Source organism: Allobosea robiniae (assembly GCF_900102525.1).
In the GTDB taxonomy this organism is placed as follows: Bacteria; Pseudomonadota; Alphaproteobacteria; order Rhizobiales; family Beijerinckiaceae; genus Allobosea; species Allobosea robiniae.
This window is the reverse complement of record NZ_FNBZ01000008.1, coordinates 1-220,290: the sequence shown is the minus strand read 5'-3', so window position 1 is coordinate 220,290 and position 220,290 is coordinate 1. Positions and strand designations below refer to the sequence as shown.

Below are 220,290 nucleotides of genomic sequence, written 5' to 3'. Positions count from 1 at the left end.
TACACCCACAAGAAGCAGACCGGCGGTACCGGCCAGTTCGCCCGCGTCAAGCTGGTGATCGAGCCGAACGAGACCGGCAAGGGCTTCGAGTTCGAGTCGAAGGTCGTCGGCGGCTCGGTGCCGAAGGAGTATATCCCCGGCGTCGAGAAGGGCCTGAACTCGGTCATCGGCTCGGGCGTGCTCGCCGGCTTCCCGGTCGTGGACGTCAAGGTCACGCTGATCGACGGTGCCTTCCACGAAGTCGACTCGTCGGCCCTGGCCTTCGAAATCGCCTCCCGTGCAGCGCTGCGCGAAGGTCTGCAGAAGGGTGGCTCCGTGCTGCTCGAGCCGATCATGAAGGTCGAGGTCGTGACCCCGGAAGACTATACCGGTTCGGTCATCGGCGACCTGAACTCGCGTCGTGGCCAGATCCAGGGCCAGGACATGCGCGGCAACGCCGTCGTGATCAACGCCATGGTTCCGCTGGCCAACATGTTCGGCTATGTGAACCAGCTGCGCTCGTTCTCGCAGGGCCGCGCCAACTACACGATGCAGTTCGACCACTATGAGCAGGTTCCGTCGGCGGTGGCCGCCGAGGTCCAGGCCAAATACGCCTGATCACCAGCCCGACCTGCTTTAACGCAACAACGATTTGACTGACGGAGGCTACGATGGCCAAAGAGAAATTTGCGCGCAACAAGCCGCACTGCAACATTGGAACGATTGGTCACGTTGACCATGGCAAGACGTCTTTGACGGCTGCGATCACGAAGGTGCTTGCGGAGTCGGGCGGCGCGTCGTTCACGGCGTATGACCAGATCGACAAGGCTCCGGAAGAGAAGGCCCGCGGCATCACGATCTCGACCGCTCACGTCGAGTACGAGACCCCGGCGCGTCACTACGCCCACGTCGACTGCCCCGGCCACGCCGACTACGTGAAGAACATGATCACGGGTGCGGCGCAGATGGACGGCGCGATCCTGGTGGTTTCGGCCGCCGACGGCCCGATGCCGCAGACCCGCGAGCACATCCTGCTGGCGCGCCAGGTCGGCGTTCCCGCGCTGGTGGTGTTCATGAACAAGGTCGATCTCGTCGACGACGCCGAGCTGCTCGAGCTGGTCGAGATGGAGATCCGCGAGCTTCTGTCGAAGTACGACTTCCCGGGCGACGACATCCCGATCACCAAGGGCTCGGCGAAGGCTGCGCTGGACAACGTCACGCCGGAGATCGGTCATGACGCGGTGATCGCGCTGATGAAGACGGTGGACGACTACATCCCGCAGCCGGAGCGCCCGATCGACCAGCCGTTCCTGATGCCGGTCGAGGACGTGTTCTCGATCTCGGGCCGTGGCACGGTGGTGACCGGCCGCGTCGAGCGCGGCATCGTCAAGGTCGGCGAGGAAATCGAGATCGTCGGCCTGAAGGACACCGTGAAGACGACGGTGACGGGCGTCGAGATGTTCCGCAAGCTGCTCGACCAGGGCCAGGCCGGCGACAACATCGGCGCGCTGCTGCGCGGCACGAAGCGTGAGGACGTCGAGCGCGGGCAGATCCTGTGCAAGCCGGGCTCTGTCAAGCCGCACACGAAGTTCAAGGCCGAGGCCTACATCCTGACGAAGGAAGAGGGTGGCCGTCACACGCCGTTCTTCACCAACTACCGCCCGCAGTTCTACTTCCGCACGACGGACGTGACCGGCGTGGTCTCGCTGCCGGAAGGCACGGAGATGGTGATGCCGGGCGACAACATCTCGATGGAGGTGACGCTGATCGCCCCGATCGCGATGGAAGAGAAGCTGCGCTTCGCCATCCGCGAAGGCGGCCGCACCGTCGGCGCCGGCGTCGTCGCATCGATCATCGCGTAACGCGTTTGCGTGAGGGGCAGGGGCCCTTCGGGGCCTTTGCCTTTTCTCACGTCACGGAGAACTAAGACCATGAACGGTCAGAACATTCGGATCCGCCTCAAGGCGTTCGACCACCGTATCCTCGACGCTTCGACGCGCGAGATCGTGTCGACCGCGAAGCGGACGGGCGCCCAGGTCCGCGGACCGATTCCGCTGCCCACGCTCATCGAGAAGTTCACCGTCAACCGCTCGCCCCACATCGACAAGAAGTCGCGCGAGCAGTTCGAGATGCGGACCCACAAGCGGGTTCTCGACATCGTCGACCCGACCCCTCAGACGGTCGACGCCCTCATGAAGCTCGATCTCGCCGCCGGCGTCGACGTCGAAATCAAGCTCTGATCCGATTAAACGGGTCCTCTGTTTCCGGTTCCCCCGGATGGACATGACCCCAAAGGAAGGTATGCACCGATGCGTTCCGGTGTGATTGCACAGAAAGTCGGGATGACCCGCATCTTCACGGATGCCGGCGAGCACATCCCGGTCACCGTGCTGAAGCTCGACAACTGCCAGGTCGTCGCGCATCGCACGATCGAGAAGAACGGCTATGCGGCCGTGCAGCTGGGCTCCGGCACGGCGAAGGTGAAGAATGTCTCGAAGGCCGAGCGCGGTCATTTCGCGGTCGCCAAGGTCGAGCCGAAGCGCAAGGTGGTCGAGTTCCGCGTCAGCAACGACGCGCTGATCCCCGTCGGCGCCGAGCTGACCGCGGACCACTTCGTCGTCGGCCAGTTCGTCGACGTCTCCGGCACCACCACCGGCAAGGGCTTCGCCGGCGGTATGAAGCGCTGGAACTTCGGCGGCCTGCGCGCCACGCACGGCGTGTCGGTCTCGCATCGTTCGATCGGTTCGACCGGTGGCCGTCAGGACCCGGGCAAGACCTTCAAGAACAAGAAGATGCCGGGCCATCTCGGTGCCGAGCGCGTGACCACGCAGAACCTGCGCGTCGTCCAGACGGACGTCGAGCGCGGCCTGATCCTCGTCGAGGGCGCCGTTCCTGGCGTCGCCGGCGGCTGGATCCATGTCCGTGACGCCGTCAAGCGCGCCCTGCCGAAGGATGCGCCGCTGCCGGGCAAGTTCAAGGTTTCCGGCGAGGCCAAGGCGGATGAGGCTCCTGCGGCCCAGGCTGAGGAGAACGCGTGATGAAGTTCGATATCACCACTCTTGAGGGCAAGTCGGCCGGTTCGGTCGAGCTGTCGGATGAGGTGTTCGGCCTAGAGCCGCGCGCCGATCTGCTCGCCCGCATGGTCCGCTATCAGCTCGCCAAGCGCCGCGCCGGGACTCACAAGTCCAAGGGCCGCTCGGAAGTCGATCGCACCCGCAAGAAGATCTACAAGCAGAAGGGCACCGGCGGCGCTCGCCACGGCGCGGCTTCGGCTCCGCAGTTCCGCGGCGGCGGCAAGGCCTTCGGCCCGGTCCTGCGCGACCACGGTCATGATCTTCCCAAGAAGGTCCGTGCGCTGGCCCTGCGTCACGCTCTCTCGGCCAAGGCCAAGGATGCCGGCATCATCGTGATCGACGATGCCACGCTTTCCGAGCCGAAGACCAAGGTGCTGCTCGGCCATTTCGGCAAGCTCGACCTGTCGAGCGCGCTGATCATCGGCGGCGCCGAGATCGACACCAATTTCGGCCTGGCCGCTCGCTCGATCCCGAACGTCGACGTGCTGCCGGTCCAGGGCATCAACGTTTACGACATCCTGCGTCGCGACAAGCTTGTCCTGACGCGCGCGGCCGTCGATGCGCTGGAGGCGCGCTTCAAATGAGCCAGTCCGCCAAGAACCTCGACCCGCGCCACTACGATGTGATCGTGGCGCCGGTCATCACCGAGAAGGCGACGATGCTCTCGGAGCATAACAAGGTCGTCTTCAAGGTTGCCAAGACCGCAACGAAGCCGCAGATCAAGGCGGCGATCGAGAAGCTCTTCGACGTCAAGGTCAAGAGCGTCAACACGATCGTCACCGAGGGCAAGGTCAAGATGTTCCGTGGCCGTCCCGGCCAGCGTTCGGACGTCAAGAAGGCGGTCGTGACCCTCGAAGAGGGCCACTCCATCGACGTGACCACGGGCCTGTGAGGGAATCATCATGGCTTTGAAACATTTCAAGCCGATCACGCCGAGCCTTCGCCAGCTCGTGATCGTCGACCGCAGCGAGCTCTACAAGGGCAAGCCGGTCAAGGCGCTGACCGAGGGCCTTTCGTCCTCGGGCGGCCGCAACAACACCGGTCGCATCACCGTCCGCTTCCGCGGCGGTGGTCACAAGCGCACGCTGCGCCTCGTCGACTTCAAGCGTCGCGGCAAGGCCGGCATCCCGGCGACCGTCGAGCGGCTCGAATACGATCCGAACCGCACCGCCTTCATCGCCCTGATCAAGTATCAGGACGGCGAGCAGGCCTACATCCTGGCGCCGCAGCGCCTGGCTGTCGGCGACACGGTGGTTGCCGGTGACTCGGTCGACGTGAAGCCCGGCAACGCGGCTCCGATGGGCTCGCTGCCGATCGGCACGATCGTCCACAATGTCGAGCTGAAGATCGGCAAGGGTGGCGCTCTGGCCCGTTCGGCCGGCAACTACGCCCAGATCGTCGGCCGCGACCAGGGCTACGTCATCGTTCGCCTGAACTCGGGCGAGCAGCGCCTGATCTCCGGCCAGTGCTACGCCACGGTCGGCGCCGTCTCGAACCCGGATCACATGAACCGGAACGACGGCAAGGCCGGTCGCTCGCGCTGGCTCGGCCGCCGTCCGCATAACCGCGGCGTCTCGATGAACCCGGTCGACCACCCGCATGGTGGTGGTGAAGGCCGGACGTCGGGTGGTCGCCATCCGGTTACGCCCTGGGGTCTGCCGACCAAGGGCAAGAAGACCCGCTCGAACAAGCGGACCGATACGTTCATCGTGTCGAGCCGTCACGCCCGCAAGAAGAAGAACTGAGGTCCGTCATGGCGCGTTCGCTTTGGAAAGGTCCGTTCGTCGACGGATACCTCCTGAAGAAGGCCGAGGTCGCCAGGACCTCGAGCCGTAGTGAAGTTATCAAGATCTGGAGCCGTCGCTCCACGATCCTGCCGCAGTTCGTCGGTCTGACGTTCGGCGTCTACAACGGTCACAAGCATGTGCCGGTGTCCGTGTCCGAGGAGATGGTGGGCCACAAGTTCGGCGAGTTCTCGCCGACGCGCACCTTCCACGGCCACGCTGCCGACAAGAAGGCGAAGAGGAAGTAAGCCATGGGTAAAGCATCAGCCCCCCGTGCGCTGCCCGAGAACGAAGCCACTGCGATCGCTCGCAACCTTCGCGTCTCGCCGCAGAAGCTGAACCTCGTCGCCCAGCTGATCCGTGGCAAGAAGGTCTCGACCGCGCTCGCCGATCTCGAGTTCTCGCGCAAGCGGATCTCGCTCGACGTGCGCAAGTGCCTGCAGAGCGCGATCGCCAACGCCGAGAACAATCATGATCTCGACGTCGACGATCTCGTCGTGGCACAGGCCTTCGTCGGCAAGGCCCTCGTCATGAAGCGTTTCCACGCTCGTGCCCGTGGTCGTGGCGCCCGCATCCTGAAGCCCTTCGCGAACATCACGATCATCGTGCGCGAAGTCGCTGCGGCCAAGGCCTGAGGAGAGAACGATGGGTCAGAAAATCAATCCGATCGGCCTTCGCCTCGGCATCAACCGCACCTGGGACTCGCGTTGGTTCGCGGCCAAGGGCGAGTACGGCCAGCTTCTGCATGAGGACATGGCCATCCGCGCCGCCCTCATGAAGCTGTTGAAGCAGGCCGCCGTCTCGAAGATCATCATCGAGCGTCCGCACCGGAAGTGCCGCGTCACCATCCACTCGGCCCGTCCGGGCGTGGTGATCGGCAAGAAGGGCGCTGACATCGAGAAGCTCCGCAAGGAGGTCTCGAAGCTCACCAAGGCCGACGTGACGATCAACATCGTCGAGGTGCGCAAGCCCGAGATCGACGCGACGCTCGTCGCCGACTCGATCGCCCAGCAGCTCGAGCGCCGTGTCGCCTTCCGTCGCGCCATGAAGCGCGCCGTTCAGTCGGCGATGCGTCTCGGTGCCGAAGGCATCCGCATCAACTGCTCGGGCCGCCTCGGCGGCGCCGAGATCGCCCGCCTCGAATGGTATCGTGAGGGCCGCGTGCCGCTGCATACGCTGCGCGCCGACGTCGATTACGGCGTCGCCACCGCTTTCACGACCTACGGGACGTGCGGCATCAAGGTCTGGATCTTCAAGGGCGAGATCCTGGAACATGACCCGATGGCCCAGGACAAGCGCCTCTCCGACGAGGGCGGCCGCTCAGGCGGTCGTGATCGCGACCATCGCGATCGTCGTGAGCAGGCTGCGTAAGGCTGATCGAGAAGAGCCATGCTGCAACCAAAACGCACCAAGTTCCGCAAGCAGTTCAAGGGACGCATCTCCGGCGTCGCCAAGGGCGGCACGGATCTCAACTTCGGCCAGTTCGGCCTGAAGGCCCAGGAACCCGAGCGCGTCACCGCCCGGCAGATCGAGGCGGCCCGCCGCGCGATCACCCGCGCCATGAAGCGCGTCGGCCGTGTCTGGATCCGCATCTTCCCGGACGTGCCGGTTTCGAAGAAGCCGACCGAAGTCCGCATGGGTAAGGGCAAGGGTTCGCCCGAGTTCTGGGCGGCCAAGGTCAAGCCGGGCCGGATCATGTTCGAGCTCGACGGCGTGTCCGAGGAGATCGCCCGCGAGGCGCTCCGCCTCGGCGCCGCCAAGCTGCCGATCAAGACCCGCTTCATTCAGCGCATCGCCGAGTAAGGGAGGACAATATGAAAATTGCACAGCGTCAGTCCGACCTGAAGGCCATGAGCACGGACCAGCTCCAGGACGAGCTGCTCAAGCTGAAGAAGGAGCAGTTCAACCTGCGCTTCCAGAAGGCGACCGGCCAGCTCGAGAACACCGCGCGCGTCACCGAAGTGCGCAAGGACATCGCCCGCATCAAGACGCTGCAGCGGTCGAAGACCGTCGCAGCGAGCGCGTGAGGAGAGAATAATGCCTAAGCGCGTACTGCAGGGCGTCGTCGTCAGCGACAAGCAGAACAAAACTGTTGTGGTCAAGGTCGAGCGGCGTTATACGCACCCGCTCCTCAAGAAGACGGTGCGCCGCACGAAGAACTATCACGCCCATGACGAAGTGGGTGCGTTCAAGGTCGGCGACACGGTCTGGATCGAGGAGTCCAAGCCGATTTCCAAGCTGAAAAGCTGGGTTGTGCTCGAGGACGCCCCCAAGGTGTGATTCGAGACGGCTTCGCCCGGCCCCGAATCAGGGGCGGGCGCGGCAGGAAAGAAGCCGGGCATGTTTCTCCGCAAGAGTGGTTCCCACTTTTGCGGATCGTGTTTTGTTTTGAGGCCAGGGGGCGATCGACCCCCGTCAGTCGTAGTCCCCGCCAGCGCTGAGGCTGGCCGGGAAACCGCGCTGATACACAGATTGGAAGGATCAAGGCCATGATCCAGGTGCAGACGAATCTCGACGTCGCCGACAATTCCGGCGCCCGTCGCGTGATGTGCATCAAGGTTCTCGGCGGGTCGAAGCGGCGCTATGCCCGCATCGGCGACATCATTGTCGTCTCGATCAAGGAAGCCATCCCGCGCGGTCGCGTGAAGAAGGGCGACGTCATGAAGGCGGTCGTCGTTCGCACCGCCAAGGACGTCAAGCGCCAGGACGGTTCGGTGATCCGCTTCGACCGCAATGCGGCGGTGCTGATCAACAACCAGAAGGAGCCGGTCGGCACGCGTATCTTCGGACCGGTTCCGCGCGAGCTGCGCGCCAAGAACCACATGAAGATCATCTCGCTGGCGCCGGAGGTGCTGTGATGGCTGCTAAGATCAAGAAGGGCGACAAGGTCGTCGTGCTCGCTGGTCGCGACAAGGGCAAGTCGGGTGAAGTGCTCCAGGTCCTGCCGAAGGACGGCCGTGCGGTCGTTCGCGGCGTCAACCTGGTGAAGCGTCACACCAAGCAGTCCGCGCAGTCCGAGGGCGGCATCATCAGCAAGGAAGCGACGATCGACCTGTCGAACATCGCTGTTGCCGATCCGAAGGATGGCCAGGCCACCCGCGTCGGTTTCAAGGTGCTCGATGACGGTCGCAAGGTTCGTTTTGCCAAGCGTTCGGGGGATCTGATCGATGGCTGAGGCTCAGCAGGCGGCTCTCTCGCCGCGCATGAAGAAGCATTACGAGGACGTCGTCCGTCCCGCGATGATCGCCGAATTCGGCTACAAGAACGTCATGGAAGTGCCGACGATCGAGAAGATCGTCATCAACATGGGCGTTGGCGAAGCGACTGCGGACCGTAAGAAGGTCGACGTCGCTGCCGCGGATCTCGCCATGATCGCCGGCCAGAAGCCGGTCATCACCAAGTCCCGCCTCGCCATCGCCGGCTTCAAGCTGCGCGAGAACATGGCGGTTGGCTGCAAGGTCACGCTGCGCAAGACCAAGATGTTCGAGTTCGTCGACCGGCTCGTCACCATCGCCTTGCCGCGCGTGCGCGACTTCCGGGGCCTCAACCCCAAGTCGTTCGACGGGCGCGGCAATTTCGCGCTCGGGATCAAGGAGCATATCGTGTTCCCCGAGATCAACTACGACAAGGTCGACCAGGTCCTGGGTATGGACGTCATCGTCTGCACGACTGCGAAGTCGGACGACGAGGCACGCGCCCTGCTCAAGCACTTCAACTTCCCGTTCCGGCAGTGAACCTAAGCGTTCATACGCGGAAACCAGGAGAGATCGATGGCTAAGAAAAGCTCCGTCGAGAACAACGAGCGTCGCAGGAAGCTGGTGAAGAAATTCGCCGGCCGCCGGGCTCGCCTTCTCGCGATCGCCAATGACGACAACCAGCCCATGGACGAGCGCTTCCTCGCCCGCCTGAAGCTGGCCGAACTGCCGCGCAACTCGGCCAAGATCCGCATTCGCAACCGTTGCGAAGTGACGGGCCGCCCGCGCGCGGTTTATCGCAAGCTCAAGATGTCGCGTATCGCGCTGCGTGAGCTCGGCAACAAGGGGCTGGTTCCCGGCCTCGTTAAGTCGAGCTGGTAAGGAGGACTGGAACAATGGCAATCATTGATCCGCTCGGCGATATGCTGACCCGCATCCGCAATGCGCAGATGCGTCGCAAATCCCGCGTTTCCACCCCCGGCTCGAAGCTGCGCGCCCGCGTGCTCGACGTGCTGCAGTCCGAGGGTTACATCCGCGGCTACAGCCAGACCGAGTTCGGCAACGGCCGGACGGAGTTCGACATCGAGCTGAAGTATCACGAGGGCCTGCCGGTCATCCGGTCGATCTCGCGTGTTTCGAAGCCCGGCCGCCGCGTCTACTCGTCGGTCGAGACAATGCCGCGCGTGGCCGATGGCCTTGGCGTGACGATCGTCTCGACGCCGCGTGGCGTGATGGCCGATCATGTGGCCCGCGAGCAGAACGTGGGCGGCGAAGTGCTCTGCAAGGTCTTCTGACCTTACAGGCGCCCCGCTCACTTTCAGGAGAGATCCAAATGTCTCGTATCGGTAAGAAGCCGGTTTCGGTTCCCGCGGGCGTCACTGCCTCGGTCACCGGCCAGCTGGTCAAGATCAAGGGCTCGAAGGGCGAGCTCTCCTTCACGGTTCCCGAGGACGTCTCGGTTGCCATGGAGGACGGTGCGATCGCGGTCCAGCCGCGTTCGCAGTCGAAGCGCGCCCGTGCGCTCTGGGGCACCTCGCGTGCCCGCATCAACAACCTCGTGATCGGCACCACCGCTGGTTTCGAGAAGCGCCTCGAGATCAACGGCGTCGGCTACAAGGCCGCGGTCAACGGCAAGGTGCTGAAGCTGTCGCTGGGCTACAGCCACGACATCGACTACGCCATCCCGGAAGGCGTCGCGATCACCACGCCGAAGCCGACGGAAATCGTCGTCGTCGGCATCGACAAGCAGATCGTCGGCCAGACCGCCGCGGAAATCCGCGACTATCGCGGCCCCGAGCCCTACAAGGGCAAGGGCGTCAAGTACGCCGGCGAATTCATCTTCCGCAAGGAAGGCAAGAAGAAGTAAGGACGCCAGCCATGAGCAAGCAGAACGATGTGACTGCGCGCCGCAAGGCCCGCGTCCGCCGCGCGATCAAGGCGGTTGCCAATGGTCGCCCGCGCCTGTCGGTGCATCGCACCGGCAAGCAGATCTACGCCCAGGTCATCGACGACGTGAAGGGGGTCACCCTCGCTTCCGCCTCGTCGCGGGACAAGGATGTGCGCGAGCAGATCAAGTCCGGCGCGAATGTCGAAGCCGCCACCCAGATCGGCAAGATCGTTGCCGAGCGCGCGGTCAAGGCCGGCGTGACGGATGTGGTCTTCGACCGTGGCCCGTACATGTACCATGGCCGCGTCAAGGCGCTGGCCGATGCAGCCCGCGAGGGCGGCCTCAGCTTCTGAGGTTATCGGGTTTCGCCCGGCAAGGCGTTTCGCGCCTGCCGGGCGGCATCCGTTTTAGGCTTCCCCGCGCAATGACGCACGGGGTTAGGCTCGAGCGAGCGGCGGGGCTTCGATCCTCGTCCGCGCAAGTAAGAGGACAGACATGGCTAGAGAGCCGCGTGAGCGTAGGGACCGGGAAGCGGAAGTTTCCGAGTTCGTGGACAAGCTCGTCCACATCAACCGCGTCGCCAAGGTGGTGAAGGGCGGGCGTCGCTTCGGCTTCGCCGCGCTTGTCGTCGTCGGCGACCAGAAGGGCCGCGTCGGCTTCGGCCACGGCAAGGCCCGTGAAGTTCCCGAGGCGATCCGCAAGGCGACGGAAGCCGCCAAGCGCGGCCTCGTCCGCATCCCGCTGCGCGAGGGCCGCACCCTCCATCACGACGTGCAGGGCCGCCATGGCGCCGGCAAGGTCGTGCTGCGTGCGGCTCCGGCTGGTACCGGCATCATCGCCGGCGGCCCGATGCGCGCCGTCTTCGAGGCGGTCGGCATGCAGGACGTCGTGTCGAAGTCGCTCGGCTCCTCCAACCCGTACAACCTCGTGCGCGCCACGTTCGACGCGCTGAAGAACGAAGACAGCCCGCGTTCGGTCGCGGCGCGTCGTTCGCTCAAGGTTTCGGCCCTGCAGACCCGTCGCCGCGATGCCGGCACGGATGCGGCCGCGGAAGCGTGAGGGGGGTATCATGGCAAAGGCTGAGAAGACCTTCACCATCGAGCAGATCGGTTCGCCGATCCGCCGCGAGGCCACCCAGCGCCAGACCCTGATCGGTCTCGGCCTGAACAAGATCCGCCGCCGCTCGACCCTCCAGGACACCCCCGCGGTGCGTGGCATGGTCGAGAAGGTCAAGCACCTCGTCCGCGTCGTCGACGCGAAGTGAGGAGGGCGTCACATGAAACTCAATGATATCCGTGACAACGAAGGCGCTCTGAAGCAGCGCATGCGCGTCGGCCGTGGCATCGGCTCCGGCAAGGGCAAGACCGGTGGTCGCGGCGTGAAGGGTCAGACCTCGCGCGCCGGCGTCGCCATCAAGGGCTTCGAAGGCGGCCAGATGCCGCTGTATCGTCGCCTGCCGAAGCGCGGTTTCCACAACCTGTTCGCCAAGGATCTGAACGAGGTGAACCTCGGCCGCATCCAGCAGGCAGTGGAAGCCGGCAAGCTCGACGCCAAGGGCGCCGTGACCATCGAGGCGCTCGTCGCCGCCGGTGTCATCACCCGTCAGGCCAAGGACGGCGTCAAGATCCTCGGCGTCGGCGAGCTCAAGACCAAGCTCGCTTTCGAGGTCTACGGCGCGTCCAAGTCGGCCGTGGCTGCGATCGAGAAGGCTGGCGGTTCGGTCAAGATTCTGGCTGCCGCTTCACAGGCGTGATCCGAACGCCTACATGACGTTTGCGAACGGCGGCCGGGCCCAGCGCCTTGGCCGCCGTTTGACTGTTTGACGCAAGGCACGAATCCGCAGACAGCACCACGCGTGCGTTGGCAGTTGTGCTTCAACGACCAGTTTGAGACCCAGGGACCGGACGCATGGCATCGGCGGCTGAACAGCTTGCGGCGAACCTCAATTTCGGGGCCTTCGCCAAGGCGGATGAACTCAAGAAGCGAATCTGGTTCACGCTGGGCGCGCTCGTCATCTACCGGCTCGGCACCTACATCCCGCTGCCGGGCATGAACCCGGACGCGGTGGCCGACCTGTTCCGCCAGACCCAGTCCGGCATGCTCGGCATGTTCAACATGTTCTCTGGCGGTGCCGTCGGGCGTCTCGCGATCTTCGCACTGGCGATCATGCCCTACATCTCGGCCTCGATCATCGTGCAGCTGCTCTCGAGTGTCGTGCCGACGTTCGAGGCGCTGAAGAAGGAAGGCGAGCAGGGTCGCAAGACCCTGAACCAGTACACCCGCTACCTGACCCTCGTGCTGGCCGTATTCCAGGCTTACGCGATCGGCGTGGGTCTCCAGGGTTCGGGTAACCTTGTGCTCGAACCCGGGCCGTTCTTCCTGCTCTCGACCACGATCACGCTCGTCGGCGGCACGATGTTCCTGCTCTGGCTCGGCGAGCAGATCACCAGCCGCGGCATCGGCAACGGCACCTCGATGATCATCTTCGCGGGTATCATCGCGGAATTCCCCTCGCAGCTCGCCCAGACCTTCGAGCTCGGCCGCCAGGGCGCGATCTCGACCGGCCTGCTGCTCGGCGTGCTCGTGATGGCGATCTGCGTCATCGCCTTCTGCGTGTTCATGGAGCGCGCCCAGCGCCGCCTCTTGATCAACTATCCGAAGCGCCAGGTCGGCAACCGCATGTACGAGGGCCAGACCTCGTTCCTGCCGCTGAAGCTCAACACCTCCGGCGTCATCCCGCCGATCTTCGCCTCGTCCCTGCTGCTGCTGCCGACCACCGTCGCGAGCTTCTCGCAGGCCTCGGGCGGCACCGGCTTCCTGTCGACGATGGCGACCTATCTGGCGCATGGCCGGCCGGCGTTCATGATCCTCTACGCCGCGCTGATCATCTTCTTCTGCTTCTTCTACACCGCGATCGTGTTCAATCCGGTGGAGACGGCGGACAATCTCAAGAAGCATGGCGGCTTCATGCCGGGCATCCGCCCGGGCGAGCGGACCGCCGAGCATATCGATCGCATCCTCACCCGCATCACCGTTCTCGGCGCAGGATATTTGACGATTGTCTGCCTTATCCCCGAGTTCATGATCACCTATGCTCAGATCCCGATCATCCTGCTGGGCGGCACCTCGCTGCTCATCGTGGTGACGACGACGATGGACACCGTGGCGCAAGTTCACGGGCACCTGCTGGCCCATCAGTACGAAGGGCTGGTCAAGAAGGCCAAGTTGCGAGGAGCGCGGAGATAAGATGCGGTTGATTTTCCTGGGGCCGCCGGGGGCGGGTAAGGGCACTCAGGCGGCGCGCATCGTCGCGAAGCACGGCATTCCGCAACTCTCGACCGGCGACATGCTGCGCGCAGCCGTCGCCGCCGGCACGCCGGTCGGCCAGAAGGCCAAGGCCGTGATGGACGCGGGCGGGCTGGTCTCGGACGAGATCGTCATCGGCATCGTCGCCGACCGCATCGAAGAGGCCGACGCCAGGAAAGGCTTCATCCTCGACGGCTTTCCGCGGACGCTGGCGCAGGCCGAGGCGCTGGACAAGATGCTCGACGGCAAGGGGCTGAAGCTCGATGCCGTGCTCGAGCTCAGGGTCGACCAGACCAAGCTTGTCGACCGCATCGTCCGCCGCGCCGAGGAGGCGAGGGCGGCTGGAGAGCCGGTGCGCAAGGATGACGATCCGGAGGTCTTCAAGACCCGGCTCGAGGCCTATAATCGCGATACGGCGGTGGTTGCGCCCTATTACGACAAGCGCGGCCAGCTGACTGCGATCGACGGCATGCAGCCGATCGACGACGTCTCGCGGGCGATCAGCGATGCGCTTTCGGTGGCGGCGCAGGGCTGAGCGCTCCTAGGCGAACAAGTTCGAACCCGGGCGGACTTTGCGGTCCGGCCGGGTTTTTCATTTCCGCGGTGCGCTTTTGCGGGACTGCCTTTGCCTTTTCTCGCTCCACCCGTGCGTTGACAGGCTTACCCCCGGCGGATGTGCTGAGACCCAATCCGCGCAAAGCGGTGGCAAGCGTCCGTCGACCAGGTGGCGAAGCGCCTTTCCGGGTCCGGATGCAGGACAGGGAGCAGGCACATGACGAGGTTTGGTGCGTTGCTGGTCGCGAGCACGCTGGCGCTGATGCCGGCGGCGGCGCGGGCGCAGGATGCGGTGAAGATCGGCATCCTCAACGACCAGTCGGGCAATTATGCTGAATTCGGCGGTCTCGGCTCGGTCGAGGCTGCGAAGATGGCGATCGAGGATTTCGGCGGCTCGGTGCTGGGCAAGCCGATCGAGATCGTCGCAGCCGATCACCAGAACAAGCCGGATATCGCCGTCGGGCTGGCCCGGCGCTGGTATGATGTGGACGGCGTCACCGCGATCGCGGACCTCACCAACTCCGCCGTTGCACTGGGGGTGGCCGGCATCGCCAAGGAAAAGCAGAAGATCGCGCTCTATAATGGCCCGGCGACGACGCGCCTCTTCAACGAGGACTGCTCGCCGACCGGCTTCATGTGGACCTTCGACACGGCGACCTCAGCCAAGGGCACGGCGCTGTCGGTGCTGCGCGAAGGCGGCGACAGCTGGTACATCATCGCCGCCGACTACGCTTTCGGCCATCAGCTCACCGCCGATATCGAGTCGATCGTGAAGGCCAATGGCGGCAAGACGCTGGGCACGGTGCGCGCGCCGTTGGGGACGCCGGACTTCTCCTCTTTCCTGCTGCAGGCCCAGGCCTCCAAGGCCAAGATCGTCGCCTTCGCCAATGCCGGCACCGACACGATCAACTCGATCAAGCAGGCCGGCGAATTCGGCCTGGTCGATGGCGGCCAGAAGCTCGCGGCGATGGTCGTGGTGCTGAGCGACGTCCACGGGCTCGGGCTCGACAAGGCCAAGGGGCTGATCACGACCACCGCCTACTACCATGACGCCGACAAGCCGAGCCGGGCCTTCGCCGACCGCTACATGGCGAAGACCAAGAAGATGCCGGGCATGATCCAGGCCAGCGTCTATTCCTCGGTGCTGCACTATCTCAAGGCGGTGAAGGCGGCCGGTACGGCAGCGGGCCCTGCGGTCGCGGCGAAGATGAAGGAGATGCCGGTCGACGATTTCTACGCACCCGGCGCCAAGATCCGCGAGGATGGCCGGCTGATGAACGACATGCTGCTGGTCGAGGTGAAGAAGCCCGCCGATTCGAAGGCGCCCTGGGATTACTTCAAGGTCGTCCGCAAGATCCCGGCGGCCGAGATCATCGCGCCGCTCTCGGAGAGCAAGTGCAGCCTGGTGAAGAAGTGAGGGTTCTCGCTTGAGTCCGTCGTTCCGGGCGCGGTTCCGCCGCTTGCCTGGAATGACGGGGCCCTTATATAGCAATCGCGGCTACCGCCTTGACCTCGCAGCGCTTCGGCCACTTCGCCGGCCTTGGCATGTTTCTTGGTTGCGACGGGTTGACTCGTTGCGCCCAACCCGTTAACGAGCCGCAATCCGGTTTCATGGGAGCGATGCCGTTGCCTTCGCGAGAAGGGACGACGTCGCATTATCGCGTGGAGCCGTTCAACGTCCTGCATGAGCCGGCCTCCACCGGACGTAGGATTTTTCCCCACCGCCGGGGTGCCATCGGGTGCTTCGGCCGACATGGAGATGAGACCATGGCTCGTATCGCGGGCGTCAACATTCCCACCGGCAAGCGCGTCGTCATCGGCCTGCAGTACATCCACGGCATTGGCGCGTCCAAGGCCCAGGAGATCTGCGAGAAGGTCGGCATCGCTGCCGAGCGTCGCGTCAACCAGCTGACCGACGCCGAAGTCCTGCAGATCCGCGAGACGATCGACCGCGACTACCTCGTCGAGGGCGATCTGCGCCGCGAAGTCTCGATGAACATCAAGCGCCTGATGGACCTCGGCTGCTATCGCGGGCTGCGTCATCGTCGCTCGCTGCCGGTCCGCGGCCAGCGCACGCACACCAACGCCCGCACCCGCAAGGGCAAGGCGAAGCCGATCGCCGGCAAGAAGAAGTGATTTCGGCGGGCCGCTAGTCGGCCCGCTGTCTATACGCCGGACGGTCCGCTCACGGGCCGCCGGCATCCCCAGCGCCTGGCATGACGGGCGCGCCTGAAGGATGGAAGAAGAGATATGGCCAAGGAAGCCCAGCGCGTCCGTCGTCGCGAACGCAAGAACATCGTCTCCGGCGTCGCGCATGTGAACGCCTCGTTCAACAACACCATGATCACCATCACCGACGCGCAGGGCAACACGATCTCGTGGTCGTCGGCCGGCACGATGGGCTTCAAGGGCTCGCGCAAGTCGACCCCCTATGCCGCCCAGGTCGCTGCCGAGGATGCCGCCCGCAAGGCTGCCGAGCACGGCATGCGCACCCTCGAGGTCGAGGTGACCGGTCCGGGTTCGGGCCGCGAGTCGGCTCTTCGCGCTCTCCAGGCCGCGGGCTTCACCGTGACCTCGATCCGCGACGTGACGCCGATCCCGCACAATGGTTGCCGTCCGCGCAAGCGCCGTCGCGTCTGACGTCTGACCATTGCATGAGGCGCCCGCAGGGGCGGGCGCCTGTCCGGGGCGGCGGTGGCCGCCAGATGAATTCAGCACCAGGAGTGCGGTCGTGATCAGCAAGAACTGGCAGGATCTTTCCAAGCCGAACAAGCTCGAAGTGAAGGTCGGAGACGACCCGAAGCGTCAGGCGACTGTGGTTGCGCGTCCGCTCGAGCGCGGCTTCGGCATGACGCTCGGCAATGCGCTCCGTCGCGTGCTGCTGTCGTCGCTCCAGGGCGCGGCCGTGACCGCCGTCCAGATCGACGGCGTTCTCCACGAGTTCTCCTCGATCCCGGGCGTCCGCGAGGACGTCACCGACATCGTCCTCAACATCAAGGCCATCGCGGTCAAGATGCAGGGCGAGGGCCCGAAGCGCATGACGCTGCGCAAGTCCGGCCCGGGCACCGTCACCGCCGGCGACATCAACACCATCGGCGACGTGGCGATCCTGAACCCCGACCTCGTGCTCTGCACGCTGGACGACGGGGCCGAGATCCGCATGGAGTTCACGGTCAATACCGGCAAGGGCTATGTCCCGGCCGAGCAGAACCGTCCCGAGGACGCGCCGATCGGCCTGATCCCGGTCGACAGCCTGTATTCGCCGGTCAAGAAGGTCTCCTACCGCGTCGAGAACACCCGCGAGGGCCAGAACCTCGACAAGGACTCGCTGACGCTGGCGATCGAGACCAACGGCTCGGTCACCCCCGAGGACGCGCTGGCGCTCGCCGCCCGCATCCTGCAGGACCAGCTCGCGGTGTTCATCACCTTCGAGGAGCCGCGCAAGGAAGAGGCCGTCTCGACCGCGCCGCAGCTGCCCTTCAACCCGGCACTGCTCAAGAAGGTCGACGAGCTCGAGCTTTCGGTCCGCTCGGCGAACTGCCTGAAGAACGACAACATCGTCTATATCGGCGACCTCATCCAGAAGTCCGAGGGCGAGATGCTGCGCACCCCGAACTTCGGCCGCAAGTCGCTGAACGAGATCAAGGAAGTGCTCGCCACCATGGGCCTGCATCTGGGCATGGACGTCCAGGGCTGGCCGCCGGAGAACATCGAAGAGCTCGCGAAGCGCTTCGAAGAGCACTACTGAGAAAAGACGGCGCGGGAGGCATCCCGCGCCAACCCCGCCCGGCTCATCTGAGCCGGAGCATAACGAACGGCCGTTCCGTGGCACGGCGGCCGTAAGCAACGAAGGAGCCAAACAATGCGTCACGGTTTCCGCGGTCGTCGTTTCAACCGCTCGGCCGAGCATCGCCAGGCGATGTTCGCCAACATGGCCCAGGCCCTGATCAAGCACGAGCAGATCACCACCACGCTGCCGAAGGCCAAGGACCTGCGTCCGGTCGTCGAGAAGCTGATCACGCTCGGCAAGCGCGGCGACCTGCACGCCCGCCGTCAGGCGATCGCGCAGATCAAGGATGTCGAGCTGGTCGGCAAGCTCTTCGCGGTCCTCGGCCCGCGCTACAAGGAGCGCAACGGCGGCTATCTCCGCATCATGAAGGCGGGTTTCCGCTTCGGCGACAACGCCCCGATGGCGATCATCGAGTTCGTCGACCGCGACGTCGATGCCAAGGGCAAGGATTCGGGCCCGGTCTTCACGGCGGAAGACGAAGCCGCCTGATCGGCTTCCTCTGACTGAATTGGAAAAGGCGGTCCTTCGGGGCCGCCTTTTTCTTTGGTTGTGCTGTCCTTAGATGGGCCGTCCCGCGAGCTCCCCAGCGAGGTCGATGAGGATCTCCAGCGGCTGGGCGTGGAGGTCGGCTTCGGGTGTCACCCCATACAGGCCGAAGATGAAGCTGGTGGTCTCGTCGCGCTCGGCGATGCCCATCGCCCAGCCGGCGAAGGAGCGGGCGACGATCGGTTCTTCCGAAAGTACCCGAAAGGCCGTGTGGCGCGGGTCCATCACGATCCGGCCATAGGTTTCGGCCACGTTGTCCCGCGATCCTTCCAGCACCTGCGCGAAGGCCTTTTCCGTCGCCAACAGGAAGCCGGTGATGTCGTTCTGGTCGTTGAAGCGGCGGGCGCTTGTCAGGATCCTGTCCAGCTCCGCACGGCGATTGGCGTCGACGAGCCGGCTCTCGCTGGCGTACACAAGCCGAATCAGGCTCATCCTGCTCTTCCTATCCGGCCAGAAATGGCCATATCGGGTTGGGAGATGCCGCTGCGGGAACCGCAGGGCGTTACACGGGTATAGCGGGTGCCACGCCTGAACGGAAAACTCCGCGCCGGCGCTTTTTGTTTCTGAACGAGGACGAGCATGATCCACCGCCCCGCACCCTATCGGAAGACCCTGGCCGCGGCTGCCCTGGCGGGCGCTCTGCTGGCCGGCGTCGCACCGTGGCCGGCGCTTGCCCAGCAGCGGCAGGTGCCTGAGACCCGCGAGCAGGTGACGCTCTCCTTCGCGCCACTGGTCAAGCAGACGCAGGCCGCGGTCGTGAACGTCTATGGCGCGCGCGTCGAGAAGCGCCCGCAGAACCCCTTCATGGACGACCCGTTCTTCCGCCGCTTCTTCGGCGATGGCGGCTTCGGCGTACCGCGCGAGCGGGTGCAGCGCTCGCTCGGCTCCGGCGTGATCGTCGATGCCGGCGCCGGGCTCGTGGTCACCAACAACCACGTCATCGAGAACATGAGCGAGGTGAAGGTCGCCTTCGCCGACAAGCGCGAGGTCGAGGCCACGATCCTGCTGCGCGATCCGCGCACCGATCTTGCCGTGCTCAAGCTTGCCGACGCGAAGAACCTGACCGCGATCGCGCTCGCCGATACCGACGAACTCCAGGTCGGCGACATCGTGCTGGCGATGGGCAACCCCTTCGGCGTCGGCCAGACGGTGACGCAGGGCATCGTCTCGGCCCTGGCGCGCACGCAGATCGGCGTCGGCGATGCGCAATCCTTCATCCAGACCGATGCGGCGATCAATCCCGGCAATTCGGGCGGCGCGCTGATCGACATGAAGGGCCGCGTCGTCGGCATCAACACCGCGATCTATTCGCGCTCGGGCGGCAGCGTCGGCATCGGCTTCGCCATTCCCTCGGCGATGGTGCGCCTCGTCGTCGACAGCGCCAAGGCCGGCGTCAAGACGGTCAAGCGTCCCTGGTTCGGGGCGCGGCTGCAGAGCCTCACGGCCGAGGTCGCGGACGGGCTCGGGCTCGACCGGCCGGCGGGCTCGGTCGTTGCCAGTGTCGTCGACAAGGGGCCGGCCGATCAGGCGGGCCTGAAGCGCTCGGACGTCATCCTCTCGGTCGATGGCGTCAATGTCGACGATCCCGAATCCTTCGGCTACCGCTTCGCCACCCGGCCGATCGGCGGCACGACGATGCTCAGCGTGCTGCGCAGCGGCAAGCGCATCTCGATCCCCGTGAAGCTCATCGCTGCGCCCGAGACGCGGCCGCGCGACATGGTGAAGCTGACGAGCCGTTCGCCGCTTGCCGGCCTGACCGTCGGGAACATGTCTCCGGCGCTGGCCGAGGAACTCTCGATCGACACCGGCAATGAAGGCGTCGTTGTCAGCGAGGTCGAGGAGGGCAGCACCGCGGCCAATGTCGGCTTCCAGAAGGGCGACATCATCAAGGCGCTGAACGGCGAACAGATGACCACGTCGCGTGAGGTCGAGACGATCCTCAAGGATCGCAGGCGTGCCTGGGAGGTGACGATCACCCGCAACGGCCAGACGATCACCTCGGTCTTCCCGGGGTGAGCGACCTGTTCTCAGCCTCGGGGCTGGACAAGTCCGGCCCGCGGCCGCTTGCCGACCGCCTGCGTCCGACGACGCTCGCCGAGGTCGCGGGCCAGGAGCATCTGACCGGGCCCGACGGGGCGCTGACGCGGCTCGTCGCCTCCGGCACGATCGGCAGCCTGATCTTCTGGGGGCCGCCGGGTACCGGCAAGACGACGGTCGCGCGGCTGCTCGCCGGGCTGGTCGATCTCGGCTTCGAGCAGATCAGCGCGATCTTCTCGGGCGTCGCCGATCTCAAGAAGGTGTTCGAGGCGGCGCGCGGACGCCGTTTGGGCGGCCGGGGCACGCTGCTCTTCGTCGACGAGATCCATCGCTTCAACCGCGCCCAGCTCGATGCCTTCCTACCGGTCATGGAAGACGGCACGATCACGCTGATCGGCGCGACCACCGAGAACCCGTCCTTCGCGCTCAATGCGGCGCTGCTGTCGCGGGCGCGCGTCCTGACCTTCAAGTCGCTGGACGAGGGCTCGCTGCTCTTCCTGCTCGGCCGGGCCGAGGTCCTGGAAAGCCGGGAGCTGCCATTGACGCCGGAGGCGCGATTGGCGCTGGCGCGCTTCGCCGATGGTGACGGGCGCGCCGTGCTGACGCTGGCCGAGGAAATCTGGCGAGCGGCGAAGCCGGGCGAGATTCTCGACGAGCATGGCCTGTCCGAGGTGATCCAGCGCCGGGCGCCGATCTACGACAAGGCGCAGGACGGCCATTACAACCTGATCTCGGCCCTGCACAAGACGATCCGCGGCTCCGATCCCGATGCGGCGCTCTACTATTTCGCGCGCATGCTCGATGCCGGCGAGGACCCGCGCTTCCTGGCGCGGCGGCTGGTCAGGATGGCGGTGGAGGATATCGGGCTCGCCGATCCGCAGGCCCTGATCCATGCCCGCGCGGCGGCGCAGACCTATGAGCAGCTCGGCACGCCCGAAGGTGAGCTCGCGCTGGCCAATTGCGTGATCTATCTGGCGACCGCACCGAAATCGAACGCGGCCTATATGGCTTACAAGGCTGCCGCGCGGGTGGCGAAGGAGCGGGGCTCCCTGACGCCGCCCAAGACCATCCTCAATGCGCCGACCAAGCTGATGCGCGAGGAGGGCTACGGCGCCGACTATGCCTATGACCACGACCAGCCCGATGCCTTCTCCGGGCAGAACTACTGGCCGGATGTGCTGGGCCGCCAGCGCTTCTACGATCCGCCCGAGCGCGGTTTCGAGCGCGAGATCCGCAAGCGGCTGGAATATTGGGAGAAGCTCCGGCAGGAGCGGGGGGAGTAGGGATGTTCTTGCTGGCGCGCCTGTTCATGATCGTGCCCTCGGTGATCGCGGGCTGGTTCGTCTCGAAGGACGATGTCTCCTATTGGGTCGTGGCCTTCGCCATTGCGCTCGTCTTCATCGTGCTGACCATCGCCTTCGAGCTGTACGTGCATCCCCGGCTGCGGCAGCGCCGCCAGCGTTGAGCCGGGCTCAGTTGCGGCAATAGAAGGGCGGGAAAGTACTCGCCATGCCGCTGTTCATCGCCATCACGACGAGCCGGTTGGCAAGCTCGAGCTCCTCCTTGCTGCGGGCGCAGACCTCGGCACGGGCCTGGCAGTTCGAGGCGAGGAAGGCGTCGTGGCTGGCGAGGAATTCCGCGCCCAGGCCCTTCTTGCCGAGGCGCGCCAGCGACTGGTCATAGGCCTTCCTGTAGCGGTTGCATTTTTCCGTCGGCCAGTCGGTGCCCGTGTTGCCGCTCTGCTGGGCGAAGGCGGCCGCGCTGCCGAGGATGACCATGGCGGCAAGCAGCCCTGCGCCGCCGATCCGAAGCTGAAGACGCATCCTTGCCGTTCCCATCGTTCCCGCCGGGCCTATTCCTGACGCCGGGCTTCCTGCCCGGCTGCACCGAGCCGTGCAATTGCGGCGGATTTCGTTTGTGCAAGGCGAGCGTGCGCTCTATTCCACAACGATGATCTCCACCGCTTTCGTTTTTATCGGCGCCGGCATCGGCGGCGCCTTGCGCCACGGCATCAATGTCGTTTCGCCGCGCTGGTTCGGCATGGGCTTTCCCTATGGCACCATGGCCATCAACATCATCGGCTCGGCCCTGATGGGGCTCGTCGCCGGCTGGTTCGCCTTCCGTGCCGGCGAGGGCGTGCCGCAGGACCTGCGGCTCTTCCTCGCCACCGGCGTGCTCGGCGGCTTCACGACCTTCTCGGCCTTCTCGCTCGATGCCGTCCTGCTCTGGGAGCGGGGCGAGACGATGCTGGCGGCCACCTATGTGATCGGCTCGGTCGTGCTGTCGCTGGCGGCGCTGCTCGGTGGCCTCGCGATGATGCGGAGCATGTCATGAAGACGGGCGGCAAAGGTCCCGGTAACAAGGGCGCTGGCGGCAAGGGCCCCGGCAGCTCCGGGCGCGGTGGCAAGCCGCCATCCGCGGGGGCTCCGCGCGGCAAGCGGCTGAGCCACGACGCCCGGCGCAGGGCAGCCGCGCGCCCGGCTGCCGGCGAGGAGCGCGTGCAGCGCTCGCCGCGCCCGCGGCCGGTGGAGGAGGCCCCCAAGCCGACCCGCGCCCAGGTCAAGGCCGAGACCTCCGAGGTGCTCTCGACCGGCGTGCAGCAGCTCGTGGTGACGCCGGACGAGAACGAGATGCGGATCGACCGCTTCCTCGAGGCGCGTTTCCCGCAGCTCTCCTTCAGCCATATCCAGCGCATCGTCCGGAAGGGCGAACTGCGCGTCAACGGCAAGCGCGCCGACAGCAAGGATCGGCTCGAAGAAGGCCAGACGGTGCGCATCCCGCCGCTCAAGCTCGAGCCGCAGGAGCAGCGCCCGCGCTCGCTCAAGGCGGATACCGACACGGTTGAATTCCTGCGTTCGATCACGCTTTACGAGGATGACGACGTCATCGTGCTCAACAAGCCGGCTGGCCTTGCCGTGCAGGGCGGTTCCGGCACGACGCGGCATGTCGACCAGATGCTCGAGGTGCTGACCGACAAGAGCGGCCAGAAGCCCCGCCTCGTCCACCGTCTCGACAAGGACACCGCCGGCTGCCTCGTCATCGCCAAGTCGCGCTTCGCGGCGGCGACGCTGGCCAAGACCTTCCGTTCACGCTCGGCCCGCAAGGTCTACTGGGCGCTGGTGGCGGGCGTGCCGCGCGTGCGCCAGGGCCGGATCTCGACCTATCTCGCCCGCGAGGAGGCCTATGACGGCGACCAGCGCATGGCCGTCGCCAAGCATGGCGAGGACGGCGCGATGCATGCCGTCACCTATTACGCGGTGGTCGAGACGGCGGCGCAGAAGCTCGGCTGGCTGTCGCTCAAGCCGGTGACCGGGCGCACCCACCAGCTGCGCGCCCACGCCGCCCATATCGGCCACCCGATCATCGGCGACCCCAAATATTTCAACATCCAGAACTGGGAATTGCCCGGCGGCATCCAGAACAAGCTGCACCTGCTGGCGCGGCGGATCGTGCTGCCGCATCCGCGCGGCAAGGGCACGATCGACGTTAGCGCGCCGCTGCCGCCTCATATGCGCCAGAGCTGGAACCTGCTCGGCTTCGATGACGCGCCCTACGATCCGATCGTCGAGGCGCCGGACGAGTGAGGCCTCTCCCAGGCGGTGACGAAACGTCAGAGAACAGTTGCGGAACAAAACGCTTTCTGTTCTAACTATGTTCTCGTCATCGGAGGGGCTGACCATGCGTTCGGTTTTGATCGTTTCCAGCTTTGTTCTCGGTCTTGCGGGAGCCGCCCAGGCGCAGACCACCGCGCCGGCTGCCGTCGCCGCGTCGGCGGATGAGCCGATCCCGCGCGCCGAGCGGGCGAAGGCCCGGCAGGATTGCGTGTCCGAGAATATCGCGCTCGCCGGCGTGGATTTGCGCGCGGCGATGCGCATCTGCATGCAGGGCAAGTTCCCGGGTGTGCAGCTCTATGCCCATGATGGCCTCACGCGCGACGGCAAACCGACGGCGGTGGCGGCGCGGGCCGCCTGCAAGGAAGAGGCCGACGGCCGCAAGCTGCAGGGCGCGGAACGCATCGCGGCATTGACCGCCTGCTTCAACGGCAAGCGGCCGGATCTCGCCCAGCGCTCCGAATGCCGCAAGGAGGCGCGTGCCAAGGGGCTCGACGGTGCCGATCTGCGCAAGGCGGTCGATGCCTGCGCCCGCGAAGCCAGGGGCTGAGCCGCTCACGCGCGGAATGATGCCATGACGGGCTTGCAGTGGATTGCCTCGGCAATTCGGGATAAAGCCCCGGCATGGATCTCATCATCTTCGATCTCGACGGCACGCTGATCAATTCCGAGGCGATCATCCTCGGCGCGCAATACGAGACTTTCAGGCGCTGCGAGCGGATTCATCCCGGGCGCGAAGCTGGTCTCGGCATCGTCGGGCTGACGCTCGACATCGCGATGGCGCGGCTTGCCGGGCTGGCCGAGCCCGACGATGTGCTGACCGAGACCTATCGCCAGGTCTTCAGCGCGATGCGTGTGCAGGCCGAGACCGATCCGTCGCTGGACGAGCCGCTCTTCGCGGGCGTCGCCGAGACGCTGGCCGAGCTGAGGCGCCATGGCGGGCTGAAGCTCGGCATCGCCACCGGAAAGTCGCGCAAGGGGGCGGAGTTCATCGTCGCCCGGCATGGCTGGCAGGGCCTGTTCGATACGGTGCAGTCGGCTGACGATGCTCCCTCGAAGCCGCATCCCGGGATGATCCAGCGGGCGATGGCGGAGACCGGTGCGGCGCCGGAGCGCACCGCGATGGTCGGCGACAGCTCGTTCGACATCGAGATGGCGGTTGCCGCCGGGGTGGTGCCTGTCGCCGTCTCCTGGGGGTTCCAGCCGGTCGAGAGCCTCGTCGCGCTCGGTGCCCGGCATGTGCTGCGCGCGTTCCCGGAGCTGCCGACGGCGCTCGGATTGCCGAAGGCTGTGGCGGCGTAGGGCCATCCACAGCGGATCGCCGCGGTTTCCGGGCTCTTCGCTGCGCGAAGCCCCGGAATGACAAGGGTGGTTCCGGCGGAGGCGATTGATCTCCAGGCCGCGTCTGCGCCACAGAATGTCTTCACCCACTTGGGCCTTGTCCGTGTTCGCCTGCCTGATTTCGCAGCGGCGATATCATCCAGCGCCCTTGCCCCCGACACGGGTTGAGGGCCGCTCTTTGTCGCGCCTGCACCGCCCGCAGTAACACCCTCGCAACCAAGTCGACTCAGTTCCGTTTAACCTGAATATCCGTTCAGATTTGCGCGTTAACCACCTGATGCGGGGACCGGGTTCATGGTGTTCCCACAACAGGAACGTACCGGCACAAAACAACGCCGGACAGGGGTTCGAACATGATGGGTCATGAGCTTCGTGAATTCGTCGATCGCGTGATGGATCGTCGCGCGATCGACGAAGAAGACGTCAAGATGCTTCAACGTAACATCTTGAACGACGTCGTCGTCACGCGGGATATCGTCGATGTCCTGGTCGCGCTCGACCGGGCCGTGCCGCAAAGCTGCAAGGCCTATGCAGATTACCTCGTGGCGCTGGTTGTCGACTTCGCCGTCTGGGAAAACCGTCCCACCGGCGTGATCGACCGCGACAAGGCGCATTGGCTGGTGACGACGCTCTCCGCCGGCGAGGGGCCGACCGCCACCGCCCAGCGCATCGCCAACGAGATCGTCCGCGAAGCCGAGCATTGCGATGAGACGCTGCTCGCCTTCGCCTTCGCCAAGGGGGCGGCGAAGGATGTGGTTCGCTTCGGCATCGGTGCCGCGCCGCGCGTCCTGCTCGCAAGCTGAACCCGGCGCCATTCTCCGGCTTGGCTCGAGAGTCCTGGACGGGAGAAGGTAAGCGCTTCTTGCGAGAGATGCCCGGGGCAGGCCCGGGCATGACGGCGTCGGCTCGACGCTTCCTTCACAAGGGCAGGATGCCGGGTCTGCGCATCCGTGCACAACGATCTGGCGGGCTGCCGACTTTCGCATCGGTGGACGGCAGTTGCGGCGTCCCATACACCCCGGCTATTGCAGTCTGGTCTGAAGCTGGGGTGGTCCGCGCATGTTCTCGAAGATCCTGATCGCGAACCGCGGCGAAATCGCCTGCCGTGTCATCAAGACGGCTCAGCGCATGGGCATCAAGACGGTCGCCGTCTATTCCGACGCGGATCGCGATGCGCTGCATGTCGAGATGGCCGACGAGGCCGTGCATATCGGCGCCGCCCCCGCCGCCCAATCCTATCTCCTGATCGACAAGATCATCGATGCCTGCAAGGCAACCGGGGCGCAGGCCGTGCACCCGGGCTACGGCTTCTTGTCCGAGCGCGAGGCCTTCGCCCAGGCGCTCAAGGACAACGGCATCGTCTTCATCGGCCCCAATCCCGGCGCCATTGCCGCGATGGGCGACAAGATCGAATCGAAGAAGGCAGCGGCCGCTGCCAAGGTCTCCACCGTTCCCGGCTTCCTCGGCATCATCGAGAGCCCCGAGCACGCCGTGACGATCGCCGACGAGATCGGCTATCCCGTGATGATCAAGGCCTCGGCCGGCGGCGGCGGCAAGGGCATGCGCATCGCCCATTCTTCAAGCGAGGTGGCTGAGGGCTTTGCCCGCGCCAAGTCGGAAGCCGCGTCCTCCTTCGGCGATGATCGCGTTTTCGTCGAGAAGTTCATCGTCGATCCCCGCCATATCGAAATCCAGGTCCTCGGCGACAAGCACGGCAACGTCATCTATCTCGGCGAGCGCGAATGCTCGATCCAGCGCCGCAATCAGAAGGTTCTGGAGGAGGCGCCGTCGCCGCTACTCGACGAGGCGACCCGCAGGAAGATGGGCGAGCAGGCGGTCGCGCTGGCCAAGGCCGTGAACTACGACTCGGCCGGCACGGTCGAGTTCGTCGCCGGCCAGGACAAGTCCTTCTATTTCCTGGAGATGAACACCCGCCTCCAGGTCGAGCACCCGGTGACCGAGATGATCACCGGCATCGATCTGGTCGAGCAGATGATCCGCGTCGCCTATGGCGAGAAGCTCGCGATTTCGCAGGCGGATGTGAAGCTTGACGGCTGGGCGGTGGAATCCAGAGTCTATGCCGAGGACCCGACTCGCAACTTCCTGCCTTCGACCGGCCGGCTCGTGACCTATCGGCCGCCGAGCGAGGGGCCGGATGGCGAAGCGGTTGTGCGCAACGATACCGGCGTCTTCGAGGGCGGCGAGATCTCGATCTATTACGACCCGATGATCGCGAAGCTCGTGACCCACGCGCCGACGCGCGAGGCTGCGATCAAGGCGCAAGCGCGGGCGCTCGATGCCTTCGCCATCGACGGCATCCGCCACAACATCCCCTTCGTCGCGGCGGTGATGCAGCATCCGCGCTGGATCGCGGGCAATCTTTCGACCGGCTTCATCGCCGAGGAGTTTCCGGAAGGCTTCTCGCTGCCGGCGCCGCAAGGCGAGACCGCGCAGCGCATGGCGGCGATCGCGATCGCCTGCGACCACCGCATGAACCAGCGCAAGCGTCATGTCTCGGCGCAGATGGAAGGCTGGCGCAAGGTTTCCTTCGACCGTTTGCGCATCGTCCAGCTCGGCGCTGAGCGCTTCGAGGGTGAGGTGACGGAGCAGGGCGGGGCGATTGACATCGCCTTCGCGGGCCGCAGCGTCAGCGTCGTCAGCGAGTGGGTGCCGGGCGAGCCGGTCTGGCATGGCACGCTCGACGGGGTGAAGGTCGCAGCGCAGGTCCGGCCCATCCTGAACGGCGTCGCGCTCGGCCATGCCGGCGCCTATGCCAATGCCCATGTCTATACGCAGCGCGAGGCGGAATTGGCCGCGCTGATGCCGGAGAAGGTTGCTGCCGATACCGGCAAGTTCCTGCTCTGCCCGATGCCGGGCCTGGTCAAGGCGATTTCGGTTGCTGTCGGGCAGGAGGTCAAGGCTGGCGAGCCGCTCGCCATGGTCGAGGCGATGAAGATGGAGAACGTGCTGCGCGCCGAGAAGGACGTCACCATCGCCAAGATCCTGGCGAAGGAAGGCGACTCGCTCGCGGTCGATGCCGTCATCATGGAATTCGCCTGAGCATCGTTTGAGAACCCGCGAGCCCTCATCCTGAGGAGCAGCCGAAGGCTGCGTCTCGAAGGATGATCCAGTAGGCTCCTGCGCTCTCTGGAACATCCTTCGAGACGCCGCGTGCCGCGGCTCCTCAGGATGAGGGCTGTCGGAACTGTATTGTCGCCTTCCGTCCGGGAACGGACGCGATTGAGGAATTTGAGATGCTGACGATCTGGGGACGGTTGAGCTCGATCAACGTCCAGAAGGTGGTCTGGGCAGCCGGGGAGGCCGGACAGGCCTTCGAGCGTATCGATGTCGGCGGGCCGTTCGGTGGGCTCGATACCCCCGAATTCGCGGCGATGAACCCGAACCGGCAGATCCCGGTACTGCGCGACGGCGAACTCGTCCTCTGGGAGTCGAGCAGCATCCTGCGCTATCTTTCCGCCCGTTATGCCGCGGGCGTACTCTGGGACGAGGATCCGGCGCGGCGGGCGCTGGCCGATCGCTGGGTGGACTGGATGCAGTCCGAGCTCCAGCCGGCGCTGGCGCCGGTGCTCTGGGGCGTGGTGCGCAAGGTGCCGGCCTTCACCGATCCGAAGGCGATCGCCGATGGTGTCGCGCGGGCCGAGGCGCTGATGGCGATCCTCGAGGCGCAACTGGCGGATCGTCCCTTCCTCGCAGGCGAACGCTTCGGCATGGCCGATATCGCTGTCGGCTGCGGTGTCCATCGCTGGCTCAACATGCCGGTCGAGCGGATCGCAAGGCCGGCGGTGCAGCGCTGGTACGAGGCGCTCTTCGCAAGGCCGGCAGCGCAGGCCGCGCTGCCGTTGCCGATTACGTGAAGGCAGCGCGACGGGCTTGATCCCGACGCCGCGGCTGGCATGATGGCGGCATGAACGTTTTTCGGATGGTCCTGCTCCTGTGCAGCTTCGCTGCCGCGCCGGCAATCGCACAGACCTCGCCGACGCTGCGGACAGATCTCGCGGCGCTCTCCGGCTGCCTGCGTGACAGCAACGCCTCGCCTTCGATGTGCGTCGGCTCGGTGGCGGTGGCTTGCGTGCGCGCTGCCAGCAACGATCCGCGCGGGGCTGAAGCCGCCTGCGCCCGGCGCGAGGAGGCGGCCTGGCGGGAGCGCCTGACGCTTGCCCTGCAGGTGACGGGGCGAGGGCTCGATGCCGGCCAGCGCAGCCGGCTCGCGGCGCTGCAACTCGCCTGGGAAAGCTATGTCACGCAGAAATGTGCCTTCTACGGCGCGACCCAGCGGGAGGCGCTGCAAGCCGGAAGGCAGGCAGGCTGCGAATTGCGGGAGGTCGCCGGCCGGGCGATCGAACTCGCGAAAGCCCTGCCGCGGGCCGGCGGCCGACGCCCGCAAGCGCCGCCTCGGATCATTCGCTGAAGCTGCCTGCCGCTTGCGCCGGAGCGACTGCGGCGGGACCATCATGCCGATATCCTCGAATAGCGATCGCGGCTAAAGCGAGCGCCGTCGCCGCCCCCGCCTCATCCTTGCGAGCCCCGATGTTCTTCGTTCTGTCCAAGGTCGTCTGGTTCGTCCTGTCGCCGGTCAATCTCGCCATCCTGCTCGCCGGGCTTTCGGGGCTGCTGGCCTTCACGCGTTTCGCGCGGCCCGCGCGCTGGATCGGGCTGATCTCGCTGATTGCGCTCGGCCTGATGGCGTTCAGCCCGCTGCCGCGCATCGTGCTCCGGCCGCTGGAGGACCGGTTTCCGCAGCAGGACGCCCGCAAGGGGCCGGTGACCGGCATCGTCGTGCTCGGCGGCGCGATCGGCGTCGCGCGGGGCGACGTCGTTATGAATTCGTCCGCTGTACGTATGACCAAGGCGGTCGAACTGGCACGTTTGCATCCGCAGGCGAAGATTGTCTTTACCGGTGGGGCCGCCAACCTGATCTCGGAAGCGACGGTGACCGAGGCCGACGGCGCGAAGCTGCTGTTCGAAGGGCTGGGGCTCGATCCCGCCCGGCTCATCCTGGAGGACAAGTCGCGCAACACGCGCGAGAACGCCGCCTTCACCCGCAGACTCGTCGATCCGAAGCCCGGCGAGCGCTGGCTGCTGGTAACTTCTGCCTGGCATATGCCGCGCTCGATCGGCGTCTTCCGCAAGGCAGGCTTCGCGGTCGAGGCCTTTCCGGTCGATTTCTGGTCGAGCGGCGAGCCTGATGATTTCATCCGTCCCTACAGCCGTGCCCCGCGCGCGCTCGAGATCGCCGATAACGGCTTCAAGGAATGGGTCGGGCTCCTGGCCTATCGGCTCGCAGGCTATACGGACGAGCTCTTTCCGGGGCCGTAATCACGGCGTCGCCGGCAGGACCAGCCTGTAGACGCCGCGAAAGTCGTCGGGATCGACCGGGCGGCCCTTCCGGGTGATCACGAGCCGGCCTTCCTTCATCAGCCTCACGGCGACTCGGCGCACCGGCTGCATCAACGGCCCCCAGCCATCCGGGTGATCGCCGCCGAGGCGGCGCGCGACATCCATCGGCGAGATCGTCAGCCCTGCTTCCCGCTGCGACAGCAGGTCGAGGATCACGCTCTCGATCGCCTCGGGTTCGATGCTCATGATTGGCCCGGATAGTTGAAGACGCGCGTCGCGTCGGAGGCGAACTGGCGCCGGTACATCGCAACCAGCACGGCGCCGGTGAAGCCGATGAAGCTGACCGGGCCAAGGAACCAGCCGAGATAGGCGAGGGCGAAGAAGAAGGCGCGCTGGCCGCGGTTGAAATGCCGGCCGGCGGCGATGTTCATCTCGGTGGTCTCATGGATCGCATGGGCCATCGTCGCCTCGTCCTTGCTGTCGAACGGGGGCAAGGCGCCGACCAGGATGACGCAGTAGTTGAACAGCCGGTAGCTCCAGGCGAACTTGAAGAAGGCGTAGCCGAAGATGCCGACGAGCCCGATGATCTTCAGTTCCCAGACGGAGCGAAGGGTCGCCGGCACGAAGGGCAGGTCGCTGAAGATGGCGACGGCGCGGTCCGTTGCGTTCAAAAGGGCGAGCGTGCCGCCGATCGCGAGCAGCGAGGTCGAGGCGAAGAAGGCGGTGCCGTTCTGCAGTCCGCCCATGACCTGGGTATCGACGATCCTGACCTCGCGGGCCGCCGACTCACGGATCCAGCGGGCGCGGCGCAGGTTCATCCGCATGTTCAGTGTCCGGGCGGCATAGGGACCCATCTCGACCACGTAGTGGTAGCCGAGCCAGGACAGGATGAAGAACGCCAGGGCGATCAGATCGAGATTGCTGAAGCCGAACATGTCGCCGCTCTGCCATTTCGCCCGGGGCTCAGGCAAGCAGCTTGTGCGCTGTACCGCGTGGCTGCAAGGCGGCAGCATTGACGCTGCATCGGCAAGGCGCCACGGTGCGGCCGGAATCGGGGAGGCCCAAGCGTGCCGCAGACCATCACCAAGGGCTACAAGGCGCTGGTCGCGGAGGCCGAGAGCCGGATCGAGACGTTGTCGGTCGAGCAGGCGCAGGCGCTGCACGGCAGCGACGATGTGGTCTTCGTCGATCTGCGCGATCCGCGCGAACTGGAGCGGGAAGGGCGGATGCCTGGGGCCTTCCACTGTCCGCGCGGCATGCTGGAATTCTGGATCGATCCGGAAAGCCCCTATGCCAAGCCGGTCTTCCAACAGGACAAGCGCTTCGTCTTCTTCTGCGGCGGCGGCTGGCGCTCGGCTCTCGCTGCGCAGGTAGCGCAGGAGATGGGGTTGAAGCCGGTCGCGCATGTGGCCGGTGGCTTTGGCGCCTGGAAGAAGGCCGGCGCGCCGGTCGATAGCGGCCCCGCCGACAAGAAGGCTTAAGACCCGACCTTGTCCCATTACGTCATCGTTCTGCTGGTCGCGGCTTTCGTCTTCCGCAAGCCGCTGGGCAGGCTGCTCGCGCGGCGCTGGCCCAACCATGCCAAGCGCCAGCAGGTGCTCGGCACGATCATCGCGGCCTTCCTGCTGGTGATCGCGGTTCGCTTGGTGGCATTGTTCTGGTAAGGCGACGCGCAACTTCGCCTTGAATTGGGCGAAGACGCCCCGTGCAATCATTGCATGAGGGGCGGGCTTGCGCGCTGCTTAAACATCAGGCATCTTCCTTCGCCTTGGCTCCAACTCAAGAAAGGGAGGGCTGAATGAAATTCATCAACACCGCAGCCACTCCCATGCGACCAACCCGGCACTAGGTCGGTCTCGCACGAGGCCCGCCTCCGGGCTGCCTCCTGAGCCTTTTTCCAATTTTTGTCTTTCATTGCCGAAGCCGGCGCGCGTCGTCGTCTTCGCCTGATTTCGGAGTCGGCAGCCGTCCTGGCGCCGAATGACGCTATGTCTCACGATACTCAAACCGGGCGGCGCGAGCCGTTCCGGGCCGTTCTCGGCTTCACTTTCAGCCACTGGGCCCGCCAGCCCGGGCAGGTCGCCTGGGTGGCCGGCGTCACCGTCGCCGCCACGCTCGCAGAGCTGTTCACGCCGGTCTATGCCGGGCGCCTCGTCGATGCGGTGTCGAGCGGCGCGGGCGGCACGGAGGCGGCGCTGTGGGCGCTCGGCGCGATGATGGTGCTCGCCGCCATCATGGTGCTCGGGCGGCATTTCGCCTTCGTCGGGCTGACCGTGATGACGCTGCGCACGATGAGCGACGTCTCGCAGGAGGCCTTCGCACGCCTGCAGCGCTTCTCGACCGACTGGCACGCGAACAATTTCGCGGGCTCGACGGTGCGCAAGATCACGCGCGGCATGTGGGCACTCGACCTGCTGACCGACACGGTCCTGATCGCGCTCCTGCCGTCGCTGGTCATCCTGCTCGGCATGACGGCGGTGCTGGCCTGGCACTGGCCGGCGATGGGGCTCGTCGTGGCGCTCGGCGCTCTCGCCTATATCGGGCTGACGCTGGCGCTGTCGCTGCGCTTCGTCGCCCCGGCGGCGCGGCTGGGCAACGCCTGGGATACGCGGCTCGGCGGCGCCCTGGCCGATGCCATCACCTGCAACCCGGTGGTGAAGGCCTATGGCGGCGAGGCGCGCGAGGACCTGCGGCTCGCGACCGTCGTGTCGAAGTGGAGTCTCAGGACGAGCCGCGCCTGGATTCGCGGCACTTGGTCGGGTACCGGCCAGAACATCGTGCTGCTTTTCCTGCGCGCGGCGGTGATCGGTCTGGTGATCTGGCTCTGGGCGAACGGGCAGGCTTCGCCCGGCGACGTCGCCTTCGTGCTGACGGCCTATGCGGTGGTGCATGGCTATCTGCGTGATGTCGGCCAGCACGTCCACAACCTGCAGCGCTCGGTCAACGACATGGAGGAGCTCGTCTGGATGCACGATCTTCCCTATGGCGTGCCGGACCGGAAGGGCGCGGTGGCAATGGGCGTGACCGCGGGCGAGATCGCCTTCGAGGACGTGACCTTCCACTATGGTGGTCACGCCGACCCGCTCTACCGCGATTTCTCGCTGACCATCCGTGGCGGCGAGAAGGTCGGCCTTGTCGGCCGCTCGGGCTCCGGCAAGACGACCTTCGTCAAGCTGGTGCAGCGGCTCTACGACGTCACCTCGGGCCGCATCGCGATCGACGGGCAGGATATCGCCGATGTCACGCAGGCGTCCTTGCGCCAGCAGATCGCGATCGTGCAGCAGGAGCCGGTGCTGTTCCACCGCTCGCTGGCGGAGAACATCGCCTATGGCCGGCCGGGCGCGAGCCAGGCGCAGGTCGAGCAGGCGGCGAAGCTCGCCAACGCGCATGAGTTCATCATGCGCCTGCCCAAGGGCTACGCCACGCTCGTCGGCGAGCGCGGCATCAAGCTCTCGGGCGGCGAGCGCCAGCGTGTCGCGCTGGCCCGCGCCTTCCTGGCCGATGCACCGATCCTGATCCTGGACGAGGCGACCTCGAGCCTCGATTCGGAATCGGAGGCGCTGATCCAGCAGGCGATCGAACGCCTGATGGAAGGCCGCACCACGATCGTGATCGCGCATCGTCTCTCGACGGTGCGAGCCATGGACCGCATCCTGGTGTTCGATCGCGGCCAGGTGATCGAGGAAGGCCCGCACGAGGCTCTGCTGACCCGCAAGGACGGCGCCTATCGCGCGCTGTTCGAGAAGCAGGTCAGCGAGCTGGCCAAGGGACTGGCGGCATAACCGCCGCCGGCTTCAGCGAACAAGGAAAGGGCCGCGCAAGCGGCCCTTTTCGTTTTCGGATCTATTTCGGCGCCAGAGCTCTGGGCCTGACGCCCTTCACCGGGCCGGGCGGCAGCGGCGCGTTCGTATCCTGATTCAAGCCCTTTAGATCGAGATTCGGCTTGGTCAGAAAACGATTCAAGCCGGTGACGTAAGTCTCTGGCAGGCCGAAATGTTTCGCCCCGGCGATGACCGCTTCCATATAGCCCGGACGCGGCCGTCCGGGATCGGCCGAGCGGCCGATATAGATCAGCGCGCGCTTGGCGCCGCCCGGGACGATCACCGGCTGGTTGAGCTTCACATAGAGCCCGCTGGCGAGTTCCTCGAACTTGTCGAGGACGCGCATCTCGCCGAGCGAGCAGTCCCAGAGCACGCCATGGACCTCCTCGCGCGGATCGCGGATCACCGAGGCATAGCCGTCTCGGGTGACGATGAAGCGGTGCCGGGGCAGGCGGGCCGGGCCGAGCGGCTGCGCCTTGGGGCAGCGCTGCGCCATCCCGACGGGGTCCATGTTGAGGCCGTAGGCGAAATAGAGGGGCATCAGGCCCTCTAACCTCACTTCGTCTTGTTGAACAGCTCCCGTCCGATCAGCATCCGGCGGATCTCGCTGGTGCCGGCGCCGATCTCGTAGAGCTTGGCGTCGCGCAGCAGGCGGCCGGTCGGATAATCGTTGATATAGCCGTTGCCGCCGAGGAGCTGGATCGCGTCGAGCGCGACCTGCGTCGCCTTCTCGGCCGCGATCAGGATGGCGCCGGCGGCATCCTCGCGGGTGGTTTCGCCGCGGTCGCAGGCCTTGGCGACGGCATAGACATAGGCACGGCAGGAATTCATGGCGACATACATGTCGGCGACCTTGCCCTGGACGAGCTGGAACTCGCCGATCGACTGGCCGAACTGCTTGCGCTCGTGGACATAGGGCATGACCACGTCGAGCGCCGCCTGCATGATGCCGAGGGGGCCTGCCGCCAGCACGACGCGCTCGTAGTCGAGGCCGGACATCAGCACGTTGACGCCGCGCCCGACCGTGCCGAGCACGTTCTCTTCAGGCACCTCGCAATCCTGGAAGACGAGCTCGCAGGTGTCCGAGCCGCGCATGCCGAGCTTGTCGAGCTTCTGGTGGGTGGAGAAGCCTTTCATGCCCTTCTCGATCAGGAAGGCGGTGATGCCGCGCGGGCCGGCCTCCGGATCGGTCTTGGCGTAGACCACCAATGTTTCGGCGATCGGGCCGTTGGTGATCCACATCTTGTTGCCGTTGAGGACGTAGCGATCGCCTTTCTTGTCGGCGCGGGTGCGCATCGAGACGACGTCGGAGCCTGAGCCCGGCTCCGACATGGCGAGCGCGCCGACATGCTCGCCCGAGATCAGCTTCGGCAGGTATTTCCGCTTCTGCGCCTCGTTGCCGTTGCGGCTGATCTGGTTGACGCAGAGATTCGAGTGGGCGCCGTAGGAGAGGCCGACCGAGGCCGAAGCGCGCGAGACCTCCTCGACCGCGATGCAATGTTCGAGATAGCCCAAGCCCGTGCCGCCATGCTCCTCATCGACCGTCATGCCGTGCAGGCCGAGCGCGCCCATTTCCGGCCAGAGATCGCGCGGGAACTGATTGGTCTTGTCGATCTCCTCGGCGCGCGGGGCGATCTTCTCCTGCGCGAAGGCGAAGACGGTGTCGCGGATTGCGTCGGCGGTCTCGCCGAGGTCGAAATTGAACGGGCGCGGCGCGTTGGCAAGCATGGCTGGTCCTCCCGGCAAAGCGTTGGGAGCGTCGCTCCCTTTGCCCCGTTATAGCGGCCCGCAGCAGGAGCGTCAGTGCGCAGCCGCGCCCGCCGCGTCTTGGCGTCGGCGCGGCAGCGACACTTGCATATCCCCTCCAGGAGGATAGGATATGCTCATGAGCCACGCGATGAACCCTGACATCCTTAATCGCCTGCGCCGGGCGCAGGGGCATCTCGGCACGGTCGTCGGCATGGTCGAGGCGGGGCGGGAGGTCCCGGATGTCGTGCAGCAGCTCCAGGCCGTCGAGAAGGCGTTGGAGAAGGTCAAGTCGCTGCTGATCTTCGACCATATCGAGCATCACCTGTTCGACCACGCGCAGGTGGCGACGCCGGAGGCGCGCCGCACGATCGAGGGCCTCAAGGCCCTGACCAAATATCTCTGAAGACCCGGAGCGAACCGATGCCGGCTGCCAACAGCTTTCCCGCCCAGCATCAGCACGTCTTTCTCGGCGGCGAGCACGAACGCCACGAGCGGCGCACCTGGCTCGTCGTCGGCCTGACCACCGTGATGATGGTGGCCGAGATCGCTGCCGGCACCATCTTCGGCTCGATGGCGCTGGTCGCCGATGGCTGGCACATGTCGACCCATGCGGCGGCGCTCGGCATCGCGGCCTTCGCCTATCGCTTCGCGCGGCAGCATGCCCATGACCGTCGCTTCAGCTTCGGAACTGGCAAGCTCGGTGATCTCGCCGCCTTCGCCAGCGCCTTGCTATTGATGTTCATCGCGCTCGCGGTCGCAGGCGAATCGGCGCTGCGACTCTATTCGCCGATCGCGATCGACTTCACGCAGGCGACGGCGATCGCGGTGATCGGGCTCGCGGTGAACCTGGCGAGCGCCTGGCTGCTCCGGGACGGGCACGGCCATCAGCACCATGGTCATAGCCATGGCGGCACCGGGCATCATGGCCATGGGAACGTTCTCGGCCATCACGACCACGGCGACCACCATCACGGCCACCATTCCCATGGCGGGCATGGCGCCGATACCAACCTGCGCGCGGCTTATATGCACGTCGTTGCCGATGCCTTCACCTCGGTTCTGGCAATCGCGGCGCTACTCGGCGGGCGGTTCTATGGCTGGGTCTGGCTCGATCCGGTGATGGGCATCGTCGGAGCCGCTGTGATTGCGCATTGGTCGATCGGCCTGCTGCGCAGCTCCGGCGCGGTGCTCCTCGACACCGTACCGGACGAGGCGCTGGCGAAGCGTATCGGCGACCGGCTTGGCGCCGAGGGGGCGGAGGTCGCCGATCTCCATCTCTGGCAGGTCGGCCCCGGCCATCGCAGCGCTATTATCTCGATCGTGACCGGTGAGCCGAAGTCGCCAGCGACCTACAAGGCCCTGCTCGCCGATATACCGACGCTGTCCCATGTCACCGTTGAGGTGAACGCGCGCTCAGCGGCAGCCTGAATCGCGAGCGCGCGGGTTCAGCTTCCGATCACGCCGCGGCGTCGGAGCAGGACGAGGGTGAGCAGGGCTGCGGCGATGCAGGTCAGCGCGACGAAGACAGCGCCGCCCTCCGATTCGACCCAGGGCAGGCCCTTCACATTGATGCCGAACAGGCCGGTGATGAAGGTCGCGGGCAGGAAGAGTGCCGTCAGCAGCGAGAGCACGTAGAGCTGCCGGTTGGTGCGGCTGGCCGAGCGGGCGGCGATCTCGTCCTGCAGCAGCCTGGCGCGATCCTGCACCGACTGGACATCGTGATGCAGCCCGTCGACGCGCTGGAGCAGCCGCGACGCAGCGGCCTTGACGGCATCGGGCGCGCTGCGGCCCGACTGGGTCTCGGCGAAGCGGCGGAACAGGACATGCAGGCCGCTGAGCTGGCGATGCAGCCGGACAGCGGTGCGGCGCACAGAGCCGACGCGCTGCGGCCCGTCATGCAGGCGGTCCAGCAGGATATGGTCCTCGACGCTGTCGGTCTCGTCGACGAGGCGCACCACGGCGTCGGTGACGTCGTCGATGATGTATTCGATGATCTGTTCGAACAGCTCGGCCGGGCTTCCGGCCGGATCGCCGCGATCGAGCGCCTCGGCGGTCATCCGGATCGAGTGCAGGGCCTCGCGCCGGCCGGTCAGCAGGAACCTGTCGCCGACGATCCAGCGCAATGCGCCGACCTCCTCGGACTTGTCGGCAATGTCCCGGATCAGGTCGTGCGAGACGCCCCAGGCGAGATTGGTGGAGTGGTCGAGCCGTTGGTGGGGTTCGTGCGAGAGGAAGGCTTCCTGCGTCGCGTTCGGCAGATCCTGTTCGGCGACCCAGCTCTGCGCCCGCGTATGGACGAGGTCGAGATGCAACCAGACGAAACCTTCGGATGGCGCGACGTTCGGCATCTCGTCGCGGGGCACGCGCGCGGGCTCTCCGTCCTCGTCGAAGCGATAGGCCCAGATGATGCCGGATTGGGATTGGACGTCGCTGTGCATGCCGGGTTTCCGCTGCCGCTGCAGGGCGGCTCCCGGCAGCGCGGCGCCTGTCGCATCGGATCAATCCGATGCAACACTCGTGAGGTAGATCATCGTTATCGCGTCCGATAGGACGCGCGATGATCTAAGGCGCCGCGGATGTGACAGCGGCGTGACAGCCGGCAAAAGGTGCCTCAGTTCTTCCCGATCGAGCCGGTGACGCCGATATCGCGGTTAGCGGCCGTGCGTGACGGGATGCGGCCGGGTGGTGCGAACTTCAGCTTGGTCCCACCGGCTGCTTTCGGAGCGCGCAGGCCGGCCGGGGTCGGCGGTGGTGTGCGGATCGCCACCTTCGGCTCGCCGCCATGCCATTTGCGCGAGCCGATGTCGAAGCGACCCTGGCGCCAGGCGTCGAATTCGCGCTCGCTGCCGAAGAAGGCGTTGCGGTCAACATCGCCGCTGACGCCCGGCACGCGGCCGGTGGTGGTGAACTGCCAGAACTCCCAGCGGTCGCGCTCATAGCGCTTCGCCAGCGGAGCGGCGGTCGAGCGCAGCCAGAACGGGTGGTCCTTGAGCTCGCCTTCCAGCACGTCCTCGTGGAAATTGATGTCGGTATAGATGATCGGCTTCTTGCCGGTGTGCTCGCGCAGGCCCTTCAGCATCTCGTTGATCTTGGCGAGCGCCAGCTCCTTCGAGATCCTGCGGGTGCATTGCGAACCGTTCTGCCATTCGACGTCGAGCACCGGCGGCAATGCGTCGGGATCGCGGGGAATGTGCTTCTTGAACCAGCGCACCTGCTCCTTGGCCGAGCGGCACCACCAGACAAAGTGATAGGCGCCGCGCGCGACGCCGTGCTTCTTCGCCTCGGCCCAGTTGCGCTTGAAATTGGGATCGAGATGGTCGCCGCCCTCGGTCGCCTTGATGAAGGCGAAGCGCGTGCCGGCGTCCTTGACCCTCGCCCAGTCGATCTCGCCCTGCCAGCGGGAGACGTCGATGCCCTGAATCACCTTGCGCCGTGCGTCGCGGACGCCGTGATGCGGGGCGCTGTCGCCCTTCTTCGGATAGAGCGCCTGCGCCGGCTCGACGACACAGGTCAGAAGCGCCGCAAGGGCGAAGGCTCCGAGGCCTGACCGTCGACTGGTCAGCTTGCGCGCTGGCATGTGTTTCTCCTGCATCACAGGTCCAGATGCGAGGAGCGTGGTTAAGCGCCGGTTAGAATTGCGGCGCAGTCTAAGAATCAATTTCAGCTTTGGTTAACCGGCCGGATTCAGGCCCGTCGGCTCAGTCGATGACGACGGGCTCGACCTGGTTGTCGACGGCGCGCAGGGCAGAGGTGACCGCGGGCACGCTGCCGGGAACGCGCGCCATCGGCACGTCCTGCTGCGGCGCCAGCGGCTCCGGCCCGAAATCCGGGCTGGGAACGGCCGGGATCGGCGCTGGCTGAGGCGCGGGAGCAGGTTGCGGCGCCGGTGCCGGCTCCTCGCGACGGTTCCAGCGGCGCGTGCCGATGTCGTATTCGCCGCGCAGCCAGCCGGCGAACTGGCTTTCGCTGCCGAAGAAGGCGTTGCGGTCGACATCGCCCTTGATGCCCGGCACGCGGCCGGTGGTGGTGAACTGCCAGAAGGCCCAGGGGCGGTTGCTGTAGCGGGCTTCCGGCAGCGCCGCGGTCGAGCGGATCCAGTAGGGGTAGTTGTTGAACTGCCCCTCCAGCACCTCGCGGTGGAAGGTGATGTCGGTATAGATCACCGGCTTCTTGCCGGTGAGTTGCTCGAGCTCGGTCAGCATCAGCTGGATCTTCTCGCGGGCAAGCTCGCGGTCGATCTTCTGCGGGCAGGTGCGCGAATGGCCGTTCCATTCGACATCGAGCACCGGCGGCAGGGCGTCGGGATCGTTCGGGATCTGCTGCTTGAACCAGACCGCCTGCTCATGGGCCGGGCGGCACCAGAAGACGAAGTGGTAGGCACCGCGCGGAACGCCGGCGCGGCGCGCGCCTTCCCAGTTGCGCCGAAAGTTCGGATCGACATGGTCGCCGCCCTCGGTCGCCTTCATGTAGACGAAGCGGGTGCCGGCCGCCTTGACGGCGCTCCAGTCGATCTCGCCCTGCCAGCGCGAGATGTCGATGCCGTGGACCGGGTATTTATGCGCGGCCGCGACACCGGGATGCGGCCGGGCGTCGCCCTTCGACGGATAACTGTCGAGCGCGACGCAGCCGCCAAGGGCCGCAAAAGCGGCGGCAGCCAGAAGGGGCAGGGCACGGAAGCTGGGCATGCGGCGGGCGTTCATATCCCGGAGAATTGCTTGGAATGCTTGATGGCCGGTTTACGTTACCAAAGTTTTGCCATCTGTCAGCCAAATCGGGGGCAGGGGTGCGTCGGGCCGCTGTGAACACGGCGAATCGCGATTGTCGCAGAACTCGAAGATTCGGGTGCAGGCGATTGGCATCGACCGGAAACACGAAAGGCGACCCGCTGGGTCGCCTTTCGTTGGACTTTCATCCGAATTTGGTGCGGTCGAGAGGACTCGAACCTCCACGGGTCTCCCCGCTACCACCTCAAGGTAGTGCGTCTACCAATTCCGCCACGACCGCAGCTCGGTTCCGGTTGCGGGCGGTGCAACCAGGGAGCGGCGCCGATCTAGCAAATCGAATCCGCTGCCACAAGGGTGTCATCGCGGAAAAACGCAGAAGCGCGATTTTTCCCCCGATCGGCCGGATCAGGCGGCCTCGGCGACGGCCTGCAGGGTGTAGATCGTCGGTCGTTTCAGCATCTGGGTGATCTCGACGGAAATCCGCGCGCCGCTGACCACGACGATTCCCTTGGCGAAGGGGTGGTTGTTGGCGAGAATCTGAACCTCGTCGGTCTCGCTGGTGTTCAATTCGATGATGGCGCCGCGGCCGAGGCGCAGCAGCTTGTAGATCGGCATTTCGGTCTGGCCGAGCACCACCGTGAGTTCCACCGGGACGAGATCGAGATCGGCTTTCAAGTCCTGCCTCCGGAACCCTACTTCAGAATTCGACCAGCGAAACTTGCCTGCCTGCCGGTTTTCGGCGCAAGAGGCGGTTCGAGGGTCGCGCCGGATGATGTCGCCGGCCCGGAAACTTTGGACGGAACATGGTTAAGCCATGGTGAAGATGCGTGAGGAGCTGGCCGTTTCCTTCCTGCCGGAAGGGGTGTCCGAGCCGGTCGAATGGGTCATAGCCGAGGGGCTCGTCGGCTATGACGACGCCGTCGCCGAAATGGAGGCTCGTGCCGGGCTGATCGCGGACGGGCTGGCGCGCGAGCGCGTCTGGCTGGTCGAGCATCCGCCGCTCTATACGGCAGGCACCTCGGCCCGCGACGAGGACCTGATCGCGCCGGAGCGCTTCCCGGTGTTCCGTTCGGGGCGGGGCGGGCAGTTCACCTATCACGGCCCCGGCCAGCGCGTGGCCTATGTCATGCTCGACCTCAAGCGGCGCCAGCCCGACCTGCGCCGTTTCGTCGCCGCGCTGGAGAGCTGGCTGATCGGCGCGCTCGACGATTTCAATATTCGCGGCGAGCGGCGCGAGGACCGCGTCGGCGTCTGGGTGCGCCGGCCGAACAAGGGTGTCGACACCGAGGACAAGATCGCGGCCATCGGTATCCGCGTGCGGCGCTGGGTTTCGTTTCACGGCATCTCGCTGAATGTCGAGCCGGAGCTGCCGCATTTCGACGGCATCGTGCCCTGCGGCGTCAGCCAGTACGGCGTGACCTCGCTGGTTGATCTGGGCCTGCCGGTGACGATGCCGGAGGTCGATTCGGTGCTGCGCGAGGCGTTCGAGCGGGTGTTCGGGCCAACCGTTCAGGCCTGATTTACCATCCGTTAGCCATGCCGCCGCCATCTTCGACCCGGGCCGGGGCGAAGATGGGGATGACAATGCGAAGCGTTTTTCTGGCGGGGAGCCTCGCCGTGCTGCTCGCGGCCTGCAATACGACGGACCAGCGCATCGCCGGTGCTGCGGCCGGCGCGGGCGCCGGCGCGCTCGTCGGCGGGCCGATCGGAGCCATTGCCGGCGGCGCAATCGGCGCGGTCGCGGCGCCGTCGGTGACCGGATCGATCAACAAGATGAGCGAATGAGCCCGTCCAGCGGCGCGGATTTGCACGGCCGCGTCCGTGCGTCCGCGCCGGTTGGCGTTTTCGACGCGGCGCGCCATAACCTCGGCAGAGATTGTTACCGAGGAGCGCGCCCGTGCCTGTCATCGAGAGCAAGGTCGATCTGAATTCGGCCGAGACGCGCGCCAATGCCGAAGCATGGGCCGGATTGCGCGACGAGCTCCAGCAGCATCGCGCCACCGCCGCGCTCGGCGGCAATGCCAAGTCCCGCGAGCGCCACACGGCGCGCGGCAAGCTTTTGCCCCGCGAGCGCGTGCTGCGCCTGACCGATCCGGGCTCGGCCTTCCTCGAGATCGGCTCGCTCGCCGCTTTCGGCATGTATGAGGGCGATGTCCATGCCGCAGGCATGATCGCCGGCATCGGCCGCGTCGCCGGGCGCGAATGCATGATCGTCTGCAATGATGCGACGATCAAAGGCGGCACCTATTACCCGATGACGGTGAAGAAGCATCTGCGGGCGCAGGAGATCGCGCGCGAGAATCGCTTGCCCTGCATCTATCTCGTCGATTCCGGCGGCGCGAACCTGCCGCACCAGACCGAGGTCTTTCCTGACCGCGAGCATTTCGGCCGCATCTTCTACAACCAGGCGACGCTCTCGGCCGAAGGCATCCCGCAGGTCGCGGTGGTGATGGGCTCCTGCACCGCTGGCGGCGCCTATGTGCCGGCGATGTCGGACGAGACGGTGATCGTCCGGAAGCAGGGCACGATCTTCCTCGGCGGTCCGCCGCTGGTGAAGGCCGCGACCGGCGAGGTCGTCTCGGCCGAGGATCTCGGCGGCGCCGATGTCCATGCGCGCCTTTCGGGCGTCGCCGACCATTATGCCGGCGACGATACCCATGCGCTCGCCATCGCCCGGCGCATCGCCGGCAACCTCAACAGCGTGAAGCGCCCGGATATCGACATCGCTGAGCCGGTCGAGCCGCTCTACGATCCCGCCGAGCTCGAAGCCGTCGTGCCGACCGACCTGAAGAAGCAATACGACATCCGCGAGGTGATCGCGCGGCTGGTCGACGGCTCGGAATTCGACGAGTTCAAGAAGCTCTACGGCACGACCTTGGTGACCGGCTTCGCCCGCATCCACGGCATCCCGGTCGGCATCATCGCCAATAACGGCATCCTGTTCTCGGAGAGCGCGGTCAAGGGCGCGCATTTCATCGAGCTCTGCTGCCAGCGGCGTATCCCGCTGCTCTTCCTGCAGAACATCACCGGCTTCATGGTCGGCCGCGATGTCGAGACGCGCGGCATCGCCAAGGACGGCGCCAAGCTGGTCACGGCGGTGGCTTCGGCGCGGGTGCCAAAGATCACGGTGCTGGTCGGCGGCTCCTTCGGCGCCGGCAATTACGGCATGTGCGGCCGGGCCTATTCGCCGCGCTTCCTGTTCACCTGGCCGAATTCGCGGATCTCGGTGATGGGCGGCGAGCAGGCCGCGAGCGTGCTCGCGACCGTGCGTCGCGACAATATCGAGGCCGAGGGCAAGAGCTGGCCTCCTGCCGAGGAGGAGGCATTCAAGGCGCCGATCCGCAATCGCTATGAAGAGGAAGGCTCGCCCTATTTCGCGACCGCGCGGCTCTGGGACGACGGCATCATCCTGCCCTCGGAGACGCGGCGCGTGCTGGCGCTGGCCTTCTCCGCGACGCTGAACGCCGAGGTGCCCGAGACCAAGTTCGGCGTGTTCCGGATGTAATCGGGCTCGGATGAGGCAGGTGTAACCCGCGCCTTGTCCCCTAGTTCTTCACCGTCGACACGATGCGAACTTCGCCCGGCGCGGTCTGTCGGGCGGGACGCTCGACCTGCAGGGCCGTCGCCGCTCCGGCCTTGAATGCCCTGACCGCACCGTTGAAATAGTCGGTGAACGCCCGGATACGGCTGCGCTCCTTCAGCGAGACGAGGCGCGTTCTCAGAAGGTCCTCGAAGTCGGACCGGCGTCGCTCGCCCCTGTTGCCGTTGAAGACGACGATCTTGCCCGGCAGCACCACGACATCCCCCTTGCGAAGGGTCGGGTCGCTCAAGAACCAGTTGGGGTCCTTCACCGGGTCCATCGGCGTGACCAGGACGGGCGGTCGCTCGACCTGCACCTTCTTCGGCGCCTTGGCCGATCGCCGCTTGGCGCGGATCGTCATCTCCAGCGGCGTCGAGACATAGGGCGTTTCGGTGCGAGGCGGCGGGCCAAGCAGAAAGTCAAGAAAGCCGGCATAAGCGGGCCGCAGAGCGAAAAGCTCCAGAACAAATACGCTTGCAACGACAACGACGGCGCTTTTCATGGAATGCACCAATCCCTAGGCATACGCATATTCGACAGCGGGGATAACATCTGTCCTTTTTCATTCCAAGCTATCGATGCGCCAAGTCCACAATGACGTTAACCGCCGTCATACGCTGCTAACATCTTGTTCAGTATGATCTGAAAGCGGGGCCGCAGTCCGTTAGCAGATCGTCATGACAGAGACATTGCAGGCGCTGCCGCCCCGACAGGCGCGTGGTTTGAAACGCCCCCCGCGCGTCCGCTCTCAGCGCAATTCGATCTTCACGACCTCGTAAACGGCTCGCGCTCCGCGCTTGTCGCCGGGTGCCACGAGGCGCCAGCCGCCGTCGAGCGCCTTGCCGTCCACCGCCGAGACGAGAAGCAGGGGCAGGTTGCCGAAATCGGGATGGATCTCGCCGACCGAGAAGGCGATCTGGTAGCCGTCCCTGGCGCTGACGAGGAAGGTCTTCTTCAATTGCTCTGCCGGCTTGAGGCCATCGAGCGCCTTGTTGGCCTGCAGGACGTCCCAGAGCAGCACGCCCTTGTAGCGTCGCGTCGCCGGCCCTTTCGACGTCTCGAAAGCCACCTCGCGTTCGGCGACGGGCAGGGCCGCGAGCGATTGCGGTGTCAGCTGGATCGGCGCGGAGCCGATGCCGGTGAGCGCGACGGCAGGCTCCTCGGCGCGGAGCACCGGGACGGCTGCGAACAAGGCGAGCAGGATCAGCAGGGGGCGAAGCAAGGCGAGCATCCTCTGTGGCGTTCTGCGCTATCAGGGCATCATCGGCTGTGCCTGTCGATATCGGATATGTGCCGCTTCCCGATGACCCTGTCGGCTCTCAAATGTGCAGTGGCATCGTGGCCGCGGCTGGCGTCGCCCTTCGCGTCGCGATCCAGAACAGCAGCGTGGCCAGGCTGATCGCGGCGCCCATTACGCAGACTCCGGTCCAGCCCGCATGGGCGTAGACGACGGTCGAGACCGACGAGCCGGCGGCGCTCCCGATGGAATAGAAGACCATGTAGGCTGCCGTCAGGCGGTTCTGCGCCTCGGGCCGGACCCGGTAGATCATTGCCTGATTGGTGACATGGACGGCCTGAAGCCCGAAATCGATGATCAGCACCCCGGCGATCAGCCAGAGGATCGAGCTGTGCAACTGGGCGATCAGCAGCCAGGACAGCAGCATCAATCCCAATGCGATTCCCGTGGTGCGCTGGCCACGGCCCCGGTCGGTCCATCGTCCGGCGCGGGTGGCGCCCAGCGCGCCTGCCACGCCGGCCAGTCCGAACAGGCCGATCTGCGTATGCGAAAGGGAGAAGGGCGGGGCGCTCAGCGGCAGGACGAGCGGAGCGAGCAGCGTCGTGATGTTCGCGAAGATTAGCATGGCGATGATCCCGCGAATGCGCAGGACGGGCTCCTCGACGATCAGGGTGACCAGCGAGGCGATGAGGCGGCCATAGGAGAGACTGCCGGTAACGCGCTCCTGTCGCGGCAGCATGCGCCAGAGCAGGATCGTGATCGTCAGCGTCAGCACCGCGGAAGCGAAATAGACGGTTCGCCAGCCGGAAAGGTCGGTCAGGGCGCCTGCGATGGTCCGCGCGAGCAGGATGCCGACGACGATTCCGCTCGTGACGATGCCGACGACGTGGCCCCGCTCGGACGGGTGCGCCAGGCTCGCGGCATAGGCGACGAGCGCCTGTGTCACCACGGCCAGCAGCCCGACCGCAGCCATCGCGCCGAGCAGCATCGCGGCCGATTGCGAAACGCCGACGCTGGCGAGCGCAAGCACGGAGAGCAGGGACTGCCCGAGAATGAGCTTGCGGCGATCGAGCAGATCGCCCAGCGGGACGAGGAGGAACAGGCCGAGGCCGTAGCCGAGTTGTGTCGCGCCGACGATCAGCCCGGCTATGGTCCGCGACAGGCCGAGATCGTCGGCCATCACGTCGAGCAGGGGATGGGCGAAATAAGCGTTCGCCACCGCCAGTCCGCTGGCGACGGCGAAGAGCAGGATGGTCCGGCCATTCAGGGGAGCGGGCGGGGCGGTCCCTGCCGGCGAGGCCATAGCCGCCGGCTTTTGCGGACGTGCGTCCTCCTTCGCGGGCGCCGATGGCGCCGCGTCCTGATCCAATTTCATTGGAGACTCCGGGTGGTTTGGTTTTATAATGAAACCGACACGAGCTGTAACGATATTGGTTTTATCATGCAACCGAAAATGCCGCTGCCGGCACGAAGCGGGGAAAGGCTGCGCTGATGGTCGCCCGCAAGAGCCTCAAGGGGGATTATTGTCCGAGCGCGCGGTCTCTCGACGTGATCGGGGACTGGTGGTCGCTCTTGATCGTCCGCGATGCCTTCGACGGAATGACCCGCTTCGGTGAATTCCAGAAGAGTCTCGGGATCGCCAAGAACATCCTGACCGACCGGCTGAAGACGCTCGTCCAAAGCGGCATTCTCGAAGCCGTTCCCATCGGTGACGGCAATGCGCGCCTGGAATATCGCTTGACGACGGTGGGCAAGGACCTCTTCCCCGTGATGGTCGCGCTGCGACAATTCGGCGAGCGCCATCTTTTCGCGCCGGAGGAGGAGCGCTCGCGACTCGTCGAGCGCGAGACCGGCCTGTCGGTGCGCCTGGATGTTCGCACCGAAGACGGCCGCGCGATCGGTCCCGATCAGGCGGTCATCCTGAAAGTGCCCGAGCCGGATTGAACGCCTGACCCGCCTCGCTCCGTCCATGTCGCTGGCCGCAAGCCAAGGCGACGGTTCAGGCTGGTCATCGCGTCGCCCCCCCGACTACACCGATAGGGCAGGGCCGGCGGGCGGAAAGCGCATGAAATGACGGCCGCCTCACGGTTCCCCTGGGCGGTTTCGCCCGTTATGGTCGGATGCCATCTCAAACGATTTAGGCCTAGGGAAACACGGGGAAACGCATGTCTGGGCATAACAAGGTCGCGATCATCACCGGCGCCGGCTCGGGCGTGGGGCGCTCGGTCGCCATCGCCTTCCTGAAGGGCGGCTACCGCACCGTGCTGGCCGGCCGCCGCGCCGATGCGCTGGAGGAGACGATCGCGCTCTCCGGCGCCGACAAGGGCCGCGCGCTCGCGGTGCCGACCGATGTCACCGACAAGGCCTCGGTCGAGAACCTGTTCGCCAGGACCAAGGCCGCTTTCGGCCGCATCGACGTTCTCTTCAACAATGCCGGCGTCAATGCGCCGGGCGGCGTGCTGCTGGAGGACCTTTCGCTGGAGGACTGGCAGAAGGTCGTCGACACCAACCTGACCGGGCCGTTCCTCTGCACCCAAGCCGCCTTCAGGGCGATGAAGGACCAGGAACCGCGCGGCGGGCGCATCATCAATAACGGCTCGATCTCGGCCCATGCGCCGCGGCCGAACTCCGTCGCCTATACCGCGACGAAGCATGCGATCTCGGGCCTGACCAAGACCGCCGCGCTCGACGGGCGCAAATACGACATCGCCGTCGGCCAGGTCGATATCGGCAATGCGCTGACCGAGATGGCGAAGAAGATGACGACCGGCGTGCCTCAGGCGGACGGCTCGGTGAAGGTCGAGCCGGTGATGGATGTCGACCATGTCGCTACGACCGTGCTGCACATGGCCGGCCTGCCGCTGGAGGCGAACGTCCTGTTCGTCACGGTGATGGCGACAAAGGCTCCGCTTGTCGGGCGGGGGTGACGAGCACGCCCTTCGTTAGCCTTCTCCCTTGCCAGTCATCCCGGGCGCAGCGCAGCGTAGACCCGGGATCCATGCCTGAACCTTGCCGATTTCTGTTCCGGCATGGATCCCGGATCGGCGCCGCTGATGCGGCTTGTCCGGGATGACAGGGGTGAGGATGGGCTTAGGGGTGCAGGACGTGGGTGGTCGGGACGAGGTCGACCATGATGATGTTGCGGCGGGCTCGGCACCGAGCGCCGCCGTCGCCCGCGCCTATACGCTCACCATCTGGGCCATTGCGCTCGGCATCCTGATCCAGGCGGTGGCGACCGTCGTCTGGGCGCTCGCCATCGGCAATGCCCAGCTCTTCAAGGACGGCGTCGACTGGGTCTATGACGTCGCGCTCTATGGCATCGCCGCGATCGTCTTCGGCCGCGATGCGCGGATCGAGCGGCTCGCGGCTGTTGCTATCGGGGCGGTCATGGCGGTCGCCGGGCTGCACACGCTCTACGATCTCTGGGACAAGATCGTCCGGCCGCGGCCGATCGAGGTCTGGACGCTCGGCTTAGCCGCCGCGAGCGCCATCGTCATCGCCTTCCTCGTCGTTGCCGCGCTCTGGCGCTTCCGGCGCGAGCAGAACCCGGTGATCAAGGCGACCTGGCTGTCGAGCCGCAACGACACGATCTCGACGACCGGATTCGCGCTGGTCGGGCTCGGCGCCCGCGTCGCGCCGGTGCGCTGGCCGGAATATCTGTTCGATGTCGTCGTCGCCGGCATCTGCTTCCAGGCGACCTGGGCGATCTGGCGCTCGCTGCGGTTATCCCGACAGGACGCGCCAGATAACGCCTAACAGCTCGCTCAGGTGATTTGCGACGAAGACTGCCGTTGGCCAGCGCGCTGTGTAAAGCGCGAGACATAGACAGCCCCGCCAACCTTTGCCACGAAGGCGCTTTCGGCGCCGCAACTGAAAATCGAAATCCCACATGCCGTCTCTCCATGTTTGAGAAGCGGCTTTCGAAGTTCATCAAAGATCGAGGGCGCGCACCGCACAGGCGCATAGGTTGCGCTTTCGATCTGGGATCGCTCTCTCGTTGTGTTGGATTAGGTAGAGGCAATTGTGCGCAACAAGGCGCAGACAGACGCGGCGGGCGGGCTATAAAGGCGGCACGTCTCCTGAGGATGCCGCCGCCATGACGATCGCCGCCAAGCTGCCCTCCATCCTGATCGCCAATCGCGGCGAGATCGCCTGCCGGGTGATCCGCACGGCGAAGCGGCTGGGCCTGCGCACCATCGCCGTCTATTCGGACGCCGATGCCGAGGCGTTGTTCGTCGAGATGGCGGACGAGGCCTACCATATCGGCCCGGCCCCCGCCCGCGAGAGCTATCTCGACGCCGACAAGATTCTCGCCGTGGCGAAGGAAGCGGGCGCTGCCTGCATCCATCCGGGCTATGGTTTCCTCTCCGAGAATGCGGAATTCGCCGAGTCTTGCGCTGCTGCGGGCATCGTCTTCGTTGGCCCACCCGCCTCGGCCATCCGGGCCATGGGCCTGAAGGATGCCGCCAAGGCGCTGGTCGAGAAAGCCGATGTGCCGGTGGTGCCGGGCTATCACGGCGCCGAGCAGGGCGCCGATTTCCTCCGCTCGGAAGCGCGGCGCATCGGCTACCCCGTGCTGATCAAGGCGGTCGCCGGCGGCGGCGGCAAGGGCATGAAGAAGGTCGACCGGCCCGAGGATTTCGACGATGCGCTGACCAGCGCCCAGCGTGAGGGCAAGAACGCCTTCGGCGATGCGCGCGTGCTAGTCGAGAAATACGTGCTCTCGCCGCGCCATGTCGAAATCCAGGTGTTCGGCGACAGCCATGGCAATGTCGTCCACCTCTACGAGCGCGACTGCTCGCTGCAGCGGCGCCACCAGAAGGTGATCGAGGAGGCGCCGGCGCCGGGCATGAGCGCCGAGGTCCGCGCCGCCATGGGCAAGGCCGCGACGGAAGCCGCCAAGGCCGTCGGCTATGTCGGGGCCGGCACGGTCGAGTTCATTGCCGACGGGCGCGACGGGCTGAAGGCCGATGGCTTCTGGTTCATGGAGATGAATACGCGTCTCCAGGTCGAGCATCCGGTGACGGAGGCGATCACCGGGCTCGATCTCGTCGAGTTGCAGTTGAAGGTCGCCGCCGGCGAGCCGCTCGGCTTCACGCAGGCCGATGTCTCGGCCAAGGGCCATGCGGTCGAGGCGCGGCTTTATGCCGAGGACCCCGAGAAAGGCTTCCTGCCTTCGACCGGCAAGCTCTGGGCGCTGCAATTCCCGGAGGGCGAGGGCATCCGCATCGATACCGGCGTCGAGGCCGGCGATACCGTGACGCCGTTCTACGACCCGATGATCGCCAAGGTGATCGCCCACGGGTCTACCAGGGACGAGGCGCTCGACCGGCTGGGCGCGGCTTTGGGCCAGACGGTGGTGGCCGGCCCGCGCACCAATCTCGCCTTCCTGAAGAAGCTGACCGAAGCGGAAGGCTTCCGGAAAGGCCCGTTCGATACCGGCTTCATAGACCGCAATATCAGCGCGCTCGGCGCCGAGCCGCAGCCGCTCGATGCGGCTGCGGTGGCGGCTGCCGCCTTGCACCTCGAGGAGGAGCGGCAGGCGGCGGGCATGATCGCGGCTGCCGGGCGGGCGGAGGGCGAAGCGCGCTCGCCCTGGCTCGATCCCGACGCCTTCTCGCTGATGCCGCGCCAGCCGCTCGGCCTGCCGCTGACGGTCGATGGCGAGCGCATCGAAGCGCGGATCGAATGGCATGGCGACGATGCGCGCGTCAGCCTGCCCGGTCACGAGATCGGCGAAGGCGAGCACGAGATCGCGCTGGCCGAAGGCGAGGGCGGCACCTGGTTCGCGCTGCACCGCGGCCGGCAGACGGCCGTGTCGCTGTTCGATCCGTTCAGTGTCGACCTCGATGCGGCGGCGGGCTCCGGCGGCGTGGTCAAGGCGCCGATGCACGGCAAGCTCGTGGCGCTCTTCGTGGCGCCGGGCGAGGCGGTGACCAAGGGCCAGCGCCTTGCCATCGTCGAGGCGATGAAGATGGAGCATGTCCTGACCGCCCCGCGCGACGGCATTGTCAGCGAGGTCGTGGGCGAGCCGGGCGGGCAGGTGGCCGAGGGCGCGAAGGTGGTTGTGCTGGGGGAATAGCTGAGTCGGCGGAATCGCTTGCTGGCGATTGCTGAGGTTTTGATTCAGGCCGTTTTCGTCATGGTCGGGCTTGTCCCGACCATCCACGCCCTCCTTCATCAAGTGCGGTGGTCAAGACGTGGATGCTCGCCACAAGGGCGAGCATGACGGCACGCTAGTCGGCCAGCGCCGCAGCTGCCTTTGCTAAAATCGTCAGATTGACCTCCGCCAGCGGGTCCTCGTCCTCGAGGAACCAGCTTGCCGACAACCCGCACCAGGCGATGATCCAGCGCAGCAGGCGCTGACGCTCCAGCCCCGACTTCGCCAGCACGATCTCCAGCCGACGCTCGAAGGCGCCCGTCGCGACGGCAACCGGCGGCTCGGGATCGGCGAGGTCGGGGTCGCAGAACAGGATCGTATATTCGAAGGCGCGGTCGCCGATCACCGCTTTCGGATCGATGGCGAGCCAGCCGCGAGCCTCGAAATCGAGGACATTGTCGTGATGCAGGTCGGCATGGAGCGGCAGGATCTCCTGCTGGGCGGGCAGGAGCACGCTCGCTTCCGCCGCAGCGCGGGCGAGCAGGCCGCCGTGCTTCGCCGCCGCCGGAAAGAGGTCCCTGAACCAGGTGTCGAGCGCGATCAGTCCGGCTGGCGCCGGGCCGCGCGGTTTCTGAAGAGCCGCAATGGCGTCGCAGAGGATGGCGGTGGCGTGGTCGTCTCCGGTAGAGCCGCTGCGGGCCATGGCTGCCAGCGAGCGCTTTCCGGTGGCACGCTCGATCAGCATGGCCTCGCCGTTCTCGCTGCGGGCGAGCAGGCGGGCGGCGCCGTCGCCGTTCCAGTATTCCAGCGGCAGGTAGCCGCGCCGCTCGTCCTCGATCTCGGGCAGCTTCAGCATGGCAGGCGCGCTGCCTTGCAGGACGGGCAGCAGGTGGCTGGCATGGGTCCTGATCGGCTCGCCGTCCGGAATGAGACCCCAGCGGATCAGCCAGGGGTCGAAAACCTTCGCGGAGAGGTCGCTCATCCGCGGCCGATCACCGGGAACTGCTCGGCCTCGTAGATCTGGCCGGAGACTGGCGCGCTGTCCTCGGAGAGCCAGAAGGCGGTGTGGGCGGCGATCTCCTCCGGCTGCATGATCCGGCCTGTCGGGGCGTCGCGCAGCGGCAGATGGTTCTGCCAGCCGGGCTTGCGACCCTCGCGCTGCTGGGTCGCGTCCTCGTTGGCGGTCCAGGTCCAGCCGACATTGAGCTGGTTGGCGCGGATGCGTTCGGGGCCGAGCGTATTGGCGAGGTTGCGCGTCATCGTCATCAGTGCGCCCTTCGACATCGAATAGACCGTGAGGTTCGAGAGGCCGCAATAGGCGTTGATCGAGCCGACGGTGACGATCGCACCGGGCGATTTCTGGGCGCGGAAGGCGCGGATGGCAGCCTCGGCGCAAAGCAGGGGCGCGCGGGTGTTGATCGCGAACATATGGTCGAAGAAGGCGGCGGTGGTCTCGGTGAGAATGCCGCGCGGATAGATTCCGGCATTGTTGACGAGCCCGTCGATGCGGCCGAAGGCTGCGATCGTCGCATCGACGACGGCTTGCGCGGTTGCGGGCTCCGCGAGATCGCCGGTCGCGCCGGCGGCCGCGGCGCCGAGCTTGGCGACGGCGGCATCGACTTCGGCGGCGTCGCGGCCGTGGATCAACACTCTGGCGCCCTCAGTGACGAGACGCTCGGCCATCGCGAAGCCGATGCCGGTGGAGGAGCCGGTGACGAGGATGGCCTTGCCTGCTAGTCCGCGCATGGGAAGCGTCCGTGTCTGGTTCGGGAGGTCGGAATGATCGTGAAGCGAATCGTCGCGAACATCGCAACCGCGGAGCCAGGGCTGGCGCAAGCGTTCTATGGCGATCTCTTCGGCCTCACCCTCGCCATGGATCATGGCTGGATTCAGACTTATGCGGCTGAAGTCGTATCGGGCGCGCCGCAATTGAGCTTCGCCAGCGAAGGCGGCTCGGGCGCGCCGGTGCCCGATCTCTCCATCGAGGTCGACGATCTCGATGCGGTGCTCGATCGAGCGCGTGCCGCCGGTCATGCGATCACATATGGTCCGGTCGACGAGCCTTGGGGTGTCCGGCGCTTCTTCCTGCGCGACCCGTTCGGGCGGCTCGTCAACGTGCTGGCCCATCGGGCCTGAGCCGGGCTGTGGAGAAGCGTAGCAGAGACTGGCCTGGCGGCCGGCGCAGGCCTATTTTGAGGTCATGTCCCTTCATCTGCTCAAGCTCTGCGTCGGCGCCGAATCGATCGTTGATCTTGAGGAATGGATCGCTGAACGCCAGGCGCAGCGCCGTGCCCGCGGCGAGCCGGCCGAGCAATTGCACACCACGCGGATGGTGCCGAAGAAGATCGAGGAGATTCTCAGCGGCGGCTCGCTCTACTGGGTGATCAAGGGCCAGATCTCGGCCCGCCAGCGCCTGATGGATATCCGCCCCTTCACCGACGCGGACGGCATCGGCCGCTGCCATCTGGTGATGGAGCCGATCGTGGTGCCGGTCGAGCCGCGGCCGTTCCGCCCCTTCCAGGGCTGGCGCTATCTGCAGGCGAAAGACGCGCCGCGCGATCTCTCCGAGCATGGCGGCGATCTCGGCGAGATGCCGGAAGAGCTGCGGCGCGAGCTGGCGGGGCTGGGATTGTTGTAGCAGGCAGGCCGCGCATCAGCGCGGTTCGGTTGTATCGGATACGGCTGGAGCCGGCGTGGCGAGGTCCCGGGTGCAGCGGGCGAGCAGTTCCGTGCTGCGTGCCAGGAAGTCGGTGACGCCCTGTAACGTCTGGTCGTCGAAGCTCGACCAAAGCGCCTGCATCGCGATCCTGCGCGGCTCATAGGCGGCTTCGATCGGGGCTGTCGCTGCCCGCACGACGCTGATCAGTACCCGCCTCCGATCGGCTGCGTCCCTGCGACGGGTGACATAGCCACGCCGTTCCAGTCGATCGATGAGCGCCGTGACCGAGCCCGAGGTCAGGCCGGTGGCGGCAGCGAGCTCGCCGGCCGTGACGGTTTCGCGCAGGAAGACGAGGTCGAGCACCTCCAGATCAGTCGGGTGCAGCCCGACATGCCTGGCCATGGCGGCGCCGCTGAGCACGCTCTGCGCGCCCATGCGTCTGACGGCCTCACCGAGCTGCCGCAAGAGCGCATCCTTGTCGCGATCCGACATGGCGGTCAGATGCCGGTGCCGTGGAGCGCTGTCCGGAACGCCATGAGCAAGGCTGCCAGCGTCGCGAGATCGAGGGGCATTCGCAGGCGGCTTCGGCTGGTCCAGCGCCGCGCCGCTTCGAGCGATACGTCGTCAGCCCTCGCGCGTTCGAAGGCGAGGGCCTTGGGGATGAAGTCCAGCGCCGACCAGATGCGCATCGCCGCATGGATGGCGAGCGCGGTCAGAAGCCATTGCCGAATGCCGGCTGCCTGCCAGGCCGCCACCAGCGCGGCGATCAGCAGAAGCTCGAACACGGCATGCACCGATATCCAGAAGCGTTTGCGGGACACTCCGCCATGCTGGGGCTGCACCAGAGACGGGCGGTGCGGCCAGGCCGGATCGAGCACGGCGAACTCGTAAAGCCCGCCGCCGATGCCGATCGCCGCTGCCAGGATCGCCATGCCGATAAGCACCTCCATGGGCGTTGCCTCCGTCCTGCGCCGGTCAGTTGAAAGGGTTTTGCCGATACTGTCCTGATTTATCTTGATGATCAAGATAAGTCGGCAAAGGCTCTCCTGCTTCCGCGAGCCGGCGAAGAGTGGCGTTGCCGCCGCTAGACGGGAATATTGTCGAGCAGGCGCGTGCTGCCGATGCGGGCGGCGAGGATCAGGCGGATCGGCCCATCCGCCAGCGAGGCGACGGGTGCCAGCGTCTCAGCATGGCGCGCTTCCAGGTAGTCGAGCTCGAAGCCGGCGGTGATGATCGCGTTCTGGGCCTCCGTGACCGCCTTGAGCAGGTCGTCGCGGTTGCGGAGGCGGGCGGCGAGATCCTGCATCACCTGATGCAGCAGGGGCGCCAATGCCCGGTGCTCCTCCGAGAGATAGCGGTTGCGCGAGGACATGGCGAGGCCGTCGGCCTCGCGGATCGTCGGGAGCGGGATGACGTCGATGCCGAGGTCGAGATCAGCGGCCATGCGGGTCACGACCTTGAGCTGCTGGTAGTCCTTCTCGCCGAAGATCGCATGGTCGGCGCGCGACTGCGTGAAGAGCTTGCAGCAGATCGTCGCGACGCCCTCGAAATGCGTCGGGCGGAAGCGGTCCTCCAGTCCGACGGCAGCGGGTCCCAGAAGCAGGACGCGGGTCGCGAAGCCGGCCGGGTACATTTCCTCGACGGCGGGAAAGAAGACCGCATCGGCACCGGCTGCGACGAGCTTGGCGCAATCGTCGTCGAAGGTGCGCGGGTATTTCTTGAAATCCTCATGCGGGGCGAATTGCGTCGGGTTGACGAAGATCGTGACGATGACGCGCTTCGCATGGCGCTGGCCTTCCGTGACCAGCGCGATATGGCCCTCGTGCAGCGCGCCCATGGTCGGCACCAGCGCGACCTTTTCGCCGGCAGCGTGCCAGCCGGCGACGGCCTCGCGCATCGCGGCAACCGTCTCGAAGATCGTGATTCCAGTCACTCGTGCATCCTCCGTTGGGCGCACGGGTAGCAAATGCGGCCGCCATGGCCAATATCAGGGCCAGGGGATGATTCAGGCGGATCGAAGGGGTCGATGAGCGAGAGGAAGGACCGTGCGGTCGGCAAGGCGGGAGCGACCGCGCCGGCGACGCATTCGCAGCCGGGCGAGATCGACCGTTTCCTCGGTGCGGCGAAGCAGCTTGCGCCGCTGGCGAACGGGCAGGCGGGGCGACTGGTCTTCGCACTCGACGCCACGATGAGCCGCCAGCCGACTTGGGACCTCGCCTGCTCGCTGCAGGCGCGGATGTTCGAGGTCACCTCCAGGACATCGGAATCTGGCGGCGGGCTCGCTGTGCAGCTCGTCTATTTCCGGGGCATCGGCGAATGCCGCGCGTCGGGCTGGGTCGGCGAGCCCGCGCGCTTGACCGGGCTGATGCGCGGTATCGCCTGCGAGGGCGGGCAGACCCAGATCGCCCGCGTGCTGCGCCATGTTCGCGATGAGGCGAAGGCCGTGCCGGTGCGGGCCTTCGTCTATGTCGGCGATGCGATGGAGGAGGATGTCGATGCGCTGGCGGCGCTTGCGGGAGAGCTCGGCCTGCGCGGGATCCGCGGCTTCGTCTTCCAGGAGGGGCATGATCCGGCGGCCAGCGGCGCCTTCGCGACGATCGCGCGATTGACCGGCGGCGCCCATGCCCGCTTCGACGTGAACGCGCCGGGTTCGCTGCTCGACCTCCTGCGCGGTGCGGCGGCCTATGCCGCCGGCGGACGCGAGGCGATGCTGCGGCTCGCCGGCTCGAATACGGCGGTGAAAGGATTGATCGCTGCCATGGATGGAGGCCACCGGTGAGCCTGCTTTACGGCGTTGCCGTGCTGATCCTGGTCTGGTGGCTGGCGAAGTTCTTTGCCGGATCGAATCCCAAGGTGCTGGCGCGGCTGGCGAAGACCGGTGGTGGTGTCGTTGCGCTCGGCGTGGCCGGGCTCCTGATGCTGCGCGGCCGGATGGACATGGCGATCTTCCTCGGCGGTGTCGGCGCCTGGCTGCTCGGCTGGAGCGCGACCGGGCCGGGCGGCATCCGCTTTCCCTGGGCCGATCGGGCCGGCCCGACCGCGGGCGCGACCTCGAAGGTCAACTCCACCCTGCTGGAGATGGAGCTCGACCACGACAGCGGCGGGATGAGTGGCCGCGTCACGGCCGGCCCCTATGCCGGGCGGGTGCTCGACAGCCTGGGCGCGGACGATCTCGCCGCGCTGATGCGCGACTGCCTCACCCGCGATCCGGACGGAGCGCGGCTGCTAGAGGCATATCTCGACCGCCGGTCGCCCGGCTGGCGTGAAGACGCTCAGCGTGACGGAGACGCGGGGCAGGGCGGCGCGCCGGGCGCGGGCGCGATGTCGCAGCAGGAGGCCTACGATATCCTGGGGCTTCAGGCGGGGGCGGGCGAGGAGGCGGTCCGCGAAGCCCACCGGGCCCTGATGAAGCGCATCCACCCGGATGCCGGTGGCACCAGCGGCCTTGCCGCTCGCGTCAACCAGGCCAAGGACGTCCTTATGAAGCAGCGATAGGGACGGGCTCTGGGAGTGGGTCTGCGACATCTCGTGAACTCCTTTCCCTGGTCCTCGTTCAGCTGCGCGTGGCGAAGCAGGAGAAGCCGCCGCGCTTCAGCTTGTTGCAGGCGTTCTGCGCATCCTTCGAGTCGTCGAAGCCGGCGAAACGTGCCCGGAACAGGGTGGAGCCGCCCTTCTCGACCTTCTCGGTGAAGGGCGAGGCGCTGGCGAGCGAGGCCGAGGCCTTTGCCTTGGCACGAGCCAGGATTTCCTTGGCCTTGCCCTCGTCATCGGTGGCGCCGAGCTGGATCACCCATTTACCGGAGGCGATGACGGCGGCCTGGTGCGACAGGACCGGTGCCGGCTCCGGAGCCTGCATCCTGGCGGGGGCCGCTTCAGCCTTGCGGGCAACCGGGGCCTCGGCCTTGGCTTCGGCGATCTTGACCGGCTCGGCGACCGGCTCGGGCACCTTGGCGATCGAGGAGGTGACGTCGACATTCGCCGGCGGGCGCAGGACCTTCGCGTCGGCCGGCTGGGCACCGATCGACCAGCGCATGGCGGACGGCGTCGTCGTGGCAGCGACGGGGCGCATGCCGGAGATCTGCAGCGGCCTGCCACCGGCGACCGCGATCGGGCGCGGCGGCGCGATCGGCGTGGTGGTCGGCATCGGGGCATAGGCGCGGGCGGCGGCCGGGAGGGCCTGCGGCTCTTCAGCCTGCTGGCGCGGGCGCGGCACCGGGATCGGCGCCGGCTCGGCGGCGGCCTGCTGGATGGGAAGCGAGCGCGGCCGCTCTTCCGGCGCCGGAGCCTCGGCGACCATCACCGAGGCGCGGCCGCTGGTCGAGGCGCGGGGCAGGCTGGCAAGCACGAGATCGGTCATGATCTTGTCGCGCGAGGCGCCGGACCGACCGCCGAGCACGACCGAGACGACGTGCCGGCCTTCCGACCTGGCCGAAGTCATCAGGTTGAAGCCGGAGGCGCGGGTGTAGCCGGTCTTGATGCCGTCGACGCCCTCGACCTTGCCGAGCAGACGGTTATGGCCGCGGATGGTGCGGCTGCCGTACTGGAACGCCCGCATCGAGAAGAGCGGGTAGTATTTCGGGAAGCGTTCCTGGATGGCGCGGGCGAGGATCGTGAGGTCGCGCGCCGTCGTGATGTTCGGCGGGGAATGGGGCAGGCCGTGCGGGTTGTAGAAGCGGGTGGAGCCCATGCCGAGCGAGCGGGCCTTGCGCGTCATCTGGTCGGCGAAAGCCTCTTCGGAACCGGCGATGTTCTCTGCGACGACGACCGAGGAATCGTTGGCGGAAAGCGTGATCATGCTCTTGATCGCGTCCTCGACCGCGATGGTCGAGCCGGCGCGCAGGCCGAGCTTGGTCGGCGGCTGCGAGGCCGCATAGGACGAGACCTTGAGCTCGGAATCCATGGTGAAGCGGCCGCGCTCCATCTGCTCGAACAGCATGTAGAGCGTCATGACCTTGGTCAGCGAGGCCGGAATGCGGGCGGCATCCTCGTTGACCGCATGCAGCGTGCGGCCGGTCTTCGCGTCGACCACCATCGCGGCATAAGGAGGGGTATAGCCGCCGCCTGCGTGACGGCGCTTGCGCGCCTCCGCAGGAGAGGACACGATCGTGGCCGCAATGGCGGCGACACCGACCAGACCCGCAACGGTTCGCAGACGCGACCGCCGCAACCCAACGCAACCAGACAACATGAACCCGCCTCGAACTCGCAACCATGGGCCGATCCCGCGCCTGGCTCATCGTGGCGCAGGGGACACAGTTGGAGAGGTTAGGCGGATGCGGTTACGGAGCCGTTAAAACTTGAACGGTTGCTAACGGAACGATCTGCGTTTGGTGCATTGCAGCGTTCTCTTGACATTCATGCTGCAATGCACAATATGCGGTCAGTCCCCGGTGGTGATCACGGTCACACGACCTTGGGGCGACATATCGGGCCGATCCGGCCTATCACCTGAGGCGGCACCGCAGAGTGCCGAGGAGACGACCCATGATCCAGCAGTTCGAGACCATCCAGAAGGCTTCCAAGGACAACGTCGACGCCGCCCTGAAGGCTTTCGGCGCCACCTCGAAGGGCGTCCAGACGATCGCCGTCGAGACCACCGACTATGCCAAGAAGTCCTTCGAGGCCGGCACCGCCACGCTCGAGAAGCTCGCTGGCGTGAAGACCTTCGACAAGGCCCTCGAGATCCAGGCCGATTTCGTCAAGACCTCGTTCGAGGGCGCCGTTGCCCAGCTCACCAAGATGGGCGAGCTCTACACCGCTCTCGCCAAGGACGCCTACAAGCCGTTCGAAGGCATCGTCTCGAAGGCCGTCCCGGCCGCTTCGAAGGCGTGATTTCAGCCGGCGGCCGGAAGGCTGCCAGAGCTGCGTGAGTTCAGTTGCGTTTTTGAGAGCCCCGGCCCGCAAGGCCGGGGTTTTTCGTTGGCGGTATTGCTTCCTGTTCGGCGCGCACGGGAAGCCGTCTGGCCTGAAAGCCTGTCTTGGATTGCTCGAAGCCGGCGGACTCGTAGAAGGCCAGCGTGGCCGGCTTCTTCGAGCCCGTCATCAGCATCACCTTGTAGCATCCGGCAGCCCAGGCACGATCGAGAGCAGCCTTCAGGATTGCCTTTCCCAGCCCGCGGTTGCGATGGCCGGCGTCGGTAACGACATTCTCGATCAGCGCATAGGGCGTGCCGCCCCGGGTCAGGTTCGGGATGACGATTACGGTGCAGCTTGCGACCAGATCGGTGCCGAGGAGGCCGATCAGGACGGCACTGCCCTCAAAATTCCGTAGCCGGCCCAGAATATCCGCCGCCTCGTCATCCGGGCAGCGCGCGTCGTCCGGAACGAGGTGGCGATAGAGATCCAGAAGCGCGGGCAGGTCGGCCTGCTCCGCTGGACGAATGACGAGTTCGGTCATGCCGACAGGGATAGACGATCCCGCCGCTCATGAAAAACCCCGGCCGAGGGCCGGGGTTTTCAATGCGGCAGGATGTGCCAGAGGTCTCCGGCCTCAGGCCGGAAGGACGACGACCTTCGTCTTCACCGGCGTCTGATCGTAGAGATCGATCATGTCCTGGCTCAGCAGGCCGACGCAGCCGCTGGTGATGCCGGAGCCGATCGATTCCTCGTCGCTCGAGGCATAGATCGTGTAGAGCGTGTATTTGCCGTTCTGATAGAGATGCAGCGTACGGGCTCCGAGCGGGTTGTCGAGACCTCCCGGCATGCCGCGGGCGTATTTGGCGGCCTCGGGCTGGCGCTTGATCATTTCCGGCGGGGGCGTCCAGGTCGCCCATTCGGATTTGCGCCCGACATAGGCGTCGCCGTTCCAGCGGAAGCCGTCGCGGCCGACATTGGCGCCGTAGCGGGTGGCGTTTCCGTCGCCCTCGATGCGATAGACGTAGTAATTGGCCGGATCGACGATGATGGTGCCGGGCTCTTCCTTGCTCTCGTAGCGGACGGTGCGGCGCCAGTATTTCCGATCGACCTTGGTGACGTCCGCGGCCGGGATCGCGAATTTCTTGTCGGGTACGGGTCCGTACATCTGCTGCGCTTCGGCGAGGCTCATGCCGTCGCCGGCGCAGCCGCCGAGCCCCAGCGCGCCGAGGCTGACGGCCGAACCGACCAGAAACGAGCGGCGGTCGACAAGCCCCGACCGGCGCCCGAACGAAGCCGCCTCGCCGACACCGGCATTCCTACCATCGATGATCATGATCTTGGACTTCCCATGTCCTGACTGCCGCACGAGGCGATGCTCCCGCATACACCTGTCGAATGTCTTAACCAACCCGAGATTGCCGTCAGACGAGACGGCTGGCAAGCGCGAGTCTTCGCTGCGCAGGACTGGCGCTGCGCCGGAGCCGATAGCGTCCACGCGGCTTGGCAGGGCGATCGCGTCTCGCTGGGCCTCATCCAATCCGATCGCCGGCCTCGGCATCCGAGCGACGAAAGCAGCCGCTTGCCCGCACGGCCCGGAAGACGACATCCGACGAACGTCGCGAGACAGCATGCATATCCGGCCGAGCCAACATCGTGATCCGAGTCGAGGTTCGTGCGCGCTTAGCCATGGCGTCGCTAAGCAATAGTTTGTTCCGGCTCTCCGGTGAGCAACGGTATATTACCATTGGTCAAGTTGGGGCGGCTTATTCCAGTGGTTTTGATTTGAATTTTTGCATCCGGGCTTAAGTATGCGCAAAATTCGGCGCTGGACTGGAGAAAAAGACCCTCCCAATATTGGCTGATAACAATCGGTGAGTCGTGCGGATACCGAACGCGGTGATCGGTTATCCGGCATGCGACGCGAAGGGGACAGGGAATTGCCCAATCTCAACCGCGCACGCTCTTTTGCCTGGCTGTCAACCACCTCGTTGCTCGCCACGGCAATGCTGTCGGGCACGGCCGCAGCAGGATGCGGCGCAACATCCGCAGGCAACGATGCCGTCGTCTGCGATGCGGGCCCGCCCGATCCGACGCTCGCCCCGGTCGACCTCCAGGCCGGCGACGACCTTCTCACCGTCAACGGCGGCACCTACAGCGCCGGCATCACGGGGGGAGCGGGAACCAAGACGGTCGTCATCGCCGGCGGCAGTATCGCGAGCTATCTCAACACGATCGGCACCAGCCTGATCACATTCCCGGCGGGCAGCACCGCGACAATCACCGGCGGCGTCACGACCGGCCCTGGCGCCGACCGTTTCGAGATCAACGCCGGCACGGTCGGCGGCGCGGTCAGCCAGGGGAGCGGCATCGACAGCTTCATCATGACCGGGGGCAGCATCGGCTCGCTCGCCCAGGGCGACCAGCGCGACACCTTCTTCATGTCCGGCGGCACGATCGTCGGCGCCTTCGAGGACGGCGACGTCGCCATCATGACCGGCGGCACCATCGGCCGCGTCGACATGAAGCTCGACAACAACGTCTTCGACATGTCCGGCGGCCGGATCAACGGCAATCTGGTGACCGGCTTCGGCAATGACACGATCACGATCTCGGGCGGCTCGATCGGCGGCAATATCAGTGTCAGCGGCGGTACCGACAGCGTCACGGTGACCGGCGGTGCGATCGGCGGCGAGATCCGGATGAGCACCGGCGCGGATACCTTTCTGTGGCAGGGCGGCGGCACGATCGGCGGCCTGATCGATATGGGCACCGACAATGACACGGTGACACTGCGAAACCTGGGCGCCGGCACGATTTCTCCGACGCAGCGCATTACAGGCGGCGACGGCACCGACCTGCTGGTACTTGCCGGGAACGGCCCCGCCTCCGTCAGCGCGAGCTCGATCACCGGCTTCGAGATTCTGAACAAGATCGAGCCGGGAACGTGGACCCTCGATGGCTCGCTGACCGATATCCAGGTGGCGACAGTGCAGCAGGGCACGCTGCGCCTCATCGGCAACAACACCGCCTATGCCGGCCGGATGATCGTCGATCCCGCCGGCACGCTCGAAGGCCCGGCGCAGGGAATCACCCCGGCGGTGACGAATAACGGCCTCGTTCGCTTCACGCAGCCGGATGTCGCAACCTATGCCGGGACGATCAGCGGCACCGGCGCGGTCGAGAAGACCGGGGCGGGCACGACGATCCTGACCGGGTCCAACAGCTATTCCGGCGGCACCACCATCACCCAGGGCACGCTTCAGCTCGGTGCGGGAGGGACCAGCGGCAGCATTCTCGGCAATGTCAGCAATAGTGGCAGGCTTGCTTTCAACCGTTCCGACATCCTCACGTTCGCGGGCACGGTCTCGGGCACGGGCGCGCTCGCCCAGACCGGCTCGGGCACGATGGCGCTGACGGCAAACAATCCCTATTCCGGCACAACGACCGTCTCCGCCGGAACCCTGGCCATCGGCAACGCAGCCAGTCCGGGGGCTGCACTCTCCGGCGGCGGGGCCGTCTCCGTCGCATCCGGCGCGACGCTCGGCGGCTATGGCAGCGTGGCGGGATCGGTCAGCAACAACGGCCGGATCGCGGTGGCCGACGCCGTGGCGGCTTTCGCCGGGAGCGCCAAGGGCAATTTCACCATCGGCGGCACGCTCACCAATGCCGGCCTGGCACAGGTCGGCGGCAGCGGGATCGGCAATATGCTGACGGTCTCGAACTATATCGGCCAGAGCGGCACCGTCGCGCTGAACACCTTCCTGGGCACGGATGGATCGCCCTCGGATCGGCTCGTGATCGATGGCGGTACCGCGAGCGGCACGTCACGGCTTGCGATCACCAATGTCGGCGGGCCCGGAGCCACTACGACAGGCAACGGCATCCTCGTGGTCGACGCCATCAACGGCGCAACGACGAATGCAGGGGCCTTCGCGCTGGCGGGGCCGGTCGCGGCCGGCGCTTATGAGTACGTCCTGTTCCACGGCGGCGCGACGGCGGGCTCGACACAAAACTGGTATCTGCGCAACCAGATCGAGCCGGTGGCTCCGGATGTGACGCCGCCGGTCGCCGCTCCGGGGAGCCCTTCGTTGCCGCCGGCGCCGCCCGCCGGTTCGGCACCGGTCCCGCTCTACCGGCCGGAGGTGCCTGTCTATGCGGCCATTCCGGCCACGGCACGCCGTCTCGGCCTGGCGACGCTCGGGACGTTCCATCAGCGGAGGGGCGAGCAGAGCCTGCTTAGCGGTCAGGGGAGCTTCTCGGCGGGTTGGGGACGCGTCTTCGGCGAGCGCATGGATCAGCGCTGGTCCGGCACCGTCGACCCCGAGTTCAACGGCCGTATCTGGGGTCTCCAGACCGGCCTCGATCTCCTTGCCATCGATCGGGCGAGCGGGCACCGCGACAGCTTCGGTCTGTTTTACGGATTTGCCCGCGCCGAGGGCGATATTCGGGGCTTCGCACTCGGCCAGCTCCGCAGCAAGGTTGGCAAGCTCGATCTCGATTCGAACAGCCTGGGCGCCTACTGGACGCATGTCGGCCCGTCAGGCTGGTATCTGGACACGGTCGTGATGCATAGCTGGCTCGATGGCAGCGGCGGCTCGGACCGTGGGGTGCGCGCCGATATCGGCGGCTCGGCCGTCACCGCCTCGGTGGAAGGCGGCTATCCGCTGGCTCTCGGCGCAGGCTTCGTGCTGGAGCCACAGGCGCAACTGATCTGGCAACACCTCTCGCTGGACCGAACCCGGGACCGGTTTTCCGCAGTCTCCTTCGATGATGGCGACAGCTTCACCGGCCGTATCGGCGCCCGCCTGCAGACGAGCTTCCTGATCGGCTCCTCACAGATCCAACCCTATCTCACCGCCAATCTCTGGCACAATTTCAGCCGCGCCGACAAAGTCACGTTCGACGCGGTCGATGTGATCCCGACCCGATTCCGGGGCTCGTCCCTTGAGGTCGGCGGCGGGATCGTCGCCAAAGTAACCTCCAACGTCAGTCTCTATGCCGCGGGCGGCTATACGACTGCGCTTGGCGATGACAAGGGTCACAGCATCCAGGGCAACCTTGGCCTGCGCGTCACCTGGTAGGCATCTCAAGCTGAAGCGCTCTGCAGAGCGTGAATTCCAGCATGGCCACGCGAGGGTCGAAATCAGGCTGTGCCCAGGCCGGCGGCTTTTCGCCCCGTACACGGCGGCGCATGGCCGTTTCCTGATTTGAACCGATTGAAAACACCGGCGGTTGGGGGCATCTCTAGAGGCGTGCGCCGCCGTCGCGGCGCCGAGAGGTTCCGGTTTCCGCCATGCTCGACAAATCCGCGCCGCCCCGCACGCTCAAGCTCAACGCTGCCGACAACGTCGTCGTCGCGGTCGATCCCGTCGATCTCGGCGTGACCGCGGCCGGGGTCGAGGCGCTGAAGCGCATCCCGCGCGGGCACAAGATGGCGATCGTGCCGATCGCCAAGGACCAGCCGATCCGCAAGTTCGGCCAGATCATCGGCTTCGCGACGGCCGATATCGTGCCGGGCGATTGGGTGCACGAGCACAATACCGGCTTCCACGCCTTCGATCGCGACTATGCCTTCGCTGCGGAGGCAAAACCCGAATTCGTCCTGCCGGTCGAGCAGCAGGCGACCTTCGAGGGCTTCCGCCGCGCCAATGGCAAGGCCGGCACGCGCAACTATGTGGGCATCCTGACCTCGGTGAACTGCTCGGCCTCGGCCGCGCGCTTCATGGCCGAGGAGGTGAAGCGCTCCGGGCTGCTGGCAGATTATCCCAATGTCGACGGCGTGATCGCGCTGACCCACGGCACCGGCTGCGGCATCGACTACAACGGCGAGAGCTTCGAGGTGCTGAAGCGGACGACCTGGGGCTATGCCTGCAACCCGAACATGGCGGCGGTGCTCGTCGTCGGCCTCGGCTGCGAGGGCTTCCAGATCAGCCGCATGAAAGAGGCTTATGGCGTCACCGAAAGCGACGTCTTCCGCACCCTGACGATCCAGGAGACCGGTGGCACGAAGAAGGCGGTCGCTGCCGGCATCGATGCGCTGAAGGTGATGCTGCCGATCGCCAACAAGGCGGTGCGCGAGACGGTGCCGGCTTCCGAGCTGATGCTGGCGCTGCAATGCGGCGGCTCGGACGGCTATTCCGGGATCACCGCCAATCCGGCGCTGGGCGCTGCCGTCGACATCCTTGTCGAGCATGGCGGCACGGCGATCCTCTCCGAGACGCCCGAGATCTACGGCGCCGAGCATCTGCTGACGCGCCGCGCGGCGACGCGCGAGGTCGGCGAGAAGCTCGTCGGCATCATCAAGTGGTGGGAGGATTACACCGCGCGCGCCCGGATGAGCATGAACAACAACCCCTCGCCGGGGAACAAGGCGGGCGGGCTCACCACGATCCTGGAGAAGTCGCTGGGCGCGGCGGCCAAGGGTGGCACCAAGACGCTCTCGGCGGTCTATCACTATGCCGAGCCGGTGAAGGCGAAGGGCTTCGTCTACATGGACACCCCCGGCTACGACCCGGTCTCGGCGACGGGCCAGGTGGCGGGCGGCGCCAATATCCTCGCCTTCACCACGGGGCGCGGCTCGGCTTATGGCTGCAAGCCGACGCCCTCGGTCAAGCTCGCGACCAACACGCCGATGTATCTGAAGCAGACCGACGACATGGACATCAATTGCGGCGATGTGCTCGACGGCGTGACGTTGGAGGAGAAGGGCCGCGAGATCTTCGACTACCTGCTGCGCGTCGCTTCGGGCGAGCACTCCAAGTCGGAAGAGATGGGTTATGGCGATGCCGAGTTCGTGCCCTGGCAGATCGGCGCGACGATGTAGTTTTTCAGCGCGCCGATTGAACCCGGCGCGCGGTCGAGGCGACCAAGGATGGCTCCGGCGCTGCCGGGGCCATTTCTTTTGTCGGCTCGGATCTCCATGAAGACCTTTTTTCTCGTCACCATCCCGCGCGTCCTGCTCGGGGTGATCTTCCTCATCAGCGCCGTCGACGGCTTCTGGTGGCTCGCCACGGGCATGAACCTGATCCATCCGCCGACCAGCCCGCGTGGCGTCGTGTTCGAGACCGCCCTGCAGGATTCCGGCTTCCTCTGGCCCTTCCTGAAGGCGGTTAATCTCACTGGCGCGCTCAGCCTGATCGCGAATGTCGTGCCGGCCTTCGGCCTGGCGCTGATTGCGCCCGTGATGGCGGTGATCGTGCTGTTCCACGCCACGATCAACCCGCAGGGCCTGCCGGTCGCGGTCATTCTCGTGGTGCTGGGCTCGATGCTGGTCTGGGCCTATCGCGATCGCTATGCGGCGCTGTTCCGGTAAGCCTGCGACCCATTCTTGCGTCATGGTCGGGCTTGTCCCGACCATCCACATCTTGCTTCAGCGCGGGCGGTGTTCAAGACGTGGATGCTCGCCACAAGGGCGAGCATGACGGCGCGGCTGGCCTGTCTGTCAGAGCGAAAAGCCTGTCAGCCGCTCGCGCAACCCTTCGATCCTGTCGGCTGCGACATTGGCGATGGCGATGCGCAGGTGGTTCTCCTGTCCCGGGCCGAAATACGGGCCGGGCAGGGCGAGCACGCCGCAATCCGCGACGAGGCGGCGCGCCACCTCGGCCGCCTTCACGCCCTCGAAGGGGTGCGCGACATAGGCGAAATAGGCGCCGGCCGAGAGCACGCGCCAGCCGTTGAGCGGTGCCATCGCCTGGCGGAAAAGATCAGCACGGGCGTTGATCTCGGCGCGGTTGCGCTCGCGCCAGTCGCGGATGCCGTCGATACCCCAGGTCACGGCGGCCTGGCCGGCCCGGACCGGGCTGATCTGGACGCAGTCGAGCACCTTGCCGATCTGGGCGAGCGCCGGCTCGCCGGCTGTGATCGCGCCGAGGCGCCAGCCCGGAATGGCATAAGCCTTCGAGAAGCTGTAGAGGCCGATCACCGAATCCTGCCAGCTCGTTGTGGCGAAGACTTCATGCGGCTTCGCAACGTCCGCGGGCAGGAAATCGCGATAGGTCTCGTCCAGTACGAGCCAGATGCCGCGCTTTGCGCAGAGCGCGGCGAAGGCTGCGATGGTCTCGGGCGTATAGACCGCGCCGGTCGGGTTGTTGGGCGTGACCAGCACGATGGCGCGGGTGCGCTCGTCGATCAGCGCCTCGGCGGTCGCGGCATCCGGCACGAAGCCGGCTTCCGGCGCGCAGGGCAGCGGGCGGGCCTCGACGCCGAGCATGGTCAGCGTCATCTCATGGTTGAAGTACCACGGCGTCGGTAGCAGCACGTTGTCGCCAGCCCGCGCCAGCGCCATCATCGTCACGACATAGGCCTGGTTGCAGCCCGAGGTGATCGCGACCTCGGTCGGCGCGAAGGACGCGCCGTAGATGCGGGAGATCTCGGCGGCATAAGCCTCGCGCAAGCTCGCATCGCCGGTGATGCCGCCATAGCGCGTGTTGCCGGGCTCGGTCGCCGCAATGGCGAGCTTTTCGAGCAGAGCGGGCGGGGGCGGGGCGCCGGGCACCGCCTGCGAGAGATCGATCAGCGGGCCGCGGGCGCCGCCATAGGCGCGGGCCCAGCCTTGCGCCTCCGGGATCGGCGGCGTGCCGGTATCGATGAGATCGGGATTGAGCGAGGCGCTGGCGGTCGTCGGCATGGTCTCTCTGATTTGCGGCGTGCGTGCGCTGGCGTCAATCGCCTTGGAAGCGCAGCAAACCCGCGCCATATCTGGAGCACTTCAAATCCAGCGATCGGGCGAATGCATGCAGGACGAGACCGAGGATGCCATTGCTGCGCTGCATGCGCTGCTCGACGAGGCGGACAGCATCGTCAGCTTCACTGGCGCCGGCATCTCGACTGAATCCGGCGTGCCGGATTTCCGCACACCCGGTTCGCCCTGGATGGTCAACAAGCCGATCCCCTACGATGCCTTCGTCGAGAGCCGCGAGGTCCGTATCGAGGCCTGGCGCCGCAAGTTCACGATGGACGACCATTATCGCGGCGCCGCGCCGAACAGCGGCCATCAGGCGCTGGCCCGGCTGGTGGCGGAGGGGCGTTCGCCCGCCATCGTCACCCAGAATATCGATGGTTTGCACCAGGCTTCCGGCGTGCCCGAGGACAAGGTGATCGAGCTGCACGGCAACGGCACCTATGCGACCTGCCTGAGCTGTGGCTGGCGGCATGAGCTGGCGGCGATCCGGCCCGCTTTCGAGGCCACTGGCGAGCCGCCGGAATGCACGATCTGCGCCGGACCGGTGAAATCGGCGACGATCTCCTTCGGGCAGGCGATGCCGCAGGAGGCGATGAAGCGGGCGCAGGGATTCGCGCTGGAATGCGACCTCTTCCTCGTCGTCGGCTCGTCGCTCGTGGTCTACCCGGCGGCGACGCTGCCGGTGATCGCCAAGCGACAGGGCGCCAGGCTCGTCATCCTCAACCGCGAGCCGACGGAGCTCGATCCGGTGGCCGATCTCGTCATCCGCGCCGAGAGCGGGGCGGTGCTGGGCGGGCTCGCTTCCAGACCCGGATGATGTGGACGATTTTTCGGGGGCTGTTTCCTGAATCCGCAGCAATGGTATCGTGACAGCGCGAATCAAGCGTTGTGCGTGGGGGTGAGCGGCACATGTCCGACGAATTCGGTGAGAGCGGGCGGCCACCGATGGGTCCCATCCAGTCACTCAATCGCGTCGTGCGGCTCGATGGGGCGGGCGATCACGCGCCGGAGGTGCCGGTCGAGGTCACCGGCTACGTCAAGTGGTTCGACGTCTCCAAGGGCTACGGCTTCGTTGTTCCGGAGGCGGGGGGCGCCGACGTTCTGCTCCACGTCACGATCCTGAAACGCGACGGATTCAATACGATAGCCGAAGGCGCTCGCATCGTGCTCGAAGCCGTCGAGAAGCCGCGAGGCCGCCAGGCGGTGCGCGTGCTGTCGATCGATACGTCCTCCGGACGCCATCCGTCCGAGATGCCGATGGCGCGCACCAATGTCGCGGTGTCGCCGACGAGCGGGCTCGAGCGCATGGTGGTGAAGTGGTTCAACCGCCTGCGCGGTTTCGGCTTCGTCTCGAAGGGCGAGGGCGCGCCGGACATCTTCGTGCATATGGAGACGCTGCGCCGCTACGGGCTCGTCGAGCTGGTGCCGGGCCAGACCGTGCTGGTGCGCTATGGGCCGGGGCCGAAGGGGCTGATGGCCGCCGAAATCCACCTGGAGCAGGATGTAGCCGCGACGGCGGCGCATTAACTTTCCGGCTGGTTTGAATGAAAAAGGCGCCCCGTGGGCGCCTTTTCTTTTTGCCGCGCAGGATTGGCGTCATCCTCGGGTCAAGCCTAGCATGACGCCCGTCGATCGGCGGCCATCAAATCCCGAAGGACGTGCCGCAGCCGCAGGAGCTCGTCGCGTTCGGGTTGGTGATCCGGAAGGACTGGCCGATCAGGTCGTCGACGAAATCGATGGTGCAGCCTTCGAGCAGGTCGAGCGAGGTCTCGTCGATCAGCACCTTGGCACCGTCGCGCTCGATCATGAGATCGTCTGGAGCTTTTTCCTGATCGATATCGAAGATGTACTGGAAGCCGGAGCAGCCGCCACCGGCGACGCTGACACGCAGCATCGCGCCCGGTGCTTCGCTCGCCATCACCGAGAGAATGCGTTTTGCGGCATTTGCGGTCACCGCGATGCCGCGTGGATTGACCGCGAGATCGGTCGACATATTCGGGGCTCCTTGGGCAGATGCGCCTTGCACCCTGGTTACCCGGAAAGGTAATGGCCCGACAGCGGCTCTACAAGCATGGGGTCGCAACGAGGCTGCCATGCCCTATCCACAGAGCCCGACCCCGCCGGCCGGCCACGAACCCGGAGAACGCTGGCGCGCGCCCTATGCCTGCCGCTCCAGCACGAGCCGCGGGCGCCTCGTGGCGGAGCCGGCCTCGGCGACGCGCGGCGAGTTCCAGCGCGACCGCGACCGCATCATCCATTCGACCGCCTTCCGCCGGCTGAAGCACAAGACGCAGGTCTTCGTCTCGCATGAGGGCGACCATTATCGGACTCGCCTGACCCATACGATCGAGGTGGCGCAGATCGCCCGTGCCCTGGCGCGCGCGCTCGGCCTCGACGAGGACCTGGCCGAGGCCCTGGCGCTGGCGCATGACCTCGGCCACACGCCCTTCGGCCATACCGGCGAGGATGCGCTGGAAGAATGCATGGCCGGTTTCGGCGGCTTCGACCACAACGCCCAGACGCTCAGGATCGTGACCCGGCTGGAGCGGCGCTATGCCGATTTCGACGGGCTCAACCTGAGCTGGGAGACGCTCGAAGGACTGGTCAAGCATAACGGTCCGCTGCTCGACCACGAGGGAAAGCCGACGGCGCGCTATGTGAAGTCAGGCATTCCCGTCGCGATCGTCGAATACCAGCAGCGCCAGGACCTCTGGCTCGACAGCTATGCCTCGGCCGAGGCGCAGGCCGCGGCGCTGGCGGACGACATCGCCTATAACGCCCATGACATCGACGACGGCCTGCGCGCCGGTTTGTTCGGCCATGCCGAGCTCCGGGCGGTGCCGTTCCTTGCCGAACTGCTCGACGAGATCGAGCGCCTGCATCCGGGGCTGGAGCGGGCGAGGGCGACGAATGAGCTGGTGCGACGGGTGATCACGCGCTTCGTCGAGGACGTGATCGCGGAATCGCAACGGCGCCTGACGGCACTGGCGCCGGCCGACGCGGATGCGATCCGGCGGGCGGATGGGCCGGTCATCGCCTTCTCGCCGGTGATCGAAGCGGCTGACCGCGACATCAAGGGCTTCCTCTACCCGAACATGTACCGCCACCCGCGTATCGCGCCGATCCGGGCCGATGCGGCACAGGTGGTGCGCGAGCTGTTCCAGCGCTTCAGCGCCGACCCGGCAGCGATGCCGGTGGAATGGGCGGCGGGCTGCGATCCCCTCGACGAACACCGCCGCGCGCGGCGAATCGCCGACTACATCGCCGGGATGACCGACTGGTACGCGCTCGACGAGCACCGCCGGCTGTTTGACGCCACCCCCTCGCTGCGATAGGGCCGGGCGGCTCCCCATCCGCAATCGTGGCCGCAATGAACCTGTTCGAGATCTATTCCGCCCGTCTTCACGCTGCGCTCTCGGCCCTCGCCGAGCGAGGCGCGCTTCCGGCCGGCCTCAATCTCGCGCGCGTCGTGGTCGAGCCGACCAAGGACCCGGCTCATGGCGATCTCGCCACCAATGCCGCGATGGTGCTGGCCAAGGATGCCGGCACCATCCCGCGCGCGCTGGCCACGCTGCTGGTCGAGGAATTGTCCAGGGATCCGGAGATCACCAAGGCGGAGATCGCCGGCCCCGGTTTCATCAATCTGACTTTGCAGCCGGCCGTGTTCACGGCGGTGCTGAAGACCGCGATCGAGGCGGGGCTGGATTACGGGCGCGGCGCGCCGAAGCCCGAGCCGAGGGTCAATGTCGAGTATGTCTCGGCCAACCCGACCGGGCCGATGCATGTCGGCCATGGCCGCGGCGCCGTGTTCGGCGATGCGCTAGCGAGCCTGCTCGCCTTCGCCGGCCATGACGTCACCCGCGAATACTACATCAACGATGCCGGCGCGCAGGTCGACGTGCTCGCCCGCTCCGCCTTCCTGCGCTACCGCGAGGCGCTGGGCGAGGATATCGGCCCGATCCCCGAGGGGCTTTATCCCGGCGATTACCTGGTCTCGGTCGGCAAGGCGCTTGCCGAACAGCACGGCGACGCCTTGCGCAACAAGGCCGAGTGGGACTGGCTCCCGCTCGTCCGGCAGGCGGCGATCGACGGCATGATGGCGATGATCCGCGACGATCTCGCTGCGCTCGGCGTTGTCCACGACCTGTTTTTCTCGGAGCGCTCGCTGCAGGGCCGGGACGGCAATTCCAACGCGGTGCACCAGACGATCGAGGACCTGCGCTCGCGCGACCTTGTCTATGAAGGGCGCCTGCCGCCGCCGAAGGGCCAGAAGGACGAGGACTGGGAAGACCGCGAGCAGACCCTGTTCCGCGCCACCAAATTCGGCGACGATGTCGACCGGCCGTTGCTGAAATCGGATGGCAGCTACACCTATTTCGCCAACGACATCGCCTATCACCGCTCCAAGTTCATGCGCGGCTTCCCCGAGATGATCGACGTCTGGGGCGCCGACCATGGCGGCTATGTCAAGCGCATGCAGGCGGCCGTGAAGGCGGTGACGGGCGGGCAGGGCTCGCTCGACGTCAAGCTCTGCCAGCTCGTGCGCCTGCTGCGCAACGGCGAACAGGTCAGGATGTCGAAGCGCTCCGGCGATTTCGTCACGCTGCGCGAGGTCATCGACGAGGTCGGCCGCGATGCGGTGCGCTTCATGATGATCTTCCGCAAGAACGACGCGACGCTGGATTTCGATCTCGGCAAGGTCGTCGAGCAGTCGAAGGACAATCCGGTCTTCTACGTCCAGTACGCGCATGCGCGCTGCGCCTCGATCTTCCGGCAGGCGCGCGAGGTCTATCCCGATCTCGACCTGTCGCCGGCGGCGCTGGCAGGGGCCGATCTCTCGATCCTCGTCGACGAGGCCGAAGTCGGCATCATCAAGACGATCGCGGCCTATCCGCGAATCATCGAAGGTGCGGCGGCTGCGCACGAGCCGCATCGCGTGGCATTCTTCGTTCATGAGCTGGCGAGCGCTTTCCACTCGCTCTGGAACAAGGGCAAAGACTCGCCGCAATTACGGTTCGTTAATCAAACTGATCGAAAGTCGACCTTGGCGAGGTTGGCGTTTGTGCATGCGGTGCGCAGCGTTCTTGCTTCCGGTCTGGCTGTCGCCGGAGTTGCGGCGCCGGAAGAGATGCGCTGACGGAGGTTTTTCCGCTGGCGCGCACAAGGTCAGGTTGACCGCACAGAGTTCCCGGTTCTTCCATAGGAGGAAGCGGCTTGTGCTGGAATGGATCATACCATGAGTGAGCCAGCTAGGAATCGTTTCGCGCTCGATCTCGAAGATCTCGAGCGCCAGCTGCGCGGAGCAGGGCAGACGCCCCGCCCAGGGCAGCAGGCCGATCCGCTTGCGGAACTGACCCGCATCGTCGGGCAGGAAGATCCGCTCAAGGACATTTTCGCCGAGCGGCGCCAGCCGCCGCGCCCTGCGCCGCGCCAGGAGCCGAGCTTCGAGGTCGTCCCGCAGCAGCCGGCGCCGGCCGCTCCCGAAATGAGCGCGCCTCCAGCCGAAATGCGCGGCGCGCTCGATGAATTCGAGGCGCTGTTGCGGCGGACCGAGCCGAAGCGGGCGGAAGCTGCGCCTCCGCCTCCGCCGCCGGCCCAGCCTGCTCCCCAGGATGATTTCGAGCCCGATTTCGATCTGCCTGAGCCGCTGCCCTATGCGCGCCCGGCCGTGCTTCAGGGTGCGGCTCCGCCGCGCGACCTCGACCAGGGCGCGCCATACCGCCCGGCGCCGGCCGCCTATGCGCCGGAAGAGCCTGCCTATGACTATGGCCACGCCCAGCAGGGCATGCCGGCGCCGGAATACGGCGAAGACGACATGCCCGACCTGGAGCCGCGCCGTTCGCGCAAGGGGCTCTGGGCTGCCGCAGCGGTCATCGCCGTCGGCCTCGTCGGTGTCGGCGCTGCGTTCACGTGGCGCGGCGGGTCCGTCTCGAAGGACGGCCAGCCGCCGGTGATCGCGGCCGATGCCGGGCCGGTCAAGGTCGAGCCGGTCAATCCGGGCGGTGCGGAGATCCCGAACCAGAACAAGCAGATCTACGATCGCAATCCTGACGCCCCACCGGCGCAGAGCAAGGTCGTGAACAACGAGGAGCAGCCGATCGATGTCCAGCAGGCGGCCCGCTCGATGCCGCCGCGTGTGGTCGTGCCCGGTCCGACCTCCGGCGCCGGAACTGCGCTCGCCGCGGCGCCGGGCGCGCCCGAGCGCAGCATCACTCCGCTGGAGCCGGCCCTGACGCCGACCCCGCCGGTGCCGGGCCTCGGCGAGCCGCGCAAGGTTCGTACCGTCTCGATCCGCCCCGACGGCACGCCGGCACAGAACCCGATCGCCGTCGACAGCAACCAGCCGATCGCGACCGGCTCGGCGCCTACCCGCTCGCTCGCCAGCCTGGCGGCGCAGCCGGCGCCGCGCCCCGCACCGGCTGCCGCGGCACCGAAGGTTCAGGAACGGGCGACGACGCCGCCGGCCGCGACCACGCCTGCCGCGCCGACCCGTCTCGCCAGCGCTGCTCCGGACGCCGTGCCGCCGGCTCCGGCGACCGCAGCTGTCCGCGCCGGCACCGGCGACTTCGTCGTGCAGCTCGGCGCGCCGGGCAGCGATGCCGAAGCCCGCGCCACCTTCGCGGCGCTGCAGCGCAAATATCCGCAACAGCTCACCGGGCAGTCGCCGATCATCCGCAAGACCGAGCTCGCGGGGGGCAAGACCGTCTTCCGCCTGCGAGTCGGGCCTTATTCCCGCGAGGATGCGACCTCGATGTGCACGCAGCTCCAGGCTGCCGGCGGACAGTGCTTCATCGCCAAGAACTGATCCGAACGATCAGCGTCGGATATCCGCGGCGGCACCCGGTGGGTGCCGCCGTTTTCATTTGAAACAGACGCATGACAGGGTGTGACGCCACGCTTGTTTCATGCGTTAGGCCGTGCGAGTAGCCTCCCCAACAACGAGTGGTCTGTTCCAAGAGGGCAGGCTGGCCGAACGCTGGAGGTAACCCATGGATCGCCGCAAGTTCGTCAAGGTCGCTGCCGCCGGAGCGGTCGGAAGCGCTGCCATCGCCGCGCCCGCCATCGCGCAGTCGCAGCCCAAGATCAATTGGCGCCTGACCTCCAGCTACCCGAAGAGTCTCGACACTCTGTTCGGCATCTCGACCCATGTCGCGAAGCGCGTGGCCGAGGCGACCGACAACAACTTCCAGATCCAGGTCTTCGCGCCGGGCGAGATCGTGCCGGCCCTGCAGGCGCTCGACGCGGTGCAGAACGGCACCGTCGAGTGTAGCCATACGCTGGCGAGCTTCTATATCGGCAAGGACCCGGCCTTCGCCTTCGAGACCTCGCTGCCCTTCGGCTTCAATGCCCGCCAGCAGAATGCCTGGCTCTACCAGGGCGGCGGCCTCGAGCTCTGCCGTGCCTTCATGAAGGGCTTCAACGTCCACACGATTCCCTCGGGCAATACCGGCGCGCAGATGGGCGGCTGGTTCCGCAAGGAGATCAAGTCGCTGGAGGACCTGAAGGGCCTGAAGTTCCGTATCGCCGGCCTCGGCGGGCGGATCATGGCGCGTCTCGGCGTCGTGCCGCAGACCATCGGCGGCGCCGACATCTACCCGGCGCTGGAGCGCGGCACGCTCGATGCCGTCGAGTTCTCCGGTCCCTATGACGACGAGAAGCTCGGCTTCGCGAAGGTCGCCAAATACTACTACTACCCCGGCTTCTGGGAGGGGAACGCCAATGTCAGCTTCCTCGCCAACCAGGACAAGTGGAACGAGCTGCCGGCTTCCTACAAGGCGATCGTCGAGGCCGCCTGCGCCGAGGCCAACATGAACTGCCTGGCCAAGTACGACCACAACAATCCCGACGCGCTGATTCGCCTCGCCGGCACCGGCGCGGAGCTGCGGCCCTTCCCGCAGGAGGTGATGGCGGCGGCGTTCAAGGAGGCCTTCGCCATGTATGGCGAGCTCGCCGCCAGCAATGCCAACTTCAAGACCTTCTACGATTCCTTCCTGCCGTACTGGAAGAAGGAGCAGCTCTGGTTCCGCATCGCCGAGCTGCCGTTCGACGCGTTCAATGCGCAGAACTACCAGCAGGTGAAGTGAGTTTACACGCGGGCGCGGATCGTTCTTGACCGCGCCCGTGGCACATTTTGCTTTCTCGCATCGGCCTAGTCCGAAAACCGCATTTGCCTTTTCGGGCCGATGCCGTAACCCGATGTCATGACATCGCGCGCCTTCATTGCCGGCTGCATCGGCACGAGCCTCACTGCGGACGAGCGGGCCTTCTTCCGCGACGCCCGGCCCTGGGGCTTCATCGTCTTCAAGCGCAATACGCAGTCGCCCGAGCAGGTCGCGGCATTGACCGCGGAGATGCGCGAGACTGTCGGCTGGCACGCGCCGATCCTGATCGATCAGGAGGGCGGGCGCGTCCAGCGCATGGGGCCGCCGAACTGGCCGAAATATCCGTCGGCCCGCGCCTTCCTCGCCATCAACGATCCCATCCGCCAGCGCGAGATCGTCCGGCTCAACGCCCGGTTGATGGCGCATGACCTGAGACAAGTCGGCATCGATGTCGACTGCCTGCCGGTGCTCGACGTGCCTGTCGCCGGCAGCCATGACGTGATCGGCGACCGTGCCTATGCCCATGATCCCGATCATGTTGCACGGCTCGGCCGGGCGGCCGCGGAGGGACTGATCGCGGGCGGCGTGCTGCCGGTCATCAAGCATATGCCCGGCCATGGTCGCGCGCGAGCCGACAGCCATCATGATCTGCCGATCGTCGATGCCTCGCTGGACGAGCTCCGGGCGCATGATTTCCGGCCGTTCCGGCATCTTGCCGACATGCCGCTGGCGATGACCGCGCATCTCGTCTTCACCGCGCTCGACGCCAAGAACCCGGCGACGATCTCCCGCAAGATCGTGCGCGAGATCATGCGCGGCGAACTCGGCTTCGACGGCCTGATCATGACCGACGACATCTCGATGAAAGCGCTGTCGGGCTCGTTCGAGGCCAAGTCGCGGGCCGCGATCCGGGCCGGCGTCGATGTCATCCTGCATTGCCACGGCATCATGGACGAGATGATCGCTGTCGCCGGTGCCGTGCCGGAGATGACGGGCGCGCGTGCGCGCCGCGCCGCCGCTGCGCTGGGCCGCATCCGGCACGAGCCGGAGCCGGTCGATCTGGAGGCCGTGCGCGCCGAGATCGCGAGCGCGCTTGCGTTGAGCGCCTGAACGGCCGAATCTGCATCTCCGGGGATGACAGGTGGGGCAGGGCCTTCGATGACGGCCGAGTTGCCATTCGAGGAAGACCGCACTGAGCGCGCGGGCGAACCTTCGCTCGTCGTCGATGTCGACGGCTATGAAGGGCCGCTCGACCTGCTGCTCGATCTCGCGCGCCGGCAGAAGGTCGATCTGCACCGCATCTCGATCCTGGCTCTTGCCGAGCAATATCTCGCCTTCGTCGAGGAGGCGCGGGCGCTGCGGCTCGAACTCGCGGCCGACTATCTCGTCATGGCGGCCTGGCTCGCCTATCTCAAGTCACGCCTGCTGCTGCCGGAGCCACCCAAGGGCGAGGAGCCGAGCGCGGCCGACCTTGCGACCGCGCTCGCCTTGCGCCTGCGCCGGCTGGAGACGATCCGCGCTGCCGCGAACAAGCTTTCCGCCCGCGAGCGGCTGGGGCAGGACGTGTTCGCCCGCGGTGCGCCTGAGGAGATCGTGGCTGGCGCCCGACCGGTCTGGGAGGCTGAGCTCTACGACCTGCTCGCAGCCTATGCCCAGCAGCGGCAGAAGCGGGTGCAAGGCCATATCTCGGTCGGGCACCGCGTCGTCTGGTCCCTGGTCGAGGCGCGCGAAGCCCTGCAGCGGCTGGTCGGCGAGGCCGGCGACTGGACGGAGCTCGACAGCTATCTGACGCGGTACATGGCCTCGCATGGCCTGCCCGTGCGGGAGATGCGGGCGACGGTGCAGGCCTCTGCGCTGTCGGCGATGCTCGAGATGGTGAGGGAAGGGGTCCTCGACCTCAGGCAGGACAATGCCTTCGCGCCGATCGAGGTGCGCCGCCGCTCGGCCAGGCCGGAAGGGCTGCCCTTCGCCAAGGACGCTTCATGACCGGGGCGTCGGTCGAACCCGAGGATGCCGAGGCCGATGCCGAGGCCGATGGCGGGGCGGAAGCCTTTTCGCAGGCTGTTCGCGTGGTCGAGGCCTTGCTCTTCGCCTCAGCCACGCCGCTGACCGCCGAGGTGCTCGGCCGGGCGATTCCCGCCGGTATCGTGATCGAACAGGTGCTGGCCGGGCTCGTCGAGAGCTACGCGCTGCGCGGGGTCAATCTGCGCCAGATCGCCGGTGGCTGGGCCTTTCGCACGGCGCCGGACCTTGGCTATCTCCTCGCGGCCGAGGCCGAGCCGCCGAGGCGCCTGTCGCGGGCGGCGCTCGAAGTGCTGTCGATCATCGCCTATCACCAGCCGGTGACGCGGGCTGAGATCGAGGAGATCCGTGGCGTCGCCACCGCCAAGGGCACGCTCGACATCCTGCTGGAGGCGGGCTGGGTCCGCCTGCGCGGACGGCGGCGCTCGCCGGGCCGTCCGATCACCTACGGCACGACGCCGGGCTTCCTCGACCATTTCGGGCTCGACCGCATCGACGACCTGCCGGGGCTGGAGGAATTGAAGGGCACGGGCTTCATCGAAGGGCGCCTGACGCGCGACCTTGCGGTGCCGGTGCCCGACGACGATCCGTCCTTGCGTGACGACGAGGACCCGCTCGGCGATCTGTTCAGCCCGCTTGACGACGGCGAAGGCGGATCGCAACAGGGGTAAGGACCCGGCCGCCGGCCGGGGTGGAATGGCCGGAGCGGTATCGACCTTGGCGGAAACCAAATCAGGATGGCTCGGCTGGGGCCGGCGCGGCACGGCCGGGGCGGCGATCCCGATGGCGCTCGGCTTCGAGAACGTGACGCAACGCTTCGGCGCGGTGACGGCGCTGTCGCATGTCTCGCTCTCCGTCAAACCCGGTGAGATCGTCGCGCTTCTCGGCCAGTCCGGCTGCGGCAAGACGACGCTGCTCAGGCTCGCCGCCGGGGTCGAGCGGCCGAGCGCTGGGCGCGTGCTGCTGGAGGGACGTGACGTCTCCAACCCTGATCGCTTCATCGAACCCGAGCATCGCGGCGTCGGTTTCGTCTTCCAGGACTATGCGCTGTTTCCGCATCTCAGCGTGCGCGACAATGTCCGCTTCGGCCTGCGCGGCCAGGCGCCTGCTGCTGCCGATGCGACCGCCTTGCGGGCGCTGGGACGGGTCGGGCTCGCGGAACTCGCCGATTCCTATCCGCACATGCTCTCGGGCGGTGAGCAGCAGCGCGTGGCGCTGGCGCGCGCGATCGCGCCGCGGCCGGGCGTGCTGCTGATGGACGAACCCTTCTCCAATCTCGACCGGCGCCTGCGCGACGTGGTGCGCGACGAGACCGCTGCGCTGCTGGAGGAAACCGGCGCCACCTCGATCATCGTCACGCATGATCCCGAGGACGCGATGCGCATAGCCGACCGGATCGTGCTGATGCGGGCGGGGCGGATCGTCCAGGTCGGCACGGGCGAGGAGCTTTACCGACAGCCCGGCAGCCTCTTTGCCGCCCGATTTTTCTGCGATCTAACCGAGGTCGAGGGCCGGGTTTCCGACGGTGCGGTCGATACGCCGTTCGGCCGCTTCGCGGCACCGGGCATCGCGGAGGGAATGATGGCGGTCGCCTGCATCCGGCCGCATCGCGTCCGCATCGTGCCGAAGGGTTATTACCTGCGCGGACGGTTGACCGGCCGGCGCTTCCTCGGGGAGGCCGACCATCTGCAGGTGATGGTGGACGGCTTCGATCGGGCCTTGTCGGTTCGCGCGCCGCTCTCCGGCGAGATCGCGGTGGGCGACGAAATCGGGGTCGAGATTCCGTCGGACGAAGTCCTTGTGTTTCCGGCCGCGGATCAATAGGTTCCGCCGCCGAACGATCGACCGGACAAGGATTTGGTTGGGGCCATTCCCCGGTCGACGCAATTTCGGAGGAGTTTCGCCATGGGTGGCGTGAGCATTTGGCACTGGATCGTCGTCGGCGTCATCGTGATGCTGCTGTTTGGACGCGGTAAGGTTTCCGAGTTGATGGGCGACGTCGCCAAGGGCATCAAATCGTTCAAGAAGGGCATGGCCGAGGATGACGAGGCGACGCCGACCGCGACGAACGTCGATCCCAAGGTGATCGACCAGACGAAGGCCGACAACGCTGCCGCCCAGGCCCAGGCCAAGGCCGAGCACAAGGCCTGATGCCGCTGCACCCCTTTGGGGTGTAGGCTTGAGAGGACGAGCCGTCGATGTTCGACATCGCCTGGAGCGAGATGGTGCTGATCGGAGCGGTAGCGCTCGTGGTGATCGGCCCGAAGGACCTGCCCAAAGCCCTGCGTACCGTCGGTCAGACGGTTGCCCGGGTGCGACGCATGGCGTCGGAATTCCAGGGGCAGTTCAATGAGGCGATGCGCGAGGCCGAACTCTCCGACCTGAAGAAGCAGGTCGAGGATGTCGGCGGATCGGTGTCGAGTGCGCTCAACAGCGACTTCAAGCCGATCGATTCCCTCAAGGACTTCGAAACCCCGAAGCCTGACGAAGCAGCGCTGAAGGAGGCCGAGGCCAAGCTCGCCGCGCTGCCGCAGCCCGAGCCGCTGCCGCCCGTCCAGATCGAGACGCCGAAGCCCGCCGACAAGCCGAAGCGGACCCGAAAGGCCGCGGCCGAGCCTGCTGCCCCGGTTGGGGAAGCGCCGGTCGCTCCAGTTGCCGTGGTCGAGCCGAGCCCGGCGAAGCCTGCCCGCAAGCGCAGCGCCAAGGCTGCCGAAGGGCCGGCCGCCGTCGAAGCACCGGCTCCGGCGCCTGTCGCAACCGTGCCGGCCAAGCCTCCGAAGGCTGTCGCTGCTGCGCGCAAGCCGAAGCTCGCTGCTGCCCCGACTGAGCCCGCCAAGCCTGCCGCCCGCAAGCGCAAGACCGCCAAGGGCGAGGAGAATTCCGCATGAGCGTCGCCAATCCTCGTGCGGGCGAGGACGAGATCGAGGCCTCGCGCGCGCCGCTCATCGAGCATCTGGTCGAATTGCGCTCTCGCCTGATCAAGTCGCTGATCGCCTTCCTGATCATGTTCTTCATCTGCTTCGGCTTCTCGACGCAGATCTACAACATTCTGGTGCTGCCCTATGTCTGGGCCGCCGGCAGCGCCGCCAATGCGCAGTTGATCTATACCGGCCCGCTCGAACTGCTCTTCACCCATATCAAGGTGGCGGCCTTCGGCGCCGGTTTCTTCGCTTTTCCGGTGATCGCGACGCAGATCTACAAGTTTGTGGCGCCCGGCCTCTACAAGAACGAGAAGGCCGCCTTCGCGCCTTATCTGATCGCGACGCCGGTGTTCTTCACGCTCGGCGCCACGCTGGTGTTCTTCTTCGCCATGCCGGTGCTGATGAAGTTCTCGCTCGGCATGCAGCAGGCCGCGACCGAGACCCAGGCCGGCATCGCGCTCCTGCCGAAGGTCAGCGAATATCTCTCGCTGATCATGACGCTGATCTTCGCCTTCGGCATCGCCTTCCAGCTGCCGGTGATCCTGACGCTGCTCGGGCAGGCCGGCATCATCGATTCGAAGTTCCTCAAGGAAAAGCGCCGCTACGCCATCGTCTTCGTCTTCGTCGTGGCGGCGGTGCTGACGCCGCCGGACGTGATCTCGCAACTGATGCTCGCGATCCCGATGATGCTGCTCTACGAGCTCTCGGTGTTCTCGGTGCGCCGGGTCGAGAAGAAGAGCGAAGCGGCGAAGGCCGAAGAGGACGCGGCGGAGTAGTCTATCTCCGCCCGGATTGACGGCGGAGATGGCGACAACGGTGGTTCCCTCGCGCGCGATCCCGGTCTAGAGCATCCATCGCTGCATTCCGCAGCGATGGCATGGCCGGACGACGATGTACGACATCAGATGGATTCGCGAGAACGCCGCGGCGTTCGACAAGGGGCTTGAACGCAGGGGCCTGGCGCCGCTGTCGTCCTCGCTGCTCGAACTCGATGATGTCCGCCGCTCGTCGATCGCCAAGGCGCAGGCCACGCAGGAGCGCCGCAACGCGCTCTCCAAGGAGATCGGCAAGGCGATGGGCGCGAAGGATGTCGCGCTCGCCGACAAACTGAAGGCCGAGGTCGCAGCGCTCAAGGAGCAGCAGCCGGCGCTGGAGGCCGAGGAGAAGGCCGCCAAGGACGCGCTCGACGAGAAGCTCGCGGCGATCCCGAACGCGCCCTTCGACGATGTGCCGGATGGCGCCGACGAGCACGGCAATGTCGTGCTGCATGTCCATGGCGTGAAGCCCGAGGAGCGCGGGCTGCTCAAGGGCGTCAACGCCCCCAAGCAGCATTTCGAGCTGGGCGAGGCGCTCGGCCAGATGGATTTCGAGAAAGCGGCGAAGCTCTCCGGCTCGCGCTTCGTGGTGCTGCAAAGCCAGATCGCGCGGCTGTCGCGGGCGATCGGGCAGTTCATGCTCGACACGCACACGGAGGAGCACGGCTATACCGAGGTCAATCCGCCGCTGCTGGTGCGCGACGATGCGATGTTCGGCACGGCGCAATTGCCGAAGTTCCGTGAGGACCAGTTCCGCGCCGGTGAGGACCATTGGCTGATCCCGACCGCCGAGGTGCCGCTGACCAATCTCGCAAGGGAATCAATCCTCTCCGAGGAGGAGCTGCCGCTTCGATTCACCGCGCTCACGCCCTGCTTCCGCTCGGAAGCCGGCTCGGCCGGGCGCGACACCCGCGGCATGCTGCGCCAGCACCAGTTCGAGAAGGTCGAGCTCGTCTCGATCACGGCGCCCGAGAAATCGCGCGAGGAGCATGAGCGCATGCTCGCCTGTGCCGAGGCCGTGCTGAAGAAGCTCGACCTGCATTATCGCGTGATGACCTTGTGCACCGGCGACATGGGATTTGCCTCGCAGAAGACCTGGGACATCGAGGCCTGGCTGCCCGGGCAGAAGACCTATCGCGAGATCTCGTCCTGCTCTGTCTGTGGCGATTTCCAGGCGCGGCGGATGAACGCCCGCTACAAGACCAAGGACGGCAAGGGGCCGTTCTTCGTGCACACCCTCAACGGCTCGGGCACGGCGGTCGGCCGCGCGCTGATCGCGGTGATGGAGAACTACCAGAACGCCGACGGCTCGATCACCGTGCCCGACGTGCTGGTGCCCTATATGCGCGGCGTGACGCGGATCGAGAAGGCGGCCTGAGACATGCGTATCCTCGTCACCAATGATGACGGCATTCATGCCGAGGGCCTGGCCGTGCTGGAGCGCATCGCGCGCCAGCTTTCCGATGATGTCTGGGTCGTGGCGCCCGAGACCGACCAGTCGGGCGTCGCACATTCGCTGTCATTGTCCAATCCGCTGCGTCTGCGCCAGATCGAGGAGAAGCGCTTCGCCGTGCAGGGCACGCCGACCGATTGCGTGATCATGGCGGTGCGCGCCGTCATGAAGGAGGCGCGGCCCGATCTCGTGCTCTCCGGCGTCAACCGGGGCTCGAACGTCGCCGAGGACGTGACCTATTCCGGCACCATCGCCGCCGCCATGGAAGGTACGCTGCTCGGCGTGCCCTCGATCGCGGTGAGCCAAGCCTATATGCCGGGCAATCGCGATTCGATTCGCTGGGACTGCGCCGAAAGCCACGCGCCGGGCATCATCCGGCGCCTGCTGGAGGAGGGCATTCCGGAGGGCGTGCTGTTCAACCTCAACTTCCCCAATGCCGGGCCGGACGAGGTCGAGGGCGTCGCCGTCACGGTGCAGGGGCGGCGCGACCAGGAGATCGTGCAGCTCGAACCGCGCAAGGACGGCCGCGGCAATCCCTATTACTGGATCGCCTTCCAGCGCAGCGGCAAGGAGCCGGCCAACGGCACCGACCTGAAGGCGCTGGCGGAGAAGCGCATCTCGATCACGCCGCTGGAACTCGACCTGACGCATGAGCCGACGCTGACGCGCTTCGCGCGGCTGTTCGCCTGAGCGGGAAGCGGGGAGGGGCATGAGCGAGGACGCGCCGGCCAGCGAAGGCGAGCGTACCGTCGCCTTCCTGCTTTCGCTCCGCGCACGGGGTGTGCGCGATCTCGCGTTGCTGCGCGCGATGGAGCGGGTGCCGCGGGACCGCTTCGCGCCGGCTCGCTTCGCCGATCTCGCCCGGCAGGACGTGTCTGTGCCGCTGCCTTGCGGCCAGACGATGACGGCTCCGCACACCGTCGCCAACCTGCTCGTGGCGCTCGACATGCAGCCGGGCGCACGCGTGCTCGAAGTCGGGACCGGCTCGGGCTACGTCTCGGCCCTGCTCGCCGCCATGGGCGGCGAGGTGGTTTCGCTGGAGCGTTATCGGTCGCTGGCATTGGCTGCGCATGAGCGCGTCTCCGACAGCGGCTTCGGCGGAGCCGTCGACCTGCGCCATGCCGACGGGTTCCAGCCCGACCGGACGCTCGGCCGCTTCGACCGCATTCTCGTCAACGGCGTCACCCAGGCGGTGCCCGAGGCACTGCTGGCGCGGCTTTCGCCCGGCGGGCGCCTGGTCGGTGCGCTGCGCGTCGAGGGCGCGGCGCGCCGGGTGGTGGTCACCCATCTCGACGATGGACAGTTCGATCATGCGACCGGGCCGGTTTTGCGCCTGCCGCCGCTGATTCCGGGCCGCTCGCGCGCCTTGTGAGACCGCCGCCATGCCAATGGCGTCTATGCGGGCCATTTGAAAAATCCAAAAAAATGAAGACGGCGGGCTGAGCGAAACGCTTTCGTAACCTCAACGGGACTTTAATCTCCGTCATCGAGTTGCGTCGTTCGCGAGTACTCAGTTCATGCGTAGCCAAGCCGGATCGATCAATCCCCGCACCCTTCGTCGGTTGTCGACGGTGTGCCTGTTCGCTCTCAGCGTCAGTGCATGCTCGTCGGACGCGATGCGTTTCACCGACACGCCTTTCGACAGTCCGTTCAAGTCGGCCCAGGCTCCGACGCCTTTCCGCGATCCGGCCACCACCGGCTCGATCGGGCGGGTGGCGAGCGCGCCGCTGCAGCCGGTCAATCCCGCGCCCGTCGTCCGGTCGCAGCCGCTGCCGCCGCCGCAATCGGCCGTCGCGCTGAATGCCGCGCCGCCGCAGGCCGTCTCGGGCAGTGCTGCCGGCTGGTCCGCGCAGGGCGGCACGCCGGTCGTGCTCGCCCAGGGCGAATCCCTCGATACGATCTCGTCGCGCTACGGCGTGCCGCGCGCCGCGATCATGTCGGCGAACGGGCTGAGCAACGCGAATGTCGCTCCCGGCACGCGGATCACCATTCCCGTCTATAACGCGGCTGCTTCAGCGGCTCCCGCTCGTCAGGTTGCCCAGGCTCCGGCCGAGACCCAGCGCTTCGTTGCCGGGCCGTCTGCCGCCACGCGCTCCGCTTCGCCGGCCGCCGATTCCAGGGCGCAGGCCAGGGCGGCCGCCGAGGAGAAGGCCAGTGCTGCCGCGGAAGCCCGGGCGAAAGCCACGGCCGACGCCCAGGCCATGAAGGAATCGCGCGCCCGCTTCGCCGCCGAGGCCAAGGCCAAGGCTGCTGCCCGCAAGACCGCGGCTCTGCCGACGCCGGCGGCCAAGCCTGCTGCCACGGTCGCCGCCGTGAAGCCGGTGCCCGAGGCGAAGCCGGCCAAGCCCGTCGTCGTGGCCAGCGCGCCTGCGGCCGAGCCGAAGGCGAGCGCGATCCCCCGGTCCGAGCCCGTCGCCGAGCCGAAGACCACCGCCAGCATTCCGAAGCAGGAGACCGAGGCGACCGCTGCGTCCGACAAGGCGGATTTCCGCTGGCCGGCTCGTGGCCGCGTGATCTCCGGCTATAGCGGCAAGGGCGGCAACGAGGGCATCAATATCGCGGTTCCCGAGGGCACGCCGATCAAGGCGGCCGAGGGCGGCACGGTCGCCTATGCCGGCAGCGAGCTGAAGGGCTACGGCAATCTTGTCCTGATCCGCCACCCGAACGGTTATGTCTCGGCCTATGCCCATAACGGCGAGCTCAAGGTGAAGCGCGGCGACGCCGTCAAGCGCGGCCAGGTCGTCGCCAGCTCGGGCCAGACCGGCAATGTCTCCTCGCCGCAGCTGCACTTCGAGCTGCGCAAGGGCTCCGCTCCGGTCGATCCGACGCCTTATCTGAACAACTGAGCTGCGGACGACGTTTCAGCCTTCGATCGGTTCCGCGAGACCCTCCCGATCGAAAAGAACGGGGCTGCCCTAGAAAAGGGCGGCCCCGTTTTTCGTTTGCTCGGCCTCGTCATGCCCGGGCTTGACCCGGGCATCTCGTGCAGAAAAGGGCGCCTCTTCCGGAACGAGATTCTCGGGTCTTCGCTACGCTTCGTCCGAGAATAACGGTGGCGTTCGGCTTACCCCTCCAACCGCTTGCCCAGCCGGCCTGCCAGATCCTGGATGTACTGCCAGGCGGTGCGGCCGGAGCGCGAGCCGCGCGTCGTCGACCATTCCAGCGCGTCGCGGCGCAGCTCGTCGGCAGCGACGTTCAGACCGAAATGGCCGGCATAGCCGTCGATCATCTCAAGATACTCGTCCTGGCTGCATTTGTGGAAGCCGAGCCAGAGACCGAATCGGTCCGAGAGCGAAACCTTCTCCTCGATCGCCTCGCCCGGATTGATCGAGGTCGAGCGCTCGTTGTCCATCATGTCGCGCGGCAGCAGGTGGCGGCGATTCGAGGTGGCATAGAACACGACATTGTCCGGTCGCCCTTCGACGCCGCCGTCGAGCACCGCCTTCAACGACTTGTAGGAGGTGTCGTCGCTGTCGAAGGACAGATCGTCGCAGAAGACGATGGCGCGGTGCGGATCGTTGCGCAGCTGGCTCATCAGTGCCGGCAGGCTCTCGATGTCCTCGCGATGGATTTCGATCAGCTTCAGCGGCAGCATTTCCTTGGCGAGGCGCTGGTTGGTGTCGGCATGAACCGCCTTGACCAGCGAGGACTTGCCCATGCCGCGTGCGCCCCAGAGCAGCACGTTGTTGGCCGGCAGGCCTTTGGCAAAGCGCTCGGTATTCTCGGCCAGCGTGTCACGCACGCGATCGACGCCGCGCAAAAGCGAGAGCCCGACGCGATTGACCTTCGGCACCGGCACGAGCTCCGAACCCGCCGCCTGCCAGACGAAGGCGTCGGCGGCCTTGAGGTCGGCGGCCTTGCGCCGGGGCGGAGCGATGCGCTCCAGGGCATCGGCGATGCGCAGCAGCGTGGCCAGCGTCTGGTCGGGAGCGGTCGTGGTCATGGCATCCGTGCCTTCGTTTCGTGCCGTTGAACCGTACCGTACCGTCCGGTACGGTTCTCGCCGCTAGCTAAACCACGCCGTGGATCGCGCGCAAGGGGCATTGCGCGAATGGCGGCCAACCCATAGGTGAGGGGCTGCGTGCGGGCGACCGGGCGCGTCCGATTGATTTCACGGCGTTGCTGGCTATAGTCCGCGCGATTTTCCGGCCGGGCGATGGTTTTGCCGCGTCTTTCTGTCTAGAGACCTGCGGTCGGCGGCGTGCCGCCGCCGTACCAGAGGAGTGTATTCGTGATCACCCCCGCTTTCGCCCAGGCGACAGGAGCCGGTGGCGGCACCGACATGCTGATCCAGCTCGTGCCCTTCCTGCTGATCTTCGTCATCATGTGGTTCCTGATCATCCGGCCGCAGCAGCGCCGGGCGAAGAGCCATCAGGAGCTGATCAAGAACGTGCGCCGCGGCGACACGGTCGTCACCTCGGGCGGCATGATCGCGAAGGTCTCGAAGGTCGTCGACGACGGCGAGCTGGAGGTCGAGATCGCCGACGGCGTGCGCGTGCGCATCGTGCGCGGCATGATCCAGGACGTCCGCTCCAAGAGCGAGCCGGTCAAGAACTGAGAATGCGGCGGCCCAGGCCCCGCACCGGGGCCTGAGGCGCGATAACAAGGCTGTTCACGCAGATGCTTCGTCTCCAGGCCCGCAAGGTCATCCTCGTCCTGCTCGTGCTGTTCGTCGGCTGCGGGCTCGCCGTGCCGAACCTCTTGTCGCCTGAGACGCGCAAGGCCATCGAAACCAACGCGCCGTCCTGGATTCCGCGCGCATTGCTGCCGATCCATGCGGTGGTGCTCGGCCTTGATTTGCAGGGCGGCTCCCACGTTCTGCTGGAAATCGACCGGGCCGAGCTGGTGCGCAGCCAGGTCGTCCAGCTGCGCGACGACGTTCGCCGCATCCTGCGCGAGGAGCGTGCAGCACCCCAGGGCGGCATCCAGACGACGCCCCGCGGCGTACAGGTCCGCGTTCCCGATGCAGCCGAGCGCGGGCGCGTTCTGCCCAAGCTGCGCGAGCTCGCCCAGCCGATCGGCACGCTCGGTGCCTTCGGCCCCTCCGGCAACCAGTCGATCATCATCGCCGAGCAGCCCGACGGGCTGATCCAGCTCACGGTCACGGAAGCCGGCTCCAACGAGCGCATCCGCCGTGCCGTCGAGCAGGCGATGGAAGTGCTGCGCCGGCGCGTCGACGCGCTCGGCACGACCGAGCCGAACATCCAGCGCCAGGGGCTCGACCGCATCCTGGTGCAGGTGCCGGGCCTGCAGGACCCGCAGAAGCTGAAGGATATCCTCGGCCAGACCGCGAAGCTCGAATTCCGCCTCGTCGGCGACGCCAACAGCGCCGATATCGACATGCTGCCGTCGCAGGATGCGGGCGGCCAGATGGTGCCGGTCCTGCGCCAGCCCTCGGTCGAGGGCGCCGACCTGATCGACGCGCAACCGGCCTTCGATTCGCGCAGCGGCACGCCGATCGTCAATTTCCGCTTCAATATCCGCGGCGCCCAGCGCTTCGGCCAGATCACCACCGAGAATCTCGGCCGCCCGCTGGCGATCGTGCTCGACAACAAGGTGATCTCGTCGCCGGTGATCCAGTCGCCGATCACGGGCGGCTCCGGCCAGATTTCCGGCAACTTCACGGTCGAGCAGGTCAACAACCTGGCGATCCTGCTGCGCGCCGGCGCGCTGCCCGCCCGGATGACGATTGTCGAAGAGCGTACCGTCGGCCCCGGCCTCGGCGCCGACTCAATCCAAGCCGGCAAGATGGCGACCCTGATCGCGACCGTGCTAGTGGTGATCTACATGCTGGCGACCTATGGCATCTTCGGCATGATCGCGAGCATCGCGCTGCTCGTCCATGTCGGCCTGATCTTCGGCCTGATGTCCTTCCTCGGCGCGACGATGACGCTGCCCGGCATTGCCGGCATCGTGCTGACCATCGGCACGGCGGTCGACTCCAACGTGCTGATCTACGAGCGCATGCGCGAGGAGGAGCATCAAGGGCGCAGCCTCGTCTCGGCGCTCGAAGCGGGCTTCCAGCGCGCCTTCGCCACGATCATCGACTCCAACGTCACCATGCTGATCGCGGCCGTGGCGCTGTTCTCGCTCGGTTCCGGCCCGGTTCGCGGCTTCGCGGTCGTCTTCATCCTCGGCATCCTCACCACCGTCATCACGGCGGTGACGCTGACCCGGATGCTGATCGCGATCTGGTACCGCTGGGCCAAGCCCAAGCACCTCCCGTTCTGACGCTGCCAACCCCTCAGGAGATTGGCCATGCGCATGCGCCTGCTTCGTATCGTTCCCGACAACACCAAGTTCAAATTCGTCTGGTTCCGTCGCTTCAGCTATCCGCTGTCGGCTGCCTATTCGATTCTCGTCCTCGTGCTGTTCCTGACGGTCGGCCTGAATTTCGGCATCGACTTCAAGGGCGGCACCCTGATCGAGATGCAGACGAAGGGACAGGCCGTCGACATCGCCCAGATCCGCCATACCGCCAACGGGCTCGGCTTCGGCGAGGCCGAGGTGCAGGAATTCGGCTCCGGCGGCGAGGTCTCGATGCGCTTCGGCATGCAGCCGGGCGGCGAGACGGCGCAGCAGGCGGTCGTCGTGAAGGCGCGCGAGGCTTTCGCCTCCAGTTATGATTTCCGCCGCGTCGAGACCGTCGGTCCGCGCGTCTCGGGCGAACTGGTGCAGGCCGGCACGCTCGGCGTCGTGCTCGCGATCGTCGGCGTGCTGATCTATCTCTGGTTCCGCTTCGAGATGCCGCTGGCGATCGGCGCGATCCTCGGCACGCTGCACGACATCGTGCTGACCATCGGCTTCTTCCTGATCACGCAGCTCGAGTTCAACCTGACCTCGATCGCGGCGATCCTGACCATCGTCGGCTACTCGCTGAACGAGACCGTCGTGGTGTTCGACCGGACGCGCGAATTGCTGCGCCGCTACAAGACCATGCCGGTGGCCGAACTGCTCGACCTCTCCGTGAACTCGACGCTGTCGCGCACGGCGATGACGGCAACCACGACCTTCCTGTCGCTGCTGGCGCTCGTGCTGTTCGGCGGCACGGCGATCGAGGGCTTCGCGCTGGTCATGCTGTTCGGCGTCGTGGTCTGCACCTATTCCGCGATGTTCATCTCGACGCCGGTGCTGCTCTACATGGACGTCCGCTCGGCCGGCGCCCGTGAGGAAGCGCAGGAGGCGGCGCGCGTCGCCAAGGCTTCCGCTGCCAAGGCCAAGGCCTGATCGCGGCCGTGCCCCGCTTCGAGGGCTTCGTTCCCGGCCGTTTCCCGCTCGACGCCATCGGCGCGGGCGGGTTCCGCTTCGCCGAGATGAGCCACAAGGGCTCGATCATCGCGACGCCGATCGGTATCCGCATCTGGCCGGTGACGCGCTTTTCCGAGGTGACGATCGAGAGCCTGCAACCGGTGCTCGACGAGGCCGGGACGATCGATTTCCTGCTGATCGGCACAGGCGCGGATATCGCCTTCATTCCGCCCGCTCTGCGTGATCCGCTGAAACAGGCAGGGATCGCCGTCGAAGGCATGGCGACCGGAGCCGCGGCGCGGACCTACAATGTTCTGGTGGGCGAGGATCGGCGCGTGGCTGCGGCTTTGATCGCGGTCGACTGACGAATGGCGATTCGGGAAACCGGGCATGCCGACGACGCGTAGCGGGGGCAGGGCGCTTGCCCTAGATTGAAGGCGGCCACATGACGACGGGCCGAGGCGGGACGATGCCGCAGACCGATACCGACGACCGCAGGGAGATCGCACCGGCGCGCCTGCCGGAGGCTTATGCCCATTGCGCCGAGCTCGTCCGCGAGCAGGATCAGGACCGCTATATCGCCGGGCTCTACGCGCCCGAGGACCGCCGGGCGGCGCTCTATGCGCTCTATGCCTTCAGCCTCGAGATCGCGCGGGTCCGGGCACTGGTGAGCGAGCCGCTGCCGGGCGAGGTCCGGCTGCAATGGTGGCGCGATGTGCTCGAAGGTCAGGCAGGCGGCGAGACTCAAGGACATCCGGTCGCCGCGGCCCTGCTCGATACGGTCAAACGCTATCGCCTGCCGGTCGCGCCGCTGACGGCGCTGATCGATGCGCGCATCTTCGATCTCTACGACGATCCGATGCCGTCGCTGCGCGACCTGGAAGGTTATGCCGGCGAGACGGCGAGCGCGGTGATCCGGCTGGCCTGCATCATCCTCGCCGGTGGGCGCGACCCCGGTGGCGCGACAGCCTGCGGCCATGCCGGCGTCGCCTATGCGCTGACCGGGCTGATGCGTGCCTTCCCATGGCATGCGGCGGAGGGACAGGTTTATCTGCCGGCGGATATCCTCGCCCGCAACGGCGTGACACGCGACGACATCGTGCGCGGGCGCGGCGGACCGGGCGTGCTCTATACGCTGAAGGAATTGCGCGAGATCGCGCGCGGGCACCTGAAGAAGCTCACCAGCCTGAGTGAGTCGATTCCGTCCGGGCTGAAGCCGGCCTTCCTGCCGGTGGCGCTGGTCGAGCCCTATCTCAAGCGGATGGAGGTCGGGGGATACGATCCCTACCGCACCATCATCACCCTGCCGGCCTGGCGCCGGCAGTGGGTGCTGTGGCGGGCGTCGCGGTCCCGCTGACCGCGACGCCGTCGGCCTGTCAGACGTGGACCGAGCGGCTCCGGATGATCAGGATCGCCGCGATCGAGAGCACGCAGCAGCCGATGATGTAGAGCGCGACATAGGTCGGCCGGCCGCCGGCAGCGCCGACCAGCGCCTGCGCGATGAAGGGCGTCGGACCGGCGACGAGCACGCCGTTGAGTTCCCGCGACATCGCCAGCCCCGAGAAGCGGTAGCGCGTCGGGAACAGGTTCGTCAGGAAGGCGCCCTGTGCGCCCGAGGTCGAGCCAAAGCCGAGGCCGTAGCCGAGCGCGATGCCGATCGTGCACCAGAGCAGGCTGCCGGTGTCGAACAGCCAGAACAGCGGGAAGGCGAAGACACCGATCACCAGCGAACCGAAGATATAGACCGCTGCCGCGCCGACCTTGTCGGCCAGCGCGCCCATGAAGCCGACGCCGACGATGCCGAAGAGCGAGCCGATGGTGACGGCGATCAGCGCGTCCGTCCGGCTCATGCCGACCGTGTTGATCATGTAGCTCAGCGAGAAGGCGCTGAGGATATAGGCGTTGGCGTTGTGGGCGGTCACCGACAGGAAGCCGAACAGCACCTCCTTCGGGCTCTCCCGGAACAGCTGGCCGAGCGGGACCGACTGCTCGTGCCTGCGCTCCTCGGCGCGGGCCATCGCCTCGACATATTCCGGCGTCTCGTCGAGATGCTTGCGGATATAGAGCGCGACGAAGAACAGCACGCCGGAGAGCAGGAACGGTACGCGCCAGGCCCAGCCGAGCAGGGTCTGTTCCGGCAGATAGGAGATCGCGAGGAAGGACAGCGTCGCCAGCATGATGCCGACGAGCGTCGCGGCATTCGGCAGGCCGGTATAGAAGGCGCGCTTGTTGGCCGGTGCGTATTCGGCCACCAGCACGATGGCGCCGGCGAGCTCGGCGCCGGCGCCGAAGCCCTGGATCAGGCGCATCAGCACCAGCAGGACCGGCGCCATGATGCCGATCGTCTCATAGGTCGGCAGCAGGCCCATCAGCACGGTGGCGAGGCCCATCAGCGTGATGGTCAGGATCAGCGCCGGCTTGCGGCCGAACTTGTCGCCGATATGCGAGATCACGATGCCGCCGACGGGCCGGGCGAAATAGCCGACGGCGAAGGTCGCGAAGGCGGCGAGCACGCCGGTCGTCGGCGAGAGATTGGGGAAGAACAGCTTGTTGATGATCAGGCCGGACGCTGCGCCATAGAGGGCGTAGTCGTACCATTCGATCACGGTGCCGACCGTCGCCGCGGTCACCGCCTTGCGGATATTCGCCTGGCTTGCGCCGCCGGCTGTTGTTGTCGTGGTTGCCATGGTTCCTGGGGCCTCCGGATTCTTGTCGGAGACCTGTAATCGACAATCGCAGCTCGGCCCATGCGCAGAGAGCTTGGCTTCTATGCGATAGTCCTTCCGGCAACCGTTCTGTGCATGGCGCGATCAGCCCGCGCTGGCTTCCGGAGCGGTGGCCCAGCGTTCCATCTCGGCCTTGGCACGGGCCGTCAGGGCCTGCTTGCGGGCGACGGTCTTGGCCGGGCCTTTCAGGCGCTTGCCGTCGGGGCCGGTGGTCGCGACGCCTTCGATCGGCGGGAACAGGCCGAAATTGATGTTCATCGGCTGGAAGGAGCGCGGTCCCTCGTCGATGGTGACGATGTGGCCGCCGGTGATGTGGTTGACCAGCGCGCCGAGTGCCGTCGTCGCAGGCGGCAGCGACAGCTCCTGGCCGAGACGCTCGGCGGCGGCCATGCGGCCGGCGAGCAAGCCGGTGGCGGCGCTTTCGACATAGCCTTCGCAACCGGTGATCTGGCCGGCGAAGCGCAGGCGCTGGTCGGCCTTGAGGCGCAGACGGCCATCGAGCAGATTCGGCGAGTTCAGGTAGGTGTTGCGGTGAATGCCGCCGAGCCGCGCGAATTCGGCGTTCTGCAGGCCGGGGATCATCCGGAAGATCGCAGCCTGCTCGCCATATTTCAGCTTGGTCTGGAAACCGGTCATGTTGAACAAGGTGCCGAGCGCATTGTCCTGCCGGAGCTGCACAACGGCATAGGCCTTCACCGTCGGGTTGTGCTTGTTGGTCAGGCCGACCGGCTTCATCGGCCCCCAGCGCAAGGTCTCGCGGCCGCGCTCGGCCATGACCTCGATCGGCAGGCAGCCGTCGAAATAGGGCGTGCCCTCCCATTCCTTGAACTCGGTCTTCTCGGCGGCGAGCAGCGCGTCGATGAAGGCCTCGTACTGGTCGCGGTCGAGCGGGCAGTTGATGTAGTCGGCGCCGGTGCCGCCGGGGCCAGCCTTGTCGTAGCGCGACTGGAACCAGGCCTGATCCATGTCGACCGAATCGAAATGGACGATCGGTGCGATGGCGTCGAAGAAGGCGAGCGCTCCCTCGCCGGTCAGCGATTGCAGGCCCTCGGCCAAAGCCGGCGAGGTCAGAGGGCCGGTGGCGATGATGACGTTGTTCCATTCGGCCGGGGGGAGGCCGGCGACCTCGCCGCGATCGATGGTGACGAGGGGATGGGCTTCGAGCGCCGCGGTGACTGCCTGCGAGAAGCCGTCGCGATCCACCGCGAGCGCGCCGCCGGCCGGCACCTGATGGGCATCGCCCTTGGCCATGATCAGCGAGTTCAGCCGGCGCATCTCCCAATGGAGCTGGCCGACGGCATTGCTGGAGGAATCGTCGGAGCGGAAGGAGTTCGAGCAGACGAGCTCGGCAAGCCCCTCGGTCTTGTGGGCATCGGTGCCGCGGACGGGGCGCATCTCGTGGATGACGACGGGGACGCCGGCCTCGGCGATCTGCCAGGCGGCTTCGGAGCCGGCGAGACCGCCGCCGATGATGTGAACGGGTTCCATGGCTGGGATGTGTCCGCAGCCGGGGCGCAGGTCAAGGGACAGGCGGCCTGAAATGCAAAATGCCCGCCGTGAGGCGGGCATTCGCTCTTCGACCGAAGCTCGAGGGGAGGGGAATCACGAGCCTCAGGAGAAACTACACGGAACGCGCCGCGCCCGATGCGCGGCGGTTCTCATTCTCAAGCCTTCAGGCCGCGGCGTGCGAACGCGCGATGAAGGAGATCTCCGAGCGCGACAGGCCGAGATCGTCGAGCTCGCGGTCGGTCAGACGGGAGAGCTCGCGAACGGTCTCGCGATAGCGGAGGTAGGCGCGGATTTTAGCGGCGATCATGGTGACGAACATGGTGGTCTTCCTTGCGAGTATTCCGGACCGGGGCGGTGCCCACAGCGATAATTTCGTTGTGCACTGCATATAAACCGGACAGCCTGCTTCCAACAGGGGCACGGCATCAGCTCCGATATGCTCTATATGCATGACGAGTTAAGGTTCCGGTCATTTTCCTGGGATCGTTCTGCGCTGAACGTAATGCTTGTGGCAAAATTGCGGAAATCGGCAGCCTACTAATTGCTCATTCGATCGGCTGAGCGTGAGATTACTCAACAATTGCCTATAAAATAGTCATGTTGCAACTGCTAAATGACGAGCGGTTGCGCCGGGGCACTTTTGCGTTGCAGCGGAGATCGGTCCGGCGGTGTTTTCGGACGATCGAAGGAGCGCATTTTCGCCACGAAGCAATCGGCATCCGGCAGCGTTTGCCGGGCAGATCTTGCCGAATTTCCTGGACAGCATGGCCACGAAACGTGCCGCCCTCCCTGTAAACGGCTGATTCTCGGGCGGTTTCGTGAAGCGGCCCCGGCGGCCTGAAGCTTGCCTGGCGGTTTGCTCAAAGGAGCAAGCCATGTCGAACCCGATCACGAACCGGCCGATCAGCCTGCCATTCACGAATCCGGTGAAGCCGGCGGCACAGAACGACAGCAGCGCGGACAACAGCAACAGCACCTCGGTCACGGCGCCGTCCTCGATCGAGGACGAATTCCTGAAGATTGCGCGGATGTCGCCGGAGGAGCGGGTTCAGGCCGCGATCCTCGCCAAGCTCGGCATGAGCGACGACGAGTTCAACAAGCTCGACGCCCAGGCCAAGGCCGACGTCATGACCAAGATCCGCGACGAGATGCTCAAGCAGATGGAAGCCAAGGGCGAGAACGCGAACAAGACCGGTGCGCTCGCCGACATCCGGGTCTGACAGACGCGTCAAGTCACCTTGTCATTCCGGGGCTTCGCGCCTGCGGCGCGCCCCGGAATGACAAGCGTATGCAACCTTTTCGCCGTCAGCTCGCCTTACCCGCATCGAAGCGCAGCAGCCGCAGCGCATTGGCGGTGACGATCACGGTCGCGCCGGTATCGGCGAGGATCGCGATCCAGAGGCCGGTATAGCCGAGCACGCTGGTCACGAGGAACACCGCCTTCAGCCCGAGTGCGATCGCGATATTCGTGCGGATATTGCCCATCGCCGCCCGCGCCAGCCGGATCATTGCCGCGACGTCGCGCACGCGGCTCTTCAGCACGGCGCCATCGGCCGTCTCAAGCGCGACATCGGTGCCCGATCCCATGGCGATGCCGATGCTGGCGGCAGCCAGCGCAGGCGCATCGTTGATGCCGTCGCCGACCATCATCACGGCGGTCTCGCTGGAGAAGGCCTTGATCGCGGCGACCTTGTCGTCGGGCATCAGTTCGGCCTTGTGCTCCATGCCGAGGCCGGCGGCGATGGCGGCGCCGGTGCGGGCATTGTCGCCGGTCAGCATGGTCGAGCGGATGCCCATCGCCTTGAGCTCGGCGATGGCCGCGGCCGCATCCTCGCGCGGCTCGTCGCGCAGCGCGATGAAGCCGGCGAGCGCGCCGTCGACAATGACGGCGGCGACGGTCTTGCCGGCGGCCTCCAGCTCCTCGGCCGTGAGGCGAGCCCGCTTATCGAAGGGCGCGCGGCTCTCGGCATGGCGCGGGGCGCCGACGAAGACCGCACGGCCGTCGACCTTGCCGGTGACGCCCTGGCCGGCCAATGCCGCAGCTTCGGCCGCCGGCTTGTAGGCGATGCCGTCGGCGCGGGTGCGCTCCAGCACCGCCTCGGCCAGCGGATGCGCCGAGCCGTGCTCGACCGCGGCGGCGAAGGCCAGGACCTCCGCCTCGCTGCCGGTGAGGGCGACGACATCGGTGACGCGCGGCTTGCCCTGGGTGAGGGTTCCCGTCTTGTCGAAGGCGACCAGTCCCGTCTTGGCGGCGGTTTCGATGACGACGCCGCCCTTCATCAGCAGGCCCTGGCGGGCGCCGGCCGACAAGGCGGCGGCGATCGCGGCGGGAACCGAGATGACTAGCGCGCAGGGGCAGCCGATCAGCAGCAGCGCCAGCGCCCGGTAGATCCAGACCGACCATTCGGCGCCGAGCAGGAGCGGGGGCACCAGCGCGACCAGCACGGCGAGCCCGACGATCGCCGGCATGTACCAGCGCGAGAACCGGTCGATGAAGCGCTCGGTCGGGGCACGCGCCTCCTGCGCCTCCTCGACCAGACGGATAATGCGGGCGATGGTGTTGTCCTCGGCCGCCTTGTCGACGCGCACGCGCAGGGCTGCCTCGCGATTGACCGAGCCCGCATAGACGGGCTCGCCGACGCCCTTGGTCTTCGGCACGGATTCGCCGGTGACCGGGCTCTCGTCGATGCCGGAGGTGCCGTCGGTGATCTCGCCATCGGCCGGGATGCGGTCGCCGGGGCGCACCAGCACGACCTGGCCGATCCTGAGGCTCGCGGCGTCGACCTGGCGGGTCGCGCCGTTTTCCTCGACGATCGCGGTCTTGGGCACGAGATCGCCGAGCGCGCGGATCGAGGCGCGGGCGCGGTCGGCCGCGACGCCTTCCAGCACCTCGCCGACCGCGAAGAGGAAGACGACCAGCGCCGCTTCTTCGGCCGCGCCGATGAAGAGCGCGCCGATGGCGGCGATCGTCATCAGCATCTCGATGGTGAAGGGAATGCCGGCGCGGGCCGCGGCGAAGGCGCGCCTCGCCACGGGGGCGACGCCGACGACGCAGGCCAGGATGAAGGCCCAGTGGCCGATGCCCGGCCAGATCAGGCCGGCAGCATAGGCGGCGCCGAGGAACAGGCCGGTGGCAATGACGAGCCGGCCCTTGGCCGTCTGGTACCAGCTCGCGCCATCGGGCGTGGCCTCGTGGACATGGCCGGGCAGGCCGTGGCCGTGATCCTTCGCGGTGGCGGACTGCTTGCCGGCTTTGGGGGCGTGGTCATGGCCGGCATGGTCGTGGCCGGAATGATCGTGGCCGGAATGGTCGTGCTTGTGATCATGGTCATGTGCATGGCCACCATGGTCATGGCCGCAACCGCAGGCGTCCTGTTCCGGCGCGGGGTGCGCGGTGGCCGGTGTCGCCAGCGCGGCAGTGCTGTAGCCGAGGCCGTTGACGCGCTTCTCGATCGCCTCCGGCGTGGTCGCTCCGGCACCGAGCGCCAGCGTCAGCGTCTCCGACATCACCGAGAGTTTGACGTCGCTGACACCGGGCAGGCGCTCGACCGCGCCGCGAATCTTCGCCGCGCAGCTCGCGCAATCCATGCCGCCGACCTTCCAGGACAGGGTTTTGCTGGCAGTTTCGGGATGGGCGGCCATGAGGTGTCTCCGTCTCTCTTTCGCTACGGGACACCTCTCTACAAGCTGTAGCCACTTCAGGTTCAAGAGGGAAAATGCACTTGGAGGGCATGGCCGTCATGCTCGGGCTTGACCCGAGCATCTCAGGTCGAGGAGGCTCCTTGCGCCCTCTCGTCATGAGATTCTCGAGTCTGCGCTGCGCTTCGCCCGAGAATGACGGCGTGAGGGCAGCCTCAATCCAGCGGAAATACCGGCCGGCGCAGGCGCTTGTAGGGCAGGCCGGTGATCCGGCTGGTGCAGGGGCCGGGCGTCGCCACAGTGAAGCTGCCCTTGGCGATCTTGTCGTAGGCGCGCCGATGCGCGACCGCAGCCTTCACGCCGATCGCTTTCAGCGTCTCCGGCTCGATGCCCTGCGAGCGGAGCTGGCCGAGGTCGAAGGGCGGCGTCTTGCGGCTGCTCAGCAGCACCGTGACGCCCGCGACCTCCACGACCGCGCAGGGCCCCATGCTGAAATGCGAGCCCTGCGCGGCGGCGAGATGGCTGTTCAGGTCCTCCAGCGCGAATTCGCCGTCGCTGGCGCTGACGAAGCTGGCCTCGATCTCGACCGGCCCTTCAGCGATGGCGCTGCCCTTGCCGCCGATCGAGAGCTTGCGGGTCTCGCCGGGCCTGGCGCCGGCCATGGCGGCAACGGCGGCGGGGTCCGCGATGGCGACGGCGCAGTTCTCGACGCCATGGCGCAGGAAGGCGCGCAGCACCGAGGTCGCATCGCCCGGTGCGCCGCCGCCGATATTGTCCGCCGGTTCGACCACGATATAGGGGCCGCCGGGCGAGCGCAGGATTTCCGCGACGGCCCCGTCGATGTCCCATTCCGCCGGCAAGCCGGATTCGCGAAGTTCGATTGCAGTCGCGGTGAGGCGCTCCAGCGCTTCGCGGGCGGGAGCCTCCGGGCCGGTGAAGGCGATGGCGAAGGCGACGCCGGCCTCGGGCACATCGGAAAAGGAATAGCCGCCGACGACGCTGGCGACCCAGATCGCCGGATTCTCCTGCTCGATCCCGCGCGCCAGCGCTTCGAGGTCGCGCATCGGCCGGTCGGCCGTGCCGGTGCCGGTCGGCGGCCAGATCACGGGGGCGTTGCAGGAGAGCATGCGGGGGCGCTCCCCGCTCGCGAGCGACTTCGCCAGCAATCTCGCGGAGCGGACGGCGGATTCGCGGGCGTCCGTGTGGGGGTTCTCGCGATAGGCGACGAGAGCGTTGGCATGCTGCGCCATGGAAGCGGTGAAATTGGCGTGCAGGTCAAAGACGGCGAAGATCGGCAGGGTTTCGCAGCCGGGCACCGAGCGGATATGGGCCAGCAGCGCGCCTTCCGGGTCGAGGCAGGCGGTCGTGACCATCGCGCCGTGCAGCGCAAGCCAGATGCCGTCGAGGCCGCCATCCGCGAGGGCCGCTCTCAGCCCGGCATCGAATTCCGCGAGGAAGCGTTCGAAGACCGTATGAGCGACTGTGCCGGCCGGCAAGGCGCCGTAGTCGATCGTCGGCAGGACCTCCCAGTCCTCGGTTTCCGCCACCTCGAGGAAGCCGTCGATGGTCGAACCGTCGCCGCGGCGGGCCAGCAATTCCGCGCCTTTGCGGATGGTGAAGTCGGCGAGCGTCGTCTCTTCGTCGACGAAGCTGTGGGTCTCGTGGAAGAGCGATCCCAGCAGGATGCGGCGGCGGGACATGATCGGTTGAATCTCCCAGGCTTGCGAAGCCTGCGCATCTCGGCCGCCGATCTGTTCCAGATCAAGCCCGCATTGTTCCATTGCAAGGAACGCGGACGCTTTGACAGTCCGCATCCCGTCCCGGTTTCATGGGCGGGTCGGCGGTCCGAAGGGGCGGCTGCCGCCTCAGACCGAGAGAGCATGCGGATGCGCGTCTTCACTGCGTCGCTGGCGACGGAAACCAATACGTTCGCGCCGCTCTTCGTCGATCGCAGCGCCTTCGAAGGCGCCTTCTACTGCCCGCCCGGCACGCACCCGGATACGCCGACCCTGTGCTCGGCGCCGACCGTCGCGGCACGCCGCCGCGCCGCCAGCGAGGGCTACGAACTGGTCGAGGGCACGGCGACCTGGGCCGAGCCGGCTGGCCTTGTCTCGCGGGAGGGCTATGAGAGCCTGCGCGACGAGATCCTCGGCCAACTCAAGGCGGCCTTGCCGGTCGATATCGTGCTGCTCGGCCTGCACGGCTCGATGGTGGCGCGTGGCTATGACGATTGCGAGGGCGACCTGATCGCGCGGGTGAGGGCGCTGGCCGGGCCGGATTGCGTCATCGGTGCCGAGCTCGACATGCATTGCCATCTCACCGCTGAGATGGTCGCGGGCGCCGACATCATCGTCGCCTTCAAGGAATTCCCGCATACGGATTTCCTGGCGCGGGCCGAGGACCTGCTGGAGCTCTGCCTGAAGACGGCGCGCAAGCAGGTGAAGCCGGTCAGCGCCGTGTTCGATTGCCGCGGCCTCGCCGCCTTCATGACCAGCCGCGAGCCTGGCCGCAGCTTCGTCGACCGGCTGATAGCGATGGAGGGGAAGGACGGCATCCTCTCGATCTCGGTCGCGCATGGCTTCCAGGCGGCGGATGTCGCCGATGTCGGGACCAAGGTGCTGGTCATCGCCGATGGCGATGAGGCGAAGGCGGCGGCGCTAGCGAAGCAGCTCGGGCTGGAAATCCTGCGCTGGGGGCAGGGCGGCTCGCCGAAGCACTACAAGCCGGAGGAGGGCATTGCGGCCGCGCTCGCACTGGCCGAGCCCGGCAAGCCGGTGGTGCTGGCCGATCGCTGGGATAATCCGGGCGGCGGCGTCGCGGGCGATTCCTCGGTGATGGTCGAGGCGCTGCTGCGGCATCCGGAAATTCCGGCGGCGATCGGGGCTCTGTGGGACCCGGTGGCGGTGAGCCTGTGCCGGGCGGCCGGTGTCGGCACTGAGATTCCCCTGCGCTTCATCGGCAAGGCGGCGCCGTCTTCAGGTCGGCCGATCGATGCGGTGGTGAAAGTCGTCGGCACGACCGAGGACCTGCTGATCCCGTTCGAGCAGAGTTGGGTCTCGCTCGGCCCTGCCGCGGCGATCCGGATCGGCCAGCTCGATATCGTGCTGGCCTCGACGCGGGCGCAGACCTTCAGCCCGCCGGTCTTCACCGATCTGGGCATTGATCTCAGCGCCAAGAAGGTCGTGGTGGTGAAATCCTCCAACCATTTCCACGCCGCCTTCGCGCCGATCGCGGCACAGGTGCTTTATCTCGACAGCGGTGGACCTTATCCGCCGGATGCGACCAAGATCCCCTATACCAAGGTGAAGCGCCCCTTCTCTCCGCTGGACCCGAACCCATGGCTGTGACTGCTTCCGCCCCGCTTCCGCGCCTGTCGCTCCGCGAGATCGAGGACCAACGTCTCGACGTGCTGGCGAAGGGGCTGCCGCCGGGCGCGTCGCTGCGGCTCGGCGATGTCGGCAAGCAGGGCTGGAACGTGCTCGCCGGCGACATGCCGATGCCGCTCGCCGTGATCCGCGAGAGCGTGCTCAAGGCCAACAGCGCTTGGATGAGCGCCTTCACCGGGGCAAATGATCTGCTGATCGCGCCGCATGGCAAGACGACGATGGCGCCGCAGCTCTTCGACCTGCAGATTGCCGACGGCGCCTGGGCGATCACGGTCGCGACGATGCAGCAACTCGCCGTTGCCCGGCATTTCGGCGTGAAGCGCGTGATCCTCGCCAACCAGCCGATCGGGCGGCAGGAGATCGCCTGTTGTTTCGAGGCGTTGCAGCAGCCGGGGTTCGAGCTCTATTGCCTTGCCGACAGCGTCGCCGGGGTCGGCTTGCTGGCGGAAGCCGCCAAGGGGCATGCGGGTGCCAATCCGCTGCGTGTTTTCGTCGAGATCGGTTTCATGGGCGGGCGCACCGGCGCCCGGACGCGGGAAGAAGCGCTGGCCGTGGCGCGGGCCGTTGCGGGCGCGCCGGGCCTGCGGCTTTCCGGTTTCGAATGCTTCGAGGGCCTGCATAGCGACAGTGCCGGCGCGGATAAGCTGCTCGACGAGGTGATCGCCGTCGCGGCGGCGGCGAATGCCGAGGGCCTGCTCGGCCCCGAGCCGCTGGTCCTGAGCGCCGGCGGAACCGCGCTGTTCGACCGCGTCGGCGAGAAATTCAACGCGGCGAGCCTCGGGCGCCCACTGCTCAAGGTGCTGCGCTCCGGCTGCTATCTGACGCATGACGATCTCGGTTATTCCGCCTCTTTCCGCCGGATCATGCTGGAGACCAGCCTGAAGCTGCCGCCCGGCGGGCTCGAACCCGCTCTCGAGGTCTGGGCCTATGTCCAGTCGCGGCCGGAGCGCGGGCGCAGCCTGCTCACGCTGGGCAAGCGCGACGTCACCTATGATTCCGCCTTGCCGGTGCCGCTGCGCTGGTATCGCCCGGGCGGGGCGATGGCCCGGCCGGAGCCGATGCCGGCGGGCCATACGGTCCTGGCGCTCAACGACCAGCACTGCCATCTCGGCACGCCGGACGAGAGCCCGCTTCAGGTCGGCGATATGGTGGCCTTCGGTATCGCCCATCCCTGCCTGACCTTCGACAAATGGGCCGTGCTGATGCTGGTCGATGACGACTGGAACGTCACGGGCGCAATCCGGACCTTCTTCTGACGCGCTTCCGAATCTGTTCCTTCTGGTGAAACCTGTGATCCTTGACGTGAATTCAGGCCGTTCCTAGCCTGCATCTCACAGAGGGAAGGCCCGCCATCCGCGACGCGGACGAGATGGGCCGGGCAGCGATGACGGGATGCACGGCGCAGGCCGGCCCCTGTCTCGCGCAGAAGCGGCCGGGATCGGCCGGCAAGCAGGATGCTGGGAGGATTGTTCGTGACGACACCGTCATTCCCGATGACCGACGAGACCGACGCCGCTGTCCAGGGCCTGCAGCGGCGCAGCCTGCTGCAGCTGCTGACGGCGGGCGGTGCGGCGTTGGCGGCGCCCGGCCTGTGGAGCGGCCTCGCCTTGGCTCAAGTCCAGACCCCGGTCGCCGGCGGCACGTTGACGATCGGCGCCGATGCCGACCCGATCGGGCTCGACCCGGTCACGGTCAACGCCTTCTCGTCCTATGATTTCACCAGCCTGCTCTATTCCGGCCTGCTGCGCTGGAATGCCGAGATGAAGATCGAGCCGGACCTGGCGACCGGCTACGAGCAGCCCGATCCGAAGACCTATGTCTTCAAGCTCCGGCAGGGCGTGAAATTCCATAACGGCAAGGATTTCTCTGCCGCCGACGTCAAGAACACCTTCGACCGGATCATGAACCCGGCCACGGGCAGCCGGCTCAGGCCGCTCTATTCGAGCATCGAGTCGGTGACGGTGGTCGATCCGTTCACCGTGAAATTCCAGCTCAACGCCACCGATGCGGCCTTCCTCAGCAATCTCGCCAGCAATCCGAACGGTGCGATCGTGCCGGTCGGCGTCGAGAACCTCGCCACACAGCCGATCGGCACCGGCCCCTTCGCCTTCGAGGCCTATCAGCCGAACCAGCAATTCTCGCTGACGCGCTTCGATGGCTATTACGAGAAGGGCGAGCCCTATCTCGCGAAGGTGATCTTCAAGTTCTACAAGGACCAGGCGACGCTGACCTCGGCGCTGCGCTCGCGCGCCATCGACATGACCTGGGTGAAGGACCCGAAGGTGGCGACCGCGATTTCGCGCGCCTCGCGGAATTTCGTCTCGGCACCGGGCCAGACCTCGCGCACCTTCCCGATCTGGCTGAACATGAAGGCGAAGCCCCTGAACGACGTGAAGGTGCGTCGGGCGCTCAGCCTCGCGACGGATCGCAAGGCCTGCCTCGACACCGTGCTCGGCGGCTCCGGCAAGATCGGTGCGATGATCCCGGAAAGCCAGGTCGGTGGCTATGACGGCGTGAGCGAACTGCCCTATTACAAGCACGATCCGGCGGCGGCGAAGGCGCTGCTGGCCGAGGCCGGCTATCCCGGCGGGATCGACCTCGGCGATTATATCATCGTCGCGGCCAATCCGCTCGACGTCGCCTGTGCGCAGATCCTGCAGCAGCAATGGCAGGCGGCGGGCATCACCGTGAAGCTGGTGCCGATGGAGACCGCGCCGCTCCTGGCCAAATGGGCGAGCGGTGACTGGCCGACACTGCTTTCGGTCGCGCTGTCCTGGACACCGGATCCGGACGGCGTGTTCCAGTACATCACCTCGACCAGCGGCTACGGCAAGGGAATGGGCTCGAACGATCCGGAGCTCGACAAGATGATTTTGGAGGCGCGGGCCGAGCTCGACATTTCCAAGCGCGCGGCCAAGAACCAGGCGATCCAGAAGCGCATAGCCGAGAACGCCTATGTCATCCAGATCTACCAGTACCCGCTGCGCTGGGAGATCTGGTGGAACTACGTCCAGGGCTATGTGCCGCTTGCCGCGAATATCCGCTCCTTCGTGCGTACGACATGGCTGAAGAAATAGGCCCGGCCTGCCGCCTCCCGGCGGAGGGCTGTCGATGACGCGCTTCGTCCTCGGGCGCCTGGCCTGGATGGCTGCGATCCTGCTCGGCGTCTCCTTCGTCGCCTTCATGCTGATGCGCGCCATTCCCGGCGATTTCGCCATCGCGGCAGCGGGCTCGCAGAGCGTGGCGCCGGAGGTTCTGGCAACGATCCGGCGCGACCTCGGCCTCGACCAGCCGCTGATGGCGCAATATCTGAGCTGGCTCGGGGCGGCGCTGACCGGCGATTTCGGCAAGTCATTCGTCACCCGGCAGCCGGTGCTCGGCGAGTTGCTGAACAGGCTTATCGTCACCATCCAGCTCACGCTTCTCGCCGCGGTCATCGCGGCCGTGATGGGCGTCGCCTCCGGGCTTGCCGCCGCGCGTTTGCGTGGCGCGACAGACTGGCTGGTCCGGCTCTGGAACGGGCTGATGCTGGCGGTGCCGAATTACGTCGTGGCGACGCTGATCGTGCTGCTGTTCGGGCTCTATTTCCCGGAGATCACGGTGCTCGGTTACACGCCCTTCCTCGAAAGCCCGCTCGGCAATCTCGCAAGCCTGCTGCTGCCGGCCATCGCGCTGGCGCTCGCGGTCTCCGTGACCATTGCCGAGAACACCCGCGCCGCCGTGCTCGAAGTCGCCAACCAGGATTTCGTCATGGTCGCCCGCGCCAAGGGCCTGACACCGGCGGCGATCCTGCGCGACTACCTGATGCGTAACGCGCTGACGCCGGTGATCACCGCCGCGGGCCTCAAGATCGCGGCGCTGCTCGGCGGCAGCATCCTGGTCGAGACCATCTTCGCCATTCCCGGCATGGGGCAGTACCTGTTCGATTCCATCAACAGCCGCGACTATCCGGTGATCCAGGCGATCGTGCTCGTCGCCGCCGGTATCGTCGTGCTGGTCAACACGATGATCGACATCGCCTATGCCCGCGTCGACGCACGGGTGCAGATGTGAGCGGCGCGATGCAGGACAGCGCGCCGGTCGTGGCGGCGCGCAAGGGGGCGGGGATCACGCAGGGCTGGCTGCTGCTTGGCGTCGGCCTCGCCATGCTGGCCGCGATGCTGGTGCTGACGATCTTCGCGCCGCTGGTCGCGCCCTATGATCCTTCGGTGACCTCGCCGGATTCTCTGGCGCCCGCCAGCGCCGCCCATTGGCTCGGCACGGATTCGATCGGTCGCGATGTGCTGAGCCGGTTGATCGTCGGCGGCCGCACGACGCTGCTCATAACGGTCTCGGCCGTGCTGATCGCGCTGGTGGCCGGGCTGATCCTCGGGCTCGCGGCGGGTTATCTTGGCGGGCGCACGGACGAGATCATCATGCGGCTGCTCGATGTCGTCTTCGCCTTTCCGGTGCTGCTGCTGGCGATCGCGGTGGTCGCGGCGCTGGGGCCGAGCGTGCCGAACCTGATCCTGACCATCGCCATCGTCTATACGCCGGCCATGGCGCGGGTGGTGCGCGCGCCGGTGCTCAGCGTCAAGCAATGGGACCATGTCGAGGCAGCCCGCAGCGTCGGCATGAGCGAGATGCGTCTCGTGCTGCGCCATATCCTGCCGATCGTGGTCTCGCCCATCCTCGTTGCGACCAGCCTGACGCTGTCACAGACCATCTTCACGGTGACGGCGCTCTCTTTCCTCGGCCTTGGCCCGCCGCCGCCCGATCCGAACTGGGGCGGCATGCTCTCGGAAGCCCGCCAGTTCATGGAACTCGCGCCCCTGACGGTGGTGGGGCCGGCTTTGGCCATCGTCTTCGCGACGTTGACCTTCATCATCATCGCCAATGGCTTGCGCGAGGTTCTCGACGTGGGGAGCGTGCGATGACCGGCTCGCTGCTCAGGGTGAGCGACCTCACCGCGACGGTTACGACGCGCCGCGAGGTGATCCAGGCGGTGCGCGGCATCTCCTTCGATATCAACGCCGACGAGGCGGTCGGCTTCGTCGGCGAATCCGGCTGCGGCAAGAGCGTCACCGCCAAGGCGCTGATGCGATTGGCGCCCGAGGGCGCCTCGATCGGGCTCGGGGGCTCCGTCGCCTTCTGGGGGCAGGAGCTGCTCGGGCTCGGCGAGGACGAGATGCGCGACCTGCGCGGCCGGCGCATCGCCATGGTCTTCCAGGACCCGATGACGTCGCTCAACCCGGTGATGAGCATCGGGGCGCAGATGAGCGACATGCTGCGCCGCCATCTCGGCCTGTCCGCCAAGGCAGCGCGCGAGCGCAGTGTCGAATTGCTCGACCTCGTCGGCATTCCCGATCCGGCGCGGCGCGTCGACGATTTCCCGCATCAGTTCTCGGGCGGTCAGCGCCAGCGCGTGATGATCGCGATCGCAATCTCCTGCGAACCGGACCTGCTGATCGCCGACGAGCCGACGACGGCGCTCGACGTCACCGTGCAGGCGCAGATCCTGCGCCTGCTGCTGCGGCTGCGGGAGGAACGCGGCATGGCGCTGATGCTGATCACCCATGATTTCGGCGTCGTCGCCGGCATGGTCGACCGGGTGAACGTGATGTATCGCGGCGAGATCGTCGAGGCTGGGCCGGTCGATGATGTCTTCGCGCGGCCGCAGCACGCCTATACGCGGGCGCTGCTCGATGCCGTGCCACGGCTGCAAGGGGCGGGGGCGGTGCGATGACGGAGCCCTTGCTGCAAGTCCGCGATCTCTCGGTGCTGTTCCCGGCGCGTCGCGGCGCCTTGCCGGTCAAGGCGGTCGAGCGGGTCTCCTTCGATATCGCTCCCGGCCAGACGCTCGGGCTCGTCGGCCAGTCCGGCTCGGGCAAGACCACGGCCGGGCGCGCGATCCTCCAGCTCCAGAAGACGAGCGAAGGCTCGGTCCGGCTGCTCGGGCAGGAGTTGACGACGATGCGGACCGGCGAATTGCGCCGCATGCGCCGGCATATGCAGTTCGTGCTGCAGAACCCTTATTCCAGCCTGCATCCGCGCATGACGATCGGGCAGATCCTGAGCGAGCCCTTGCAGGTCCATGGCACGGTGCCGGCGAACCGCATCCGCGAGCGTGTCGAAGAACTGCTGGAGCTGGTCAGTCTCGATCCGTTGGTGATGCAGCGCTATCCGCACGAATTTTCCGGCGGGCAGCGACAGCGCGTCGTCATCGCCCGCGCCCTGGCGGTCAATCCCGATTTCGTCGTCTGCGACGAGCCGGTCTCCGCTCTCGACGTGCGCACGCAGGCGCAGATCGTCGCGCTGCTGCAATCGCTGCAGGAGAAACTCGGCCTGTCCTATCTCTTCATCGCGCATGACCTCGCGATCGTCCGCGAGATGGCGCATCGCGTCGCCGTGATGTTCCGCGGGCGCATCGTCGAGATGGGCAGCGCGGGACAGGTCTATGACAGCCCGGCGCACCCTTACACGCAGCTGCTGCTCGATGCGGTGCCGGTACCCGATCCCGTGCTCCAGCGCGAGCGTTTGCGGCGCCCACCGCCGGATCTGCGCTTCCTCGACGGCGATGGCGGCGCTTGCGTCCATGGTGTCGATCATGCGCGGGACGGGACGCGCGAATGGCACGAGGTCGCGCCGGGGCATGGCGTCTCCTGCCGCTATTGGCCGAAGAGCCGGACCGAAATTGCCGCCTGATCGCGTGTTCCTTTGGGTGGAACATCCAATCCTTGACGCGAAATATCCGTGGCAATTACGCTTTTGACCATGCTGCTGGCCTGAAAATGCAGGCTGGCGCGATGCCCTGAAGACCGACAAGTCGCTTCGCCCGGCATCGGCCGGATCAGCGGAGCCGCAATCCGGGAGGATGCCCGTGCGTCTGGCGCTGATCCACATCGTTCAGGAGACGAACGACTTCAATCCGTTGCTGACGACGCTCGCCGATTTCGAGGCTTTCGGCCTCGTCGAGGGCGAGGAGATCGCCCGGCAATTCGGCGAGATCGGCCAGATCGGCGGGCATTATGCGGCGGTGAAGGAAAGCGGTCTCGCCATCGAGACGATCCCGATCATCCGCGCCTGGGCCGTGGCGGGCGGGCGCATCTCGCGGGAGGCCTTCGACTTCTTCCAGGCGAAGATCCGGGCTGGCCTTGAGACCGTCGGGCCGATCGACGGGCTCGTTCTGCATCTGCACGGCGCCTGCGCGGCCGAGGGCATCGACGATGTCGAGGGTGAGCAGGCCGAGCTCTGCCGCAGGATTCTGGGTCCGGACGTGCCGATCCTGCTCGGGCTCGATCACCACGCCAATATCACGCAGAAGATCATGGCCAATTGCACGGCCATCGTCGGGCATCGCACGCAGCCGCATGACGTGTTCGACACCGGCAAGGTCGGCACCGAGGTGCTGCTGCGCATCCTCGCGGAGAAGTCCCGGCCGGTGATGGCCTGGCGCAAGATCCCGCTGCTCTCGCATCAGGAACAGTTCCTGACCTCGAAGGGGCCGATGAAAATCTGGTTCGACCGGGCGCGTGCCATCGAGGCCGACCGGCGCGTCCTGCAGGCCTCGAACTATCCGATGCAGCCCTGGCTCGATGTCGCCGAGGGCGGCTGGTCGACGATCGTGGTCACCGATGGCGATCAGGCGCTGGCCGAGACGCTTGCCGACGAGCTGGCCGATCTCGCCTGGTCGATGCGTGACGATTTCCAGGTGCGCGAGGCGGTCTCCATCGACGATGCCGTGCGCAAGGCCGATGCGGCCGAGCGCGGCATGGTCGTGGTCAGCGATACCGGCGACACCGTCTTCGGTGGCGCGGCCGGCGACAGCAACCTGCTGCTGGAATCGATGCTGCGGCTCGGGATCAGGAGCAAGGCGCTGATTCCGCTGATCTCGCCCAAGGCCGTCGCGACGCTGACGGCGGCGGGCGAGGGCGCCGAGGTGACGCTGCCGCTGGGGGGCGATGCGGCGACCGCCTTCTTCAAGCCGCTGACGGTGACCGGGCGAGTGCGGAAGCTCGGCGGCGGCTCGATCCCGCTCAAGTTCAACCATCAGCCAGAGGTCGACATGGGCCGCGTCGCGGTCTTCGATGTCGGGCCGGTGACACTGCTGATCTCGGAATTGCGCGGCGTCGCGGGCAATGTGCCGGATGTCTACGAGGCCTTCGGCATCGACCTCTCCGACTATAAGATGGCCGTGCTCAAGACCGCCTCGAACTTCCAGTATTTCGACCGCATCGCCTCCGGGCTCGTTCGCGCCGATACGCGCGGGCCGGGGCAGTCGGACGTGTTCACCCTGCCGTGGCAGCGGATTCCGCGCCCAGTCTATCCGTTGGAGACAATAAGCGACTGGCGGGCGCATTCGTCCCAGCCGGGAGCGGGGACGCGCTGAGACGAAACCAAACACAACAAAAGGGGAAAGCGATGACAAAGCTGTCGCGACGTCAATTCGGCATGGCCGGCCTTGCGCTGGCGGGCGTATCCCTGGCGGGAGCCTTGCCGGCTTTAGCCCAGCAGCTCAAGGGCGGGAAGCTGCGTGTGGCCGTGCTGAGCGAGCTGGCGAACTACGATCCGCAGCAGCTCTCGACGGTGAATTTCCACGTCATCAAGAACCTCTATGACAGCCTGATCGAGTACACCCCGGAGGGGAAGCCGGAGCCGAGCCTGGCGACGGAATGGACGATCGCGCCGGACAAGAAGTCCGTCACGCTGAAGCTGCGCAGCGGCGTGACCTTCCATAGCGGCACGCCGTTCAAGGCGGATTCCGTGCTGGCGACCTTGCAGAAGGGCGCCGATCCCAAGCGCGGCAAGAACGTCTTCGCGACGATGTCGATCGTGAAGGACTGGTCGGCGCCGGACGATGCGACGGTGACGATCAACTTCAAGGCGCCGGTGCCCGAGCGACAGATCCTCGACCTGCTTCAGTTCCTGCTTCCGATCGACCCCAAGGGCATCGACACGGTCGAGACCGTGCCGGCCGGCACCGGACCCTATACGCTGGTCAACCGGGCCGTGGGGCAGAGCCTGACGCTCAAGGCCAATCCGAAATACTGGCGCGAGAAGCAGCCGATCGTGCAGGACCTCGTCTTCACCGTGTTCAGCGAGGATGCTTCGGCGAGTGCGGCGCTGGAATCGGGCGCGGTCGACATCGTCTATAACGGCTCCTCGCGCAGCGCGGTCAGGCTCAAGAATGCCGGCTTCCAGGTCTTCGCCGGGCCGGGGCCGTTGGTGCAGGTCTTCCGCATCAACTCGACGCGCGGACCGTTCCGCAACAAGGCGTTCCGGCAGGCCTTCAACCACCTGATGGACCGCGCGAGCATCCTGCGCGTCGGCTATGCCGGCCTGGGCAAGGTCGTGGCGCTGCCCTGGGCGCCGGCGAGTCCGGCCTATGACGAGAGCTACAATGCGACCTATGCCTATGACCTGGAGAAGGCGAAGAAGCTGATCGCCGCTTCCGGCCTCTCCGCCGACGAGATCAAGAACTGGAAGCTCCTGGTCAACGGCAGCGACGAGTCCTCCGTCGCGATCAGCCAGATCGTGCAGGGCTCGCTGCAGAAGATCGGTATTCCCGTGGAGCTCGACATGCGGCAGGGCGCGGAATACGTCACCGCGCTGCTCGGCGGCGATTTCGCCGCGACCTTCGGGGCGGTCGGCAACGTCCAGAAATTCCCGTCGCGCGTCGCCACCAACTCGATCTACCGCACCTCGGGCAACCCGGTCCTGAAGGACCCGCATCCGCACCCCGATTATGTCGCGGCGATCGCCAGGGTCGATGCCGCCTCGGGTGGCGCGGCCGAGGTCAAGGCGGCCTACGACAACCTCAACAAGGTCATGGTGGACGAGGCTTTCGGCATACCGACCAACTCCTACGATGTCGGCCTGATCGTCGCCTCCGACAAGATCGGCGGCATCACGCTCGACATCGACAACCTCTTCGTCGCCCGCACCATCGGGTTCAAGTGATGCGGCATGACGCGGCCGGGCGGCGCCGGAGCGGCGCCCGGCGATGACGGAGACGCTTGCCCGGCTGAAGCTGCTGCTGCGCCGGCTGCTCGCCCGGCGCGGCGCTGCGCTGGGGCTCGGCTTCCTCCTGCTGGTCGCGCTTGCGGCGGCTTTCGCCACCGTGCTGCCGTTTGATCCGCTGGCGCAGAGCGTCGCGGCCTCGCTGTTGCCGCCCTCGGCCGAGAACTGGTTCGGCACGGACGAACTCGGCCGCGATATCCTGGCGCGCGTCATCTATGGCGCGCGGACCTCTCTGCTGACGGCGGTCGGCGCAGTCGTCATCGCCGCGCTCATCGGCGTGCCGATCGGGCTCGCCGCCGGATTCTATGGCGACTGGCGCGATTCCCTGCTGATGCGCTGCATCGACGTGCTGCTGGCGCTGCCGAACATCCTGTTCGCGATGGCGCTGATCGCCGTTCTCGGACGCAGCCAGGGAGCTGCGCTGATCGCGGTCGGGATTGCCGGGATTCCCGGCTTCGCCCGCATCGCGCGGGCGCAGGTCATGGCCCTGCGCCAGCTCGATTTCGTCACGGCGGTGCGCGGCTTCGGCGGAAGCCCCGGTTACATCATGTTCAGAACGATCCTGCCCAACGCCTTGAGCCCCTTGGTGGTTCAGGCGATCGTGCTGGCCTCGATCGCGATCCTGCTGGAGGCGGCTTTGGCCTTCCTCGGGGTCGGCGTGCCACCGCCGACGCCGAGCTGGGGCGAGATGCTGCGGACGGGAAAGTCCTATCTCTACGAGGCTCCGACCTATGCGGTTCTGCCCGGCATCGTGCTGACGCTGACGATCCTGTCGCTCGACACGATCGGCCGGGCGCTGACGGCGATCCTCGATCGCGACGAGACCGATGCCAGCGGCGAGACGATCGGGGGCCGGCGATGACAGCCTATGTCCTGCGCCGCCTCTTCCAGATGCTGCCGGTGATCCTGATCGCCTCCTTCGCGATCTTCGCGATGATCTATGCCGTGCCGGGCGGGCCGGTCGCGGTGATCGTCGGCGAGAATGCCGGGCCGGAGGAGATCGCGGCCGCGATCCAGCGCTACGGGCTCGACCGGCCCATGGTGGTGCAATATGCCGACTGGCTCGGCCGGGCCGCGACGGGCGATTTCGGCTTGTCCTTGCATAGCCGTCAGCCGGTGCTGCAACTGATCGGCGAGCGCTTGCCGGCGACGCTTCAACTGGCGCTCGCTGCGATCTTCGTTGCGCTCGTCATCGGCATTCCCGTGGCGATCGCGAGCGCCGTGAAGCCGAATTCATGGCTCGACCGTCTGCTCAGCGGCTGGAGCGCGCTGGCGCTGGGCGTGCCGACCTTCTGGCTCGGCATCCTGCTGATCCTGCTCTTCGCGGTAGAGTTGCGCTGGCTGCCTTCGGCCTCGCGGCATGTCCCGTTATGGGAGTCTCCGCTCGATGCGCTGCGGAGCCTGGCGCTGCCGGCGATCACGCTCGGCACCTATGTCTCGGGCATCCTGGCGCGCTTCCTGCGGGCCTCGCTGATCGGCGAGGCGCGGGCCGATTATGTCCGCACCGCCCGCGCCAAGGGCGTGCCGGAACGCCGTATCGTCGGCTTCCACATCATGCGCAATGCGCTCCTGCCCTTCGTCACCATCGTCGGCCTGATGATGGCGAATTTCATCGGCGGGGCCGTGGTGACGGAGGCGGTCTTCACCTATCCGGGGCTCGGGCGCCTGCTGATCCAGGCGATCAGCACCCGCGACTATCCGCTGATCCAGGGCTGCATCCTGGTGATCCTGGTCGCCTATATGCTGATCAACCTCACGGTCGACATGCTCTACGCCTGGATCGACCCGCGGATCGAATACCGATGAGCCCCTCAGCGCAGATCGGCGGTCGGGCGCGAGCCGAGATGGGTCGAGATGCCGGCCGAGACCTCGCGCAACCGCGTTCCGACCTTGGCCGCCAGCGAATGCGGCATCCGCATCAGCGGCGCGGAGACGCTCAGCGCCGCGACCGGATAGCCGTCCTCGTCGAGGATCGGCACGCCGACGCACATCGCGCCGTCCTCGTTCTCGCCCATCTCGGTGGCGTAGCCGGTGCGCGCGACCTGCCGAAGCTGCCGCTCGATCTCTTCGCGCTCGAGCAAGGTGCGGCCGGTGCGTTCGGTCAGAGGCAGGTCGAGCTGTCGCTGCCGCTCCACCTCGGGCAGGAAGGCGAGGATCGCCTTGCCGAGCGCGGTCGAATGCATCGGGTGGCTCTCGCCGATGCGGGCCTGCATCCTGAGCGAGCGGTTGGCCTCGATCAGGTCGATATAGACGACCCTGCCATTGCCCTTCACGGCGAGGTTCACCGTCTCGTTGAACTCCTGCATCAGCTCGATCATCGCAGGCCGGGCCAGTTCGCGGATCTTGCTGACGCTGGCATCGGCACGCGCGATGGCGCGCAATTGCGGCCCGAGATTGTAGCGATCGGTGGCGCGGTTGTGGTCGAGGAAGCCGGCGGCGGCGAGCGTCTGCAGATAGCGGAAGGTCGTCGTCTTCGGGATCCTGAGCTCCTTGCTGACGGCGGTGAGTGCGATCTCGTGGCCATGGCGGGCGACCAGCTCCAGCACCTTCAGCGCCTTCATCACGGGCTGCACGACATAGGGGTTGTCGGTTTTTCTGGGCATGGCCGCTCCGCTGGTCGGGCTCGCTTCCGAGCCAGCATGGCCAACCAAATCGAATTCCGCAAGGCGAAACCGCTGTTCCTTTACACGGTGAGGGCGCTCTGGTCTGGTCGGGGCAACAGCAGGAGGCAACGCAGGTGACAGGCAATGGCAGCCAGCAGGCGGGCGCACTGCGCTTCGACGAATCCGCCCGGCAGATCGCGGCGAATGCGCGTTTCATCGCCGGCGGCGTAAACAGCAATTTCCGGTTGGGCATGCAGCCCGGGCCGCTCGTCTTCGAGCGCGGCGAGGGCGCCTATCTCATCGACGCCGACGGCAACCGGATCATCGATTATTACTGCGGCATGGGCGCGACCGTGCTCGGCCATACCCCTGCAACGGTCATCGAGGCGGTGAAGCGCCAGGCCGAGAAGGGCATCCTCTTCGCCGGCCAGATGCCGATCGAGGCGGAAGCCGCGCAACTGATCTGCGAGCGCATTCCCTCGGCGGAGCGCCTGCGCTTCGGCTCATCCGGCTCGGAGGTGGCGCAGGCGGCGATGCGGCTGGCGCGCGCGGCCACGGGCAAGCACACCATCGTCAAGTTCGAGGGGCATTATCACGGCTGGTTCGACAACATCCTGTGGTCGACGGCGCCGGGGTTGAACGCGGCAGGTCCCGACGAAGCGCCGACGCCGGTGATCGGCAGCAAGGGCCAGGACCCGGCGGCGGGCGAGGGGCTTTCGATCATCGGCTGGAACGATCTCGCAGCGCTGGAAGCGCGGCTCGCCAAGGGCGATGTCGCGGCCGTGCTGATGGAGCCGGCAATGTGCAACCAGGGCGCCATCGCGCCGGCGCCGGGCTATCTGGAAGGCGCGCTCGCCGCCTGCCGCAAGCATGGTGCGATCCTGATCTTCGACGAGGTCATCACCGGTTTCCGGCTGGGCCGAGGCGGGGCGCAGGAGCGCTTCGGCGTGACGCCTGATCTCACCCTGATGGCCAAGGCGATCGCCAACGGCTTCCCGGTCGCGGCGATCGCCGGGCGGGCCGATCTGCTCGACCTCTTCGCCGACGGCGTGCTGCATGGTGGCACCTTCAACGCCCAGCCGGTCTCGATGGCGGCGCTGGTCGCGACTCAGAAGGCGCTGACGCCGGAGCATTACGAACGCAGTTCCGTTCATGGTCAACGCCTGCAGGACGGCATCCGCACGATCCTGAAGGAAGCGGGTATCAAGGCGCAGGTCGCCGGCTTCCCGCTGATGTTCCACGTTGCCTTCGGCCTCGACGCACCGGCGCGGAACTACCGGGACGTCGCGCGCGCCGACAAGGCCGCCTATAGCCGCTTCGCGCATGAACTGCTCAAGCGCGGTGTGCGCGTGCTGGAACGCGGCGCCTGGTTCGTGTCGTCGGAGCATGATGCGGCGGTGGTCGATGCGACGCTTGCCGCCGTGCGCGACGCGGCGCGGGCGGTGGCGTAGCTTCGGCAACGAGGGACACCCAGGCAGCGCCCGGCCTCAAGCCGGGCGCTTTTTTCGCCATGCGCCCTGTTCCTGCATGCAGCATGCACGCCGCCATTGACCGCGCCGTGTGCCGTACCGGATAGTTCGCTCCGAGAGGGAGCGAAGACCGATGCCGCAGCCGAGACCGTCCACCGCGCTTGCCGGGCTCAAGGTACTGGATTTGACGCGGGTGCGAGCCGGGCCGACCTGCGTGCGCGTCTTCGCCGATTTCGGGGCCGACGTGATCAAGGTCGAGAGCCCGCCGGGGCTCGATCCCAACGAGAACATGAGCGGGCCGCGCCTCGGCTACGACATGCAGAACCTGCATCGCAACAAGCGCTCGCTCGCGCTGAACCTTAAGACGCCCGAAGGCAAGGCGATCCTGATGACGCTCGTCGACGAGGCCGATCTCGTCGTCGAGAACTTTCGCCCTGACGTGAAGGAGCGGCTCGGGCTCGATTTCGAGACGCTGCACGCGCGCAATCCGCGGCTGATCCTGGTCTCGATCTCTGGCTTCGGCCAGTCCGGCCCGTACCGGACGCGCGCCGGCTTCGACCAGATCGCGCAAGGCATGGGCGGGATGATGTCGGTGACCGGCCTGCCCGGCCAGGGGCCGGTGCGGGCGGGAATCGCGCTCGCCGATTCCTCGGCCGGGCTCTACGGCGCGGTCGGCGCGCTGGTCGCTCTGCAGGAGCGGGCGGTCTCGGGCAAGGGGCAGTGGGTGCAGACCTCGCTGCTCGAAGCCCAGATCGCGATGATGGATTTCCAGGCCGCACGCTATCTCGTCGAGGGCTCGGTGCCGCCGCAATCCGGCAACGACCACCCCTACCAGACGCCGATGGGCGTCTACCGGACACGCGACGGCGCGATCAATCTCGGTGTCGGAGGCGAGGAGCAATGGCGCGCGTTCTGCCGGGCGATCGGGCGGCCGGAATGGGGCTTGGATGCGCGCTATGACAGCTCGGAGAAGCGCTTCGCCCGCCGGCCGGAACTGCGGGAACTGATCGAGGAGGTCTTCGCCGCGGCCGACAGCGCCCATTGGCTGGAGGCGATGGAGCGCCATAGCGTCCCGGCCGGACCGATCTATGCGGTCGACGAGATGTTCGAGGACCCGCAGGTGCGCCATCTCGGCATCGCCAAGCCGCTGAACCACCCCGAGCTCGGCGATATCCGCCTGATCGGCCAGCCGGTGACGCTGTCGCGCACGCCGGCCGATGTCGCGACGCCGACGCCTGCGGCCGGCGCGCATAACGACGAGATCCTGGCCGAACTCGGCTATGACGAAACCGGGCTCGCGCGCTTGCGGGCCGATGGCGTGATCTGACGGAGAGCCTGCGTGAACGACGAAATCCTGTATGCGGTCGAGGGCGGGGTCGGCACGATCACGCTCAACCGGCCGCAAGCGCGCAACGCGCTGACCTTCGCCATGTATGAGCGCATCGCCGAGATCTGCCGCGACCCGGCCGCGCATGGCGATCCGCGCGTCATCGTCATGACCGGGGCGGGCGACAAGGCCTTCGCGGCCGGCACCGACATCGCCCAGTTCCGCGCCTTCTCCGGCGCCGAGGATGCGCTGGCTTATGAAGAGCGGATCGAAACCGTGATCGGCACGATCGAGAGCTGCCCGATGCCGACGCTGGCCGCGATCTCCGGCGCCTTCACCGGCGGCGGTGCGGCGATCGGGCTCGCCTGCGACCTGCGCATCGCGACGCAGACCGCGCGTTTCGGCTTCCCGATCGCGCGCACGCTCGGCAATTGCCTGTCGATGGAGAATTACGGGCGGCTCTACGCCATTCTCGGCCCGGCGCGGGTCAAGGACATCGTCTTCACCGCCCGGCTGGTCGAGGCGGAGGAGGGTGCACGGATCGGCCTCTATAACGAGCTGGTGCCGGATCATGAGGCGCTGATGCGGCGGGCCGGCGAGCTGGCGCAAACCATCGCCGGCCATGCGCCCTTGACGATGCGCGCGACCAAGGAGGCGATGCGCCGCCTGACCGCCGCCGCTGCCGCAGGTGTCGACGGCCACGATCTGGTGACGCTCTGCTACACCAGCGCCGATTTCCGTGAGGGCATGGAAGCCTTCCTGGGCAAGCGGACGCCGAACTGGAAGGGCAGATAGCGCCCTCCCAGTCTGCGAGATCGCTCAGGCCGGCTTCCCCAACTGGCCGAGCTCGTGCAGCAGGGCTGCGCCGGTGCGAACGCCGCTATGGAAGCAGTCCAGCGTCATGTTCTCGTTGGGGGCGTGGTTGGCCTCGTCGTGATTGGCGTAGGGCGTCACGAAGGCGGGGATGCCCAGGATCTTGGTGAAGACGTAGTTCGGCAGGCTGCCGAATCCGGCCGGGATCAATAGCGGCTCCTCGCCCTGCGCGGAGACGAAAGCGCGGCGCAGGGGCGCGGTATAGGGTGAGGCGATCGAGGTCTTGGAGGGCTGCATGCCCTTCTCTTCGGCGATGAACTCGACCTCCGGCGCGTGCTTCTCGACGTGAGCCCGGACCTTGCGCAGGATGTCCTCCGGGTCCTGCGCCTCGACGAGGCGGATGTCGCATTTCACCAGCGCCTCGTTCGGCAGCACGGTCTTGGTGCCCGGCCCGCCATAGCCGCCATGGAAGCCGTTGATGGTCAGCGTCGGCCGGAAGCAGAGGCGCTCGTAGAAGGGCCGGTCGGCTGGGGCGTCAAGACGGGTGAGGCCAACTCCCTTCTTGAAGGCCTCGATGTCGAGCGGCAGGCGCTCGACCGCCTCCAGCTCCTCCGCCGTCGGCGGTTCGACGGCATCGTGCAGGCCGTCGATGGTGATCTCGCCCTCGGGGTTCTTCATTGTCGCGAGCAGGTGGACCAGCGTCCAGATCGGGTTCGGCACGACGCCGCCGAAATTGCCGGAATGGACGTCGCGGCTGGCATGGCGGCAGCGCAGGTCGAAGGAGACCACGCCGCGCGAGCCGAACTTGATCGAGGGCGCGCCGCTGGCATGGCGCGGGCCGTCGGCCGTGACGGCGAGGTCGGCCTTGAGCAGATGCGGGTTGGCGCGCACGAAGCCGGCGATGTTCGGGCTGCCGATCTCCTCCTCGCCCTCAAGCACGAGGATGACGTTGCAAGGTAGCTCGCCATGGACCTTGAGATGGGATTCGATCGCGAGGATCTGAGCGAAATGCTGGCCCTTGTTGTCGCCGACGCCGCGCGCATAGAGCCGGCCATCGCGGATCGTCGGCTCGAAAGGCGGCGAGACCCATTTGTCGAGCGGGTCCGGCGGCTGCACGTCGTAATGGCCGTAGAGCAGCACGGTCGGCTTGCCCGGCGCCTTCTCCCAGCGCGCGACGACGACCGGGTGGCCCTCGGTCGGGATCAGGTTGGTTTCAAGGCCGATCTCCGTAAGCATGTCGACGAGCAGGACGCCGACCTCGGCGATGCCGATATTCTCGGCGCTGATGCTGGGATGGCGCAGATACGCGATGAGGCGATCGAGGAAAGTGCTGCGATTGGTCTCGATATGGTCGAAGACCGCGGCGAGTGCGTCTGAGGAAGCCATGACGATGCCTGACAGGAGAGGAATCCGTGCCTCCCGCCAGGCGGGGGCGCAAGCGGCGGCCGTGCGGCTACCAAGGGCAGCCTAGACGCGGGGCCATTGGTGCTCAAGCGTGAGCAGGTCGGTTGGGGTGACTGGCAGCCTTGCGATTTTCGCTGGGCGGTTTGCAGCTTGTTTTGTTCCTTATTTGTTCTATGATGGGTAGATGCAGTTCGTTCTCGACCTCGATGGTGGGCGAGAGTTTCGGCCGCGAGAAGGCCGCCGCCCGCCCCGCTATTTCTTCGCGCTCCTTCCGGATGCGGAGGCGAGGGCGCGGATCGATGGCCTGGCGCATGACCTGCACAAGCAGCTTCGTCCCTCAAGACCGCTGCGCGAACCTGACCAGTATCATGTGACGTTGCGAGGCATCGCTGCACCCGATGGGCCGTTCGGGCAGAGCGTCGCAATGGCACGCACGGTCGCCGACGCGATCCGGAAGACCTCTTTCGCCGTCATGTTCAATCAGGCGGCCAGCTTCGGCGCGGCGCCGAACTACGCATTTTCCCTCACGACGCGGGCGGACCTGCTCGCTGCCAATAGCTTGTCCACCACACTCCTTGATGCCTTGCGGCATGCCGGGCTCAAGGTCGACGGATCGAGCTTCCAGCCGCATGTGACGCTGTTCTACGACAAGGTGCGCCGCACGCCCATCGATCTGCCCGAGCTGCGCTGGCAGGTGCGCGAGTTCGTGCTGGTCGAGAGCATCGATAACAGGAAGTACGTAATCCTGGGCTCCTGGCCGCTCGACTGAACTCCATGCAGCCATGCAAGGCCGGTTTGCGGCAATCACGGCCGTGCGCCGTTGCTTTGAACGCGGCCGGCTCTATCGTTCGCGGCCGAAGCCTCACCCGATTCAGACGGAGCCTGTCATGGCCGATCTCTCCGCTTTCCCGATCACCAAGCGCTGGCCCGCCGCGCATCCCGACCGCACCCAGCTCTATTCGCTGCCGACGCCGAACGGTGTGAAGGTCTCGATCGCTCTGGAGGAGCTGGAACTCCCCTACGAGCCGCATCTCATCGATATCGGCAAGAACGAGACCTGGGGGCCGGAATTCCTGTCGCTGAACCCCAATGGCAAGATCCCTGCCATCATCGACCCCAACGGTCCGGACGGAAAGCCGTTCGGCCTGTGGGAATCCGGCGCGATCCTGCTCTATCTCGCCGAGAAGACCGGCAAGCTCCTGCCGAAGGACCCTGCCGCCCGCTACGAGACCATCCAGTGGGTGTTCTTCCAGATGGCGGCGATCGGGCCGATGTTCGGCCAGCTCGGCTTCTTCCATAAATTCGCTGGCCGCGAATACGAGGACAAGCGCCCGCGTGATCGCTACGCCAACGAGAGCAAGCGCCTGCTCGGCGTGCTGGAGAGCCGGCTGGCGAGCCATACCTGGATCATGGGCGACGACTACAGCATCGCCGATATCGCGATCCTCGGCTGGGTGCGCAATCTCGTCGGGTTCTATGGCGCGGGCGAGCTCGTCGACTATGCCAAGCTGACCCATGTGCCGATCTGGCTGGAGCGCTGCCTGTCGCGCCCGGCCGTGCAGCGCGGCCTCGACAGCCCGAAGCGTCCGGCCTGAGAGGTTCGCGACGTGGCTATCACGATCTACGGCATCAAGAACTGCGACACGATGAAGAAGGCGCGCTCCTGGCTCGACGGCCATGGCGTCGCCATTGCGTTTCACGACTACAAGGCGAGCGGGGTGGACAAGGCCTCGCTTGAGCGTTGGGTCAAGGAACACGGCTGGGAGACGGTGCTGAACCGCGCCGGCACCACCTTCCGTGCGCTGCCCGATGCCGAGAAGCAGGGGCTCGATGCGGATAAGGCGATCGCGCTGATGCTGGCGCAGCCTTCGATGATCAAGCGGCCGGTGCTCGACCTCGGCAAGGGCAAGACGATCGTCGGCTTCAAGCCGGAGATCTACGAGGCGGCTGTGCCGAAGGGCTAAAGCCCGCCCATGACGGGGCGGAACGGCCATCCGGCGCGCGGGTCTCTTCCCTAAACCCGCGCGCTGCTCTACCTCGCTGGCCATGACCGTTCAGCCCCAAGCCCTGCAGCCCGAAATCGCTGCCACACCCGAATTCACCTTCAAGGTCGCCGCTCGCGACGGCGCCGCGCGCACCGGCGCGATCAGCATGCCGCGCGGCGTCATCCGCACGCCGGCCTTCATGCCGGTCGGCACTGCCGCGACCGTGAAAGGCATGTATCCCGAGCAGGTGAGGGCGCTCGGCGCGGATGTCGTGCTCGGCAACACCTATCACCTGATGCTGCGGCCCGGTGCAGAGCGTGTCGCGAAGCTCGGCGGCCTTCACAAATTCATGAACTGGCCGCACCCGATCCTGACGGATTCCGGCGGGTTCCAGGTGATGTCGCTTGCCAATCTGCGCAAGCTGACCGAGGAGGGCGTGACCTTCCGCTCGCATATCGACGGCTCGAAGCATGTGCTGACGCCGGAGCGCTCGGTCGAGATCCAGAACCTGCTCGGCTCCGATATCGTGATGCAGCTCGACGAATGCGTGGCGCTGCCCTGCGAGGAGAAGGTGGCGGAGAAGGCGATGCGGCTGTCGCTGCGCTGGGCCGAACGCTGCAAAACGGCTTTCGGCGACCATCCGGGCCGGGCGCTGTTCGGCATCGTGCAGGGTGGGGACGTGCCGCATCTGCGCGTCGAGAGTGCGCGCGAGCTCGCCGCCATGGACCTCAAGGGCTATGCCGTCGGCGGGTTGGCCGTCGGCGAGCCACAGGACGTGATGCTGGCGATGATCGAGACGGTCGAGCCGCATCTGCCGCAGGAGAAGCCGCGCTACCTGATGGGCGTCGGCACACCCGACGACATCGTGAAATCGGTCGCACGGGGCATCGACATGTTCGATTGCGTGATGCCGACGCGGGCCGGGCGCCATGGCCAGATCTTCACCCGCTTCGGCCGGATGAACCTGAAGAACGCCAAGCACGCCGAAGACCCGCGTCCGATCGACGAGCAATCTTCCTGCCCGGCCGCCAATAGCTGGTCGCGCGCCTATCTGCACCATCTCGTCAAGGCCGAGGAGATGCTCGGCAAGATGCTGCTGACCTGGGTGAACCTCGCCTATTACCAGGACTTGATGGCCGGCCTGCGCTCGGCCATCGCTGCCGGGCGGCTCGACGATTTCATCGCGGAGACCCGCGAAGGCTGGGAAAGGGGCGAGCCGGCTTGAGCACGGGCCTCGCCCTGCTGCCTCTCAAGATGGCGCTCGCGGCCTCAGTGGTCGTGAGCTGCTCGATGCTGGCCGAGCGCGCCGGGCCGTTGATGGCGGCGATGATCGCGACCTTGCCGATCTCGCTCGGACCGGTCCTCGTCTTCCTGGCGCTCGACCATGGCCCGGATTTCATCGCGGGCGCCGCGCTCGGCACGATGAATGCCAATGCCACCCATGCCAGCTTCGTGCTGAGCTATGTGCTGCTGGCCCAGCGCCATGGCGTGGTCGCCTCCCTCGGCGGAGCGCTGGCGATCTGGACGGTGCTGCTGCTGGCTCTCCGCAGCATGGCGCTGCCTGTGCTCCCGCTCACGATGTTGACCGTGCTGGCGCTGTTCGTCGTGCACCAGCTGGTGCGGCCCTATCTCAAGGTGCGCGCCAAGCCGCCGGCCGGGATCTCGCGCTATGCCATCCCGATCCGCGCGGCCTGCGTCGCGGCGCTGGTCGGCATCGTGACCGGCCTCAGCGAACGCGTCGGCCCGCAATGGTCCGGCATCCTCGCCGGCTTGCCGATCATCCTGTCGAGCCTGATCATCATTCTGCATACGCGCGCCGGCGGCCCGGCCGCGGCGGCGGTCATCGGGAGCAGCGCACTCGGATTGCTGGGTGCCGGGCTGGGGCTGGCTGCCGTGCATCTCGCCGCCGTGCCCTGGGGCTCATGGACAGCGCTGGGGCTCGGCCTCGCCATTGCCGTGATCTGGAACCTGATCCTGCTCGGCCTTGCGCGTCGGTCGGCGCCATGACGCCACGAACAGGCCGCCGATGATCAGCACGATGCCGACGAGCTGAAGCGAGGAGGGGATCTCGCTCAGGATCGGGATGGCCAGCAGCGTACCGGTGACCGGGATCAGCGGCGGAAAACGTCCGACCACGGACGGCCCGAGCACATGCGCGGCCCAGCCCCAGACCCAGAGGCCGACGATGACGTTGAGCACGCCCTGGTTGAAGCCGTGCAAGGCGAGAACCCACCAGGGCGCGACGTCGAAGCCGCGAAAATAGAACAGGAAATAGATCGGCAGGTAGATGAGCGACAGGACCGAGACGATCGCCGTCGCCTTCAGCCCGTCGACCTGCCAGAGCTGGATCAGCAGCGGATAGAAACCCCAGAGCAGCCCGACGCCGAGAAAGCAGAGGTCGCCGCGCAGCGTCATGGCGCTCGCACCCGCACTGCCGGCGATGCCGAGGCAGATCAGGCCGCCGAGCACGCCGGCGACGCCGATCATCAATCGCCCGGTCAGGGCGGCGCCGAACATCACGACGGAGCCGATGATGCCGATCATCGTCACCGTGCCCGGCCCGATCGTGGCGCCATGGGCGGCGGGCGCCATGGTGAGCCCGGTCAGCATCAGATAGGTCATCGGGAAGCCGCTGCTCAGCGTGAGCCAGAACCCGCGCTTCCAGCCGACGCCGCCGCAGGAGGCCAGGCCCGGCCGCAGGAAGACCGGCAGGAGCAGCAGGCCGGCGATGGCGAAGCGCAGCGCCATCAGGTCGTGCTGGGTCAAGCCGTTGAGCACGGCGTGGCGGCTGATGACGAAATTGGAGCCGTAGATCAGCACCGCCAGCAGCATGCCCAGAGCCGCGAGGCGCTTGCGACGGCGCACCCTCGCATCGGTCTCGAGCATCGTGGCGGGGGTGATCTGATCCATCGCCCCTCTCTAGCGCCGGGCGAACGGGCCGGTTACGGGCCGGCGCGCATGGCGCCCGCGCGTGCGGCGGCAGACCGTATTTGCGCCCCGTTTCGGCCCTGCTGGTGCCCAGACGCGACGGCTTCCTTGCGCCGTGAGGTTCAAGGGGCGCAGCGATGCGGAGCGCAACCGATGTCGAGACAATCTGATTTTCCCGCGCCGGCCACGATGGCGGCGCGATTGGGGAGCGACCTGTTGCTCTCCCTGGGCATCGCGACGGCGACGGCCCTGCTGGTGATGGTGCCGGCTCTCCTATCCGATGCGGCGCCCGATGGTGCCAAGGCGCCAGCCCTGACCTTGCTGCGCGACGGCAAGATCGGCGACCGGCTCGCGGAAACCGGATGGGTCGATGAGGGGAGTTTCGAGGTCGGACGTCCACTCACGCCTGCGGCGCTGGCGATGCCGATGTCGCTTGCCTGGCCTGAGGAGGGCGATTGGACGCCATCGCAGGGTGCCGCTCAGGCCCGGGCGCGTGTTGCCGTGAACGTGGCAACATTGCCGCCGCGCCGTCTGGCGGTGCTGTCCAAGACAAAGGGGCAGGCGATCGGCGCGCCCCTGGTGATCCTGCCTCCGGCGGCTGTCACGGATGCGGAACCGTCTGGCGGCGAGCCCGCCGATTCATCGCTGCGCCAGTTCGTCGTCGCGCCAGTGATGAAGGTCGCCGACGCGGTGTCCGGTGCGGCCGGGAGCATGCAGGCGGCAGGCTCATGGACCCTGACGCAGGCGAACGGCCTGCTGCCGCGCTGGTGAGCGCGGCAGCGTGAGGCTTTCGATCAGGCCAGCGCCTTCAGCGCAGAGCGGCCGGCATAGACGGCCTGTGCGCCGAGCTCTTCCTCGATGCGCAGCAGCTGGTTGTACTTCGCGGTCCGGTCCGAACGGGCGAGCGAGCCGGTCTTGATCTGCCCGCAATTGGTGGCGACGGCGAGATCGGCGATGGTCGCATCCTCGGTCTCGCCCGAGCGGTGCGACATCACCGCGGTGTAGCCGGCGCGCTGCGCCATCTCGACGGCGGCGAGGGTCTCGGTCAGCGAGCCGATCTGGTTGACCTTGACCAGGATCGAGTTCGCCGTCTTCGTCCTGATGCCCTGCGACAGGCGGGTGACGTTGGTGACGAAGAGATCGTCGCCGACGAGCTGGCACTTCGAGCCGACGAGATCGGTCAGCGCCTTCCAGCCCTCCCAGTCGTCCTCGGCCATGCCGTCCTCGATCGAGACGATCGGGTAATTGCCGACGAGCTTGGCGAGGTACTTGGCCTGCGCCTTGGGATCGCGGGTCTTGCGCTCGCCCTCGTAGACGTAAGCGCCGTCCTTGAAGAACTCGGTCGCGGCGCAGTCGAGCGCCAGCGCGACATCCTCGCCCGCCTTGTAGCCGGCGGTCTCGATCGCCTGCATGACGAAGTCGAGCGCGGCCTCGGCCGACTTGATGTTCGGGGCGAAGCCGCCCTCGTCGCCGACATTGGTGTTGTGGCCGGCGTCGTGCAGCTTCTTCTTCAGCGTGTGGAAGATTTCCGAGCCCATGCGCAGGCCTTCCGCGAAGGAGGTCGCGCCGATCGGCATCACCATGAATTCCTGGAAGTCGATCGGGTTGTCGGCATGGGCGCCGCCATTGACGATGTTCATCATCGGCACGGGCAGGACACGGGCCGAGGTGCCGCCGACATAGCGATAGAGCGGCAGGCCGGACGCCTCGGCGGCGGCCTTGGCGACGGCGAGCGAGACGCCGAGGATGGCGTTGGCGCCGAGCTTCGACTTGTTGGGGGTGCCGTCGAGATCGATCATCACCTGGTCGATCGCGGTCTGGTCCTCGGCATCCATGGCGACGATCGCTTCGGCGATGGAAACGTTGACCGCCTCGACCGCCTTGAGGACGCCCTTGCCGAGATAGCGCGACTTGTCGCCGTCGCGCAGCTCGACCGCCTCATGCGCGCCAGTCGAAGCGCCCGACGGAACGGCGGCGCGGCCCATCGAGCCGTCTTCCAGCACAACATCGACCTCGACCGTCGGATTGCCGCGGGAATCGAGGATCTGGCGTCCGATGATGTCGATGATCGCGGTCATGGCAGGCTCCGGAAGAGGCGGGGCGAATGGATAAGGCGCTTCTAGCCAACAGCCTGCCGCGGGGAAAGCCTCAATCGGCAGGCCGGTGCCGGTGGGGCGGCCCCCGATGGCGCGCGGCTTGCGGATTGACCGGTTGTTCCGACGCTTCGTCCCATCGGGAAACGATCATGTTCCAGACCATGCCTAACCGCCGCCGACCCTCACTCGCCTCTGTCCTGTTCTGGTCCGGCCTGACCGTCCTGTGGTGGGCGGGTCTTTGCCTCGCTGCGGGGCGGCCGGTCTGGCTCTGGTAGGTCCTGTTCCTCTTCCGGCAGGCCGAGATAGCCGCCGAGCAGGAAGCCGGCCTGGAGGGCGAAGAGGTATCCGATCCAGACGAGCACGACGAACAGGCCGAGCTCGCCGCGGATGATCCATGTCGGGAAAGCGATGAGCGTGACCGCGGCGCTGGCGAGAATGATGGCCGGATAGCCGTAGGACAAGCCGATCAGAAGGCCGATCAGGAACAAGATGCCGGCAATGATCATGGAGTTCGGTCTAGGCTTCTGATTGCGCGAGTTAGACCTGGAACATGCTGCCTATCCGCACAAATATGCGTGTGGAAATTCCGGAAATATTTAAGCAAACAACCCGGCTTAATTGCGCAGAACTTGAGGCTTTCATCGAACGCTTCATTTGCGAACGGGTGGTCGTTCGCACAGTTGCGGGCGCCGGGCTGGACTGCTTTCCCATGCCGCAAACGGCGGCAGTTCCCATATCGGCCGGAGATGCTCTAGAACCCCGCCAAATCCAGGAGCATCCCATGACCATCGACGCCTCGACCTTGCAGCTCGGCCAGAGCAGCGCCTTGCCCGCTTCGCCGGAGGAGGCGCGGCTGGACCGCGTGCCCAATCCGCATGCCGGCACGCACTATCTCGCCCGTTTCACCTGTCCGGAATTCACCTCGATCTGCCCGGTCACCGGCCAGCCCGATTTCGGGATCCTCGTCATCGACTATCTGCCGGGCAAATGGCTGGTCGAGTCGAAGTCGCTGAAGCTCTATCTCGCCTCGTTCCGCAACCACGGCGCTTTCCACGAGGACTGCACCGTCGGGATCGGCAAGCGGCTGGTCGACCTGCTGGAGCCGGAATGGTTCCGCATCGGCGGCTACTGGTATCCGCGCGGCGGCATCCCGATCGACGTGTTCTGGCAGACGGGGGAGCCGCCGAAGGGCCTCTGGCTCCCCGACCAGGGCGTCGCGCCCTATCGCGGGCGCTGAGCCTCAGCCGCGCCGAGCATCGGCAGGATGCGCGGCGCGGCAAAGCCGAGCAGTCCGATCCCGACGGCAAAAAGGCTGACGGCGCCGGTCGTGCCGAGCAGGGCGAGCGCTGTGCCCATCAGCACGGGGCCGAGCGCATGGCCTGCAAAAAGCGAGCAGGCGAACAGCGAGACCGCAGAGCCGCGGGCCTCGGGCGCGAGTTCGGTCGCCTGCGCCTGGAACGTGCCGTGCATCAGAAAGAAGCCGAAGCCGTTGACCACGAAGAAGGGCACGGCGCTCCACCACGGCAGGAAGGGCAGCGCAAACAGCCCATAGCCGATCGCCATCAGGACGCCGCCGACGATCGGCATGCGGGCGGGGCCGATCCGATCGACCAGGATACGGGTCGAGAGACCGTAGATCAGCCCGCCGATGCCCGTTCCGGCGATGACCAAACCGGCGAGCGACGGGCCGATGCCGGCCCGCTCCTGCAGGATCGCGGCGACGAAGGGAGGCATGCCGAAGATCAGGCTGCCTTCGGTGATGACCAGCGCATAGAGCAGCTTCGAGCGCGGGTTCGAGAAGACGGCCGCGTAACTGGCGATCGCTCCCCGCAGTGTCGGACGGCGACGTACCGCCCCGGCACGGGGCCGCATCGTCAAGGTGAGCATCAGGAGCGCGAGCCCGGCAATGCCGCCCGCCATCAGGAAGACGCCCCGCCAGCCGACATATTCGGCGATCACGCCGGAACAGGCGGCGCCCGCCATCTGACCGAAGATCATGATGACGGTGAAGCGGCCGAGCGTGATCTGGCGTTGTGCCATGGTCGCGCGATCGCCGATCGCCGCCATCGCGATCGGGATAATCCCACCGGCGACGATCCCGCTGGCGGCGCGGAGCGCGAGCAAGGCCTCGAAATTCGGCGCGAAGGAGCAGGCGATCGACAGCAGGACCAGAAGGGCGAGGCAGGTGCCGATCGTGCGGATCTTGCCGACCGCGTCGGCGATCGGGCCGAGGATCGGCTGCCCGAAAGCGTAGGAGAAGGAGAATGCCGTCGCCATTACCGCGACCTGCGCGATCGACCGGGCAAAATGACCGGCGAGCGTCGGCACCAGCGGATCGATGAGCCGCATGGTGAAGGTCGAGGCGAAGCCACAGGCTCCCAGGACGAGAACGAGCGTTCGTAGCGATGTCGTCGATGGGTCTGCCGACGAAGCGGGTTCAGACATCAGCGACGGCCGCCGGGGCGGTCCGCGACTTGGCCAGGCGGTCGAAGCCCTGAAGCTCCTCGATCAGCGCTTTGAACTCCGATAGCGGCACCATGTTGGGGCCGTCCGACGGTGCCTTGTCGGGATCGGGATGGGTCTCGATGAAGAGGCCGGCGACACCGACGGCGACCGCCGCGCGGGACAGCACCGGCACGAATTCGCGCTGGCCGCCGGTCGAGGCGCCCTTGCCGCCGGGCTGCTGCACCGAATGGGTGGCGTCGAAGATCACGGGCGCGCCGATTTCGGCCATGGTCGGCAGGGCGCGCATGTCGGAGACCAGCGTGTTGTAGCCGAAGGAGGCGCCGCGCTCGGTCAGCATCACGTTCGGATTGCCGCTCTCGGTCACTTTGGCCGCGACATTGACCATGTCCCAGGGCGCGAGGAACTGGCCCTTCTTGACGTTGACGACGCGGCCGGTCTTCGCGGCAGCGACGAGCAGGTCGGTCTGGCGGCAGAGGAAGGCCGGGATCTGGAGGATGTCGACCACTTCGGCCACGGGTGCGCATTGATCGGCTTCGTGGACATCGGTCACGACCGGCAGGCCCGTGCGTTCGCGGATCTCGGCATAGACGGGCAGGCCGGCCTTCATTCCCATGCCGCGGGCGCCCTTGACGCTGGTGCGGTTGGCCTTGTCGAAGGAGGCCTTGAAGACGAGGCCGATATTCAGCTCCGCCGCGATCTCCTTCAGCGCCAGCGCGCATTCGAGCGCGTGGTCGCGGCTTTCCATCTGGCAGGGTCCGGCGATCAGGGCGAGCGGCAATGCATTGCCGAAGCGCACAGGGCGGGCGAGATCCTCGCCGATGGTCACGATGGCGTTGGGAGTCATGGCGGCGTCCTTGTCCGGCGGGCTGCCGGGCTTATGTCTGTGAGCCCTGCCGGGTCAAGTCAGGGCAGCCCTGCGGACAGCTTATGGATCAAGCTTGCCTTCAAACGGGCTGGCGAAGCAGGGGCGAGGTCTGTAAATTCACAGGCGAAGCACTATCTCGGGTGGCGATGCAGGATCGATGGATACGGCGCGGACGGGAATGATGCAGTCAGGCCAGGACAGGGCAAGCCAGGCAGGGCGTCCGGTGCGCGCGGGCGACGGGCTCACCATGGCCGATCGCCCCAGGCGCGGCCAGCCGCCGAACGATGGCGGCGGGCGCGAAGGCAACGGGCGCGAGGGCAGCGGCACTGCCGTCCTCACCCGGACGCGGACGCGCAAGCCCAATCTCTATCGCGTCCTGCTGCTCAACGACGACTACACGCCGATGGAGTTCGTCGTTCACGTTCTGGAGCGCTTCTTCAACAAGGACCGCTCCGAAGCCACGCAGATCATGATGCATGTGCATCAGAACGGCGTCGGCGAATGCGGCGTCTTTACCTACGAAGTCGCCGAGACCAAGGTTACGCTCGTCATGGATCTGGCGCGCAAGCACATGCATCCGCTGCAATGCGTGATGGAGAAAAAGTAGTCTTGGGTCATCGAGTTCTTTTGGAAATCAGATAGGAGCGCGCCCCTTGCCGAGTTTCTCGCGCAGTCTCGAACAGGCGCTTCACCGGGCTCTGGCTCTGGCCAATGAGCGCCGTCACGAATACGCCACCCTCGAACACCTCCTGCTTGCGCTGGTCGATGACCAGGACGCGGCCGCGGTGATGCGCGCCTGCAGCGTCGATCTCGACCTGCTCAGGCGCAATCTCGTCGACTATATCGACGCGGAATTGACCAATCTCGTCACCGACGGGCGTGACGATTCCAAACCGACCGCCGGCTTCCAGCGCGTCATCCAGCGCGCGGTGATCCATGTCCAGTCGTCCGGTCGCGAGGAGGTGACCGGCGCGAACGTGCTCGTCGCGATGTTCGCTGAGCGCGAGAGCCACGCCGCCTATTTCCTGCAGGAGCAGGACATGACCCGCTACGACGCGGTCAACTACATCAGCCACGGCATCGCCAAGCGCCCCGGCGCGAGCGAGAGCCGGCCTGTCCGCGGTTCCGAGGAGGAGGGCGAACCGCAGCGCGAGCAGCGCGCCGAGCAGGGCCAGGCCGAGGACAAGGACAAGAAGAAAAAGGAAAGCGCGCTCGACGCTTACTGCGTCAACCTCAACCGGAAGGCGAGGGACGGGCGTATCGATCCGCTGATCGGCCGCGAGGCCGAGGTGCAGCGCACGATCCAGATCCTGTGCCGTCGCCAGAAGAACAACCCGCTGCTGGTCGGCGACCCCGGCGTCGGCAAGACCGCGATCGCCGAGGGCCTCGCCCTCAAGATCACCCGCGGCGAGGTGCCCGAGGTGCTGGAGGACGCGACCGTCTTCTCGCTCGACATGGGCACTTTGCTCGCCGGCACGCGCTATCGCGGCGATTTCGAGGAACGCCTCAAGCAGGTGATGAAGGAGATCGAACAGCACCCGAAGGCGATCATGTTCATCGACGAGATCCACACGGTGATCGGCGCCGGTGCGACCTCGGGCGGCGCGATGGACGCCTCGAACCTGCTCAAGCCCGCGCTGGCCTCGGGCTCGCTGCGCTGCATCGGCTCGACCACCTACAAGGAATACCGCCAGTATTTCGAGAAGGACCGGGCGCTGGTGCGTCGCTTCCAGAAGATCGACGTCAACGAGCCATCGGTGCCGGACACGATCGAGATCCTCAAGGGGCTGAAGCCCTATTTCGAGGAGTTCCACAAGCTGCGCTACACCAACGACGCCATCAAGGCGGCGGTGGAGCTCTCGGCCCGCTACATCCATGACCGCAAGCTGCCCGACAAGGCGATCGACGTGATCGACGAGACCGGCGCCTCGCAGATGCTGGTGACCGAAGCCAAGCGCAAGAAGACGATCGGGGTCAAGGAGATCGAGGCCGCGATCGCGACCATGGCCCGCATCCCGGCCAAGACCGTCTCGAAGGACGATGCCGAGGTGCTGCGCAACCTCGAGACGACGCTGAAGCGCACGGTCTACGGCCAGGAGAAGGCGATCGAGGCGTTGTCCTCGGCGATCAAGCTCGCCCGCGCCGGCCTGCGCGACGGCGAGAAGCCGATCGGCAGCTATCTCTTCGCCGGTCCGACCGGCGTCGGCAAGACCGAGGTCGCGCGCCAGCTCGCCTCTTCGCTCGGCGTCGAGCTGATCCGCTTCGACATGTCGGAATACATGGAGCGCCACACCGTCTCGCGATTGATCGGCGCGCCTCCCGGCTACGTCGGTTTCGATCAGGGTGGGCTCCTGACCGACCAGATCGACCAGCATCCGCATAGCGTGCTGCTGCTCGACGAGATCGAGAAGGCTCATCCCGACCTGTTCAACATCCTCCTGCAGGTGATGGACCACGGCAAGCTGACCGACAACAACGGCAAGCAGGTCGATTTCAGGAACGTCATCCTGATCATGACCACCAATGCCGGCGCCGCCGACATGGCCCGCAACGCCTATGGCTTCACCCGAACCAAGCGCGAGGGCGACGATACCGAGGCGATCAACAAGCTGTTCGCGCCGGAATTCCGCAACCGGCTCGATTCGGTCATCTCCTTCGGCCATCTGCCGAAGACGGTGGTCGCCCGCGTCGTCGACAAGTTCGTGCTCCAGCTCGAGGCGCAGCTCGCCGACCGCAACGTCACGATCGAGCTCTCGGACGAGGCGCGCGAATGGCTGGTCGAGAACGGCTATGACGAGGCGATGGGCGCCCGCCCGATGGCCCGCCTGATCCAGCAGACGATCAAGACACCGCTCGCCGACGAAGTGCTGTTCGGCCGTCTGAAGAGCGGCGGCGCGGTGAAGGTCGTCGTCGTCCAGTCCGAGACCGGCATCAAGGTGCTCGGCCTCGAATTCCCGGACGGGCCGGCCAGGCCCAAGCCGGAGAAGGATGTCGAGGCGGCAACCGCCAAGCGTGTGCCGAAGCCGCGCGCGAAAGCGGCTGCCACCGGCAAAACGACCAAGACTCCGCCGCGGCGAGCGCCTAAAGGTGGCGGCACTCCGGGTGGGACGGGTGGCGCAGCGAAGGCCTCGGCCAAGACCGTCCGCACCGTTCCCAAGGTCCCGCTGACGAAGGCGTAAGGCACCGTGCTGTTCAAACGAAAGACCGCAAGCCTCGCCGCCGAGAGCGGCGAGGTGCTTCAGGAGGCTCCGGCCCCGGCCTCGGCTCCCGCTCGCCCGGCCAAGGAAAAGCTCGGCTGGTTCGAAAAGCGCGACCGCCGCCGGCGGCGCCGCAAGATTTTCGAAGAAGTGCTGGGCTGGATCCTGGTGCCGGCCCTCATCTATCTGATCTATCTGGGCGTCCAGGCTGTCGGTGGCATTCCCAAGGAATTGATCGATTTCGCCAACGAGATCATCGCCATTGCGATGAAGGGCGGCAAAGGCTGAGAGGACGCACGCCCCGCGCTTGCAAGAGATGCAGAGCCGGCCGGCCTGCCGGTGCCTAGGCAAGCGTCACGTGCATGAGCGATAGAGGAATGGGCTCGAATTGTTCCGGGCCGGAATCCTGTCGAACCCACTCCGCCCCGATGGCCTCATGAGCGTATCCGCCGACTGGAGCTGGCAGCGTGTCGCGCTGGCCGGCATGCGCGATGCGCTGATGCTGCCGGCCTGGATCGTCGGCTTTGGGTTGATCGGCATCGGCTCGCTCGCCCGCGATGTCGGCTATCCCGTCGATGTCGCCGTGCTCTCCACGATCCTGGTCTGGGCCGGCCCCTCGCAGGTGCTGTTCTTCGCCTCGATCGCAGCCGGTGCCGCCTGGAGCGCGATCGTGATCGCGATCGCCTTCGCCTCGCTGCGCTTCCTGCCGATGACGATGGCGATCCTGCCGCTGCTGCGCCGGCCCGGCCAGAGCATCTGGCAGCAGCTTCTCCTTGCGCATTACGTTGCCGTGACCGCCTGGAGCGAGGGCCTGCGGCGCCTGCCTGGCATCGCGCCGCATCAGCGCGTCGCCTATTTCCTCGGCTTCGCCAATACCTGCATGGTGGTGAGCTCGATCGGCACCTTCGCCGGCTATTACCTGCTGGGCGCGCTCCCGATCCCCTTCGCGGCAGGGCTGCTCTGCCTCACGCCGATGTTCTTCCTGGTCTCGCTGATCGCAGGCCTGCGCCATCGCGGCGATGTGGCCGCGCTGATCCTCGGGCTGGCCTTCGCTCCGGTCTGCGAGCACTTCATCGGCGGCGGCTTCGACCTGATCGTCGCCGGGCTCGCCGCCGGAAGCCTGGCCTTTCTCATCGGGCGGAAACGGAAGCCGGCATGACCCAGCCGATCGCCATGCTCGACGGGCCGCTCTGGCCCTATCTCGCGCTGATGCTGTTCGCCGTGCTGCCGACGGAGATCTGGCGCTGGCTTGCGGTGGGCTTCTCGCGCGGGCTCTCCAACGATTCGCCGTTGCTCGAATGGGTGAGGGCGGTCGCGACCGCGCTGCTCGCCGGGATCGTCGCCAAGCTGATGGTCTCGCCGCCGGGCGTGCTCGCGGCGGCTCCAGGATGGGTGCGCGTCGCAGCGCTGGCGGCGGCGGCCGCCGTCATGCTGTTCGACAAGCGCCGGATGATGCTCGCGGTGCTCGCCGGCGAAATGATCCTGATCGGCGGTGTCTGGCTCTTCGCGGCAGGTTAGGCTGCTTCCAGCAACCGCCGGACATGGCCGAGCTTGTCGGGGTTGCGGATGATGTAGACCGCGGTGACGCGCCCGTCGCGGATGTCGAAGGCCGTGGCCTGCACGGTCTCGCCGCGCTCCAGGCTGACATAGCCGGGCAGCCCGTTGATCATCACGAATTCATAGCGTGTGGTCGAACGGCCCTCCCGCTCGACATGGCGGCCGATGCCTTCAAAGAATCGGCCGATCTTGTCGCTGCCGAGGATCGGGTTCAGCACCGAATTGACCTTGCCGCCGCCATCGGCGCGCAGGATCGCGTCATGGGCGAGCATGCTCTTCAGGATCGTGGCATCGGTGCTGTGAGCGGCCTGGAAGAAGGCCTGGGCGTAGCGACGCGCTTCGTCAGGCGAGAGCGGATGGCGCGGGCCGTCCTCCTCCCTCGCATGGCGGCGTGCCCGTGAAACGAGCTGCCGGCAGGTCGCCTCGCTGCGCCCGAGCGTATCGGCGATCTCCGAAAAGGGCAGGTCGAAGACGTCGTGCAGCAGGAAGGCCGCGCGCTCCAATGGCGAGAGCCGTTCCAGCGCGAGCTGCAGCGCATAGGGCACGTCGATCGCCTCGTCGGCGCTGGGCGCGCCGCCGATGGCCTCGATCAAGGGCTCGGGCAGCCAGGCGCCGACATAGGTCTCGCGCTTGCGCCGTGCCGATTTCATCAGGTCGAGGCAGAGCCGCGTGACCACGCGCCCGAGCCAGGCGCGCGGGTTCGCGATCGCCTCCGGCGCAGCGCCATGCCAGCGCAGCCAGGCATCCTGCACCACATCCTCGGCGTCGCTGAGCGAGCCGAGCATGCGGTAGGCGAGGCGGGTCAGGTAGGACCGGTTCGCCTCGAAAGGGCTGGCAGGCGCGCCTGTCATGCGCGCCGGGTTGGTGTCATCAGGCGGCAGCCTCGGTCTTGTGCGGCCGGTCGGCCGGATGGCGCGTGCGGAAGCCGACATTGACGCGGTTCCAAGTGTTGATCGCGCCGATGGCGAAGGACAGGTCGACGCTGTCCTTCTCGTTGAAATGCTCGCGGAGCTCGGCATAGGCGGCGTCGCTCGGGCTGCGCTCGGAGGCGCGGGTCAGCTCTTCCGTCCAGCGCAGGGCGGCGCGCTCGCGTGGCGTATAGAGCTCGGACTCCTCCCAGGCATTGAGCAGGTTGATGCGTGCCTCGGTCTCGCCGGCCTTGCGCGCGTCGAGCACGTGCATGTGCAGGCAATAGGCGCAGCGGTTGATCTGCGAGGCGCGGATCTTCACCAGCTCCATCAGGCGGTGCTCCAGCGCCGACTTGTTGACGTAGTCCTGCAGGACCAGCATGGCCTTGTAGGCTTCGGGCGCGATCTGGAAGGCGTTGAGGCGTTGGCTCATGATTGTCTCCATCGGTTGATGACGACAAGACGAAGCAGCTCACCCCGCTGTGACATGGTCCGTCAGATTTTTTTCAGGGCCTCGCGGATTTTCTCGGCATTGTTGGCGAGCACCTCGTTTCTCTCCATCGTGCCGGTATGCGGGCGCAGTGCCACGCCGTCGAAGCGCGGCATGACATGGACATGGAGATGGAACACCACCTGGCCGCCCGCCGCCTCGTTGAACTGCTGGATGGTGACGCCTTCGGCCGAGAACGCGGCCTTCACGGCGCGCGCCAGCTTCTGGGTGGTCAGCGCCACCGCCTTGAGCGCATCGGCGGGGGCATCGAAGACATTGCGGCAGGCAGCCTTGGGGACCACCAGCACATGGCCGTCGGCGCGCGGCATGATATCCATGATCGCGAGCGTATCAGTGTCCTCGTAGACGGTGTGGGAGGGCAGTTCGCCGCGCAGGATCTTGGCGAAGACATTGGACGGATCATAGGCGGTCATGGCGGGTCCGGCAGGATCGAAAACGGAAGGCGCAAGCTGCGGCGCGCCAGCCGGGGCGTCAAGGCCGCGAACCGGCTGATGCCCCCGCCTCAGGCGCCGAGCAGCAGCAGCGCCTCGACATGGGCGTCGAGCACGAGGTCATCGTGCGCGCGCATCACCTGAAACTCCGTCACGGCGAGGTTGAGCAAAGGCTTGTTCCACCAGCGTGTGATGATGTCGGCCAGTGCCGTGGTCTCAGTCGCATCGAGATCGTCGGTGAGGTTGTAGAGCCCGACGAGCCAGAGGTCACCCGGCGCCCGGTCGAAGGCGGCCTGAACTTGCTGCAACGTGTTCCGGCCGGCGCGCTTCTCCGGATAGACCGCGAGATAGAGCCGGCCGCGATTGACGTTGCCGGAGAAGAGCCCGCGCAATTCCACCGCGAAGGGCTCGATCTTATGCAGGGCTTCGTGTGTTTGACTCGAGATCGTTGGAGGCTCGGCAAGGCCGAGCGACCCGCAGATTGTCGCGTGCAGACGGTTCTGCCGCTTCGGCAGGATGTCCCAGGCGATCTTGCCGGCGAAGGGGGCCGCCTTCAACTCGTTCTCCAGCGCGAGGAAGGCTGGAGAGGCGCGCAAGGCCTGGTCTTCCAACGGCAGGACCAGCGAGTAGACCGCCGGGTGCCGGCCCATCTCGTAGAACTTGCCCTCGCGCCGGGCGATGACACCGGGATGCTCCGGGGCAACCAATGGCAGATGCGCCAGCCGGTAGCTCTCGTCGAGCGTCAGCGGGCTCGTGAAATCGGTGAGGCTGCGGCGATAGCCGAGTTCGTTGTCCTCGCAGAAGACGGGCGTCGCGGAGACCGGGCTTGCAAGGGTGGCGTCAGTCATCGGCGGTGCCCGTCTTGCGGAAGGGGCTTTCGGCTGCCAGCGCTTCGCGCGCTGCCGCGATCTGCTCGCGCTCCTGCGCGAGATAGGCGGCGACGGGGCGGCGCAGGCCAGGATCGGCGATCTGGTGCAGCGAGCGGGTGATCACCGGCCGATAGCCGCGCGCTAGCTTGTGCTCGCCCTGCGCGCCGGCCTCGACGCGGGCGAGGCCATGCGCGATCGCATAATCGATGGCCTGATGGTAGCAGACCTCGAAATGCAGGAAGGGGTGATCCTCGATGCAGCCCCAGTTGCGGCCGTAGAGGGTGTTGGCGCCGCGGAAATTGATGGCGCCGGCGATATGGCGCCCGGCGCGTTTCGCCATCATCAGGACGATACGCTCGCCCATCGCCGCGCCGACCGCTGAGAAGAACGCGCGGTTGAGATAGGGCCGGCCCCATTTGCGCGCGCCGGTATCCTCGTAGAACGAGAAGAAATCGTCCCAGACCGCCTCGGTGAGATCATTGCCGGAGAGGACATCGATACTGATGCCGGCCGAAAGCGCTTCGCGCCGTTCGCGCTTCAGCGCCTTGCGCTTGCGTGAGGCCAGCGTCGCGAGGAAGTCGTCATAGCTGCCGAAGGCCTCGTTCTGCCAATGGAACTGCAGATCGTTGCGCTCGATATAGCCGGCCTGTTGCAGGGCGGCGATGTCCGGCTCCTGCGCGAAGGTGACATGGACCGAGGAGGATTGAGTCTGCCCCCGCAGCGCCTCCAGCCCGTCGATCAGGGCGGCGCGGGCCTCATCGGCGCGCGGGCCGTCCGCGACCAGCAGGCGCGGACCGGTTGCCGGGGTGAAGGGCGCCGCGACCAACAGCTTGGGGTAATAGCGCCCGCCGGCGCGCTCATAGGCATCGGCCCAGCCATGGTCGAAGACATATTCGCCCTGGCTGTGGCTCTTCAGGAAGCTGGGTGCTGCGGCCAGGAGCTGGCCGGCCTCATCCTCGACCAGGAGATAGGCCGGCGACCAGCCGGTGCGGCCGCCGATGCAGCGGCTGTCCTCCAGCGCCATCAGGAATTCATGGCTGACGAAGGGATTGTCCCGGTCTAGCGCGGGAGCATCCGAAGGCGCGGCGGACGCCGAGATTGCGTCCGCCAGTGCGTGGGGATTGGCGCAGGCGTTCCATGCGCCTGCGGGGACGGCCTTGAGGGAGGTCGCGACACGAACGGTGAGATCGCCGTTCCCCGCTTCGCTCAAGGGCGAAAACCCTCGAAGACCATCTGGTCGGCCATGGCGGCGGCCCGCTGCCGCTCTTCCGGCGTGCGCACGGTCCAGCTCATCAGCGGCAAACCGAGCGCGTTGCGGCAGAGATAGGGGGCGGCGCTGTCGAGATCGGTGACCTTCCAGGAGATGAAGTCCGGCCGGCTCTCGGTGAAGTGCAGCAGATTGGCGAGGGCATGCTTCCGCTCGACTGAAAGCTTGTCGTAATCGCCGTAATCATAGGCGTTCATCGCCACGATGCCGCGCGGAATCTGCGGGGCGAGCTCACGCAACGCCGTCACGATCGCGGGATCGAAGGATTTGATCACGATCGGATGGCTCTTGTAGCTCGCGAGGACCTCGACTGTCCGCCTGGTCAGGGCGAGGTCACCATCAAAGCGGCTCTTGATCTCGACCACGAGCGGCACGCGCCCGCCGATCAGGTCGAGGAAGGCCGACAGCGTCAGGATTTTGTCGCTTGAACCCTTGAGCGTGATTGCAGTGAGTTCCGCAGCTTTGCGCGCGACGACGGCTCCCGTCTCGCCCGTCAGACGGTCGAGCACGAAATCGTGGAACACGACCGCTTCGCCATCGGCGGTGAGCTGGACGTCGCATTCGATGCCGAAGCCGCCGGCGATCGCGGCCGTGGCGGCGGAGGGGCTGTTCTCGATCACGCCGGCAGCGAGATCGTGCAGGCCGCGATGGGCGATCGGCTTCGCCACCAGCCAGCCCAGATCGGGCCGGCCGGCGTCCTTGAGCGTTCCCGCTGTCATCAGGCGATCTCGAACATCGCTTCGACTTCGACGGCGGCATCGGCCGGCAATTCGGCGACGCCCACGGTCGAACGGGCATGGCGGCCCTTGTCGCCGAGGACCTCGACCATCAGGTCGGAGGCGCCGTTCATGATCGCCGGGAGCGCGGCGAAATGCGGGGTGGCATTGATGAAGCCGCCGAGGCGGACGCAGCGCACGATGCGGCCGAGATCGCCGCCGAGCGCGGCCTTGGCCTGCGCGAGAACGTTGATGGCGCAGAGGCGGGCGGCTTCGAGGCCGGCCTCGTTGAAGATTTCGGCGCCGAGCTTGCCCTTGTGCTTGTCCGCGAGCTTGCCGTCGAGTCCGAAGCAGATCTGGCCGGAGATGACCAGCAGGTTGCCGGTGATCACATAGGGCACATAGTTGGCGATGGGCGCGGCCGGGGATGGCAGGGTGATGCCGAGTTCGGCGAGGCGGGTATCGGCGGCGTTCATGAGCTTGGCTCCGCGAGCGAGGCAGGGTGCCTTCGGGCATGCCTTTCATGGCCGAAGCGGACGACCCTCGCAAGCATCGGGGCATGTCGGGCGGGCAGGGCTGATGCGATGCTCAAGAGCGGGGGCTTCGCCATGTTTGCGCCATTGCCGCGATGCACCTAGATTTCGCACAGGTCACAATGGACAAGCGGCGCATGAACGGAACAGTCTCGAAGCTCGCGACGAAGGCGAGCGGGGTTTTCGCGGGGGCGCTGGTTCTGGCCGCGGCGCCCGCCTGGGCTCAGGCAGCGACGGAGCGGGTGGTGCTCGCGCCGCATCGTGCGGTCTATGATCTCGTGCTCGACAACGGCAAACCGTCCGGGAATATCGAGACCGCGAAGGGCCGCATCGCCTTCGAGTTCACCGGCGATGCCTGCGAGGGCTATGCGCTGTCCTTTCGGCAGGTGACGCAGCTCGGCACCGAGGCCGGGCCACGCCTGATCGACGCCCGCACCACCAGCTTCGAGGCCGGCGACGGCGCGAATTACCGCTTCAAGACCGAAAGCACCGCGGGCGGCGCCAAGCCCGATACCGTCGACGGCACCGCGCAGAAGAACGGCAGCGGTTATGAGGTGAAGCTGCGCCAGCCCAAGGCCGAGATCTATCGCGAGGCGAATGACGCGTTGTTCCCGAACGCGCAGATGAAGGCCGTGATCCAGGCTGCGCGCGCCGGCCAGAAGACGCTGAGCGTGCGCCTCTATGACGGTGCGAATTCCGGCAAGGAGGTCTATGACACGCTCTCGATCATCGGAAAGCGCATCGAGGCGGAGCCTTCCGAGAAGCCGCTGCAGCGCCCCGAATTCGAGAAGATGGCGCGCTGGCCAGTGACGATCTCCTATTTCAAGGCGGGATCGGGCGAATCGACGCCGGCCTACAGCATCGCCTTCGAGCTCTACGAGAACGGCGTCACCGGCGCGATCCGGCTCGATTACGGTTCGTTCGCGCTGCGCGGCACGCTCACGCGTCTGGATCTTCTTCCTCAGGAGCCTTGCGCGAAATAGCGGGTTCCGACGAGCGACGCTGCGGCAATCTGAGGCTCAGGCCCTTGCCGATCGCCTCGTCGCCGAAGCGGGCACGCAGCTTGTCGAGCGCGCCCTCCATCGCCTTGAGACGCGGTGTCGCGGTGTCGGCGAGATCGCCGTGGTCGGCGGCCTCCGGTGGGCTGAAGTCGCTCGCGCCGATGCCGATCAACCGGTAATGCGCCCCGTTGCATTCGCGCTTCAGCAAGTCGCGCCCCGCCGTGAAGAGGCGGGCGGCGAGCTGCGTCGGTTCCGGCAGGCGGGCGGCGCGGGTGATGATCTGGAAATCGGCGGTCTTCAGCTTCAGGGTGATGGTCCGGCCGGCAAGCTCCTGTGCTTTCAGCCGTTTCGAGGTCTTCTCGCAGAGCCGCCACAGGATCGGCTCGAGCTCCTCGAAGCGGGCGAGATCGACGTCGAGCGTGGTCTCGCTTGAGACGCTCTTGGTCTCGCGCTCGGGCGTGACCTGGCGGGTATCGATGCCGTTGGCGAGATTGCGCAAGCGCGGGCCGTCCTTGCCGGCGAGCTTGAAGAGCTTGTCGACGGGCGCCTCACGCAGGTCGCCGATGAGCTTGAAGCCGCCTTCCGCCAGTCTCGCGACGCCGGCCGGGCCCATGCCGGGGATCAGGCTGATCGGCTTCCCCGCGAGGAAGGCTATCGCCTCCGCCCGCCCGATGATCGAGAAGCCGCGCGGCTTGTCGAGATCGGAGGCGACCTTGGCCAGGAACTTGGCATAGGACAAACCGACCGAGATGGTGATGCCGAGCTCGGCCTCGATATGTCCCGCGAAGCGCGCCAGCGTCACCGCCGGGCTGGCATGGTGCAGCCGCTCCGTGCCGGAAAGATCGAGGAAAGCCTCATCGATCGAGAGCGGCTCGACCAGCGGCGTCAATTCGCGCATCAACTGCCGGACCTCGCGGCCGACCGCGACGTATTTCGCCATGTTGGGCTTGACCACCACGGCTTCCGGGCAGGCCTTCAGCGCCTTGAACATCGGCATGGCCGAGCGCACGCCATAGGTGCGGGCGATGTAGCAGCAGGTCGAGACCACGCCGCGCTTGCCGCCGCCGACGATGACCGGCTTGTCCTGCAATGAGGGATCGTCGCGCTTCTCGATCGTGGCGTAGAAGGCGTCGCAATCGATATGGGCGAGGCTCAAGCTGTCGCGCTCGGCATGGCCGAGCAATCGCGGCGAGCCGCAGGCCGGGCAGCGCTTCGGCGGGCCGAGCGCTTCGTGGTCCGCCAGGCAGTCGCGGCAGAGCCAGCGCGACGAGGGCGCGCCCGCGCTCAAGAGAAGTCGTCCGGCTCCGGCCCGGAGAGGACGCGCCTGGCATCGGCGACGATTTCGGGATTCAGCCTTAAATTTCCGGCAAATTCCAGGAGGAGCGAATCGCTCGAGCCGATATGGTCGAGCACGGCGGCGAGGAAGCCGGGCTCGCCGGCAGCCTGGCGCAGATTGGCCGGGTTGAGGCCGGTCGTGCTCAGAAACGGCTCGATCCGCTCGGGTTCGGAAGCCAGGAAGGCCAGAGCCTGCAGCGCGAGCGCCTCTGCCTCGTCCGTTGTGGGGCGTCGTATCATGGGATGGAGTCGCGTATCCGGTTTGCGTTTCGTCAACTGCTCGCGTGCTACGCAATCATCTGATGATGCCGCCAATTTGGAAAGCCCGCCATCGGTGTGGCGCTCCCGGCGCAAATGAAGGGCGGCCCGATGAAGACTGTTCTGATCGTCGAGGACAACGAGCTCAACATGAAGCTCTTCAACGATCTGCTCGAAGCCCATGGCTATGCGACGCTGAAGACGTCGGATGGCATCGAGGCGATCGAGCTGGCGCGGACGCATCATCCGGCGCTGATCCTGATGGATATCCAGCTTCCGGAGGTCTCCGGGCTCGAGGTCACCAAATGGATCAAGGAGGATGACGACCTGAAGTCCATCCCGGTCGTCGCGGTCACGGCCTTCGCGATGAAGGGCGACGAGGAGCGGATCAGGGAAGGCGGCTGCGAGGCCTATCTCTCCAAGCCGATCTCGGTCGCGAAGTTCCTGGAAACTGTCCGCACCTATGCCGGCGCGGCCTGAGCCGGCGAAAGCACAGCCATGACTGCCCGCGTCCTCGTCGTCGACGACATTCCCGCGAATGTGAAGCTGCTCGAAGCCAAGCTTTCGGCAGAGTATTTCGGCGTGGTCACGGCGACGAACGGGCGTGATGCAATTGCCCTCTGCGAGCGCGGCGAGGTCGATATCGTCCTGCTTGACGTGATGATGCCGGGCATGAACGGCTTCGACGTCTGCCGGCGGCTGAAGGGGGCACCCGCGACCGCGCATATTCCCGTCATCATCGTCACCACGCTCGACCAGCCCCGCGATCGCCTGCAGGGGCTCGATGCCGGCGCCGACGACTTCCTGACCAAGCCGCTCGACGATACCGCGCTCTTCGCCCGCGTGCGCAGCCTAGCGCGGCTGAAGGCGATGACCGACGAATTGCGCAGCCGCGCCGTCGCTTCCGTCCGGCTGGGTATCGCCGATCCGCTGGCGACGGCGGCGGCCGAGACCGGCCTGAACGGCCGCATCCTGCTGGTCGAGGACCGTCCCAATGTCGCCGAAAGGCTGCAGAGCGCGCTCTCGGCCTTCCATGCCGTCGAGGTCGAGAGCGATGCCCAGCAGGCCGTCATACGCTCTGCCGAAGGCGAGTTCGACGCGGTCGTCGTCAGCCTGGACCTGCAGGGACAGGATGGCCTGCGCCTGTGCAGCCAGTTGCGCTCGCTGGAGCGCACCCGCAACATCTCCGTGCTGCTGATGGGGGAGACCGAGGACCGCGACCGCATCCTGCGTGGCCTCGAGATCGGGGCGCATGATTTCCTGCTGCGTCCGATCGACCGCAACGAATTGCTGGCGCGCGTGCGCACCCAGGTGCGCCGCAAGCGCTTTACCGAGCGGCTGCGCGACAGCGTCCAGTCCTCGATGGAAATGGCGGTGATGGACCAGCTCACGGGGCTGCATAATCGCCGTTTCATGGATAACCGGCTCGCGGCGATGTTCGACGAATCGGCGTTGCGGGCCCGCTCCTTGTCGCTGCTGGTCCTCGATATCGACCATTTCAAGTCGGTCAACGACAGCTGGGGCCATGATGTCGGCGACGAAGTCCTGCGCGAATTCGCCGATCGCGTGCGCGCCTGCACGCGCGGCATCGACCTCGTCGCGCGCATGGGCGGCGAGGAGGTTGTCGTGGTGCTGCCCGATACCGGGCGCGATGCCGCCTATTGTGTCGCCGAACGTATCCGCGAGCGCGTCGAGAACGCGCCTTTCGCGGTCCAGAACAATACGCGCGACATCAAGGTCACGGTGTCGGTCGGCGTCTCGAGCCGGCGCGCTGGCGATGCCTCCTCCGCCGACATGATGAAGCGGGCCGATGATGCGCTCTACCGGGCCAAGGCGAGCGGCCGCAACCGCGTGATCGTCGCCAGCGCGGCATAGCTGGTCAACCGGGCGTCGGAGCCTGCTTCAGCCATCGTTCGGGAGGGCGCTTGCATGTGCAGCGGGCGCTTGGCGCAGCGTTTTCACGGTGCCTTCGCGCTTGTTCTCAAGTTCCTGAGACAAGCTTCTGAAGTCGATGCGTGAATAGCGTTTCTGCTCCGGCGACGGTCGCGAGCTTTAAGCTTAGTGGGTAGGGTTAACGATCGATGAAGAGGGTCGATCGGCCGGATTTGATTGATTCGGATGCGGCGCATTGTAGAGATTGTGCGACGCAGCGATTTCAAAGATCGCTCCGAAACGCCCCTCGGGTGCTCAGGTCCGCCGCATCTCCTGGGAAACCGAAGGGCTCGGCCGGTCGGTGACGGAATTCTGGCCTCCTCAGAACCGTCGCCGGCCGGCCACCCCGCCTTGCGAGGCGGCACTTGCAGAAATCATACGAATACTTCACGCGATACTTGGCGGGTGCTCAGAGGACGTCCTGAGCCAGTGCCACGGGCCCGATGGCGCGGATTTCGCAATCGGCCTCGGTGCCGTTCTGCCAGGACTGGACAAGGAAGCGGGCATCCGCGCCGACCGCCATGATCGGATGGTGCCAGAGCCCCTTGCGGTAGACCATTCCCTGCGACGCGGTGAAGGCGAAGGCGGCGAGCGTCGAAAGATCGGGCGTGCCGTCCGCGCCGGCTTGGCTGACGACGACGATGTGGCCGGCGCCACCCAACGGCATGATCAATTGAACCGAATTCACATGCCGCTCGAGCATCGTGATGGCGGGAGCCGGCTGCTGCCGCGTCGCTTCGAAGATCGAAGTGACGAGCCTGGACCCTGGCGGGACGTCGGCGGCGGTATGCGCGTGGACGTCGTGCCGGCGCGCCGTCCCGTTATTCGCAGCCCGGCCGGAATCGCCCGTTTCCACCAGCCAGCCGAAGGGCTCGAAGGCGATTTTCGTGACCGGGATCACGCGCAACGGGTGAGGCGAGGGAAGCCCGCCCTTGATCTCATTGCCAGGCATCATGTCGGTCTTTCTCCCGCGGCATCCGGGGCGGATATGCGCGCCCGATGCTGCCGTTCTGGCTCATGCCATCACGATCTGTCGAGCTGCGTGATGGCGGATGATGATCGAGCGACCCAGGCGATGACCTTCCCGGCATGGCGGGCTTCGAGGCCACCATCTTGCCGCGCAGCCTTCATCCGGTCGGCCGTGAAGACGAAGTCGTTCGCGGCTTGCCCGACATGGCAGGACCGGCAGCGGTCGAGATTCTCTCGGGCCTTCGGACTCCGGTCGGGATTGAACCACTGGAACTCCCAATCACCGGTCCTGAGCTCCGGCGCGTGGCCGGCGCCCAGCCGGTCCGTTTCTCCATGACCAGGTAGCGATAGAGTTTGCCGTCGCGGTGATCTTCCATGGTGATCACCGTGCCACTCGGCATCGGGCGGCCAACCTTTACGGCTTCGATGGCTTCAAGGCCTCGATGGCTTCAGGGCTGACGAACAGCTCCTCGCGGATGGTCTCGCGATTGACCGTGGCGTAGTGGACGCCCTTGGCATAGTCGGCCTTGGAGTCCGATCCTGGCCCGAACGCTGAAGCGGGCCGATGCCGAGGACACGCTCATCCGCCTCCAGATCGGCCTCGAGGATGTCGAGGACCTGATCGCGGATCTGGAAAGAGCACTCGTCGCAGCCAATCGGGGCGGTTCCTGACCATCTCGTGCCCAGGCGTTCGCCTGGAGCCCGACATCCCGCGCCGGAATTCCGTCGATCTGCGTCTCAGGGATGTCTTCGGCGACAAGGGCGGCCATCAGTGATGCAGAGCGGTTCCATCCAGAGGGCTTCGACGAATCTCGGCGAGTTCGGACGCGACCATATCCGGTGCGGCGCTGCTTTCCGTCTTGAATGCGCGTCGTAGCCAACCATTCGCATCGACGAGAACCAGAGCAGGCGCCGAAGCGCTGGCGGTGACTTCGGCCAGGGCTGCCGCCAATGGCTCGGGATCCTCGACAGGGCATAGCCGCGCGGAATCGTCGACCTGCACCCGTGCGCCGGCCCCATGCTCGTCACCCCCGATCCAAACACGCAAGGGGGCTCCGTTGCCGGGAGTGACGAGGGTGCCGTTGGCGCAACGGGCGACGAAACCCGGCATCCGCGCCGCTCCGGACCAGCGCATCTCCGGCGGCGAGAAGATGCGGGCTCCGGCACGCAAGCGGATAAAGTCGACCAGCGACCAGATCGCGGCATCGTCCAGTTGCGCGGCCGGCGGCATCGGGCCGCTGCCGTGGCGGATCGACCAGAACAGTTCGCCGCCGGGGCGCCCGGCGATCAGCGGCGCGGAGAGGTCTGGTGGCCAGACGGATTGCGCGACCGCGACCGGGCCGCGCCCGCGCGCGTCCGCGCCGTGACAGCTTGCGCAATCGCGTTGGAACAGCTCGCGCCCTGCCGCGATCGAGCGTGCGCCATAGCCGGTGGGAGATAGCTGGAAGCTCGTCGGAACCGCAGCGACGACATAGGGACGCCAAGGCGGAATCTGGGCGAAGGTCAATGCGGCGGCCCCGGCGAGAAGGGCCGGCCAGCGTAATTTTCGGAACCCGGCCGCCAGGGCGAAAAGTGCGAGGGCAATGGTGGCGGGGACAAGCAGGCGAGACAGCCCGTCGCGAAGATAGGCGTCGTTCCATGGCGCGGGCACCGGCCTGAAAGCGAAAGGCCAGGTCGGCTGTTCGTGGATCGCGGGGGGCTCGTTGGCCAGTGCCGCCGCAACGGCTACGATCGCCAGCCCGAGCCCGGTTTCCGAGGCGATCGACAGGCCGAGGGCACGCGTCGAGCCTGATGCCGCCGCTGCGGGTACGAAGCGGATGCGATTGGCGGCAGCAAGCAGCAGGAGGCCGCCGAACAGGGCGATCTTGGCGATGGCAAGCCGGCCGTATGCGGTGCCCAGCAGCCCAGGCAGGGCGCCGACCAGTGCTTGCACCTGAAGGATGGATGTCGCGGCGAGAACGGTTACGCAAGCCAGACCGAGCGGCGTGAAACGGCGGGCGAGCAGGGGCGCCGGGGCCGGCAGCATCCGGCAGACGGCCAGAAGCGGGGCCAATGCGCCGAGCCAAAGGCCGGCTGCCACGACGTGAAGTCCCAGAGCCGCCGTCGTCCAGAAGTCCGTGGCGGCTCCATGCCCGAGCAGACCCTGCATCAGACCCGCGATGGTCATGAGAAGCAGCGCGCCTGTTCGGACAACGCCGTCGCCACGCAGGAGCAAGCCCGCAAGGGCGAGTAAGCCGGCGCGCGACAGCAGCACTTCGCCGAAGCGTGTCTCCGCTACGACGCCAACGCTCTCGAGGCTGTCCAGGGGGCGTCCCAGCATGGAGCTGCCTTGCAGCCAGAACCAGACCGCCCCGCCCGCGAGCGCCAAGATGACCGAGAACCGGCTGCAGGAGGACAGGCGGCGCAGCAGTTGCCGGCCACCCGGCGTTGTGGCGAGCGGGCCTTGCGACAGCAGGCGAAAGGCCTCGATGCCCAGGCCGGAGAGCAGGGCGGCCAGGTGGAGCCAGCGGGCCGCCGGCAGCGCCGCCCCGATTAGAACATCCACATCAAGGCCTGACGGTGAACCGATACTGCCCGGTGACGCGGTGGGTATCGACCGAAGTCGCGGCCCATTCGACGGTGTAGGTGCCCGCCGAAACCGGCTTGAGCCGGACCTTCAGCGCCTTGCGATCGCCGGGTACGGCCTCTGCCGGTGCTGCGCTGACGACCCCGCCGCGGGCATCCTTGACAGTGATGCTGCTTAGCTTGGCTTCAAGGTCCTCGGTGAAGCCGAGGGTGATTTCCGCCGGAGCGGCCACCGTTGCGCCATCGGCCGGAGAGGCGGTCTTGAGATGCGCATGCGCGAAGGCCTGCGATGCGGCGAGAGAAAGGGCAAACGCCAGCCCGATGCGTCGAGACATGGAAATGATCCTGCGATGAAAGAAGTGAGATTGCGGGCCTACCAGCTCGCGTCGAGCCCGAGATGGGCGAGCGCCTGCCCGCGCAATTCCGCCAGGCGCGGATCGCTACGATGGCGTGGGTAGGGCAGGTCGTTGACGATCTCGGCCTTGATCCGGGCTGGACGCTCGCTCAGCACGATGACGCGCTGGGCCAGGAACAGCGCCTCCTCGACATCATGGGTGACGAGCAAGGTGGTGAAGCCGCGCTGGCGCCAGAGCTCGGCGATCTCGGTTTGCATCGCGATCCGCGTCAGCGAGTCGAGCTTGCCGAGCGGCTCGTCGAGGATGAGTACGCTGGGATCGTTGACGAGGGCGCGGGCCAGTGCGGCGCGCTGGGCCATGCCGCCTGAAAGCTGACGCGGGAACGCCCGTTCGAAACCGGCGAGGCCGACAGTCTTCAGGGCGTCGTCGACGCGGCCCTTCTGGCTGGCGAGCAGGCCGCGCGCCTCCAGCCCCAGCGCGACGTTCTTCCAGACCGTGCGCCAGGGATAAAGCGTCGGGTCCTGGAAGACGACGACGCGAGAGGGATCGGGCGTGGTGATCTCCTCACCCGCCGCCGCGATGCGGCCCCGCGAGGGCTGTTCGAGCCCTGCGACCAGTCTGAGCAAGGTCGACTTGCCGCAACCGCTCGGCCCGAGCAGGGCGACGAACTCGCCGGCCCGGATATCGAGATCGATGTCGTCGAGCACCGGCAACGGGCGGCCTTCGAGATCGAAGGCGTGCGAGACGCCGGCGATCGTGAGTTCGGCACCGTTGGACGCAGGCGCGCCGGGTTGTGTCGAGACGGCGAGCTGCGCGGTTACCATTTCACCACATCCTTCTGCCAGCCGAGCAGACGATCGCGCAGCGCGAAGAGCAGCGTGATCAGGCTCGAGAAGATCAGCGCCATCACGATCAGCGCGCCGTACATGTTGGCATAGGCGGCCCAGCCCTGCGCCCATTGCAGGTAGTAGCCGAGCCCGGATTTGACCCCCATCATCTCGGCCGCGACCAGCACCGAGAACGAGGCGCCGAGCCCCATGAACAGGCCGACGAAGACATGGGGCAGGGCGGCAGGGATCGCGACCTTGAAGATCAGGAAGGCACGGCCGGCGCCCAGCGTCCGGGCTACGTCGTAATAGGCCTTGTCGACGCTGGCGACGCCGGACCAGGTCAGCACCGTGACCGGAAACCAGGTGGCGAGTGCGATCAGGAAGATCGCGGCCGAGAAGCTCGACGGGAAGAAGAAGAACGCCATCGGCAGGAGCGCGGTCGAGGGGATCGGCCCGAGGAAACGCAGCACCGGATGGACCCAGTAGCCCAGCCCGCGCGACCAGCCGATCGCCACGCCGGTCACGAAGCCGGAGATCGTGCCGAACAGGAAGCCGAATGCCAGCAGGCGCAGCGAATGCAGCACGCTCTCGCCGAGCCGCGGCCAGTCCTCCGCATAGACCTCGACCAGCGCCGATGGCGGAGCAAAGAAGGGCACGGGCAGCAGGCCGAGCTTCGCCGTCAGCAGGTCCCAGATGCCGACGAAGAGCGCGAGGACGACGAGCCAGGGTGCCGCCCGGCCGAGGCGCCGGCCGAGCGGCGGCCAAAGCGCCCCGACAGCCGTCGCCAGCGCCAGCAGGACGGCCCAGCCGATGAAGCCGGCATTGGTCTCGCCGACATAGAGCGGGTCGGCAAAGCCGACCTTCCTGTTGGCGAGCAGCGTGACGGAGGCCGCGACCGCGGTCCAGGCGGCCGTGGCGAGCGCGCCCCGCGCCAGCACCGAGCCATCGACCTGCAGGCGCGGCTGGTCGAAGGCCGATGTGGAGCCGGTCTGTTCAAACGGGGACATGGGGCACGATCTTCTGCGCGAAGGCCTTGGCGTCGGTGTTCTTGCGGATCACGTTGACGAGCTTGAGCTGCTCGGTGAACAGCGCGACGTCGCCGCGCAGCGCCGCGCCGGTGGAGTGATGATCATGAGTGTGGCTGCGCAGAATCGCCGCCACCGTCTCGGGCGTGACCTTGGCCGGGACGAAAGGCGCGAAGATCTCGGCCGTCTTGTCGGGATTGGCCGCGGTCCAGGCCTGCGCCTCGACGATGGCGCGCGAGATCGCGCCGGCAACCTCGGGCTGGTCGCGGATCAGGGCACCGCGCAGGCCGAGCACGCAGCAGGTCGATTTCGCGTACTGGCCTTCGAGATTGGTGGCGAGCTCGATGAGCTTGTCGCGCTCGCGGATCAGGTAGAGATGCGGGTCGTCGCCGGCGAGCGCCTGAACCTCTCCCTTCTTCAGCGCCTCGCCGAACAGGTCCTGCGGATACTGCACCCAGCTCACGTCCTTCTCGGGATCGAGCCCGATCTCGGCGAGGCGGATGGCGAAGAAGTTGCGCACCGGGCTTGCCGGATCGGTGACGGCGATGGATTTGCCCTTCAGGTCTTTCAGGCTGCCGATATTGGCGGCCTCGGGCACCAGCAGGCGCATGCAGCCGCCATGAGTGCCGACGGTGAGGCCGACATCGAAGCCCTGCTCCAGCGGCTTCAGCCAGCGCAGCGCCATGCCGATGCCGCCATCGGCATGGCCGGTCGCGATCGCTTGCAGCAGGGCGTCGGTCGGGCCGCTGAAATTCACCGGCTCCACCGCGAGATTGTACTTTTCGAACAGGCCTTGCTTCAGCGCGACCGAGATCGGCGACTGGCAGACGGCCGTCTGGCCCCAGGCGAGCTTGATCGTCTGACGCTGCTTCAGCGGCGAGGCTTGAGCGAAAGCATGTTGCCCGGCCAAACCGGCCAGCGGTGCGGCGGCAAGCGCGGCGGCTCCGCGCAACAAGGTGCGGCGGGAGGGGAAGGTCGTCTGCTGGGTCATGGTCGCTCCTTGCCGCTCTGCACGCGGCTGCATGGTCATTCGGGAAAGGGTCAGGCTGCCGCGCGATTGGCCGGCACGCGCTCGACGGTGCCGCGCACTTCGACACTCTGCCGGAGCAGGTTCAGGATCGGGCAGAAGCGCTCGACGGCGGCATTCAGGGCGTCGAGCTCGGTCGCGTCCGTCGTGAGCCTGACGGTGTAGGACAGGTCGTGCGGATAGATCGGCGTGGTCTCGTGGCCGGGCGTTCCGGCGCGCGGGTCGAGCTGGCCGTGCACCTCGACCCAGACATCCTCCAGGGCGATCTGCTGGTCGGCGGCCTGGATCAGGTAGGTATGGGTCAGGCAGCTCGACAGTGCGCCGAGCAGCAGTTCAGGCGAGCTCGGCCCAAGATCGTAGCCGGCGAAATCCGGCGGGCTGTCGCTGATCACCTGGAAGTCGCGGATGCGGATGCGCCGGACGCCGCTGCGACCCTCGGCATGGGCTTGCGCCTGCAGCTTCAGCGGACTGGCTTCTCCCGAGCGGGCATGGGCCTTGCGGCGCAGCAGGGCGTCGCGTTTCTGGGCGAGATATTCCGTGAGATTGGACATGGTGGCGTCCCGGTCTGGCGTGATGAAGGGATCTGGACAGACGCGCGCGCTCGGTCGCACAGCCGCGATTGCGGCTGGCGCGAGATTGCTTTGCCTGATGTGTGAATCGGCTCGGAACGTGCGCGGAGAGGCGGCCCGTCCTCAGGCTCCGACGGTCAGAGCCGTCGATGGAAGAGCGAGCCGGCTGCGAACTCTGCTGTGCTGAACGTCATGGACATTCGCGTCTCCAAAACAAAAGGAGCCCACGAGACATCGTGGTGCTTTTAGCGTTGTTGACGCGGCGCAAGCTGCTCCAGCAAATCCCGCGGCGAAGACGCTGAAAACGCCATCGCGTTCAATATTATTGCTTGGGTCATTATTATTGGCAATGAAATAGAATATGCGTTTTTCGCGGCAGAACGCGATGATTTGTTTTGTATCCGGCGAGGTGACGAGGCGATCGACATCTTCACCGCATCGACCGGATGTCGGACCGTGGCGATTTCCGGGGCTTGCGTTCGCACCGGCAGGCGGCGACCTTATCCGCTGTGCGCGGGGAGGACCCCCGAGCCGGGGAGGTTGCGTCCTTCTGGCTAGGCGCCCGGACTCCTCAAACTTAGCCCGCGATGGCGACCAAGATGTCGGGTTGACTACGGATGACGTCGGCGATGGCTATTCCGTTCTCGCCACCTCGCTCCTCGAGAGCCGCTATGACGCGGAGCCGATCTTTGATCGACTTGTCCCGGTTCAGCTTCATTTTACCCTCGATGGCGTCGAGCGGTATGCCAACGCCGACGATGGTGCGCAGCCTCGCCTGGGCCAGAGTGTCCGGAACTGCCCGGAAATGGCCCATAGCGGACGTCGGGAATGTCTGCTTCCGGGCGAGCGGTTCGGGAGACGACAGCGGGGTTTAAGCTGACTCGTAGCCGACATCTGGAGCGTCCGGTTGTCGCAACCCAACGCAACGGTTGGCCATCGCTGCCGGAAACGGAAAACTGCGTGGCCGAGTTCAACCGGTCCTCGACGACATCCTGCTTGCCTTCGTCGTTGAGGGGCTGCTGCAGCAAAAATGCGCGCGAATGCCTATGGTGGCAAACGGCATCCTGACCCATTTGTTTTATGAGGGATGGTTTTGAGATGCCTGAGGTCTGAAGGAACGGTCGATGACAGCGCCGATGGATCGCGAGGGGATCGAAAAGCTTATCGGTGCCATGACGCTGAAGGAGAAGGTCGGACAGCTCACCATGCTGAGCGGCGAGCTGGTGCAGACGGGCCCCGCCTCCGCGCCAGTCACATCCGCCGCCATCCAGAACGGTGAGGTCGGCAGCCTCCTGAACCTAGTCGGGCCGGAGCGCATCCGGGATGCGCAGCGGCACGCCGTCGAGGGCTCGCGCCTCCGGATTCCCCTCTTCTTCTCGCTGGATGTTCTCTATGGGCTGAGAACGATGTTCCCGATCCCGCTTGGGGAATCGTCGGCCTTCGATCCAACGCTGTGGGAAGCGACCGCTCGCGTGGCGGCCGAGGAATGCGCAGTCGAGGGCATCGACCTGACCTTTGCTCCGATGATCGACATCGCGCGGGATCCGCGCTGGGGACGGACGCTCGAAGGGCCAGGCGAAGATCCGCTTGTCGGCCAGCGGATCGCGCGGGCGAAGGTGCGGGGCTATCAGACGGCCGATCTCGCCCCGCCGACGGCGATCGCTGCGACCGCGAAGCATTTTGCCGGTTACGGAGCGGTCCTCGCCGGCCGGGAATATGCCTCGGTCGACATGTCGGAGCGGCTGCTGCATGAAGTCTACCTGCCACCGTTCAAGGCCGCAGTCGAAGCTGGCGTCGCCTGCATCATGCCGGCTTTCGTCGATCTCAACGGCACTCCGATGTCCATTCACGTGCCGCTCCTGCGAGGTCTGGTGCGCGAGCGCTGGGGGTTCGAGGGCGTGATCGTGAGCGACTGGAGTTCCATCGCCGAGCTGTTGCTGCACGGCGTCGCAGCCAAGCCCGAGGCGGCCGCGCTTGCGTTGAACGCAGGTGTCGACATCGACATGATGGGCAAGGGCGCCTATGTCGATGGGCTGCCCGAGGCGCTCGATCGTGGTCTCGTCACCATGGCGCGCATCGACGAAGCGGTGCGGCGCATCCTGCTGCTCAAGCTGAAACTTGGCCTGTTCGACGATCCCTATCGCCGCTGCGGTTCGCCCGAGGCCGTGGCGGCCGTCGGCGCCCAGCCGGCGCGCAGAACTCTGGCGCGGGAGGCCGCGTGCAAGTCGATCGTGCTCCTGACCCATTCCGGGGACACGCTGCCGCTCAAGAATAGCCTGAGTTCCATCGCGATCGTCGGCCCCTTTGGCGAAATCGTGGGAGGCTCCTCGGAGCCGGCGGCCGACGAGCGCGTCGCCGAGTTGGTCGACCGGCTTAAGACAGCATTTCCCAAGGCTGCGATATCAGTTGCCACCGGTAGCCACGTCGAACAGCCCGATGACAGCGGTCTCGAAGCGGCGCGTCGGGAGGCGGGGCAGCGCGACGCGATTCTCCTTTGCCTCGGCGAGCGAGTCGACATGGCAGGCGAAGCCAGCAGCCGGGCCCATCCCGACGTGCCCCAGCCTCAGCAGGAGCTGGCGCGGGCGATGCTGGAGACGGGCCGGCCCGTCATCGTCCTGCTGTTCTCGGGCCGGCCGCTGATCTTGCCGGACTGGCTCGCTGCAGGCGCCAAAGCGATCCTCGCGGTCTGGCATCCGGGCTCGGAAGGTGCCGGCGCCATTGCCGATGTGCTGAGCGGTGCTCATAATCCGAGCGGTCGACTCTCGATGTCGTGGCCCGCCGATGTCGGGCAGATCCCGATTTTCTACGCCGAGCGCCCCACAGGCCGTCCAAGGCTGGAAACCGAGCACTTTTCCAGCAAGTACCTCGATATTCCGAACGACCCCCGCTTCACGTTCGGCCACGGGCTGTCCTACACGACATTCCTTTTGACCAATCCGCGCGCGACCAGATGGACGATCACCGCGGGCGAAGCCACAGAAATCCTGATCGACGTCAAGAATACGGGGACGATGGCCGGCGAGCACACCGTGTTCCTGTTCATCCGCGACGTCGTGTCCTCGATCACGCGGCCTCAGCTGGAATTGAAGGACTTCACAAAGGTCGCGCTCGCCCCCGGTGAGATGAACACCGTGCGCTTCACGCTCTCCTCCGACCAGCTTCGTTTCCTCGGCGCCGATCTCGAACCGCTGCTCGAACCCGGGCTCTTCGACGTCTTCGTCGGGCCGAGCGCCGACCCGGCGCAGTTGCAGATGCTCGAATTGCGGGTGAACCCGCCCCCGAGCGTCGCCTGATGCCCGGGCCGATGGTCGAGCCTTGAGCGCCGCGATGGACGGGAGCCCGACACCGCCCGCAGCCGCTTCCGCGCTGGACGTTTCGGCAAGCGGCGTCCTGCACCAGCTTTGGATCCTCATCAAGGCGATGCGCGCCTCGCCGCGCCGGCTGGCACTGCTGTTCCTGCCGATGGGCAGCATCGTTGTCATCGCGACGAATGCCGTATTCCAGATCCAGCTGAACAACTGGCAGGGCGCGCTCTACGATGCCCTCCAGAACCGTGACCTGGGAGCCTTCGGCCATCAGCTCCTGGTGTTTCTGTCGCTCATCGGCGCGCTCCTCCTGCTCGTCGTCGCCCAGGCCTGGCTCACCGAAGTCGGCAAGGTCAGGCTACGGGGCTGGCTGACACGGGACATGCTCGACGAATGGCTGAAGCCCAAGCGCGCCTATCTGCTCGCCTTCGCCGGTGAGGCCGGTGTCAATCCCGATCAGCGCATCCACGAGGATGCCCGCCACCTGACGGAGCTCTCCGTCGATCTCGGCAATGGCCTGCTGCAGGCCTCGCTGATGCTGGTGAGCTTCATCGGCGTGCTCTGGATCCTCTCGACGCAGGTCGTGTTCAATTTCGGCCATGGCGACTTCACCATTCCCGGCTACATGGTCTGGTGCGCGATCGCGTATGCCTCCATCGGCTCGTGGCTGGCATGGCGGGTCGGCCGGCCGTTGATCGCGCTGAACGCCGAGCGCTATGCGCGCGAGGCCGATTTCAGGGCGTCCCTGATCAAGGTGGCCGAGCGGTCGGAAGCCGTCGTGCTCTATCAGGGTGAAAGCGACGAGCGCGCCCATCTCGACCAGACCTTTCACAAAGTCCAATCGCTGGCGCGCCAGCTCGCCAACGGCATCGTCTCGCTGACCTGGGTGACGTCGGGCCATGGCTGGCTCGCCATGGCCGCGCCCTTCGTGATCGCGTCGCCCGGTTATTTCGGCGGCCGGCTCTCCCTCGGAACCCTGATGGTCGCGGTCGGCGCCTTCAACCAGGTCCAGTACGCCCTGCGCTGGTTCGTCGACAATTTCTCGAAGATCGCGGATTGGCGGGCAACGTTGTTTCGGATCATGGCCCTGCGCGACAGGCTCCAGCGTATCGAGGAGCTGCACGCCGACCAGCACAGGATCACCTTCTACGAAGCCCCGGCCGGCGTCCTAGTCCTCGAACAGGTGGAAGCCTATCTGCCCGGCTCGCTCGTCGAATGCGCCGCGATCGAGGAAAGCAGGATCGAGCTGAAGGCCGGCGAGCATGTCCTGATCGAGGGCGACAGCGCGGCGGCAAAAACAACGCTCTTCATGAGCCTCGCCGGACTCTGGCCCTGGGGCGACGGCCGCATCGGCCTGCCGCCGCGAGCCGACATGCTGTTCCTGCCCGAGCGCCCCTATTTTCCGCGCGCCACGCTGAGGATCGCGCTGGCCTATCCCGCCGACGCGCAAGACCATACGGACGAGCACTATGCCGGCGCGCTGCACGCGGTCGGCCTCGACCGTCTGGTGGAAGACCTCGACCGCGTCGCCGACTGGGACCGGCATCTGTCGCTGGAAGAGCAGCAGACACTCGGCTTCGCGCGCGTTTTCCTACACACGCCACGATGGGTCTTTCTCAATGATTCACTGGGCGCCGTTCGCGAAAAAAGCCGCGCCGCATTGCTGGCGGCCTTCGCGGCCAAGCTCAGCCAGTGTACCATTGTCAGCACCGGTGGTGATATCGGCCATCATTTCTTCCAGCGCAGCATCCACCTCCAGCATGTCCCTCGGAACAAAGCCAAGATAACCGCGAGCCGCTCCTGAAAAGAGCCGCTCCAAGAAGCCACCGGCAAAGCGGCCTCCGAAGGCGGCCTCCTCCTGCGGCGACAAACCGGTCAAATTCGGTGCTCAGGATAGTCCTGCTCCTGGTTGTCAGCGGGATCAGCCGCGTCAAGCTGGGCGCGCACAGCATTCCCGAGGTACTGGTCGGCTTCACTGTGGGCGCGCTCGCGCTTGTGGCATGAGCCCCTTGCGGACGAGTTCGGAGAGGCCGATGCCGACCGACTTCTGACTTGAGCAGCGCCCTCTATCAGGAACGGCGGGTAGGCAAGGCCAATGGGCGGTCATAGGACAGGCTTCGGCGCGCAGAAGATGGTATGAACGCCGAGACAAGACCTACGGCCTTCCGCAAGGTCAATCGGTAGAAGGTCTGCCGGGCCTCGCGTGGTATCTCGACGATGCCGGCTCCCCTCAACATCGGAGCTGCTGCGAGAGTGTCGGCTGGTGAACGTCCAGCATCTTCTCGAGCTGGCCGACGGCATACTCCGCCTCCACCAGCGTGCAGACGAGCATCAGTCGGCTGGGACGGGCGAGCGCCTTGAGCAGGCCGGCGACCTCCGCCACCCGGCTCGCCAGCTCCGCCAGGTTCATCGGCACCTGAGTCATGGCGCCGTCTCGTCCCAGGCCGCTCCGGCGAAGGCATCGAGCGGGATCTTGAGATAACGCCGGCCGTTCGCTTCCGGCTCGGGCAAGCGACCGCCGCGGAGGTTCACCTGCAGCGCATGCAGGATGAGCTTGGGCATGGGGAGCGTTTTGTCACGCGCCTGACGCAGGGCGACGAACGAGGCTTCGTCCTGCCCGGCGACATGCGGGTTCGTCAGCTTCTGCTGGCCGACCGTGCTCTCCCAGCGCGGCGCGCGGCCATGGGGCTGGTAGTCATGCCCCGTGAACAGCCTCGTCTCGTCGGGCAGCGCGAGAATGGTCTGGATCGAAGCCCAGAGCGCGCTGGCGCTGCCGCCGGGGAAATCGGCCCGCGCCGTGCCGGATTCGGGCATGAACAGCGTATCGTGGACGAAGGCGGCGTCGCCAATGACATAGGTGATCGAGGCCAGCGTGTGTCCCGGCGAAAACAGCACGGAGGCCTCCAGCGAGCCGAGCCTGAACCGCTCACCATGGGCAAAGAGCCGATCCCATTGCGAGCCGTCAGTGGCGAGATCCGGGAGGTTGTAGAGATCCTTCCAGAGCTTCTGCACGGCGACGACCTGCGCGCCGATCGCGGTCTGCGCGCCGGTCTTGCCCTTGAGATACTGCGCGGCGGAGAAGTGATCGGCGTGGGGGTGGGTGTCGAGGATCCAATCCACGCGCAGGCCATTCTCACGGACGAAGGCGAGGATGGCGTCGGCCTGGGTCGTGGCGGTCGCGCAGGATTTCTCGTCATAGTCGAGGACGGGATCGATGATGGCGCAGGCCTTCGTCGCAGGGTCGGAGACGACGTACTGGATGCTGCCGCTCCTCGGCTCGTAGAAGCCGGTGACCTGTGGCGCCCGGGCCGCACGACGGTCGAGCCAGGCCTCGGCGCCGGCGAGGTCGAAACCGAACGTCTGGCCGAGTCCAACGACCGCATCGGCCGACAGACGGTCGTCGAGGACTTCGCCCAGCACATGAAGAGTCAGCGCGCGGGTGCCGCTTTTGCAATGTGCGAATACTGGCCCCGGCGCCCGCGCGACCGCCGCGCGGAAGGCTGCTACGTCAGCCTCGGTGATGGTCGGGCCGGTCACCGGAATGAAGCTGTAGGCCATACCGGCCTCCTCGGCCGCCTTCCTCTCGGCAGCCGAGCCGGGCTGTCCCGCCTCCTCGCCGGCAGGCCGAACGTTGACGACGGCCTTGAAGCCCTGCGCAGCAAGAGGCACGAAGTCGGCCAGAGCCGGTTGGCCGGCGACCGACAGTGTTTCCGTGATCTTGATGGGGTGCATCGCCGGCCTCCAGGACTCGCCGCGAATATATACTAGCAACTTGCAAGCGTCAGAGAACGACCACCTTCGAGCCGCTCGGGATGCGGTTGTAGAGGTCGATGACGTCCTGGTTCATCATGCGGATGCATCCGGAGGAGACGGCCTCGCCGATCGTTTCAGGCTCGTTGGTTCCGTGGATCCGGTAGAGGGTATCGTTGCCGTTCTTGAACAGGTAGAGGGCGCGCGCGCCCAGCGGGTTGCTTTCGCCGCCGGCCATGCCGCCCGACCATTTCGCGTAGCGCCGCGGATCGCGCCGGATCATGTCGGGCGTCGGTGTCCAGCGCGGCCATTGCGCCTTGCGTTGGACCGTCGCCGTTCCGGTGAATTCGAGGCCGGCCTTGCCGACGCCGACACCGTAGCGCAGCGCCTTGCCATGCTCCTGCACCAGATAGAGGAAGCGCTGATGTGGATCCACGACGAGCGTCCCGGGCCGGTGTTTCGTCGGGTAGTCGACGAGTTGACGCATATTGCGGGGCTGGAGATCGTCGAGATCGACCGCCGGCACCTTGAACTTCTCGGTCTCGATCGCGGCATAGCGCTGCGCGACGTGAGGCGGGATGGCGCTGTAGGAGGCCGTTGCAGGCGGTTGCGGCTGGACCGTGGTGCAGGCGGCGATCAGCAGCGGCAAGGCGATGACGGCGAGCGGCTTCGCCGCTCGGAGGACGCGGATCATTCTGATCTTTCTGATGAGGCTTGGATGGCAGGCGATGCGAGGATGGCGGTCAATTCTGTTTCGCCGCCTGCTTGGCGCGCGCGTCGGCCACGACCTGCTTGAAGCCGGCATAATCCAGCGTCGAGGTCCGGAACGGGCCGACGAGATAGGCCGGCGTCCCCTGGAGGTCGATGGAGTCGGCCTGGGCGAGGTTGCGCCGCAGCAGGGCGGTGATGGCGTCCGCCTTGGCGTCGAGATCGGCCTGGAGGCGGACCATGTCGACGCCCGATGCCCTCACGGCTTCCAGCATCCTCTCCTTGGAAATCCGCCTGCCGGGAATGCCCATCAGCGCATGGTGCACGGCGTCGTACTTGCCCTGATAGTGGGCTGCGACCGCGAGCTGCGCGCCATAGACCGAGGCCTCCGACAGGATCGGCCAATCCTTGTAGACGAGCCTGATCCTGCCGTCGGACTTGACGATGCGAACGAGATCAGGCGCCGATTGCTTGCAGAAAGGGCAGTTGTAATCGAGGAAAGCGACGATGGTGACGTCACCCTTCGGATTGCCGGCGGTGGGCGCCTCGGGGTCGTTGAGGATGGCGTTGGTGTCGATTTCCTGGCCCAGGGCAGTGGGAATCCCCACCAGTGCGGGCCAGATCGTGGCGAGAACGCCCGAGGCGCTCAATCCAGCGAAGCGGGAGATGAAGGTTCTGCGGTTCATGGCAAGCTCCAGGGGTGACGAGATGGACATGCGAGGGGAGAGGCGGTGTCAGGCACCGGCTTTCGTGAGCATCGCCGCGAAGGCGTCGACGGTGGTGGCGCCCGTCGTGCGGGCCCCATCGACCTCACGGCCGCTGCCGGCATCGATGAAGAACAGGGTCGGCGGGCCCACGACGCCGAAGCGGTCCATCAGGGCCTGCCCCTCGCTGCCATAGACGGTCAGGTCGGCGCGGATGATCGTGAGCCTGTCGAGGCGGGCGCTGATGGCGGGATCGCGCATCACGCCGCGGTCGATCTCCTTGCAGATTGTGCACCAGTCGGCAGTGAAGTCGACGAGGATCGGCCGCTTCGCCGCCCGGGCCTCGGCGAGCACAACATCGAAGGCGGCGGGCGTGGAGACGATCCTCGCCCTCGCAGTTGCCGCAGCCGGCTCCGACGCACCGGCGCCGTCGAGAAAGGCCGCGAGGCGTAGCGGATCCGGTCGCCCCGTCGCAGCAGCCCCGACCAGCACCAGGCCGTACAGCGCAAGAACTGCCCCAGCGAAACGCGGCAGCAGGCGCAGGTGGTCGCGGATTAGCGAATAGCCGCCGAACCAGGCGCCGGCCGCGATCGCCAGCAGGCCCCACAGCAGGAGCGTGATGCCGGCCGGCAGGACACGCGCGAGCATCCAGATGGCGAGGCCGATGAAAACAAAGCCGAAACCCTGCTTCGCCTTGACCAGCCAGGGGCCCGACCGCGGCAGGATGCGAGCGCCGAACGTGCCGAACAGCACGAGCGGCAGGCCCATGCCGAGGCCGAGCGCAAACAGCGCCGCCGCCCCGCGCACCATGTCTCCGGTCTGCGCGACATAGAGCAGCGCGGCCGCCAGCGGCGGCGTTACGCATGGACCGACGATCAGCGCCGAGCTGAAGCCGAGCATCGCCGCACCGCCCGGCGAGCCGCTGCGACCGCGGCCGGTTCCCGCAAGCCGCGTGCCCCAGCCCTGCGGAAGCTGCAGATCGAAGAGGCCAAACATCGACAACGCCAGGGTGACGAAGACGAGGCTCATCAGCCCGAGGGCCAAGGGTGTCTGCAAAGCGATCTGCAGGTTGCGGCCTGACATCGCCGCGGCGACGCCCAGGGCGGCATAAGCCGAGGCCATGGCGAGCACATAGGCCCCCGACAAAACGAAACCACGCCTGGCCGACAGTTGCGCGCCCGTCTGAGCCAGCAGGCCCGACAGGATCGGGATCATCGGAAAAATGCACGGCGTCAGCGACAAGAGCAGGCCAAAGCCGAGAAAGCTTGCCAGCGTCAACGCCAAGCTGCCGGAGAACAGACCGGCCGGTGCTACGGCTGTCGTTGCGTTGCTGGGAGAGGAAGCGACAGCCGGCGAGGTGTCCGGGACGGAGGTGGACTGCGCCTTCGACAGGGCACCCGTCGCTAGATCGACAGCCTTGACGATCGGCGGATAGCAGACGCCCTGCTCGGCACAGCCCTGATAGGTCACGACAAGAGTGCCTGTTGCCGGCGCGTCGCTGGCCGCGATGCGGGCCTGCGTCTGGCCGTGATAGATTTCGGTCAGTCCGAAATTGGGATCGTCCTTCTGCTCGCCGGCCTCAGTGGAAAGCGTCAATGGCGTGCCGTCCTGCCGCTGCGCTTTCAGGCTTTCGCGATAGAGGTAATGGCCCGGCAAGGCCGTCCAGGTGAGGATGAGGCTACGGTCGGCAGCGCGATCCACGCCGAGGCGGAAGACCTCGTCAGCCGGGCGCGGCGTGGCGGCGGACGCGACGCCCACCATCGCCATGAGGCAGAGGGCGAGGCTGGCGAGCGCTGCGAGAAACGGGCGGTACATGGCGACCTTCGATCGGTTGAGGCCGCCATCTCGACATCGCAGCTTAAGCCAGCCTTAAGGCTGGGCTGGCTGATCGCCGGGATCGATGATGCGAGGGAGGATACCGACACATGCGCATTCTCGTGGTCGAGGACGATCCGGTTCTGGCCGATGGGCTCAAGGTGGGGCTCGGCCTCGCCGGCATGACGGTGGACTGCGTCGGGACATGCGCCGATGCGCGCGCCGCGTTGTCCACCTCTGTCTTCGATACGGTCGTGCTCGACCTGATGCTGCCGGATGGCTCCGGCCTCGATCTGCTGCGCGAGATGCGCGGATCGGGCAACCAGACCCCCGTTCTGCTGCTCACGGCGATGGACGAGACATCCGACCGCATCCGCGGCCTCGACACCGGGGCGGACGATTATCTCGGCAAGCCATTCGACCTCGACGAGCTCGGTGCCCGCGTCCGAGCCATCGCCCGGCGTGGCTCGGGGCGGGCGTCGCCTTGCCTTGCCGCCGCAGGCATCATGCTGGACCCGTCGAATCTGTCGGTCGCCCTGCACGGCGTGCCTCTCTCACTGTCCCGGCGCGAGTTTTCGGTGCTGGCGGCCTTGCTGGAGCGGCCCGGCACGGTGCGCTCCAAGGCCGAGATCGAGGATCGGCTCTATGGTTGGCAGGAGGAGATCGAGAGCAATGCGGTCGAAGTCCATATCCACCACCTGCGGGCCAAGATCGGCCGTGACGTGATCGAGACGGTTCGCGGCCTCGGCTACCGGATCAGGGTGCCGTCATGACCTCCTTGCGCGGGCGCCTCTTCGCGATCCTGCTGAGCGCGACCGGGATGATCTGGCTGTCGGCCGTCCTGTGGATCTACGCTGGGACGCGCGGGGAGCTGGAGCACGTCCTCGATACCCGTCTGCAGGAGGCGGCGCGGATGGTGAATTCGCTCGTTGCCAACGCCGACATGACATCCCCCGCTGCCGTCCTTCCGAGCCTGCCCGCAGAAGGGGCGGGCTATGAGCGCCAGCTTTCGTGCCAGATCTGGTCGCTGGATGGCCGCCTGATGGCTCGGTCGAGCGGTGCGCCCGATAGCCGCCTGACGGAAGCGGCGGCGGGCTTTTCCGACCGCGTCGTCGATGGCGAGACCTGGCGCATCTACACCATCGCCAATGCCGCCACGGGCGCGCGGGTTATGGTCGGAGACCGGCTCGGCCTGCGCGACCGCCTCGTCTCCGATCTGATCAAAGGGCTGCTGGCGCCAGCCCTTTTGATCGCACCGCTGCTCGCCCTGCTGATCTGGATCAGCCTAGGGCGAGGCCTGCGGCCGCTGCGGACGATGGCCCGCGACGTCGGCGGGCGTGACGCCGACGATATGAGCCCGATCGATCCCGTGCGCGCACCAGCGGAGGTCAAGCCGCTGACGCAGGCACTGAACGGTCTGTTCGCCAAGGTCGAGGCGGCCCGGCGGCACGAACGGGAGGTCACGGCCTTCGCGGCGCATGAGCTGCGGACACCGCTTGCAGGGCTCAAGATGCAGGCCCAGATCGCGATGAGCGCCGCCGCTCCGGAGGTCAGACAGGGGGCGCTGCAGCAGATCGTGCTCTCCGTCGACAGGACCACGCGCCTCGTGCGCCAGCTGCTGGCGCTCGCGAAGCTCGACGCGAATGCCGAGCCGCAGGCTCGCGAGCCCGTCATCATCGGTGACGTCTTCGACGAGATCACGGCCACGGCCCCCGCTCCCGAAGCCGGCATTTCGGTCACGATCGAACCCGCGCTCAGGGAGCTGACCGTGGTCGTCAGCCGCGAACTGCTGACGCTCGCCCTTCGCAACCTCCACGACAACGCTGTGCGGCACATGCCCTCAGGCGGCATGGTGACCTGGCGCAAGGCTGCGGCCGGGAACGGGATCGTGGTCGAAGACGAGGGTATGGGCATTCCAGAGGATGAAATCCCCCTCGTCACGCAGCGCTTCTTCCGCGGCCGCAACAAGAGCGCGATCGGAACCGGACTTGGGTTGGCGATCGCCGATGCTGCCGTGCGGCGCATGGGCGGACAACTCCGTCTCGCCAACCGCGGCGACCATGGCGGCCTGGAAGCAACGCTCCAGATGGCACCCGATTCCCGCAGTTGACTTGCTGCGTAGCCAATGTTCGCTGCTTGATCCGGCCGCATTGGACCTGTCGAGCGGTTCAGCCGTAGAAAGTAGAGAAGACGAACAAGATGATCCCGTTTTTGCCTGAGGCAGACGTAGTGACACACGCCGCGCAGCCGGCCTCGGCTAAACGATCGAACGCCTTTCTGACTTCCGCCCAACGCCTACCACACGGCTGAGGCGGAGAGGCTGACGCGGTCGCGACCGATCTATTGGCGCGCCGCGACGCCTCCATGCTTGCCATTTTTGGAACTGGCCACCAGGCCCGCTACGAAGTCGCGGCGCTCGCCCGTATCCGGATGGATCTAACCGGCGAGGTGTTGGGCAGGATACTGATGCCGATATCACCGTGTTCGATAGCTCCGGGTTGGCCATTCAAGACCTACTCATCGCTCCCGAAATCTAACGTCCACTCGGCGACGGCAGAGGATACCCCTTGCAGGACGGTCGTCCTCAGATTCGGCGCCTATCCCTCGCGAACGTCAGCTTCTGGGTAAGCTCCCAATGTCCGCAACTGGCGCATCTCACCCGGAAGAGCGACCTGCGTTTGTGGCCCTAAGCGGACTCTGAAGGTGTCTGCTTTCGGGCTGTCTCATTAGCGAAGCTAATGTGCGTGCGACGAGCCCTTGCTGCCTTTGTCGGCGGGCCGACAGCGAAGAGGAAGGCCGAGTAAAAAGTTTGCCTTATTTCGAAGGGCGACGCTGGCGGGGTTCAGCTCGACACATTACTTCCACACTGCAGATCATAATCGCGCATGCGTAATCGAGGATGGTCGTCAGAAGGTTCGTTCGAAGAAAAGCTGCGCCGAACTTTGCCGGCCCGAGAGGCTCGCCGCGCGTGCATTCCCGGCGATGTCGAGCTTCTGCCAAGCGATGGAACCTTCGAGGCCGATGCGCAGTCCATCGACCGGCGCCCAGACCAGGTTCGCCGCGACCCGGTCGATCTGAATCAAGCCGGCCAACCCGGAAGAGGTCGGAATCGAAAGCCGATACCGGCTGACATAGGTGTTGGTCGACCATTCATCCGTCCATTCACGCCCGATAGCGACTACGCCGGACCAGCCGCGCGTTGTCAGGTCTCCGGTCAGGGCCGAAAAGGCCGTGCGCTGGTCAAGCCTGGAACCGATATAGGGGGCCGCGTCCACGGCTCCGGCGATCTGGGCCGTCAGCGTCAACGGCCGGTCCAGCAGCGTCTTCTCCCAGGTCGCGCCGAGGATCGCAGCCCGGCCGACGCGGCCGGAACCACCGCCCGGTACGTCACGCACCGCGATGGCTCCGTGCAACGTCAAACCGTCCTGCTCGTAGAGCAAACGCGCGACACCGTCGGGCACGCGATTGCCCCGGTTTGGCAGCACCGTGCGCCGGTCGGCGGAGGTGTCTTCGACCGACAGCGACAGGCTAAGCTGTTCGGTCAGCTGTCGCTCGTAGCCGATCAGCGCAACGGTGCGGCTCGGAATCCGACCGATGAAGGCGAAGTCGTCGCCGGTCCAGAAATCAAAGCGCGAGCCCGCCAACCCGAAGGCGAACGCGCCGAAAGTAACGCTGGCCTCGCTCATCGTGAGCTCGCTGCCACCGTCGCTGGACGTGTCGATCGAGAACTCGAAGGCGCTCGCCAGATAGTGTCCATCGGAAAGCGTTTGCCCGGTTTCGATGCGGAAGGAGGCGCTCAGCGGGAAACTGATGGCCCCCTGCGGCACCAGACCGGTCGCCCGGGCCAGCGCGTTCGCCTTGTAGCTGTCGCGCTGGAGCCCCGCATTCACCGTGCCGGAGACGGCTACGCAGGCGCCTAACCCCGGCGATACGAAGCCGTGGGGGCTTTCGTCATCCTCATCATCGTCTTCGTCATCGCTTACCGCAGCAGGCTTCGAGGCGGCAGGAAATGAAAAAACCGGACTCGGTTCAGGAGGAGTGATCGTGCAGCTGCGCAGGAACAGGGGAGGCTTGCTGGCCGCGAGCGCATGTGGGCTTGCGAATACGGGAATACAGATAGCGGCAAGCGCCGTTGCCGCATGCATTCTGGTCGCGATCGACAGAGCGCCGCGCCGAACTGGCGGAACGCGCTTCTCGTCAGGCAGAATGCGTTTAGGAACGAACATCGACTCCTCGTTTGATCGTCGCGTTTGAGCGCCACGAATGCCGCGAAATCCCCAACCTGTTTCGAGACCCCTCATCCAATGATCTCGCTTCTTGTGAGCAAGGGAGCTGCGTAATGCTGACGGTTCCGCCATCAGGCGTACCAACGCTCCGGCTTTGCAAGTCGGCGCTTACGCGGCGCGTTAGCGGCTTGGTGGAGCGCGCATGTTTCCGGCGGCCCCGCGAAATTTCTGGCTGGGTCTGCAAATTCGAGCGTCTTCGTCCGGTAGCTGTCGAGCATCCGCATTCTGGAGTGTAACAGTTACGGCCGCCAAACTGCTTCCGACTCTGCGGAGTTCGTTCGAAGATATTGCCTGCCGCGACATGCGGGCAAGGTCGATCGGGCCGACACTTCAGTGGATGAAAGCATGAAACGAGGTACGAAACCTGTCGCCTTGGCGCTTCTCGCGGTCGCTGCCACGGCCATCGGGCAGCCGAGCCTGGCGGTCGAGCGTCTGCAAGGCGCGTGGGCAACGAGTGCGGCGAGCTGCGACCAGGTCTTCGCCAAACGCAACGGGCAACTCGTCTTCAAGCACTCAGCCGAAGGTTGGTCGGGATTTATTGCGACCGGCAAGCATATTCGCGGTGCGAACGCCACCTGCGATGTGATCTCCTCGAAGCAGAAGGGGGACGTGTTGACCGTTCTGCTCGGCTGCAAGACTGCAGTTATCTTCGAGACGTCGAGCGTGTCCGTCCGCTTCAAGCCCGACGGCGATGTCCTGCGCTTCGACCCGGAGTTTCCGGAGGTCGAGACCAGCTATCACCGGTGCGACAAATAACAGCCACCCGCCAGCACAGAGCCTGGCTCTGCTTTTTCCTCGTTGATGAGATGGATCAGGACAGAAGGAGATGGATGATGTCGTTCTTGAGTGCGAACGCGGCCCGTTCCCTTCGGGCAGCGTCGATCGTCGGCCTTGTATCGAAGGCCATGGCCGTGACGTTGTTGCCGATCTCGCTCGTTTCGTTTGACGCACAGGCATTCACGCCGATCGGATCGAGATTGGGGAATGTCGCGCCCGAGTTCGTCGAGCCGACCCAATACCGCCGGGGTTTTGCTGAACGGGGCGTCGCCGTCGGGCCGAGAGGCGGCGTAGTCGCCCGGCGCGGCTATGTCGCTCGCGGGCCGCGCGGTGCTGTGGCCGGCAGGGGTTATGTCGCGCGCGGGCCACGAGGGAATGTCGTTGCGGGTCGTGGGGCCGTTGTCCGCCCCGGCTATCGGCCTGTGCCTGCTCCGGTTCGTCCCTGGGTTCGCCCAGCCGGCTATTGGTGGCATCCGGGCCTGGCGGTCGTGTCGGGGGCGGCAATCGGCTTCGCAACGGCCGCGGCGGCCCGAGCCTATGTCAGTTCGCAACCGCCGGCACCCGGCTATTGCTGGTTCTACACAAATCCGCAGCGAACGCAGGGCTTCTGGGACGTCTGCCCACCCTGAGAAGACTGGTCATTGCGAGAGAAACCAGGCGGGCCTGCAATAGGCCGATTCAAGACGGAGGTATTCATGCCAAGGCATATCAGCCTGATCGTCGCGCTTTCGATCGCTGCGGGCGTCGCGGCTTGCGCCCCGTATCCCGAGATCGCCAGCGAAACCGTCATCGTCGCCGGGGTCGGCCCGGTCGAGATCGAACGCCTGAATGTCCGGGTGGTGTCGATCGACCGGAGCGATCGCTCGGTCGTCGTCGAGCAGCAGGGCAACACCTGGCGCGTCGACGTCCCGCCGGCGTTCGGCAATCTCGAACGGCTTCGCGAGGGCGACAGGGTCGAGATCCGACGGATCGAGGGCGCGCTCTTGGATATCGGACGCAGCAGGCGCGGGGCCAGGCCGGGGATCGCCTACACGGAAGCGGCCGGCGAACCGCAATTCCAGAACCTGCCGGACAGGTTCGTCGTGCGGACGATCACGCTGACCGCGCGGTTCGAAAGGTTCGACGCGGCCACGAGCGTCGTGAGCTATGTCGGCCCGTTCGGCGCGCGTTCGCTCAAGGTCGCCGATCCCGCGCTCAAGGCCGATCTGCTGCGTCTGCGGAGGGGCGACATGGTCGATCTGACCCTCGCCGAGGCATTCTACATCATCCTGAACTAGACGTTCGTCCCCAGCGCCTCGACGGTGGCTTTCCTCTCGTCTTGGTTCGAGGGGGAGGCCGGCGCCGTGGATTACCACGCTGGGCGAGGCTGACGATGCCGGCGGGGTGATGCCGCAGCCTGCGTTGCCCGGGGCGTTTTCAGCCGGAACGCTATTGCGGACGTGTGTACTGATTTATCAGCGCTTGACGACCGTCGGAGACGGAGCAGCGGGGGCTGGAACATGTCCCAATGGGAAGGCGAGACTGATCAGGGCGATCGTTCCCTGGGGCCGATTCTCAACGCTGACCTCGCGTAGCACCTTGAGATGTGCGGCGACCGGAGTGCCCGCGACGCTGAAATTATAGCCGATCGAGCCGCCGACTGCGGTGACACGGCCCTTGTAGGAGCCGAGCGAGGCCCCGCCGCCGCCATCGCCGCTGACCTGCTGGTAATGCGAGGCGATCACGCCGATCGAGAATTCCTTGCTGAGATACTGCGTGATCGCGAGGTCGGCATGCACGGCATTGCCGCTGCGGTAGTCGGTGTCTTTATTCTTGCCGTTGATCTCGAAACCCACGGCAGCGGAGATGTCGAGGCCGATTTTGGGGTCGAGCCAGGTCCCTGCCGCGAAAACGTCGCCGATCCAGCGATTGAACGCCAGATTGGAGAGCTCGCCCTCCTGGTAGGCGCCGGCCGGAATGCTCAGCGAGCCGCCGACCTGCCAGTGGAAATTGCCGGCATGCCAGCCGATAAAGCTGGAGACGATGGGATCGCCGAGATTGAAGGTGGCATCGCGGCTGCTGAGCCCGAAGGAGCGGCCAAGACGGGGCGCCGCAATCACGGCACCAGCGCTGATCCGCGGCGTGCCGAATGGGATGGAGACGGCAAAAGCGAGGTTGCCGCCGAATATCTGGAAAGGAGTGACCCAGGTCGGGGTCATGAAATTGGCCCGCGCCTCGACTTTAACATTGGCTAGTACGGCGCCGCCGAACTGCGTCTGGGTTCCTGCCGAAAGCCGTCCAGAATAAGAATAGAAGTCATTCTCGAAATAGAAGCCGGGTGGCGGCAGCATGCCGGCTCCGGGGCCGTGCAATCCCGGGAGAAACAGGCTTGCGCCGCCTTCCGTCGCTGCAAGTTGGCTATGGGTCAGGCTGCCACACAGGGCGACCGTGGCCCCAAGAAGCGCGGTCCTGAATCGCTTCATGATCTGCGCCCTCCCGTCACGAGAACGGACGGTCCGATGATTCAGCGCGTAGCGTCAAGTTGAGGAGGTAAATAATCGGACTGGGCGTAACAGCCGGCATTGCAACTGTATCGACTGCATCCGGGGCAGGATTACGGGCGTATAGGCTCTGGATGCGTTCAGCGCTTCGACGGATGTCTCATATGGAACAGGCGCAAAAACGCGGGCTTGCCCGCCTGATGCTCCGCTGGCCGGATCGGCGCGCCGCGCTGCGTGAGAAATACGGCCAAGACATCCGCCTGGCGGAACTGTGCGAAGCCTACGAGGCCGCCTGGGAGGCCGCGGCCTATTGGGCAAAATCACCTTCGGTGGTTGGCCGGGAACGCGCGGAGGAATACAACGCGCTCGCTTCCGCGACAGAACAAGATATTCTGGAGAGGATTTCCTAACGGTGTCGCTCTTGGCCATGCCGTGGCGAGGGTCTGTGCTTGCCAAGCTCGCTATAGTTGCGTCACTGTTACAACGATTGATGAGAGATAGTTTTTCGATCCAGGCTTTGGAGGCGGAGCAATGGACGGAAAGGTGTTGACCGAGGGTGAGGAGCCCTCGCCTGGAGAAGTACTTTCGGCTCTCGAAGCATTGGTAGCCAGCGGTTCGTTCAGAATCTCGGAAAGAAATAGGCGCTTCCTGAGCTTCGTCGTGAATCAGACGATCGGTGGGCGTTCCGACCGGATCAAAGCCTACTCGATCGGCGTCGACGTCTTCGGTCGGGATGACAGCTTTGACCCGACCGTCGATCCCATCGTTCGCATCGAGGCGACGCGCCTGCGTTCGGCGCTGAACGCCTATTATGATGGTGCGGGAAGCGGCGATCGCATCAGGATCACGATACCGCGCGGCAGTTATGTGCCGACATTCGGCTGGGCAGCCGGATTGCCCGGACGAGATGGGCGCGATTGCCTCCTTGAAGGCATGGTCGCCGAGATTGTGGACGGGACGCTAGCGGCGGTGGTGATCCATGATCACTCGGATCAGGCGGACCCCGAAGTTGCTTTGCGTGGTGAGCTTTTCACCGATGCCCTGCTTCCCCTGTTGCGAAAGGCCCGCTTCAAGACGCTCGTCGTTCCATCGGTAGAGCGCAGCGCGGCGACCGGCTCGATCAACGCACTTTTCGCTCATCCCGGCGAGACCTATTCCCTCGACATCGCCGTGCGTCCGCTGGCCGAGCGGCGCCGCTATTCCTGGCGTTTCAGCGATCTGCGCAACGGCGAGGTGCTGGCTTCCGACTTCCGGGATTTTGTCGCGAAGGCGACGCCCTGCTTCGAGCTGATCGACGATCTTGCTGAGACCGCGGCGCAATCCATCTCGGCCGTGATCGCCTCCCATTGAGTTCCGGACGGGCGCTGTCGATACAGTTACGGCCTTAAGCGCGCGATACCTCCATGCGACTTTCCGGCGTCGCGCACCCAGGCTTGCGCTCTCGCAGAGACGCAATCCCCGGCGACGGATCCGCAACCGGGAGTGTTTCATGGGACGCCATAAATTCCTTGCCGCGGTCGGCCTTGTGGTCGGATTGGGCCTGTCGGCGCTGCCGGCGCAAGCGCAACCCGCTCCAAGCCCGCCAAGTTCGGCCAGACCGAACATCCTCGTCATCTTCGGCGACGATATCGGCCAATCCAACATCAGCGCCTATTCGCACGGCCTGGTCGGCTACAAGACGCCGAATATCGACCGCATCGCCAAGGAAGGCATGATGTTCACCGATTACTATGCGGAGAACAGCTGCACGGCCGGGCGCTCGACCTTCATCACGGGGCAGGTCTGCCTGCGCACGGGTCTCTGCAAGGTCGGCATCCCCGGAGCGACAGTCGGCCTGCAGGATCGCGACGTGACGATTGCGGAGGCCTTGAAGCCGCTCGGCTATGCCACCGGGCAGTTCGGCAAGAACCATCTCGGCGACCGCGACGAATACTTGCCGACGCGGCATGGCTTCGACGAGTTCTTCGGCAATCTCTACCACCTCAATGCCGAAGAGGAGCCGGAAGGCCCCTACTATCCCAAGAACGACACGAATTTCGTCAAGTCGGGCTCGCCGCGCGGCGTGCTCAAATCCTCCGCCGACGGCAAGATCGAGGATACCGGCCCGCTCACCCGCAAGCGCATGGAAACGGTCGACGACGAGACCACGGCCGGCGCGATCGACTTCATGCAGCGTCAGGTGAAAGCCAACAAGCCGTTCTTCACCTGGATGAACACCACGCGCATGCATGTGTTCACCCATATCCGCGAAGCCAACAAGGGTATCAGCGGCATGCCCGGGAACGACTACGCCGACGGCATGGTCGAACACGATCGCGATGTCGGCAAGCTGCTAAAGGCGCTCGACGATCTCGGGATCGCCAACAATACCATCGTCGTCTACGCCACCGATAACGGCCCTAACCAGTGGTCCTGGCCGGATGCCGCGACGACGCAGTTCCGCTCCGAGAAGGACACGAACTGGGAAGGTGCCTTCCGTGTGCCGGCGTTGATCCGCTGGCCCGGCAAGATCAAGGCGGGCGAAATCTCGAACGAGATGGTCTCCGGCCTGGACTGGTTCCCGACCCTTGTCGCTGCCGCGGGCGACGGCGAGATCAAGGACAAGCTGCAGAAGGGCACGAGCCTCGGCAGCAAGCAGGCCAAGGTCCATCTCGACGGCTACAACCAGCTGCCCTACCTCACCGGTCAGCAGCCGAAATCGGCCCGCAACGAGTTCTTCTACTTCAACGACGACGGCAATCTCGTCGCCTATCGTTACGATAACTGGAAGGTCGTGTTCTGCGAACAGCGCAAGCCCGGCGGTTTCGAGGTCTGGGCCAATCCCTTCACCTGCCTGCGCGCCCCGAAGGTCTTCAATCTGCGCATGGATCCGATGGAACGGGCCGACGTCGTCTCCGACCAGTATTACGACTGGCTCGCCCGGAACGCCTATCTGATCCAGTACGGCGTCTACAAGGTCGCTCCCTTCCTGGGCACCTTCAAGGACTACCCGCCGAGCCAGCGGCCGGCGAGCTTCAGCGTCGACCAGATGGTGGACGCCCTGATGAAGAACCTCGATCAGGCCGCCGCCCGGACCTCGAAATAGGGGTTCTCGCCACGGGCCGTTCGATCGAGCGGCCCGTAGGCTTTCGACGGAAGAGCGCCAGGCGAGGGAGGAGACTTCGATGCGGGCCATTCATTCTGGTGCGTTGCTTGGCGCCGTCGCGCTTTTGATCGGCATGCCGGCCCTGGCTCAGGGACCCGCCTTGCAGGCTTCGCCCGGCTGGGGCCGCGCCATGCCGCCCGGCCCCGATACGCGCGTGAAGATCACCGAGGCATATGCGCGTCTCGTCGGTCGCGACGCCTATTTCTGGACCTGGCCGATGGTCAATATCTTCAACCGTCGCCTGCATTTCGCCCAGGTAAAGGAGACCGCTCGCTCCGGTCCGTTGATGCAGGCTCCGCTCAATCGACTCGCCATGCTGACGGACTATGTCGAACCGGAGGAGCGCTCCATCGCCTGCCCGAACCAGGATGTCGTCTACGGGATCGGTTCGCTCGCGCTCGACATCTCCCCGGTCGTCATCCAGGTACCCGATTTCGGGGATCGCTTCTGGGTCTATCAGACCGTCGATCTGCGTACCGACAGCTTCGTCCAGCTCGGCAAGATGTATGGCACGTTGCCGGGTTTCTATCTGCTGGTAGGGCCCAACTGGAACGGGGATGTCCCGCCCGGGATCACCAAGGTGTTTCGATCCCCGAGCAATACCGGGCTGATGGCCCCCCGAATCTTCCAGGACGACACGCCCGAGGACAAGCGGGCGATCCAGTCCGTCCTGCCGGGCATCATGATGTACCCGCTCGCCGAGTTCGACGGGACGGTGAAGACGATGAACTGGACGAAGCTGCCGGTCGTGCCGCCTCCGCCTCCGAGCGAAACAGAGACCCGCTGGGTGTTTCCGGAGAAATTCGTCGACGAATTGCCCCTCGTCCTGGCCGACGCACCGCCGCTTCCGGGAGAGGAAGCTCGCTATGCACAGGTGCTCGCCGTGCTCACCGCAGCGAAGACCGATCCCAAGCTGAAGCGGGCGATGACCGAAGGTGCCGCCGAGGCCGATGAGAGGTTGGTGACGCCGCTCTTCCAGTTTCGCAATTACGGCCAGCAGCTCCCGCATAACTGGTCGACGATTTCGAACGAGTCCGCTTTCGGCACCGATTATTTTACCCGAACGGCAGTGGCGAAGTCGAACATCATGGTGAACTCGCCGAACGAGACCAAGTATTTCTACCAGGACCTCGACAATGCGGGTGGCCGCCTCAATGCCGCGAGCCGCTATACCGTCACCTTCCCGAAGGGGGGCACTCCGCCGGTGAACGGGTTCTGGTCCCTGTCGATCTACAACGAGCACCACTTCTTCGTCGCCAACCCGATCAACCGCTTCTCGGTCGGCACGAAGAACAAGGACCTGAAGCTCAACACTGACGGATCGTTGACCATCTACGTTCAGTCCGAAGCTCCCAGCGATCCCGCACAGCGCGCCAACTGGCTCCCGGCCCCGAAAGGCGACTTCTCGCTTTACGTCCGCGCCTATTGGCCGAAGGCGGAGGTGATGCAGGGAGCATGGACCCCGCCCCCGGTGCTGAAAGCGAACTGAGGAGGCCGCGATAGCCATGCTGCGCCGAACCGTCCTTGCTCTGCTTGCCGCCGGTCTATCGAGCTTGGGCGCGCCGGCCTTCGCCCAGACCGATCCCCTCCCGTCCTGGAACGACGGCAAGGCCAAGCAGGCCATTCTCGATTTCGTCGGGAAGGTCTCGCAGGAGGGCGGCCCGGACTTCGTACCGTCCGAAAGGCGCATCGCCACCTTCGACAATGACGGCACGCTCTGGGCCGAGCAGCCGGTCTATTTCCAGCTTCAGTTCGCGCTCGACGAAATCAGGCGGCTGGCCGCCGAGAAGCCCGAGCTCAAGGGCAAGGAGCCTTACCGCTCGGTTCTCGCCCGTGACCTCAAGGCACTTTCCGCCGACCATGGCAAAGGCCTGCTGCAGGCCATGATGACGACCCATACCGGCATGACGACCGACGCTTTCGCCAATATCGTCGGCAATTGGTTGGACGTGGCGCGGCATCCGACGAAGCAGCGGCGCTATGACGAGATGGTCTACCAGCCGCAAGTCGAATTGCTGCGCTTTCTTCGCAGCCAAGGCTTCAAGACCTTCATCGTCTCGGGAGGCGGCGTCGAGTTCATGCGCGTCTTCGCCGAGAAGACCTATGGCATCCCGCCGGAGCAGGTCGTGGGCTCATCGGGCGTCGTCACCTATCGTCTCGATGCCCGCGGCAGGCCGGAGCTGTTCAAGCAGGCGAAGGCCGAGTTCGTTGATGATGGTCCGGGCAAGCCGGTCGGCATCAACCGCTTCATCGGCCGCCGCCCGATCCTCGCTTTCGGTAATTCCGACGGCGACCTGCAGATGCTCCAGTATACGGCTGCGGGCAGCGGGCCACGATTGGCGCTGATCATCCACCACACCGATTCCGAGCGCGAATGGGCCTATGATCGCAGCTCGCCGATCGGCAAGCTCGACAAGGCGCTGGACGAGGGCCGGGCCAAGGGCTGGACCATCGTCGACATGAAAGCCGACTGGAAGACGGTCTTCCCCGGCAAGCCGTGACCATGGCAGCATAGGGACGATCGAGGGAGCGCAACCATAATGAACGCCGCGATCGCAGAGGCGCGTTTGCTTACGGACGGCATGGTCCGCATCCAAGGCGGCACTTTCCGCATGGGCTCCGACCGGCACTATGCCGAGGAGGCGCCGAGCCATCGCGCCAACGTCGACGGCTTCTGGATCGACGCGACGCCGGTGACCAACAGCCAGTTCCGCAGCTTCGTCGAAGCGACCGGCCATGTCACCTTCGCCGAGCTCGCCCCCGATCCCAGGGATTATCCCGGCGCCTTGCCCCACATGCTGCGGGCGGGGTCGCTGATGTTCGACCCGCCGAGGCATCCGGTCGCCCTGCACGACTGGGCGCAGTGGTGGACGTTCAGGTTCGGTGCGACCTGGCGCAAGCCCTATGGCGCCGGCTCCTCGATCAAGGGCCTGGACGATCATCCCGTCGTCCACGTCGCCTATCGCGATGCCGAGGCCTATGCCGCGTGGGCCGGCAAGGCGCTGCCGACCGAAGCCGAATGGGAATTCGCGGCCTGGGGCGGGCGCGAGGACAGCGAGTTCGCCTGGGGCGACGAGTTCATGCCGGATGGCCGCCACATGGCCAATACCTGGCAGGGCAGCTTCCCGCACGAGAATACCAGGGAGGACGGCTGGGCGCGCACCTCGCCGGTCCGGGCCTTTCCGCCCAACGGCTACGGGCTCCACGATATGATCGGCAATGTCTGGGAATGGACCGCCGATTTCTGGTCCGTGCGCCATCAGGCCGATGCGCCGAAAGCCTGCTGCGTGCCGCAGAATCCCCGTGGCGGCCCGGAAGCCGAAAGCTACGATCCGCGTCAGCCGGCGATCCGCATTGCCCGCAAGGTCCTGAAGGGCGGCTCGCATCTCTGCGCCCCGAGCTATTGCCGGCGCTATCGCCCGGCGGCGCGCCATGCCGAACCGGTCGACACCTCGACCAGCCATGTCGGCTTCCGCTGCGTCCTGCGCGAGCGCGGCTGACGACCTCCCGGTGCGACCGTAACCGTAACAGGGCTGACTTCGCCGGGCCTGCCGCCCAAATCTCCGGATCGACGCCGATGTCGGCGTTTTCGGGAATGGGACGATGGATGGAGCCGGACCGAGCGCACGCGATGCCGTCCGGGAACTCCAGAACCGGATCAACCAGGATATCATCGGCCAGGAAAAGGTGGTCGAGCGCATCGTCATCGCGCTGCTCGCCGACGGCAACGTCCTGCTGGAAGGCTTGCCCGGCCTCGCCAAGACCCGGGCGATCAAGAGCCTGTCGAAGAATCTCGAAGCCGATTTCAGCCGCATCCAGTTCACGCCGGACCTGCTGCCCTCCGACGTGACCGGCGGCGAGATCCTACGCCCCGACGGCCAGTTCGAATTCCGCAAGGGCCCCGTCTTCGGCAACCTCATCTTGGCCGACGAGATCAACCGCGCCCCGCCCAAGGTCCAGTCGGCCCTGCTCGAGGCGATGGAGGAGCGGCACGTCACCGTCGCCGGCAAGCGCTATGACCTGCCGCCGCTCTTCATGGTCCTGGCGACCCAGAACCCGATCGAGCAGGAAGGCACCTATCCGCTCCCGGAAGCGCAGATGGACCGCTTCCTGATGCATATCCGGATCGATTATCCATCCGACGCCGACGAAGTGAAGGTGATGCGGCTGGTCCGCTCCGAGAACGCGGCCGCCTCCGGCAGTCCGGCGCCAGCTCCTGCGAAGATCCCGCAGGAGGCCGTTCTGCGGGCCAGGGCGGAAATCGACCGGGTCGCGACGAAGGATGTCGTCGAGACCTACATGGTCGCGCTCATCGCCGCGACGCGGCGGCCGGCCGAATTCGGCGAGCATCTCAAAAGCTGGATCGCGGTCGGCGCGAGCCCGCGCGGCTCGCTCGCGCTCGACCGCTGCTCGCGGACCCATGCCTGGCTGCAGGGACGCGATTACGTCACGCCCGAGGACGTCCAGTCGGTCGTGCATGATTGCCTCAGGCATCGCGTCTCGCTTGCCTATGAGGCCGGTGCCGACGGCGTGAATGCGGATGCGGTGCTGGACGAGGTGGTGAAGCAGGTCGCCGTCGCGATCTAGGAGCCGGGCATGGCACTGATGCGGGAACGGTCAGGAGTGGGGACGAAGCCAGCGGCATCCGCACGCGCCTTCGTCACCCTCGACGAACTGCTGCGCCTCAAGCACCGCGCCCATGGCTTCAGCTTCCAGCCCCGCCAGCCGGTGCACAGCCTGCTCGCCGGCCGCCATGCTTCGCGCCTGCGCGGGCGCGGGCTGAATTTCGAGGAGTTGCGGCACTATTTCGAGGGCGACGATACCCGCACCATCGACTGGCTCGCGACGGCGCGGCTCGGCAGCCCACATGTCCGGGTCTATTCGGAGGAGCGCGACCGGCCAGTGCTGCTGCTCGTCGACCAACGCAGCACGATGTTCTTCGGCAGCCGCCGGATGATGAAATCGGTCGCCGCCGCGGAGGTCGCGGCGCTTGCAGCCTGGCGCGTGACCTCGCTGGGAGATCGTGTCGGCGCCGTCGTCTTCAGTGATGACGGCATCGTCACCGTCCGCCCGCAGACCCGCGACCACGGCGTGGTCCGCGTCCTCGCGGAGATCGCCCGCCAGAACGCTGCTCTGACACCGCCCTCGCCGAGCGGGCGCGGAGCCGCGCGGCTGAACGAAGCGCTCGCCGCCGCGGCCCGGATGGTCGCACATGACGGATTGATCTGCCTGATCTCCGACGCCGCCGGCGAGGATGACGACACCCATCGTCTGGTGACTCGCCTGTGTGCCCATAACGACGTTCTGGCCGTCTTCATCCATGATCCGCTTGAGCAGGACCTGCCGGATATCGGGCCCGCGATTTTCAGCTCCGGATCCGCGCAGCTCGAGGTCGATGCATCATCTGCCACTCTGCGGTCCCGGTTCAGCGAAGAGCGCGTGCAATGGCGTGCACGACTCGCGGCGCTGTCGCGCAATCGAGCCATTCCGGTCCTGCCGATCTCGACCGAACGCGACGTCGCCACGCAATTGCGCGCGCTGATCGGCCGGCGCCAGGCTCAGAGATTGAGCCGCCTCGGCGGGAGAGCGCCATGAGCAGCGACCCCGGCGATCTCGCCAACATGGCCGACCTGGCCTTGCCGGAGCCGATATCGTTCTGGCCTCCCGCAGCCGGTGTCTGGATCGTCGGCGTGACGGTTGGGGCAATGCTGGCCGTCGTGGCGTGGCGGGCGCTTCGGCGCTACCGGGCCGATGCCTATCTCCGAGGCGCTGAAGCCGAGATCGATGCATTGGCCGGAGGTGGAGCCGAGACGGCGGAAGCGGTCTCGGCTGTCCTGAAGCGCGCGGCGATCGTCGCATACGGTCGGGAAGAGGTGGCGTCGCTGACCGGGCCAGGCTGGGCGGCGTTCATCAGGCAGACCACCCCGGCCGGCATCCAGACGGCCGATCTGGGTGAGGGCCTGACGGACATGTTCGTTCCCGGTGGGCGCGCGCCGGGGGCGAGCGCGCTTGTCGCACAGGCCAAGGACTGGCTCCGCAGTCAGCGCGGGCGAGCGGCGAAGGAAGCGTGACGATGCTGAGCTTCGCCTATCCCTGGATCGCGCTGCTTATCCCGCTGCCGTTGCTTGTCTGGTTCGGGTTGCCTGCGCATGCCGAACGGCGCACCGGTCTGACTGTGCCGTTCTTCGACAGGCTGGTCCGGCTCAGCGGGCGGCAGCCCTTCTCAGGCGGCGTGGTCGCGAGGCGCAAGCCCGCCAGCCTCGTTGTGCTGGTGATGGTCTGGCTGCTCGTCATGGCGGCGCTTGCCCGGCCGCAATGGATCGAACCGCCCTTGCATCGCGACTTGCCGACGCGCGACCTGCTGCTGCTAGTCGACCTCTCGGGATCGATGGATACGCGCGATTTCGTCGATGCATCCGGGGCGACCGTTGATCGCCTCACGGCGGTGAAGCAGGTGTTCGACGATTTCCTGTCACGCCGCAAGGGCGACCGTGTCGGCGTCGTCGTCTTCGGCGACGCGCCTTTCGCGCTCGTGCCGTTCACCACCGATCTCGATCTGTGCCGCGCCATGCTGCGTGATACGGCCGTCGGCATGGCCGGGCCGCGCACGGCTTTCGGCGACGCGATCGGCCTCGGCATCGGGCTGTTCGCCCGGAGCACGGTCAAGGCGAAGACCATCATCGCGCTGACAGATGGCAACGACACGCTGAGCAAGGTGCCGCCAGTCGAGGCCGCCCGCGTTGCGAAGGACAAGGGCATCGTCATTCACACGGTGGCGGTCGGCGACCCGCAGGCGGCCGGCGAGGACAAGCTCGACGAGGCCGCGCTGAAGGAGGTCGCGACGACGACGGGCGGCGGCTTCTTCCGCGCGCTGGATCGGGCCGGGCTCGCGCAGATCTATCAGCGTCTCGACGCGATCGAAACGCGCCGAATCGACAGCGTCAGCTTTCGTCCGCGGCGCGATGTGTACTGGGTGCCGCTCGCCGCAGCGCTCACGCTGGTTTTGCTCGCGCAGGCAGTCGGCACCCTGCGCCGGCATATGCGCCGCCTTCCTGCCCAGCCGGCTATGGTTACGGAGGCCGGGCCATGATGAACGCACTCGCCGCCCTCCATGTCGAACGCCCGCTTTGGCTGTTGGCGCTTGTGCCGGCAGCCGCCCTCTGGCTTTTGGCGCGCCGCGGCTCCGATCCCGCACAGCAATGGCGCAGCGTCATCGATCCGGCACTGCTTCCCTATCTCCTGACCGGGGGCGACCAGCGCGTACGCATCCCCCCCGCCGACTGGCTGTTCGCCGCAATGGCGCTGGCAGCCGCCGCGATCGCCGGACCGGCCTGGCAGCGCGAGCCTTCGCCTTTTGCCGAGGCCAAGCCTACCGTCGCGATCGTGCTCAGGGTCACGCCGTCCATGCTGACCGAGGATCTTGCTCCGACGCGGCTCGACCGCGCCCGGCAGAAGCTGGCCGATATCCTGGCGGCCCGGGAGGGCGCCTCGACGGCATTGATCGCCTATGCCGGCTCGGCGCATCTTGTCCTGCCGCCGACGCCGGACAGCGCCGTCATCCTCGACCTCGCCAAGGCGCTCTCCCCCGAGATCATGCCGAAGCAGGGTGACGATCTTGCCGGCGCGCTCGCTCTGGCGAGACGCGCGCTTGCCGGCATCGGTCAGGGCGGGGCGATCCTCCTCCTCGCCGATGAGACCCTACCGGGCAGCGTGGAATCACAGCCGGCTGGTTCGCCGCCGGTGACGATCCTGGCCCTGCGCGATGCCGAGTCGGCCGGGCTCGCCGAGGTGGCAAAGACCTTGGGCGGCATGGTGGTCCCAACCACGCCCGACCAGTCTGACGTCGCGGCCATCGTCCGCCGTCTCGACCGTGGCGACAATGCTTCCGGCATCGCTGGCGAGGGGGATCACTGGAGCGAGGCTGGCTACTGGCTGGTCCCGATCCTCGGGCTTCTGGCGCTGCCCTGGTTCCGGCGCGGCTGGGGGGCGGCATGATCCGCTCGCACCGTCTTACGCCCTATGCGGCCCTCGCTTTTCTCGCGACTCTGGCTTTGCTGGCGGCCGGATGCTGGCTGGGCTTTCGCGATCTGTGGCTGAGCCCGGACCAACGCGGCCGCCTGCTTCTGCAACGGGGCCAGACGGTGGAGGCCGCGCAGGCGTTTCGCGACCCGCTCTGGCGTGGGGTCGCCCTGTTCAGGGCCGGAGATTTCAAAGGCGCGGCCCAAGCCTTCGCGGCGCGCGATACGGCGGCGGCAGCCTTCGACCAGGGCAATGCGCTGGTGATGCTCGGCCAGTACGACGACGCGTTGAAGCGCTTCGACCGGTCGCTCGTGCTGCGACCGGGCTGGCCGGAAGCGCTGCGCAACCGCGAGATCGCCCGCATCCGCGCCGAGCGCCGCAAGACGGAGGGGGGCGAGACCGGGCAAACCGACTCTCGGCCGGATCAGGTCGTTTTCGACAAGACCAAGCCCGGCGGCGAGGACACGACGGTCCAGGCGGCGACCCCGATGTCGGACGAGGCGGTGCGCGCGCTCTGGCTGAAACGCGTGCAGACCCGCCCGGCGGATTTTCTGCGGGCCAAGTTCGCCTATCAGCTCGGTACGCAGCCGGGAGCAGCGCCGTGAGAGCTCTTCTCCTGCTTCTGTTGCTCGCTGTCCCGATGATCGCGCTCGCGCAGACGCCTGCCGAGCCGGCGATCATCCGCACGACGCTCGATCCCGCGAGCGGGATCGTCATCGGCCAGCCGGTTCGGCTCACCGTCGCGGTGCTGTTCCCCGGCGAGATGCAGCACCCGCCGGTCGTCCGCGTGCCGGAAGCGGCCGGCGTCCAAATCCTGAGATTCGAGACGCAGGCGATCACCATCCGTGACCGGATCGATGGCCGGGACTATGTCGGCCAGAGCTTCGAATTCGTCGTCTTCCCGCGGCGCGGCGGCGAAATTGCGATACCGGCGCCGGCCGTCACGCTGCTGACGCGGGACGGCGACCCCACGGGTTCGATGACCGGCACGAGGACGCATTTCACCGCCAGCGTGCCTCCCGGTATCGACCCGTCCGGCCCGGTACTTGTCGCCGATAGCGTGAGCGCGAGCGAGAGCTGGTCGCCGGAGCCTCGGGAGCGTTCGTTCCGCGCCGGAGATGCGGTGGTCAGGTCGATCCGGCGTCAGGCGACGGGCGTGCCGGCGCTCGGCATGGCCGAGTTCCGCCTCGAGGCGCCGGACGGTGTGCGGGTCTATGTCGATCCGCCGGTGATCGAGGATCGCAGCAACCGCGGCAGCGTGGACGGGCTTCGCACCGACAAGGTCACCTACGTCTTCGAGCAGCCGGGGACTTTCGCGCTGCCGGCCCTGTCGCAGCCCTGGTGGAGTCTCGCCGACAAGAGGGCGAGGACCGAAACGCTGCCGGGGCTGACGGTCACGGTTGCGGCCGCAGCGCAACCCTTCCGCTCCGGCAGACCTGCCATATGGCCGTGGGCGCTTGGAGGATTGGCTCTGATCCTGATCGCGCTGCTCTCGCTGGCGTTGCTGCGCGAGCGCCTCCACGCGGTTTGGCGGCAGGCCGTCATCGGGCTTGGTGGCTCGGAATGGTTCGCACGCCGGCGGTTGCGGAGAGCCGCGAGGAGCGGAGAACCCGGCGCAAGCTATCGTGCCTTCGCGATCTGGCATGGCCGCCTGTCCTCGGCTGACCGGGAGGCCTTGTGCAGAGACCCGCGCGTGGCCCCACGCCTGGCGGAACTCGAGCGCGCGGTATTCGGCGGCGGGGGCTGGAACAGGCGAAGCGGGCGGGAGCTGGCGCGTGCTGTTTCGGCGTGGCGGCACGCCCCTCGGTCTCATCGAAGCGCGGGTGGTCCATTGCCCCCGCTCAACCCAGCGACGTGAAACCGCCTATCGCAGCGTGCCAGGGCAAGCGGTACCTGCTGCTCACTCTCGTAACCGTTACAGTCTTAAACGCGGCAACGGCGCGTGCGAGCTTTCCTCGTCACGCAGACAGAGAAGACGCAAACCGCTCTTCGGCAGATGCGGTCGCGTGACGCCGATCGTGGGAGCCCATGATGAGAGCGGTCTTCGCTGCCATTTTCGCCTTGCTCTTCGCGACCGCGCAGGCGCAGCAGCCAACGCCCGGCGATCTCGAACGCCGGCTGGTTGAACGGCGCGCAGTCGAGGCCGTCATCTGGGGCATGCCGGCGGTCAATTACGATCTGATGCTGCAGGAGATGCTGACCAAAACACCGGGCAAGGTGCATCAGGTCATCTATTGGGGCCGTCCGCTTGATTCGAAGAATCAGACACTGACGCCGAATCCCGACGCGCTCTACTTCATGGCTTTCTTCAATACGAAGGACGGGCCGATCGTACTCGACTTGCCGCCCGGCGACGCGAAAGGCTCGTTCAACGGAAATATCGTCACGATCTGGCAAATGCCCCTCGAAGATGCCGGGTTGCTCGGCGCCGACAAGGGCAAGGGTGGCAAGTATCTCGTCCTCCCGCCGGGCTACAAGGGCAAGCCGCCGCGCGGCTACATCCCACTGCAATCCGACACATTCGGCGGCTACATGCTGCTTCGCTCGAACCTGAAGAGTCACGGTGAGGCCGACGTCGCCAGTTCGGTTGCCTATGGCAAGCGGATGAAGATTTACCCGCTGTCGCAAGCGGCACATCCGCCCGCGACAGTGTTCAACGACGTCAAGGACATCGGCTTCGATTCGACGATCCGCTACGATGCGAGCTTCTTCGCGCATCTCGACCGGATCGTGCAGACGGAGCCCTGGCTGCCGCGCGACCGGGCGATGATCGACCAGCTCAAGTCGCTGGGCATCGAGAAGGGCAAGCCTTACCGACCGGACGAGGCGCGAACGACGGCGCTGACTGCCGGCGTGCAAGAGGCACGAGATTGGCTCGAACGGGCATACGATGCCGGGCTGCCGCCTTTCTTCTCGCCGACGAGCCGCTGGACCTTCCCGGCGCCTCCCGAACTGATCAAGTCCACGCAAAGCGGCTACAGCGACACCGATGCCTATCCGACCGACCTGCGCGGCCTCGCCTATAGCTACGCCTATATCGGCATCAAGCGGCTCGGCGCTGGCCAATTCTACATGATCTCGATCCGTGACAAGGATGGCGACGCCTTCGACGGCGCCAGGACCTATCGCCTGACCGTGCCGCCCAAGGCACCGGTCGAACAATACTGGTCGGTGACGGCCTATGACCGGCAGACACATGCGTTGATCCGGGGAATGCCGCGCGCCAGTCGCTCCTCGCAAATCCCTGAGATGCAGAGCAGAAGAACGCCGATGGTTCGCTCGAGGTCTATTTCGGGCCGAATCCGCCGGCCGGCAAAGAGACGAATTGGGTGCCCACCGATCCGGCGCGCAAGTTCGAGCTGATGTTCCGCGCCTACGCGCCGACCAAGGCGCTATTCGACAAGAGCTGGGTACTGCCTGACGTCGAGAAGGTCGCAACCCCCTGAATCGAGAGGAGATCGGCCATGAAGGTCAGTCTGATATCCCAGGTCGTGCTGTCGCTCGCTATGGCGAGCGTTGCCTTCGCCCAGCAAAGCGCCGCGCCAGGCAGCGCCGTTCCGGTCACGGTCGATAACTTTCCGCGGGCGGAATCCGACCTCTACATGAGCAGGACCGTTCAGGACGGCGGCCTCGGCAAATTTATTCATCGGAGAATGCCGGCGGAGATCGAGAACCAGACCGTTATCCGCCTGAATCGCGACACGCTCTATTCTTCGGCTGTCGTCGACCTCGATGCCGGCCCGGTGACGATCACCCTGCCCGATGCCGGCAAGCGCTTCATGTCGCTGCAGGTCATCAACGAAGACCACTATGTGCCGCTCGTCTCCTACAAGCCCGGCCCGGTGACGCTGACGCGCGCCAAGGTCGGCACCCGCTACGCGATGGTCGGCGTGCGCACGCTGGTTGATCCCAACGATCCGAAGGATCTCCAGCAGGTCCATGCGTTGCAGGACGCGCTCAAGCTCGGGCAGAAGGGCTCCGGCACGTTCGAGATACCGAAATGGGACGAGGCCAGCCAGAAGAAGGTTCGCGATGCCCTCCTGGTGCTGGCCTCCACCATAGGCGGCTTCAAGAACGGCTTCGGCCAGAAAGGGCAGGTCGATCCGATCCGCCACCTGATCGTGACCGCCGCCGGCTGGGGCGGCAACCCCGACAAGGACGCGACCTATCTGAGCTTCACGCCCGCGAAGAATGACGGCACGACCGTCTACAGGCTCAAGGTCGGGTCCGTGCCGGTCGACGCCTTCTGGTCGGTCAGCGTCTACAATGCCGAGGGCTACTACGAGAAGAACGCCTACAACGCCTATTCGCTGAACAACATCACCGCGAAGAAGAGCGCGGACGGCGCCGTCGACATCCAGTTCGGCGGCTGCGACGGCAAAATCCCGAATTGCCTGCCGGTGATGAAGGGCTGGAACTACACGGTCCGGCTTTACCGGCCGCGCGCAGAGGTTCTGAACGGGCGCTGGAAATTTCCAGAGCCGCAATCCGTGCAGTGAGCCTCTGGCATGTCCGGCCTCGACATCTTCGCCTGGATCGTCCTCGTGGTGCTCGTCGCCAGTACGGTCTTCGTCGCCGTCTTCATGGCGATGTGGCCGGGCATGGTCGCCAGGCGCCGCAACCATCCCTGGGCTGAAGCTGTCGCCATCGGCGGCTGGGTGACGCTCTTCCTCGGCTTCGTGCTCTGGCCGGTGGTGCTGATCTGGGCCTATGTCGACGTGCCGGCAAAACCGGGCCGTGGCAATGGCGATGCGGAGACGGCGCGATGATCGTTGTCCTGCTCAACACCTATCTGGCGCTGCTTTTCATCCTGGTGAAGCTCAAGGTCGTGCCCTTCAACCTGTTCTGGAAGGTTTCGCCGGTCCTTGTTCTCCTCGTCCTGCTGATCGGGCTGTTCATCCCGATGAACTGGGGCGCGCCGCAGGGACCGGTGCTGGTCGTGCGCAATTCGGTCGCGATCGTGCCGGACGTTGCAGGCGAGGTAGTCGACGTGCCGGTCACAGCCAATACGCCGCTCAAGACCGGCGACGTGCTCTTCCGGATCGATCCGGTGCCGTTCCAGGCTCAGGTGGATGCCTTGGCTGCGCAACTCAAGTTTCAGGAGACGCGCCTTGCCGAGATGACCCAGCTCCAGTCGCGCGGCACGGGCCGGGCGTTCGATGTTGAGCAGCGCGAGGCCGAGGTAGAGCAGCTCAAGGCCCAGCTCGCCGGCGCGAAGTGGAATCTGGACAAGACGACGGTGCGCGCACCGGCCGACGGCTATGTCACCAATCTCGCCCTGCGCAAGGGCGCGCGGGTGACCAGCCTGCCGCTGGCGCCGGTGATGGCCTTCATCGATACCGCCGACACCCTCCTCGGCGTCGAGATCAACCAGATCGACGCGCGCTATGTCGCGGCAGGCCAGCCGGTCGAGCTCACCTTCAAATGGGCGCCGGGAACGGTGCAGACGGGCAAGGTCGAGAGCGTGCTCCAGGCCGTCGCGACAGGCCAGGTCCAGACCTCCGGCATCGCAGTGGCGCCGAAATCCGTCCAGGCAGCGCCCTTCGTTGTCCGCGTGAAGCTCGACGACGAAGCCTTCGCCCGCATGCTGCCAGCCGGCAGCGCCGGCGATGCCGCGATCTTCACCGACCGGGTCAAGGCAGCCCATGTCATCCGGAAGGTCCTGCTGCGCCAGATCGCCATCACGAACTACGTCAACCCATTCTAGCTCATCGTAACCGACATTCGCGTCATGGAAGGGAAGACAACATGGGGTTTCTCAGAGCGACCTTGACCTTCCTCGCGGCTGCCTTCCTGTCGGCTTCCGCCGCATCAGCGCAGCAGCGAAATCTCGGTCCGGAAACAGGTAAGGTTTCCATCCGTCAGTTGCAGGTCGCTTTCATCGGTTCGGGTGCAATCGGAGGCGGCACTCTCACTTATCGAGGGCGATCCTACGGGATCACAGTGGGCGGTCTGGGCATTGGCGGCATCGGTGCTTCGCGCTTGACCGCGACGGGGAGCGTCTATGGCCTGACCCGCCGGGAGGATTTCACGGGCGCTTACGTCCAGATTCGTGAGGGCTGGGCTATTGGCGATCATGGGCGGGGTCGTCTCTGGCTTCGCAACCCCAGCGGCGTAATCCTCAGATTGGCGGCGCGCAGGCAGGGCTTGCAGCTCTCGCTCGGCGCGGACGGTGTTCTTATCGGCTGGAAATAGCGTCCGTCTGATTCAAATCAATCGCGCCGCAACGCGTCCGATGCTCGTCAGGTCTCTTGCAATCGCGCCGTCTTGTTGTCCGCAATCCAAGGACCTTGAGAGAGAGTTGGGAGCGTGGCGGATTTATCCCCAGGCCTGCTTCTCGGTCACTAGCCAATGTCTGCTGTTGGCGCGGAGCTGAACGGCGACATGCTTCGATTTTGAATGGAACTTCCTCGAATTGGAACGGCCGACGCAGTTCGCCGGCCGTTCTCTTCGATTGATTAGCGGGCCGGCCTCTTGCAGGCCGGTGCCAATCTATGTGCTTCTTGGTGCCACACTAACGCTTCAAGGTGCCAAACTTTCTGCGTCCTGAGATGAAGAGAGAGGCATAGTGTTTCCGCTCGCGCGTGCGTATGTCATTGAAATCATTCAATCGTGGCTTGCGGTTTCCTTGGGCTAAGTTCCGCAGTTTGAGGGATAGTACTTCCGCAGAATCTGGCGCAACGGCTGTTCTAAAGCGCAAAAAAAGCCCGGCCTGGAAGGCCGGGCTCCATTCAGACGAATGGGAAATGGATCTACAGATCCGGTGGAATGACAGACCGTAGATAGAATGAAGCTACCGCCTGCTCTTGCCTCAATGCCGGTTCGATGCCCCGCGTTGCCAATTCGCGCTTCAGGATGGGCATGTGCTTTCCGCGGCTGCGAGCGAGTTCATGGAGCGATGCAAACTGAGACTTGAACGCTTCGGCGGCTTTTCGAGGGACGGCGAGGTAGGGGCATCGGTTCTTTGGGCTGATACGACTCTCGCTCGAAAGCAGCAGACGCTCGACGAGCGCGCTTACGACCCTGTCGGTGGTGCCGAGGAACTCTGCGGCTTGGCGGATCGTAAGATGGTCGCCGTCCTCACGGTGTATAAGCTTTTTGACCTCGGTGACATCGACCAATACGGACTGGTAGCCGGTCGTGGCGGTCCAAGAACCGACCCAACGGAGCTGGTGGTCCAGGATCAGTCTGACAATCTCCATGGCCGAGCAGCAGGTTCGCTTGGCTGCCTCGGCAATCGTCATCTGGGGCCATTCGGGCTCTTTGACCCATACGACATTGGCGAAAAGGCGCTTCATGAATTCATCGAGTTGGCGACGATCATAGCGCTGGTCGCCGAGCTCTAGGCGTTCATGCCCCTCGACGGGTTCGACGAAGCCGTGTGCGGCCAGCAGCTTGGTGTGGACCCGCCCGGCGTTCAGATACGTCTCGGCCTGCTTCAGGGTGATCAAATTCTGAAGCAGATCCACGATCGGGGCGGAGGCAGCAACCGGGAACGTCACCACGTTGGCCGTGAGGTGCAGACTGTCAGGCGGCAGTACGCCGGCGGCGCTCAGAACCCGTCTGAGGCGCTTATGGTGGATCCCGCTCTCTCTAGAGGCCGAATGAATCGAATGCCGCCGACGCTCCGGCACGATCTGCCTGCCGAAGATCATTTCGTCCGGAGCTACAGGGGCGGTATCCGCGACAAAGTCGATTACGAGGTTGCGAACCGGATCATAGTTCGGATCGGACTTCATGGAGTAAAGCCATTTGAAAAATTGACCAAACCGAGCCTGCGGACCCGCAGAACCCTCCCTGCCGTGATCGCCCGTCGCCCTAAGCGCGTTCAAAAATTCTCGAACGCCGCTTTTGCCGCTGGCCGCGATGGCATAGCCGCGATCACCGGCGCGTCGCCAATCCGCTTCGCTGAGGTCACGCATGGGCGCGTCACGACCGTTGAGATCAACGGCGCCAATGACCTCGCACGTTCTCCAGGCAACGTAGCAGGGCAACGTATCGAGCCACTCGGGGCCGGCATGACCGCCTAGACGAGCTGCGAGATAGCGTTCCAACTTCGTCGCATCTGACGGGCTTGCCTGGCGAGCAAGTGCTGGAATGCTGGCGATGTGGGATGCGGTTCGCCGCGCGAAGTCGTGAGTAGGGTGGGGATCGCTCGCATCGCCTAGTTCCACAAGCTCGACACAATGCTTCAGGCAGATTCGATAGTGCTGGAAGAGCCAATCACTGCGGCCGCTCGCCAGCCATGGATCGCATCCTCCGGCTATATCCTCTGTCAGGCATTGAGGGCAGGCCATGACCCGTGCTCGACGCAACGACGCGCGCGCAAACTTATGCCCGCGATAGAGGTAGTGGTCCTCGTGGCGGACAATGGCATTGTCGAAGAGCTGCTCCAGCGATGCGCCGGAGATCCTTGCAAGCCTCGTAAGGGCGGTGGTGTCGCCGTCAACGACGGCCTGAAGCTCGAAGCCCATGTCGAGTGCGAAGACGTTCTGGCTCTGAGCGCGGTGCAAGAGAGCCAGCCGCGACACGAAGCTCGCAGGAGACTCTCCAGTCCGCAGCGGGAGAGATGGATAGAGGTCGCTCATGAGCGGCCTCCCTTCCTGCCCGTGCGACTTCCACGACGCGGCGGGTCCAGCGGCAGAACGGGCTCGATCGGCGGCTCATCAGTCAAAACCAGCGAGCAATCGACTTCGGCCCAATTGGGCGCAACGAACGGGTTCATCAGCGCCCCGGAGCCGGTTCGATCGACGAATGCTGTTGCAAAATGTTCGATCGAGAGGGACTTCTCCTCCAGCATAGCGAGCTCAATGGCTTCGTGGGTCAGCTCGATCGCGATCCCGAAGCGGCGCAATGAGGCATGGATCAGGCGCGGGGCGATCTCTCCTGCGGCTTCCTCCCCGATCGTAAGGCCAACGACCTCGGCCAAGCCGCCGACGATACCGGCGACCATTTCATTGTCGTCAGGCATCGTGAGCAGCGGAACAGAGACAAATTGTCCCCGCCGACGGATCTCGTCGATTTTCCGCATCTCTGGGATCAAGCTGGGCAGGCCGGAGATGATCAGCCCGACTGGCCAGGACGAGACCATCAGCATTTTGAAGGTCTTCCTGATGTTGTCCATCTGAACGACATTGGCGTTGTCTGTCAGGTTGTGCGTCTCATCGAAGTGGATGATGAGCACGCCCGCCGCCGGCAGCAGCTCCTGGATGCGCGCCCAGATAATGTGTTCAGCGAGCTCTCGGGCGAGGGGATATCCCAAAGCCCTAAGAACCTCCCGTCCAAGCGTTTTGAGCGTGCACGGGGCCGGCACGATCACCCGAAGGAGGGGAGAGCGCTGCCCTCCTCTCGGCTGAAGGACAGGAAGTGTCCGAAATAGCCGCTCTAGGGAGGCGGTCTTGCCTGTTCCTGCGTCTCCAGTGACGAAGAGGCACCGGCCTTCGTGACGACCGTGTGCGGCCGAAGCTCCACCGTGCTGCTGTGGGACCATGACCGATCGTACGAGCGACTCGCCTTTGCGGCGCAGCTCCGGATCCCAATCTGTCTCGATGTGCGTGTTTTTCAGCTTCTGTCGAGCCGCGAGAACGACACGTTCTGACTCGGACAGGAGCGCGCGATACTTTTCAATGAAATCAGAGTTATGGGTCATGAAAATTAATCCGTAATCTTGAATGAGCGGGGCTTCGCCTTGGGGGCGGCCGGGGAGAGCGCGGCATTTTCGCAGGCGCCTGTTGGGATAGAGCCCTCGAGCAAATTGCCGGAGAGCGATGTCCCACCTTCAGGCAGCTGCGCCGGTCGGTCGAACGCGAAGCCGAGCTCGTCCTCCGTGTAGTTCAGCTCCTCGGTGCTGGGCCGCGTAGAGAAGATGCTCACGCGGGCCGCGCTGGCCTTGCCGAGCTCCCAGGCATCCTTGACAGCCTTGGCAACGACTTCGTCGGCGAGGACTGCCTGAGCCTTGAAGCGGCGCTTCAGGTCCGCCTCGGCAGCGAGCCAGACCGTCATCGGCACATCGTCAAAGCCTGACCTGACGTTGGGGACGGGGAGCCAACCGCCGTCGTCCAACCTCACGGAGACATGGCCGAGATCCATGTGATTGAGACGGACCTCAAGGGTGACGTCGCCGTTGCGGCGGCGAAACTCCTGCAGCTCCCGGCTATTGTAGTGAAGACCGAGCATCCGTACGCCTTTGGGCGTCAGGCAGCGGTTGGCCTTAACGCCGAATACAGCTCGGCGGCGGTGGCGGTCGGGTGCGGGGATGACCCCGTAGGCTTTGACCAGGCGCTTCCAGCAGTTGGCAGGCGTCTCGCCCTTCAATCCGGCGTGCGGCGTATTGTGGTAGATGTCGAGCACCCATCGGGTGATGACGTCGCAAAGCTCCAGAAGAGTCAGGCTGACCCGGGCGACGGGGTCGTAGTCGCCCTTTGCGGCAATCGATTCAAAGGTCCGACCCGTAAACGGGCAAAGCGCTTGCGTGCCCGCGGTTCTGAAAAACCGCTCGATTCGACCCCGAAGGGCCGGAAGTCCAGCCGGAGGTGCCTCTGCGTCGGCTTCGAGATCGATGATGGCTCTGCGAAAGCGCAACGACAGGAATGCAGCTCCCTGGTCGGTTACGATACGTTCTGGCGAGCCGTAGTAGTCGTCACGGCTAAGGGCTCCCGCAGCCAAGGCGTATGGAGCCTTGGGCGTGACCACCATCTCCAGCGTGTCCATCGCCAGATCGGACGATGGGGTGAGGGCGATCTTGAATCCCACGCAGACGGAGGTTGCGCTGTCCAAGGCGGCACACAACCAAGGCCGAGCCGTTGCGATTTCGGACTTCAGCTTGTCTGAAAGCTTGTCCAGGATACCGAGATCCGCGCAGAGCGTTTGGAGATTGATCCGCCACTCGTCGATCTCGACACGCTGCAGCGGCCTCTCCACATCCACGCCATTTCGCACCATTGCAAAGCGCTTTCTGGCGGCGTCGAGACCGTGTCGGCATGCCTGAACATCGAACTCAGGAAATGAGTTAATCTCCGCCGCCAGGCGTTCATAGCTCGGAACGCGAAGGGGCTTTTCACTCGCAGCGAGACGCTTCGGGTTTTCCTCATCGACGATATGAGCCTTCATCAAGCGGTAGACGTCTCGCTTGGTCGGCCGAGATTCTGACATGTACTCCAGCGCGAAGCGGTGCATGATTTGCCGCTCCGGCAGGCCCAGCCGCTCAGTTACGCGATTGCCCGATCTGAAATAGCGCTTCCGGAGAGCGATGGCTCGTTCTCCGCCCTCCAGGAACCACTTGCGCCATTTGCGGTAGGTGCGCGCGCTCGGTGGTTTGCGGCAGCCTAGCTCTCGCTCGCCCGCCTTCGGCTTGATGATTTCGCCATCGGCGTTGCGCTTTTTAGTACGGAGCAGCTCCGCGTCGTGAATCCTCTGCGCGACGATAGGCGCCCGATTCTTGTATGACGCATCGGACAGGGTGGCGTTGCGCGCCTGGATCTCCTTCTCGTATTCCCCGCAGAAGTTGGTGCGCCAGAGCACCTCTTCCTGCTGCTCTTCGGGAAGCCAGCCGATCAGCCCATCCACCGAGCCTGCTGTTGCAGACGCTTTGCTTTCAGCAAATGCATTGCGCTCGAAACGGAAATCGGACTTGGCCGAAGCCAGCAATAGATCCCTGTCAGTGAACGTCTCCGCTACGTCGGGATCCTCGACACGCTCAAGCACGTAACCGTTCGCCAGGCGGTTACGGCGCTTGTAGGCAATATTGTTGATGACCAGGCGATCTTGGCGCGACAGGCTGAAGCGCGGGGTGAAATCGGTGCTCATCACGCGACCTCCTCGTTGGTGCGGGAGGCGGCAGCCAGTTCAATCAAGGCGTCATAGCTGACACGGGCATTGTCAACGACGCGAATGATGCCAGAGGCAACAAGTCGGATAATCGCCTGGAACGCTTGGCCCTCCAGGCCGCTAGTTTCGACGATCTGCGCAATTGAAGCCCGGCCTTGCTCAGTCAGCAGGTTTTTGACGAGCGCGTCGTGCTCCGGGTTTGAGGTGCGGAGCATGTGCTTGCGCAGCACCGCATTATGGACTTCATCAAGGGGCAGATTCTCGTCGGTGACGAGTTTGACCCCGTCGGCAAAACTCTTCGGGACTTGCCGGGCGATGAGACGGAGTGTTTCACGGAAACGGGTGCGTTTCACGACAGCCATCGGTTTGACTGCGATAGCGATCTTCTTTCCGCATCGAAGCGTTGCGAGAAAATCGAAAGTATGACGCCGCGGCGTCCCCTCCGCGTCGAGCCAGGTCACCGCCGGGGGCTGCTCCCGAAGGTCGATAACATCAGGATCGGAAGCGATGATGAGTGCTGTATCTCGCTCTTCGCCCGATTCGCACATGACCTCGCGATCATGGATGACGACGCTGGGGCGGCAGGCGCCACGGCTTTTTGAGTGGACGTTTCGAGAAGAGCGATGCTCACCCGGCAGGTAGACCATCGGAGCCGGGGAGATAGGTAGGCTTTCAATATTTAGCATTTGGGATTCACTTCGGTAGGCGCACTGCCCCGATCCCAGTTTCTCGTAAAAACTGCTTGCGCTTTATTGCACGTACAGGTATAAACGAGAGATTGAGTTCGGCAGCTGCCGGATTTGGTGTAGGCTTGCTCCGTAGGTTGCTAGGCCGTCGTGGAGCTTGCCGCTGAAGGGGGTGTCCTGATTCCAGTCAGGATGCCCCTTTTGCTTTCGAGCTTTGGTCGCGTCTCTACATCTGCGGTTCCTGATCGGGTTGGGGCCGATTGTGAATGATCACCGGAAAGACGATGATCTTCGCGCTCGGTGCTGTTTTGAGCCGTGCTTCCGCCTCAGCCTCTGCCAGCACCACCTGTGCGGCGGCCACGGACGCTGCATGAATTGCCCGTGAGCCAACTTCCTCGCCAAACTCAATTCTGATCTGACTGAGTCTGATTACCAGCGAGGCGAGCTTATCTATTGCTTCCTCCATGCGTTCAGCAGGTCTGGGGAGCGATAGGCAGGCTCTGCTCAACAAGGCAGGCGGGTCTCTACTGCAATGCATGGGCGTTCCTTCTTGGCGTCGAGGGAAAACCTGAGAGTCACGACGCGTCGTGCCCAAAGGCATTCCCTCAACAGTGAGTGAGTGATTTTCGCTGTGAGCACTGGCCCCGACAAACGAGGGCGCTGGCCTCCCGCCAGTGGCGGGGAACGAGACTCAGCTACAAGTGAGTTCATCACCATCTCGAACTGAGCCTCGGCAGTTCGAAGTAGGGATGTTCTATTCGATCGGGGAGGGGGGATGTAAAGCGTAATCTATCGGAGGATTTTTTTAACTATCCGGGCAAGTGACTTTTATAGACTCCTTGTCCTTCTACAATTGTCGCTCATTTTTACATTAACTAAGGCGCGCGTGACTTCTTCCGGATTAATTTTTGGTTGATTTATTTCGGTGCCTTTCGCTTAGATTGCGGGCGTTCGTGCATGGGTAGCCTGCGTTCTACGCAGGGATTGCACAACATTGTCGGCTGCGTGAGGCCTGGAACCATCGCCGTACGCTGCGCCTCCGTTCTGAAATATCGTGAGACCGAGAGCGCGGTGCGCGCCTGGTCGCGGGCGCTACGCGAGCTCGGCGATGCCAAGCCGAGATGGAGCGGCTTTCGATGCGGAAGCGCGCTCGTGGTGCAGCTGTCTGCCGCGAAAAGGGCGCCGCGATGAGACTGCTTGTTGGTTCTAGGGTTGATTTACGATCTTAAGGAGGATCGACGTTTCGCAGCCCATCTCGTCAAAGAGGGGGTCGAGAAGCATCGGGTCGCATAGAACGTCCCCGTCCGATAGCCGGTGACGCCACAGGGGGTCCCGGGCGCCCGGCGATTTCACCGGAGCGGATTTAAGGGTCTGGGAGCGGGATAGGACAGGCCGCACGACGTGGATCATTCAAGTCCTCGCGTTTTGAGTGAAGCCGGGAAGGTGGTGGGAGGCCTAGGCGCTCGGTTACTGAGCCCCTTCGATCGGCAGGGGAAGTCGTGGGCTCAATGTGGATAAATTATACAAAATGTAAAATAAAATGCATTGATGGCTTACGATTATGGTTAACAGGAGTGCTGATGCCGCTTGTGGCTCGCGCGCCTAGGCTGCTGGCCGTGAGTACACCGCCACGCCAACAACGCCTTCTCCGACAACGAAACTCGCTCCCCAGTCCTCCAAAGCTTTCCGAATGCGATTATTTATGGCGATTTTTGGCTCGATGTCTCCTGTTTCGAAGTCAAAGAGTGTTTTGCGAGAAACTGGAGCCGCAGCCGCAAGGTCATCCTGATTTTGATCGAGGAGCATCCTTGCGGCCTTACACACGAAGCCCTTGATTGGGGCCCCGGGAGGCATGGGGACGAATGCGTTTCCGGTTAGGAGAACAGGGCCGGTATCATTTAGGTGGAATAGTTTTATGGAACTTGTATAATAACGTGCGTCGCTGAACGGCTTGGGGGAGCTCAGCGGCGTTTTCTTTCGAGACTGTGCCTTCGACGGAGAATCCATCCGTTCCGCGCTCTTTGCCCAAAAATCCTACGGAACTCCCACAACCATGGCTGCTCGGCTCGCTGATCACAGCGAGCGCACCTGAGAGATAGGGCACCGGTTGGTGTCGAGTTCCGTCGTTTGCTGAGCATGACAAATGCCCAGCTTCCGGTCGAGGGCAGCGGATGGCTTTTCCTTGAACATTCGCCGCGGCACGGCCGCATCGAAAATCTGACTTAGCGGACCCGTGCGAGAGGCTACGCCGGTCCGCAGCCTCGTTACGTCCGATTGCCTCTCTGCGATTCCTTATCCGAACCGAGGGATTTCCGTGATGGAAGAGCGAAGCTTCGAGGAGCGGGCGCGCTTGAGCGCGCCCTGCATGCGGACATTCGTCAATATCGCGCGTCGTTGGCAGTTGACTGAGCGCGAGCAAGCTTATCTGCTGGCCGCCGACATCCCCACACTGCGCGGCTGGGCCGCGACCGCCGTAGGGCAAAGGCACCTCGTTCTCGAGACGAGGACCCTTATGCGTCTATCAGTGATCCTCGGTGTGTTCGCCGATCTTCGTCGATTCCTGGCGACTGTCGCTGGGGAGCGCGAAGAGCGAGCCTGGCTAACAGCCCCGCAGAAATTCGCGCCCTTCAACGGACGCGCTCCGCTCGAAATCCTGAGCAGGGGCTTCGAAGAGCAAATGGACGTCCGGCGGCACCTGGCAGCTATCGCAGCCAATGCCGATCCTTACCGCGCGTCGGGGTTAGAGCATCGCCCTGATTTAGATTACGACTTCTTGGATGCGCGATTTGCCATGGCTCCCATCGAAGCCATCGCCTTTGACGGGTATGGCACGTTGGTCGACATCACGGACAAGCGACGGCCATTTCGGGCGCTGGTCGCAAACGAACCTTCGAATGCGCTGCTCCACCGGGCGATGAAATACCCCATTGGTCTGCGGGAACTGTCACAGCAGTTGTCCTCGCCGGTTTCGGAAGAACGCCTAGACGAACTTGAGGCCGATTTGAGCGCGGAATTGAAATCCGTGCGACTTCGGCCGGGCATGGATTTTGTGTGGCAGGCGGTCCAGCGGGCCGGCCTTCCAATTGCAATATGCTCCAACCTGGCTGAACCCTACGAGGCGCCCCTGCGCGAGCGCTTGCCTGGGAAGCCGGATGTCTCAGTTCTTTCGTTTCAAACGCGGCTGATGAAGCCGCAACCCGAAATCTACCATCTTGTTTGCAACCGGCTCGGCCTGGAATCCCGGCAGGTAATGTTTGTCGGTGACTCGATGCAGGCGGATGTGGCCGGCCCAAACGCGATTGGTGCGTTCTCGATGCCGATCGCCGAGTTTGAGCGGTCATTCGCGGACGGCGCGTCGTTCTATGCTCCGCCTCCGATAGCGGCCCTGCTCGATCGGATTATCGCGGCCAAGTCCGCCTGACTCCTCCCTCCCGATCCGAATTTCCACCCTTCGACCGAACTGGAGGCAAAATGCGCCTGCTCGTCATCTCCGACCTGCATCTCGAATTTGGCCCGTTTGAATTTCCCTCGTCGATGCCGGCCTTTGATGTGGCCGTTTTTGCAGGCGACATGGGGCAGCCGATATCATCGGCTATCGCATGGATGGCCGCTCAGCGATCGGGAGCGCTCCGAGGCGCCAGATCGATCTACGTTGCAGGAAATCATGAATTCTATGGCTTCGAGCTAAAGCGCAGTCTGGCAGAGGGCAGGGCAGCTGCATCGGCTGCGGGTATCGATTTCCTGTCGCGGAATTCTGTCGTGATCGACGGGGTCAGATTTATCGGCTGCGTCCTCTGGACGGATTACCGACTGCATGGAACGCCAAAGCCCTCAATGGTTTTTGCCGGCGAGACGCTCAACGACCATAGGCTGATCCGATACCAAGAGGAGAGTGGGCACTTCAGCAGGTTCATGCCTTGGCATGCGGCCGCGGAGCATCGCCTCGACCTAGCGTTCATAAGGAAGGAGTTGGCGGAGCAATTCGACGGGCCGACGGTCGTGGTTACGCATCACGCGCCGCATAGAAATTCAGTTCAACTGCGCCATGAAGGCAGCTCGCTAACTCCTGCGTTTGTCTCAGATTTGAGCCGCGTCATCGAAGAGCTCCAACCCGATCTCTGGATCCATGGCCACGATCACGGCTCCCACGATTATCGCGTTGGCAAAACCAGAATCTTCGCGAACCAGGCCGGCTATCCCAACCTGCATGGAGATCGCGAGAACCCCTGGTTTGATCCTCGATGCGTAATCGAGCTTTAGAGGCCGCCTCTGCCGGGCGTGTTGCCTTCAGCGCAAAAATAGGGCCGGCGAGATCGTCGCCGCGCCCAACACGATCACGACAAACGTTCTCAACCAGACGGCTCGAGTGTGGGGCGAGAAGATCCAGGAACTCTGCATGACGAACTCAGCCACGAAACGAACTGAACAGCGAGCCAATCTAGAAGCGAGGCCTCACCTAAGGTCAATGCCCTACGCTTAACGGAGCGGCTTCGACTGGGGAGCCCGAGGGATCTGGCGGCCTCTATATCGACGAGGCTCATCAGTTCGCCGACGTAAGAGCCGAGAGAGCTTGCTGCTGAGGCGCTCAGTGCAGAGGAGAACGAAAGCGCATCCGGAACGCCTGGGCATCGTCCGCATCGGGAAAGCTTACTCGGATCCGTCTGTGGTCCGGCTCCCAGAGAATGCGAGCCTGGTGCGGAATATGACGGTCAATGAGCCAGAGGCCTATCTCGTAGAGGCGCTCGTTTAGCATTGGCACGTCGAGCGGTAGATCAACGTCGAAAGCGCCTTTCAGTCCAACACGGATGGTCACGGCGACGGCAGTTTGCTGCATGTCGCCCTCCTGCTTCTCAGGTGTCGATCGCTTCATGCTACGCCTGCCTTTCCGGCGTCTTCAATTGCAAAGCCCACTCGGCATAAGGCGTGTTGTTCACGAGATGGCGATTGAAGTCAGGCGACCCGTCGCTCCACCAGACTGGTCCTCGCTCACCAAGGGCAACCTTCGCGGAATCGACGACGGCGCGGGCGGCGTTCAAATCGCCATGTCCGCGCCTAGCCTCTTTGACGGCCCGGAGAGCATCCATCAGTTCGGCGACAAGCTGGTGACGCCTGACTTCCGATAAGGCGGGGTCGGTCGACCGCCAAAGCCTGCCGGCCACCAAGAAATAGCGACCTTCGGGCGTCGTGGGGTAGGCGCGCCTATCCATTGCGCGCGTCAGCGACGACCTCATAGTGCGTCACGAACTCGGGCTTGCTGAGCAGAAAGCGGCCGTCGTCGGGATAGTAGCGGGCTCGCTCAAAATCGGCGCCGGCGAAGGCGATGATGGCCTCGGTCGAGACCCACCAGCTAAGTGTCTCGATTTCCGTCGTGCCGTCGTGAAGCTCGCGGAGCAAAAGTTGGAAGCCCAGATTGCCGGGAGTGCTGCTGAAGTCGTCACCAGCGATCTGCGCGGCTTATCAGGGGCGAGTATTTTGAGCCGCCGAGCGCGCTCGGCGGCAGCGCCAAGAAAAAGGCCGGCATCCCTTGAAGGAGCCGGCCAAGTAGAAGCCGAGGCGCTAAGCCAAAAGCTTCGAGGGGAACGGAGCGACCGGGCTCCGGCGGGAGGGGCCGAAGCGGTGAGCGAACCGCATTCGAGATATGGGGTATGCAGCAGCGATCGCAATCCGCCGTTTAGATAACGATCCCATGCGGCAGGCGCGGGGCTGGCGCATAAATCCTGTAACAAACCGCGCTCGGCTGAGCTGCAACAGAGAACTTCCCTCTAACAATCGCAACCTTGATCTGATTGCTGATCACCAAATGGCGAGCCATTGTCGCCGCCTCGGGGAACGAGCGAATGAAGGGCTGGCAGCGCCCCACGAGATGAGCGCGCCAGCCCCGTCCAGCTAAAGCGACGCGCGAAGCGGTGGAACTCCTGCACGGGAGTGCTTCCGGGCGCAATAGTACTTTCCTGATCGTCGCGCTCGTCGAAACCATTGCGGTTACAGAATCGTTTGTTGGTCATTCTCCTGTCTCACCCCGACAGATCGGACTCACCCGCCAGCGGCAGCGCTGGCGATTTTTTTGTTCTCTGATGTTTTCGGCAGGAACATATTGCCCCAAAATCAGTTGTTGAGGCGGCTGGAAGATGTATCTGGAGAATTATAATATGCGTAAAATGCTCGTCGCTCTCGCTATTACCTCGACGATCTTCGGAGCTAGCATGGCTTATGCTCAAACTGCGGCGACCACTGCGCGCGAAGTCTATATCAAGGCGCAGCCGACGGACGTGCTCAGCAGCAATCTCATTGGGCTGAACGTTCAGAATAACGCCAAGGACAACGTCGGTGAGATCAAGGATCTCGTCGTTTCCAATGGCAGCCTGTCCGGGCTGATCCTTTCGGTGGGTGGCTTCCTCGGTATCGGCGAGCGCTACGTCGTCGTTGCACCGCCCGCGGTCAAGGTCGTCTACTCCGAGAACGACAAGAAGTGGTCCGCGACCATGGACACGACCAAGGATGCCCTGAAGGCCGCGCCGGAGTTCAAGTACGAAGGCCGCTGGAAGCGCTAACGCGCCGTTCGCCTTTATCCGCAACTCGAAACTGATGGAGGTCCCGATGGACTGGAATCGCGTCGAAGGAAACTGGAAGCAACTCAAGGGCAAGGTGAAGGAGCAGTGGGGCAAGCTCACCGATGACGATCTCGACGTCATCGCCGGTAAGCGCGATCAGCTCGAAGGTAAGATCCAGGAGCGCTACGGCATCGAGAAGGACAAGGTGAAGACTGACGTCGACATCTGGTACAATCGCCAGACATGGTGATCACCGACGGCTGAGCCCCTCGCTGCCCAGCGTGTGCTCGCCGCGTGAGGAAGCCCGGCCCTTTCCAGCGGGGCCGGGCTTTCGCGCGTTATAGGCCGGGCATTGTGTTGAGAGCCTGTGAAGCGGTGAAAGCTCTGGCGCGCCCGCGCCTATGCCGGCAGAAGCTCGATCATCACCGGCGCGTGGTCGCTAGTGTGCTCCCAGCCTCGCGGCGACCGCCGGACCTCCGCGGATTTCAACCGCGGCGCCAGGGTAGGACTAAGCAGGAGGTGGTCGAGGCGAAGGCCGGCGTCGCGTTCGAACGAGTTCCGCCAGTACTTCCAGAACGTGTAGATGCGCTCTCTCGGGTGAAGGTGCCTGATGGCGTCCGTCCAACCCTGATTGACCAGCTCAGCATAAGCTCTTCGGACCTCCGGACGAAAGAGGGCGTCATCTCCCCATCGCTCGGGTGCGTAGACATCGAGCTCGGTCGGCATGACGTTAAAGTCGCCTACGAGTGCGATCGGCACGTCGTAGGAGAGAAGCTCTTCTGCATAACTCAGCAAGTGGGCAAACCAGCGGAGCTTGTATTCGAACTTGGGGCCGGGAGCGGGATTCCCGTTGGGAAGATAAAGACATCCAATCAGTACGCCGTTAACCGCCGCCTCGATATAGCGGCTATGGTTGTCGTCAGGATCCCCCGGTAATCCTCGGCGTGTCAGGACCGGCGGTCCGCCCCGTGCGAGGATCGCGACACCATTCCAGCTCTTCTGACCGTGCCACACCGCCGCGTAGCCGGCTTCCTGAAGTTCGTGCTCGGGAAAGCGGTCGTCTGAGCATTTTAGCTCTTGCAGGCATACGACATCAGGATGGTCCTGCTTCAGCCACCGGAGCAAAACGGGCAACCGGCCATTGATGCCGTTCACATTATAGGTCGCGATCTTCAACGAAGGCTCCTCCAACACGATCGTCAGAGGTGCTCGCGCAGAAAAGTTTGTGTCCTCGCGATCGCATCGGGCCAGCTCGCCAAGGAGAGACCATGTCCTTCGCCGGGATAGATATGGCTTTGGACAGAGCCCCATTGCTTTTGACCAGTCTCTCGATGGCTCCGGCGTTGGACACAGGCACCACTCGGTCCGCATCCCCATGCAGAATAAGCATCGGGGGCAGAGAAGCTCTTTCCAGGCCTGGCGGCAGAAATCCGAAGAAGTCGACGACGGCTTTGATCCTGCGATCGCGCCCCGCCAGCGCCAAGGCCAATGCGCCGCCAAGCGAAAAGCCGACAACGGCGAAACGGGCCTGCTGATCGCCTGTGATTGTCTCGATCGCTTCCAGCCAGACCGGAAACTTGCTTTTGATTTCGCCGTAGCGGGCCCGCTGATCGCCGGTGGCCTCGAAGTAGCGCGGTAGCAGGACGCTGTAGCCAGCCCCCGCGATCATGTTCGCGGCGAACTGATATCGGCCACTATTCGTCAGACCGTCCGAACCATAGAGCAGGATGACGCTGCCTCCGGAAACGCTCGGACCAAAGCGATCGACTGCGACGCTCGCCTGGGCTGGCCCAGACACGATGGTCGCGCCAGCTCCAGCAACGAAATGGCGTCGGTCCATTACTCGGTCGCCTCCGACCATCTCTCTTTGGCTTCAGCGGCCGGGACGATCAGCTTGATCGTATCGTCATCGAGCGCAACGACGAGCGCCAGGTCGAGGTAATGATGGGCTCCTCCCGACTCGGGATCATTCTTCTTCAGCTTGATGAGCTGGCCACTCAAAGAATCGACGGTTCCGACATGTCCTTCGTCGGAGCCGATGACACGCTGGCCTTCCTTGATTTGCTCTACGAACATCATGCGTTGCTCTCCTTCCGAACGTCACGGAACGGCAACGGACCGTCTGGCACCGAAGTTCCGATTTGCCGAGGTGGCGACGACACACAGGGTTGAGAGCCGGCGACGGCACAGCGGGTCGATTTCGCGCGCTTCGTCACATGTCAGCCGAGAGGCAAGACCGCCATCTGCGAACATCAAGTGATGCTGGTGTTCGCCCAGAGGCGGAGCATCGGACCCTCATCCCCCAGAACCGGATCTTTGGGTGGAAAGCTCAAGAGGGCGATCCTCTGTTTCATCGCAGGCGACGCCTCCTCGCGAACGATATCTCCAGCTTGGCCAGGCGGGTATGCCCCGACCACGAGGAAATCTTCACTCTGCTTGAGTCGCCGATGCCCAGTCCCCGCGGGCAGCACCAGGATGTCGCCAGCTTCCACCCTGATCTCACGGCCGCCGTCTCCGCCAAGAACCAGTTCGGCCGATCCGGCTGCTATACCGAGAACCTCATGACCCTGCGCGTGATAGTGCTCGAAATCGTAAATCCCATCTCGCCACTGTGGCGGCCATCCATTGTCCTGAAAGCGCTTTTCCATGAACGTGGCGAGGTCACCGATCGCCGCGGGATCGAACGCCTTTTCGTAGATTAGCGCCGGCAACCTGAAATTATTCGGAACGAAGCCCCGCGGCTCGAAATGCAAGGCGGTCACCGTCACCCGGGTCATGGCAGCAGCTCCAAAGAAGCAAGAAGCCTCCTGAACTCCGATGTGCCAGCGGGCGTTCCCTCGTCAGCTGGCTCGTAGCTATGCGCCGATCGCGGAAAGCTGCGGTGCCATGATAACGCCTAGTTGCTTGTCGATCGGGAGGTGAGGTCGTGGGCATCAGCTTCGGAAAGGCCTAGCGTCGATTTGGCGATCGGCGAGCTGCCACGGAACGAGGGCGGGGTCGTAGCGTTCAGTCTCCACTCCGTCAAACGGCCGAGGAGGCATCCATGGAGAATAATGAGCACAACCCTGTAGTTGAGAGCCTGCGCCAGGAACAGAAAACTCAGCGCAAAGAGGAGCGAGAGCTGACCCCTGATCAGAAGCTGGAGAGGGCATTGAAGGATACCTTTCCGGCGAGCGATCCTGTTGCCGAGCAGGTTCCGATCACGCCGGGTGCGGCAGAGGAAACGAAATGATCCGGGCTGCGTTCTCTAGTTTGGCTGGGGCCTGGATCGCTCGAAACGTCGAGCGAGGCGAAATCCCTGAGAGATTTGCTGTTCCATTGAGGCTACTGGCAATCAGACTGCCCACGTCGGTGATCCTCGCTGGGGCGGTCGGATACAGCTTTTATCGGTTCAATCTGGAAGTGCGGGCTTCGCGCGCAAGGGATATCTCGCCGAAGGCTGGCTCAGAAGGAGCTGCGCGTAGCTCGACCTCTCGGCCGCGTCGAAATCGCAGATCAACAAGACCGATCGCAACGATGCCCGAGGCATCGCCCAGATGATGCGGGTCGGGCTGTACAAGCCGGTGCACGTCAAGACGGTCCGCAGCCAGGAGATCCGGCTGCTGCTGACCGCCCGCAAGTTCGTGCAGAGCAAGATCCTCGACAGCGAGAACAATCTGCGCGGGCTGCTGCGCAACTTCGGGCTCAAGGTCGGCGCCGTGACGCGGCTGCAGTTCGAGCGGCGCATCGTCGAGCTACTCGAACAGTCCCCGCATCTGCGGCTGATCATCGAGCCGCTTCTCGAGGTGCGACGGGTGCTACGGGAACAGTTCCAGCATCTGCACAAGGCGATGGGACGACTGGCGGAGAGCGACGAGACCTGCAAGCTGCTGATGACGGCGCCCGGCGTCGGCCCGATGGTCGCGCTGAGCTTCCGCGCTGGTGTCGACGAACCGGCCCGCTTCGGCCGATCACGCTCCGTCTCGGCCCATTTCGGGCTGACGCCCTCGCGCTATCAACCAGGAGAGATCGATCGGGATCGAGGCATCTCGAAGTGCGGTGATGCCGGGATCCGCTGGGTCCTGGTCGAGGCCGCCGGGATCGTGCTGCGGGTCTCGAAGAAGAGCTCGCCGCTGAAGTCATGGGGCCTTGCCGTCGCTCGCCGGCGCGGCATGGCGAAGGCGACCATAGCTGTCGCCCGGCGCCTGGCGGTCATCCTGCATCGGATGTGGGTCGACAACACGCCGTTTCGCTGGGAGGCCGAGGCCGCCTGATCCGGCGAAGAGTTCTGCGTCGCTGCGCGGAGAGAGGTCCCGTCCAGGGACGAGTGGGCAGGCAATCCCGAGGCGGGGCTGAACGCCAGGTCAAACTGGCAGTTCGCAAAAAAGATTGGGATGCCTCTCCATCCGACCCGATCATGAAGCGGCCGCCGTGCCGACTTCGCAGAGAAGCCAGACTCCTGGCGGGAACTCACCAGCGCACGGCAAACATGGCGCGGTACGCTCGCTATCCAAGCAGATCACGATCAGCGTCGGGCTCTGCCCCCGGCGTAGGGAGCTTTTGCTTGACTCCTACCGCCCCAAAAAAGAAGCCCCGCCAGTCGAGCTGCCGGGGCGGTTTAGTTCCGAGGTGAAACGAGATACAGGTGAACGCCGGCTGCGACCGGAGGTTCCGTTCTTCGTGACTGCTCCGATGCCACCGATAAGACAGGCTGGATTTGTGAAGACCATGAACCCGGCGGCCAGTTTCCTGCACTGATAGTAGCGGGGGAACCTCGGCTTCTTCACGGCGTTCACTGCCGTCTCGCTCAGGAACGACAATGGTTCAAATCTTGACGGTGTGCCGCATTGATACCGAGTGGGGCTTCCGCGACGTGACGGGCGCCGAATACGGCCGATCCCATGATATTAAATACTCTCTCGAAATTGCTCGGCGCATGGCGCAAAGAGTGGGTGCGCAGGTCCAGTTCACGCCGGAAGCTGAAAGAGCCTTTCGCGATGTGATGGAAGAAGAATTACCGGCAGCATCGCGCAATCCAGTCAAGCCGCAGATTCCAACTGGCTTCCGGGCACTAGCCGGTCACCTTGCGAAATGGCGGAAGCGGTAGCTTCGCTGCAACGACAACCAGGCTGAAGCAAGGCTGCCTTCGATCGGGAGCTGACAGAACAGCCGCTGCTCGCTCTCCAATCGAGCGCAAGAAAAGAAGGCCGTCTGGTTGGCCGTATAGGCTTCCCCGATATTGCTTAATGCCGGAATATGCGCTGTTGTACGCGGGCGAGGTCTGCGACGAACCGGGCGTATTCTCGAGACCGAGCATCCTCGTCCGGAAGGCGCAGCAGAAATGAGGGGTGGACGGTGGCCAGCAGCGGCGTGCCGTCTTCGAGTGCGAGCTCGCGATCTCGTGCGCTCGCTAGCGAACTGGCATGCCCCGTCAGCGATCGCAGGGCGCTGGCGCCGAGGGCAACGACAAACCGAGGTTTCACGAACTGCAGTTCGAGATCGAGCCAGAAGCGGCAGGCCTTGATCTCCCCGACATTGGGCTTCTCATGGATGCGGCGCTTGCCGCGAAGCTGGAATTTGAAGTGCTTCACCGCATTGGTGACATAGGCGCGCGCGCGATCGAGACCAGCTTCCTTCATCGCCCGATCGAAAACCTGCCCAGCCGGCCCGACGAATGGCCGGCCGGCAAGGTCCTCCTTATCTCCAGGCTGCTCGCCGACGAAGAGAACGCGCGCGTCCAACGGCCCTTCTCCGAAGACCGTTTGCGTGGCGTGGCAATGAAGATCGCAGCGCGTACAGCGTTGCGCCGCAGCGGCGGCATCCCGCCACGACGTGATCGCAGATTCATCGGCCGGCAGTTCGGGACGGTGCCGAAGCTGCCTGACATGTCGTGCGGGTGGCTGCGTCGGGGCGCGCATCACCATGTCCTCTGCTCGCCGGGCGGCGCTTGCGATCAGAGGCACAATCAATTCGGCCTCGGGTAGGTTCCGCCAGTATTTCACCGGCATCTCACTTTTCATCGCCTTCGGCTTCAGGCGGGCCGGATTGAAGATACTGGCGTAGTAGGTCAGCCAATAGGCTTCGATGGCATCGCCGTCCGGCGCATCGGCCTTGCTAGCGGCCGGACCGTATTGCAGGGCCACGCCGTCCCAGTGCAGCGACCCCTGCGGTGTCAGGATTGACCAGATCATCGTGCCGAAGCGTGCTGTGAAGAATGCTGCGGCTCGTTCGAGGATGAAATGCTCCGGTTCGAACCAGGCGATGAAGGGGCCGTCCTCGCTCGCGCCCGACACGGCGCGGAACCGAACAAAGGCCGTCATCTTGTGCAGGTCGCGCCGTACCGAGCGGGCCATCGCCTCGGCGCGTGCGATGTCAGCGTCAGCTGCATTCTCGAGCAAGCGTGGCTCGTCCTGCAAACGCAGCAGCAGGCGGTGCAGCAAGACAAAACGGCCGGCATCCCGATGACAGACGACGTTTTCGGCAAGTTCGATGAAGCGGCGAGACACGGTCAGGGCGGTGCTTCCGCCCGCAACCGGGGTGGCATTCTCCATCGCGAACAAGCCGGCATCGTCTTCGCTTGTCAGCCAGTCGACGGCCTCGGGCTGGATGCCGGCAAGCGCCAGCCTACGTGCCTCGCGGCGCCAGCCGGCAAAATCGGCAGGCCCGTTCAGCCGGGCGGCGATCACGGGAACAGCGTCAATTGTCGCGGTCGCGGCATCAGCCGAGCCCGCAGGTTCTGCGCGTCGAGGCCGCTGCCCGGCCGCCAGCCCTCCGCCAGGATGAAATGCCGGATTGTCGTCAGCGATCGTGTCAGCCGGCCGACATCCTCAAGCCTGAGCCGGCGGAACCGTCGCGTGGTCAGGATGCGATCGACGCTGCGCGTACCCAGACCCGGAACCCGCAGCAGGGTTTCGCGATCGGCTCGGTTCACGTCGACGGGAAAGCGTCCTCGCTCACGCAACGCCCAGGCGAGCTTGGGGTCGATATCGAGATCGAGCATCTCGTTGCGCCCCAGGATTTCCTCCGTCTCGAAACCGTAGAAGCGTGTCAGCCAATCGGCCTGATAAAGCCGGTGCTCGCGCATAAGCGGCGGCGGCTGGAGCGGCAACTGACGCGAGGCATCCGGAATCGGGCTGAAGGCCGAGTAATAGACGCGCTTCAGGCCGAAGCTGCCATAGAGCCAGGCGCTGCGCTTCAGGACCGCAGAATCGCTCGCGCCATCAGCGCCGATGATCATCTGGGTGCTCTGCCCTGCGGGCGAGAAGGCTGGGGCCTTTTCGCTCTTGCCACGCTCCTCGCGCGCTGCCTCGATCTTCAGCTTGAGGCCCCCCATCGCACTCTTGATCTCGCTAGCCTGCTTCTCCGGCGCGAAGCGCGCGAGTGCCGCCTCGCTCGGCAATTCGACATTGATCGACACCCGGTCTGCGAACAGCCCCGCGCGCTCGATTAGATCGCGGCTCGCACCGGGGATCAGCTTGAGATGGATATAGCCGAGGAACCCATGTTGCCGGCGCAGCGTTTCGGCCACTCGGATCAGTTCCGCCATCGTGTAGTCGGCCGAGCGGATGATGCCCGAGGACAGAAAAAGGCCTTCGATGTAATTGCGGCGGTAGAAATTCAGGGTCAGCGCGACGACTTCCTCGACCGAGAAGCGGGCGCGGCGCACGTTGCTGGATGAGCGATTGATGCAGAAGACGCAGTCGAAGCTGCAGAAATTCGTCAGCAGGATCTTGAGCAGGGAGATGCAGCGGCCGTCGGGCGCATAGGAATGGCAGATGCCGGCGCCCGTGGTCGAGCCCAGCCCCTTTCCGTCACGCGAATCACGCTTCATGGTGTTGCTCGACGCGCAGGAGGCGTCGTATTTCGCGGCGTCGCTGAGGATTTGGAGCTTCTCCAGGACCGTGAGCTGTGCCATCGCCCTTCCTTTTGTTCACTATATGTTCTTAAGGAATTTGCCTGCTGAGTTCAAGGCTGACTGTTGAAGGGTGCGGGCCATCTTGAAGGCGTTCCCGGTCAAATCCACGATGAAGACAGCGCCGATTCCGCTGAAACTGAGCTATAGCGGTGCCGATGCGAGGCGATTCTGGATGCCGACAGAATGATTGAGATCAGAAGTTTTTTGCGCGGTGAAACGAAAGAGCTTCATCGCGAACTGGATGCTATCGTCGGCGTCTTCTCGAACCGTGCCGAGTACGCCCGCTTCCTGCATGGTACGTTTCGCCATCGCGTGCCGGTCGAGGCGGCTTTGTCGGACGCCGCACCCGTGCGGGTTTCGCCATGGCAACCGCGCAAGCTTCTGCCTGAGTTGGAGGCGGATCTCGCCGACCTGACGCTGGCATGTCCGGCGAGCGAACCTTTCCATCTGTCAAATGACATGGCTGCGTTCCTGGGGGCTGCCTATGTTCTTGAAGGTTCGGCCCTGGGGGCTCGGGTGCTTGTGAAGGGAGTGGAACCGCTGGGGTTCGGGCCTGAAAACGGAGCACGCTACCTTTCGGCTCAAGCCGGCTCCCTCGATAGCTGGCGCACGCTTCTGGTTGCGTTGGAGGGGCTCGACCGGCCAGCGTGGGATGCGGCCGCGCAGTCCGCCAAAGCCGTTTTCCTCCACGCCATCCAGGCCTTCACATCGGAAGAACTCTCTCCTGCATGACGACCGTTGATCTGACGAACTGTGATCGCGAGCCGATCCATATTCCCGGCAGCGTCCAGCCCCATGGGTGTATGATCGTGTGTGATGCCGAGGCGGTGACGATCAGGCGCCATTCGTCGAATGCCAGCGCCTTCCTCGGGCTCAAGGAATTCGAGCTCGTCGGCCGCAGGCTCGAAGAGGTCCTTGGCGGGCCGGTCGTTCATGAGATGCGCAATGCGCTCGCCCGTTCTGGCGTGCCTTCCCGTGCGGGCTTGATGCCCCGCTATCGCCTACCTTCGCTGGATCGCGAGTTCGACATCTCGATCCATGCCTTCAAGGGCAACGCCATCATCGAATTCGAGAAGAGCGTCCCGGCCGGGCCGAGCTCGCCGCTCGAATTCGCGCGGACGCTGGTTGGCCGGCTCTCGGACGTCACCACGCCAGCTCAGCTGATCAAGAATGCGGCTCGTCTGCTCCGGGCGGTGCTCCAGTACGACCGGGTGATGATCTATCAGTTCGCGCCCGATGGTTCGGGCAAGGTCGTCAGCGAGGCCAAGCGCCCCGACCTCGAAAGCTTCATGGGGCAACATTTCCCGGCGAGCGACATCCCGCAGCAGGCGCGGCAGCTCTATCTCCTCAATCCGATCCGCGTGGTTTCGGATTCGAGCGGCGAGCGCTTCCCGATCATGCCGGTGCTGGACGCTGCCGGAGAGCCTCTCGATCTGTCCTATGCCCACCTGCGCAGCGTTTCGCCCATTCATTGCGAATACCTACGCAACATGGGGGTTTCGGCCTCGATGTCGGTATCGATCATCGTCGACGGCGCGCTCTGGGGGCTGATCGCCTGCCACCATTACAGCCCGCGCTCGCTCTCGATGAACCGCCGGATCGCCGCGGAGATCTTCGGCGAGTTCTTCGCGCTCCAGCTTGGTGCCTTGACGCAAAAGCAGATGCTGCTCGCTGCCGAAAGGGCGCGGGATTTTCTCAACGGCCTGCTTTCGTCCGCCGCCCATGTGACCGATGCTTCGGGTTTCCTCGGCCAGCATCTCGCCGCGTTCCGTAATCTCGTGGAAAGCGACGGCGTCGGCGTCTGGGTCAACGGCGAGTGGCGGGCCGAAGGCAGCGCCCCGCCGGCCGAATTCGCGGGCGAACTCGCAGCCTTCGCCGGTGAGGTCTGCGAGGGACGCATCTGGGCGACGACGGCGCTCGCCGAGGCGCTTCCTGCCGCGCGGGCTCATGCCGAGCAGTTCGCCGGATTGCTTGCGATCCCCTTGTCGCAAATCCCGCGCGACTATCTGTTCTTCTTCCGTCGTGAGCTCGTCCACATGATCGAGTGGGGCGGCGACCCCAACAAGACCTATGCCTCCGGCCCGCATGGCGACCGGCTCACGCCGCGGCAGAGCTTCGCAGTCTGGAAGGAGACGGTGGCCGGCCATTCGAAAGTCTGGACGCCGGTCGAGCGCGAGCTGGCGGAATCGGCGCGCCGGACGCTGATCGAGGTCGTGCTGCGGCAGAGCGAGCTTCTGGCCGACGAGCGCAACAAGGCCGAAATCCGCCAGAAGATGCTCAATCAGGAGCTTAACCACCGGGTCAAGAACATCCTCGCCCTAATCAAGTCGATCGTTGCCCATCCGCTTGCGGAAGGCGCCACGATCGAGGCCTATGTGACGTCGTTGAAAGGGCGGATCGAGGCGCTGGCCATCGCCCATGACCAGGCGATGCGGGCGAGCGGCGGCGGATTGCTGCTCGACCTCATCAACGCGGAAGCTTCGCCCTATCGGACGAGCGGCGGCACGATCACGGTGCGCGGACCGTCCGTATCACTCGATGCCCGCGCCTTCTCGGTCGTCGCCCTGGTGATCCATGAGCTGATCACCAACGCCGCGAAATACGGGGCCTTGTCCGTCAAGACCGGCGAGCTCACCGTCGACTGGTCTGTAAATGCCGGCGGGGATTGCGAGATCGTCTGGCAGGAGCGGGGCGGGCCGCCGGTCACGCCGCCGTCCCGCCAGGGTTTCGGCAGCATCCTGATCGGCCGCAGCATCCCCTATGATCTCGGCGGGCGGAGCGATGTATCGTTCGAGCCCCAAGGCATCACGGCAAAACTCTGCATCCCCGCCAAGTTCGTCCGCTGGACCGAGGATGCGGCATCTCCCGAGGAAGCGCCCGTTCCGGTCAAGGGCAAACCCGGCCGGCCGCTCGACGGCAAGCGTGTGCTGCTGGTCGAGGACCAGTTCATCATCGCCATGGATTGCGAGGACATGCTAGCGACGCTGGGGGCAAGCCAGGTCGAAGTCTGCGCGAACGTCTCCGAGGCTCTTTCCTTCCTGAGCCGGACGGCGCCGGATCTCGCCATCCTCGACGTCAATCTCGGCTCGGAAACCTCGGAGCCGATCGGCAATCGCCTGCGCGAGCTCGGTGTCCCCTTCCTCTTTGCGACGGGTTACGACGATCTCGCGATCCTCGGCGTCGCCGAGGCGGCGACGCTGCGCAAGCCCTACAATCTGGCTGCACTGGAGGCTGCGCTGCGCAGGCTTCCGGGCGTCGTCTAGCTCGCCAGAATCCGCCGCGGCTCAGGCCGCTTCAGATGCCGGAGGTGCTAGGCCAGCCAGCGACAGCTCCATGACGGCCTGCGTGCCGCACCCACCGGTGTCGGCATAGCGCAACTCGGTAGCGAGGCTTTTCGCCATCGCGCGCACGATCTTGCTGCCGAGGCCGGTTCCCCGGATCGTGCCGGTTCCCGTCCAGCCGATGCCATCATCGGCGACCTTGAGCGTGACCGTGTCGCCCTCGCGGGAGAGGATAACCCGGACTTCGCCCTGGCCGTTGGGATAGGCGTATTTCAGCGCGTTGGTCACCAGTTCCGTCGCGATCAACCCGATCGAGATCGCCTTGTCGGTTTTCGCCAGCACGGGCTCCGCCTCGCAGCGGATCGACGGCATCTGGCCGGAGCCGGCGAGCGATTGCGCGAACTCTTCCAGTAGCGAACGGAGATAGCCCGCGAGATCGACGGCGCGGACATCGTCGGAGGTGTAGAGGCTGCGATGCAGGTTGCCGATCGCGGTGATGCGCGCCTGCGTCTCGGCGAGCGCCGCCTTGGCGCCGGGGTCCTCGACGGAGTTTGCCTGCATGCGGACGAGCGAGCCGACCAGCGACAGGCTGTTGGCGACGCGGTGATTGACCTCGGCCAGTAGCGTCACGGCGCGGTCGCGTGCGGCGCGCACTTCATGCTCCGCCTGTTCGCGGGCCCGGGTCAATCGCGTCTTCACCACGGCGTGCTCCAGAGCCGCCCGCAGCAGAATCTCGAAATCCTCGCCGACCGTCTTCACGACATAGTCCATGGCACCGGCTTTCAGCGCGGTCACCGCGATCGACAGCTCCGATGAGGCGGTCACATAGATGACGGCGGGAGACGCTGCATCCTTGGACAGCGCCGAGAGGACATCGAGCCCTGAAGCTGTCCCGAGATCATGATCGAGGATGATGACGTCGATGCCGCCCGCTTCTGCGCGCGCGAGGCCCGCATCGGCGGTTTCGACATGCTCCACGACATAGTTGTGGCGCGCGAGCATGCGCTGCACGAGGCGCCCGAGTGTGGCGTCGTCGTCGATATAGAGGACGTTGATCGGCCGGTTCGGCATCAGCGGCGGCCACGCAAGCCGGTCATGGCGTTTCCGGAACCTGGATGACGGAGAAGAACAGGCCAAGCTGGCGGATCGCGTTGGCGAAGCCGTCGTAATCCACGGGCTTGGTGATGTAGACATTGGCGCCGAGATCGTAGCAGCGCTGGATCTCGCGGCTGTCGTCGGTCGTGGTGAGCACGACGACGGGCGAACGCTTGGTATGCGTGTTCGCCTTCACCTTCTCGAGGATGTCGACGCCGCCCATGTCGGGCAGGTTCAGGTCGAGCAGGATCAAGAGCTGGCGGCCGGCGCTGACGGCACCGGAGCCATCGGGGCCGAACAGGTAGTTCAGCGCATCCGTGCCGTTGGCGAAGGGGATGATCTCGTTGCTAACACCGGCGCGGCGGATGTTCTTCTCGATGAGGCGGGCATGGCCTTCATCGTCCTCGATCATGATGATCGAGACGGGCTTTCCATTGGTCACGCTTCGGCACTCCGTCTGTAGGCCGCGAGGTCGGGGGGCAGGGTCACGGTAAAGGTCGTGCCTTTTCCAAGTTCTGAGCGCACGGCGATGTCGCCGCCGAGATTGCGCACCATCGTGCGGACATGGGCGAGGCCGATGCCTTCGCCCGCCGTGTTCTGCGTGCCAGAGCGCCGGAACAATTCGAAGATGCGCTCGTGGTCGGTCGCCGCGATGCCGCGGCCATTGTCCTCGATCTCGATCTTCACCCAGCCGCGGCGCTCCCGGCGCGTGCGGACGGCGATCTTGATCGGACGGTCGGGCGCCCGGTATTTGATGGCATTGTCGATGAGGTTGCCCATGATCTGGTCAAGCGACAGGCGATCGCTGACAACGCGAGGAACCTGCGAGTCGATCTCGATCCCGCCGCTTTCCTCCGCACTGGCCTGATGGTGGACCGCCGCTGCGGCGGTCTCGATGAGCCCGGTCAGATCAACAGTCTCTACGCGTAATTCGCGGCGCCCCTCACGGGAGATTTTGAGGATCGCGTTGATGAGCCCGTCCATCTTTCGCGTCGACGAGCGGATGAAGCCGATCGCCTCGGCGACATCGACCCGAAGAGCCTCCTCCGCTGCGGCCTTCTGCTCAGGCGAGGCTGCGCTCCCAGCCACGACATAGGCGTCGATCGGCTTGAACATTGCCTCCAGCTCGCTGGTGAAGCCCATGATGTTCACCAGCGGCGCGCGCAGATCATGCGTCACGATATAGGCAAAGCGCTGGACCTCCTCGTTCGCCTTGACGAGGGCATCCGTTCGTTCGCGCACGCGTTCTTCAAGCCCGACATTCAGTGTTTCGACCTCGCGACGCGCTGCGACGAGTTCGCGGGTATAGCTGATAATGGTCCAACTCGCCGCGCCGGCCATGGCGAGGATCAGGATCGCGCCGATGATCGTCGTCCAGCGCAGCCGCGTCGAGGCGATGAGCTGCGCATCGATCGCTTCCCTCAGCTCCGCTTCAGAATTGGTCAGAATAGCGGTTAGGTCGGTCCGCAGATCGTCCATGAGCTGCTTGCCGGTTCCGCTGCGGACCATTCGCAGAGCCGTCTCGGTGTCACCCTTGCGCGTCGCCTCGACCGTTGCAGCAAGTTCCGCCATCTTCTGATCGAGTTCGCTCGTCACACGCTGAAGCAGCGGGCCGACCTCGCGCAGCTTGGCCGCGGCTCGCTCCAGATTCCCTCGTTGAGCCGCCAGCTTGGAAAGCGCGACGTTGTAAGGCTCAAGATAGGCTTCTTCCCGGGTCAGCAGGAAGCCGCGCTGGCCCGTTTCGGCATCCTGCACCAGTGACAACAGGTCTGCGGTAGCGCTTCGGACCGCGCGGGCGGCCGTAACCTCGCCGAAATAGCGCTCGCTCGCGCTCGTCAGCCACAGCGACGTCGCCACGATGCCGACCAGCACCGCGATGCCGATGGCCAGAAGCAGGGCGTTCGAGCGTCGAAAGAACGCCTGGGAGATAGGCATGCATGGAACCAGCTGGAGAGATGCATCTCTCTGCGCTAATCAAAGCTCTTGGAGCAATAACAAATGATATTGCGCACTGTCCGTCCCTGTGCATGGCCGCAGTCTGAAATGCGATCGATTGCCTCAGTACGGAAACCGATGCCTGCTCACCTTATCCGCCATCTTGCTTGCTGAGCTTCGGATCGGGCAGAATGTCAGTGGAGGCGCCATCGAGGCGCAAGTTCGCAACGTAGATGTCCACGCCCTGGGCATTCTGCACGGTGACCGAAAGGGACATATGGTCACCATTGGGCAACTTTTCGCGATTCAGGGCCGCCAACAGTTCCTTAGCGGCATTTCGCGCGCTTTGGTCGTCGGGTAAATCCGTACCCTCCTCATCGATTTCGAGCTTCCATCCATCGCGCGTGTGAAAGAAATAGCTGGGCATGCCTGCCTAATGCAGCCAAGGCAAACCTGTTCCTCAATCGTCTTTGATTTTGGCGGCGCCGGGTTGGAGATGCAAATAATCCGGATCGAACTCAGCCAAACTGCAAAGGCCTTTCCAGTCCAGAACCGTCAGTCGATTGACCCTGATCCGAACAAGTCTGGCCTCTCGGATTTCCCGGAGCTTCTTGTTCATGTGAACCGTTGACAGGCCAAGCGCATCGGCGATCTCGGGTTGCGTCAAAGGCAAATTGCAGATCACGCCGTCGGACAAGCCGATCGCCGTCATCTTGGTGATAAACTCGCAGAGCAGATGGGCGATCCGGCTCGGCGCCGCGCGGCGCCCGATACCGACCATCCACTCACGATAAATCGAGGCTTCGATGAGCGTTTCGCGCCAGAACGCTTCCGATACCCGGTAGGAAGCCCGCGTAAGAGACCTGACCGCTTCGTGCGGGATGAGACCGACAACCGCCGGTGTCAGCGTTCCCAGGCAATGATCCATGCGCTCGATTAGGAGAGAGTGGATATCCGGAATGTCGCCGGGAAGGTGGAGCGACAATATCTGCCGCGCACCGTCGCCAACGATCTTGTAGCGACAGACCAGCCCTTCGGCGACGAGGCAACACTGCTGCGTAAGTTCTCCTTCGCGGACAATGTCGTGATTGGCTTCCAGGCGCTTCAAGGTGAGCGGCAGTTGCAACAGCTTCTCCCGCTCGGCCGGGGGCAGGGGGACATGGGTTTCCAGCTTGAGAACGAGCCGTTCAAGATAGTGCTGCTTGTCCATTCGTTTCCTGCCACGTCGGATGACGTCTCGCAGATATGAGATCGTGCCGGCTCGCGCTGCATCAAATGCTATATGAGCCGCAGCGTTATGAAAGCTCCCGATTCTGATTTCGGCATGGATCGGTCGGTCGAGCTGCCCGCCACTGGCACGGCGATGTGGTCGATGGCTTGGTTGTGCCTTGCGAGCACCATTCAACGAAGGGGCTTGGGCGCGACGTCAGATCTGCGATCGAGCGAGGCTGGAGAGCCAGTCCGAGAATTTCTCGCTGGGTGAACGGTTTTGCCAGTCCGAGAAGGTATAGGGGCGGGAGGCTGCGGCATCTTTGTCGAACAAGGTCGTCTGGGTTCGGGCGAATTCGCGGTCGAACAGGTTGATGTTGGCTTCGTCGTTCAGCCTGAGGGCGCGGTCGTCGATATTCGTCGAGCCGACGGAGGCCCAGACATCGTCGACGATGACGAGCTTGCAGTGAAAGAAGGTCGGCTGATACTCGCTGATCTTCACGCCGGCCTGGAGCAGGTCGCCCCAAAGATGTCGCGACGCCTTCCTGACGACGCGTGCATCCGTGCGGGGCCCCGGCACGATGATCTCGATCTCGACGCCGCGCTTGCGGGCTTCGAGAAGCTGCTGGCGCGTCAGGTCGTCGGGAACGAAATAGGGCGTCGCGATGCGGATGCTCTTCTGCGCGGCGGCAAGCGCCGTCATCAGCATGAGATGCATGGTGTTGCGCTGGTGGGTCGAGCTGACGACGACCTGCGCGGCGTGGTCGCCTGCCGGGGCGATCTCCGGAAAGAAGCGGTCGCCCAGGAGCAGCTCCCCGGTCGCCTCGATCCAGTGCTCGGCAAAGGCGGCCTGGAATTCCGCCACGGCTGGCCCTTCGATGCGATAGTGAGTGTCGCGCCATTCGTTCGGCGTGCGCGCATCGCCGTTCCATTCATCGGCGATGCCGACGCCGCCGGTGAAACCCATGCGCCCATCGACGACCAGCAACTTCCGATGGGTGCGGTTGTTGACGCGGTCGAGCGTATACCAGGTGACGGGGCGAAAGCGGACGACCTCGACGCCGGCGTCTTGCATCCGCTGAATGAGCTGCTCGTCCATAGGCAGGCTGCCGACCCAGTCGAGCAGCACCTTTACGCTCAATCCATCCCGTGCCTTTGCCGAGAGGGCATCGGCAAACTCCTCGGCGATGGCGCCGCGCCAGTAGATATAGGTCTCGAAGCTGATTGTCTGCCGCGCCTCGCGAATGGCTGTCAGCATCGCGGGGAAGATCCTGATCCCGTTGACCAGCGTCTCGACCTTGTTGCCGGGCACGTAGTTCGAGCCGAAGAGGGCGCCCATCGACGTCCTGAGCTGACGATCCGACGAGGCGAGGTGATGTGGAAGCGGTTGCTTCAGCTCCTGCGGCTCCGGCAGCAGGTTGCCGACGACGAGACAGCCCACGACACCCAGAATGGCCGAGATGAGCGCGATGACGAGAGGATGCCGTCGGAGCGTCATGAGCATGTCGGCTTGAAAGGCAGAGGCATCAGTTGCGTGCCGGTTCGGTCTTCGAAGGCTGTGGCTTGGCGGAGTCGCCGGCCGGAACCGACCAGGTCGCCGTCCAGGTCTCGCTCAGGGTGCGATTACGCGCCCTCAGGAACATGCGAAGCTCCGCCGACTGTCCGTCCGGCAGCGTCGCGTCGACGATGGCACGCACGCCTTTCAGTGGCGCATTGAATGTCAGGATTTTCGTGGTGATCGCGCCGGCCGTCGTCGTCGCGACAAGCTCCAGGCGGTCGGGCTCGCTCTGGTAGTAGGCGAGGTCGCCGCCGGCAAAATCGACGATGAAGCGTTTCGTACCCTTACCCTCGGACACGCCGTCCTCGATATCCGAGCCGTTGAAGCTCTGCTGAACCTGCGCGTAGGAGTGCAGGTGCCAGGTCGTCGACAGCGCCGAGATGCGGTAGCTGAACGCGGCGGCTTCTCCGCTGGGCAGGGACTTGCTGGGCGTCCAGCAGGCGACGATGTTGTCGAAAGCTTCGTTATCCGTCGGGATTTCGATGAGCTCGATCCGGCCTTCACCCCAGTCGCCCTGAGGCTGGACCCAGTAGCTGGGCCGCGCATCGTAGCGCGCTTCCAGGTCCTGATAGCTGCCGAAATCGCGGTCGCGTTGCATCAGGCCGAAGCCGCGCGGATTCTTGTCGCTGAAGCTCGATATGCGCAGCGCCTTGGGGTTGCGAATGGGGCGCCAGATCCACTCTCCGCTGCCGGACTGCAGCATCAGACCGTCGGAATCGTGGATCTCGGGGCGGAAATCGGTTCGCTGCCCGAGGTCGCCTTCGCCAGCCTGGAACATCGAGGTCAGCGGCGCGATACCGATCCGCTCGATCTCCCGGCGCGGGATGATCGTCGCGGTAACGTCCATATGGGTTTGGCGGCCCGGACGGACGATATAGCGAAAGGCTCCGGCGACCGATGGTGAGTCGAGCAGGGCGTAGATGACGAGCTCGATCGTGTCGCGTGATGGCTCGTCGACCCACAGCGCTCGCATGAACGGGAATTCCTCAGGCCCCTTGCCACCGACATCGAGCGCCAGCGAGCGCGCTGAAAGCCCGTAGCGGTGCCCCCGGCCGATCAAGCGGAAATAGCTCGCACCCAGGAAGGATATGACTTCGTCCTGCACCTTCGGGTCGTTCAGGTTGGTGGTCACCGCAAAGCCCGCGAAGCCGAGCGCCGGCGAAAGGCCCTTGGGGACGGGAACCTTGCCGTATTCGAACAGGCCGGTCGTAAACGGGATCGGGGTCGCGTTGCCGTGGTTGATGATGTGAACCTGGATCGGCTTGTCGTGCAGGAAGCCAAGATGGAAGGGCAGCATGCGGAAATCCGAACCGTTCTCGCGCCAGAAGGCCTTGTCGCGGCGAAGCCGGATTTCGCGATAGCTGTCATAGGTCAGGCTCGAGAGCTCGGCCGGGATCTTCGCACTTTCGGCATCGAAGGGCTGCTTCGCCAGGGCCGCCGCCTGCTGGACGACGTCGTCGTAGCCGAATTCCTTCTTGGATCCAGCGGCCACCTGGGCTCGCACCGACCGGCTCCCGAATATGCAGGCGCCGGGCAGCAGAGCGAGCATCGCGCGACGAGACGGTGCGGACAAGGCGGAATCCCCCGGATTGAGCGGCCGGCCTCCAACAGGCGGGCGTTTTTAGAACACCACCAAGACGAACTCGGTTCCCGCGAGTGGCCGGACGATCAAAGAGGGAAATGGCTTTCTTCGGGATCAGCGGATTCTCGATCGAGGGAACGTGCCGGCCCTGCTCGCGTTCGATCAAAATCACCGATTAGGCAGAAGTCGGACCCTCATGCCCGCAAATCATGCGCCGCCGCCGCCACGCAAGGCCGGAAGAGCTGCTTTGATGATCGTCGCCGTCATTGCCGCGATGATAGTGGTGATCTTCGTGGGTTTCAATCTCTACCATGCAGACACGCTGCGCGAGCAGCGGTCCGGGCATGTCGATCCGCAGGACGCGCCGAAAAGCCCGACTGATCTTCAAAAGCTGCCTGCGCCTCGCCAGTAGGGGGCGGCTCGACCTTCCCGGCGTAGGGCATTCACCCCACAAGAGGATAGATCAGTGAACAAGGTTCCCAACAAAGTTACGGATGCGCCGGCCGCCTACAATACCGCGCGCAGCCCTGGGCAGCCGGGTGAAGAAAACGAGAATCGCGCAGGTCCCAACCCACGCTCGACTCACCCGACGGGACCTCATGCGCCCTATGATGCGGATGATCCCGAAGGCTTCGCGGCCGAGAAGCATCATTCGGAAGTCGGGGGAGGACAGCAGACGGAGGCGCAAGAACGCAAGCCGAGCGGAACGATCACGATTGTCGACCTCGACAAGCAGGGCTAACGAAACTGTTTAGTCTAAGAATGCGTGCCTCAGCCCGTGCCCGTCTCGATATCATGACGCGGCCGGGGAGGTGACAGCGCGCCGCTCCCCGGGGTCTTTGCCTGGTCCGTCGTCTCTTCGCTGGAGTGTGGGCCAGCTGGCGGTGTCAGCTTGTGCCCTTTCCATCCCGATCTGACGGGTGGCCCTCGACCCGCTCGCGGGCTCGGTCGAAAGCAGTTTCTGTCTTCTGGCGTCCAGACATCGTTTGCTCCTCGCGCTCTTGGCCCGTTCAGCGCTTCGCGGTGCCGGGAGCGGCCATCTTGCGGTGCTGCTCGGCCAGGACGCTGGCCGGAGTTACATTCGCGATCTGATCCGCCCCCGCCGAGAGGTCCAGGTTGAATGTTAGTGTGCGGTTGGCCTCGGCGCCAACGCGGTCGGCTCAGCCGGTCTGGATAGCGCAGC

Annotated in this window: 230 protein-coding genes, 1 tRNA gene and 4 pseudogenes (1 of these 235 only partly in view); 152 read left to right on the top strand and 83 right to left on the bottom strand. The window is 65.6% G+C overall.

Features of this window, described 5'->3' with window-relative positions; all coding sequences use genetic code 11:
• The 30 genes from fusA to rplQ all read left to right on the top strand — a co-directional run.
• Nucleotides 1–597: the 3' portion of an elongation factor G gene (gene fusA, locus BLQ70_RS21860; protein ID WP_061966716.1), read on the top strand. 1,479 nt of this gene lie to the left of the window's left edge; only the last 597 of its 2,076 coding nucleotides appear in the window; the start codon falls outside the window, past its left edge; it ends in the stop codon at nucleotides 595–597.
• Nucleotides 598–650: 53 nt separating this feature from the next.
• Nucleotides 651–1,841 carry an elongation factor Tu gene (gene tuf, locus BLQ70_RS21855; RefSeq protein ID WP_091861302.1) on the top strand — a complete coding sequence of 397 codons (1,191 nt, stop codon included), beginning with the start codon at nucleotides 651–653 and terminating at the stop codon, nucleotides 1,839–1,841.
• 69 nt (nucleotides 1,842–1,910) lie between these two features.
• A complete protein-coding gene (gene rpsJ / locus BLQ70_RS21850) occupies nucleotides 1,911–2,219 on the top strand; it encodes a 30S ribosomal protein S10 (RefSeq protein WP_043237115.1) in 309 nt (102 codons plus the stop codon).
• Between the two features lie 69 nt (nucleotides 2,220–2,288).
• Nucleotides 2,289–3,017 (top strand): 50S ribosomal protein L3, encoded by a 729-nt coding sequence (gene rplC, locus BLQ70_RS21845; protein ID WP_061967345.1) that lies wholly within the window; start codon nucleotides 2,289–2,291, stop codon nucleotides 3,015–3,017.
• Entirely contained in the window at nucleotides 3,017–3,637 is a 621-nt protein-coding gene (gene rplD / locus BLQ70_RS21840) for a 50S ribosomal protein L4 (protein ID WP_061967347.1), read from the top strand. The genes rplC and rplD overlap by 1 nt, the downstream gene beginning before the upstream one ends.
• The gene (locus BLQ70_RS21835) at nucleotides 3,634–3,945 is read left to right on the top strand and encodes a 50S ribosomal protein L23 (RefSeq protein ID WP_047582026.1); all 312 of its coding nucleotides are present in this window, start codon (nucleotides 3,634–3,636) and stop codon (nucleotides 3,943–3,945) included. Before rplD ends, BLQ70_RS21835 begins: the two co-directional genes overlap by 4 nt.
• Nucleotides 3,946–3,955: 10 nt before the next feature.
• Nucleotides 3,956–4,798, top strand: coding sequence for a 50S ribosomal protein L2 (gene rplB, locus BLQ70_RS21830; protein ID WP_091861300.1), 843 nt, complete (start codon nucleotides 3,956–3,958; stop codon nucleotides 4,796–4,798).
• An 8-nt stretch (nucleotides 4,799–4,806) separates the two neighbouring features.
• Entirely contained in the window at nucleotides 4,807–5,085 is a 279-nt protein-coding gene (gene rpsS, locus BLQ70_RS21825; RefSeq protein ID WP_061967350.1) for a 30S ribosomal protein S19, read from the top strand.
• A 3-nt stretch (nucleotides 5,086–5,088) separates the two neighbouring features.
• Nucleotides 5,089–5,472: a 50S ribosomal protein L22 gene (gene rplV, locus BLQ70_RS21820; protein WP_061967352.1), complete on the top strand. Its 384-nt coding sequence runs from the start codon at nucleotides 5,089–5,091 to the stop codon at nucleotides 5,470–5,472.
• A 10-nt stretch (nucleotides 5,473–5,482) separates the two neighbouring features.
• Nucleotides 5,483–6,208 (top strand): 30S ribosomal protein S3, encoded by a 726-nt coding sequence (gene rpsC, locus BLQ70_RS21815; protein WP_061967354.1) that lies wholly within the window; start codon nucleotides 5,483–5,485, stop codon nucleotides 6,206–6,208.
• Between the two features lie 18 nt (nucleotides 6,209–6,226).
• The gene (gene rplP, locus BLQ70_RS21810) at nucleotides 6,227–6,640 is read left to right on the top strand and encodes a 50S ribosomal protein L16 (RefSeq protein ID WP_038365403.1); all 414 of its coding nucleotides are present in this window, start codon (nucleotides 6,227–6,229) and stop codon (nucleotides 6,638–6,640) included.
• Between the two features lie 11 nt (nucleotides 6,641–6,651).
• On the top strand, nucleotides 6,652–6,864 hold the full coding sequence (gene rpmC, locus BLQ70_RS21805) for a 50S ribosomal protein L29 (protein ID WP_061967356.1): 213 nt from the start codon (nucleotides 6,652–6,654) through the stop codon (nucleotides 6,862–6,864).
• Between the two features lie 10 nt (nucleotides 6,865–6,874).
• Entirely contained in the window at nucleotides 6,875–7,117 is a 243-nt protein-coding gene (gene rpsQ, locus BLQ70_RS21800) for a 30S ribosomal protein S17 (protein WP_091861297.1), read from the top strand.
• Between the two features lie 209 nt (nucleotides 7,118–7,326).
• Nucleotides 7,327–7,695 carry a 50S ribosomal protein L14 gene (gene rplN, locus BLQ70_RS21795; protein WP_038365406.1) on the top strand — a complete coding sequence of 123 codons (369 nt, stop codon included), beginning with the start codon at nucleotides 7,327–7,329 and terminating at the stop codon, nucleotides 7,693–7,695.
• A complete protein-coding gene (rplX, locus tag BLQ70_RS21790; protein ID WP_061967359.1) occupies nucleotides 7,695–8,012 on the top strand; it encodes a 50S ribosomal protein L24 in 318 nt (105 codons plus the stop codon). The genes rplN and rplX overlap by 1 nt, the downstream gene beginning before the upstream one ends.
• Nucleotides 8,005–8,571, top strand: coding sequence for a 50S ribosomal protein L5 (gene rplE / locus BLQ70_RS21785; protein ID WP_061967361.1), 567 nt, complete (start codon nucleotides 8,005–8,007; stop codon nucleotides 8,569–8,571). The genes rplX and rplE overlap by 8 nt, the downstream gene beginning before the upstream one ends.
• 36 nt (nucleotides 8,572–8,607) lie before the next feature.
• Nucleotides 8,608–8,913, top strand: coding sequence for a 30S ribosomal protein S14 (gene rpsN, locus BLQ70_RS21780; RefSeq protein ID WP_091861294.1), 306 nt, complete (start codon nucleotides 8,608–8,610; stop codon nucleotides 8,911–8,913).
• A gap of 14 nt (nucleotides 8,914–8,927) precedes the next feature.
• A complete protein-coding gene (gene rpsH / locus BLQ70_RS21775; RefSeq protein WP_061967365.1) occupies nucleotides 8,928–9,326 on the top strand; it encodes a 30S ribosomal protein S8 in 399 nt (132 codons plus the stop codon).
• Nucleotides 9,327–9,364: 38 nt separating this feature from the next.
• A complete protein-coding gene (gene rplF, locus BLQ70_RS21770) occupies nucleotides 9,365–9,898 on the top strand; it encodes a 50S ribosomal protein L6 (RefSeq protein WP_061967366.1) in 534 nt (177 codons plus the stop codon).
• Nucleotides 9,899–9,909: 11 nt separating this feature from the next.
• The gene (gene rplR / locus BLQ70_RS21765; RefSeq protein ID WP_061967368.1) at nucleotides 9,910–10,272 is read left to right on the top strand and encodes a 50S ribosomal protein L18; all 363 of its coding nucleotides are present in this window, start codon (nucleotides 9,910–9,912) and stop codon (nucleotides 10,270–10,272) included.
• Between the two features lie 142 nt (nucleotides 10,273–10,414).
• Nucleotides 10,415–10,978, top strand: a complete 564-nt coding sequence (rpsE, locus tag BLQ70_RS21760) for a 30S ribosomal protein S5 (RefSeq protein WP_061967370.1) — start codon at nucleotides 10,415–10,417, stop codon at nucleotides 10,976–10,978.
• Nucleotides 10,979–10,988: 10 nt separating this feature from the next.
• On the top strand, nucleotides 10,989–11,183 hold the full coding sequence (gene rpmD / locus BLQ70_RS21755) for a 50S ribosomal protein L30 (RefSeq protein WP_061967372.1): 195 nt from the start codon (nucleotides 10,989–10,991) through the stop codon (nucleotides 11,181–11,183).
• Between the two features lie 12 nt (nucleotides 11,184–11,195).
• Complete coding sequence (gene rplO, locus BLQ70_RS21750; RefSeq protein WP_061967373.1) at nucleotides 11,196–11,672, top strand: 50S ribosomal protein L15; 477 nt, start codon at nucleotides 11,196–11,198, stop codon at nucleotides 11,670–11,672.
• A 155-nt stretch (nucleotides 11,673–11,827) separates the two neighbouring features.
• The gene (gene secY, locus BLQ70_RS21745; RefSeq protein WP_061967375.1) at nucleotides 11,828–13,165 is read left to right on the top strand and encodes a preprotein translocase subunit SecY; all 1,338 of its coding nucleotides are present in this window, start codon (nucleotides 11,828–11,830) and stop codon (nucleotides 13,163–13,165) included.
• Nucleotide 13,166: 1 nt separating this feature from the next.
• Complete coding sequence (locus BLQ70_RS21740) at nucleotides 13,167–13,760, top strand: adenylate kinase (RefSeq protein WP_091861291.1); 594 nt, start codon at nucleotides 13,167–13,169, stop codon at nucleotides 13,758–13,760.
• 237 nt (nucleotides 13,761–13,997) lie between these two features.
• Entirely contained in the window at nucleotides 13,998–15,197 is a 1,200-nt protein-coding gene (locus tag BLQ70_RS21735) for an ABC transporter substrate-binding protein (RefSeq protein WP_091861288.1), read from the top strand.
• 350 nt (nucleotides 15,198–15,547) lie between these two features.
• Nucleotides 15,548–15,916 carry a 30S ribosomal protein S13 gene (gene rpsM, locus BLQ70_RS21730; protein ID WP_061967380.1) on the top strand — a complete coding sequence of 123 codons (369 nt, stop codon included), beginning with the start codon at nucleotides 15,548–15,550 and terminating at the stop codon, nucleotides 15,914–15,916.
• A 114-nt stretch (nucleotides 15,917–16,030) separates the two neighbouring features.
• Entirely contained in the window at nucleotides 16,031–16,420 is a 390-nt protein-coding gene (gene rpsK / locus BLQ70_RS21725) for a 30S ribosomal protein S11 (RefSeq protein WP_043237079.1), read from the top strand.
• 91 nt (nucleotides 16,421–16,511) lie between these two features.
• On the top strand, nucleotides 16,512–17,528 hold the full coding sequence (locus BLQ70_RS21720) for a DNA-directed RNA polymerase subunit alpha (RefSeq protein ID WP_061967382.1): 1,017 nt from the start codon (nucleotides 16,512–16,514) through the stop codon (nucleotides 17,526–17,528).
• A 114-nt stretch (nucleotides 17,529–17,642) separates the two neighbouring features.
• Nucleotides 17,643–18,059 carry a 50S ribosomal protein L17 gene (gene rplQ, locus BLQ70_RS21715; RefSeq protein WP_061967384.1) on the top strand — a complete coding sequence of 139 codons (417 nt, stop codon included), beginning with the start codon at nucleotides 17,643–17,645 and terminating at the stop codon, nucleotides 18,057–18,059.
• Nucleotides 18,060–18,128: 69 nt separating this feature from the next.
• Here the strand turns inward: rplQ and BLQ70_RS21710 are convergent, their stop codons facing one another.
• Nucleotides 18,129–18,548, bottom strand: coding sequence for a BLUF domain-containing protein (locus tag BLQ70_RS21710; protein ID WP_091861285.1), 420 nt, complete (start codon nucleotides 18,546–18,548; stop codon nucleotides 18,129–18,131).
• Nucleotides 18,549–18,695: 147 nt separating this feature from the next.
• Here BLQ70_RS21710 and BLQ70_RS21705 point away from each other — a divergent pair, with 147 nt between their 5' ends.
• From BLQ70_RS21705 to BLQ70_RS21695, 3 genes are read left to right on the top strand one after another with little or no spacing between them, the layout of a single operon-like run.
• The gene (locus BLQ70_RS21705) at nucleotides 18,696–20,132 is read left to right on the top strand and encodes a Do family serine endopeptidase (protein WP_091861282.1); all 1,437 of its coding nucleotides are present in this window, start codon (nucleotides 18,696–18,698) and stop codon (nucleotides 20,130–20,132) included.
• Nucleotides 20,129–21,436 (top strand): replication-associated recombination protein A, encoded by a 1,308-nt coding sequence (locus tag BLQ70_RS21700; RefSeq protein WP_091861279.1) that lies wholly within the window; start codon nucleotides 20,129–20,131, stop codon nucleotides 21,434–21,436. Before BLQ70_RS21705 ends, BLQ70_RS21700 begins: the two co-directional genes overlap by 4 nt.
• 2 nt (nucleotides 21,437–21,438) lie before the next feature.
• Entirely contained in the window at nucleotides 21,439–21,618 is a 180-nt protein-coding gene (locus tag BLQ70_RS21695) for a hypothetical protein (RefSeq protein ID WP_061967390.1), read from the top strand.
• A gap of 7 nt (nucleotides 21,619–21,625) precedes the next feature.
• On the opposite strand, the gene BLQ70_RS21690 is transcribed toward BLQ70_RS21695, so the two are convergent.
• A complete protein-coding gene (locus tag BLQ70_RS21690; RefSeq protein ID WP_091861276.1) occupies nucleotides 21,626–21,976 on the bottom strand; it encodes a hypothetical protein in 351 nt (116 codons plus the stop codon).
• Nucleotides 21,977–22,070: 94 nt separating this feature from the next.
• On the opposite strand from BLQ70_RS21690, the gene crcB reads away from it, so the two are divergent.
• The 9 genes from crcB (at nucleotide 22,071) to BLQ70_RS21645 (ending at nucleotide 30,442) form a co-directional block, all read left to right on the top strand.
• Nucleotides 22,071–22,487 (top strand): fluoride efflux transporter CrcB, encoded by a 417-nt coding sequence (crcB, locus tag BLQ70_RS21685; protein WP_342028496.1) that lies wholly within the window; start codon nucleotides 22,071–22,073, stop codon nucleotides 22,485–22,487.
• Nucleotides 22,484–23,737 (top strand): RluA family pseudouridine synthase, encoded by a 1,254-nt coding sequence (locus BLQ70_RS21680; protein WP_091861270.1) that lies wholly within the window; start codon nucleotides 22,484–22,486, stop codon nucleotides 23,735–23,737. Before crcB ends, BLQ70_RS21680 begins: the two co-directional genes overlap by 4 nt.
• A 94-nt stretch (nucleotides 23,738–23,831) precedes the next feature.
• The gene (locus BLQ70_RS21675) at nucleotides 23,832–24,314 is read left to right on the top strand and encodes a hypothetical protein (protein WP_139163616.1); all 483 of its coding nucleotides are present in this window, start codon (nucleotides 23,832–23,834) and stop codon (nucleotides 24,312–24,314) included.
• Nucleotides 24,315–24,388: 74 nt separating this feature from the next.
• Entirely contained in the window at nucleotides 24,389–25,066 is a 678-nt protein-coding gene (locus tag BLQ70_RS21670; protein WP_091861264.1) for an HAD-IA family hydrolase, read from the top strand.
• Between the two features lie 467 nt (nucleotides 25,067–25,533).
• On the top strand, nucleotides 25,534–25,908 hold the full coding sequence (locus BLQ70_RS21665) for a hypothetical protein (protein ID WP_244512118.1): 375 nt from the start codon (nucleotides 25,534–25,536) through the stop codon (nucleotides 25,906–25,908).
• A 256-nt stretch (nucleotides 25,909–26,164) separates the two neighbouring features.
• On the top strand, nucleotides 26,165–28,165 hold the full coding sequence (locus BLQ70_RS21660) for an acetyl-CoA carboxylase biotin carboxylase subunit (protein ID WP_091861258.1): 2,001 nt from the start codon (nucleotides 26,165–26,167) through the stop codon (nucleotides 28,163–28,165).
• 194 nt (nucleotides 28,166–28,359) lie between these two features.
• Nucleotides 28,360–28,980, top strand: a complete 621-nt coding sequence (locus BLQ70_RS21655; RefSeq protein WP_091861255.1) for a glutathione S-transferase family protein — start codon at nucleotides 28,360–28,362, stop codon at nucleotides 28,978–28,980.
• A gap of 50 nt (nucleotides 28,981–29,030) precedes the next feature.
• Nucleotides 29,031–29,534 (top strand): lysozyme inhibitor LprI family protein, encoded by a 504-nt coding sequence (locus tag BLQ70_RS21650; protein WP_091861252.1) that lies wholly within the window; start codon nucleotides 29,031–29,033, stop codon nucleotides 29,532–29,534.
• Nucleotides 29,535–29,653: 119 nt separating this feature from the next.
• Complete coding sequence (locus BLQ70_RS21645) at nucleotides 29,654–30,442, top strand: YdcF family protein (RefSeq protein ID WP_091861249.1); 789 nt, start codon at nucleotides 29,654–29,656, stop codon at nucleotides 30,440–30,442.
• On the opposite strand, the gene BLQ70_RS21640 is transcribed toward BLQ70_RS21645, so the two are convergent.
• Complete coding sequence (locus BLQ70_RS21640; protein WP_091861246.1) at nucleotides 30,443–30,709, bottom strand: DUF3253 domain-containing protein; 267 nt, start codon at nucleotides 30,707–30,709, stop codon at nucleotides 30,443–30,445.
• Complete coding sequence (locus BLQ70_RS21635; protein WP_061967409.1) at nucleotides 30,706–31,398, bottom strand: DUF599 domain-containing protein; 693 nt, start codon at nucleotides 31,396–31,398, stop codon at nucleotides 30,706–30,708. Before BLQ70_RS21635 ends, BLQ70_RS21640 begins: the two co-directional genes overlap by 4 nt.
• Before the next feature lie 132 nt (nucleotides 31,399–31,530).
• On the opposite strand from BLQ70_RS21635, the gene BLQ70_RS21630 reads away from it, so the two are divergent.
• The 3 genes from BLQ70_RS21630 (at nucleotide 31,531) to BLQ70_RS21625 (ending at nucleotide 34,245) form a co-directional block, all read left to right on the top strand.
• Entirely contained in the window at nucleotides 31,531–31,944 is a 414-nt protein-coding gene (locus tag BLQ70_RS21630; RefSeq protein WP_061967411.1) for a rhodanese-like domain-containing protein, read from the top strand.
• A gap of 9 nt (nucleotides 31,945–31,953) precedes the next feature.
• On the top strand, nucleotides 31,954–32,127 hold the full coding sequence (locus BLQ70_RS25735) for a hypothetical protein (protein ID WP_156134565.1): 174 nt from the start codon (nucleotides 31,954–31,956) through the stop codon (nucleotides 32,125–32,127).
• 324 nt (nucleotides 32,128–32,451) lie between these two features.
• The gene (locus BLQ70_RS21625) at nucleotides 32,452–34,245 is read left to right on the top strand and encodes an ABC transporter ATP-binding protein (RefSeq protein ID WP_091861243.1); all 1,794 of its coding nucleotides are present in this window, start codon (nucleotides 32,452–32,454) and stop codon (nucleotides 34,243–34,245) included.
• A gap of 61 nt (nucleotides 34,246–34,306) precedes the next feature.
• On the opposite strand, the gene BLQ70_RS21620 is transcribed toward BLQ70_RS21625, so the two are convergent.
• Entirely contained in the window at nucleotides 34,307–34,825 is a 519-nt protein-coding gene (locus BLQ70_RS21620) for a gamma-glutamylcyclotransferase family protein (RefSeq protein ID WP_091861240.1), read from the bottom strand.
• Nucleotides 34,826–34,839: 14 nt separating this feature from the next.
• Nucleotides 34,840–36,012, bottom strand: coding sequence for an isovaleryl-CoA dehydrogenase (locus BLQ70_RS21615; RefSeq protein ID WP_091861237.1), 1,173 nt, complete (start codon nucleotides 36,010–36,012; stop codon nucleotides 34,840–34,842).
• Between the two features lie 157 nt (nucleotides 36,013–36,169).
• Between BLQ70_RS21615 and BLQ70_RS21610 the strand changes: the two genes are divergently transcribed.
• Together BLQ70_RS21610 and dmeF are read left to right on the top strand one after the other, a co-directional pair.
• Nucleotides 36,170–36,436 carry a metal-sensing transcriptional repressor gene (locus BLQ70_RS21610; protein ID WP_061968262.1) on the top strand — a complete coding sequence of 89 codons (267 nt, stop codon included), beginning with the start codon at nucleotides 36,170–36,172 and terminating at the stop codon, nucleotides 36,434–36,436.
• A 17-nt stretch (nucleotides 36,437–36,453) separates the two neighbouring features.
• Nucleotides 36,454–37,461, top strand: a complete 1,008-nt coding sequence (dmeF, locus tag BLQ70_RS21605) for a CDF family Co(II)/Ni(II) efflux transporter DmeF (RefSeq protein WP_091861235.1) — start codon at nucleotides 36,454–36,456, stop codon at nucleotides 37,459–37,461.
• Nucleotides 37,462–37,478: 17 nt separating this feature from the next.
• On the opposite strand, the gene BLQ70_RS21600 is transcribed toward dmeF, so the two are convergent.
• From BLQ70_RS21600 to BLQ70_RS21580, 5 genes and pseudogenes are all read right to left on the bottom strand, one after another.
• Nucleotides 37,479–38,471 carry a CorA family divalent cation transporter gene (locus tag BLQ70_RS21600; RefSeq protein WP_091861232.1) on the bottom strand — a complete coding sequence of 331 codons (993 nt, stop codon included), beginning with the start codon at nucleotides 38,469–38,471 and terminating at the stop codon, nucleotides 37,479–37,481.
• A gap of 173 nt (nucleotides 38,472–38,644) precedes the next feature.
• Nucleotides 38,645–39,610 (bottom strand): glycoside hydrolase family 25 protein, encoded by a 966-nt coding sequence (locus BLQ70_RS21595; protein WP_082617402.1) that lies wholly within the window; start codon nucleotides 39,608–39,610, stop codon nucleotides 38,645–38,647.
• Nucleotides 39,611–39,959: 349 nt separating this feature from the next.
• A pseudogene (locus tag BLQ70_RS21590) lies at nucleotides 39,960–40,733 on the bottom strand (glycoside hydrolase family 25 protein); the annotation flags it as partial.
• Between the two features lie 219 nt (nucleotides 40,734–40,952).
• Nucleotides 40,953–41,037: transfer RNA gene (locus BLQ70_RS21585), tRNA-Leu, on the bottom strand.
• A gap of 125 nt (nucleotides 41,038–41,162) precedes the next feature.
• On the bottom strand, nucleotides 41,163–41,432 hold the full coding sequence (locus BLQ70_RS21580; RefSeq protein WP_082617404.1) for a FliM/FliN family flagellar motor switch protein: 270 nt from the start codon (nucleotides 41,430–41,432) through the stop codon (nucleotides 41,163–41,165).
• A 139-nt stretch (nucleotides 41,433–41,571) separates the two neighbouring features.
• On the opposite strand from BLQ70_RS21580, the gene lipB reads away from it, so the two are divergent.
• The 3 genes from lipB to BLQ70_RS21565 all read left to right on the top strand — a co-directional run bounded on the left by lipB (nucleotide 41,572) and on the right by BLQ70_RS21565 (nucleotide 44,262).
• Complete coding sequence (gene lipB, locus BLQ70_RS21575; protein WP_091861226.1) at nucleotides 41,572–42,276, top strand: lipoyl(octanoyl) transferase LipB; 705 nt, start codon at nucleotides 41,572–41,574, stop codon at nucleotides 42,274–42,276.
• Nucleotides 42,277–42,374: 98 nt separating this feature from the next.
• A complete protein-coding gene (locus BLQ70_RS25730) occupies nucleotides 42,375–42,542 on the top strand; it encodes a hypothetical protein (protein ID WP_156407080.1) in 168 nt (55 codons plus the stop codon).
• A gap of 112 nt (nucleotides 42,543–42,654) precedes the next feature.
• Nucleotides 42,655–44,262: a carboxyl transferase domain-containing protein gene (locus BLQ70_RS21565; RefSeq protein WP_091861218.1), complete on the top strand. Its 1,608-nt coding sequence runs from the start codon at nucleotides 42,655–42,657 to the stop codon at nucleotides 44,260–44,262.
• Between the two features lie 40 nt (nucleotides 44,263–44,302).
• Here BLQ70_RS21565 and BLQ70_RS21560 read toward each other — a convergent pair whose 3' ends face one another.
• The 3 genes from BLQ70_RS21560 to BLQ70_RS21550 all read right to left on the bottom strand — a co-directional run bounded on the left by BLQ70_RS21560 (nucleotide 44,303) and on the right by BLQ70_RS21550 (nucleotide 46,877).
• Nucleotides 44,303–44,839, bottom strand: coding sequence for a hypothetical protein (locus BLQ70_RS21560; protein ID WP_061967424.1), 537 nt, complete (start codon nucleotides 44,837–44,839; stop codon nucleotides 44,303–44,305).
• Between the two features lie 246 nt (nucleotides 44,840–45,085).
• The gene (locus BLQ70_RS21555; protein ID WP_139163615.1) at nucleotides 45,086–45,559 is read right to left on the bottom strand and encodes a hypothetical protein; all 474 of its coding nucleotides are present in this window, start codon (nucleotides 45,557–45,559) and stop codon (nucleotides 45,086–45,088) included.
• 97 nt (nucleotides 45,560–45,656) lie between these two features.
• Nucleotides 45,657–46,877 (bottom strand): MFS transporter, encoded by a 1,221-nt coding sequence (locus tag BLQ70_RS21550; RefSeq protein ID WP_244512121.1) that lies wholly within the window; start codon nucleotides 46,875–46,877, stop codon nucleotides 45,657–45,659.
• A gap of 188 nt (nucleotides 46,878–47,065) precedes the next feature.
• Here BLQ70_RS21550 and BLQ70_RS21545 point away from each other — a divergent pair, with 188 nt between their 5' ends.
• From BLQ70_RS21545 to BLQ70_RS21530, 4 genes are all read left to right on the top strand, one after another.
• Nucleotides 47,066–47,518, top strand: a complete 453-nt coding sequence (locus tag BLQ70_RS21545) for a winged helix-turn-helix transcriptional regulator (protein WP_091861210.1) — start codon at nucleotides 47,066–47,068, stop codon at nucleotides 47,516–47,518.
• A gap of 221 nt (nucleotides 47,519–47,739) precedes the next feature.
• Nucleotides 47,740–48,501, top strand: a complete 762-nt coding sequence (locus BLQ70_RS21540) for an SDR family oxidoreductase (protein WP_091861207.1) — start codon at nucleotides 47,740–47,742, stop codon at nucleotides 48,499–48,501.
• Between the two features lie 169 nt (nucleotides 48,502–48,670).
• Entirely contained in the window at nucleotides 48,671–49,330 is a 660-nt protein-coding gene (locus tag BLQ70_RS21535; RefSeq protein ID WP_170843494.1) for a cation efflux transmembrane domain-containing protein, read from the top strand.
• A 340-nt stretch (nucleotides 49,331–49,670) separates the two neighbouring features.
• Nucleotides 49,671–51,656, top strand: coding sequence for an acetyl/propionyl/methylcrotonyl-CoA carboxylase subunit alpha (locus BLQ70_RS21530; RefSeq protein ID WP_091861202.1), 1,986 nt, complete (start codon nucleotides 49,671–49,673; stop codon nucleotides 51,654–51,656).
• Between the two features lie 154 nt (nucleotides 51,657–51,810).
• Here BLQ70_RS21530 and BLQ70_RS21525 read toward each other — a convergent pair whose 3' ends face one another.
• Both BLQ70_RS21525 and BLQ70_RS21520 read right to left on the bottom strand, forming a co-directional pair.
• Entirely contained in the window at nucleotides 51,811–52,656 is an 846-nt protein-coding gene (locus tag BLQ70_RS21525) for an aminoglycoside phosphotransferase family protein (RefSeq protein WP_091861199.1), read from the bottom strand.
• Nucleotides 52,653–53,420 (bottom strand): SDR family oxidoreductase, encoded by a 768-nt coding sequence (locus tag BLQ70_RS21520; RefSeq protein ID WP_091861196.1) that lies wholly within the window; start codon nucleotides 53,418–53,420, stop codon nucleotides 52,653–52,655. The genes BLQ70_RS21525 and BLQ70_RS21520 overlap by 4 nt, the downstream gene beginning before the upstream one ends.
• 33 nt (nucleotides 53,421–53,453) lie before the next feature.
• On the opposite strand from BLQ70_RS21520, the gene BLQ70_RS21515 reads away from it, so the two are divergent.
• Nucleotides 53,454–53,810: a VOC family protein gene (locus BLQ70_RS21515; protein ID WP_091861193.1), complete on the top strand. Its 357-nt coding sequence runs from the start codon at nucleotides 53,454–53,456 to the stop codon at nucleotides 53,808–53,810.
• Between the two features lie 64 nt (nucleotides 53,811–53,874).
• Nucleotides 53,875–54,312 (top strand): DUF1489 family protein, encoded by a 438-nt coding sequence (locus BLQ70_RS21510; protein ID WP_061967442.1) that lies wholly within the window; start codon nucleotides 53,875–53,877, stop codon nucleotides 54,310–54,312.
• Between the two features lie 15 nt (nucleotides 54,313–54,327).
• Here the strand turns inward: BLQ70_RS21510 and BLQ70_RS21505 are convergent, their stop codons facing one another.
• From BLQ70_RS21505 to panC, 3 genes are all read right to left on the bottom strand, one after another.
• Nucleotides 54,328–54,825: a MarR family winged helix-turn-helix transcriptional regulator gene (locus BLQ70_RS21505; protein ID WP_091861190.1), complete on the bottom strand. Its 498-nt coding sequence runs from the start codon at nucleotides 54,823–54,825 to the stop codon at nucleotides 54,328–54,330.
• A gap of 5 nt (nucleotides 54,826–54,830) precedes the next feature.
• On the bottom strand, nucleotides 54,831–55,283 hold the full coding sequence (locus tag BLQ70_RS21500) for a hypothetical protein (RefSeq protein ID WP_091861187.1): 453 nt from the start codon (nucleotides 55,281–55,283) through the stop codon (nucleotides 54,831–54,833).
• A gap of 134 nt (nucleotides 55,284–55,417) precedes the next feature.
• Nucleotides 55,418–56,266: a pantoate--beta-alanine ligase gene (gene panC / locus BLQ70_RS21495; protein ID WP_425284623.1), complete on the bottom strand. Its 849-nt coding sequence runs from the start codon at nucleotides 56,264–56,266 to the stop codon at nucleotides 55,418–55,420.
• Between the two features lie 93 nt (nucleotides 56,267–56,359).
• Between panC and BLQ70_RS21490 the strand changes: the two genes are divergently transcribed.
• Entirely contained in the window at nucleotides 56,360–57,112 is a 753-nt protein-coding gene (locus BLQ70_RS21490) for a VWA domain-containing protein (RefSeq protein ID WP_244512117.1), read from the top strand.
• The gene (locus tag BLQ70_RS21485; RefSeq protein ID WP_091861184.1) at nucleotides 57,109–57,828 is read left to right on the top strand and encodes a J domain-containing protein; all 720 of its coding nucleotides are present in this window, start codon (nucleotides 57,109–57,111) and stop codon (nucleotides 57,826–57,828) included. The genes BLQ70_RS21490 and BLQ70_RS21485 overlap by 4 nt, the downstream gene beginning before the upstream one ends.
• Before the next feature lie 58 nt (nucleotides 57,829–57,886).
• Here BLQ70_RS21485 and BLQ70_RS21480 read toward each other — a convergent pair whose 3' ends face one another.
• Nucleotides 57,887–59,434, bottom strand: coding sequence for a D-alanyl-D-alanine carboxypeptidase (locus BLQ70_RS21480; protein WP_244512116.1), 1,548 nt, complete (start codon nucleotides 59,432–59,434; stop codon nucleotides 57,887–57,889).
• Between the two features lie 383 nt (nucleotides 59,435–59,817).
• On the opposite strand from BLQ70_RS21480, the gene BLQ70_RS21475 reads away from it, so the two are divergent.
• Nucleotides 59,818–60,165 carry a phasin family protein gene (locus BLQ70_RS21475; RefSeq protein WP_061967455.1) on the top strand — a complete coding sequence of 116 codons (348 nt, stop codon included), beginning with the start codon at nucleotides 59,818–59,820 and terminating at the stop codon, nucleotides 60,163–60,165.
• Between the two features lie 40 nt (nucleotides 60,166–60,205).
• Here BLQ70_RS21475 and BLQ70_RS21470 read toward each other — a convergent pair whose 3' ends face one another.
• Both BLQ70_RS21470 and BLQ70_RS21465 read right to left on the bottom strand, forming a co-directional pair.
• Nucleotides 60,206–60,730 carry a GNAT family N-acetyltransferase gene (locus BLQ70_RS21470; protein ID WP_091861178.1) on the bottom strand — a complete coding sequence of 175 codons (525 nt, stop codon included), beginning with the start codon at nucleotides 60,728–60,730 and terminating at the stop codon, nucleotides 60,206–60,208.
• 93 nt (nucleotides 60,731–60,823) lie between these two features.
• Nucleotides 60,824–61,522, bottom strand: a complete 699-nt coding sequence (locus BLQ70_RS21465; protein ID WP_091861175.1) for a L,D-transpeptidase — start codon at nucleotides 61,520–61,522, stop codon at nucleotides 60,824–60,826.
• 580 nt (nucleotides 61,523–62,102) lie between these two features.
• Here BLQ70_RS21465 and BLQ70_RS21460 point away from each other — a divergent pair.
• The 3 genes from BLQ70_RS21460 to BLQ70_RS21450 all read left to right on the top strand — a co-directional run bounded on the left by BLQ70_RS21460 (nucleotide 62,103) and on the right by BLQ70_RS21450 (nucleotide 67,501).
• Nucleotides 62,103–65,270 (top strand): autotransporter outer membrane beta-barrel domain-containing protein, encoded by a 3,168-nt coding sequence (locus tag BLQ70_RS21460; RefSeq protein WP_091861173.1) that lies wholly within the window; start codon nucleotides 62,103–62,105, stop codon nucleotides 65,268–65,270.
• A 212-nt stretch (nucleotides 65,271–65,482) separates the two neighbouring features.
• Nucleotides 65,483–67,012, top strand: coding sequence for a UxaA family hydrolase (locus BLQ70_RS21455; protein ID WP_091861170.1), 1,530 nt, complete (start codon nucleotides 65,483–65,485; stop codon nucleotides 67,010–67,012).
• Nucleotides 67,013–67,108: 96 nt separating this feature from the next.
• A complete protein-coding gene (locus BLQ70_RS21450) occupies nucleotides 67,109–67,501 on the top strand; it encodes a hypothetical protein (RefSeq protein WP_061967462.1) in 393 nt (130 codons plus the stop codon).
• 129 nt (nucleotides 67,502–67,630) lie between these two features.
• On the opposite strand, the gene BLQ70_RS21445 is transcribed toward BLQ70_RS21450, so the two are convergent.
• Nucleotides 67,631–68,815 (bottom strand): aminotransferase, encoded by a 1,185-nt coding sequence (locus BLQ70_RS21445; RefSeq protein ID WP_091861168.1) that lies wholly within the window; start codon nucleotides 68,813–68,815, stop codon nucleotides 67,631–67,633.
• 106 nt (nucleotides 68,816–68,921) lie between these two features.
• Here BLQ70_RS21445 and BLQ70_RS21440 point away from each other — a divergent pair, with 106 nt between their 5' ends.
• Nucleotides 68,922–69,686, top strand: coding sequence for an SIR2 family NAD-dependent protein deacylase (locus tag BLQ70_RS21440; protein WP_091861165.1), 765 nt, complete (start codon nucleotides 68,922–68,924; stop codon nucleotides 69,684–69,686).
• A 92-nt stretch (nucleotides 69,687–69,778) separates the two neighbouring features.
• On the top strand, nucleotides 69,779–70,396 hold the full coding sequence (locus BLQ70_RS21435) for a cold-shock protein (RefSeq protein WP_061967468.1): 618 nt from the start codon (nucleotides 69,779–69,781) through the stop codon (nucleotides 70,394–70,396).
• 115 nt (nucleotides 70,397–70,511) lie between these two features.
• On the opposite strand, the gene BLQ70_RS21430 is transcribed toward BLQ70_RS21435, so the two are convergent.
• On the bottom strand, nucleotides 70,512–70,862 hold the full coding sequence (locus tag BLQ70_RS21430) for a HesB/IscA family protein (RefSeq protein ID WP_061967469.1): 351 nt from the start codon (nucleotides 70,860–70,862) through the stop codon (nucleotides 70,512–70,514).
• Between the two features lie 100 nt (nucleotides 70,863–70,962).
• Between BLQ70_RS21430 and BLQ70_RS21425 the strand changes: the two genes are divergently transcribed.
• The 15 genes from BLQ70_RS21425 (at nucleotide 70,963) to BLQ70_RS21355 (ending at nucleotide 87,028) form a co-directional block, all read left to right on the top strand.
• Nucleotides 70,963–72,204 carry a deoxyguanosinetriphosphate triphosphohydrolase gene (locus BLQ70_RS21425; RefSeq protein ID WP_091861162.1) on the top strand — a complete coding sequence of 414 codons (1,242 nt, stop codon included), beginning with the start codon at nucleotides 70,963–70,965 and terminating at the stop codon, nucleotides 72,202–72,204.
• 35 nt (nucleotides 72,205–72,239) lie between these two features.
• The gene (gene argS / locus BLQ70_RS21420; protein ID WP_091861159.1) at nucleotides 72,240–74,006 is read left to right on the top strand and encodes an arginine--tRNA ligase; all 1,767 of its coding nucleotides are present in this window, start codon (nucleotides 72,240–72,242) and stop codon (nucleotides 74,004–74,006) included.
• Between the two features lie 99 nt (nucleotides 74,007–74,105).
• Nucleotides 74,106–75,674: an SPOR domain-containing protein gene (locus BLQ70_RS21415; protein ID WP_170843493.1), complete on the top strand. Its 1,569-nt coding sequence runs from the start codon at nucleotides 74,106–74,108 to the stop codon at nucleotides 75,672–75,674.
• A gap of 184 nt (nucleotides 75,675–75,858) precedes the next feature.
• A complete protein-coding gene (locus tag BLQ70_RS21410) occupies nucleotides 75,859–76,953 on the top strand; it encodes a TRAP transporter substrate-binding protein (RefSeq protein WP_091861153.1) in 1,095 nt (364 codons plus the stop codon).
• Nucleotides 76,954–77,070: 117 nt separating this feature from the next.
• Nucleotides 77,071–78,081, top strand: a complete 1,011-nt coding sequence (gene nagZ, locus BLQ70_RS21405) for a beta-N-acetylhexosaminidase (protein WP_091861150.1) — start codon at nucleotides 77,071–77,073, stop codon at nucleotides 78,079–78,081.
• A gap of 48 nt (nucleotides 78,082–78,129) precedes the next feature.
• Complete coding sequence (locus tag BLQ70_RS21400; protein ID WP_091861146.1) at nucleotides 78,130–78,957, top strand: segregation and condensation protein A; 828 nt, start codon at nucleotides 78,130–78,132, stop codon at nucleotides 78,955–78,957.
• Entirely contained in the window at nucleotides 78,954–79,664 is a 711-nt protein-coding gene (scpB, locus tag BLQ70_RS21395) for an SMC-Scp complex subunit ScpB (protein ID WP_091861144.1), read from the top strand. Before BLQ70_RS21400 ends, scpB begins: the two co-directional genes overlap by 4 nt.
• 46 nt (nucleotides 79,665–79,710) lie before the next feature.
• A complete protein-coding gene (locus BLQ70_RS21390; RefSeq protein WP_244512115.1) occupies nucleotides 79,711–80,817 on the top strand; it encodes an ABC transporter ATP-binding protein in 1,107 nt (368 codons plus the stop codon).
• An 81-nt stretch (nucleotides 80,818–80,898) separates the two neighbouring features.
• Nucleotides 80,899–81,144 carry a twin-arginine translocase TatA/TatE family subunit gene (locus BLQ70_RS21385; RefSeq protein ID WP_061967485.1) on the top strand — a complete coding sequence of 82 codons (246 nt, stop codon included), beginning with the start codon at nucleotides 80,899–80,901 and terminating at the stop codon, nucleotides 81,142–81,144.
• A gap of 47 nt (nucleotides 81,145–81,191) precedes the next feature.
• Nucleotides 81,192–81,881, top strand: coding sequence for a Sec-independent protein translocase protein TatB (gene tatB, locus BLQ70_RS21380; protein ID WP_091861138.1), 690 nt, complete (start codon nucleotides 81,192–81,194; stop codon nucleotides 81,879–81,881).
• Nucleotides 81,878–82,690, top strand: a complete 813-nt coding sequence (tatC, locus tag BLQ70_RS21375) for a twin-arginine translocase subunit TatC (protein ID WP_061967488.1) — start codon at nucleotides 81,878–81,880, stop codon at nucleotides 82,688–82,690. Before tatB ends, tatC begins: the two co-directional genes overlap by 4 nt.
• Nucleotides 82,691–82,805: 115 nt before the next feature.
• Nucleotides 82,806–84,107 (top strand): serine--tRNA ligase, encoded by a 1,302-nt coding sequence (serS, locus tag BLQ70_RS21370; protein WP_091861134.1) that lies wholly within the window; start codon nucleotides 82,806–82,808, stop codon nucleotides 84,105–84,107.
• A gap of 3 nt (nucleotides 84,108–84,110) precedes the next feature.
• Nucleotides 84,111–84,872 carry a 5'/3'-nucleotidase SurE gene (surE, locus tag BLQ70_RS21365; RefSeq protein WP_091861131.1) on the top strand — a complete coding sequence of 254 codons (762 nt, stop codon included), beginning with the start codon at nucleotides 84,111–84,113 and terminating at the stop codon, nucleotides 84,870–84,872.
• A 19-nt stretch (nucleotides 84,873–84,891) separates the two neighbouring features.
• Complete coding sequence (locus BLQ70_RS21360) at nucleotides 84,892–85,554, top strand: protein-L-isoaspartate O-methyltransferase family protein (RefSeq protein ID WP_061967494.1); 663 nt, start codon at nucleotides 84,892–84,894, stop codon at nucleotides 85,552–85,554.
• Between the two features lie 244 nt (nucleotides 85,555–85,798).
• Nucleotides 85,799–87,028 (top strand): LysM peptidoglycan-binding domain-containing M23 family metallopeptidase, encoded by a 1,230-nt coding sequence (locus BLQ70_RS21355; protein ID WP_091861128.1) that lies wholly within the window; start codon nucleotides 85,799–85,801, stop codon nucleotides 87,026–87,028.
• A 218-nt stretch (nucleotides 87,029–87,246) separates the two neighbouring features.
• Here BLQ70_RS21355 and BLQ70_RS21350 read toward each other — a convergent pair whose 3' ends face one another.
• Nucleotides 87,247–88,125, bottom strand: coding sequence for an ATP-binding protein (locus BLQ70_RS21350; RefSeq protein WP_091861124.1), 879 nt, complete (start codon nucleotides 88,123–88,125; stop codon nucleotides 87,247–87,249).
• A gap of 339 nt (nucleotides 88,126–88,464) precedes the next feature.
• Here BLQ70_RS21350 and yajC point away from each other — a divergent pair, with 339 nt between their 5' ends.
• The 5 genes from yajC to BLQ70_RS21325 all read left to right on the top strand — a co-directional run bounded on the left by yajC (nucleotide 88,465) and on the right by BLQ70_RS21325 (nucleotide 92,787).
• The gene (gene yajC / locus BLQ70_RS21345; RefSeq protein ID WP_061968270.1) at nucleotides 88,465–88,740 is read left to right on the top strand and encodes a preprotein translocase subunit YajC; all 276 of its coding nucleotides are present in this window, start codon (nucleotides 88,465–88,467) and stop codon (nucleotides 88,738–88,740) included.
• Between the two features lie 62 nt (nucleotides 88,741–88,802).
• Complete coding sequence (gene secD, locus BLQ70_RS21340; RefSeq protein WP_061967500.1) at nucleotides 88,803–90,413, top strand: protein translocase subunit SecD; 1,611 nt, start codon at nucleotides 88,803–88,805, stop codon at nucleotides 90,411–90,413.
• A gap of 33 nt (nucleotides 90,414–90,446) precedes the next feature.
• The gene (gene secF / locus BLQ70_RS21335; protein WP_091861456.1) at nucleotides 90,447–91,409 is read left to right on the top strand and encodes a protein translocase subunit SecF; all 963 of its coding nucleotides are present in this window, start codon (nucleotides 90,447–90,449) and stop codon (nucleotides 91,407–91,409) included.
• Between the two features lie 8 nt (nucleotides 91,410–91,417).
• The gene (locus tag BLQ70_RS21330; RefSeq protein WP_244512114.1) at nucleotides 91,418–91,795 is read left to right on the top strand and encodes an Mth938-like domain-containing protein; all 378 of its coding nucleotides are present in this window, start codon (nucleotides 91,418–91,420) and stop codon (nucleotides 91,793–91,795) included.
• Nucleotides 91,796–91,875: 80 nt separating this feature from the next.
• Nucleotides 91,876–92,787: a phytoene/squalene synthase family protein gene (locus BLQ70_RS21325; RefSeq protein ID WP_244492821.1), complete on the top strand. Its 912-nt coding sequence runs from the start codon at nucleotides 91,876–91,878 to the stop codon at nucleotides 92,785–92,787.
• A gap of 19 nt (nucleotides 92,788–92,806) precedes the next feature.
• Here the strand turns inward: BLQ70_RS21325 and BLQ70_RS21320 are convergent, their stop codons facing one another.
• The 3 genes from BLQ70_RS21320 to BLQ70_RS21310 all read right to left on the bottom strand — a co-directional run bounded on the left by BLQ70_RS21320 (nucleotide 92,807) and on the right by BLQ70_RS21310 (nucleotide 95,984).
• Nucleotides 92,807–94,117 carry an MFS transporter gene (locus BLQ70_RS21320; RefSeq protein WP_091861122.1) on the bottom strand — a complete coding sequence of 437 codons (1,311 nt, stop codon included), beginning with the start codon at nucleotides 94,115–94,117 and terminating at the stop codon, nucleotides 92,807–92,809.
• Nucleotides 94,118–94,240: 123 nt separating this feature from the next.
• Entirely contained in the window at nucleotides 94,241–95,644 is a 1,404-nt protein-coding gene (gene trmFO, locus BLQ70_RS21315) for a methylenetetrahydrofolate--tRNA-(uracil(54)-C(5))-methyltransferase (FADH(2)-oxidizing) TrmFO (protein ID WP_091861119.1), read from the bottom strand.
• A gap of 184 nt (nucleotides 95,645–95,828) precedes the next feature.
• A complete protein-coding gene (locus BLQ70_RS21310; RefSeq protein ID WP_082009515.1) occupies nucleotides 95,829–95,984 on the bottom strand; it encodes a DUF1127 domain-containing protein in 156 nt (51 codons plus the stop codon).
• Between the two features lie 556 nt (nucleotides 95,985–96,540).
• Between BLQ70_RS21310 and BLQ70_RS21305 the strand changes: the two genes are divergently transcribed.
• The gene (locus BLQ70_RS21305) at nucleotides 96,541–96,885 is read left to right on the top strand and encodes a hypothetical protein (RefSeq protein WP_091861115.1); all 345 of its coding nucleotides are present in this window, start codon (nucleotides 96,541–96,543) and stop codon (nucleotides 96,883–96,885) included.
• 85 nt (nucleotides 96,886–96,970) lie between these two features.
• On the opposite strand, the gene BLQ70_RS21300 is transcribed toward BLQ70_RS21305, so the two are convergent.
• Complete coding sequence (locus tag BLQ70_RS21300) at nucleotides 96,971–99,307, bottom strand: heavy metal translocating P-type ATPase (RefSeq protein WP_091861112.1); 2,337 nt, start codon at nucleotides 99,305–99,307, stop codon at nucleotides 96,971–96,973.
• A gap of 212 nt (nucleotides 99,308–99,519) precedes the next feature.
• On the bottom strand, nucleotides 99,520–101,004 hold the full coding sequence (locus BLQ70_RS21295) for a M81 family metallopeptidase (protein ID WP_091861449.1): 1,485 nt from the start codon (nucleotides 101,002–101,004) through the stop codon (nucleotides 99,520–99,522).
• Between the two features lie 186 nt (nucleotides 101,005–101,190).
• Between BLQ70_RS21295 and BLQ70_RS21290 the strand changes: the two genes are divergently transcribed.
• The 11 genes from BLQ70_RS21290 (at nucleotide 101,191) to BLQ70_RS21240 (ending at nucleotide 114,495) form a co-directional block, all read left to right on the top strand.
• Nucleotides 101,191–102,651 carry a M81 family metallopeptidase gene (locus tag BLQ70_RS21290; RefSeq protein WP_091861446.1) on the top strand — a complete coding sequence of 487 codons (1,461 nt, stop codon included), beginning with the start codon at nucleotides 101,191–101,193 and terminating at the stop codon, nucleotides 102,649–102,651.
• Complete coding sequence (locus tag BLQ70_RS21285; RefSeq protein WP_091861107.1) at nucleotides 102,642–103,946, top strand: alanine racemase; 1,305 nt, start codon at nucleotides 102,642–102,644, stop codon at nucleotides 103,944–103,946. Before BLQ70_RS21290 ends, BLQ70_RS21285 begins: the two co-directional genes overlap by 10 nt.
• 216 nt (nucleotides 103,947–104,162) lie before the next feature.
• Entirely contained in the window at nucleotides 104,163–105,767 is a 1,605-nt protein-coding gene (locus BLQ70_RS21280) for an ABC transporter substrate-binding protein (RefSeq protein ID WP_244512113.1), read from the top strand.
• 34 nt (nucleotides 105,768–105,801) lie between these two features.
• A complete protein-coding gene (locus BLQ70_RS21275; RefSeq protein ID WP_091861100.1) occupies nucleotides 105,802–106,743 on the top strand; it encodes an ABC transporter permease in 942 nt (313 codons plus the stop codon).
• Between the two features lie 8 nt (nucleotides 106,744–106,751).
• On the top strand, nucleotides 106,752–107,606 hold the full coding sequence (locus BLQ70_RS21270) for an ABC transporter permease (RefSeq protein ID WP_091861096.1): 855 nt from the start codon (nucleotides 106,752–106,754) through the stop codon (nucleotides 107,604–107,606).
• The gene (locus BLQ70_RS21265; RefSeq protein ID WP_091861093.1) at nucleotides 107,603–108,415 is read left to right on the top strand and encodes an ABC transporter ATP-binding protein; all 813 of its coding nucleotides are present in this window, start codon (nucleotides 107,603–107,605) and stop codon (nucleotides 108,413–108,415) included. Before BLQ70_RS21270 ends, BLQ70_RS21265 begins: the two co-directional genes overlap by 4 nt.
• Nucleotides 108,412–109,374: an ABC transporter ATP-binding protein gene (locus BLQ70_RS21260; protein WP_091861089.1), complete on the top strand. Its 963-nt coding sequence runs from the start codon at nucleotides 108,412–108,414 to the stop codon at nucleotides 109,372–109,374. The genes BLQ70_RS21265 and BLQ70_RS21260 overlap by 4 nt, the downstream gene beginning before the upstream one ends.
• Before the next feature lie 169 nt (nucleotides 109,375–109,543).
• A complete protein-coding gene (locus BLQ70_RS21255; RefSeq protein WP_091861086.1) occupies nucleotides 109,544–111,058 on the top strand; it encodes a M81 family metallopeptidase in 1,515 nt (504 codons plus the stop codon).
• Nucleotides 111,059–111,090: 32 nt separating this feature from the next.
• The gene (locus BLQ70_RS21250; RefSeq protein ID WP_244512112.1) at nucleotides 111,091–112,629 is read left to right on the top strand and encodes an ABC transporter substrate-binding protein; all 1,539 of its coding nucleotides are present in this window, start codon (nucleotides 111,091–111,093) and stop codon (nucleotides 112,627–112,629) included.
• 43 nt (nucleotides 112,630–112,672) lie between these two features.
• The gene (locus BLQ70_RS21245) at nucleotides 112,673–113,551 is read left to right on the top strand and encodes an ABC transporter permease (RefSeq protein ID WP_091861080.1); all 879 of its coding nucleotides are present in this window, start codon (nucleotides 112,673–112,675) and stop codon (nucleotides 113,549–113,551) included.
• On the top strand, nucleotides 113,548–114,495 hold the full coding sequence (locus tag BLQ70_RS21240; RefSeq protein WP_091861077.1) for an ABC transporter permease: 948 nt from the start codon (nucleotides 113,548–113,550) through the stop codon (nucleotides 114,493–114,495). The genes BLQ70_RS21245 and BLQ70_RS21240 overlap by 4 nt, the downstream gene beginning before the upstream one ends.
• A 5-nt stretch (nucleotides 114,496–114,500) precedes the next feature.
• Here BLQ70_RS21240 and BLQ70_RS21235 read toward each other — a convergent pair whose 3' ends face one another.
• The gene (locus BLQ70_RS21235; RefSeq protein ID WP_091861074.1) at nucleotides 114,501–115,292 is read right to left on the bottom strand and encodes an IclR family transcriptional regulator; all 792 of its coding nucleotides are present in this window, start codon (nucleotides 115,290–115,292) and stop codon (nucleotides 114,501–114,503) included.
• 134 nt (nucleotides 115,293–115,426) lie between these two features.
• Between BLQ70_RS21235 and BLQ70_RS21230 the strand changes: the two genes are divergently transcribed.
• The 3 genes from BLQ70_RS21230 to BLQ70_RS21220 all read left to right on the top strand — a co-directional run bounded on the left by BLQ70_RS21230 (nucleotide 115,427) and on the right by BLQ70_RS21220 (nucleotide 118,883).
• On the top strand, nucleotides 115,427–116,743 hold the full coding sequence (locus BLQ70_RS21230) for an aspartate aminotransferase family protein (RefSeq protein ID WP_244492824.1): 1,317 nt from the start codon (nucleotides 115,427–115,429) through the stop codon (nucleotides 116,741–116,743).
• 151 nt (nucleotides 116,744–116,894) lie between these two features.
• The gene (locus BLQ70_RS21225; protein WP_091861071.1) at nucleotides 116,895–118,088 is read left to right on the top strand and encodes a CaiB/BaiF CoA transferase family protein; all 1,194 of its coding nucleotides are present in this window, start codon (nucleotides 116,895–116,897) and stop codon (nucleotides 118,086–118,088) included.
• 12 nt (nucleotides 118,089–118,100) lie between these two features.
• A complete protein-coding gene (locus BLQ70_RS21220) occupies nucleotides 118,101–118,883 on the top strand; it encodes an enoyl-CoA hydratase/isomerase family protein (RefSeq protein WP_091861068.1) in 783 nt (260 codons plus the stop codon).
• Nucleotides 118,884–118,907: 24 nt separating this feature from the next.
• Here BLQ70_RS21220 and BLQ70_RS21215 read toward each other — a convergent pair whose 3' ends face one another.
• A complete protein-coding gene (locus BLQ70_RS21215) occupies nucleotides 118,908–120,287 on the bottom strand; it encodes a M20/M25/M40 family metallo-hydrolase (RefSeq protein WP_091861065.1) in 1,380 nt (459 codons plus the stop codon).
• A gap of 202 nt (nucleotides 120,288–120,489) precedes the next feature.
• On the opposite strand from BLQ70_RS21215, the gene BLQ70_RS21210 reads away from it, so the two are divergent.
• The 5 genes from BLQ70_RS21210 to BLQ70_RS21190 all read left to right on the top strand — a co-directional run bounded on the left by BLQ70_RS21210 (nucleotide 120,490) and on the right by BLQ70_RS21190 (nucleotide 124,297).
• Nucleotides 120,490–121,074, top strand: coding sequence for a 2'-5' RNA ligase family protein (locus BLQ70_RS21210; RefSeq protein WP_091861062.1), 585 nt, complete (start codon nucleotides 120,490–120,492; stop codon nucleotides 121,072–121,074).
• A 118-nt stretch (nucleotides 121,075–121,192) separates the two neighbouring features.
• A complete protein-coding gene (locus BLQ70_RS21205; protein ID WP_091861058.1) occupies nucleotides 121,193–121,900 on the top strand; it encodes a glutathione S-transferase N-terminal domain-containing protein in 708 nt (235 codons plus the stop codon).
• A 12-nt stretch (nucleotides 121,901–121,912) separates the two neighbouring features.
• Nucleotides 121,913–122,269: an ArsC family reductase gene (locus BLQ70_RS21200; RefSeq protein WP_091861055.1), complete on the top strand. Its 357-nt coding sequence runs from the start codon at nucleotides 121,913–121,915 to the stop codon at nucleotides 122,267–122,269.
• A gap of 82 nt (nucleotides 122,270–122,351) precedes the next feature.
• A complete protein-coding gene (tgt, locus tag BLQ70_RS21195; RefSeq protein WP_061967543.1) occupies nucleotides 122,352–123,515 on the top strand; it encodes a tRNA guanosine(34) transglycosylase Tgt in 1,164 nt (387 codons plus the stop codon).
• Entirely contained in the window at nucleotides 123,512–124,297 is a 786-nt protein-coding gene (locus tag BLQ70_RS21190) for a hypothetical protein (protein WP_061967544.1), read from the top strand. The genes tgt and BLQ70_RS21190 overlap by 4 nt, the downstream gene beginning before the upstream one ends.
• Here the strand turns inward: BLQ70_RS21190 and BLQ70_RS21185 are convergent.
• Nucleotides 124,211–125,200, bottom strand: coding sequence for a DMT family transporter (locus BLQ70_RS21185; protein WP_091861051.1), 990 nt, complete (start codon nucleotides 125,198–125,200; stop codon nucleotides 124,211–124,213). The genes BLQ70_RS21190 and BLQ70_RS21185 overlap by 87 nt on opposite strands.
• Nucleotides 125,201–125,419: 219 nt before the next feature.
• On the opposite strand from BLQ70_RS21185, the gene BLQ70_RS21180 reads away from it, so the two are divergent.
• Nucleotides 125,420–125,989 carry a hypothetical protein gene (locus tag BLQ70_RS21180; RefSeq protein WP_139163614.1) on the top strand — a complete coding sequence of 190 codons (570 nt, stop codon included), beginning with the start codon at nucleotides 125,420–125,422 and terminating at the stop codon, nucleotides 125,987–125,989.
• Nucleotides 125,990–126,012: 23 nt separating this feature from the next.
• Here BLQ70_RS21180 and eno read toward each other — a convergent pair whose 3' ends face one another.
• Both eno and BLQ70_RS21170 read right to left on the bottom strand, forming a co-directional pair.
• Complete coding sequence (gene eno, locus BLQ70_RS21175; RefSeq protein WP_091861043.1) at nucleotides 126,013–127,296, bottom strand: phosphopyruvate hydratase; 1,284 nt, start codon at nucleotides 127,294–127,296, stop codon at nucleotides 126,013–126,015.
• Between the two features lie 200 nt (nucleotides 127,297–127,496).
• Complete coding sequence (locus tag BLQ70_RS21170) at nucleotides 127,497–127,820, bottom strand: hypothetical protein (RefSeq protein ID WP_061967550.1); 324 nt, start codon at nucleotides 127,818–127,820, stop codon at nucleotides 127,497–127,499.
• Nucleotides 127,821–128,095: 275 nt separating this feature from the next.
• Here BLQ70_RS21170 and queF point away from each other — a divergent pair, with 275 nt between their 5' ends.
• Complete coding sequence (gene queF, locus BLQ70_RS21165) at nucleotides 128,096–128,551, top strand: preQ(1) synthase (protein ID WP_061967552.1); 456 nt, start codon at nucleotides 128,096–128,098, stop codon at nucleotides 128,549–128,551.
• Here the strand turns inward: queF and BLQ70_RS21160 are convergent.
• On the bottom strand, nucleotides 128,536–129,759 hold the full coding sequence (locus tag BLQ70_RS21160; RefSeq protein WP_091861040.1) for an MFS transporter: 1,224 nt from the start codon (nucleotides 129,757–129,759) through the stop codon (nucleotides 128,536–128,538). The two genes, queF and BLQ70_RS21160, sit on opposite strands and share 16 nt — an antisense overlap.
• On the bottom strand, nucleotides 129,752–130,624 hold the full coding sequence (gene kdsA, locus BLQ70_RS21155; protein ID WP_091861037.1) for a 3-deoxy-8-phosphooctulonate synthase: 873 nt from the start codon (nucleotides 130,622–130,624) through the stop codon (nucleotides 129,752–129,754). Before kdsA ends, BLQ70_RS21160 begins: the two co-directional genes overlap by 8 nt.
• Nucleotides 130,625–130,892: 268 nt before the next feature.
• On the opposite strand from kdsA, the gene clpS reads away from it, so the two are divergent.
• From clpS to BLQ70_RS21130, 5 genes are all read left to right on the top strand, one after another.
• A complete protein-coding gene (gene clpS / locus BLQ70_RS21150; protein WP_082617444.1) occupies nucleotides 130,893–131,252 on the top strand; it encodes an ATP-dependent Clp protease adapter ClpS in 360 nt (119 codons plus the stop codon).
• Between the two features lie 46 nt (nucleotides 131,253–131,298).
• Complete coding sequence (clpA, locus tag BLQ70_RS21145; RefSeq protein WP_091861035.1) at nucleotides 131,299–133,824, top strand: ATP-dependent Clp protease ATP-binding subunit ClpA; 2,526 nt, start codon at nucleotides 131,299–131,301, stop codon at nucleotides 133,822–133,824.
• A gap of 6 nt (nucleotides 133,825–133,830) precedes the next feature.
• Nucleotides 133,831–134,130, top strand: coding sequence for a hypothetical protein (locus tag BLQ70_RS21140; protein WP_091861032.1), 300 nt, complete (start codon nucleotides 133,831–133,833; stop codon nucleotides 134,128–134,130).
• Between the two features lie 148 nt (nucleotides 134,131–134,278).
• Complete coding sequence (locus BLQ70_RS21135) at nucleotides 134,279–135,001, top strand: AzlC family ABC transporter permease (protein WP_091861029.1); 723 nt, start codon at nucleotides 134,279–134,281, stop codon at nucleotides 134,999–135,001.
• Complete coding sequence (locus tag BLQ70_RS21130; protein ID WP_061967563.1) at nucleotides 134,998–135,360, top strand: AzlD domain-containing protein; 363 nt, start codon at nucleotides 134,998–135,000, stop codon at nucleotides 135,358–135,360. Before BLQ70_RS21135 ends, BLQ70_RS21130 begins: the two co-directional genes overlap by 4 nt.
• Here the strand turns inward: BLQ70_RS21130 and BLQ70_RS21125 are convergent.
• The 7 genes from BLQ70_RS21125 to BLQ70_RS21095 form a co-directional block, all read right to left on the bottom strand.
• On the bottom strand, nucleotides 135,357–136,250 hold the full coding sequence (locus tag BLQ70_RS21125) for a sigma-70 family RNA polymerase sigma factor (RefSeq protein ID WP_091861026.1): 894 nt from the start codon (nucleotides 136,248–136,250) through the stop codon (nucleotides 135,357–135,359). The genes BLQ70_RS21130 and BLQ70_RS21125 overlap by 4 nt on opposite strands.
• Before the next feature lie 19 nt (nucleotides 136,251–136,269).
• Nucleotides 136,270–136,740: a carboxymuconolactone decarboxylase family protein gene (locus BLQ70_RS21120; RefSeq protein WP_091861443.1), complete on the bottom strand. Its 471-nt coding sequence runs from the start codon at nucleotides 136,738–136,740 to the stop codon at nucleotides 136,270–136,272.
• A gap of 62 nt (nucleotides 136,741–136,802) precedes the next feature.
• Complete coding sequence (locus tag BLQ70_RS21115) at nucleotides 136,803–137,231, bottom strand: HIT family protein (RefSeq protein ID WP_091861023.1); 429 nt, start codon at nucleotides 137,229–137,231, stop codon at nucleotides 136,803–136,805.
• 89 nt (nucleotides 137,232–137,320) lie between these two features.
• Entirely contained in the window at nucleotides 137,321–138,097 is a 777-nt protein-coding gene (locus BLQ70_RS21110; protein WP_091861020.1) for a hypothetical protein, read from the bottom strand.
• Complete coding sequence (locus tag BLQ70_RS21105; RefSeq protein WP_091861017.1) at nucleotides 138,090–139,328, bottom strand: GNAT family N-acetyltransferase; 1,239 nt, start codon at nucleotides 139,326–139,328, stop codon at nucleotides 138,090–138,092. Before BLQ70_RS21105 ends, BLQ70_RS21110 begins: the two co-directional genes overlap by 8 nt.
• Nucleotides 139,325–140,104: a glycerophosphodiester phosphodiesterase family protein gene (locus tag BLQ70_RS21100; protein ID WP_091861015.1), complete on the bottom strand. Its 780-nt coding sequence runs from the start codon at nucleotides 140,102–140,104 to the stop codon at nucleotides 139,325–139,327. Before BLQ70_RS21100 ends, BLQ70_RS21105 begins: the two co-directional genes overlap by 4 nt.
• Nucleotides 140,104–140,577, bottom strand: coding sequence for a RidA family protein (locus tag BLQ70_RS21095; RefSeq protein ID WP_061967573.1), 474 nt, complete (start codon nucleotides 140,575–140,577; stop codon nucleotides 140,104–140,106). Before BLQ70_RS21095 ends, BLQ70_RS21100 begins: the two co-directional genes overlap by 1 nt.
• 194 nt (nucleotides 140,578–140,771) lie before the next feature.
• On the opposite strand from BLQ70_RS21095, the gene BLQ70_RS21090 reads away from it, so the two are divergent.
• Complete coding sequence (locus BLQ70_RS21090; RefSeq protein ID WP_170843492.1) at nucleotides 140,772–141,617, top strand: cell envelope integrity EipB family protein; 846 nt, start codon at nucleotides 140,772–140,774, stop codon at nucleotides 141,615–141,617.
• Here the strand turns inward: BLQ70_RS21090 and BLQ70_RS21085 are convergent.
• Nucleotides 141,574–142,923, bottom strand: a complete 1,350-nt coding sequence (locus BLQ70_RS21085; protein ID WP_091861009.1) for a DNA polymerase IV — start codon at nucleotides 142,921–142,923, stop codon at nucleotides 141,574–141,576. The two genes, BLQ70_RS21090 and BLQ70_RS21085, sit on opposite strands and share 44 nt — an antisense overlap.
• Nucleotides 142,920–143,210: a DUF3572 domain-containing protein gene (locus BLQ70_RS21080; RefSeq protein ID WP_091861006.1), complete on the bottom strand. Its 291-nt coding sequence runs from the start codon at nucleotides 143,208–143,210 to the stop codon at nucleotides 142,920–142,922. The genes BLQ70_RS21085 and BLQ70_RS21080 overlap by 4 nt, the downstream gene beginning before the upstream one ends.
• Before the next feature lie 129 nt (nucleotides 143,211–143,339).
• On the opposite strand from BLQ70_RS21080, the gene BLQ70_RS21075 reads away from it, so the two are divergent.
• Together BLQ70_RS21075 and BLQ70_RS21070 are read left to right on the top strand one after the other, a co-directional pair.
• Nucleotides 143,340–143,708, top strand: a complete 369-nt coding sequence (locus BLQ70_RS21075) for a response regulator (RefSeq protein ID WP_061968283.1) — start codon at nucleotides 143,340–143,342, stop codon at nucleotides 143,706–143,708.
• 18 nt (nucleotides 143,709–143,726) lie between these two features.
• Entirely contained in the window at nucleotides 143,727–145,103 is a 1,377-nt protein-coding gene (locus tag BLQ70_RS21070; protein WP_091861003.1) for a PleD family two-component system response regulator, read from the top strand.
• Nucleotides 145,104–145,569: 466 nt separating this feature from the next.
• Here BLQ70_RS21070 and BLQ70_RS21065 read toward each other — a convergent pair whose 3' ends face one another.
• Nucleotides 145,570–146,115, bottom strand: a complete 546-nt coding sequence (locus tag BLQ70_RS21065; RefSeq protein ID WP_091861000.1) for an ureidoglycolate lyase — start codon at nucleotides 146,113–146,115, stop codon at nucleotides 145,570–145,572.
• Between the two features lie 68 nt (nucleotides 146,116–146,183).
• On the bottom strand, nucleotides 146,184–146,447 hold the full coding sequence (locus BLQ70_RS26270; protein WP_091861440.1) for a cytochrome P460 family protein: 264 nt from the start codon (nucleotides 146,445–146,447) through the stop codon (nucleotides 146,184–146,186).
• 228 nt (nucleotides 146,448–146,675) lie between these two features.
• Here BLQ70_RS26270 and BLQ70_RS25850 point away from each other — a divergent pair.
• Nucleotides 146,676–146,801 (top strand): annotated as a pseudogene (locus BLQ70_RS25850) (PLP-dependent transferase); the annotation flags it as partial.
• Nucleotides 146,802–146,898: 97 nt separating this feature from the next.
• Here BLQ70_RS25850 and BLQ70_RS21055 read toward each other — a convergent pair.
• From BLQ70_RS21055 to BLQ70_RS21025, 7 genes are all read right to left on the bottom strand, one after another.
• Nucleotides 146,899–148,497, bottom strand: coding sequence for a CopD family protein (locus BLQ70_RS21055; protein ID WP_139163613.1), 1,599 nt, complete (start codon nucleotides 148,495–148,497; stop codon nucleotides 146,899–146,901).
• A gap of 178 nt (nucleotides 148,498–148,675) precedes the next feature.
• Nucleotides 148,676–149,029 carry a copper homeostasis periplasmic binding protein CopC gene (gene copC, locus BLQ70_RS21050; RefSeq protein ID WP_091860994.1) on the bottom strand — a complete coding sequence of 118 codons (354 nt, stop codon included), beginning with the start codon at nucleotides 149,027–149,029 and terminating at the stop codon, nucleotides 148,676–148,678.
• Nucleotides 149,030–149,067: 38 nt separating this feature from the next.
• The gene (locus BLQ70_RS21045) at nucleotides 149,068–149,874 is read right to left on the bottom strand and encodes an ABC transporter ATP-binding protein (protein ID WP_091860991.1); all 807 of its coding nucleotides are present in this window, start codon (nucleotides 149,872–149,874) and stop codon (nucleotides 149,068–149,070) included.
• Entirely contained in the window at nucleotides 149,868–150,887 is a 1,020-nt protein-coding gene (locus BLQ70_RS21040; RefSeq protein ID WP_091860988.1) for an ABC transporter permease, read from the bottom strand. Before BLQ70_RS21040 ends, BLQ70_RS21045 begins: the two co-directional genes overlap by 7 nt.
• Nucleotides 150,874–151,896, bottom strand: coding sequence for an ABC transporter substrate-binding protein (locus BLQ70_RS21035; RefSeq protein WP_091860985.1), 1,023 nt, complete (start codon nucleotides 151,894–151,896; stop codon nucleotides 150,874–150,876). The genes BLQ70_RS21040 and BLQ70_RS21035 overlap by 14 nt, the downstream gene beginning before the upstream one ends.
• Nucleotides 151,897–151,946: 50 nt before the next feature.
• The gene (locus BLQ70_RS21030; RefSeq protein WP_091860982.1) at nucleotides 151,947–152,483 is read right to left on the bottom strand and encodes an OsmC family protein; all 537 of its coding nucleotides are present in this window, start codon (nucleotides 152,481–152,483) and stop codon (nucleotides 151,947–151,949) included.
• 595 nt (nucleotides 152,484–153,078) lie between these two features.
• The gene (locus BLQ70_RS21025) at nucleotides 153,079–153,315 is read right to left on the bottom strand and encodes a hypothetical protein (protein WP_091860979.1); all 237 of its coding nucleotides are present in this window, start codon (nucleotides 153,313–153,315) and stop codon (nucleotides 153,079–153,081) included.
• A gap of 115 nt (nucleotides 153,316–153,430) precedes the next feature.
• On the opposite strand from BLQ70_RS21025, the gene BLQ70_RS25725 reads away from it, so the two are divergent.
• Genes BLQ70_RS25725 through BLQ70_RS21015 form a run of 3 tightly spaced genes read left to right on the top strand, consistent with a single transcriptional unit; the run spans nucleotide 153,431 to nucleotide 157,610 of the window.
• Nucleotides 153,431–153,598 carry a hypothetical protein gene (locus BLQ70_RS25725; RefSeq protein WP_170843491.1) on the top strand — a complete coding sequence of 56 codons (168 nt, stop codon included), beginning with the start codon at nucleotides 153,431–153,433 and terminating at the stop codon, nucleotides 153,596–153,598.
• Nucleotides 153,599–153,625: 27 nt separating this feature from the next.
• A complete protein-coding gene (locus BLQ70_RS21020) occupies nucleotides 153,626–155,794 on the top strand; it encodes a glycoside hydrolase family 3 N-terminal domain-containing protein (protein ID WP_342028495.1) in 2,169 nt (722 codons plus the stop codon).
• Nucleotides 155,795–155,828: 34 nt separating this feature from the next.
• Nucleotides 155,829–157,610, top strand: a complete 1,782-nt coding sequence (locus BLQ70_RS21015) for an ABC transporter ATP-binding protein/permease (RefSeq protein ID WP_091860976.1) — start codon at nucleotides 155,829–155,831, stop codon at nucleotides 157,608–157,610.
• Between the two features lie 426 nt (nucleotides 157,611–158,036).
• Here BLQ70_RS21015 and BLQ70_RS26265 read toward each other — a convergent pair whose 3' ends face one another.
• The 5 genes and pseudogenes from BLQ70_RS26265 to dsbD all read right to left on the bottom strand — a co-directional run bounded on the left by BLQ70_RS26265 (nucleotide 158,037) and on the right by dsbD (nucleotide 162,783).
• Nucleotides 158,037–158,231, bottom strand: coding sequence for an ArsR family transcriptional regulator (locus BLQ70_RS26265; protein WP_413813542.1), 195 nt, complete (start codon nucleotides 158,229–158,231; stop codon nucleotides 158,037–158,039).
• A complete protein-coding gene (gene blh, locus BLQ70_RS21005) occupies nucleotides 158,228–159,538 on the bottom strand; it encodes a bifunctional sulfur transferase/dioxygenase Blh (RefSeq protein ID WP_091860974.1) in 1,311 nt (436 codons plus the stop codon). The genes BLQ70_RS26265 and blh overlap by 4 nt, the downstream gene beginning before the upstream one ends.
• Nucleotides 159,539–159,590: 52 nt before the next feature.
• A pseudogene (locus BLQ70_RS21000) lies at nucleotides 159,591–160,250 on the bottom strand (L,D-transpeptidase); the annotation flags it as partial.
• Between the two features lie 49 nt (nucleotides 160,251–160,299).
• Complete coding sequence (locus BLQ70_RS20995; RefSeq protein ID WP_091860968.1) at nucleotides 160,300–160,950, bottom strand: DsbA family protein; 651 nt, start codon at nucleotides 160,948–160,950, stop codon at nucleotides 160,300–160,302.
• Nucleotides 160,951–160,998: 48 nt separating this feature from the next.
• Nucleotides 160,999–162,783 (bottom strand): protein-disulfide reductase DsbD, encoded by a 1,785-nt coding sequence (gene dsbD / locus BLQ70_RS20990; RefSeq protein ID WP_091860965.1) that lies wholly within the window; start codon nucleotides 162,781–162,783, stop codon nucleotides 160,999–161,001.
• Between the two features lie 110 nt (nucleotides 162,784–162,893).
• Here dsbD and BLQ70_RS20985 point away from each other — a divergent pair, with 110 nt between their 5' ends.
• Together BLQ70_RS20985 and BLQ70_RS20980 are read left to right on the top strand one after the other, a co-directional pair.
• Nucleotides 162,894–163,556, top strand: a complete 663-nt coding sequence (locus BLQ70_RS20985) for a response regulator (RefSeq protein WP_091860962.1) — start codon at nucleotides 162,894–162,896, stop codon at nucleotides 163,554–163,556.
• Nucleotides 163,553–164,893 carry an ATP-binding protein gene (locus BLQ70_RS20980; RefSeq protein ID WP_091860959.1) on the top strand — a complete coding sequence of 447 codons (1,341 nt, stop codon included), beginning with the start codon at nucleotides 163,553–163,555 and terminating at the stop codon, nucleotides 164,891–164,893. Before BLQ70_RS20985 ends, BLQ70_RS20980 begins: the two co-directional genes overlap by 4 nt.
• Before the next feature lie 796 nt (nucleotides 164,894–165,689).
• On the opposite strand, the gene BLQ70_RS20970 is transcribed toward BLQ70_RS20980, so the two are convergent.
• Nucleotides 165,690–167,084 carry a porin gene (locus tag BLQ70_RS20970; RefSeq protein WP_170843490.1) on the bottom strand — a complete coding sequence of 465 codons (1,395 nt, stop codon included), beginning with the start codon at nucleotides 167,082–167,084 and terminating at the stop codon, nucleotides 165,690–165,692.
• A 330-nt stretch (nucleotides 167,085–167,414) separates the two neighbouring features.
• On the opposite strand from BLQ70_RS20970, the gene BLQ70_RS20965 reads away from it, so the two are divergent.
• Together BLQ70_RS20965 and BLQ70_RS20960 are read left to right on the top strand one after the other, a co-directional pair.
• The gene (locus tag BLQ70_RS20965) at nucleotides 167,415–167,825 is read left to right on the top strand and encodes a hypothetical protein (RefSeq protein WP_139163611.1); all 411 of its coding nucleotides are present in this window, start codon (nucleotides 167,415–167,417) and stop codon (nucleotides 167,823–167,825) included.
• 716 nt (nucleotides 167,826–168,541) lie between these two features.
• A complete protein-coding gene (locus BLQ70_RS20960) occupies nucleotides 168,542–169,123 on the top strand; it encodes a hypothetical protein (RefSeq protein WP_091860946.1) in 582 nt (193 codons plus the stop codon).
• A gap of 177 nt (nucleotides 169,124–169,300) precedes the next feature.
• On the opposite strand, the gene BLQ70_RS20955 is transcribed toward BLQ70_RS20960, so the two are convergent.
• Nucleotides 169,301–170,308 (bottom strand): SphA family protein, encoded by a 1,008-nt coding sequence (locus tag BLQ70_RS20955; protein WP_091860943.1) that lies wholly within the window; start codon nucleotides 170,306–170,308, stop codon nucleotides 169,301–169,303.
• A gap of 182 nt (nucleotides 170,309–170,490) precedes the next feature.
• Here BLQ70_RS20955 and BLQ70_RS20950 point away from each other — a divergent pair, with 182 nt between their 5' ends.
• The 18 genes and pseudogenes from BLQ70_RS20950 to BLQ70_RS20865 all read left to right on the top strand — a co-directional run bounded on the left by BLQ70_RS20950 (nucleotide 170,491) and on the right by BLQ70_RS20865 (nucleotide 187,685).
• Complete coding sequence (locus BLQ70_RS20950; protein ID WP_091860940.1) at nucleotides 170,491–170,736, top strand: hypothetical protein; 246 nt, start codon at nucleotides 170,491–170,493, stop codon at nucleotides 170,734–170,736.
• Nucleotides 170,737–170,872: 136 nt separating this feature from the next.
• The gene (locus BLQ70_RS20945; RefSeq protein WP_139163610.1) at nucleotides 170,873–171,676 is read left to right on the top strand and encodes a hypothetical protein; all 804 of its coding nucleotides are present in this window, start codon (nucleotides 170,873–170,875) and stop codon (nucleotides 171,674–171,676) included.
• Nucleotides 171,677–171,815: 139 nt separating this feature from the next.
• On the top strand, nucleotides 171,816–173,411 hold the full coding sequence (locus tag BLQ70_RS20940; RefSeq protein ID WP_091860937.1) for an arylsulfatase: 1,596 nt from the start codon (nucleotides 171,816–171,818) through the stop codon (nucleotides 173,409–173,411).
• A gap of 79 nt (nucleotides 173,412–173,490) precedes the next feature.
• Nucleotides 173,491–174,960 carry a DUF1254 domain-containing protein gene (locus BLQ70_RS20935; protein WP_091860934.1) on the top strand — a complete coding sequence of 490 codons (1,470 nt, stop codon included), beginning with the start codon at nucleotides 173,491–173,493 and terminating at the stop codon, nucleotides 174,958–174,960.
• A gap of 16 nt (nucleotides 174,961–174,976) precedes the next feature.
• The gene (locus tag BLQ70_RS20930; protein ID WP_091860931.1) at nucleotides 174,977–175,972 is read left to right on the top strand and encodes an HAD family hydrolase; all 996 of its coding nucleotides are present in this window, start codon (nucleotides 174,977–174,979) and stop codon (nucleotides 175,970–175,972) included.
• 39 nt (nucleotides 175,973–176,011) lie between these two features.
• On the top strand, nucleotides 176,012–176,971 hold the full coding sequence (locus BLQ70_RS20925) for a formylglycine-generating enzyme family protein (RefSeq protein ID WP_091860928.1): 960 nt from the start codon (nucleotides 176,012–176,014) through the stop codon (nucleotides 176,969–176,971).
• A gap of 103 nt (nucleotides 176,972–177,074) precedes the next feature.
• Nucleotides 177,075–178,058 (top strand): AAA family ATPase, encoded by a 984-nt coding sequence (locus tag BLQ70_RS20920; RefSeq protein ID WP_091860925.1) that lies wholly within the window; start codon nucleotides 177,075–177,077, stop codon nucleotides 178,056–178,058.
• A gap of 9 nt (nucleotides 178,059–178,067) precedes the next feature.
• A complete protein-coding gene (locus tag BLQ70_RS20915) occupies nucleotides 178,068–179,066 on the top strand; it encodes a DUF58 domain-containing protein (protein ID WP_091860922.1) in 999 nt (332 codons plus the stop codon).
• Nucleotides 179,063–179,542, top strand: coding sequence for a DUF4381 domain-containing protein (locus BLQ70_RS20910; protein WP_091860919.1), 480 nt, complete (start codon nucleotides 179,063–179,065; stop codon nucleotides 179,540–179,542). Before BLQ70_RS20915 ends, BLQ70_RS20910 begins: the two co-directional genes overlap by 4 nt.
• A gap of 2 nt (nucleotides 179,543–179,544) precedes the next feature.
• A complete protein-coding gene (locus BLQ70_RS20905; protein ID WP_091860916.1) occupies nucleotides 179,545–180,561 on the top strand; it encodes a VWA domain-containing protein in 1,017 nt (338 codons plus the stop codon).
• Entirely contained in the window at nucleotides 180,558–181,466 is a 909-nt protein-coding gene (locus BLQ70_RS20900) for a vWA domain-containing protein (RefSeq protein ID WP_244512111.1), read from the top strand. Before BLQ70_RS20905 ends, BLQ70_RS20900 begins: the two co-directional genes overlap by 4 nt.
• The gene (locus tag BLQ70_RS20895) at nucleotides 181,463–182,095 is read left to right on the top strand and encodes a hypothetical protein (protein WP_210184334.1); all 633 of its coding nucleotides are present in this window, start codon (nucleotides 181,463–181,465) and stop codon (nucleotides 182,093–182,095) included. Before BLQ70_RS20900 ends, BLQ70_RS20895 begins: the two co-directional genes overlap by 4 nt.
• Nucleotides 182,092–183,348 (top strand): BatD family protein, encoded by a 1,257-nt coding sequence (locus BLQ70_RS20890; protein ID WP_139163609.1) that lies wholly within the window; start codon nucleotides 182,092–182,094, stop codon nucleotides 183,346–183,348. Before BLQ70_RS20895 ends, BLQ70_RS20890 begins: the two co-directional genes overlap by 4 nt.
• 173 nt (nucleotides 183,349–183,521) lie before the next feature.
• Nucleotides 183,522–184,936 (top strand): annotated as a pseudogene (locus BLQ70_RS20885) (DUF1254 domain-containing protein).
• An 18-nt stretch (nucleotides 184,937–184,954) separates the two neighbouring features.
• The gene (locus BLQ70_RS20880) at nucleotides 184,955–185,989 is read left to right on the top strand and encodes a DUF1254 domain-containing protein (RefSeq protein WP_091860910.1); all 1,035 of its coding nucleotides are present in this window, start codon (nucleotides 184,955–184,957) and stop codon (nucleotides 185,987–185,989) included.
• A gap of 9 nt (nucleotides 185,990–185,998) precedes the next feature.
• Nucleotides 185,999–186,259: a DUF3302 domain-containing protein gene (locus BLQ70_RS20875; RefSeq protein WP_091860907.1), complete on the top strand. Its 261-nt coding sequence runs from the start codon at nucleotides 185,999–186,001 to the stop codon at nucleotides 186,257–186,259.
• The gene (locus BLQ70_RS20870; RefSeq protein ID WP_091860904.1) at nucleotides 186,256–187,197 is read left to right on the top strand and encodes an HlyD family secretion protein; all 942 of its coding nucleotides are present in this window, start codon (nucleotides 186,256–186,258) and stop codon (nucleotides 187,195–187,197) included. The genes BLQ70_RS20875 and BLQ70_RS20870 overlap by 4 nt, the downstream gene beginning before the upstream one ends.
• Nucleotides 187,198–187,238: 41 nt before the next feature.
• Nucleotides 187,239–187,685 (top strand): hypothetical protein, encoded by a 447-nt coding sequence (locus tag BLQ70_RS20865; protein WP_091860901.1) that lies wholly within the window; start codon nucleotides 187,239–187,241, stop codon nucleotides 187,683–187,685.
• 557 nt (nucleotides 187,686–188,242) lie between these two features.
• Here the strand turns inward: BLQ70_RS20865 and BLQ70_RS20860 are convergent.
• The 5 genes from BLQ70_RS20860 to BLQ70_RS20840 form a co-directional block, all read right to left on the bottom strand.
• Nucleotides 188,243–190,078: a TniQ family protein gene (locus BLQ70_RS20860; RefSeq protein ID WP_091860899.1), complete on the bottom strand. Its 1,836-nt coding sequence runs from the start codon at nucleotides 190,076–190,078 to the stop codon at nucleotides 188,243–188,245.
• Nucleotides 190,075–191,139, bottom strand: a complete 1,065-nt coding sequence (locus tag BLQ70_RS20855; RefSeq protein WP_091860897.1) for an ATP-binding protein — start codon at nucleotides 191,137–191,139, stop codon at nucleotides 190,075–190,077. Before BLQ70_RS20855 ends, BLQ70_RS20860 begins: the two co-directional genes overlap by 4 nt.
• Before the next feature lie 5 nt (nucleotides 191,140–191,144).
• Nucleotides 191,145–193,295, bottom strand: coding sequence for a Mu transposase C-terminal domain-containing protein (locus BLQ70_RS20850; RefSeq protein ID WP_091860894.1), 2,151 nt, complete (start codon nucleotides 193,293–193,295; stop codon nucleotides 191,145–191,147).
• The gene (locus tag BLQ70_RS20845; protein WP_091860891.1) at nucleotides 193,295–194,002 is read right to left on the bottom strand and encodes a TnsA endonuclease N-terminal domain-containing protein; all 708 of its coding nucleotides are present in this window, start codon (nucleotides 194,000–194,002) and stop codon (nucleotides 193,295–193,297) included. Before BLQ70_RS20845 ends, BLQ70_RS20850 begins: the two co-directional genes overlap by 1 nt.
• Before the next feature lie 226 nt (nucleotides 194,003–194,228).
• On the bottom strand, nucleotides 194,229–194,468 hold the full coding sequence (locus tag BLQ70_RS20840; RefSeq protein WP_091860888.1) for a hypothetical protein: 240 nt from the start codon (nucleotides 194,466–194,468) through the stop codon (nucleotides 194,229–194,231).
• 1,851 nt (nucleotides 194,469–196,319) lie between these two features.
• On the opposite strand from BLQ70_RS20840, the gene BLQ70_RS20830 reads away from it, so the two are divergent.
• Entirely contained in the window at nucleotides 196,320–197,423 is a 1,104-nt protein-coding gene (locus BLQ70_RS20830) for an HAD family hydrolase (RefSeq protein WP_091860882.1), read from the top strand.
• Nucleotides 197,424–197,473: 50 nt separating this feature from the next.
• Nucleotides 197,474–198,262 carry a metallophosphoesterase gene (locus BLQ70_RS20825; RefSeq protein ID WP_091860879.1) on the top strand — a complete coding sequence of 263 codons (789 nt, stop codon included), beginning with the start codon at nucleotides 197,474–197,476 and terminating at the stop codon, nucleotides 198,260–198,262.
• A 325-nt stretch (nucleotides 198,263–198,587) separates the two neighbouring features.
• Here BLQ70_RS20825 and BLQ70_RS20820 read toward each other — a convergent pair whose 3' ends face one another.
• Nucleotides 198,588–198,836 carry a hypothetical protein gene (locus BLQ70_RS20820; RefSeq protein WP_139163608.1) on the bottom strand — a complete coding sequence of 83 codons (249 nt, stop codon included), beginning with the start codon at nucleotides 198,834–198,836 and terminating at the stop codon, nucleotides 198,588–198,590.
• 34 nt (nucleotides 198,837–198,870) lie between these two features.
• On the opposite strand from BLQ70_RS20820, the gene BLQ70_RS26200 reads away from it, so the two are divergent.
• Nucleotides 198,871–199,125 carry a hypothetical protein gene (locus BLQ70_RS26200; protein ID WP_162766132.1) on the top strand — a complete coding sequence of 85 codons (255 nt, stop codon included), beginning with the start codon at nucleotides 198,871–198,873 and terminating at the stop codon, nucleotides 199,123–199,125.
• Nucleotides 199,126–199,201: 76 nt separating this feature from the next.
• Here the strand turns inward: BLQ70_RS26200 and BLQ70_RS20810 are convergent, their stop codons facing one another.
• Nucleotides 199,202–199,396, bottom strand: a complete 195-nt coding sequence (locus BLQ70_RS20810) for a hypothetical protein (protein ID WP_210184333.1) — start codon at nucleotides 199,394–199,396, stop codon at nucleotides 199,202–199,204.
• Nucleotides 199,397–199,764: 368 nt separating this feature from the next.
• Entirely contained in the window at nucleotides 199,765–200,007 is a 243-nt protein-coding gene (locus BLQ70_RS25445; RefSeq protein ID WP_139163607.1) for a hypothetical protein, read from the bottom strand.
• A 144-nt stretch (nucleotides 200,008–200,151) separates the two neighbouring features.
• On the opposite strand from BLQ70_RS25445, the gene BLQ70_RS20805 reads away from it, so the two are divergent.
• Nucleotides 200,152–200,553 (top strand): PRC-barrel domain-containing protein, encoded by a 402-nt coding sequence (locus BLQ70_RS20805; protein ID WP_091861429.1) that lies wholly within the window; start codon nucleotides 200,152–200,154, stop codon nucleotides 200,551–200,553.
• Nucleotides 200,554–200,599: 46 nt separating this feature from the next.
• Nucleotides 200,600–200,803 carry a CsbD family protein gene (locus BLQ70_RS20800; RefSeq protein ID WP_091861426.1) on the top strand — a complete coding sequence of 68 codons (204 nt, stop codon included), beginning with the start codon at nucleotides 200,600–200,602 and terminating at the stop codon, nucleotides 200,801–200,803.
• A gap of 149 nt (nucleotides 200,804–200,952) precedes the next feature.
• On the opposite strand, the gene xth is transcribed toward BLQ70_RS20800, so the two are convergent.
• The 4 genes from xth to BLQ70_RS20780 form a co-directional block, all read right to left on the bottom strand.
• A complete protein-coding gene (gene xth / locus BLQ70_RS20795) occupies nucleotides 200,953–201,729 on the bottom strand; it encodes an exodeoxyribonuclease III (protein ID WP_091860867.1) in 777 nt (258 codons plus the stop codon).
• Nucleotides 201,710–202,393: a dienelactone hydrolase family protein gene (locus tag BLQ70_RS20790; protein ID WP_162766131.1), complete on the bottom strand. Its 684-nt coding sequence runs from the start codon at nucleotides 202,391–202,393 to the stop codon at nucleotides 201,710–201,712. The genes xth and BLQ70_RS20790 overlap by 20 nt, the downstream gene beginning before the upstream one ends.
• Complete coding sequence (locus tag BLQ70_RS20785) at nucleotides 202,393–202,632, bottom strand: DUF2171 domain-containing protein (RefSeq protein WP_091860861.1); 240 nt, start codon at nucleotides 202,630–202,632, stop codon at nucleotides 202,393–202,395. The genes BLQ70_RS20790 and BLQ70_RS20785 overlap by 1 nt, the downstream gene beginning before the upstream one ends.
• A gap of 173 nt (nucleotides 202,633–202,805) precedes the next feature.
• Nucleotides 202,806–203,330 (bottom strand): cupin domain-containing protein, encoded by a 525-nt coding sequence (locus tag BLQ70_RS20780; protein ID WP_091860857.1) that lies wholly within the window; start codon nucleotides 203,328–203,330, stop codon nucleotides 202,806–202,808.
• A gap of 266 nt (nucleotides 203,331–203,596) precedes the next feature.
• Here BLQ70_RS20780 and BLQ70_RS20775 point away from each other — a divergent pair, with 266 nt between their 5' ends.
• The 3 genes from BLQ70_RS20775 to BLQ70_RS25440 all read left to right on the top strand — a co-directional run bounded on the left by BLQ70_RS20775 (nucleotide 203,597) and on the right by BLQ70_RS25440 (nucleotide 205,639).
• Nucleotides 203,597–203,785: a hypothetical protein gene (locus tag BLQ70_RS20775; RefSeq protein WP_091860854.1), complete on the top strand. Its 189-nt coding sequence runs from the start codon at nucleotides 203,597–203,599 to the stop codon at nucleotides 203,783–203,785.
• A 262-nt stretch (nucleotides 203,786–204,047) separates the two neighbouring features.
• The gene (locus BLQ70_RS20770; RefSeq protein ID WP_113584258.1) at nucleotides 204,048–204,806 is read left to right on the top strand and encodes an IS110 family RNA-guided transposase; all 759 of its coding nucleotides are present in this window, start codon (nucleotides 204,048–204,050) and stop codon (nucleotides 204,804–204,806) included.
• Nucleotides 204,807–205,351: 545 nt separating this feature from the next.
• Nucleotides 205,352–205,639, top strand: coding sequence for a hypothetical protein (locus BLQ70_RS25440; RefSeq protein WP_139163606.1), 288 nt, complete (start codon nucleotides 205,352–205,354; stop codon nucleotides 205,637–205,639).
• Nucleotides 205,640–205,775: 136 nt separating this feature from the next.
• Here the strand turns inward: BLQ70_RS25440 and BLQ70_RS20765 are convergent, their stop codons facing one another.
• Nucleotides 205,776–207,218: a UdgX family uracil-DNA binding protein gene (locus tag BLQ70_RS20765; RefSeq protein ID WP_091860848.1), complete on the bottom strand. Its 1,443-nt coding sequence runs from the start codon at nucleotides 207,216–207,218 to the stop codon at nucleotides 205,776–205,778.
• Nucleotides 207,215–208,447 (bottom strand): putative DNA modification/repair radical SAM protein, encoded by a 1,233-nt coding sequence (locus tag BLQ70_RS20760; protein WP_091860845.1) that lies wholly within the window; start codon nucleotides 208,445–208,447, stop codon nucleotides 207,215–207,217. Before BLQ70_RS20760 ends, BLQ70_RS20765 begins: the two co-directional genes overlap by 4 nt.
• Nucleotides 208,448–208,630: 183 nt before the next feature.
• On the opposite strand from BLQ70_RS20760, the gene BLQ70_RS20755 reads away from it, so the two are divergent.
• Entirely contained in the window at nucleotides 208,631–209,179 is a 549-nt protein-coding gene (locus BLQ70_RS20755; protein ID WP_091860843.1) for a biliverdin-producing heme oxygenase, read from the top strand.
• Entirely contained in the window at nucleotides 209,176–211,710 is a 2,535-nt protein-coding gene (locus BLQ70_RS20750) for an HWE histidine kinase domain-containing protein (RefSeq protein WP_091860840.1), read from the top strand. The genes BLQ70_RS20755 and BLQ70_RS20750 overlap by 4 nt, the downstream gene beginning before the upstream one ends.
• A gap of 21 nt (nucleotides 211,711–211,731) precedes the next feature.
• On the opposite strand, the gene BLQ70_RS20745 is transcribed toward BLQ70_RS20750, so the two are convergent.
• From BLQ70_RS20745 to BLQ70_RS20715, 7 genes are all read right to left on the bottom strand, one after another.
• Nucleotides 211,732–212,799, bottom strand: coding sequence for a histidine kinase dimerization/phosphoacceptor domain -containing protein (locus BLQ70_RS20745; RefSeq protein ID WP_091860836.1), 1,068 nt, complete (start codon nucleotides 212,797–212,799; stop codon nucleotides 211,732–211,734).
• A 22-nt stretch (nucleotides 212,800–212,821) separates the two neighbouring features.
• Nucleotides 212,822–213,235, bottom strand: coding sequence for a response regulator (locus tag BLQ70_RS20740; protein ID WP_091861423.1), 414 nt, complete (start codon nucleotides 213,233–213,235; stop codon nucleotides 212,822–212,824).
• 26 nt (nucleotides 213,236–213,261) lie between these two features.
• Nucleotides 213,262–214,695, bottom strand: coding sequence for a sensor histidine kinase (locus tag BLQ70_RS20735; RefSeq protein WP_342028494.1), 1,434 nt, complete (start codon nucleotides 214,693–214,695; stop codon nucleotides 213,262–213,264).
• A 214-nt stretch (nucleotides 214,696–214,909) separates the two neighbouring features.
• Nucleotides 214,910–215,185, bottom strand: coding sequence for a DUF6894 family protein (locus BLQ70_RS20730; protein ID WP_091860830.1), 276 nt, complete (start codon nucleotides 215,183–215,185; stop codon nucleotides 214,910–214,912).
• Between the two features lie 33 nt (nucleotides 215,186–215,218).
• Entirely contained in the window at nucleotides 215,219–215,968 is a 750-nt protein-coding gene (locus BLQ70_RS20725) for a Crp/Fnr family transcriptional regulator (RefSeq protein ID WP_091860827.1), read from the bottom strand.
• Between the two features lie 216 nt (nucleotides 215,969–216,184).
• Nucleotides 216,185–217,465, bottom strand: a complete 1,281-nt coding sequence (locus BLQ70_RS20720) for a phospholipase D-like domain-containing protein (protein WP_091861421.1) — start codon at nucleotides 217,463–217,465, stop codon at nucleotides 216,185–216,187.
• Between the two features lie 28 nt (nucleotides 217,466–217,493).
• Complete coding sequence (locus tag BLQ70_RS20715; RefSeq protein WP_162766130.1) at nucleotides 217,494–219,017, bottom strand: OpgD/OpgG family glucan biosynthesis protein; 1,524 nt, start codon at nucleotides 219,015–219,017, stop codon at nucleotides 217,494–217,496.
• 340 nt (nucleotides 219,018–219,357) lie between these two features.
• Here BLQ70_RS20715 and BLQ70_RS25715 point away from each other — a divergent pair, with 340 nt between their 5' ends.
• The gene (locus tag BLQ70_RS25715; RefSeq protein ID WP_156407013.1) at nucleotides 219,358–219,519 is read left to right on the top strand and encodes a hypothetical protein; all 162 of its coding nucleotides are present in this window, start codon (nucleotides 219,358–219,360) and stop codon (nucleotides 219,517–219,519) included.
• 54 nt (nucleotides 219,520–219,573) lie between these two features.
• The gene (locus tag BLQ70_RS20710) at nucleotides 219,574–219,849 is read left to right on the top strand and encodes a hypothetical protein (RefSeq protein WP_091860821.1); all 276 of its coding nucleotides are present in this window, start codon (nucleotides 219,574–219,576) and stop codon (nucleotides 219,847–219,849) included.
• Nucleotides 219,850–220,290: the final 441 nt, after the last annotated feature.

Coding starts and splice junctions, on each gene's coding strand:
- BLQ70_RS21460 (WP_091861173.1), top strand. CDS start 62,103: ATGCGACGCGAAGGGGACAGGGAATTGCCCAATCTCAACCGCGCACGC.
- BLQ70_RS20930 (WP_091860931.1), top strand. CDS start 174,977: ATGCTGCGCCGAACCGTCCTTGCTCTGCTTGCCGCCGGTCTATCGAGC.
- BLQ70_RS21655 (WP_091861255.1), top strand. CDS start 28,360: ATGCTGACGATCTGGGGACGGTTGAGCTCGATCAACGTCCAGAAGGTG.
- BLQ70_RS21510 (WP_061967442.1), top strand. CDS start 53,875: ATGTCCCTTCATCTGCTCAAGCTCTGCGTCGGCGCCGAATCGATCGTT.
- BLQ70_RS21255 (WP_091861086.1), top strand. CDS start 109,544: ATGCCCGTGCGTCTGGCGCTGATCCACATCGTTCAGGAGACGAACGAC.
- BLQ70_RS21835 (WP_047582026.1), top strand. CDS start 3,634: ATGAGCCAGTCCGCCAAGAACCTCGACCCGCGCCACTACGATGTGATC.
- BLQ70_RS20790 (WP_162766131.1), bottom strand. CDS start 202,393: ATGGACCGACGCCATTTCGTTGCTGGAGCTGGCGCGACCATCGTGTCT.
- BLQ70_RS21610 (WP_061968262.1), top strand. CDS start 36,170: ATGAGCCACGCGATGAACCCTGACATCCTTAATCGCCTGCGCCGGGCG.
- BLQ70_RS20870 (WP_091860904.1), top strand. CDS start 186,256: ATGATCGTTGTCCTGCTCAACACCTATCTGGCGCTGCTTTTCATCCTG.
- BLQ70_RS21185 (WP_091861051.1), bottom strand. CDS start 125,200: ATGGATCAGATCACCCCCGCCACGATGCTCGAGACCGATGCGAGGGTG.
- BLQ70_RS25445 (WP_139163607.1), bottom strand. CDS start 200,007: ATGACCAACAAACGATTCTGTAACCGCAATGGTTTCGACGAGCGCGAC.
- BLQ70_RS26265 (WP_413813542.1), bottom strand. CDS start 158,231: ATGACTCAGGTGCCGATGAACCTGGCGGAGCTGGCGAGCCGGGTGGCG.
- rplD (WP_061967347.1), top strand. CDS start 3,017: ATGAAGTTCGATATCACCACTCTTGAGGGCAAGTCGGCCGGTTCGGTC.
- BLQ70_RS20905 (WP_091860916.1), top strand. CDS start 179,545: ATGCTGAGCTTCGCCTATCCCTGGATCGCGCTGCTTATCCCGCTGCCG.
- BLQ70_RS20880 (WP_091860910.1), top strand. CDS start 184,955: ATGAAGGTCAGTCTGATATCCCAGGTCGTGCTGTCGCTCGCTATGGCG.
- BLQ70_RS20875 (WP_091860907.1), top strand. CDS start 185,999: ATGTCCGGCCTCGACATCTTCGCCTGGATCGTCCTCGTGGTGCTCGTC.
- BLQ70_RS21210 (WP_091861062.1), top strand. CDS start 120,490: ATGCAGTTCGTTCTCGACCTCGATGGTGGGCGAGAGTTTCGGCCGCGA.
- BLQ70_RS21290 (WP_091861446.1), top strand. CDS start 101,191: ATGCGCGTCTTCACTGCGTCGCTGGCGACGGAAACCAATACGTTCGCG.
- BLQ70_RS21525 (WP_091861199.1), bottom strand. CDS start 52,656: ATGAGCGACCTCTCCGCGAAGGTTTTCGACCCCTGGCTGATCCGCTGG.
- secF (WP_091861456.1), top strand. CDS start 90,447: ATGCGCCTGCTTCGTATCGTTCCCGACAACACCAAGTTCAAATTCGTC.
- BLQ70_RS21205 (WP_091861058.1), top strand. CDS start 121,193: ATGGCCGATCTCTCCGCTTTCCCGATCACCAAGCGCTGGCCCGCCGCG.
- BLQ70_RS21400 (WP_091861146.1), top strand. CDS start 78,130: ATGACGGCCGAGTTGCCATTCGAGGAAGACCGCACTGAGCGCGCGGGC.
- BLQ70_RS21295 (WP_091861449.1), bottom strand. CDS start 101,004: ATGTCCCGCCGCCGCATCCTGCTGGGATCGCTCTTCCACGAGACCCAC.
- rpsS (WP_061967350.1), top strand. CDS start 4,807: ATGGCGCGTTCGCTTTGGAAAGGTCCGTTCGTCGACGGATACCTCCTG.
- BLQ70_RS21260 (WP_091861089.1), top strand. CDS start 108,412: ATGACGGAGCCCTTGCTGCAAGTCCGCGATCTCTCGGTGCTGTTCCCG.
- BLQ70_RS21705 (WP_091861282.1), top strand. CDS start 18,696: ATGATCCACCGCCCCGCACCCTATCGGAAGACCCTGGCCGCGGCTGCC.
- rpsH (WP_061967365.1), top strand. CDS start 8,928: ATGGCAATCATTGATCCGCTCGGCGATATGCTGACCCGCATCCGCAAT.
- BLQ70_RS21065 (WP_091861000.1), bottom strand. CDS start 146,115: ATGATGCCTGGCAATGAGATCAAGGGCGGGCTTCCCTCGCCTCACCCG.
- BLQ70_RS21045 (WP_091860991.1), bottom strand. CDS start 149,874: ATGGTAACCGCGCAGCTCGCCGTCTCGACACAACCCGGCGCGCCTGCG.
- BLQ70_RS20740 (WP_091861423.1), bottom strand. CDS start 213,235: ATGATCGAGGACGATGAAGGCCATGCCCGCCTCATCGAGAAGAACATC.
- BLQ70_RS21320 (WP_091861122.1), bottom strand. CDS start 94,117: ATGGCAACCACGACAACAACAGCCGGCGGCGCAAGCCAGGCGAATATC.
- scpB (WP_091861144.1), top strand. CDS start 78,954: ATGACCGGGGCGTCGGTCGAACCCGAGGATGCCGAGGCCGATGCCGAG.
- BLQ70_RS21275 (WP_091861100.1), top strand. CDS start 105,802: ATGACGCGCTTCGTCCTCGGGCGCCTGGCCTGGATGGCTGCGATCCTG.
- BLQ70_RS21285 (WP_091861107.1), top strand. CDS start 102,642: ATGGCTGTGACTGCTTCCGCCCCGCTTCCGCGCCTGTCGCTCCGCGAG.
- BLQ70_RS21500 (WP_091861187.1), bottom strand. CDS start 55,283: ATGGAGGTGCTTATCGGCATGGCGATCCTGGCAGCGGCGATCGGCATC.
- BLQ70_RS20960 (WP_091860946.1), top strand. CDS start 168,542: ATGCCAAGGCATATCAGCCTGATCGTCGCGCTTTCGATCGCTGCGGGC.
- BLQ70_RS21025 (WP_091860979.1), bottom strand. CDS start 153,315: ATGGGCCATTTCCGGGCAGTTCCGGACACTCTGGCCCAGGCGAGGCTG.
- BLQ70_RS21305 (WP_091861115.1), top strand. CDS start 96,541: ATGTCGAACCCGATCACGAACCGGCCGATCAGCCTGCCATTCACGAAT.
- serS (WP_091861134.1), top strand. CDS start 82,806: ATGTACGACATCAGATGGATTCGCGAGAACGCCGCGGCGTTCGACAAG.
- BLQ70_RS25715 (WP_156407013.1), top strand. CDS start 219,358: ATGATCGTCGCCGTCATTGCCGCGATGATAGTGGTGATCTTCGTGGGT.
- BLQ70_RS21445 (WP_091861168.1), bottom strand. CDS start 68,815: ATGCCGACGACCGCCAGCGCCTCGCTCAATCCCGATCTCATCGATACC.
- BLQ70_RS20865 (WP_091860901.1), top strand. CDS start 187,239: ATGGGGTTTCTCAGAGCGACCTTGACCTTCCTCGCGGCTGCCTTCCTG.
- surE (WP_091861131.1), top strand. CDS start 84,111: ATGCGTATCCTCGTCACCAATGATGACGGCATTCATGCCGAGGGCCTG.
- BLQ70_RS21080 (WP_091861006.1), bottom strand. CDS start 143,210: ATGATACGACGCCCCACAACGGACGAGGCAGAGGCGCTCGCGCTGCAG.
- BLQ70_RS21650 (WP_091861252.1), top strand. CDS start 29,031: ATGAACGTTTTTCGGATGGTCCTGCTCCTGTGCAGCTTCGCTGCCGCG.
- BLQ70_RS21015 (WP_091860976.1), top strand. CDS start 155,829: ATGGACGGGAGCCCGACACCGCCCGCAGCCGCTTCCGCGCTGGACGTT.
- BLQ70_RS21125 (WP_091861026.1), bottom strand. CDS start 136,250: ATGACAGGCGCGCCTGCCAGCCCTTTCGAGGCGAACCGGTCCTACCTG.
- BLQ70_RS20955 (WP_091860943.1), bottom strand. CDS start 170,308: ATGAAGCGATTCAGGACCGCGCTTCTTGGGGCCACGGTCGCCCTGTGT.
- BLQ70_RS21225 (WP_091861071.1), top strand. CDS start 116,895: ATGCCGCAGCCGAGACCGTCCACCGCGCTTGCCGGGCTCAAGGTACTG.
- argS (WP_091861159.1), top strand. CDS start 72,240: ATGAACCTGTTCGAGATCTATTCCGCCCGTCTTCACGCTGCGCTCTCG.
- BLQ70_RS20755 (WP_091860843.1), top strand. CDS start 208,631: ATGATTGAGATCAGAAGTTTTTTGCGCGGTGAAACGAAAGAGCTTCAT.
- rpsQ (WP_091861297.1), top strand. CDS start 6,875: ATGCCTAAGCGCGTACTGCAGGGCGTCGTCGTCAGCGACAAGCAGAAC.
- BLQ70_RS21640 (WP_091861246.1), bottom strand. CDS start 30,709: ATGAGCATCGAACCCGAGGCGATCGAGAGCGTGATCCTCGACCTGCTG.
- BLQ70_RS20995 (WP_091860968.1), bottom strand. CDS start 160,950: ATGAACCGCAGAACCTTCATCTCCCGCTTCGCTGGATTGAGCGCCTCG.
- BLQ70_RS20900 (WP_244512111.1), top strand. CDS start 180,558: ATGATGAACGCACTCGCCGCCCTCCATGTCGAACGCCCGCTTTGGCTG.
- rpmC (WP_061967356.1), top strand. CDS start 6,652: ATGAAAATTGCACAGCGTCAGTCCGACCTGAAGGCCATGAGCACGGAC.
- BLQ70_RS21130 (WP_061967563.1), top strand. CDS start 134,998: ATGACCCAGCCGATCGCCATGCTCGACGGGCCGCTCTGGCCCTATCTC.
- BLQ70_RS21110 (WP_091861020.1), bottom strand. CDS start 138,097: ATGACTGACGCCACCCTTGCAAGCCCGGTCTCCGCGACGCCCGTCTTC.
- blh (WP_091860974.1), bottom strand. CDS start 159,538: ATGCACCCCATCAAGATCACGGAAACACTGTCGGTCGCCGGCCAACCG.
- rplO (WP_061967373.1), top strand. CDS start 11,196: ATGAAACTCAATGATATCCGTGACAACGAAGGCGCTCTGAAGCAGCGC.
- BLQ70_RS20935 (WP_091860934.1), top strand. CDS start 173,491: ATGCGGGCCATTCATTCTGGTGCGTTGCTTGGCGCCGTCGCGCTTTTG.
- rpmD (WP_061967372.1), top strand. CDS start 10,989: ATGGCAAAGGCTGAGAAGACCTTCACCATCGAGCAGATCGGTTCGCCG.
- BLQ70_RS21020 (WP_342028495.1), top strand. CDS start 153,626: ATGACAGCGCCGATGGATCGCGAGGGGATCGAAAAGCTTATCGGTGCC.
- BLQ70_RS20750 (WP_091860840.1), top strand. CDS start 209,176: ATGACGACCGTTGATCTGACGAACTGTGATCGCGAGCCGATCCATATT.
- BLQ70_RS21270 (WP_091861096.1), top strand. CDS start 106,752: ATGCAGGACAGCGCGCCGGTCGTGGCGGCGCGCAAGGGGGCGGGGATC.
- BLQ70_RS21560 (WP_061967424.1), bottom strand. CDS start 44,839: ATGAAAAGCGCCGTCGTTGTCGTTGCAAGCGTATTTGTTCTGGAGCTT.
- rplE (WP_061967361.1), top strand. CDS start 8,005: ATGGCTGAGGCTCAGCAGGCGGCTCTCTCGCCGCGCATGAAGAAGCAT.
- BLQ70_RS20850 (WP_091860894.1), bottom strand. CDS start 193,295: ATGAGCACCGATTTCACCCCGCGCTTCAGCCTGTCGCGCCAAGATCGC.
- eno (WP_091861043.1), bottom strand. CDS start 127,296: ATGACCGCGATCATCGACATCATCGGACGCCAGATCCTCGATTCCCGC.
- BLQ70_RS21070 (WP_091861003.1), top strand. CDS start 143,727: ATGACTGCCCGCGTCCTCGTCGTCGACGACATTCCCGCGAATGTGAAG.
- BLQ70_RS20760 (WP_091860845.1), bottom strand. CDS start 208,447: ATGGCACAGCTCACGGTCCTGGAGAAGCTCCAAATCCTCAGCGACGCC.
- BLQ70_RS21160 (WP_091861040.1), bottom strand. CDS start 129,759: ATGTCTGAACCCGCTTCGTCGGCAGACCCATCGACGACATCGCTACGA.
- BLQ70_RS20730 (WP_091860830.1), bottom strand. CDS start 215,185: ATGCCCAGCTATTTCTTTCACACGCGCGATGGATGGAAGCTCGAAATC.
- BLQ70_RS21695 (WP_061967390.1), top strand. CDS start 21,439: ATGTTCTTGCTGGCGCGCCTGTTCATGATCGTGCCCTCGGTGATCGCG.
- BLQ70_RS21310 (WP_082009515.1), bottom strand. CDS start 95,984: ATGTTCGTCACCATGATCGCCGCTAAAATCCGCGCCTACCTCCGCTAT.
- BLQ70_RS21300 (WP_091861112.1), bottom strand. CDS start 99,307: ATGGCCGCCCATCCCGAAACTGCCAGCAAAACCCTGTCCTGGAAGGTC.
- BLQ70_RS20855 (WP_091860897.1), bottom strand. CDS start 191,139: ATGACCCATAACTCTGATTTCATTGAAAAGTATCGCGCGCTCCTGTCC.
- BLQ70_RS20860 (WP_091860899.1), bottom strand. CDS start 190,078: ATGAGCGACCTCTATCCATCTCTCCCGCTGCGGACTGGAGAGTCTCCT.
- BLQ70_RS21415 (WP_170843493.1), top strand. CDS start 74,106: ATGAGTGAGCCAGCTAGGAATCGTTTCGCGCTCGATCTCGAAGATCTC.
- rplB (WP_091861300.1), top strand. CDS start 3,956: ATGGCTTTGAAACATTTCAAGCCGATCACGCCGAGCCTTCGCCAGCTC.
- secD (WP_061967500.1), top strand. CDS start 88,803: ATGCTTCGTCTCCAGGCCCGCAAGGTCATCCTCGTCCTGCTCGTGCTG.
- BLQ70_RS21620 (WP_091861240.1), bottom strand. CDS start 34,825: ATGCCCCTCTATTTCGCCTACGGCCTCAACATGGACCCCGTCGGGATG.
- BLQ70_RS21740 (WP_091861291.1), top strand. CDS start 13,167: ATGCGGTTGATTTTCCTGGGGCCGCCGGGGGCGGGTAAGGGCACTCAG.
- BLQ70_RS20775 (WP_091860854.1), top strand. CDS start 203,597: ATGGAGAATAATGAGCACAACCCTGTAGTTGAGAGCCTGCGCCAGGAA.
- BLQ70_RS20825 (WP_091860879.1), top strand. CDS start 197,474: ATGCGCCTGCTCGTCATCTCCGACCTGCATCTCGAATTTGGCCCGTTT.
- BLQ70_RS21385 (WP_061967485.1), top strand. CDS start 80,899: ATGGGTGGCGTGAGCATTTGGCACTGGATCGTCGTCGGCGTCATCGTG.
- rplQ (WP_061967384.1), top strand. CDS start 17,643: ATGCGTCACGGTTTCCGCGGTCGTCGTTTCAACCGCTCGGCCGAGCAT.
- BLQ70_RS21660 (WP_091861258.1), top strand. CDS start 26,165: ATGTTCTCGAAGATCCTGATCGCGAACCGCGGCGAAATCGCCTGCCGT.
- BLQ70_RS21545 (WP_091861210.1), top strand. CDS start 47,066: ATGGTCGCCCGCAAGAGCCTCAAGGGGGATTATTGTCCGAGCGCGCGG.
- rpsC (WP_061967354.1), top strand. CDS start 5,483: ATGGGTCAGAAAATCAATCCGATCGGCCTTCGCCTCGGCATCAACCGC.
- BLQ70_RS21665 (WP_244512118.1), top strand. CDS start 25,534: ATGCTTCAACGTAACATCTTGAACGACGTCGTCGTCACGCGGGATATC.
- BLQ70_RS20910 (WP_091860919.1), top strand. CDS start 179,063: ATGAGCAGCGACCCCGGCGATCTCGCCAACATGGCCGACCTGGCCTTG.
- dmeF (WP_091861235.1), top strand. CDS start 36,454: ATGCCGGCTGCCAACAGCTTTCCCGCCCAGCATCAGCACGTCTTTCTC.
- BLQ70_RS21250 (WP_244512112.1), top strand. CDS start 111,091: ATGACAAAGCTGTCGCGACGTCAATTCGGCATGGCCGGCCTTGCGCTG.
- BLQ70_RS21540 (WP_091861207.1), top strand. CDS start 47,740: ATGTCTGGGCATAACAAGGTCGCGATCATCACCGGCGCCGGCTCGGGC.
- rpsE (WP_061967370.1), top strand. CDS start 10,415: ATGGCTAGAGAGCCGCGTGAGCGTAGGGACCGGGAAGCGGAAGTTTCC.
- BLQ70_RS20915 (WP_091860922.1), top strand. CDS start 178,068: ATGGCACTGATGCGGGAACGGTCAGGAGTGGGGACGAAGCCAGCGGCA.
- BLQ70_RS21600 (WP_091861232.1), bottom strand. CDS start 38,471: ATGCACAGCGACGTCCAATCCCAATCCGGCATCATCTGGGCCTATCGC.
- tgt (WP_061967543.1), top strand. CDS start 122,352: ATGACCGTTCAGCCCCAAGCCCTGCAGCCCGAAATCGCTGCCACACCC.
- BLQ70_RS20970 (WP_170843490.1), bottom strand. CDS start 167,084: ATGAGGGGTCTCGAAACAGGTTGGGGATTTCGCGGCATTCGTGGCGCT.
- BLQ70_RS21470 (WP_091861178.1), bottom strand. CDS start 60,730: ATGACCGAACTCGTCATTCGTCCAGCGGAGCAGGCCGACCTGCCCGCG.
- BLQ70_RS21135 (WP_091861029.1), top strand. CDS start 134,279: ATGAGCGTATCCGCCGACTGGAGCTGGCAGCGTGTCGCGCTGGCCGGC.
- BLQ70_RS21170 (WP_061967550.1), bottom strand. CDS start 127,820: ATGATCATTGCCGGCATCTTGTTCCTGATCGGCCTTCTGATCGGCTTG.
- BLQ70_RS21075 (WP_061968283.1), top strand. CDS start 143,340: ATGAAGACTGTTCTGATCGTCGAGGACAACGAGCTCAACATGAAGCTC.
- lipB (WP_091861226.1), top strand. CDS start 41,572: ATGGTGAAGATGCGTGAGGAGCTGGCCGTTTCCTTCCTGCCGGAAGGG.
- BLQ70_RS20840 (WP_091860888.1), bottom strand. CDS start 194,468: ATGGAGGAAGCAATAGATAAGCTCGCCTCGCTGGTAATCAGACTCAGT.
- BLQ70_RS20985 (WP_091860962.1), top strand. CDS start 162,894: ATGCGCATTCTCGTGGTCGAGGACGATCCGGTTCTGGCCGATGGGCTC.
- rpsJ (WP_043237115.1), top strand. CDS start 1,911: ATGAACGGTCAGAACATTCGGATCCGCCTCAAGGCGTTCGACCACCGT.
- nagZ (WP_091861150.1), top strand. CDS start 77,071: ATGACATCGCGCGCCTTCATTGCCGGCTGCATCGGCACGAGCCTCACT.
- BLQ70_RS20780 (WP_091860857.1), bottom strand. CDS start 203,330: ATGACCCGGGTGACGGTGACCGCCTTGCATTTCGAGCCGCGGGGCTTC.
- BLQ70_RS21475 (WP_061967455.1), top strand. CDS start 59,818: ATGATCCAGCAGTTCGAGACCATCCAGAAGGCTTCCAAGGACAACGTC.
- queF (WP_061967552.1), top strand. CDS start 128,096: ATGACCATCGACGCCTCGACCTTGCAGCTCGGCCAGAGCAGCGCCTTG.
- BLQ70_RS21680 (WP_091861270.1), top strand. CDS start 22,484: ATGAAGACGGGCGGCAAAGGTCCCGGTAACAAGGGCGCTGGCGGCAAG.
- BLQ70_RS21455 (WP_091861170.1), top strand. CDS start 65,483: ATGCTCGACAAATCCGCGCCGCCCCGCACGCTCAAGCTCAACGCTGCC.
- BLQ70_RS21355 (WP_091861128.1), top strand. CDS start 85,799: ATGCGTTTCACCGACACGCCTTTCGACAGTCCGTTCAAGTCGGCCCAG.
- rplP (WP_038365403.1), top strand. CDS start 6,227: ATGCTGCAACCAAAACGCACCAAGTTCCGCAAGCAGTTCAAGGGACGC.
- BLQ70_RS21325 (WP_244492821.1), top strand. CDS start 91,876: ATGACGACGGGCCGAGGCGGGACGATGCCGCAGACCGATACCGACGAC.
- rplF (WP_061967366.1), top strand. CDS start 9,365: ATGTCTCGTATCGGTAAGAAGCCGGTTTCGGTTCCCGCGGGCGTCACT.
- BLQ70_RS21115 (WP_091861023.1), bottom strand. CDS start 137,231: ATGACCGCCTATGATCCGTCCAATGTCTTCGCCAAGATCCTGCGCGGC.
- BLQ70_RS21505 (WP_091861190.1), bottom strand. CDS start 54,825: ATGTCGGATCGCGACAAGGATGCGCTCTTGCGGCAGCTCGGTGAGGCC.
- BLQ70_RS21430 (WP_061967469.1), bottom strand. CDS start 70,862: ATGTCGACCGATCTCGCGGTCAATCCACGCGGCATCGCGGTGACCGCA.
- BLQ70_RS20830 (WP_091860882.1), top strand. CDS start 196,320: ATGGAAGAGCGAAGCTTCGAGGAGCGGGCGCGCTTGAGCGCGCCCTGC.
- BLQ70_RS21615 (WP_091861237.1), bottom strand. CDS start 36,012: ATGCTTGCCAACGCGCCGCGCCCGTTCAATTTCGACCTCGGCGAGACC.
- BLQ70_RS21240 (WP_091861077.1), top strand. CDS start 113,548: ATGACAGCCTATGTCCTGCGCCGCCTCTTCCAGATGCTGCCGGTGATC.
- BLQ70_RS21690 (WP_091861276.1), bottom strand. CDS start 21,976: ATGCGTCTTCAGCTTCGGATCGGCGGCGCAGGGCTGCTTGCCGCCATG.
- rplX (WP_061967359.1), top strand. CDS start 7,695: ATGGCTGCTAAGATCAAGAAGGGCGACAAGGTCGTCGTGCTCGCTGGT.
- BLQ70_RS25440 (WP_139163606.1), top strand. CDS start 205,352: ATGGTTCAAATCTTGACGGTGTGCCGCATTGATACCGAGTGGGGCTTC.
- BLQ70_RS20940 (WP_091860937.1), top strand. CDS start 171,816: ATGGGACGCCATAAATTCCTTGCCGCGGTCGGCCTTGTGGTCGGATTG.
- BLQ70_RS20800 (WP_091861426.1), top strand. CDS start 200,600: ATGGACTGGAATCGCGTCGAAGGAAACTGGAAGCAACTCAAGGGCAAG.
- BLQ70_RS21645 (WP_091861249.1), top strand. CDS start 29,654: ATGTTCTTCGTTCTGTCCAAGGTCGTCTGGTTCGTCCTGTCGCCGGTC.
- BLQ70_RS20820 (WP_139163608.1), bottom strand. CDS start 198,836: ATGCAGCAAACTGCCGTCGCCGTGACCATCCGTGTTGGACTGAAAGGC.
- BLQ70_RS21465 (WP_091861175.1), bottom strand. CDS start 61,522: ATGATCATCGATGGTAGGAATGCCGGTGTCGGCGAGGCGGCTTCGTTC.
- BLQ70_RS21215 (WP_091861065.1), bottom strand. CDS start 120,287: ATGGCTTCCTCAGACGCACTCGCCGCGGTCTTCGACCATATCGAGACC.
- BLQ70_RS20725 (WP_091860827.1), bottom strand. CDS start 215,968: ATGGACAAGCAGCACTATCTTGAACGGCTCGTTCTCAAGCTGGAAACC.
- BLQ70_RS21490 (WP_244512117.1), top strand. CDS start 56,360: ATGAGCGAGAGGAAGGACCGTGCGGTCGGCAAGGCGGGAGCGACCGCG.
- trmFO (WP_091861119.1), bottom strand. CDS start 95,644: ATGGAACCCGTTCACATCATCGGCGGCGGTCTCGCCGGCTCCGAAGCC.
- BLQ70_RS21450 (WP_061967462.1), top strand. CDS start 67,109: ATGAAGACCTTTTTTCTCGTCACCATCCCGCGCGTCCTGCTCGGGGTG.
- BLQ70_RS21120 (WP_091861443.1), bottom strand. CDS start 136,740: ATGAGCCAACGCCTCAACGCCTTCCAGATCGCGCCCGAAGCCTACAAG.
- BLQ70_RS21625 (WP_091861243.1), top strand. CDS start 32,452: ATGTCTCACGATACTCAAACCGGGCGGCGCGAGCCGTTCCGGGCCGTT.
- rpsN (WP_091861294.1), top strand. CDS start 8,608: ATGGCTAAGAAAAGCTCCGTCGAGAACAACGAGCGTCGCAGGAAGCTG.
- BLQ70_RS21030 (WP_091860982.1), bottom strand. CDS start 152,483: ATGTCCAATCTCACGGAATATCTCGCCCAGAAACGCGACGCCCTGCTG.
- BLQ70_RS21035 (WP_091860985.1), bottom strand. CDS start 151,896: ATGACCCAGCAGACGACCTTCCCCTCCCGCCGCACCTTGTTGCGCGGA.
- BLQ70_RS26200 (WP_162766132.1), top strand. CDS start 198,871: ATGCTACGCCTGCCTTTCCGGCGTCTTCAATTGCAAAGCCCACTCGGC.
- clpS (WP_082617444.1), top strand. CDS start 130,893: ATGGCCGATCGCCCCAGGCGCGGCCAGCCGCCGAACGATGGCGGCGGG.
- tuf (WP_091861302.1), top strand. CDS start 651: ATGGCCAAAGAGAAATTTGCGCGCAACAAGCCGCACTGCAACATTGGA.
- BLQ70_RS20920 (WP_091860925.1), top strand. CDS start 177,075: ATGGATGGAGCCGGACCGAGCGCACGCGATGCCGTCCGGGAACTCCAG.
- rpsM (WP_061967380.1), top strand. CDS start 15,548: ATGGCTCGTATCGCGGGCGTCAACATTCCCACCGGCAAGCGCGTCGTC.
- BLQ70_RS21550 (WP_244512121.1), bottom strand. CDS start 46,877: ATGGCCTCGCCGGCAGGGACCGCCCCGCCCGCTCCCCTGAATGGCCGG.
- BLQ70_RS21515 (WP_091861193.1), top strand. CDS start 53,454: ATGATCGTGAAGCGAATCGTCGCGAACATCGCAACCGCGGAGCCAGGG.
- kdsA (WP_091861037.1), bottom strand. CDS start 130,624: ATGACTCCCAACGCCATCGTGACCATCGGCGAGGATCTCGCCCGCCCT.
- BLQ70_RS21440 (WP_091861165.1), top strand. CDS start 68,922: ATGCAGGACGAGACCGAGGATGCCATTGCTGCGCTGCATGCGCTGCTC.
- BLQ70_RS21235 (WP_091861074.1), bottom strand. CDS start 115,292: ATGCCCAGAAAAACCGACAACCCCTATGTCGTGCAGCCCGTGATGAAG.
- BLQ70_RS20745 (WP_091860836.1), bottom strand. CDS start 212,799: ATGCCGAACCGGCCGATCAACGTCCTCTATATCGACGACGACGCCACA.
- dsbD (WP_091860965.1), bottom strand. CDS start 162,783: ATGTACCGCCCGTTTCTCGCAGCGCTCGCCAGCCTCGCCCTCTGCCTC.
- BLQ70_RS21735 (WP_091861288.1), top strand. CDS start 13,998: ATGACGAGGTTTGGTGCGTTGCTGGTCGCGAGCACGCTGGCGCTGATG.
- rpsK (WP_043237079.1), top strand. CDS start 16,031: ATGGCCAAGGAAGCCCAGCGCGTCCGTCGTCGCGAACGCAAGAACATC.
- BLQ70_RS21410 (WP_091861153.1), top strand. CDS start 75,859: ATGGATCGCCGCAAGTTCGTCAAGGTCGCTGCCGCCGGAGCGGTCGGA.
- BLQ70_RS21530 (WP_091861202.1), top strand. CDS start 49,671: ATGACGATCGCCGCCAAGCTGCCCTCCATCCTGATCGCCAATCGCGGC.
- copC (WP_091860994.1), bottom strand. CDS start 149,029: ATGTCTCGACGCATCGGGCTGGCGTTTGCCCTTTCTCTCGCCGCATCG.
- BLQ70_RS21090 (WP_170843492.1), top strand. CDS start 140,772: ATGAACGGAACAGTCTCGAAGCTCGCGACGAAGGCGAGCGGGGTTTTC.
- BLQ70_RS21425 (WP_091861162.1), top strand. CDS start 70,963: ATGCCCTATCCACAGAGCCCGACCCCGCCGGCCGGCCACGAACCCGGA.
- tatB (WP_091861138.1), top strand. CDS start 81,192: ATGTTCGACATCGCCTGGAGCGAGATGGTGCTGATCGGAGCGGTAGCG.
- BLQ70_RS20965 (WP_139163611.1), top strand. CDS start 167,415: ATGAAACGAGGTACGAAACCTGTCGCCTTGGCGCTTCTCGCGGTCGCT.
- BLQ70_RS21040 (WP_091860988.1), bottom strand. CDS start 150,887: ATGTCCCCGTTTGAACAGACCGGCTCCACATCGGCCTTCGACCAGCCG.
- BLQ70_RS20925 (WP_091860928.1), top strand. CDS start 176,012: ATGAACGCCGCGATCGCAGAGGCGCGTTTGCTTACGGACGGCATGGTC.
- rplV (WP_061967352.1), top strand. CDS start 5,089: ATGGGTAAAGCATCAGCCCCCCGTGCGCTGCCCGAGAACGAAGCCACT.
- BLQ70_RS20805 (WP_091861429.1), top strand. CDS start 200,152: ATGCGTAAAATGCTCGTCGCTCTCGCTATTACCTCGACGATCTTCGGA.
- BLQ70_RS21095 (WP_061967573.1), bottom strand. CDS start 140,577: ATGAACGCCGCCGATACCCGCCTCGCCGAACTCGGCATCACCCTGCCA.
- yajC (WP_061968270.1), top strand. CDS start 88,465: ATGCTGATCCAGCTCGTGCCCTTCCTGCTGATCTTCGTCATCATGTGG.
- BLQ70_RS20980 (WP_091860959.1), top strand. CDS start 163,553: ATGACCTCCTTGCGCGGGCGCCTCTTCGCGATCCTGCTGAGCGCGACC.
- BLQ70_RS21245 (WP_091861080.1), top strand. CDS start 112,673: ATGACGGAGACGCTTGCCCGGCTGAAGCTGCTGCTGCGCCGGCTGCTC.
- BLQ70_RS21360 (WP_061967494.1), top strand. CDS start 84,892: ATGAGCGAGGACGCGCCGGCCAGCGAAGGCGAGCGTACCGTCGCCTTC.
- BLQ70_RS21265 (WP_091861093.1), top strand. CDS start 107,603: ATGACCGGCTCGCTGCTCAGGGTGAGCGACCTCACCGCGACGGTTACG.
- rplC (WP_061967345.1), top strand. CDS start 2,289: ATGCGTTCCGGTGTGATTGCACAGAAAGTCGGGATGACCCGCATCTTC.
- BLQ70_RS21635 (WP_061967409.1), bottom strand. CDS start 31,398: ATGTTCGGCTTCAGCAATCTCGATCTGATCGCCCTGGCGTTCTTCATC.
- BLQ70_RS20720 (WP_091861421.1), bottom strand. CDS start 217,465: ATGACGCTCCGACGGCATCCTCTCGTCATCGCGCTCATCTCGGCCATT.
- BLQ70_RS21675 (WP_139163616.1), top strand. CDS start 23,832: ATGCGTTCGGTTTTGATCGTTTCCAGCTTTGTTCTCGGTCTTGCGGGA.
- secY (WP_061967375.1), top strand. CDS start 11,828: ATGGCATCGGCGGCTGAACAGCTTGCGGCGAACCTCAATTTCGGGGCC.
- BLQ70_RS21520 (WP_091861196.1), bottom strand. CDS start 53,420: ATGCGCGGACTAGCAGGCAAGGCCATCCTCGTCACCGGCTCCTCCACC.
- rplN (WP_038365406.1), top strand. CDS start 7,327: ATGATCCAGGTGCAGACGAATCTCGACGTCGCCGACAATTCCGGCGCC.
- BLQ70_RS20950 (WP_091860940.1), top strand. CDS start 170,491: ATGGAACAGGCGCAAAAACGCGGGCTTGCCCGCCTGATGCTCCGCTGG.
- BLQ70_RS21100 (WP_091861015.1), bottom strand. CDS start 140,104: ATGACAGCGGGAACGCTCAAGGACGCCGGCCGGCCCGATCTGGGCTGG.
- BLQ70_RS21435 (WP_061967468.1), top strand. CDS start 69,779: ATGTCCGACGAATTCGGTGAGAGCGGGCGGCCACCGATGGGTCCCATC.
- tatC (WP_061967488.1), top strand. CDS start 81,878: ATGAGCGTCGCCAATCCTCGTGCGGGCGAGGACGAGATCGAGGCCTCG.
- rplR (WP_061967368.1), top strand. CDS start 9,910: ATGAGCAAGCAGAACGATGTGACTGCGCGCCGCAAGGCCCGCGTCCGC.
- BLQ70_RS21670 (WP_091861264.1), top strand. CDS start 24,389: ATGGATCTCATCATCTTCGATCTCGACGGCACGCTGATCAATTCCGAG.
- BLQ70_RS21710 (WP_091861285.1), bottom strand. CDS start 18,548: ATGAGCCTGATTCGGCTTGTGTACGCCAGCGAGAGCCGGCTCGTCGAC.
- BLQ70_RS20845 (WP_091860891.1), bottom strand. CDS start 194,002: ATGCTAAATATTGAAAGCCTACCTATCTCCCCGGCTCCGATGGTCTAC.
- BLQ70_RS21350 (WP_091861124.1), bottom strand. CDS start 88,125: ATGACCACGACCGCTCCCGACCAGACGCTGGCCACGCTGCTGCGCATC.
- BLQ70_RS20895 (WP_210184334.1), top strand. CDS start 181,463: ATGATCCGCTCGCACCGTCTTACGCCCTATGCGGCCCTCGCTTTTCTC.
- BLQ70_RS21595 (WP_082617402.1), bottom strand. CDS start 39,610: ATGCCAGCGCGCAAGCTGACCAGTCGACGGTCAGGCCTCGGAGCCTTC.
- BLQ70_RS20785 (WP_091860861.1), bottom strand. CDS start 202,632: ATGATGTTCGTAGAGCAAATCAAGGAAGGCCAGCGTGTCATCGGCTCC.